At 35.0% G+C, this 170,498-nt stretch carries 157 protein-coding genes, 1 pseudogene and 2 riboswitches (1 of these 160 only partly in view); of the genes and pseudogenes, 110 read left to right on the top strand and 48 right to left on the bottom strand.

Annotated features, from left to right (window positions below; translation table 11 throughout):
* Positions 1-937: 937 nt before the first annotated feature.
* Positions 938-1,096 (bottom strand): hypothetical protein, encoded by a 159-nt coding sequence (locus tag F5ESL0237_RS07510; protein WP_199688781.1) that lies wholly within the window; start codon positions 1,094-1,096, stop codon positions 938-940.
* A gap of 222 nt (positions 1,097-1,318) precedes the next feature.
* On the opposite strand from F5ESL0237_RS07510, the gene F5ESL0237_RS07505 reads away from it, so the two are divergent.
* The 8 genes from F5ESL0237_RS07505 (at position 1,319) to gndA (ending at position 10,171) form a co-directional block, all read left to right on the top strand.
* Positions 1,319-1,606 carry a hypothetical protein gene (locus F5ESL0237_RS07505; protein ID WP_122025070.1) on the top strand — a complete coding sequence of 96 codons (288 nt, stop codon included), beginning with the start codon at positions 1,319-1,321 and terminating at the stop codon, positions 1,604-1,606.
* Positions 1,607-1,770: 164 nt separating this feature from the next.
* Complete coding sequence (gene rpmH / locus F5ESL0237_RS07500; protein ID WP_003549412.1) at positions 1,771-1,911, top strand: 50S ribosomal protein L34; 141 nt, start codon at positions 1,771-1,773, stop codon at positions 1,909-1,911.
* Positions 1,912-1,963: 52 nt separating this feature from the next.
* On the top strand, positions 1,964-2,332 hold the full coding sequence (gene rnpA, locus F5ESL0237_RS07495) for a ribonuclease P protein component (protein WP_118895864.1): 369 nt from the start codon (positions 1,964-1,966) through the stop codon (positions 2,330-2,332).
* A 1-nt stretch (position 2,333) separates the two neighbouring features.
* Complete coding sequence (locus F5ESL0237_RS07490) at positions 2,334-3,200, top strand: membrane protein insertase YidC (protein ID WP_122025069.1); 867 nt, start codon at positions 2,334-2,336, stop codon at positions 3,198-3,200.
* Positions 3,201-3,303: 103 nt separating this feature from the next.
* The gene (mnmE, locus tag F5ESL0237_RS07485) at positions 3,304-4,689 is read left to right on the top strand and encodes a tRNA uridine-5-carboxymethylaminomethyl(34) synthesis GTPase MnmE (protein ID WP_122025068.1); all 1,386 of its coding nucleotides are present in this window, start codon (positions 3,304-3,306) and stop codon (positions 4,687-4,689) included.
* 10 nt (positions 4,690-4,699) lie between these two features.
* A complete protein-coding gene (gene mnmG, locus F5ESL0237_RS07480) occupies positions 4,700-6,598 on the top strand; it encodes a tRNA uridine-5-carboxymethylaminomethyl(34) synthesis enzyme MnmG (RefSeq protein ID WP_122022383.1) in 1,899 nt (632 codons plus the stop codon).
* 273 nt (positions 6,599-6,871) lie between these two features.
* A complete protein-coding gene (gene spxB, locus F5ESL0237_RS07475) occupies positions 6,872-8,680 on the top strand; it encodes a pyruvate oxidase (RefSeq protein ID WP_122025067.1) in 1,809 nt (602 codons plus the stop codon).
* 105 nt (positions 8,681-8,785) lie between these two features.
* On the top strand, positions 8,786-10,171 hold the full coding sequence (gene gndA, locus F5ESL0237_RS07470) for an NADP-dependent phosphogluconate dehydrogenase (RefSeq protein WP_122025066.1): 1,386 nt from the start codon (positions 8,786-8,788) through the stop codon (positions 10,169-10,171).
* 110 nt (positions 10,172-10,281) lie between these two features.
* Here the strand turns inward: gndA and F5ESL0237_RS07465 are convergent, their stop codons facing one another.
* From F5ESL0237_RS07465 to F5ESL0237_RS07400, 14 genes are all read right to left on the bottom strand, one after another.
* On the bottom strand, positions 10,282-10,560 hold the full coding sequence (locus tag F5ESL0237_RS07465) for a hypothetical protein (protein ID WP_122025065.1): 279 nt from the start codon (positions 10,558-10,560) through the stop codon (positions 10,282-10,284).
* A 94-nt stretch (positions 10,561-10,654) separates the two neighbouring features.
* Positions 10,655-11,965, bottom strand: a complete 1,311-nt coding sequence (locus F5ESL0237_RS07460; RefSeq protein ID WP_122025064.1) for an NCS2 family permease — start codon at positions 11,963-11,965, stop codon at positions 10,655-10,657.
* Between the two features lie 134 nt (positions 11,966-12,099).
* The gene (locus F5ESL0237_RS07455) at positions 12,100-13,407 is read right to left on the bottom strand and encodes an NCS2 family permease (protein WP_122022378.1); all 1,308 of its coding nucleotides are present in this window, start codon (positions 13,405-13,407) and stop codon (positions 12,100-12,102) included.
* A 176-nt stretch (positions 13,408-13,583) separates the two neighbouring features.
* A complete protein-coding gene (locus tag F5ESL0237_RS07450) occupies positions 13,584-14,405 on the bottom strand; it encodes an amino acid ABC transporter substrate-binding protein (protein ID WP_122025083.1) in 822 nt (273 codons plus the stop codon).
* A gap of 43 nt (positions 14,406-14,448) precedes the next feature.
* On the bottom strand, positions 14,449-15,090 hold the full coding sequence (locus tag F5ESL0237_RS07445) for an amino acid ABC transporter ATP-binding protein (protein ID WP_122025063.1): 642 nt from the start codon (positions 15,088-15,090) through the stop codon (positions 14,449-14,451).
* Between the two features lie 18 nt (positions 15,091-15,108).
* Complete coding sequence (locus tag F5ESL0237_RS07440; RefSeq protein WP_122022376.1) at positions 15,109-15,750, bottom strand: amino acid ABC transporter permease; 642 nt, start codon at positions 15,748-15,750, stop codon at positions 15,109-15,111.
* A gap of 293 nt (positions 15,751-16,043) precedes the next feature.
* Entirely contained in the window at positions 16,044-16,730 is a 687-nt protein-coding gene (locus tag F5ESL0237_RS07435) for a deoxynucleoside kinase (protein WP_122025062.1), read from the bottom strand.
* 15 nt (positions 16,731-16,745) lie between these two features.
* Positions 16,746-17,393, bottom strand: a complete 648-nt coding sequence (locus F5ESL0237_RS07430) for a deoxynucleoside kinase (RefSeq protein WP_122025061.1) — start codon at positions 17,391-17,393, stop codon at positions 16,746-16,748.
* A gap of 282 nt (positions 17,394-17,675) precedes the next feature.
* Positions 17,676-18,176, bottom strand: a complete 501-nt coding sequence (locus tag F5ESL0237_RS07425; RefSeq protein WP_090093335.1) for an Asp23/Gls24 family envelope stress response protein — start codon at positions 18,174-18,176, stop codon at positions 17,676-17,678.
* A gap of 32 nt (positions 18,177-18,208) precedes the next feature.
* The gene (locus F5ESL0237_RS07420; RefSeq protein ID WP_090093337.1) at positions 18,209-18,388 is read right to left on the bottom strand and encodes a DUF2273 domain-containing protein; all 180 of its coding nucleotides are present in this window, start codon (positions 18,386-18,388) and stop codon (positions 18,209-18,211) included.
* Positions 18,389-18,400: 12 nt separating this feature from the next.
* Complete coding sequence (gene amaP, locus F5ESL0237_RS07415) at positions 18,401-18,955, bottom strand: alkaline shock response membrane anchor protein AmaP (RefSeq protein ID WP_122025384.1); 555 nt, start codon at positions 18,953-18,955, stop codon at positions 18,401-18,403.
* A gap of 359 nt (positions 18,956-19,314) precedes the next feature.
* On the bottom strand, positions 19,315-20,040 hold the full coding sequence (locus F5ESL0237_RS07410; protein ID WP_122025059.1) for a glucosamine-6-phosphate deaminase: 726 nt from the start codon (positions 20,038-20,040) through the stop codon (positions 19,315-19,317).
* Positions 20,041-20,187: 147 nt separating this feature from the next.
* Positions 20,188-22,533 carry an ATP-binding cassette domain-containing protein gene (locus F5ESL0237_RS07405; protein WP_122025058.1) on the bottom strand — a complete coding sequence of 782 codons (2,346 nt, stop codon included), beginning with the start codon at positions 22,531-22,533 and terminating at the stop codon, positions 20,188-20,190.
* 129 nt (positions 22,534-22,662) lie between these two features.
* Positions 22,663-23,751: a YdcF family protein gene (locus F5ESL0237_RS07400; protein ID WP_122025057.1), complete on the bottom strand. Its 1,089-nt coding sequence runs from the start codon at positions 23,749-23,751 to the stop codon at positions 22,663-22,665.
* A gap of 185 nt (positions 23,752-23,936) precedes the next feature.
* Here F5ESL0237_RS07400 and F5ESL0237_RS07395 point away from each other — a divergent pair, with 185 nt between their 5' ends.
* The gene (locus F5ESL0237_RS07395) at positions 23,937-24,614 is read left to right on the top strand and encodes a CPBP family intramembrane glutamic endopeptidase (protein ID WP_122022368.1); all 678 of its coding nucleotides are present in this window, start codon (positions 23,937-23,939) and stop codon (positions 24,612-24,614) included.
* A gap of 81 nt (positions 24,615-24,695) precedes the next feature.
* Here the strand turns inward: F5ESL0237_RS07395 and F5ESL0237_RS07390 are convergent, their stop codons facing one another.
* From F5ESL0237_RS07390 to cbpB, 3 genes are all read right to left on the bottom strand, one after another.
* The gene (locus tag F5ESL0237_RS07390) at positions 24,696-26,567 is read right to left on the bottom strand and encodes a heavy metal translocating P-type ATPase (RefSeq protein ID WP_122025056.1); all 1,872 of its coding nucleotides are present in this window, start codon (positions 26,565-26,567) and stop codon (positions 24,696-24,698) included.
* A gap of 135 nt (positions 26,568-26,702) precedes the next feature.
* The gene (locus F5ESL0237_RS07385) at positions 26,703-27,254 is read right to left on the bottom strand and encodes a hypothetical protein (protein ID WP_122025055.1); all 552 of its coding nucleotides are present in this window, start codon (positions 27,252-27,254) and stop codon (positions 26,703-26,705) included.
* Positions 27,255-27,470: 216 nt separating this feature from the next.
* Complete coding sequence (cbpB, locus tag F5ESL0237_RS07380) at positions 27,471-27,938, bottom strand: cyclic-di-AMP-binding protein CbpB (RefSeq protein ID WP_122022365.1); 468 nt, start codon at positions 27,936-27,938, stop codon at positions 27,471-27,473.
* A 535-nt stretch (positions 27,939-28,473) separates the two neighbouring features.
* Here cbpB and F5ESL0237_RS07375 point away from each other — a divergent pair.
* The 13 genes from F5ESL0237_RS07375 (at position 28,474) to F5ESL0237_RS07315 (ending at position 41,153) form a co-directional block, all read left to right on the top strand.
* Positions 28,474-28,794 (top strand): hypothetical protein, encoded by a 321-nt coding sequence (locus tag F5ESL0237_RS07375; RefSeq protein WP_122022364.1) that lies wholly within the window; start codon positions 28,474-28,476, stop codon positions 28,792-28,794.
* Between the two features lie 143 nt (positions 28,795-28,937).
* Complete coding sequence (locus F5ESL0237_RS07370) at positions 28,938-29,087, top strand: teichoic acid D-Ala incorporation-associated protein DltX (RefSeq protein WP_122022363.1); 150 nt, start codon at positions 28,938-28,940, stop codon at positions 29,085-29,087.
* Positions 29,088-29,099: 12 nt separating this feature from the next.
* Positions 29,100-30,611 carry a D-alanine--poly(phosphoribitol) ligase subunit DltA gene (dltA, locus tag F5ESL0237_RS07365; RefSeq protein WP_122022362.1) on the top strand — a complete coding sequence of 504 codons (1,512 nt, stop codon included), beginning with the start codon at positions 29,100-29,102 and terminating at the stop codon, positions 30,609-30,611.
* Positions 30,611-31,849, top strand: a complete 1,239-nt coding sequence (gene dltB, locus F5ESL0237_RS07360; RefSeq protein WP_122022361.1) for a D-alanyl-lipoteichoic acid biosynthesis protein DltB — start codon at positions 30,611-30,613, stop codon at positions 31,847-31,849. The genes dltA and dltB overlap by 1 nt, the downstream gene beginning before the upstream one ends.
* Positions 31,850-31,878: 29 nt before the next feature.
* On the top strand, positions 31,879-32,118 hold the full coding sequence (gene dltC, locus F5ESL0237_RS07355) for a D-alanine--poly(phosphoribitol) ligase subunit DltC (protein ID WP_122022360.1): 240 nt from the start codon (positions 31,879-31,881) through the stop codon (positions 32,116-32,118).
* Entirely contained in the window at positions 32,111-33,418 is a 1,308-nt protein-coding gene (gene dltD / locus F5ESL0237_RS07350; protein ID WP_122022359.1) for a D-alanyl-lipoteichoic acid biosynthesis protein DltD, read from the top strand. Before dltC ends, dltD begins: the two co-directional genes overlap by 8 nt.
* On the top strand, positions 33,418-34,356 hold the full coding sequence (locus F5ESL0237_RS07345) for a serine hydrolase (protein WP_122025054.1): 939 nt from the start codon (positions 33,418-33,420) through the stop codon (positions 34,354-34,356). The genes dltD and F5ESL0237_RS07345 overlap by 1 nt, the downstream gene beginning before the upstream one ends.
* A gap of 267 nt (positions 34,357-34,623) precedes the next feature.
* Positions 34,624-35,301, top strand: a complete 678-nt coding sequence (locus F5ESL0237_RS07340; RefSeq protein ID WP_122025053.1) for a DUF975 family protein — start codon at positions 34,624-34,626, stop codon at positions 35,299-35,301.
* 301 nt (positions 35,302-35,602) lie between these two features.
* Entirely contained in the window at positions 35,603-36,847 is a 1,245-nt protein-coding gene (gene arcA / locus F5ESL0237_RS07335; protein ID WP_122025052.1) for an arginine deiminase, read from the top strand.
* Positions 36,848-36,884: 37 nt separating this feature from the next.
* Positions 36,885-37,931: an ornithine carbamoyltransferase gene (argF, locus tag F5ESL0237_RS07330; protein WP_122025051.1), complete on the top strand. Its 1,047-nt coding sequence runs from the start codon at positions 36,885-36,887 to the stop codon at positions 37,929-37,931.
* 2 nt (positions 37,932-37,933) lie between these two features.
* Positions 37,934-39,367 carry an arginine-ornithine antiporter gene (arcD, locus tag F5ESL0237_RS07325; protein WP_122022354.1) on the top strand — a complete coding sequence of 478 codons (1,434 nt, stop codon included), beginning with the start codon at positions 37,934-37,936 and terminating at the stop codon, positions 39,365-39,367.
* A 10-nt stretch (positions 39,368-39,377) separates the two neighbouring features.
* Positions 39,378-40,319: a carbamate kinase gene (gene arcC, locus F5ESL0237_RS07320; RefSeq protein ID WP_122025050.1), complete on the top strand. Its 942-nt coding sequence runs from the start codon at positions 39,378-39,380 to the stop codon at positions 40,317-40,319.
* Between the two features lie 114 nt (positions 40,320-40,433).
* Complete coding sequence (locus tag F5ESL0237_RS07315; protein ID WP_122022352.1) at positions 40,434-41,153, top strand: helix-turn-helix domain-containing protein; 720 nt, start codon at positions 40,434-40,436, stop codon at positions 41,151-41,153.
* Positions 41,154-41,302: 149 nt separating this feature from the next.
* Here the strand turns inward: F5ESL0237_RS07315 and F5ESL0237_RS07310 are convergent, their stop codons facing one another.
* Positions 41,303-41,536, bottom strand: coding sequence for a hypothetical protein (locus F5ESL0237_RS07310; RefSeq protein WP_122025049.1), 234 nt, complete (start codon positions 41,534-41,536; stop codon positions 41,303-41,305).
* 146 nt (positions 41,537-41,682) lie between these two features.
* On the opposite strand from F5ESL0237_RS07310, the gene F5ESL0237_RS07305 reads away from it, so the two are divergent.
* The 10 genes from F5ESL0237_RS07305 to F5ESL0237_RS07260 all read left to right on the top strand — a co-directional run bounded on the left by F5ESL0237_RS07305 (position 41,683) and on the right by F5ESL0237_RS07260 (position 56,194).
* Positions 41,683-42,984 carry a PTS transporter subunit EIIC gene (locus F5ESL0237_RS07305; RefSeq protein WP_122025048.1) on the top strand — a complete coding sequence of 434 codons (1,302 nt, stop codon included), beginning with the start codon at positions 41,683-41,685 and terminating at the stop codon, positions 42,982-42,984.
* Positions 42,977-43,840: an alpha/beta hydrolase gene (locus F5ESL0237_RS07300; protein WP_122025047.1), complete on the top strand. Its 864-nt coding sequence runs from the start codon at positions 42,977-42,979 to the stop codon at positions 43,838-43,840. Before F5ESL0237_RS07305 ends, F5ESL0237_RS07300 begins: the two co-directional genes overlap by 8 nt.
* Before the next feature lie 2 nt (positions 43,841-43,842).
* Complete coding sequence (locus F5ESL0237_RS07295) at positions 43,843-46,371, top strand: ATP-binding cassette domain-containing protein (RefSeq protein WP_122025046.1); 2,529 nt, start codon at positions 43,843-43,845, stop codon at positions 46,369-46,371.
* Positions 46,372-46,569: 198 nt separating this feature from the next.
* Complete coding sequence (locus F5ESL0237_RS07290) at positions 46,570-48,660, top strand: ATP-dependent Clp protease ATP-binding subunit (protein ID WP_122025045.1); 2,091 nt, start codon at positions 46,570-46,572, stop codon at positions 48,658-48,660.
* 241 nt (positions 48,661-48,901) lie between these two features.
* Positions 48,902-49,411, top strand: coding sequence for a hypothetical protein (locus F5ESL0237_RS07285; protein WP_122025044.1), 510 nt, complete (start codon positions 48,902-48,904; stop codon positions 49,409-49,411).
* A gap of 1,345 nt (positions 49,412-50,756) precedes the next feature.
* Positions 50,757-50,924: a lanthionine synthetase LanC family protein gene (locus F5ESL0237_RS08645; RefSeq protein ID WP_122025043.1), complete on the top strand. Its 168-nt coding sequence runs from the start codon at positions 50,757-50,759 to the stop codon at positions 50,922-50,924.
* Between the two features lie 142 nt (positions 50,925-51,066).
* On the top strand, positions 51,067-51,804 hold the full coding sequence (locus F5ESL0237_RS07275; RefSeq protein WP_122025042.1) for an ABC transporter ATP-binding protein: 738 nt from the start codon (positions 51,067-51,069) through the stop codon (positions 51,802-51,804).
* A 16-nt stretch (positions 51,805-51,820) separates the two neighbouring features.
* Positions 51,821-53,734 (top strand): FtsX-like permease family protein, encoded by a 1,914-nt coding sequence (locus F5ESL0237_RS07270; RefSeq protein WP_122025041.1) that lies wholly within the window; start codon positions 51,821-51,823, stop codon positions 53,732-53,734.
* Positions 53,735-54,102: 368 nt separating this feature from the next.
* The gene (locus F5ESL0237_RS07265; protein ID WP_122025040.1) at positions 54,103-54,663 is read left to right on the top strand and encodes an SLAP domain-containing protein; all 561 of its coding nucleotides are present in this window, start codon (positions 54,103-54,105) and stop codon (positions 54,661-54,663) included.
* Between the two features lie 505 nt (positions 54,664-55,168).
* On the top strand, positions 55,169-56,194 hold the full coding sequence (locus F5ESL0237_RS07260; protein ID WP_122025039.1) for a branched-chain amino acid aminotransferase: 1,026 nt from the start codon (positions 55,169-55,171) through the stop codon (positions 56,192-56,194).
* Between the two features lie 327 nt (positions 56,195-56,521).
* Here F5ESL0237_RS07260 and F5ESL0237_RS07250 read toward each other — a convergent pair whose 3' ends face one another.
* A complete protein-coding gene (locus F5ESL0237_RS07250; RefSeq protein ID WP_158592438.1) occupies positions 56,522-57,043 on the bottom strand; it encodes a DUF2812 domain-containing protein in 522 nt (173 codons plus the stop codon).
* 1 nt (position 57,044) lies between these two features.
* Positions 57,045-57,362, bottom strand: a complete 318-nt coding sequence (locus F5ESL0237_RS07245) for a PadR family transcriptional regulator (protein WP_199688779.1) — start codon at positions 57,360-57,362, stop codon at positions 57,045-57,047.
* A 183-nt stretch (positions 57,363-57,545) separates the two neighbouring features.
* Here F5ESL0237_RS07245 and F5ESL0237_RS07240 point away from each other — a divergent pair, with 183 nt between their 5' ends.
* The 7 genes from F5ESL0237_RS07240 to F5ESL0237_RS07210 all read left to right on the top strand — a co-directional run bounded on the left by F5ESL0237_RS07240 (position 57,546) and on the right by F5ESL0237_RS07210 (position 64,432).
* On the top strand, positions 57,546-58,655 hold the full coding sequence (locus tag F5ESL0237_RS07240) for an alpha/beta hydrolase fold domain-containing protein (protein WP_122025036.1): 1,110 nt from the start codon (positions 57,546-57,548) through the stop codon (positions 58,653-58,655).
* A gap of 133 nt (positions 58,656-58,788) precedes the next feature.
* Positions 58,789-59,283: a PTS sugar transporter subunit IIB gene (locus F5ESL0237_RS07235; protein WP_122025035.1), complete on the top strand. Its 495-nt coding sequence runs from the start codon at positions 58,789-58,791 to the stop codon at positions 59,281-59,283.
* 2 nt (positions 59,284-59,285) lie between these two features.
* The gene (locus F5ESL0237_RS07230; RefSeq protein ID WP_122025034.1) at positions 59,286-60,077 is read left to right on the top strand and encodes a PTS sugar transporter subunit IIC; all 792 of its coding nucleotides are present in this window, start codon (positions 59,286-59,288) and stop codon (positions 60,075-60,077) included.
* Positions 60,070-61,308: a PTS system mannose/fructose/sorbose family transporter subunit IID gene (locus F5ESL0237_RS07225; RefSeq protein WP_122025033.1), complete on the top strand. Its 1,239-nt coding sequence runs from the start codon at positions 60,070-60,072 to the stop codon at positions 61,306-61,308. The genes F5ESL0237_RS07230 and F5ESL0237_RS07225 overlap by 8 nt, the downstream gene beginning before the upstream one ends.
* A gap of 11 nt (positions 61,309-61,319) precedes the next feature.
* On the top strand, positions 61,320-62,177 hold the full coding sequence (locus F5ESL0237_RS07220) for a PRD domain-containing protein (protein WP_122025032.1): 858 nt from the start codon (positions 61,320-61,322) through the stop codon (positions 62,175-62,177).
* A gap of 173 nt (positions 62,178-62,350) precedes the next feature.
* On the top strand, positions 62,351-63,241 hold the full coding sequence (locus F5ESL0237_RS07215) for a DUF3737 family protein (protein WP_122025031.1): 891 nt from the start codon (positions 62,351-62,353) through the stop codon (positions 63,239-63,241).
* Between the two features lie 3 nt (positions 63,242-63,244).
* On the top strand, positions 63,245-64,432 hold the full coding sequence (locus tag F5ESL0237_RS07210) for a MalY/PatB family protein (protein WP_122025030.1): 1,188 nt from the start codon (positions 63,245-63,247) through the stop codon (positions 64,430-64,432).
* A 49-nt stretch (positions 64,433-64,481) separates the two neighbouring features.
* Here F5ESL0237_RS07210 and F5ESL0237_RS07205 read toward each other — a convergent pair whose 3' ends face one another.
* Together F5ESL0237_RS07205 and F5ESL0237_RS08545 are read right to left on the bottom strand one after the other, a co-directional pair.
* Entirely contained in the window at positions 64,482-65,009 is a 528-nt protein-coding gene (locus F5ESL0237_RS07205; protein ID WP_122025029.1) for a hypothetical protein, read from the bottom strand.
* 416 nt (positions 65,010-65,425) lie between these two features.
* A pseudogene (locus F5ESL0237_RS08545) lies at positions 65,426-66,031 on the bottom strand (alcohol dehydrogenase catalytic domain-containing protein); the annotation flags it as partial.
* Between the two features lie 168 nt (positions 66,032-66,199).
* Here F5ESL0237_RS08545 and F5ESL0237_RS07200 point away from each other — a divergent pair.
* From F5ESL0237_RS07200 to F5ESL0237_RS07175, 6 genes are all read left to right on the top strand, one after another.
* Positions 66,200-67,090, top strand: coding sequence for an SDR family oxidoreductase (locus F5ESL0237_RS07200; RefSeq protein WP_122025028.1), 891 nt, complete (start codon positions 66,200-66,202; stop codon positions 67,088-67,090).
* 256 nt (positions 67,091-67,346) lie between these two features.
* Positions 67,347-67,739 carry a cytidine deaminase gene (locus F5ESL0237_RS07195; protein ID WP_233551965.1) on the top strand — a complete coding sequence of 131 codons (393 nt, stop codon included), beginning with the start codon at positions 67,347-67,349 and terminating at the stop codon, positions 67,737-67,739.
* Positions 67,739-68,176: an ASCH domain-containing protein gene (locus F5ESL0237_RS07190; RefSeq protein WP_122025027.1), complete on the top strand. Its 438-nt coding sequence runs from the start codon at positions 67,739-67,741 to the stop codon at positions 68,174-68,176. Before F5ESL0237_RS07195 ends, F5ESL0237_RS07190 begins: the two co-directional genes overlap by 1 nt.
* Before the next feature lie 280 nt (positions 68,177-68,456).
* Positions 68,457-70,007: an ATP-binding cassette domain-containing protein gene (locus tag F5ESL0237_RS07185; RefSeq protein WP_122025026.1), complete on the top strand. Its 1,551-nt coding sequence runs from the start codon at positions 68,457-68,459 to the stop codon at positions 70,005-70,007.
* 107 nt (positions 70,008-70,114) lie between these two features.
* Entirely contained in the window at positions 70,115-70,843 is a 729-nt protein-coding gene (locus tag F5ESL0237_RS07180) for a gamma-glutamyl-gamma-aminobutyrate hydrolase family protein (RefSeq protein ID WP_090092647.1), read from the top strand.
* 4 nt (positions 70,844-70,847) lie between these two features.
* Complete coding sequence (locus F5ESL0237_RS07175; RefSeq protein WP_122022331.1) at positions 70,848-72,248, top strand: APC family permease; 1,401 nt, start codon at positions 70,848-70,850, stop codon at positions 72,246-72,248.
* 160 nt (positions 72,249-72,408) lie between these two features.
* Here the strand turns inward: F5ESL0237_RS07175 and F5ESL0237_RS07170 are convergent, their stop codons facing one another.
* The 5 genes from F5ESL0237_RS07170 to F5ESL0237_RS07150 form a co-directional block, all read right to left on the bottom strand.
* Entirely contained in the window at positions 72,409-73,590 is a 1,182-nt protein-coding gene (locus tag F5ESL0237_RS07170) for an MFS transporter (RefSeq protein WP_122022330.1), read from the bottom strand.
* A gap of 51 nt (positions 73,591-73,641) precedes the next feature.
* Entirely contained in the window at positions 73,642-74,511 is an 870-nt protein-coding gene (locus tag F5ESL0237_RS07165; RefSeq protein WP_122022329.1) for an AraC family transcriptional regulator, read from the bottom strand.
* Positions 74,512-74,586: 75 nt separating this feature from the next.
* On the bottom strand, positions 74,587-75,483 hold the full coding sequence (locus F5ESL0237_RS07160) for an alpha/beta hydrolase (protein ID WP_122022328.1): 897 nt from the start codon (positions 75,481-75,483) through the stop codon (positions 74,587-74,589).
* 102 nt (positions 75,484-75,585) lie between these two features.
* The gene (dapF, locus tag F5ESL0237_RS07155) at positions 75,586-76,566 is read right to left on the bottom strand and encodes a diaminopimelate epimerase (protein WP_122025025.1); all 981 of its coding nucleotides are present in this window, start codon (positions 76,564-76,566) and stop codon (positions 75,586-75,588) included.
* A gap of 17 nt (positions 76,567-76,583) precedes the next feature.
* Positions 76,584-77,936: an aspartate kinase gene (locus tag F5ESL0237_RS07150; RefSeq protein WP_122025024.1), complete on the bottom strand. Its 1,353-nt coding sequence runs from the start codon at positions 77,934-77,936 to the stop codon at positions 76,584-76,586.
* Positions 77,937-78,103: 167 nt separating this feature from the next.
* Positions 78,104-78,281: riboswitch (Lysine riboswitch) on the top strand.
* A gap of 89 nt (positions 78,282-78,370) precedes the next feature.
* Between F5ESL0237_RS07150 and lysA the strand changes: the two genes are divergently transcribed.
* From lysA to F5ESL0237_RS07115, 7 genes are read left to right on the top strand one after another with little or no spacing between them, the layout of a single operon-like run.
* Entirely contained in the window at positions 78,371-79,666 is a 1,296-nt protein-coding gene (lysA, locus tag F5ESL0237_RS07145; protein WP_122025023.1) for a diaminopimelate decarboxylase, read from the top strand.
* A gap of 18 nt (positions 79,667-79,684) precedes the next feature.
* Entirely contained in the window at positions 79,685-80,395 is a 711-nt protein-coding gene (gene dapD, locus F5ESL0237_RS07140; protein ID WP_122022324.1) for a 2,3,4,5-tetrahydropyridine-2,6-dicarboxylate N-acetyltransferase, read from the top strand.
* 4 nt (positions 80,396-80,399) lie between these two features.
* A complete protein-coding gene (locus F5ESL0237_RS07135) occupies positions 80,400-81,539 on the top strand; it encodes an N-acetyldiaminopimelate deacetylase (protein ID WP_122025022.1) in 1,140 nt (379 codons plus the stop codon).
* A gap of 22 nt (positions 81,540-81,561) precedes the next feature.
* A complete protein-coding gene (dapA, locus tag F5ESL0237_RS07130) occupies positions 81,562-82,473 on the top strand; it encodes a 4-hydroxy-tetrahydrodipicolinate synthase (protein ID WP_122025021.1) in 912 nt (303 codons plus the stop codon).
* Positions 82,474-82,483: 10 nt separating this feature from the next.
* Complete coding sequence (gene dapB, locus F5ESL0237_RS07125; RefSeq protein ID WP_122025020.1) at positions 82,484-83,245, top strand: 4-hydroxy-tetrahydrodipicolinate reductase; 762 nt, start codon at positions 82,484-82,486, stop codon at positions 83,243-83,245.
* Between the two features lie 15 nt (positions 83,246-83,260).
* Entirely contained in the window at positions 83,261-84,442 is a 1,182-nt protein-coding gene (locus tag F5ESL0237_RS07120) for an aminotransferase class I/II-fold pyridoxal phosphate-dependent enzyme (RefSeq protein ID WP_122025019.1), read from the top strand.
* Between the two features lies 1 nt (position 84,443).
* Positions 84,444-85,508, top strand: a complete 1,065-nt coding sequence (locus F5ESL0237_RS07115) for an aspartate-semialdehyde dehydrogenase (RefSeq protein WP_122025018.1) — start codon at positions 84,444-84,446, stop codon at positions 85,506-85,508.
* Between the two features lie 51 nt (positions 85,509-85,559).
* Here F5ESL0237_RS07115 and F5ESL0237_RS08540 read toward each other — a convergent pair whose 3' ends face one another.
* Entirely contained in the window at positions 85,560-86,558 is a 999-nt protein-coding gene (locus F5ESL0237_RS08540) for a CAP domain-containing protein (protein WP_233551962.1), read from the bottom strand.
* 257 nt (positions 86,559-86,815) lie between these two features.
* A complete protein-coding gene (locus F5ESL0237_RS07105; RefSeq protein ID WP_122025017.1) occupies positions 86,816-87,808 on the bottom strand; it encodes a GMP reductase in 993 nt (330 codons plus the stop codon).
* A 192-nt stretch (positions 87,809-88,000) separates the two neighbouring features.
* Between F5ESL0237_RS07105 and F5ESL0237_RS07100 the strand changes: the two genes are divergently transcribed.
* The 8 genes from F5ESL0237_RS07100 to F5ESL0237_RS07065 all read left to right on the top strand — a co-directional run bounded on the left by F5ESL0237_RS07100 (position 88,001) and on the right by F5ESL0237_RS07065 (position 96,540).
* Positions 88,001-89,290: an adenylosuccinate synthase gene (locus F5ESL0237_RS07100; RefSeq protein ID WP_122025016.1), complete on the top strand. Its 1,290-nt coding sequence runs from the start codon at positions 88,001-88,003 to the stop codon at positions 89,288-89,290.
* A 3-nt stretch (positions 89,291-89,293) separates the two neighbouring features.
* Positions 89,294-90,592 (top strand): adenylosuccinate lyase, encoded by a 1,299-nt coding sequence (purB, locus tag F5ESL0237_RS07095; protein WP_122022316.1) that lies wholly within the window; start codon positions 89,294-89,296, stop codon positions 90,590-90,592.
* A gap of 243 nt (positions 90,593-90,835) precedes the next feature.
* Positions 90,836-92,914, top strand: coding sequence for a PTS sugar transporter subunit IIA (locus tag F5ESL0237_RS07090; RefSeq protein ID WP_158592436.1), 2,079 nt, complete (start codon positions 90,836-90,838; stop codon positions 92,912-92,914).
* Between the two features lie 17 nt (positions 92,915-92,931).
* Positions 92,932-93,237: a PTS sugar transporter subunit IIB gene (locus tag F5ESL0237_RS07085; protein ID WP_122022314.1), complete on the top strand. Its 306-nt coding sequence runs from the start codon at positions 92,932-92,934 to the stop codon at positions 93,235-93,237.
* 20 nt (positions 93,238-93,257) lie between these two features.
* Entirely contained in the window at positions 93,258-94,589 is a 1,332-nt protein-coding gene (locus tag F5ESL0237_RS07080; protein ID WP_118907109.1) for a PTS sugar transporter subunit IIC, read from the top strand.
* Positions 94,590-94,608: 19 nt separating this feature from the next.
* The gene (locus F5ESL0237_RS07075) at positions 94,609-95,040 is read left to right on the top strand and encodes a hypothetical protein (protein ID WP_122022313.1); all 432 of its coding nucleotides are present in this window, start codon (positions 94,609-94,611) and stop codon (positions 95,038-95,040) included.
* A 32-nt stretch (positions 95,041-95,072) separates the two neighbouring features.
* Positions 95,073-95,915 (top strand): class II fructose-bisphosphate aldolase, encoded by an 843-nt coding sequence (locus tag F5ESL0237_RS07070; protein WP_122025014.1) that lies wholly within the window; start codon positions 95,073-95,075, stop codon positions 95,913-95,915.
* 10 nt (positions 95,916-95,925) lie between these two features.
* Positions 95,926-96,540 carry an AAA family ATPase gene (locus F5ESL0237_RS07065; protein WP_158592435.1) on the top strand — a complete coding sequence of 205 codons (615 nt, stop codon included), beginning with the start codon at positions 95,926-95,928 and terminating at the stop codon, positions 96,538-96,540.
* A gap of 137 nt (positions 96,541-96,677) precedes the next feature.
* On the opposite strand, the gene F5ESL0237_RS07060 is transcribed toward F5ESL0237_RS07065, so the two are convergent.
* Positions 96,678-97,904: an MFS transporter gene (locus tag F5ESL0237_RS07060; protein ID WP_122025013.1), complete on the bottom strand. Its 1,227-nt coding sequence runs from the start codon at positions 97,902-97,904 to the stop codon at positions 96,678-96,680.
* A 217-nt stretch (positions 97,905-98,121) separates the two neighbouring features.
* Between F5ESL0237_RS07060 and F5ESL0237_RS07055 the strand changes: the two genes are divergently transcribed.
* The 3 genes from F5ESL0237_RS07055 to F5ESL0237_RS07045 all read left to right on the top strand — a co-directional run bounded on the left by F5ESL0237_RS07055 (position 98,122) and on the right by F5ESL0237_RS07045 (position 100,363).
* The gene (locus F5ESL0237_RS07055; protein WP_158593165.1) at positions 98,122-98,967 is read left to right on the top strand and encodes a helix-turn-helix domain-containing protein; all 846 of its coding nucleotides are present in this window, start codon (positions 98,122-98,124) and stop codon (positions 98,965-98,967) included.
* A gap of 185 nt (positions 98,968-99,152) precedes the next feature.
* Positions 99,153-99,611, top strand: coding sequence for a LytTR family DNA-binding domain-containing protein (locus tag F5ESL0237_RS07050; RefSeq protein WP_090092622.1), 459 nt, complete (start codon positions 99,153-99,155; stop codon positions 99,609-99,611).
* On the top strand, positions 99,608-100,363 hold the full coding sequence (locus tag F5ESL0237_RS07045) for a hypothetical protein (RefSeq protein ID WP_122022308.1): 756 nt from the start codon (positions 99,608-99,610) through the stop codon (positions 100,361-100,363). The genes F5ESL0237_RS07050 and F5ESL0237_RS07045 overlap by 4 nt, the downstream gene beginning before the upstream one ends.
* Before the next feature lie 182 nt (positions 100,364-100,545).
* Here the strand turns inward: F5ESL0237_RS07045 and thiE are convergent, their stop codons facing one another.
* The 3 genes from thiE to thiM are packed head-to-tail and all read right to left on the bottom strand — an operon-like array spanning position 100,546 to position 102,825.
* A complete protein-coding gene (gene thiE / locus F5ESL0237_RS07040) occupies positions 100,546-101,208 on the bottom strand; it encodes a thiamine phosphate synthase (RefSeq protein WP_122025079.1) in 663 nt (220 codons plus the stop codon).
* A 5-nt stretch (positions 101,209-101,213) separates the two neighbouring features.
* Complete coding sequence (gene thiD / locus F5ESL0237_RS07035; protein ID WP_122022307.1) at positions 101,214-102,023, bottom strand: bifunctional hydroxymethylpyrimidine kinase/phosphomethylpyrimidine kinase; 810 nt, start codon at positions 102,021-102,023, stop codon at positions 101,214-101,216.
* A gap of 13 nt (positions 102,024-102,036) precedes the next feature.
* Positions 102,037-102,825, bottom strand: a complete 789-nt coding sequence (gene thiM, locus F5ESL0237_RS07030) for a hydroxyethylthiazole kinase (protein WP_122022306.1) — start codon at positions 102,823-102,825, stop codon at positions 102,037-102,039.
* Between the two features lie 71 nt (positions 102,826-102,896).
* Positions 102,897-103,000, bottom strand: a riboswitch (TPP riboswitch).
* A 91-nt stretch (positions 103,001-103,091) separates the two neighbouring features.
* Between thiM and tenA the strand changes: the two genes are divergently transcribed.
* Complete coding sequence (gene tenA, locus F5ESL0237_RS07025) at positions 103,092-103,751, top strand: thiaminase II (protein ID WP_122025011.1); 660 nt, start codon at positions 103,092-103,094, stop codon at positions 103,749-103,751.
* A gap of 30 nt (positions 103,752-103,781) precedes the next feature.
* Here tenA and F5ESL0237_RS07020 read toward each other — a convergent pair whose 3' ends face one another.
* Together F5ESL0237_RS07020 and thiD (F5ESL0237_RS07015) are read right to left on the bottom strand one after the other, a co-directional pair.
* The gene (locus F5ESL0237_RS07020; RefSeq protein ID WP_122025010.1) at positions 103,782-104,453 is read right to left on the bottom strand and encodes a type 1 glutamine amidotransferase; all 672 of its coding nucleotides are present in this window, start codon (positions 104,451-104,453) and stop codon (positions 103,782-103,784) included.
* Between the two features lie 64 nt (positions 104,454-104,517).
* A complete protein-coding gene (gene thiD / locus F5ESL0237_RS07015; RefSeq protein ID WP_369931604.1) occupies positions 104,518-105,330 on the bottom strand; it encodes a bifunctional hydroxymethylpyrimidine kinase/phosphomethylpyrimidine kinase in 813 nt (270 codons plus the stop codon).
* A 143-nt stretch (positions 105,331-105,473) separates the two neighbouring features.
* On the opposite strand from thiD (F5ESL0237_RS07015), the gene glpK reads away from it, so the two are divergent.
* A complete protein-coding gene (gene glpK / locus F5ESL0237_RS07010) occupies positions 105,474-106,991 on the top strand; it encodes a glycerol kinase GlpK (protein ID WP_122025009.1) in 1,518 nt (505 codons plus the stop codon).
* Positions 106,992-107,006: 15 nt separating this feature from the next.
* Entirely contained in the window at positions 107,007-107,780 is a 774-nt protein-coding gene (locus F5ESL0237_RS07005; RefSeq protein ID WP_122025008.1) for a tyrosine-protein phosphatase, read from the top strand.
* Positions 107,781-107,835: 55 nt separating this feature from the next.
* On the opposite strand, the gene F5ESL0237_RS07000 is transcribed toward F5ESL0237_RS07005, so the two are convergent.
* Complete coding sequence (locus tag F5ESL0237_RS07000; RefSeq protein WP_122022294.1) at positions 107,836-108,780, bottom strand: class A sortase; 945 nt, start codon at positions 108,778-108,780, stop codon at positions 107,836-107,838.
* Between the two features lie 263 nt (positions 108,781-109,043).
* On the opposite strand from F5ESL0237_RS07000, the gene F5ESL0237_RS06995 reads away from it, so the two are divergent.
* The 4 genes from F5ESL0237_RS06995 (at position 109,044) to F5ESL0237_RS06980 (ending at position 114,338) form a co-directional block, all read left to right on the top strand.
* Complete coding sequence (locus F5ESL0237_RS06995; RefSeq protein WP_090092606.1) at positions 109,044-109,916, top strand: PRD domain-containing protein; 873 nt, start codon at positions 109,044-109,046, stop codon at positions 109,914-109,916.
* Positions 109,917-110,056: 140 nt separating this feature from the next.
* Complete coding sequence (locus tag F5ESL0237_RS06990) at positions 110,057-112,012, top strand: beta-glucoside-specific PTS transporter subunit IIABC (RefSeq protein WP_122025007.1); 1,956 nt, start codon at positions 110,057-110,059, stop codon at positions 112,010-112,012.
* Positions 112,013-112,043: 31 nt separating this feature from the next.
* On the top strand, positions 112,044-113,489 hold the full coding sequence (locus tag F5ESL0237_RS06985) for a glycoside hydrolase family 1 protein (protein ID WP_158592439.1): 1,446 nt from the start codon (positions 112,044-112,046) through the stop codon (positions 113,487-113,489).
* A 24-nt stretch (positions 113,490-113,513) separates the two neighbouring features.
* The gene (locus tag F5ESL0237_RS06980; protein ID WP_122025005.1) at positions 113,514-114,338 is read left to right on the top strand and encodes a histidine phosphatase family protein; all 825 of its coding nucleotides are present in this window, start codon (positions 113,514-113,516) and stop codon (positions 114,336-114,338) included.
* Between the two features lie 203 nt (positions 114,339-114,541).
* Here the strand turns inward: F5ESL0237_RS06980 and F5ESL0237_RS06975 are convergent, their stop codons facing one another.
* Positions 114,542-115,777, bottom strand: a complete 1,236-nt coding sequence (locus F5ESL0237_RS06975; RefSeq protein ID WP_122025004.1) for an MFS transporter — start codon at positions 115,775-115,777, stop codon at positions 114,542-114,544.
* Positions 115,778-115,921: 144 nt separating this feature from the next.
* Here F5ESL0237_RS06975 and F5ESL0237_RS06970 point away from each other — a divergent pair, with 144 nt between their 5' ends.
* The 7 genes from F5ESL0237_RS06970 (at position 115,922) to F5ESL0237_RS06940 (ending at position 122,771) form a co-directional block, all read left to right on the top strand.
* The gene (locus tag F5ESL0237_RS06970; protein ID WP_122022289.1) at positions 115,922-116,845 is read left to right on the top strand and encodes a cytochrome C5; all 924 of its coding nucleotides are present in this window, start codon (positions 115,922-115,924) and stop codon (positions 116,843-116,845) included.
* A gap of 159 nt (positions 116,846-117,004) precedes the next feature.
* Positions 117,005-117,610, top strand: a complete 606-nt coding sequence (locus tag F5ESL0237_RS06965; RefSeq protein ID WP_122025003.1) for a hypothetical protein — start codon at positions 117,005-117,007, stop codon at positions 117,608-117,610.
* A 367-nt stretch (positions 117,611-117,977) separates the two neighbouring features.
* Positions 117,978-119,321 carry a 6-phospho-alpha-glucosidase gene (locus tag F5ESL0237_RS06960; RefSeq protein ID WP_122025002.1) on the top strand — a complete coding sequence of 448 codons (1,344 nt, stop codon included), beginning with the start codon at positions 117,978-117,980 and terminating at the stop codon, positions 119,319-119,321.
* Between the two features lie 22 nt (positions 119,322-119,343).
* Positions 119,344-120,978 carry an alpha-glucoside-specific PTS transporter subunit IIBC gene (locus F5ESL0237_RS06955; protein WP_122025001.1) on the top strand — a complete coding sequence of 545 codons (1,635 nt, stop codon included), beginning with the start codon at positions 119,344-119,346 and terminating at the stop codon, positions 120,976-120,978.
* A gap of 87 nt (positions 120,979-121,065) precedes the next feature.
* Positions 121,066-121,857 carry a MurR/RpiR family transcriptional regulator gene (locus F5ESL0237_RS06950; RefSeq protein WP_090092598.1) on the top strand — a complete coding sequence of 264 codons (792 nt, stop codon included), beginning with the start codon at positions 121,066-121,068 and terminating at the stop codon, positions 121,855-121,857.
* The gene (locus F5ESL0237_RS06945) at positions 121,847-122,347 is read left to right on the top strand and encodes a hypothetical protein (RefSeq protein ID WP_122022285.1); all 501 of its coding nucleotides are present in this window, start codon (positions 121,847-121,849) and stop codon (positions 122,345-122,347) included. The genes F5ESL0237_RS06950 and F5ESL0237_RS06945 overlap by 11 nt, the downstream gene beginning before the upstream one ends.
* Position 122,348: 1 nt before the next feature.
* Complete coding sequence (locus F5ESL0237_RS06940) at positions 122,349-122,771, top strand: PTS glucose transporter subunit IIA (protein WP_122025000.1); 423 nt, start codon at positions 122,349-122,351, stop codon at positions 122,769-122,771.
* A 130-nt stretch (positions 122,772-122,901) separates the two neighbouring features.
* Here the strand turns inward: F5ESL0237_RS06940 and F5ESL0237_RS06935 are convergent, their stop codons facing one another.
* Entirely contained in the window at positions 122,902-125,892 is a 2,991-nt protein-coding gene (locus F5ESL0237_RS06935) for a TIM-barrel domain-containing protein (protein ID WP_370448621.1), read from the bottom strand.
* 151 nt (positions 125,893-126,043) lie between these two features.
* Between F5ESL0237_RS06935 and nagA the strand changes: the two genes are divergently transcribed.
* Positions 126,044-127,198 carry an N-acetylglucosamine-6-phosphate deacetylase gene (nagA, locus tag F5ESL0237_RS06930; RefSeq protein WP_122024998.1) on the top strand — a complete coding sequence of 385 codons (1,155 nt, stop codon included), beginning with the start codon at positions 126,044-126,046 and terminating at the stop codon, positions 127,196-127,198.
* A 54-nt stretch (positions 127,199-127,252) separates the two neighbouring features.
* Here nagA and F5ESL0237_RS06925 read toward each other — a convergent pair whose 3' ends face one another.
* Positions 127,253-127,729, bottom strand: a complete 477-nt coding sequence (locus F5ESL0237_RS06925) for a nucleoside 2-deoxyribosyltransferase (RefSeq protein WP_122022281.1) — start codon at positions 127,727-127,729, stop codon at positions 127,253-127,255.
* A gap of 18 nt (positions 127,730-127,747) precedes the next feature.
* Positions 127,748-128,548 (bottom strand): tyrosine-protein phosphatase, encoded by an 801-nt coding sequence (locus F5ESL0237_RS06920; RefSeq protein WP_122024997.1) that lies wholly within the window; start codon positions 128,546-128,548, stop codon positions 127,748-127,750.
* A gap of 151 nt (positions 128,549-128,699) precedes the next feature.
* On the opposite strand from F5ESL0237_RS06920, the gene F5ESL0237_RS06915 reads away from it, so the two are divergent.
* The 13 genes from F5ESL0237_RS06915 to F5ESL0237_RS06860 all read left to right on the top strand — a co-directional run bounded on the left by F5ESL0237_RS06915 (position 128,700) and on the right by F5ESL0237_RS06860 (position 142,950).
* Entirely contained in the window at positions 128,700-129,173 is a 474-nt protein-coding gene (locus F5ESL0237_RS06915) for a universal stress protein (protein WP_199688778.1), read from the top strand.
* 289 nt (positions 129,174-129,462) lie between these two features.
* Positions 129,463-130,389 carry a phosphate/phosphite/phosphonate ABC transporter substrate-binding protein gene (locus F5ESL0237_RS06910; RefSeq protein WP_122022278.1) on the top strand — a complete coding sequence of 309 codons (927 nt, stop codon included), beginning with the start codon at positions 129,463-129,465 and terminating at the stop codon, positions 130,387-130,389.
* 109 nt (positions 130,390-130,498) lie between these two features.
* On the top strand, positions 130,499-130,633 hold the full coding sequence (locus tag F5ESL0237_RS08585) for a hypothetical protein (RefSeq protein ID WP_255409286.1): 135 nt from the start codon (positions 130,499-130,501) through the stop codon (positions 130,631-130,633).
* Between the two features lie 28 nt (positions 130,634-130,661).
* Positions 130,662-131,597 (top strand): phosphate/phosphite/phosphonate ABC transporter substrate-binding protein, encoded by a 936-nt coding sequence (gene phnD / locus F5ESL0237_RS06905; RefSeq protein ID WP_122024996.1) that lies wholly within the window; start codon positions 130,662-130,664, stop codon positions 131,595-131,597.
* Between the two features lie 15 nt (positions 131,598-131,612).
* Positions 131,613-132,386, top strand: coding sequence for a phosphonate ABC transporter ATP-binding protein (gene phnC, locus F5ESL0237_RS06900; RefSeq protein WP_118896182.1), 774 nt, complete (start codon positions 131,613-131,615; stop codon positions 132,384-132,386).
* Positions 132,379-133,182 (top strand): phosphonate ABC transporter, permease protein PhnE, encoded by an 804-nt coding sequence (gene phnE, locus F5ESL0237_RS06895; RefSeq protein WP_090092583.1) that lies wholly within the window; start codon positions 132,379-132,381, stop codon positions 133,180-133,182. The genes phnC and phnE (F5ESL0237_RS06895) overlap by 8 nt, the downstream gene beginning before the upstream one ends.
* Complete coding sequence (phnE, locus tag F5ESL0237_RS06890; protein ID WP_122022277.1) at positions 133,182-133,994, top strand: phosphonate ABC transporter, permease protein PhnE; 813 nt, start codon at positions 133,182-133,184, stop codon at positions 133,992-133,994. Before phnE (F5ESL0237_RS06895) ends, phnE (F5ESL0237_RS06890) begins: the two co-directional genes overlap by 1 nt.
* A gap of 255 nt (positions 133,995-134,249) precedes the next feature.
* A complete protein-coding gene (locus tag F5ESL0237_RS06885) occupies positions 134,250-134,735 on the top strand; it encodes a hypothetical protein (RefSeq protein WP_122022276.1) in 486 nt (161 codons plus the stop codon).
* Positions 134,736-134,787: 52 nt separating this feature from the next.
* Positions 134,788-136,185 (top strand): metallophosphoesterase, encoded by a 1,398-nt coding sequence (locus F5ESL0237_RS06880; RefSeq protein ID WP_122024995.1) that lies wholly within the window; start codon positions 134,788-134,790, stop codon positions 136,183-136,185.
* Between the two features lie 98 nt (positions 136,186-136,283).
* Complete coding sequence (gene asnB / locus F5ESL0237_RS06875) at positions 136,284-138,233, top strand: asparagine synthase (glutamine-hydrolyzing) (RefSeq protein WP_122022274.1); 1,950 nt, start codon at positions 136,284-136,286, stop codon at positions 138,231-138,233.
* A 20-nt stretch (positions 138,234-138,253) separates the two neighbouring features.
* Positions 138,254-139,528, top strand: a complete 1,275-nt coding sequence (locus F5ESL0237_RS06870) for a carboxylate--amine ligase (RefSeq protein ID WP_122024994.1) — start codon at positions 138,254-138,256, stop codon at positions 139,526-139,528.
* 165 nt (positions 139,529-139,693) lie between these two features.
* Complete coding sequence (locus tag F5ESL0237_RS06865) at positions 139,694-140,911, top strand: MFS transporter (RefSeq protein WP_122022272.1); 1,218 nt, start codon at positions 139,694-139,696, stop codon at positions 140,909-140,911.
* An 89-nt stretch (positions 140,912-141,000) separates the two neighbouring features.
* The gene (locus F5ESL0237_RS06860) at positions 141,001-142,950 is read left to right on the top strand and encodes a M13 family metallopeptidase (RefSeq protein ID WP_122024993.1); all 1,950 of its coding nucleotides are present in this window, start codon (positions 141,001-141,003) and stop codon (positions 142,948-142,950) included.
* A gap of 73 nt (positions 142,951-143,023) precedes the next feature.
* Here the strand turns inward: F5ESL0237_RS06860 and F5ESL0237_RS06855 are convergent, their stop codons facing one another.
* The 3 genes from F5ESL0237_RS06855 to F5ESL0237_RS06845 all read right to left on the bottom strand — a co-directional run bounded on the left by F5ESL0237_RS06855 (position 143,024) and on the right by F5ESL0237_RS06845 (position 146,743).
* Positions 143,024-145,060: a KUP/HAK/KT family potassium transporter gene (locus tag F5ESL0237_RS06855; protein ID WP_122024992.1), complete on the bottom strand. Its 2,037-nt coding sequence runs from the start codon at positions 145,058-145,060 to the stop codon at positions 143,024-143,026.
* A 117-nt stretch (positions 145,061-145,177) separates the two neighbouring features.
* Positions 145,178-145,630: a hypothetical protein gene (locus F5ESL0237_RS06850; protein WP_122024991.1), complete on the bottom strand. Its 453-nt coding sequence runs from the start codon at positions 145,628-145,630 to the stop codon at positions 145,178-145,180.
* A 207-nt stretch (positions 145,631-145,837) separates the two neighbouring features.
* Positions 145,838-146,743: a hypothetical protein gene (locus F5ESL0237_RS06845; protein WP_122024990.1), complete on the bottom strand. Its 906-nt coding sequence runs from the start codon at positions 146,741-146,743 to the stop codon at positions 145,838-145,840.
* A gap of 208 nt (positions 146,744-146,951) precedes the next feature.
* Between F5ESL0237_RS06845 and F5ESL0237_RS06840 the strand changes: the two genes are divergently transcribed.
* The 7 genes from F5ESL0237_RS06840 (at position 146,952) to F5ESL0237_RS06810 (ending at position 153,928) form a co-directional block, all read left to right on the top strand.
* Complete coding sequence (locus F5ESL0237_RS06840) at positions 146,952-147,173, top strand: DUF1659 domain-containing protein (RefSeq protein ID WP_122022268.1); 222 nt, start codon at positions 146,952-146,954, stop codon at positions 147,171-147,173.
* 30 nt (positions 147,174-147,203) lie between these two features.
* The gene (locus tag F5ESL0237_RS06835) at positions 147,204-147,446 is read left to right on the top strand and encodes a DUF2922 domain-containing protein (RefSeq protein WP_370448352.1); all 243 of its coding nucleotides are present in this window, start codon (positions 147,204-147,206) and stop codon (positions 147,444-147,446) included.
* A gap of 526 nt (positions 147,447-147,972) precedes the next feature.
* Positions 147,973-149,742, top strand: a complete 1,770-nt coding sequence (locus tag F5ESL0237_RS06830) for an SLAP domain-containing protein (protein WP_122024989.1) — start codon at positions 147,973-147,975, stop codon at positions 149,740-149,742.
* Positions 149,743-149,877: 135 nt separating this feature from the next.
* The gene (locus F5ESL0237_RS06825) at positions 149,878-150,717 is read left to right on the top strand and encodes a hypothetical protein (RefSeq protein ID WP_122024988.1); all 840 of its coding nucleotides are present in this window, start codon (positions 149,878-149,880) and stop codon (positions 150,715-150,717) included.
* A gap of 218 nt (positions 150,718-150,935) precedes the next feature.
* On the top strand, positions 150,936-151,436 hold the full coding sequence (locus F5ESL0237_RS06820; RefSeq protein ID WP_122024987.1) for a sigma-70 family RNA polymerase sigma factor: 501 nt from the start codon (positions 150,936-150,938) through the stop codon (positions 151,434-151,436).
* A 107-nt stretch (positions 151,437-151,543) separates the two neighbouring features.
* The gene (locus F5ESL0237_RS06815) at positions 151,544-152,770 is read left to right on the top strand and encodes a glucosaminidase domain-containing protein (protein WP_122022264.1); all 1,227 of its coding nucleotides are present in this window, start codon (positions 151,544-151,546) and stop codon (positions 152,768-152,770) included.
* 39 nt (positions 152,771-152,809) lie between these two features.
* Positions 152,810-153,928 carry an SLAP domain-containing protein gene (locus F5ESL0237_RS06810; protein WP_122024986.1) on the top strand — a complete coding sequence of 373 codons (1,119 nt, stop codon included), beginning with the start codon at positions 152,810-152,812 and terminating at the stop codon, positions 153,926-153,928.
* A gap of 97 nt (positions 153,929-154,025) precedes the next feature.
* Here the strand turns inward: F5ESL0237_RS06810 and F5ESL0237_RS06805 are convergent, their stop codons facing one another.
* Together F5ESL0237_RS06805 and F5ESL0237_RS06800 are read right to left on the bottom strand one after the other, a co-directional pair.
* The gene (locus tag F5ESL0237_RS06805) at positions 154,026-154,994 is read right to left on the bottom strand and encodes a Gfo/Idh/MocA family protein (RefSeq protein WP_122024985.1); all 969 of its coding nucleotides are present in this window, start codon (positions 154,992-154,994) and stop codon (positions 154,026-154,028) included.
* Positions 154,995-155,132: 138 nt separating this feature from the next.
* Positions 155,133-155,921 (bottom strand): hypothetical protein, encoded by a 789-nt coding sequence (locus F5ESL0237_RS06800; protein WP_233551954.1) that lies wholly within the window; start codon positions 155,919-155,921, stop codon positions 155,133-155,135.
* Positions 155,922-156,077: 156 nt separating this feature from the next.
* Here F5ESL0237_RS06800 and F5ESL0237_RS06795 point away from each other — a divergent pair, with 156 nt between their 5' ends.
* The 12 genes from F5ESL0237_RS06795 (at position 156,078) to F5ESL0237_RS06740 (ending at position 169,289) form a co-directional block, all read left to right on the top strand.
* Complete coding sequence (locus tag F5ESL0237_RS06795; protein ID WP_090092548.1) at positions 156,078-156,770, top strand: 2,3-diphosphoglycerate-dependent phosphoglycerate mutase; 693 nt, start codon at positions 156,078-156,080, stop codon at positions 156,768-156,770.
* Between the two features lie 156 nt (positions 156,771-156,926).
* Positions 156,927-157,499 (top strand): MucBP domain-containing protein, encoded by a 573-nt coding sequence (locus F5ESL0237_RS06790; protein WP_147440990.1) that lies wholly within the window; start codon positions 156,927-156,929, stop codon positions 157,497-157,499.
* A 245-nt stretch (positions 157,500-157,744) separates the two neighbouring features.
* Positions 157,745-158,182 (top strand): MerR family transcriptional regulator, encoded by a 438-nt coding sequence (locus F5ESL0237_RS06785; RefSeq protein ID WP_122024983.1) that lies wholly within the window; start codon positions 157,745-157,747, stop codon positions 158,180-158,182.
* Positions 158,175-158,588 (top strand): cupin domain-containing protein, encoded by a 414-nt coding sequence (locus F5ESL0237_RS06780; RefSeq protein WP_090092545.1) that lies wholly within the window; start codon positions 158,175-158,177, stop codon positions 158,586-158,588. Before F5ESL0237_RS06785 ends, F5ESL0237_RS06780 begins: the two co-directional genes overlap by 8 nt.
* Positions 158,588-158,908 carry a carboxymuconolactone decarboxylase family protein gene (locus tag F5ESL0237_RS06775; RefSeq protein ID WP_090092544.1) on the top strand — a complete coding sequence of 107 codons (321 nt, stop codon included), beginning with the start codon at positions 158,588-158,590 and terminating at the stop codon, positions 158,906-158,908. The genes F5ESL0237_RS06780 and F5ESL0237_RS06775 overlap by 1 nt, the downstream gene beginning before the upstream one ends.
* Positions 158,909-159,014: 106 nt before the next feature.
* Entirely contained in the window at positions 159,015-159,983 is a 969-nt protein-coding gene (locus F5ESL0237_RS06770) for an asparaginase (RefSeq protein WP_090092543.1), read from the top strand.
* 145 nt (positions 159,984-160,128) lie between these two features.
* Complete coding sequence (locus F5ESL0237_RS06765) at positions 160,129-161,931, top strand: FAD-binding protein (protein WP_122024982.1); 1,803 nt, start codon at positions 160,129-160,131, stop codon at positions 161,929-161,931.
* A gap of 123 nt (positions 161,932-162,054) precedes the next feature.
* Positions 162,055-162,963: a LysR family transcriptional regulator gene (locus F5ESL0237_RS06760; RefSeq protein ID WP_122024981.1), complete on the top strand. Its 909-nt coding sequence runs from the start codon at positions 162,055-162,057 to the stop codon at positions 162,961-162,963.
* A gap of 199 nt (positions 162,964-163,162) precedes the next feature.
* Positions 163,163-164,647: an FAD-dependent oxidoreductase gene (locus tag F5ESL0237_RS06755; protein ID WP_122024980.1), complete on the top strand. Its 1,485-nt coding sequence runs from the start codon at positions 163,163-163,165 to the stop codon at positions 164,645-164,647.
* Between the two features lie 25 nt (positions 164,648-164,672).
* Positions 164,673-165,893, top strand: coding sequence for a nitrate/nitrite transporter (locus F5ESL0237_RS06750; protein WP_122024979.1), 1,221 nt, complete (start codon positions 164,673-164,675; stop codon positions 165,891-165,893).
* A gap of 30 nt (positions 165,894-165,923) precedes the next feature.
* On the top strand, positions 165,924-167,789 hold the full coding sequence (locus F5ESL0237_RS06745) for an FAD-dependent oxidoreductase (RefSeq protein ID WP_122024978.1): 1,866 nt from the start codon (positions 165,924-165,926) through the stop codon (positions 167,787-167,789).
* 63 nt (positions 167,790-167,852) lie between these two features.
* Entirely contained in the window at positions 167,853-169,289 is a 1,437-nt protein-coding gene (locus F5ESL0237_RS06740; RefSeq protein ID WP_122024977.1) for an FAD-dependent oxidoreductase, read from the top strand.
* A gap of 71 nt (positions 169,290-169,360) precedes the next feature.
* Here F5ESL0237_RS06740 and F5ESL0237_RS06735 read toward each other — a convergent pair whose 3' ends face one another.
* Both F5ESL0237_RS06735 and F5ESL0237_RS06730 read right to left on the bottom strand, forming a co-directional pair.
* On the bottom strand, positions 169,361-170,365 hold the full coding sequence (locus F5ESL0237_RS06735) for an alpha/beta hydrolase (RefSeq protein WP_122024976.1): 1,005 nt from the start codon (positions 170,363-170,365) through the stop codon (positions 169,361-169,363).
* Between the two features lie 13 nt (positions 170,366-170,378).
* Positions 170,379-170,498, bottom strand: the 3' end of a protein-coding gene (locus F5ESL0237_RS06730; protein ID WP_122024975.1) for a beta-glucoside-specific PTS transporter subunit IIABC. Its footprint extends 1,761 nt past the window's final position; only the last 120 of its 1,881 coding nucleotides appear in the window; its start codon lies off the right edge, out of view — the gene reads right to left on this strand; it ends in the stop codon at positions 170,379-170,381.

Raw genomic sequence — 170,498 nt, 5'->3', positions numbered from 1 at the left:
AATAAACCCCTCCGATAACTAAAGCAGAGTATATTTTACCATCTAATAAAAATGTTTTCCACAAGTGAATAAAAAGAATTCAGAATTAACAGGATGTGGATAAATATTTTATGAGAATACACAAAATTTGCTCAAATGAGTACTTGAAAAAGTTTATCAGCATATTCTCTTGTGCATAATTTTTATTATAATAACAGGGATTTAGCCGAATTTCGCAGCAAAATATCCACATGCTGTGCATAATTTTTTTAACAGGCTGGGAATTGTGCATAATCTTGTGCAAAGCATTGTGACTTGTCTATTGTGGATAAAATCACAGGTCTTTATGTTAACATACGAGGTCTGGTCGCGGCTGTTTAAAATGAGACATAAAATTTGCTATTGCAATTTTGTTATGGGCCGCATGCTGCGGTTTAATAAAGCAAAAAAGCAGCCCCCGCACTCGCGGGTACTGCTAAATGGGGCATTTATAGAACCAAAATTTACTCTTGCGCTCTGGTCAGCGAGGCTGCGTAGTCGCCAGACCGACATATTGTGGGTAACATGGCAGCGGTTTTGGATTAAGTCCAATACATGGCTTCGCTGCTTCTCACCGACAGACATGGTGGCGCCAAGAATAATCGTTCACTTTATTTGCGAAATAGTGTATTTACAATAATCGCCAATAGGCTATTGAATTTTAAGGACATTACTAGCCTGAAATTGTTTGCTGATTTTTCTAGTAATTAATATCTAGAGCATAAAGCTGCCTGAAATTACAATAATTAGGGGGGAAGAGGTCGTCAAATTTTGCAATATTGAAAATCTTTTCTTTAAATAAGTGATTTAGTTGTAGTATCTAATTCTGTAATAGGGTTAGTGACTAAAGCAATATAACCTTTAATCATTAATAAATAATCCTTGGCGATGAGGCAAATTCCCTTAGTGGGGCTTGCCGCTATAGTCCAGGAGTTTGATTAAGTCGGCGGCAGTAATCCGGTTGAGGCCCTTTTCCACCTTGGAGATAGTAAGAAGGGCTGATTGCTGTTCCAGCCCATTCTTTTTGGGTTTTGCTTGCGTGCAGGCGATATTGTTTTAATAATTCACTCGTTGTCATTGTTAGAACCTCAAATCAGATACTTAGTCAATATTTTTACCACTATTATAAGCTTAATTAAGGACTGAGAACATACAATACCGCGTGAAAGCGAGTTATATGGAAGTGGCTATTAAGTGCCGTTTATTATCATGCAACGCTTCTAAGAAAGCAATTGACAGTATATTGTTGACTAAATATAATTAATGAAAATCATTGTTTATTAAGTGCGGAGGAATTGCAATGAATGAGCAAGATTATATTGAGCTGGGGCTAAAGGACGATGGTAATCTGAAGTTAATATTAAGAGGCAGTGTTGAATACAGTAGCAGGAATGTTGAGGGGAAAGTAGGTGTGGTTAGCGTAGTTTATGCGACTCATAATTGTCAAAAAGCCCGGCAGAAGTTTGCGGAACTAACCGCGGCTGCGAAAGACGATTACTACATGGTTTACAGCTGCCCGCTTGACACGGATTTGTCCACGCTGCAGCACTATCCTTCAATCCAAATCGGCAAGGACGACTTGCTATAATAAATATGTCTATGACTAATTTTGCGAGCTTGCTTGAGCAATTATTTGTCTGCTCAGTGATTAACTTCATCTTTTTTTCGTTTTTACTTGGTTTTTTACTTTAATCATGGTATTCTAATTATTAAATTGTGCAGTTAGCATATTAAAAATGGAGGTGTAGTTTAATGACAACTAAAAGAACTTACCAACCTAAAAAGCGTCACCGTTCACGCGTTCACGGCTTTATGAAGCGGATGAGCACATCAAATGGCCGTAAGGTTTTGGCTAGACGCCGTGCAAAGGGTAGAAAAGTCTTATCTGCTTAAACCACTGAAATCCCAGTGGTTTTTTTAGTATCAAAGAGTGGAATGAAGCGTTTTGAGAAAGTCTTATCGAGTTAAAACTGAAAATGATTTTCAGCAAGTTTTTCAAGCTGGCAATTCAGTTGCAAATCGGGCCTTTGTTATTTATAAAATAAATAAGCCTGAAAATGCACATTTTCGGGTGGGCATTTCAGTAGGCAAAAAGGTCGGGCATACTGCTGTGGTTCGTAATCGGCTTAAGCGGTATATTAGAGCTGTTCTGACTGAAAATAAAGCGGCGATTAACCCGCAGATTGATTTTTTAGTAATTGCTAGACCTTATGTGCGTAGTTTTAAAATGACCGATGTCAGAAAAAATTTGCTTCATGCCCTTTTTTTGGCCAATATTATCGAAGAAATACCTGATGAAATTGAGGAAGATTAGAGTGAAAGACATTTTAACCAAAAAGAATGTCAAGCGGTTGTTGACCTTGTTGGCTGTAATTACAATTGCTGTTGTTTTGACTGGTTGTGCTGCATCAAATGCTAAGCCTGCACCTGTTTCACATACTAGTGGTAATTGGTGGAATCGCTGGGTAATTTATTACATGTCGACATTTTTGCTTTGGCTTGCCAAGATAATGGGTAATGATTACGGCTGGGCAATTATTGTCTTTACGGTAATTGTCCGCGTAATTTTGTATCCCCTTAGTGCACTTTCAATTAAGAGCACGACTAAGATGCAGAGTATTCAGCCTGAAATTGAAGCTTTGCGTAAAAAATATCCAGGTAATGACACGGAGTCGCGTACATTACTTTCGCAAGAAACTAATAAGCTTTATAAAGAAGCTGGTATTAATCCCTATGCGGGATGTTTACCACTTCTGATTCAAATGCCAGTTATGCTTGCCTTATACGGAGCAATTGCTCAAACTCCACAGCTGTTGACAGGTCATTTTTTGTGGATGGACTTAGCCAAACCTGATCCATTTTTCATTATGCCAGTTCTATCAATGGTTCTGACGTTCTTGTCAACTTATATTAGTCAGTTATCAACACCGAAGGAATCACAGAATTTTTCAACCAAGATAATGACTTATGGGATGGCAATCATGGTTGGAGTAATGGGAATTTACTTCCAATCGGCAATTGTTTTATATTGGGTAATTTCTAATTTATTCCAAGTAGTTCAGACCTTCATTTTGCAAAATCCGATTAAGTATCGCCAAGAGCAAGAGGCTAAAAGGCAAGCAGAACGTGAACGTCAACGTCAGTTAAGAAAAACTTACAAACGATTAAAACGTAAAAAGTAAATATCAATCTAAAGTGATTTTTAGATAAAGTAGTCAAAGTGCTTTATATATCATGGTTATTCATGATTATAATGCGCTTTTTTGATTGAAAAAGGAGAAAATCATGGTAAAAACTTTAACTGAGTTTGATACAATAGCAGCAATTTCAACCCCAATTGGTGAAGGCGGAATTTCAATTGTACGAATGTCAGGCGAAGATGCAGTTAAAATTGCTAATACGGTTTTTAAAGGAGCTAATTTACTAAAAGTTCCTACCCATACTATTCATTATGGTCATATTATTGATCCAGCTTTAAAGCTAACAATTGATGAAGTTATGGTATCGGTAATGCTTGCACCTAAAACGTTTACGCGTGAGGATATTGTAGAAATTAACTGTCACGGCGGTATTATTGTTACTAATCGAATTTTACAGTTACTATTAAAGCAAGGTGCTCGTATGGCTGAAGCTGGCGAATTTACTAAACGGGCTTTTGTTAACGGCAGAATTGATTTAACTCAAGCTGAAAGTGTCATGGACATTGTTAGAGCCAAAACTGATCGGGCAAGACAGGTAGCTGAAAGGCAGCTTGAAGGTGGGTTACTTGCAAAAATCCGTGCTTTGCGGCAACAAATTTTGGATACTTTAGCTAATGTCGAAGTTAATATCGATTACCCCGAATATGATGCAGATACCATTACAGCTGAACAAATGATAAGTGTATCAAAGTCGGTAATTAGTAAAATTGACCATCTTTTGGCAACCGCTACGGAGGGAACAGTTTTGCGCAACGGATTGGCTACTGCAATTATTGGTCAGCCTAATGTTGGTAAATCGTCATTACTGAATTATTTAACTAAAAGTGATACCGCAATTGTAACTGATGTTGCTGGCACTACGAGGGATACACTAGAAGAATACGTGTCAGTCAAGGGGGTCCCGTTAAAGCTAATTGATACTGCTGGAATTCGTGATACCGATAATAAAGTAGAAAAAATCGGTGTTGAACGATCTAAGCAGGCATTAGCTAAGGCCGATTTAGTCTTATTGCTATTTGATGCAAGTAAAAACTTGTCAGCAGAAGATTATGCTTTAATTGAAGCTACAAACAAGAAGAAGCGAATTGTAATTTTAAATAAAACAGATTTAGAACAAAAAATAACATCTGCAGAAGTTAAAAAAATAACAGGTAGTGAAGTAGTTGCTATTTCAGTTTTGCAAGAAAAAAATATTGAATTATTAGAAGAAGAAATAAAAAAATTATTTTTTAAAGGAATTAAAAATTCAAATGACCAAGTAATGGTAACTAATCAACGGCAAGTGAGCTTACTTGAAAAAGCTAAAAAGCAGTTGCAAGAAGTAGTTGAGAGCTTAGAAAATGAAATTCCAGTTGATATTGCCCAAATAGATTTTAATGGAGCCTGGGATACCTTGGGTGAAATTACAGGCGACAGTAGTCCGGATGAGCTAGTCAATGAATTGTTCAGTCAATTTTGTTTAGGAAAATAGGTGCATCAAAATGATAAAAACATATGACACAAATGATTACGACGTAATCGTAGTTGGAGCAGGCCATGCTGGATGTGAAGCTGCTTTAGCTAGTGCTAAGATGGGACAAAAAACGCTATTATTGACGATTAGTCTTGATATGGTAGCTTTTATGCCGTGTAATCCTTCAGTTGGCGGTCCGGCTAAAGGAACTGTTGTACGTGAAATTGATGCTCTAGGTGGTCAAATGGGCAAGAGCATTGATGCTTCATATATTCAAATGAGAATGTTAAATACAGGTAAGGGTCCTGCTGTACAAGCTTTACGTGCTCAAGCTGATAAATGGCAGTATCATGAGCATATGAAGAATGTAATTGAAGCAACAAAAAATTTAACCTTGCGGCAAGCAACTGTCGATGAGTTAATTGTTGAAGATGGTGTTTGTTGCGGCTTGGTTACTAATACCGGAGCAAAATATCATGCTAAGAGCGTAGTTTTAACTACTGGTACTTCAGCCCGTGGTCGAATTTATATTGGTGAATTAAATTATTCATCTGGTCCGAACAATACAATTCCAGCCATTAAGTTATCAGAAAATTTGGAAAAATTAGGTTTTAAATTACGTCGTTTTAAAACAGGAACCCCGCCAAGGGTAAATAGTAATACAATCGATTACTCTAAGACTGAAGAGGAACCTGGTGATCAAGTTCCGCGTCATTTTTCGTTTGAGAGTCGGGATGAGGACTACCTTAAAGAACAAGTTTCCTGTTGGATGACCTACACAAATCAAACGACCCATCAAATTATTAACGAAAATTTGACTAGATCACCGATGTTTTCCGGACAAATTAAAGGGGTAGGACCACGTTATTGCCCTTCAATCGAAACTAAGGTAGTCCGTTTTGCTGATCGGTTACGTCATCAAATTTTCTTAGAACCTGAGGGTGAAAAGACCGAGGAAGTCTATGTGGGTGATTTTTCAACTTCAATGCCGGAAGAAATTCAATTAAAAATGTTGCATTCGGTTGCAGGTCTTGAACATGCTGAAATGATGCGCCCAGGTTATGCAATCGAATATGATGTAATTGATCCCTGGCAGCTTAAACATACTTTAGAAACGAAAAAAATAAAGAATTTGTATACCGCTGGTCAAATGAATGGAACATCTGGTTATGAAGAAGCAGCCGGTCAAGGATTGATTGCAGGAATTAATGCAGCTTTGCGGGCAGCAGGAAAAGGTGATTTTACTGTGGGGCGTGATGAAGCTTATATCGGCGTTTTAATTGATGATTTGGTTACTAAGGGAACGGAAGAACCGTATCGCTTGCTGACGTCAAGAGCTGAATATCGCTTGATTTTACGCCATGATAATGCTGATTTACGTTTAACAGAATATGGTCATCAATTAGGTTTGATTTCTAATGAGCGTTATGTGCAATTTTTGACTAAAAAAGAACACATTAAAGAGGCAATGCAACGATTAAAAGCTATAACTATTCATCCAGATGAACCTGTACGTGAATTTATGGAAAGTATTAGTGAACCCCCACTAAAAGCTGGTATTAAAGCTGATGTTTTTCTTAGACGGCCGCGTGTTAAAATTGAAGATATTGAGCGTTTAAGTGGTGTAAGCATCTCCAATGAACGTTATGTAAGAGAACAGCTAGAAATTAATATCAAATATGCTGGTTATATCAAAAAGGAGCAGCAACAGATTGAACGTCTGCATCGTCAAGAAGCTAAAAAAATCCCAGCGGGTATTGACTATCAAGCAATTGGGGGGCTGGCGACGGAAGCCAGACAAAAATTTGAAAAAATTCGCCCAGAAACAATTGCCCAGGCAGAAAGAATTTCCGGAGTTAACCCAGCAGATATTGCAATTTTGAGTGTATATGTTCAAAATGGACGCTATGCTAAATTTAATAAATAAATTTAGTAAAAACTTTAAAAAAGCCAAAAATATTTTTTTTGAAAATATTTGGCAATGAATGCGTTTAATTCAAGTGAATGATCAGATAATCACAAATAAAATTATTGCTCTAATCTGAAAGCTATAAAATAACTATCTAACTTTGTGAAAATAATATTTTAGAGTAGCGCTTACACCTTGACCTAATCATATAACTTCCATACTTGAAATTGTGAAATTATATGTTTTAATACAATATGTAAGTAAACATGTATTTAAGGAGATGCACTTAAAATGGCAAAAATTAATGGCGCAAATGCTATGCTCCAAGTATTATTGGACTGGCATATTGATCATATTTATGGTTTCCCAGGTGGTTCATTTGATTCAACAATGAATGCAATCCACGACTTCAAAGATAAATTAAAGTTTATTGAAGTGCGGCATGAAGAAGCAGGTGCTTTAGCGGCTGCAGCTGAGTATAAATTTACTGGTCAAGCTGGTGTATGTTTTGGTTCAGCAGGTCCTGGTGCTGTTCACTTAATGAACGGTTTATATGATGCTAAATACGACAAGGTACCTATGGTAGCAATCATTGCTAATGTGCCTACTAGTCGTCAAGATATCGATTTTTTCCAGGCTTTTGATGAGAAGCCTTGGTTTGATTCCGTAGCAGTTTGGAATCACCAAATTAAGACTGCCGAACAAATTCCAGGTATGATGGATGAAGCTCTTCGTCAAGCATATGCTAAGAAGGGTCCAGCTGTTTTAATTCTTCCAAAAGATTTTGGTTGGGACAAGATTAACGATAACTTCCGTGTAACCTACAATTCAATTTCAGCTATTCCTAACTATGCTGCTCCTAAGAAAGCAGATGTTGATGCAGCAGTTAAGCTTTTAGCTGAAGCTAAGAACCCTGTTGTTTACTATGGTATGGGTCTTAAAGGTCACGGTGATGTTTTGAAGGCTTTTGCTGAAAAATTTAAGACACCACTTCTTTCTTCGGTTATTGCTAAGGGAATTGTTGAAGATGAATTTCCAGCATACTTGGGTTCAATTGGTCGTGTTGCTCCTAAGGCTAGTGACGATATTCAAATGCATGCTGATTTGGTAATTTGGGTTGGTAACAACTCACCATTCTCTGTCTTCTTCTTTGATCCTAAAGCTAGGGTTATTCAAATCGATGTTGACTCAGAAAAATTAGGTAAGCGTCATGCGGTTGATGTTCCAATTTTAGCTGATGGTGCTAAGACTTTGCAAGCAATGATTGATGCCGGTGAGGCCCGTGAAGAATCACCAATTTACAAGGCTGGTCTTGCTGATCGTCAAAACTGGGATGAATGGCAACAAAGTTTTGTTGATTCAGATGAAATGCCAGTTCGCCGTGAACCAATCTTTGATGTTATCAACAAATATGCTGATGACAATGCACAATATGCAATTGATGTTGGTAACATCAATATTGACTTCCAACGTTTAATTAACTTGCATGGAGAACAAACTTGGGCAACTTCAGGTTTGTATGCAACTATGGGCTTTGGTTCTCCAGCTGCTATTGCTGCTGCGACTGTTCATCCAGAACGTGAAGTTTGGAACTTAGGTGGTGACGGCGGCTTCGCTATGATGAGTCAGGAATTATTGACAGAAGCGCGTTACAACATGCATATCATTAACGTTGTCTTCACTAACGAAACTTTAGGTTTTATTGAAGCTGAACAAGTTGATCAATCTCACCAACCTTTATCAGGTGTTATTATGCCAGACAATGATTGGGCCAAGGTTGCTGAAGGTATGAACGTTAAGGGTGTAACTGTTCGGACTAAGAAGGAATTCGAAGACGCAGTTAAGGAATTTAAGCAAATGGATGGACCAATGTTAATTGACGTTAAGTTCACTCATGATATGCCTTACTCAACTGAGTTAAATACGCTTGATGATCCAGAATTCGTTGAGAAGTACCAAGCTCAAGGTTTGAAACCATTTAGCTATTTTGCTGAAAAATATGGTTTAGTTACTGATACTGCTTCAGGTGCTTCAGAAGCTGAAGAAGAACCAGAACCAGAAGAAGAAACAGATACAACTTCAGGTGCTTCAACACATTAAGATAACTAATGTTAATAAAAAAAGCGGGACTTTTGAAAGTTTCGCTTTTTTGTCATCTTACAAGTATAATAATAGATAATGATTTTAACTTCGGGAGGATTAAAGATGCAACAATTCGGAATTATTGGTTTATCGGTTATGGGCAAAAACTTGGCTTTAAATGTTAGAAATAACGGCTTTTCCGTTTCTGGTTTTAGTATTGACAAAAAAGAAGTCGATGCGCTGGCGAATTATAAAGATGAAAAATTAAAGCCTACTTATTCTTGGGAAGAGTTTGTAAGTTCACTAGAAAAGCCGCGTAAAATTTTGATTCAAATTGCCGCAGGAAAGCCAGTTGATGAAACATTAGCTAAGCTTTTACCACTATTAGATAAGGGAGATATTTTATTAGACGGCGGTAATTCTAATTTTCATGATACCAATCGCCGGTTTCATGAGTTACAAGAACACGGCATTCATTTTATTGGTATGGGTGTTTCTGGTGGTGAAGAAGGTGCTCTAAAAGGGCCTGCTTTGATGCCAGGAGGAGATGAAGAAGCGTATAAGGAAGTTGCACCAATTTTGGAAGCAATTGCTGCTAAGAACTCTGATGGCCATCCTTGCGTAAGTTTTATCGGCCCTGAAGGTAGTGGTCACTATGTCAAGATGGTTCATAATGGTATCGAATATGGTATCATGCAAGAATTTTCCGAAGTTTACGATGTTTTGCGTAAGGTTGCAGGGAAATCTAATGCTGAAATGTCGCAAATTTTCGCTGATTGGAATCAAGGCTTGGTTCAAGCATACCTTAGCGAAATCACTGCTGAAGTTTTAAAGCAAAAAGATGACTTAACTCCTGATTATGTAATTGATCATATTTTGAATGTTGCCTCATATAAAGGTACAGGGAATTGGATGCTTGAAGATGGTGTGCACCTTGGTGCACCAATTAGTGTGGTTGCTGAAGCTGTTTTAGCCCGTTTCATGTCTAAGGCGACTACACGTGAAGGTAAGGAAATCCAATGGAACGGTGAAGTCCCAACCAATTTAATTGATAATCTTGCAAAAGCCTTGCAATTAAGTCAAGCAGTAGCATATGCTCAAGGTTTTCAACAATTAAAAATGGCAGCTGATGCTTATCACTGGGAGTTACATTATCCAGCGATTGCTCAATCATGGGAAGCAGGTTGTATTATTCGCTCTTCAATGTTGAAAGATATTGAAAAGGCCTTTGCTAACGGCAAGCAGCTGAATAATATGTTCCAGGATGCTTACTTTAATAAACTAATGGAACAGAATTTACCTGCTTTACGTCAGGTAATTGAATTGGCAACTAGAGCTGGGATACCAACTCCAACTTTAAGTGCCGCACTAAATTATTTAGAGTCAATCTTTAATCCGAGTTTACCCGCTAATTTAATTCAAGGGCAACGTGATTATTTTGGTGCCCATACATACTATCGTAACGACCGAGCTGGTGTGTACCATACTCAGTGGTTTGAAGAAAAGTAATATTTGTTTCACATGTAACAAAAAGCAGTTAGTCTAAAGGCTAGCTGCTTTTTTGTAGTTGATTAAAATAATTTATTAGTACAAATATGTATAGTTGAACTTAAAGCCTATTAAGTCAAAAAAAGATAAATAATTCCAAGTAAAATAAGACTAATTAAATAATCAATTAAGGCGGCAATACCTTTTTTATTGCAATGGTAATTAGTTCTAAAATTTTGCTGATTAAACCAATAATCTATGCTAAATGAAATTATTGCTACTATAAAAATAAAGCCTAAACCGACCATCATTTTGTGATAATTGGAACTAAAAATCAAATTTAAACTAGGAAATATGGCCAAAATTGTAAACGACAATGCAACTTTATAATTATTATAAAATTTACTCATTGATAGTTCCTCTTAGTTTTTTAACTATCATAACTTATTCTTTAATAATTATATCATAAAAAAGCCATGTTTTCATGGCTTTAATAAATTGATTTTACATGTTGGTTATCAAGAAAAAGATAATGAATACTATAAACAAGACATACATCATGGGTGAAACTTTTTTGGCTTGTTTAGCTGCAATCATCGTAATGGGATAAGCAATCATCCCTAAAGCTAAACCATTTGAAATACTGTAAGTAAGTGGCATTCCAACAACCGTTAGGAAAGCGGGGAAGGCAATTTCAAATTTATCCCAGTTTATTTTTTTAAGATTACCAGCCATTAATACGCCCACAATAATTAATGCAGGTGCTGTAACTGTAGTCGGAATAACAGCTAGTAAGGGGCTAAAAATCATGCTAATTAAAAATAAAATACCTACCAAGATAGCTGTTAAACCTGTACGTCCGCCCATAGCTATGCCAGCACTTGATTCAACAGAGGTTCCAAGGGGAGCAGTTCCTAGAACTGCTCCTTCAACCATTGCTAAAGAATCAGATAAAAAAGCTTTTCCAATTCGCGGAATTTTGCCACTTTGATCAACCATGCCAGCTTGTTCGGTCATACCAATCAAAGTTCCAGCAGTGTCAAAAAAAGTAACTAATAAAAAGGTTAGCACGACCATAAATAATTGCGGTGTATTAATATCCTTAAGGTGGAAAATAGCTTGACCAAAGGTTGGTGCAATACTTGGTGCAGCAGCAATAACTCCTTTAGGCATGGCTATTTGGCCAATTAATACACCAAAAATGGCAGTTACAACCATGCCAATAAAAATCGAACCAGGTATATTCATTGCCATCAAAATAACAGTTAGTACTAAGCCAAATAAAGTAATCCAAACGGCAGGCGAATTAAATTTACCCAGAGTTACTAAATTAGAATCGCTGTTAACAATTAATTTACCATTTTGTAAACCAATAAAGGAAATAAATAAGCCAATACCGGCTGATATTGCGTATTTTAAATCTTGTGGGATTGCATCTACAACTTTTTCTCGTAATTTTAAAACAGTAATTAAAATAAATAAAATTGAAGCAACTAAAACTGCAGCTAACGCGGTTTGCCAATTAATATTCATACCGCCACAGACGTTATAAGCAAAAAATGCTGCACTACCTAGTGCTGGCGCAAGGGCAATTGGATAATTAGCTACGAATCCCATAATAAAGCAGCCAATAGCAATTGATAGAGCAGTGACGGTAAAGGCAGCGCCTTTATCAATTCCAGCTGCATGTAAAATATTAGGGTTAACAAAAAGGATGTAGGAGAGACTGACAAAGGTGGTTAATGCGGCAATCAACTCACGTTTGACAGTGGTATGAGCATCGGTTAAATGAAAGACTTTTTCTAGTGTCGTCATTTTTTCCTCCAAAAAAATAAATAATAAGATTAATAAGTTTAGTGTAGCATATTTAGGTAAAATATTTCCTTGGAAATAAAAAAACAAATCAAATAAGATTTGTTTTAGACTAATATATTATTAATTTTTGTTAGTTAGAAGTTCAAAACCCACAAAAAGATGATGAAGACAAGGAATAAAATCCACATCATAGGGGTTACTTCTTTAGCACGCTTAGCAGCTAACATACATATTGGATAAGTTATCAAACCTAAAGCAAGGCCATCGGAAATAGAGTATGTTAGGGGCATCCCAACTAAAATCAAGAAGGCGGGTACGGCAATTTCCATTTTGTCCCAATGGATATGTGCGGTATTTTGTGCCATTAACACGCCCACAATAATTAAGGCCGGCGCTGTTACATGAGTTGTAAATAAACCAAGCAAAGGGCTAAAAATCATTGAAATCAAGAAAAAAATTGCCACAAAAACTGCGGTTAATCCTGTACGACCACCTACAGCAATTCCAGCGCTTGATTCTACAAATGCTCCAACTGGTGAGGTTCCTAAGACAGATCCCACCATCATAGCAGTAGAATCTGATGCTAAAGCTTTACCAACCCGTGGCATCTTATTATCTTTCATGAAGCCAGCTTGCTGAGCAAGCCCAATTAGTGTACCTGCAGTATCGAAAAAGGTAACCAATAAGAAAGTTAAAACTACTACCCACATTTGTAAAGAATTGATATCTTTAACATGAAAAACAGCTTGACCAAAAGTAGGGGCAATACTTGGAGCTAAAGAGATAACTTGGTGAGGTAAAGCAATTTGTCCCGTTAATACACCAAAAACGGCTGCCAGAATCATGCCAATGAAAATAGCTCCGGGGATATTTAAGATCATTAAAACAATAGTGACCAGCAAGCCAAAAATAGTAATCCAAACGGCAGGATCATGTAAAGAGCCTAGACCAACCAAGGTTGATTTGTTACCAACGATTAAGCCCCCGTCTTGCATACCTAAAAAAGCGATAAATAGACCAATACCTGCAGAAATAGCAAATTTTAAATCGGCTGGGATTGCATTAATAATTTTTTCCCGTAATTTAAACATTGTAATCAAGATAAAAATGATTGAAGCCACAAAAACGGCTGCTAATGCAGTTTCCCAAGAAACATGCATGCCGACACAAACAGTGTAGGCAAAGAAGGCATTAATCCCTAAGGCTGGGGCTTCACCAATCGGATAATTGGCAATAATTCCCATTAATGCAGTTCCCAAAGCACTAGCTAAAGCAGTAGCGGTAAAAACTGCCCCCTTATCCATACCACTAGCTCCTAGAACGCTGGGATTAACAAATAGAATATATGACATACTAATAAAAGTAGTCAGTCCAGCCAGAAATTCGATTTTGATACTAGTTTTATATTTATCGAGTTGAAAATAACTCTTTATAAAATCCATTTGACATCTCCTGATAAAATGTTCGTTTTTGTATAAATTTTAACAACTTATTTAGTTTATCACTGATAAAAATAATTGCAAACACGAATTATTTCAGGATAATTTTAATTACAAATATGATTTTATTAACAATCAGTTAGATTTCTTAGGTAAGGATGAGCTACTTTTTAGTTACTTTAAGTAAATTTTTGGGTAAGAGGAGAATGAATTCGATTTTTGAACCACTTATAATCAATTCGAGCAATAGTTTGTTCTTTAGCTAATTTGATTAAAGCACGGTTGATTTTTTGACGTAAGATAATATCACTTTTTCTCAAGCCAACAGCAAATTCTTCTTTAGGAAAGGGACTTTGAATTTCAAAAAAACGGTCTGGTTCTTTTTGGTGTGAAATATAATAATTAGCATAAGTGCTATCAAGTAGTAAACCCTGTATTCTTTGTGAATTTAAATCAATAAAAGCGTTGGTAAAAGAATCATAGAGTATTGGATAGTGGTTTTTAATTTGCTTTTTATATATATTAGGGTAATTTATAACATCGTTATAACCAGACGAACCGGTTTGTACACCTAATGCTTTGTTTTTCAATGAAGCGGGACGAACAAGCTTATTTGTTTTTAATGACACTAAAACTTGGGTACTATTTAGGTAGGTTTGACTAAATGCCACTTTATTTGCTCTACTAGGGGTTTTGCTAAAGCCATTCCAGATCAAATCAATAGTCCCGTTTCGTAATTCGGTTGTATTCATTGACCAGTCAATAGTTTGAAAGCTCACCTTTAGACCATATAATTTAAAAACAGCAGTTGCTAGGTCAATGTCATAACCAACCAACTTACCATTTTTTTGCCGAAAACTCATTGGCACAAATGTGTCATCAACACCAATAATTACATAGCCTCTTTTCTTAATTCTTGTCCAATTGTCTATTGAATTAGCATTTTGTCCGACTGAGACATTGCTGCAGGCTACTAGAAAGAAAGACGTAGATAATATCATTATTGTAGTCACAATACGTTTAATTTTCACTTAATTTACCTTCTTAGTTAGCTAAAGTATTAACGGTAAAGATGCGATCAGATATCTGTTTAGCAAATTCCATATCATGCGTAACGACAATTTGTGTCATGCCAGTATTATTTTTAAGTTGCAAAATAATTTTGGCAACTTTATTACGTAAAGCTGGATCTAGGGCAGAAGTAGGCTCATCGTAACATAGAATTTGTGGCTTCATTGCTAATGCACGAGCAATAGCAACTCTTTGCTTTTGTCCGCCTGAAAGTTGATAAGGATAAAGTCGTTCTTTACCGGTTAAGTCAAGTTCTAGTAATAGTTTTTGCACTGCTATTTGTAATTCTTGCGTAGTATTTTTAAGTACTAAGCGAGGCGCTAAGGTAATATTATCTATTACATTTAGGTTGGGAAACAATTCATAATTTTGAAAAACAGCCCCCATAATTTGTTTGTTTTTGTTTTGCTCGATAGGATTAAATTCTCGTTGATTCCAATAAAAATGACCAGCATCAATTTTTTCTAAGCCAGTTAGACAACGTAGCAGGGTCGTCTTACCAGCACCAGAGCTACCTACAATTGCTAAAATTTGTTGGTCTAAAATAGTTAGATTAAGGTTATTTAAAATAATTTTTGAACCAAATTTTTTGGTGATATTTTTTAATTCAAGCATAGTTGTGACCCCAATTAGTTATTTCCATTTTGAATAATTAAGTTCGATTCGCTTTAAAAGAAATGAAATGATTCCAGTTATTAATAAGTAAATTATGCCTACCATAACTAAGGGGGTCAAAGTCACATCACGTGCACTAGCTACATTGCCAGCACGTAAAAGTTCACCAAGACCAATTACGTAGACTAAAGAAGTATCTTTAATTAAGTTGATAATTTCATTGCCAATTGAGGGAATAACTATTTTACTGACTTGTGGAATAATAATATAACGCAAAGTTTGCCAATAATTAAGTTGCAAAACGTGAGCACTTTCATATTGTCCTTTGGGAATAGACTGAAAACCGCCACGGAATATTTCAGCAAAATAAGCAGCATAATTCATAACTAAAGCAACTAAAGCAGCGTCATAGCGCTGAAAAATTATACCAATAATGGGTAAGCCATAAAAAATAAAGATTAATTGCAATAATAGTGGGGTTCCACGCATAATCCAAATATAAAATTTAAAAATTAATTTTAGGGGTTTAATGGCTGATAGTAAGCCTAGACTGGTAATTATTCCTAGTGGAATTGCCATAATGATTGTCCCCAAAAATAGCAGTAAAGTTATTTTTACTCCTGCGAGTAAAGCAGGAATAATTGAGATAATGTAAGCCATCGCTATCTTTTCTCCTTTTAAGTCAAATTGCACAGTAATCTATCTAGGATAAGTAATTACAAGCATAACATAAATAAAATATTAAATTAGTTTTTTTGATATCACCTTAAAAAAGTTGACTATGATTATTTATTAATAAGCTACTTTAAAAGAAGAAATGCTAAATAAGAAATAGTTAGGACGAAGGGTAATAATTTAGGCATCATTTATAATATTTTGTATTTAAAGACGATGAATTTGGACATAATAATACCCCGAAATTATTTTGATTTCGGGGTATTGCTAAATTAAATCTAATCTATAAGTTCAATATTAGTTGATTTATGCCATGTCTCAGGTAGTTTGTCAATCTCTTTTAATTTAGCGACTATCTGGTCAAGCACAATTTGGCGATCTTGATTATTGGTCATAAAATCTAATTGATCACCGTTAATTGTCATTTTAGGTGAATAGGCATATTTTTCATACCATGGCTTGTAATATTGCAGTAATTGCTTATAGTAATCTTCTAAAGTGGCATCATAACTAAGTTGTTCATAAGGACGACCACGTTTTTGAATTCGTTTGAGCATCGTGTTATATGATACATCAATATGAACAAGCAAATCAGGTTGACGCTTAGGCATATGCTCAAGTTCAGTCATCATGTTGTTTAGAAGTTCATAATATGTGTCAACCTCTTCCTTGGTTGCTCGTCCAATATCAGCATTCATTTGAAAAAAGAGGGCATCTTCATAGATTGATCGATCAAGGACATTGTTGTCATCCGTTAATGCATCTTTAATGCTACGAAAACGAGTATTTAAGAAAAATACTTGTAATAAGAAAGCATATTTTTTGGGATCCGCATAAAAAAGAGGCAATACAGGATTATCGTCAACACTTTCGTAAAATGGTTTGGTTCCTAAATAATTGGCTAAAATACTAGTTAAACTGGATTTACCGGCTCCAATTGGCCCGCTTAAAACAATAACTGTCATCACGTTCCTTCTTTACTATAAATTGCCTACTTCGTGCAATTTATTATCAATTTGCTGTAAAACTTCTTTTTTGGCATGCTCATCAACAATAAAGTCATATTGATCACCATCAATAGCCATTTTAGGCGAAGCATCATAACTCTCATACCATGGCTCATAATAATTAATTAGACGGGCATAGTAGTCTTTTAAACTGGGATCGGTACTTAATTGCTCAAATGATCTACCACGTTTTTCAATGCGTTTTAGCATCGTGTCAAGAGAAACGTGAATATAAATTAATAAGTCCGGTTTCTTACTTGGGTTACCAGGTGTATCTTCCAACATATTCTCAAGTAAACTATCGTAAATCTTAAACTCAGTCGGGTCAGCCACATTATTTTCGGCATTCATTTGGAAAAAAAGGGCATCTTCGTAGATGGAACGATCAGATACACTATTTTTTTCTTGAATTGCCTGATTAATCTGGGCTAAACGATGATTGAGTAGATAAATATTAAGTAAAAAAGTGTAGCGTTTCATGTCTTGATAATATAGAGGTAAAACAGGATTGTTATCGATTCCTTCATAAAACGCTTGTGTACCCAAATGCTCAGCTAAAATACTAGTTAAACTGGATTTACCGGCTCCAATTGGCCCACTTAAAACAATAACTTGAATCACGTTCTTTCTTAAATACAATATATAGATTCATATCTAGTTTAATACGAGATATAGTGGTTAGACAAGCAAAAAATTAATTAAAATAATAATTTAAATGTCAAGTGTTTTTGTATAATACAGCTTAAAAAAATATCAAAATACATATAGCTTTTATTTTGTTACACGTGAAACCTTAACTTGCGAAGCAATAAATTTTTAGACAAAAAAGTGATAAAACACGATTCAACCGAATTTAGTGATTTATCACTTTTTGTTAAGTAAAGTAGAATTAGTTAATTATAGTTAGTTAACTCTAGCTTTGGCTTCTTTTTTATCTTCTACTTTGTCCTGCACTTTATCAACTTGACCACCAATTTTTTCTTTAGCATCTTGGGCCGTACCGGTAATCTTGTCTTGTAAGCTAACCGAATCTTTCTCATGTTGTTCTTTAGTCTTTATATCAACTACCGTTACATTAACTTCAACAGTATCTAAGTCAGTCATTTCTTTAACTTTATCATGGATTTTTTGTTTAATTTGGTCATATAATTTAGAAATTTGAATACCATATTCAGCAACAATTTCAATGTCTACAGCTACTTGTTTTTTACCAACTTCAACATTGACCCCTGAAGTAACATCATCGTTATTGACAATTTTATCAGCTAAGTTTGAAAAGAAGCCACCGTTGACAGTTAAGAGCCCTTTTACGTCTGATAAAGCAATACCGATAATTTTTTGAATTACCTTAGTATCATAATTTAAATCGCCTTTTATTTCTTGTTTTGAATTAGTTTGTACCATAAATATCAGTTCCTTTCGGTATTATTCGATTATTATCTGTTTTTTAAGTTTTTTAGTAAGGGCCAATAATGACCAACTAAAGCGCCGCAGACTAACATAACGATGACGAAAATAGTTTTGTAAAATCCCAGTCCGATAAAACAAAATGCTAGTAATAAACCGATTACTGCACCGCTTATTTCTGGGAGGTACTTTTCTAAATTTTCTTTCATTGCTTGCCTCCTTTATTGAACGCGCTGTTCTGGTTTATTAGAAGTGTGATAGTTTACAAATTTAATTTTAATTTTAGGCTTTTGATCAATCCCTAATAATAGCTTGAGATTTTTGTCTAATTCTTCTAAATAATTGTCAAGCAAGGGAGTCATATTTTCAGCTGCTCCAAGGTCGCCACTAATCTTAATTTTGATTTTACGATTAGTTAGTCGTGAAGCCACTTTTGGATTCTTTAAATAAGGTAAATCATTTAAAGAATTGGCCACATAGCTATTAATAGCCTTGCTAGTTATTTTAACTTGACCATCTTTTTTATGAATCAAATTAAAGTATCGTTGTACAGGCCAAAACAAAATTATTATTAAACTAACAACTAGTACCAATAAAATAATGGCACTGATACCAATCAGGTACCAAGTAAAAATTGGGTTGAGCTTCCCTAAAGTAGGTAAGCTGATTTTTAAGTACTTTTGCCAAAAACCACTATTATCCCAGAGAATAAATATTGGTAGCGGTATAATTAGCAAGAAGCATATGATCATAAACCATTTCTTAATTCGTTTCAACTTATCACCATCCTCTCTTAATTTAACCTAAGTATAATACATAATATTTTACTAGTATAGAAATATGCACTAATATGTATACAATTTCTGGTTAATATATTAAATAACGTTATAATTAAATAATAAAAATCAATAATGTTAACGGATTCAGCTGGTGTTGGACAAAATAAAAATTATTAAAATAAAAGGGGCAAAGCTAAACCAACTAGTGCGGGAGCTATTTTACTGCTGACTAACTGAATATAAACAATTTACTGTTTAAGACTAGATATATCTGTTTAATTACTAAATAATAAAACCCTTCAGACAGTTTAGTCTAAAGGGTTTTAATTTCTTTTTTGATTTGCTTAATCTAAGTCCTAATTGCGATATTTTTCATCTAATTGGCTAGCAGCACTTTGGTCAATAATTAATGTTACATTGGGATGATTTTGCAAAATAGATGCAGGAACTTCTTCAGTTACTGGTCCTTCAATCATTTTTTGGACGGCATCAGCTTTATTTTCGCCAAACGCCATAATTACTATTTCTTTTGCACTCATGATATTAGCAATACCCATACAAATTGCTGACTTAGGAACGTCATCAATATTGCTAAAGAAACGCGAATTTGCCTGAATAGTATTTTCGGTTAATTTAACTTCGTGTGTGATTGAATCAAATGCGGTTCCAGGTTCATTAAAAGCAATATGACCATTTTGGCCTAAACCTAAAAGTTGAATATCAATTGGATTGTCTTCGATAATTTTATTGTAGTCAGCTGAAGCTTTTTGTGGATTGTTAATAGCTAAAATACCATCAGGTATATATGATTTTTTAAATGGCTTTTGCTGGAAAAGATGTTTTTGCATGAAATAGTGGTAACTTTGGTCACTTTTTTCGTCTAAGCCAACATATTCATCAAGATTAATACTAATTAAGTTACTATTATCAAGTTGGCTATCAACCCATTCTTGGTAAAGATTTTCCGGAGTGGAACCAGTTGCTAAGCCAATAACTTTTGCTCCATTGCTAATGCTGTTTTTAAAAATTGCAAACGCTTGCTCACTAGCACTTGCTTTGTCGTCCTTAATAATTATTTTCATAAATAAGCCTCCCAAAAATATTAAGTTAATTATAAATTGGTATATGCCAATTTGTCAACTAGAGATAAAATAGGCAGTGTAAATAATTTAAAAAAGCCTTAATCAATATTTCTTGCAAATAGAATATTGATTAAGACTTTAAATATTTTATTCACTCCTTAAAGCAATGGCGGCATCTTTTTTGGCAGCCATGCGGGCAGGCAAGTGTCCGCCGAGCATCGTCAAAATGGTCGAAATACCAATTAAAACAAGAGCATGAATTGGATTAAGTTGAGCTACATTGGTCAAATCAGTGATGGAATAAAGTACACTGTTAATTGGGAAAATTAGCAGCCGGGCAATTACAATTCCCAAAATACCAGAAAAAATTCCTAAAATAAAAGTTTCAGCATCAAAGACACGAGTAATATCTTTTTTTCGTGCGCCAAGAGCTTTTAAAATCCCAATTTCTTTAGTTCTTTCTAAGACTGAGGTATAAGTTAATATTCCAATCATAATCATTGAAGTTATAAGTGAGATTGCGGCAAAAGCAATTAAAACAGCAGTAATTCCATTTAATAATCCGCCAGTCATAGTAGTTACTGCACTAGACATATCGGTATAAATGATTTTATCTTGTTTAGCTTTACCTTTATTCCAGTTATCTAAATAATTTAAGACCTTGTTTTTTGCATCAAAGTTATTAGGATAAATCATGATTCCAGCAGGAATTGTAGAACCACCGATTGCTTGCAATACCTGCTTTTTAGTGGTCTGATTCATATTTTGTCCTGTTAGCACATTCTGATTAGAGTTTTTTTGTGCTTTAACAATTGCTGAACTTTGGTTTTCTTTAATAACTTGCTGTGCTAGTTGGTCACTATAGGCAATACCATGCGCTAATAGTTCTAGCGAATCTTTATTTTTAGGTCGAATGACACCAGCAATTCGCAGTTTAAGCTTACTATTAGTATACATAGCTGAGTTTACCTTTTTGGGAATAAACATTCCTGTAGGTAATTTTTGGTAGTAATCATCATTAGTAGCAATTCTAAACTCTCTGCCAACTAGTTGGCTAAGGTCAACTTTAGCTCCATTTTTGATGTTAAGGCCGAGATTTTTTAGTACATTATCTATAATAGTATTCTGACTATCAACTACTAAAACTAAGTCAGTTGCTGATTTGGGCCAAGTACCAGATAGTAAGTGATAGTTCTCTTTTAAAATATTGCCCTGACTTTTATCAAGTTCGGTAGGGAAAACGGCTGATCCCATAAAAGACATGCTGGCTGCTTGTGTTTGCATTTGCGAATATGCTGCAGTCATAGTTGAACCAGCTTCTAATGGTGAAAACTGCACACGCTTAACTTTGCCATCGATTTTTCCTAAAAGGTTGAGGTTAACACCAACTTGATAAGAGATGTTATTAGCATATTTAGGATTAATCTTTTTAATGTAGTTAATATAATCTAGCGTAATTTTGTTTTTGTGGGAACTTTGTTGTGCCTTATCTTTTCTAGCGGTAATATAACCTCGATTTTTAGCAACACTCTTAGAATTTTTTTCTTGCGCAAAACTATCAAAATTAGCAGCATTTTGGGTAATTGTTACAGGATATTTGGCTAATGCTTTACTCATAGTTGTATCAATCTGTTTTTGAAAACCATTAGACAAAGCTAATACTATTGCAATAGAAATAATACCAATACTTGAAGCAAAAGCAGTTAGAGCAGTTCGCCCTTTTTTAGTCATAATATTAGTAAAGCTAAGTTTAATAGCATTCCAATATGACATTTTAGTTCGTTTTAAGTTAAAAGTATCAGCTTCATTTACCGGCTTAAAGGCATTTGAATCATTCAAAATTTTGCCATCTTGAAAATTAACGATTCTAGTTGCATACTTCCTTGCAAGTTCTGGGTTATGGGTGACCATGATCACTAAGCGATCTTGAGATAATTGCTTGATTAATTGCATAATTTGCTCAGACGTTTCAGTGTCGAGAGCTCCAGTTGGTTCATCACACAGTAGAATGTCTGGGTCATTAGCCAATGCTCTTGCAATCGCTACACGTTGCATTTGTCCACCAGATAATTGATTAGGGCTCTTTGATACTTGATCTTTTAATCCAACTTTGGCTAAAGCATCAAGTGCTTTTTGATGACGCTGTGAGGCAGGAACACCAGACAGGTTCATACCTAATTCAACATTAGCAATAATTGATAAATGAGCCACCAAATTATAATTTTGAAAAATAAAGCCGACTGAATTGTTACGATATGCGTCCCAATCAGTTTCAGCAAAATTTTTAGTAGATTTTCCATTTATAATTAAGTCGCCGCTGTCGTAGCGATCAAGGCCACCAATTACATTTAACATTGTAGTTTTTCCAGAACCACTTGGTCCTAAAATAGCGACAAATTCTTGATTACGAAAAGAAATAGAGACATCATCAAGGGCATGAGTGACTGTATCCCCTACATGATAAGATTTACGCAAGTGCTTTAATTGAAGCATAGTTAACTCCTTTATACCTTTATTAATTAATAGGCGTAAGTTTAACATATATAAGATATTAAAGCTATAATAATGAAGTATTTATTATTATAAAAAGTTTAGCTGACTTCAGTATTATACATTTACTTTTCAGCACATATTATTAAGTAAGTTAATAAAGGTAAAGATTAGGAAGAGGAATGTAATTAAGGTAATAATAATTAGATGGCGTTTTTTATTAATTAGTAAAATACCAGCAAATTCACGCATAATTGCATTAGGAAGAAAATAAAGTCTAGTGTAACAACCAACTCCGTTTGCATTTAATCCAGTCGCTTTAGCAGCTAGGCCAGCGCGAAAAATATGATAATTATTACTGAAAAATTTAGCACGATAATGATTATTACCAAAATCGGTCGTCGCAACCGCCTGCGAAAATTGCATATTTTGATAAGTATTTTTTGATTTTGTTTCAAGTAAAATATATTTTGGATCAACACCATGAAGAATAGCATAAGACCTCATTGCCTCTGCTTCAGTAATTTCTTCATCATTGCCTTTTCCACCAGACATAATAAATTTTGGCGGCTGCTGGCCCTTGGCTACTTGCTTTTGCGCAAACTGGATTGCCCGATTAATTCGGGTAGCTAATAGCGGGGGCACTGTTTTGCCATTTTTCAAGCCAGAACCTAGAACAATGAGATAATCTTGATTATACTGACGTGGCACTATTTGATACAGTAAAAGATTAACTAAGAAATTATAAGCTATCAGTAGCAAATAAAGGACAATTGCTGTTGGAGCACATAAAAACATTTTAAGCCATGTAGGTATCAGTCTAAAAGCACCAGATAAAAATATTACCCAGGAAATAAAAATTACAATTCCCAGAAAAAAGGTTAATAAATTTGCTAAGGTATGGCTTTCACGCCGCCAAACAAGATAAGCATTCCATAAGAAAAAGAGCCAAGAAAAGGCAGCGGTTGCTATAAACAATAAAATGGAGATTAAGATTATAATTTCATAGAAGATTATCAAATGTTTTAACTTTGTTGCAACTATAATAGTGGATAACCAAATAATAAATAAAATAAGAAAAAGACTAAAAAGTAAGCCATTAATTAAATTACGTGGTTCTTTTAACCAAGAAAACAAAAATAATCCCAATGAAATTAGTACAATTATCGAGAGATACATGAATGTACGATTTTCACTAAATATTTCAAAAAATTGGAGCATGACCCTCACCTTAACTATAATAAACTTGCTGAATGATGTATAAAAAACAATCATGAAAAACATGGTGGTTTATTAACATAAGTCGAAAAAGGACATTATAAATAAAATTGTGTGTTTATGGTATACTGTAGCTTAATTATATATAATAATCTACTAGATTCTTATAACTAGTAAGGAGTAAACAAGTGAAAAAAGCAACAATTTTTAAAAATATCATCATTTTATTTGTAAGTTTCCTATTATATTCAATAGTACAATTATTATATTTTTATCCAACTAAAGTACAAAATATTCTAAAAATAAGTCCTGCTGGCTTTGTTGTCCTAGTAATAATAGTAACAGTTTTGGCGATATTATTGCTATTTTATCTTTACCATAAGCAATTAGCAGAAGAAAATGATTGGGATTTTAATTATCGTCCGCATTGGAGTATCCGGCGACTAGCAATTGCAATCATAGGTTTTGTTTTGCTGACATTGGCCAGTTTTCTAATTCCTAATCTATTAGGAATCAATGTGAATACTACTTCAGATAATCAAATGGAGCTTAATAGAATTTCACGTCTAGCAGGAAATTTTTTTGTTCCGATGGTAGTTATTATCGCTCCAATATTTGAAGAAACCATATTTAGAGGAATGTTTTTTAATACCTTTTTTGTCAAAGAGACACTATTAAATAAATGGTTAGGAATCATTATAAGCGGCTTTGCTTTCGGCTATGTGCATAATCCGGCTTTTAGTCCATTTTTGCTTGTCTATTGGTCATTGGGGTGTGTACTAGGTTGGGTTTATATAACCACAAAAGATATGCGTTATTCAATGCTGTCGCACATGCTTTATAATGCATTGGGCTTTCTTGTTTAACGCTTAAAGTTTAAATTATTAAATATTAACCAGATAAAAAAACGAATCATTTGATTCGTTTTTTTATCTGGTTAAAGTATTTTACTTTTCAGTAATTAGTCCCGTTTGTTTTGGATTTTTAGGTGTAGTTTTTGCTAACAGGGCCAAGCTAATCGAAATCATATCTACTACTTCTTGCAAAATTGCTCCCAAAAAAGCGGGGATAATGCCAGTAAAGGCAATAAGCTCAATAATAATAACAATGGTTATCGCGGCTAAAACATCAATATTAGCAACTTTCATAGTATGTTTTGCAATGGCCACGGCATCATTAATCTTAGATAAATCATTAACCATGATAATGGCATCTGCGCTTTCACTAGCGGCTGAGGCACCCTTTGCGCCCATCGCAATACCAACATCAGCTGCCGTTAAACTGGGAGCATCGTTAATCCCATCGCCAGTCATGACCACCGGACGTTTATCTTGAGTTACTTTTTTAATTGCTTCAATTTTTTGAACCGGTAGCAAATCATAACGGATATCTTCAATCCCGACTTCTTTACCAATTCTAGCTGCTACATCCTGATGATCACCAGTTAGCATCATCATCTGGGCTCCAGTTTGCCGTTTTAATCGTTCAATTGTAGTGGCACTTTCTGCTCTAACTTGATCTTTAAAAGTGATGTAACCAGCATATTGGTTGTCAATTGAAATATAAATGGCAGTTGCATTAACAGCTTGAATTTTTTGCTCGGAACTAACGAAATTTAATTTACCTACTTTAACTAAGTGTTGCTCGACAATTCCGCTAATTCCCTGACTGGTTGTTTCTTTAATATTAGTGGCGGGCTTTAAAAGTTGCTTGTTTGTAACACTCACTAGCGAATTAGCAATAATATGGGTTGATTGTTGTTCGATGCTTGTTGCATAACTTAAGATAGTTTCTTTACTAAAGTTTGAATTATTAGTGGCAGGAACTATTTCATCAATTACCAATTGGTTTTCAGTTAAAGTACCGGTTTTATCAAAAGCAAAAGTTTTGGCTTCAGCTAACTTTTCAATGGTTGGTCCAGACTTAACAATAATGTGGTGTTTAGACATTGAACTCATACCTGAAATCAAGGCTACCGGTGCGGCAATTAATAAAGGACAAGGCGATGCTACGACCATGACTTCGGCAAAATTAACCGGATTACCTGAATGAATCCAAGCAGCAATTCCAATTACTAAGGAAATAATTGTAAACGGAACCGCATAGCGGTCAGCCATTTTAACAAATTTGGCTGGCTGAGATTGGGATGTTTTGACTAGGGAAACAATAGTCTGGTATTCTGAATCACTTGCTTTTTTAGTTACAACCATTTCAACGGCAGTGTTACCATTAATAGATCCAGACATTAGTTCATCACCAATTTTTTTATTAATTGGTACTGATTCGCCAGTAAGTGATGACTGATCAAAACTGGATTCACCTGTAACTACTTTTCCATCAACCGGTACTTGTTCGCCAGGCTTAATTAAAACATGATCATTAATTTTAAGCTGGTTAACATCAACTGAAAGTAGTTTTTGGTTGACAATCTTATTAGCTGTTGTGGGCGAATTGTTTAAAAGTGAGCGCAGCTCTTTGTCGGCTTGACCGGTGGCATAATCTTCTAAAGTTTCGCCACCAGTCATCATAATTAAAATCATCCACTCGGCCCAATAGTCACCGATTAAAATCGTGGATACAACTGCAATAACGGCTAAAATATCTACACCATAGCGTCCAGATTTAAAGTCGGCAACAATTTCACTAAGTAAGGAAATGGTCATCATTATTCCTACAAGGTCAATTAAAATAGCTTGAATTGTAAATTGTAAATTACCAATTTGAAATAAGCTATTGGTGTGTAACCCAAATTGACAAATAAGACTAATGAGACCAATAAGTAGTACTAGTATAAATTTCCACTGCTTTTTAAAACTCATTATTTGCTCTGCCTCCGTATAAAAAAATAATATGTATTTTATTTTAACATTAACTTACTTTTTTTTATTACACAAATGATTAGGTTATAGAAAATAATGAATTTAATAAAAAGAAAGCGTTATAGCTTTCTTGAATCAATAATCATATAATTTGATAATTTTATTTGAACTGGCTCTTTTGATTGAGGTAGGCGACTTTTTTACACTTTGCTTTTGCGGAGTAGGATTAGTTTCAACTTGAAAAATTTTGGCGCGATTAAGTGAATCAATCAAGTCAGCAAAAGACATCGTAATAAAATTATCATTGTCACCATGATCGTCAGTTTCAGAAAAATAGTGGTTTATTTTATTAATCCCTTCAAGTGAAAAATGTTCTTCATGGGCTAAATCAAGCAACAGGGCATGAAGTCTAGTAGCTGAAACTAATTCGTGTTGTAAAATTTCGAAAATCCACCCAAAATTATGGTCGATAATTTTAAATTCTTTGGCAATTTTGTCTTTATAAAAGACATCAGTAATTATTACTTTTTCAGAGAAATTATCGGGCGCTTGGTTAATTTTTTTTAATTGGGTGACTAGCTGCTTTTTTTCTGATAAAGATAATTCTTGTTCACGAGGATATGCTAAATTGTCAATAATAGCATCAATTAAAGTGTTTAATTGCTCAGAAATTATTTTATTTGCCATATTAGTATCCTTCTTTTTAATACAAAGCAATCTATAATTTTTCAATTAATATAAACAAGACAATTTTTAATACTAAAGCATGAAGCTTATTCTAAGTTAAGTATAACTCAAAAAAGTGTGGGTAATAAAAAAATTTTTATAATACCATTTGCTATATAAGTAGATAAATGATTGCACTGTATATTGAGTATTATCCTTAAAGATAAAAAGCAAGGATCATTTCTTTATGATTTTATATTTTTTTTCTAGATTATGTGTAATGTAATTGAAAGCTTTAATCCATTCCCGCCGAGTTAAGAGACCTTGAAAAATATTATGATTATCGACAACTGGGAGAAATGGATTGTCAATTAATAAATGAAGTTGGGATTCTAAAGTTGATCCTAAAAGATTTATTTTATCGAATTTGGTTTCCATTACATCACGAACTTTAAGGCTATTTAAGGGCTCACTAGTTATTTTATGAGTTCCCATCATTGTAGCAGTAATCATGGCTAAACTAATTAGACCAACTACGTGATTTTTCTGATCCAGTACGGGAATCTTAGCATATTTTACTCTCGTTAAAATTAAAAAAGCATGGTAGAGAGGATTATTAGCTTGAACAAAAGCGACTTTTGCTGCCGGAATAATAAAAGTGTCGGCTTTTTCTGCTAATAGCTGTTTGATTGTGGGCGAAAACACTTAGGCCACCCCCTTTCACTAAAATTAAACAAAATAAAGAAAAAGACCCGCAAAACATGCGGGTCAGTTAGTTTTCATCTACTTTGAAGGAGTAAGAATGAATGAAATAAAAAGTGGGAGTATGTAGCAAGTTTTACTAACTTACTACTTTGTAAATAATATTCCTTAATTGTAAAGTAAAGGTAGAAAATGTCTTATAAATTAGTAAAGATTTCCTTTAGAAGTCATAAAGGAAATAGAAAAACCCACGCAATACACGTGAGTTGAAAGGGATAGATATGAAAATGACCTGTAAAGTCATTCCGTTTTTCATTACATTATACTTGGAGGAGTATGAATGAAAAACATAAAAGTTGAGTGTAACATGGTAATGTTTCTCAGCATCACCATATCAGCATTCAGTATAACTATAAAATGTGAAAAAAGTATGACGAATTCATAAATAAAGCAATTTTTCATTTGATGTAAAATTGTTTATTGAAGAACACATTGTTATAATTGTCTTTGTTCTATATCTAATGTATTAAGGAGAAAAATGGAAAAACAAAAATATCGCAATCGAATTACTTTTTGGTTACGTGTTTCAGGCTGGCTATGTTTATTACCGGCCTCAGGTTGGTTATGGCTTTATAGGACAGCAAGTTGGTCGAGTTACTCTGTTTTCTTTTTAATTGAGTTGATTGTGACCGTTGCATTTGCCGTTTTTATTCTGACAACTGCTACGAGTAAAGGGTGGTTGAAACGAAAAAATTTAGTAAGTCTATTGACATTTGCTATTTTGTTTTTATCATTGATTGTCTTTATCCCACTAATTTTTTCTTATAACGCTTGTAGTAAATTTAATAAAGAACAATGAATCCTGCTAAACTAATGTTTAGATTTAGTAAAAAAATGATAAAATTTTAAGTTGGTCATTGACAGTAGTAATACAGTGGTAATACAGTGTAAACATATAATAATATTTTGGGGATTTATTAAGATTTAGAGAGATAAAGATTTATGCTAAAAAAAGGAAATGTTTCACGTAGTAAACAAATAGGTAAGTTTGTTCTCACGACACTTATTTATTGTGTTATTTTAATGACACTAATTTATCTATATCAATATAGTGGTCTGACGTCGGTTCACTTTATTTATAACGAATTTTAAGGTGGTATCATTATGATTAATGATGTAATTAAAAAAATTGATGAAATTGCTACAATTGAACCCAACCGAATTGCTTATGATTATTTAAGTAAAACTAATACTTATGGTGATTTAAAAGAGCGTTCAGATGCGTGGGCACATAAAATAATTTCATTAAATCTTCCGGCTGATAGTCCAATTATGGTATGGGGCGGACAAGATTTTGAAATGATTGCTAGTTTTTTGGGCTGTGTCAAAGCTGGGCATGCGTATATTCCAATTGCTAGTTATTCTAATGCGGAACGAATAGCGATGATTCAAGAAGTTGCTAAAGCAAAAGTTATTTTGGCGATTGATGCACTTCCGGAAATTGATTTAACAACTTTGCAAGTTATTAAACCTAGTGAAGTAATAAACGGTACCTTTGAGATTGATTCGCAAAATTTTGTGGCAGGTGATGCCAATTTCTACATTATCTTTACTTCTGGAACCAGTGGCTTACCTAAGGGGGTTCAGATTAGTCATAACAATCTACTAAGTTTTATCAATTGGGAAATGACCGATTTTGCTCTACCTGATTATCCCAGTTTCTTATCGCAAGCGCCTTATTCATTTGATCTCTCGGTGATGAGTCTTTATCCAGCCTTAGTTAGCGGTGGTAAATTGGTGGTCTTGCCACATGATGTAACAGAGAATTTTGCCCAGTTATTTTTAACCTTACCTAAATTGCAATTTAATGTTTGGGTGTCAACTCCATCATTTGCGCAAATGTGTTTTCTTGATAAAACATTTGATGAGGAACATCATCCTGAAATGACGCATTTTCTATTTTGTGGCGAAGAATTACCTCATGGTGAAGCTTTGATGCTTAAGCAAAAGTTCCCCCATGCTAAAATTTTTAATACTTATGGTCCAACTGAGACTACTGTTGCAGTAACACAAGTAGAGATTACTGACGAAATATTGAATAAGTATGACCGTTTACCAATCGGACGTGCTAAAGCTGATACCAAAATTACCATTGATGAAACAAAGGGTGACCACAATCAAGGTGAAATTATCATTGAAGGACCAAGTACTTCTAAGGGATATATGAATAACCCGGAAAAGACTGCTAAGGCATTTTTCAAAAAGCCAGGTGCAAAGTACATGAGTCATAGATCTGGTGATGAGGGTTTCCTAGATAATGGAATGCTATTTTATCGTGGGCGAATTGACTTTCAAATTAAATTTAATGGCTATCGGATTGAATTAGAAGAAATCAATCATTATATAGGTAAGAATGAGTTTGTTGATCATGGAGTAGCAGCTCCTAAGTATGGTAAGGACCACACGGTTAAGCAACTTGTAGCTGAAATCAAACTAAAAGATGGTATTAAAGACCGTTATTCAGAGGCTGAAATTACTAAAGCAATACGTGCTGATTTAGCTAAAAATTTGATGCCATACATGATTCCACAACGATTTGTTTACCGTGAAACTTTGCCAATTTCCCAGAATGGAAAAGTTGATATTAAAGCTGTAATTAAGGAGGTTAATGAGTAGTGAATTTTAACTTCATAAACTTACAGCCCTACACTAATCCGCAATACTTTGTGTATTTATTGATTGGCCTAGTACCAATCATTATTGGCTTATATCATGGTCATCGCTTAAAAATCTATGAAGTGGCATTTTCATTAGTTTTTTTATTTCTTATTTTTGATGGAGATAAGTGGCAGCAAGGGGTTAATTTAATTATTTACCTATTGTTTCAATTATTAGTGAGCTATTGGTACCTGCATTATCGCCAAAATGGTAAGAATAAGACATGGGTTTTCTACTTAGCGGTTGTTTTAGCTATTTTACCGCTAGTTTTAGTTAAATTTCAGATTGCTTTTCCTAAAGCACCAATTCCTGGTGTCTTAGCTTTCTTAGGTATTTCATATATTACCTTTAAGACGGTACAGGTTATTATGGAAGTGCGTGATGGTGCGATTAAAGAACTTGATTTGAGCACCTATCTACGATTTTTGCTTTTCTTTCCCACTTTTTCATCTGGCCCAATTGATCGTTACCGCAGATTTGCTAAGGAATGCAATGTTGCTCCTAAACGTGACCAATATCTGGCTGATTTAGAGATAGCAACAAGAAATCTTTTTCAAGGCTTCCTTTATAAATTTGTTTTAGGCTGGTTTTTTGGAACCTATTGGTTGCCTAAGATTTCTAAAGCTGCTTTAATTGCAGGTGCAGCTAATGGTGGTCTGAAACTTTCTTGGTGGCTAGTAGCCTATATGTACTGCTATAGTATGTATCTATTTTTTGATTTTGCAGGGTACTCCCTGTTTGCAGTTTCCATTTCTAATTTCATGGGAATTCATACACCAGTAAACTTTAATAAGCCTTTTATTTCGCAAAATATTAAAGAATTCTGGAATCGGTGGCATATGACGCTGTCATTTTGGTTCCGTGACTACATTTACATGCGTTTTACGTTTTTTGCCATGAAGAAAAAGCTGTTTAAGAATCCGATTAGATTGTCACAAGCTGCATACTTGTTATTATTCTTGACAATGGGCTTTTGGCATGGCTTAACCTGGTATTATATTGTTTATGGTTTATTCCATGCAATGGCTATTATTATTAATGATTGCTGGCTTAGATATAAAAAGAAACACAAGGAGCAAATTCCGTCTAATAAGTTTACGAAATGGTTGGCAATTTTTATAACGTTTAATATTGTTTGTTTTAGTTTTTTGATTTTTTCAGGCTTCCTTAGTGAATTATGGTTTGGTTGGAAGTAAGAAAGTAATCTAATTTAAGAGGTTTTATTATGAATATTGAAAAAGAAGTTTTAGACATTTTGCAAGATTTAACTGGTGAAGATTTATCAGAAAGAATGGATGAAGATATTTTTGCAAATGGTTTAATGGATTCAATGGCTAGTGTTCAAATGCTCTTGAATTTGCAAGAGAAGTTTGCAATTGATGTACCAGTTTCTGAATTTGACAGGGATGAATGGAACACGCCAAGTAAGATTGTTTCAAAGGTGGAAAATTCAAAAGATGAGTAATAAACGCCGACTGTGGCAAATTTTTGGCCCGGTTCTTTGCGCTTTTATCCTGCTGCTAGTTATTTTTTTAATACCTTGGGAGCGAACATTTTCTAAGGATGCTATCTATCAAGCAGCTAATTCGCAGACAACTACTATTTTTAAAGGATCACGAATGAAGCAGAATGCCTTTGATGATGGCTATGTACCTTTTTATGGTTCTAGTGAATTATCACGGCTTGATCCACTTCATCCGAGCGTTTTGGCTGAAAAATATCACCGCAATTATCGTCCATTTTTATTGGGGGGACCTGGAAGCCAATCATTAGCTCAATTTTTAGGGATGCAAGGTACTGCTAAACAGTTAAAGAATAAAAAGGCTGTAGTGATTATTTCACCCCAATGGTTCACCAAGATTGGTCAAGATCCAGATGCTTTTTCGTTGTATTATTCACCATTACAAGCTTGTAATTTTTTATTAGGAATTAAGAAAAGTAACGTTTCTAATCGTTATGCAGCCAAACGCTTCTTGCAAATGCCAGAAACAAAGGGTGTTATTAAATCTGGTATGAAAACAATTGCAAATGGTCAGAGTTTAACGAGTACGCAACGTTTTCTCCTTGAAAATCAGCGGCGTATGCTGAACAATGAGGACAAGTTTTTCAGTACATTTCAGCTACGAGATCGTATCCAAAAGATTAATGGTCATGCCAAACTATTGCCTAATACATACTCAGTTAAGGCGCTTGACCAAATAGCTAAGCAACAGGCTGCCATTAATACTAATTCTAATAGCTTTGGCATTAATAACAAATTTTACAAAATGCGTTTAAATAAACGAGCCTTAGCTAAATTAAAGGATAGTCAGCATGATTTTAATTATACAAAATCAGTTGAGTATAGTGACTTTGAATTGATGTTGCACCAATTTGCTAAACAACATACAAATGTTTTGTTCATTATTCCACCGATAAATCAAAAGTGGGCTGATTATACTGGACTATCTGAGTCAATGTATCAAAAATCAGTCAATAAAATTAAGTACCAATTAAACAGCCAAGGCTTCGATAAGATAGAAGATTTATCCAAACGTGGTTCGGAAAAATATTTTATGGAAGATACCATTCATATTGGTTGGCGTGGATGGGTTGCTGTCGATCAAGCGGTTAAGCCATTTATGAATCAGAAAAATGAACCGTATAATTATAATATGCGTAATTATTTCTATACTAAAAAATGGCAAAACAAGCCAGGAATGATTAAGACAACGGACAAATATTCTGCAGTTGAAAGTCGAAAAGCAGCTTTAAAAGAAAAATAGTGCGCCAGCAAATTGATGCCTTAAAAATTAAGGGATCAGTTCTTGTCATTAAAGACAATAAGATTCTACTTGATTATGCTACAAATAATGCAACTGACACTAGTTATTTAATTAATTCTGTTCAAAAGTCGATGACTGCAGCATTAGTAATGCGGCTTGTTCAAACTGGTAAATTAAGTTTGCAAGATCCACTTAGTAAGTTTTATCCAGCAATCCCTGGCTCAAAGAAAATTAAATTAGCAAATCTAATTTCAATGACCGCAGGCTTGAGTTTACGGCCTGGTAGTAAATTAGGAAGTAAAGCTTTTAAATCTGATCAAGCAAATCTTGAACATAATATTGCTAAGACAATTTTTGTACCGAAAATGTTAGGGAAATGGTATTACAGTTCACTTAATTATATATATTTGTGCGGTATTTTATCCCAAGTAACGGGAAAAAGTTATGAAAAGTTATTTCGTGATACTTATATTAAACCATTGAAGTTGAAGCATACTGAATTTTTATGGGCTAAGTCGGCTCAGCTGTTAAATACCGGATTTATTCCTGGTAAAGTTTATAAAAAAGGTAGATATATTTTAGTCAAAGCTAAAGTTGCCTTAAGTGATGCACACAATGAGCTGGGAGCTGGCTCGATAGTAATGTCTAATCATGATTTAGCTAAAGTAATTCATTATCTGCTTGCGGGTAAATTTTTGTTGAGTAAAAGTCGCAAGTTACTTTATCAAGCCAGCCCACCGAGTTTTTACAATGGTGGTTTCTATAATAATAGTAAATTTAAAATAGCTAATGGAGCCGGAGAAGGCTATTATACCTTTTTACGTAGTACTAAGGATGCTAAAACAATGCTAATTATCCAGTCAGATAGAACGCGAATGGGGCAATTTGCATCTTTAAAGCCGCAGGTTGATAAAATTATGAAGTCTTTAATTGATTAATGGTTATTTGGTCATGAATATTGCATATCTTGTTTTTTAGGTAATTGCATGCTAGAATTTTGTTGTGCCGTTAGCGAAAAGAATAATTTAATCATTTTCTACGGTAGCGAAAATGATACTTCTTTTTATGTGGTCAGTGCTGACGGTATAAACACTGTGTGAGCTTAGTTCCGATGTTGGTGGAACTAAGCTTTTTGTATATTCTTTGCTAATAATCATCTGTTTAAGTTAAAATTAACTTATTAGAAGAGTTGTGTGGAGGAAAATATGAATAGAGCAGAATTAAAGGCAGAAGCTAAAAAAGAGCTTCGCGGCAATTGGGGCTGGGCTGCCTGCATGGGCCTAATTATAGTAATCTTAAACGGCTTGATTTTTGGCTATAATATAAAAGATGATATTGGTAATTTTCAAGGAAATAATGTTGTTGAAGTAGTAAAGCCGTATGTTACGAATGGCACCTTTTTTTTAGGTACAGGGTTGGGCTTTCTCAGTGGCTTTTTTATGTTAAGTATGGTTATTACCTTCTTACATTTATCTAGAGGGCATAAGCACAATCTATTTAAGGCTGTTTTTTCGGTCTTTACTGACAATCGTTTTATTCCAGAATTTTTAAATTATTTATGCAGTTATATTTTTCAAAATTTGTGGACACTTTTACTTGTCGTTCCAGGTATTATTAAAAGTTATTCTTATGCCTTAACTCCGTATATTGTGAGCGACCTGGTTGAAAGTGGCAAAGAAGTTCATGCTACGACGGGAATTACTGAAAGTCGCCGGTTGATGGTGGGACACAAATGGCAATTGTTTGTTTTAGACTTAAGCTTTTTGGGCTGGTATTTAATAGGTCTACTTACTTTGGGCATAGGATTTATTTGGATAGTTCCATATGTTCAAACAACCAAGGCTAATTTTTATCGTCAATTGGCCGGCGACCAATTTAATTAATATTTCATTAAAGCATATAAAAGGATAACTACTTTTATATGCTTTTTATTTATAGTTGGAAAATTACTAAAAAACTAAAAAGAGATTGGGTAAGAAGATATTATGTCTTTATAGTTATTCAATCATTATTAGCACTTGCTTACGTAACCTGTTAGTAAGTGCTTTTTATTTATCTAAATGGATAAAAAAGACTATCAAAAATACCGTTTTATCACATATGTGTTTTTGCAATAATTATCACGTAAATTAATGAAAGCGCTTTTTGATAATTTTACAATTGTTGCATAAAGGAGAAATAAAGATGGAAAATCCAGCAATAAATGTTAATTCAGAAATTGGCAAATTAAAAACAGTATTGTTGAAACGTCCAGGTGCCGAAGTTGAAAATATTACTCCTGACACAATGGAGAATCTGTTGTTTGATGACATCCCATACTTGAAAATTGCCCAAGAAGAACATGATTATTTTGCTGAAACCTTAAGAAAGAATGGGGTTGAGACCCTATATATTGATGACTTAGCGGTTGGAGCATTAGGCCAAAGTTCAGAAATTCGTCAAGAGTTTATTAAGCAATACCTTAGTGAACATGGTTATGAAGCGGGCGTAACACATGATGTCTTGCAAGAATATCTTAATAGTTTTGACTTGCATGATATGGTAACTAAGCTTTATAGCGGTATTCGTCGTAATGAAATTGATTTGGATTTAAAAAATGAAACCCTACACGATTTGGCAGGTAGTGATGCTAATGACCCATTTCTACTCGATCCCCTACCTAATGCATATTTTACAAGGGATCCACAAGCCTCTATAGGTTCAGGAATTACTATTAATCATATGACTTTTAAAGCTCGTCAGCCTGAATCATTATTTACTGAATTTGTGATGAAATACCATCCCCGTTTTGCAGGTCATGTTAATGTTTGGCGCGATCGTAACCATAGTACCCGAATTGAGGGTGGGGATGAATTGGTATTAAACGATCATGTTTTAGCAATTGGTGTTTCACAAAGAACATCATCTAAATCAATTGAAGGTTTGGCACAAGAATTATTTACTAATAATGATAGTCACTTTGATACAGTAGTAGCGATTGAAATCCCACATAATCACGCTATGATGCACCTTGATACGGTATTTACGATGGTCAATAAAGACCAGTTTACTGTTTTTCCAGGAATTATGGATGAAGCCGGGAAAATGAATATTTTTGTTATGACCCCAGATGAAAACGGCAAAATCAAGATGGAACATCACACTGATTTAGGGGAAACATTAAAACAAGTCCTTCATCTATCAGAACTAGATTTGATTATGACTGGTAATGCTGATGATATTGTTGCCCCACGTGAACAATGGAATGATGGATCCAATACTTTAACTATCGCCCCAGGTGAAGTAGTTACTTATAACCGTAATTATGTAAGTAATGAAATGTTACGTGAACACGATATTCTGGTGCATGAAGTTATTTCAAGTGAACTTTCAAGAGGTCGTGGTGGTCCGCGTTGTATGTCTCAGCCTCTGTGGCGTGAAGATTTATAAAAAATAAAAAATCAAATAAATAAAAGGAAGAAATAAAATGGCTATTAATTCAGTATTTCAAGGACGTTCACTATTAGCAGAAAAGGATTTCACTCCAGCAGAAATTCAATATTTAATTGACTTAGGGCTACACTTAAAGACCTTACAGCAAAAAAATATTCCGCATCATTATTTAGAAGGAAAAAATATTGCTTTATTATTTGAAAAAACATCAACTAGAACGCGTTCAGCGTTTACTACTGCAGCAATTGAATTAGGTGCACATCCTGAGTATTTAGGAGCTAATGATATTCAATTAGGAAAAAAGGAATCCGTTGAGGATACTGCAATTGTTTTAGGCAAAATGTTTGATGGTATTGAATTCAGAGGTTTCAAACAAACAGACGTCGAAGAATTAGCAAAATATTCCGATGTTCCAGTTTGGAATGGTTTGACTGATCAATGGCATCCAACCCAAATGATTGCCGATTTTATGACAATTAAAGAAAACTTTGGTCATTTGCGAGGCTTGACACTGGCCTTTGTTGGTGATGGTCGCAATAATATGGCTAATTCTTTATTAGTAACTGGTGCAATGCTCGGTGTCAATATTCATATTGTGGCACCAGAAGAATTACACCCAACTCAAGAAGTTGTTGATTTAGCAAATAAATTTGCTGCGGAATCAGGTGCTAACTTATTGGTAACGGCTGATATTGATGAAGGTGTTAAAGGGGCTAATGTTATTTACACTGATGTTTGGGTTTCAATGGGTGAGTCTGATTGGGAAAATCGGGTGAAATTACTTAAACCATATCAAGTTAATATGGAAATGATGAACAAAACAGGCATGGATGATGATAATTTGATTTTTATGCATTGCTTGCCAGCTTTTCATGACACTAACACAGAATATGGTCAAGATGTTAAAGAGCAGTATGGTATTACCGAAATGGAAGTTACTGATGAAGTCTTTCGTAGCAAGTACGCTCGCCAATGGGATGAAGCCGAAAACCGAAAACATTCAATTAAAGCGATTATGGCAGCAACTTTAGGCAATATGTTTATTCCAGCTGTACCAGAGCTTGAAAAGGCAGGCCACTAGTCATGACTGATTCCAAAGAGCAAGGGATAGCTCTGCCAGCTCTAGTTGCTTTAGTTGTTAGTTCAGCAATTGGTTCAGGAATTTTTGATTTACCATCGACTTTAGCACAAGCGGCTACACCGGGGGCAGCACTTTTAGCTTGGGTAATTACTGGTATCGGTATTTTAACATTGTCTTTAAGTTTAAATAATTTAGTTTTGACTAAACCGGACTTAACTGGGGTATCAGACTATGCTCGTGCAGGTTTTGGTGATTTTGCTGGATTTATTTCTGGCTGGGGTTATTGGTTGTCAGCTTGGCTTGGTAATGTGGCATTTGCAACGATGCTAATGTCTTCATTAGGTTATTTCTTCCCACCATTAAAGTCAGGTAATAGTATTAGTGCAATTATTGTTGCCTCGATTATTTCCTGGGCACTAACAATTTTAGTTACTCAGGGAATTGAATCAGCCGCAGTTATTAATGCGATTGTTACTATAACTAAAATGATTCCAATTTTTGCATTTATTGTAATTGCGCTTATTACTTTTAAGGCAGGTATTTTTACAAGTCATTTTTGGGCGAATATGTCTACCAATCTTATGGGTAAAGTGACGTATACTGCACCAACAAGAGCTGGCATTTTTAGCCAAATTAAAGGCTGCATTATGGTTATGATGTGGGTGTTTGTTGGTATTGAGGGCGCTACAACAATGGCTGCTCGTGCCAAGAAAAAGTCAGATGCAGGTAAAGCAACAATTATTGGTTTGTTTTCTTTATTAAGTATTTATATAGTTGTTTCTATTTTACCATATGGCTATTTGCCGCTTGCTAAATTACAAACAATGCGGCATCCTGTTTTGCTTTATCTATTTAAGGAAATGACGGGACCAATTGGCGGTGCATTTATTGCAGTTGGCTTGATTATTTCCATATTAGGTGCCTGGTTATCTTGGACAATGTTACCAGTTGAAGCTACTTCATTAATGGCTGAACAAGGTTTACTACCAAATTGGTTTGGTAAATTGAATAAACACAGGGCTCCAGCTAATTCTCTTTGGTTAACTGAAATTTTAATTCAACTATTTTTAATTACATTGCTTTTTACAGACCAAGCATACAACTTTGCTTACTCCTTATGTACATCTTCAATTGCTGTTTGTTATGCATTGGTTGGCGCATATGAATTGAAATTAGGTTTAGAGAACAGACATCAGAGCATGATTTGGTGTGGTCTCATTGCTTTAGTTTTTGAAGTTGTGGGGATGATTTTTGCGGGGTTGCAATATCTGTGGCTGTGTACCATTGCCTATGTGATTGGTTTTGTTTTATATTACCGTGCTCGCAAAGAAAATAATCATCCAATTAGTAAGATTGAATGGATTTTTATGATTATTATTGGTCTTTTAGCTTTAACTGCAATTATTGCACTTATTCTAGGTAAGCTAAAAGCGTAGAAAGGAAAGTATGAAAAGAATTGTTGTTGCATTGGGAGGCAATGCCATCTTAACCGATGATCCGTCAGCACAAGCCCAACAAGCCGCATTAATGAAGACAGCGGATTACCTAACGGAGTTTATTGCTAAAGGAGATATACAATTAGTCATCACTCATGGCAACGGCCCGCAAGTGGGCAATCTATTATTACAAGAACTTGCAGGTAGTACCAAAAGCAATCCAGCTATGCCATTAGATACAGTTGGCGCTATGACGCAAGGTGAAATTGGCTTATGGCTGGCCAATGCCTTAAACATATGTGCAAAAAGGCGACAATTATCATTAAATGTTGCAACAATGTTAACTAGAATAGTTGTTGATGAACATGATAATGCATTTGCACATCCTTCAAAACCAATTGGACCATTTTATAATGAAGAAGAAGTGGCAGAAATTGAAAAAGAACACCCTGATTGGCAAATTGTTGAAGATGCTGGTCGCGGCTTTAGAAGAGTGGTTCCCTCACCTAAACCAATTAGTGTTATGGAAGCCCAAGCAATTAATACTTTGGTAGATAATGATGTGACTTTAATTGCTGGTGGTGGTGGTGGTGTTCCCGTTGTTAAAGCGGGAGCTGAAGTTCATGGTGTTGAAGCAGTAATTGATAAAGATTTTTCAGCAGCAAAATTAGCTGAACTAGTTGATGCTGATGAATTAATAATTTTAACCGCTGTAAAATATGTAACTTTAAATTATCAACAGCCAAACCAAAAAGACTTGCATGAAGTTCGCGTATCCCAAATGAAAGAATATTTAGCAGATAATCAATTTGCAAGCGGATCAATGAAACCAAAAGTTGAAGCTGCTATTTCATACGCAGAGTCAACTGGTCATAAAGCTATTATTACATCATTAGATAATGTTTCTTCTTATTTAAAAGATGGTGATGGAACAGTAATTGTTCCAGATTAAGAAAAAATTGCCGAACAGTTACTTGATAGAGCTATTTAATTACCTATTTGCAGATAGTAAATTTATATAAGAAAAAATTTATATATTGATTAGTGAAATAGGAGAATAATAAATATGCTTGAAAAATTTATGCATGAGTGGTTATACGTTTCAGATTATGATGTGCCAGTAGCTGATAATGGCTTTGATGGACGTGCTAAAATCAATGGTGTTGACTTAGATATAAAATATATTGCTGTAGTAGCCTCAAGTGAATATAACAATTTGCCTGAATGGCGATTAGCATTTAATTTAGATAAAAATAAACGCGTATATGTTATGCGGCCAAATAAGGAAAAACATTTTTTAACTAATTTACCTAAAAATATTTTTATTGGTATTGGTAGACCACATTTTGACTTGTCGGGCAGTATTAAAGAAGCGCTGTTTGCTTTAACATTAACGAATAAGTTTGATGCCACTGTTTATTATGATGAAGTGGCAAATATGGCTAATATTATGCATTCAACCTTAGATTATCCAGCTATCCGAAAAAAGCTAAGTCAAATTGATGAAGATACGCAACTAACCCTATGGCTGTATGCCAAAGATCAAGTATCCATGTCGTCACTGGCTAATATTTTAATGGTTCACCCCAAGACTGTAGAATATCGTTTACAGAAAATTAAAACAGTGACTGAACTAGACCCACATAAGGGTATCGATTTATTAACCTTAATAGCAGCATTTTTAAAGGAAAGAACTGATAAATTGCGGATACTTGAAACTGAATTGCAGAGTTTTTCAAATCATATGTTGCCAAGAGATAAAACAACCTCTTTAAGTATTAAGTAACTGTCTAAGCGATTTTTATTAATATCATAAGCCAAATTTAATTTTAATAATAAAAGTCTCCTTAAGAATTCAAATATCCTAGTGTTAAACACTAGGATATTTTTATTTTGTCCAAAAAAAGCAGGAAATTTCCTGCTTGGCTTGCTTGGTTAAAGCTTATTTAAATCATCAATGTTGCTTTGAAATAATTTATTTGAATAGCTTGATTCACTTTCATCGGCTTGCTTCAAAGCTTCCTTGACCTGTGTTGAACTTAGGTGATTAACTAAGTATGCTTTAAGAGCTCTATTAGTTAATTCATCCAAACTAAGATCATTAAGATTGAGATATTTTTTAATCAACATTTCTACATTGGTCGATAATTCAATTTTTTTCTTACTCATTTTTTCACCTTCTAGAAGTTACAGCTATTATAACATTTTGAGTAAAATTACTGTTAAAAAATAAATAAGAACTATACGTAAAATTTGCTGGCTTAGAATAAGTGGCGTATTATTTTGTCTTAATAGCTTGGTTAGGAGTTCAAAAAATGATAGATATCGCTACTATAGTTAAAATTCGTGAGTGTTCTTTTTTTAAAGCTGCTCAACGTACTTTAGTTATGTTAATGCCAATTGCCATGGCTGGTTCATATTTTAAACTTTTGCATAATTTGGTTTTTGCCCCCGACGGACTAATATACAATATTTTTGGTTTAGACCAAGTAATATCAGATCAGTTTTGGTACACGGGTTCATTTATTAGTGCGGGCATGGTGGAAGTAACTTTTGGCATTTTTGGACTATATGCTTGTTACTTTATGGCTCAATATACGGCTCGAATTTATCATAAAGATTCGAGTATGGCCGGTATAACTGCTGTATTATTTATTCTTTTTTGTGCTTATGCATCTAGTACTAATCACAATACTCAACAGCTTTTTTCAGAAAGCTTATTACAAATTAATGCGGTATTTATTGCTCTAGTTATTGGTTATGGGGTTGGTCTTATTTACCGATTTTTGGGTAAAGATTATCAGCCTGTTAAAGATGAAAGTACAAGGACTATTCAAAGCCGGGTTTGGCAAGCTGCGCTTCCAGCTTGTGTTTGTCTCATATTGAGTATTATTTTAGGAATTTTTATTTATGATTTAAAAATTAAACTATTAAATTCGACTAGTTTTAATGAGCTTATTAATCGAGTACAGATTACAAATAATTTATGGGAAGTAATGTTACTCACAGTAGTTATTACTTTTTTAAATTGGTTAGGCATTGGTTTTCCAGTACATGCCCTTTCTGGAACAATTAATAATGCTCATTCTGCAGAAAATTTAACCTATGCTTTACAACATGGCAATTCTTGGCAGGTTCCTTATCAATTTTTGGGTAGTTCTTTAATTAATAATTATGCTATGATGGGCGGCTCTAGTGTTATTTTAGCAATCATTGTCATATTAATGTTACGTCATGAAAATAAAGAAATTGTTTCTTTAACCAAAATTAGCCTTTTGCCGGCAGCATTTAATTCAACTTTGGGCTTTACCGTGGGGCTACCAATTATGCTGAATCCCGTATTTTTGTTACCGAGCATTTTAATTCCATTATTTAATTTACTAATAGCCGCTAGTGCAATTAGCTTACGACTTATTCCGGTGAGTGTGTATCCAATTTTAAAAGGGACACCAGGGTTATTAGTTCCCTTTTTTGGGACTAATGGCAATTGGGGAACGTTGATTTTTACAATTTTGTTGTTTTTAAGTGACATTGGCTTATTGTGGCCAATTATTAAACTTAGTGAACGAGTAAGCAAAAAGTTAAGTGAGGCTACGCAGGAGAATGTAAATGAATAAAAACACCAATTATAAATGGCTACTCGGATTAGTCGTAATTATGACTATCTTATCTATCCCCAGTTATTCCTGGATGAAAAAAGAAAATAATACTCGAGCAGAACGGAGTAAATCGTTACTTTCGCCCGTAATTATGGTGCCGGGATCAAGTGCAACAACAGAACGATTTAATCAATTAATTAGTCAGTTGAATAAGACAACTGTGCGCCGACATAGCGTATTAAAAATCACTGTTTCACGTGAAGCAAAATTGTCATATAGTGGTTCAATTGGGAAAAATGACCGCGAACCATTTATTATTATTGGTTTTGCCGATAATCGCGATGGATATGCAAATATAAAAAAGCAAGCTTATTGGCTAGACATAGCGTTTGACTCTTTAATGAAGAACTATAAATTTAATAACTTTAATGCTTTTGGTCATTCTAATGGAGGACTTATTTGGACCTATTGGTTAGAACATTACTATTCACAATATGACAGCGATGCTAAGATTAAACGGTTAATGACTCTGGGGACGCCTTATAACTTTACTGAAAAAAACATAGCCAATCGAACGCAGATGTTAGTAGACTTTATTAAAGGACGTAGTAAATTACCGCAAAGCTTAAAGGTTTATTCGCTAACTGGTGGTAAAAATTATGAATCTGACGGCATTGTACCTGAAAGTAGTGTCGCAGCGGGTAAGTTTATTTTTCAAAATCAAGTTAAAGCTTATACGGCCATAATCGTGACCGGTAAGCAAGCAGATCATTCTGAATTACCCCAAAATAAACAAGTAATTCAAGTGATTCGCCAATATTTATTGAAAAAGCCTAACAAGTCGGTGAAAGCAAATAAAAGAAAAGATGATTAATCATGAAATATAAAGAACAACCAACAAAGATTGAAGTAATTGGTGGCCGGGTTAATAATTTGAAGAATATTAATGTCGAGATTCCCTTGCATCAATTTGTAGCAGTAACGGGTCTTAGTGGCTCTGGTAAATCTAGTTTGGCAATGGGAATATTATATGCAGAAGGCGCGCGCCGCTATCTTGACTCCTTGGCTACTTATACGAAAAGACGAATTAATCAAGTAGGACGTGCAGCTGTTGATGAAGTGCGCCATATTCCATCGGCTCTTGCCTTGCGCCAGCGTCCTGATATACCTGGAATAAGATCAACAGTAGGAACAGTGACTGAAATTTTTAATATTTTACGCCTTATTTTTTCCCGGCTCGGGTCACCTGTTTGTCCTAAGGGACATCGAAATGCCCCCACTATTGAAATAGCGCAGGCCATGGATTTAACCGGCGAGCAAATGGGTAAGATTCATTGTACAGAATGCGGAGTGGAATTTTATGCCTTTAGCGCAGAAGATTTTGCATTTAATTCAGATGGTGCTTGTCAAGTATGTCAGGGTTTAGGGAAGGTTGAACAACTTGATGATAGTAAAATTATTGCTGATGAAAATAAAACGATTGCTGATGGAGCAATTGCTACTTGGCAAATTCCTGGACGCAATTGGATGTGGCGTATTGCCCGTGAATTAGGAGTTCGTACAGATATTCCTTACCGCGACTTAACTAAGAAAGAAAAAGCAATCGTGCTTCATGGTGAAGAGAGAAAAGTACCAGTAGATGTTCCAACCTCGACTGGACGTATTTATCATCTTGATGCCTTATATGAAAATGCCTATAATGCAGTGATTAATTCGCGTAAGACTACTAAGTCTGAACGCGGGCTTGAACGAATAAATTCCTTTTATCATTTCAATACGTGTCCGCATTGCCAGGGCTATCGTATTGATCCTACCCGTTGGCAACAATTAGTTGCTGGGAAAAATATTGTTGCAGCTGAGCAATTAACTTTAGGTGAGTTGCCCCAGTATATGCAAGCAATAAAGGACTGGTTGCCGCAGTCAATGCAAGACTTAGCTACAAATTTAAGCGATGAATTACTACATCAGGTTAAGCCTTTATTGAAGTTAGGTTTAGATTATCTAAGTTTAGCTCGGTCAGCTAATAGTTTGTCGACTGGCGAATTACAGCGCATACAATTAGGCCGAACTTTAAGGACAGAAACTACTGGGGTGTTATATGTGTTAGATGAACCTTCAGTAGGGTTGCATCCTGATAATGTAGCTGGCTTAATTGATATTTTTCACCAATTAGTTAATCAAGGAAATTCTTTAGTAGTAGTTGATCATGAAACTGCAATTATCAGTGCAGCTGATTGGATTATTGAAATTGGCCCTGGTTCTGGTAGTCAGGGAGGACAAATTATTGCTCAGGGTACCCCGTTACAAATAAAGCAAAATTCTAATTCGTTAATTGGCCCATATTTAACTGGTAATGCACCGCTGCTTGTTCGTCCAGCGGCTAGTAGAGAACTTTTTTCATTAGGACAAATTGACCTAGCAATCACCCAGCGTTTTAATTTAAAAGACGTACAAGTTAAAATTCCGTGTGGCTTTATGACGGCAGTTACTGGTTTTTCTGGAGCAGGGAAAACCACGTTAATTCTTGATGCCTTGTTATCGGCTTTGCAGGCGCAAAAAGCACATCAACCAATGCCTAAATGGATTAAGCAGTTTAAGGGTAAGACAATTAAAAATGTAATTAGTGTTGATTCTTCACCAGTAGGTAAAAATCAACGTTCTACAGTAGCTACTTATACGGATATTATGGATAATTTGCGTAAATTGTTTGCCCAACAACCGCAAGCTAAGAGTTATAAGTATCGTGCCAGTCATTTTTCCTATAATAATAAAGAGGGAGCTTGCCCAGCTTGTGGGGGTAGTGGTGTAATATCGCTTGATATTCAATATTTGCCCGATATGGTTGAAACTTGCTCACTTTGTGAAGGACACCGCTATAATCAAGATGTGTTAAGGGTAAAATGGCAAGGATTAAGTATTGCCGAGATACTCGACTACTCAGTAGCTGAGCTACTTCAGCAAAATTTGTTTCAAACAGAGCCTAAAATTCAAAAAACATTAACAACTTTAAGTCAAATGGGTTTAGGCTACTTGCATCTTGGTGAAGCAACACCCGCTTTATCAGGAGGTGAAGCTCAGCGGCTAAAGTTGACTAGTCATTTGCACCGGCAACAAAAAGACAGTTTGTTTATCTTTGATGAACCGACAGTAGGACTACACCCGCAAGATGTTAGAACGCTATTGCAAGTTTTTCAACAACTTTTAAATAAGCAGGCGACAATCATTACAATTACCCATGATTTAGATATTATGGCTAACAGTGATTATATGATTGACTTAGGCCCGCGCGGAGGAGCGAATGGGGGGCAAATAGTTGCTTGTGGTACACCTGTGGATATTTCGCAAAATAGGCAGAGTTTGACAGCAGAATATTTACGTGACCAGTTGCAGTTATACCAAAAATAACTAAATAGTAAGCCTTATTTAGGACTATAAGTCTTGATTGATAAGGCTTTTTTGCTTTCAAAAAATAATTGTGGAAAAGTAAGTTGCTTTTCTTGCTATCTGTGGATAACCTGCTATAATTACAAGTATAAGAAATTAGCACTCAATGCTTTTGAGTGCTAATTAAAAAATTATAACGAATACAAGGGGTGTTTAGATATGACATATTTTGACAACGAATTTGATAACCTATTTAACGAATTAAACAATTCTTTCTTTAATAGTTCGAGTGATAATAACGGTTCGATTCCTATTCACTATTCAAGCAGTATGAATATGGCACCACAAAACCTTAAGCAAAACGTTCCAACTCAAAAAGAGCAACCAATTGGGATTGACTTAGTTGAACAAGCTAAAAATAATAAATTCGACCCTGTAATTGGGCGCGATGAGCAAATTCAAGCAGTAATTGAGATTTTAAGTCGACGTAAGAAGAATAATCCGGTTCTAGTTGGACCAGCAGGTGTCGGTAAGACCGCAATTGTTGAAGGTTTAGCCCAAAAAATTGCCCAAGGGGACGTTCCTGAAAAAATGAAAGATAAGCATATCATTGCCATTAATATTAATGATATGGTTGCTGGCTCAAGTTTACGGGGTAGCTTTGAAGAACGCTTAAAGAAAATTATTGATGAAGCAAAGAAAAATCCTAATATTATCTTATTTATAGATGAATTACATAATATTGTTGGCGCTGGTTCGACTGATTCGGAAAATAATAGTGGCGATGCAGCTAATATTTTAAAACCGGCTTTAGCTAGTGGAGATTTAAATTTGATTGGGGCGACAACTACTAGTGAGTATCGCCAAATTGAAAACGATGCGGCTTTAGCGCGGCGTTTCCAACCAGTTGATGTGCCAGAGCCTTCAACTGATGTGACCGTGAAGATTCTGGAAGGTTTAAAGAAAAAGTATGAAGAGTATCACCATGTAAAATATAGTGCTAGCGCTCTGCGGCTTGCCGTAGAATTATCACAACGTTATATTCAAGGTCGTTACTTACCAGATAAGGCCATTGATTTACTTGACGAAGCTGGAGCAAAGAAAGGACTTGATGCAACCCCTAGCGATGAAGCAGGACTGAAACAGCGTATTAAAACTTTAGAAAATGACAAAAAAGTTGCTGCTCAAAATGAAGACTATGCTAAGGCCAGTGACTTAAAACAGCAGATTGAAAAATTACGTGACCAATTAGACCATCTTGATGATGCAGATACGCCTAGGGTTACAGATCAAGATATCTATGCTCTAATTGAGGCTAAAACTAAGATTCCAATGAGTGAATTACATGCCAGTGAAGGACAGAAAAACTTAAATTTAGCGGCAAAATTAAAGGCAACAGTGATTGATCAAGACAAGGCCATTGAAGTTATTACTGATGCGATTGCTCGTAAACAAATTTTCAAAGATAATAATCGTCCAACTGGTTCCTTTTTACTTACAGGTCCAACTGGTGTTGGTAAGACAGAACTTTCTAAGCAATTAGCAATTCAATTGTTTGGTGGTGAAAACCATTTAATTCGCTTAGATATGTCGGAGTATCAAGACCAGATGGCTGTGAATAAGCTCATTGGCTCAGCTCCAGGATATGTTGGCTATGGTGAAGGTGGTCAATTGACCGAAAAAGTACGCCACCAACCATATAGCTTGATTTTATTTGATGAAATTGAAAAAGCTAATCCCCAGATTTTTAATGCTTTATTACAAATTATGGATGATGGTCGCTTAACCGATGCGCAAGGGCGAACTGTTTCCTTTAAGGATACGATTTTAATCATGACGTCAAATGCAGGTTACTCAGATAACTTACTTAAGGATGGTCAAGTTGACCATGATCAGTTGATTAAGGCACTAGAGGCTTACTTCAGACCAGAATTTTTGAATCGCTTAGACGCAATTGTTCCGTTCAATGCACTTACGCCAACCGATATGACAAAGATTATCGATATTTACTTGAAGAAAATGACGCATGTCTTGGCTAAAAAAGACGTCAAATTGGTGGTTTCACCTGAGGCTAAAGCTTACTTTGCACAAAAAGGTTATGACAAGAAATTTGGTGCAAGACCATTACGGCGCGTGGTGGAACAGGAAATGGAAACACCAATTGCTAAACTATTAATGAAGGCGCCAGACACTAAGGAAGTTAACTTCACGGCTGATGGGGCACATGTCTACTTAAACGGGGATGCCATTATTGATATTGATGTACAATCTGTAGATAAGGATGACCAGGCAGAAAGTAAGACAGAATAATGCTGTAAGTACAAAGCGCTAAGAAACTAAATAGCGCCTTGGTAATTACTGTGGATAACAAAAAAGAAGGCTGGTAACAACAGCCTTCTTTTTTTATGCGCGGCTTAATGGGTGAAAGTAAAAGAAAATGACTATACTGCTTACTAAAGTAGCAAAATTTAATAAATTAAATCTGTTATTATTAGCACATATGCTATAATTGTATAGTATTTAAAATGTTTGATATCCAAGAGGTAATGAGATGAAAATAAATAAGAAAATTATTTCGTTAGCCATTGCTGGTGTTGCAATGCTTGCACCTATAACTAGCCAAATTGCTGTAGTTTCAGCAGATACGGCTAATACGCAAACAGACACTAATAAGCAAAATACTAACAAGGCAGCTGTCACTTCAGCTAATCCCAAGAAAGCTGAACCAGAACCAAAGCTGCATAGCATTAGAGAGAAAGCAAACTGGTCAAAGCAACATAAACGTGCCAATCGCGCATTTAACCAGCTAGTTAAGCAAGGGCAAAAGCTATCACCACAGAAACAAGTTGTACTTTACCAAAAATGTTTAAAACACTTTGAGTTGATTAATACTAAATATACTAAGAGGTTTACTAAGCAGTTAAAGGCAGAAATTAAATGGTTAAAGACCCAGATTTTACTAGCAAATGATCATGATGAATTCCTGCCTTATCCAGCAGTAAATAATACAAATAAGCCTGAAAAACCTAAATCAGCAAAAACATCAAAAGAAGTCATTTAAGGCAAAAGATACTTTTAATGATGGAGATGGAAGCCATCTGTATAGTTACGGTGATAGTAATTATTTGAATGACTATCCACAATATAAAAAGTAGCCAATTTATGGTAATAAAATTTTAATTGGACGAGAAATTTAAAACTTTTAAGAAACGTGGCTGCAAATTTAATGGAAATCAGGGTTACAAAGCACATAACAAAAACTTGCTGAGCGTGACGATAAACTTATTGCTGAAGGAAAATTAAATTAATTCACCTTTTGTTATAGGTCGTTTAATTAACTATCAGAATACTAATTTCACACCGCTAGGGAAACCAAGCGGTGTTTTTATTTTGTTAGCGAGGTAAAAGATAAAGTCAATATAGAATCTCAATATATTATTAAAAATAGTGATATTGCAATTGATTTACTGTCAGTTATGGGATAGTTTTATGTAAATTTCGGCTACTAATAAAAAGTTTCGTTTTATTATTTTGTAGACACACAAGTAAAATTTTAATATTTTTTACAAACGCTTCTGAGAAAAACTAATCCGTTTATGCTAACAAAGAATTAAGGCAAACCACTAAAAATGTGGTTTGCCTTTTTTAATTTTAGTTTTTGTTCATTGTGCAATTAACTATATGTCAGCGCTGTTTTGTATTTGAATCATTCCTTCGTCTTTTTTCCAATTAAATTAAAGCGAAAATTGTAATTTTAAGTTGAACATGCTACTTGACTTGATAGAGGCAATCTAATCTTTTTTCATATAATTTGGCGAAGGTATGACAAGCTAAAATTTTGCGCGGCAGGTTATTGCAATTTTATAGAAGATATAACTACCGCGTTAGATTATCAAATTAATCAATCCTGAATCCAAAAATAGTAAAAAGATCAAATCATTTGGAACTAATAAAAGCATTAATATGCTTGTACAAATCAATAATATTCCTATTACTTTATCGTTTTTTTTTGCTTTCTATCTTTGTTGGCTTCAAGTAAGGTATCAATATCAATGCTATGCCTAAAAATATAAAGATTATCGAAAAACTTATGTTTCTTTTTGAACAAATAAAGTAAATTATTCCAATTAAAAATTGCAATATACCACATATTAGGTATGACATTTTAGCAGTTAACTTAAATTTATTCATATTTCAAAACTCCATTGTATGACTAGGATAAAAAAATTCATATTATTGACTAATTTATAATCTTAAATATAGATATTAAATTAGCAAAGTCTTGCATTTTAGAAAAAGGCATTGGTGTAGTGATTGCCTTTGTCATAGCAGTTTAGGCAACATAGAATGTCTATCACCGATATTTTATCACCAATTATTTAAAGAGGCTTAAAAAAGCCTAAAAAATTACTACTGATCTTTGTGCTAATAAAAACTGGCTATCTGGTATTCCACAAAAAAGAAATGTTTTTGGATTGATGACAGGTATGTCAGGAACGGCATATGAATTATTGAGAACCATATATCTCAAGAAAGTCCATTCGATATTAGAATTAGAGCTTTATAAAAATTAATTAGAAAAAATAATATTTCAACTTTTATTTCAACTCATTTGGATTTCTTTTTTTACTTTTTAGGATACTAATTGATAGCGTTTTCTATTATATTTATTGTATTAGATATATAGTACAAGGAAACAGGAAGCGAGGATTAATTATGACTAAAATTTTACGAGTAAATAATGTTACTAAATTTTATGAAAAGCGATACCAAGCACTAGCCGGTATTAACTTTGCAGTTGATTTTGGCGAATTTTTAGCAATCATGGGTGCGTCTGGTTCTGGCAAGACTACGTTGCTTAATATGATTTCGACATTAGATACAGCTTCTGGAGGCACAATCTATGTTGATGATCATGAAATCTCCAAATTATCTGATGATGAGGCTGCCAATTTTCGTAAGAAAAAACTAGGTTTTGTTTTTCAAAACTATCGTTTATTAAAAAGCTTAACGGTAAGACAGAATATTGCCGTTCCTATGTCATTACTCGGTAGAAATGACCAAGAAATCGATCAAAAGATTGATAAGTTAGCCGAATATTTTAGATTAAGTGATCAACTTGATAAATATCCAGTGGCTTTATCTGGTGGTCAAAAACAGCGTGTAGCGATAATTAGGGCCATCATTAAGAATCCAGCACTCTTATTGGCCGACGAGCCTACAGGTGCGTTGGATTCTCAAGCAGCTAAATTAATCATGGAATATTTAGCAAAAGTGAATCAAAAATTTAATACTTCTATCTTAATGGTTACTCATGATAGTTTAGCGGCCAGTTATGCTAACAAGGTTATTTTTCTAAAAGATGGCAAAATTGTTGACCAAATCGTTAAAAAAGATAGTAATGATGCTTTTCAACAACTATTGGCGCAAAAATTAGCCGAAGTAGAAGCTTAGGGGAGTGAAATTAATTATGAATTACAAAGTAATAGCTAAAAACAATATCAAAAACGGCTTTGGCTTATACCAAAATTATTTTATCTCGCTTTCGTTAATTCTAGGATTATTCAATACTCTGCAAATTTTCGCTAAAGACCATGTAATTGCTGATTCTTTATCAAGTTCAGCAAAAGTGGAGTTCATGTCTTATGTTACTTCGATATTATTTACCTTATTTACAATTTTCTTTATTATTTACTTTAATCATTTTTTCTTAAAGCAGCGTGCTGAAGAGCTAGGAATTTATTCAATGTTAGGCATGTCAAAGAAGAATATTACTTCAATTTTAATGATAGAAAACACCATTATTATTGGAATGGCCTGCTTTGCTGGTATCTTTCTTAGTATTTTGTTTTATAGTTTAATAAAAATACTTTTGATTGCAGCTTTAAAGCTTGATATACCGTATCTAACGCAGTTCACCTTTTTACCATTCTTAATTACAATAGCACTTTCTATTTTTATATTATTAGTTATCTTTTTTGATAATCACCATTTGATTAAGTGCTTATCCATCATAAATATCTCTAATTTAAATCAAGCTGGCGAAAAGGCTGTTAAGACCAAGTCTTGGACAGCTTACTTAGGGATAATTTCGTTATTAATAGGCTATGTCTTGGTTTTAGATCTTGTTAAACAACAATCTTTGTGGGTCAAAATCGGTTTTGTACCAATGGCACTGATTACATTAGTATTGGTAATAATTGGCACATTTTTAATTATCAAAAGTACTTTAGCTTATCTTATTAATCGTAAAATCAATAACCATCATCAGCTGTATCGACCAACGAATAATATCTTTTTGCCAGAATCGCTGTTTAAATTAAAGACTAAATCAAATCTATTAGTTGTATTGTCTTTAGTTATATCGGCTGTTATTGCTCTTACTGCAACTTGCTTTTTACTAATAAATTATCAAAAAGCTTCATTAATAAAAACAGTTCCTTCGGCTATTGAAATTGACCAGAAACTTAAGCCTGATCAAGTGACCAAGGTGAAGCAAATCACTAAAAATTACGGTGGTGATTTTAAAACGGTAAAAGTGATTAATGCGACTGCAAAACGACCAATAGTACTAAGTGAAAAAATGGCTACCAAAAAATGTAGAATTATTAATCTCAGTACTTTTAAAGGGTTATTAAAGCAACAATATAATAAACCGCAGCATAATTCCAAATTTTCTAAGAAGTTAGCGTATCTTTTTACACCATATACGATAAAGAATTCTCGTGGTACGGTAAATATTAACAAGCAAAAAGTCAGTTTGAAAGAGACCAATATCTGGCCCATATTCGCTAAAGGTAATTTTGCTTACATAGCTGTTAATGACCAACAGTTTAAAAAAATAAGTCAACATGCTAACAGTAAGACAATTTATGCAATTAATGGTGCCAACCTACGCGACAATGAGGAACTTTACAACAAAATCAAAGAGTTAAAGCTCCAATTTCTAAGTGCCTACAAAACTAATAAAGATGCACTTTCATATAATAGTGCAGCATTCTTAATGGCAACTTTTATCTCTGTATTGTTTTTTGTATTTATTGGTTGTATTCTCTATTTCACTATACTCATGGATACTTTAGGTGTGACTGATGAATTCAAATTTTTAGGTGATATCGGCTATAATAAAAAGCAGCTACGCAAAGCGGCTACTGCTAATAACTTATTGATATTCTTACCACCTATAATTATGGGCGGATTGAATGGTTTAATGGCTTTCATTGGATTCAGATTTAATTTTTTAGCTAACGACGTAATAAAATTTTTAGGCGCTTTTCAGATGGTGGGGGAACCAATTATTATAACTTGTTTATTACTTTTAATTGCTTATAGTATAATTTACTTTTTTTCATACCATAAAACTAAAGTTTTATTAGGTATCTAAGTAAGAGCTTTAGCCATAACTTGTATGTAAACAATCAACTTAGCTTAACTTCTTTGCAGATTTGCAGAAAGCCAAAATCGAGTGGAAAAAAGGCAAGAAATAGCAAAAAATATAGTTGATACAATATAAGTATATTTGTATTTATAATAATTAATACGCATAATCATGTTTTTTAGTACAATTATAAATATGATTACATGTGTACTTTTATTTGATATAATTTATACAAAATATAAATAAAAGCTATAGGACATCAAAATATAGATATTAGAAATTAATTTAACCTATATGTAAACCAAAAAAAGATAATATGCTATAATAAAACAACTTATGTAATATTTTACTATATAAATATTAAAGGAGATAAAATGAACTCAAGAAAAAAATTAGCAACTATGGTTTGTGGAATTGCACTAACTTGCTTTGGTATATCAGCTAACAACCAAGTAACAATGGTTCATGCTGCCGTATCTTCCACACCAAGTGCAGGTAATGATACTTCTACACCAGGTGAACTACCAACACCAAAAATTGGACTTAAGTTATACTTAAATAGAGCCTCATATCAATATACTAAAGCAGGTAAACGTGTACCAAAAAGCAAACTTTCTAAGAAAAAGACAGTTATGAGTAATGGTAAAGTTTACACTATTAAAGGCAAAAAGTATTATTGTATTGGTCATAATAGATATATTAAAGCAGTTAACGTGCTCCCATATAGTAAAAAGCATGATGAACTACTTAAGTTATATTTAAATAGAGCGTCATATCAGTATACTAAGACAGGTAAACGTGTACTAAAAAGTCTGCTTTCCAAGAAAAAGACAGTTATGAGTAATCGTGAAGTTTACACTATTAAAGGCAAAAAATATTATCGTATTGGTCATAATAGATATATCAAAGTCGCTAACGTTGTTACCCCTTATTAATGATTAGGAAGATTAATAATTGAATTAGCAAATGTACAACTAATTGCCCAACGTAGAGCGGTATTGTAAAAATAGAAAAATACCCTAGGTTCGTTTGAACTTAAGGTATTTTTTATACAATTGTATTTAATTAAACTGCGCATAACAATATAGAGTTGACAGTTTATGTTGAGGTTTAGTTACTTAAATAGTGATTGGAGTAACCAAGAGCGGTTATTTAAGCTAGTTTCAGCAGGCTTTGACCTTTTAGCTTTTCTAAATTTTTACATAGGAGGCTTACGATACTGATGTTTACTGATTGCTTCTTTTTTGCTATTTTTGTATCAATAAGTCTTGAACTTATACAAATAATTAATAATAGGTGGATAAAGTATGAGGCTTAACTAAGCAAATAGTCAAATTGTTTTAAGAATAATCTTTCCTGACTATTGACATTAGGAGTTTTATAGCATAAATTAATCAATAATTAAATTATGATTAAATAAAACAAGTAGGAGAACTTTTTATGAAACAACGAGTAGAAGATCTTGATTGGAAAAACTTAGGTTTTGTGTATCGCGATTTGCCATATCGCTATGAAGCAAAGTACAAAGATGGTCAATGGCAGGAAGGTAAATTAGTCGAAGCTTCAACTTTGACGCTGTCTGAAGGAGCTGAAATTTTACATTACGGCCAGGAAATCTTTGAAGGCCTAAAGGCTTATTGTAGAAAAGATGGTAAGATCAACTTATTTCGTCCGGAGCAAAATGCCCATCGCTTTACTTTGTCGGCGGAGCGCTTGGCGATGCCACCATTTCCAGAAGATCGTTTTGTGGCCGCAGTTAAGCAAGTCGTTTTGGCTAACCAAGAATTTGTACCACCGTATGACAGTGGCGCTACCTTATATTTACGGCCATTCATGGTAGGAACTTCCAATGTTTTGGGCGTTCAAGCCGCCAATGAATATACTTTTCGTATTTTTGCCGTACCCGTTGGCGCATACATTAAGGGGTTAAATCCGGCGGCTTATATTGTCAGTGACTACGATCGGGCTGCTTATGCTGGGACAGGTCAAGCTAAGACTGCTGGCAATTATGCCAGTAGTTTATTGCCGTCAGTTGAAGCCCATCAAAAGGGTTATGCTGATTGTCTTTATCTTGATCCCCGCGAACATAAATATATTGATGAATTTGGCGGGGCTAATTTCTTTGGCATTACGCCAGAGGGGCAATTTGTGACACCTAAATCCCCGTCGATTTTGATTTCCATTACTAAAAAATCATTGCTGGAATTGGCCAAAAAGCAAGGCTTAAATCCAGTTGAACGTCAGATTACTTTAGCAGAGGCTTTTGAATTGAAAGAAGCAGGCGCCATGGGTACAGCAGCTGTTATTTCGCCAGTTGGGTCAATCACTTACCAGGGGCAAAAGCATGTGATTTATAGTGAAAAAGAACCCGGTCCGATTACAACCAAGCTGTATCAAGAATTGGTTGACATTCAATACGGTAATGAAGAAGGTCCAGAAGGTTGGGTACAAGAAATTAGTGAATAAGGGAATAAAAGATGAGTAAGCTATTGATTATTTTTCTCATTTTAGCTTTTGAACTTTTACCAATAGACTCTAGGCTTAATAAGCATAATCTAATCTATGTTATGCCTATTTGCTATAGTTTATTGCTGATTTTGATTTTACTACTTTCCGTATTTGGTTTTGCGAATGCTTTCCATTGGTACGACTATGTAATAGCAAGCATTGCCTTTATTTATGAATGGTTGGTACTTTTTAAACGTATTCGAAAAAATTAGGTATCTTAATAAAAAACAAGCGGCAACGATTATGATAGTTGCCGCTTTTATTTACTGTCATAAATTGAAAAAATTAACTAGCAATTAATTTTTTAATACGGATTGATAAAGTACTTAGTTTGACGAGTAAAAATAATTCAAATAGGGTAAGGAAACCTAAACTAAAGTATCTTGCCCAGCCACTATTGTCATTACTAATATCACTTATGAGCACTTGAATTAGTGGTAATGGCCATAGCGTTGTGAGTAATATTTGTCTGCGAATGCGTTTTAAATAGCTTAACTTGGAGTCGTTATCTGAATAAAGTTGAAAGTCTCCTTGAACTGCGGGACGCCGGAAATAGATACATTGGCCACTTTGAGCAATTTTTTCGGCACCGGTCTCTTCAATAAAATTAATATAATCTTGTTGTTTCGTTTTAGAAGCTTGAGGATCAAGAAAATCAATGCGATAAATATACTTGGGCTTTTGATTAGTAAAATAATAGAGTAACCCCTTAATTTTGGTTAACTGCCAGCCAGCAGCTGCCATTTGATTAAGCCAAGTTTCTTCTTGTTTGTCACTAAAAAATAGCCGGAACTTCTTCTTTTCCAATTTAGTTATCCTCCATAATTTTGTGCCCATTATTTACTAATTCTTCTAATCGCTTAAGTTCATTGATTACAATTTCTTTTCCTTGGGAAGTAATAACGTATTGTTTTTTGTGATCAAAGTTGTTTACGGGCAAGGCTTTAATCCATTGATTTTGCTCTAATTTATTTAGTGCCCCATACAATGTACCTGCAGCTAGCATGACTCTGCCGTCAGATAGCTCAGCAATTTTCTTCATAATGCCATAGCCATGTAATGGTTTAAATAATGATAATAGGATGTAGTAATAGGCTTCTGTTAGAACGATAAGTTTAAGATGCAAAATTGACACAATCCTTTATATAAGTAAAGTATAAAATAAATTTCAGTAAACGCTTTCTAAAAATGAAAGAATGTGCTAACATAGAGGTTAAATAGGATCGTAACAGTTTAAAAACTGGCGAAACCGAAAAAGTATATAAGTTATATGCTTTTTCGGTTTTTTTGTGTCTAAGGGAGGATTTTTATGGAACAAAGACAATATTCGCATACTTTAATTGAGGAATTACAAACTAAGACTATGCGAAAAGTTATTAATGGAGTGGAAGAAATAGTTAAGTCTGTTCCAGGACAAGATGGTAATCCAAAATTAAATATTGTGGATCCGCACGTTAAGATGATTATTCAGAAAAAGATTGATGAGGGAATTGGTGACAAGCCTTTTTCACTAAATTTTGATCGTAATCGTCCGGAAAATATTACCTATGATTTAACAACTAGTCCAGTTAAACTAAATGAAAAATTAGTAGAAATTGATGGTGATCATTATATTGATACATTTATTTATAGTGCAGAAAACTTAAATCATGCTAACCCTATATTAATCTATTTTCATGGTGGAGCCTTTATGACAGGTAAGATTGAAGAATTTGGCGAGCAGATGAAATTTATTGCTGAACAAGCTAAATCAACAGTAATTTTCCCGCATTATCGTTTAGCACCAGAAAATCCATATCCTGCAGCAATTGATGATGCGATGGGAATCATTAATTGGGTAAAAGCCAATCATCAACAACTAGGTTCAGATAATGAAAAAATAATTTTAGCAGGTGATAGTGCGGGAGGTAGCATAATTAATTCTTGCTTTGTACGATTACACAATACATCAATTATTGCTAAAGCAGTTGAACTATACCCAGCTATTGATAATGACATGGAAAAGTATTATAAATGGAGCAAGTTCGATGTTTGCTCTAAAGATGAAAAATATGCTAAAAATAGAGTTAACAGGATGCTTAAATCTTTACCTGCATTTGAGAATAATTATTTACATCACAAAATTGATCCAAGAGATGAGATAGTTAATCTTTTTAATCTAAGAGATTGGGGTAAGCTGCCCCCGATTACATTTATTGTTAATCAATATGATTTGTTGACGTTAGTAACAGAAGAATTTATTAAAAAGGCACTTGAACATAATGCTGATCTAAAAGTTATTAAATATATGGGATGTGATCATGGTAGTCTTAACTTTTTTGGAACAGAACCACAAGCAGAAGATATGTGCTTGGAGATAGCAAAAATCATAATAGAATCATCTAATTTAAATGAAAGCACTTGCAAAAACAAAAATTGATTGATAAGATAAAGAAAATTAAATAAAGGATCGTAACAGTTTAAAAACTGGCGAAACCAAAATAATGATTTATACACGTCAAATTGTGTCAATAATCATTGTTTTGGTTTTTTGTTTTTTGGAGGAATAAATAATGGCAATTGTAGGAGCAAGAATTGATAATCGTTTATTACATGGTATAGTAGCAACCAGTTGGGCACCAGATTCAAATGCTACAAGAGTAATGGTGGTTGATGATGGGGTAGCCAATGACCCACAAAAAAAGCAAGCTATGAAACTTGGACGTCCATCAGGTATGGCAGTATCAATCATTACTAAACCAAAAGCATTGGACAACTTCAAAAATCATAAATATGATCGACAGAAAGTTTTTATTGTATCACAAACACCAGATGTATTTTTAAATTTAATTGAACAGGGAGAAAAAATTTCTGAACTCATTTTGGGTGGTACTTTAACTTTTGATGATGCAATTAAAGTAACTAATAGAGCATATATAAAATCAGAGCAAGTTGATACATATAAAGAAATTATTGCTAAAGGATGTAAAATCATTTCTAAATATGTTCCGCAGGATGATAGTGTTGATGTTGCAGAAGTTTTAGGTAATAAGAAAGCTGGTGCTTAATTATGGGTCTAACAATTTGGCAAGTAATTTTGATTACAGTTATTGCTTATATCCAAAGATTAGATTTTGAAACAACTCAAATCATTCCAATGAATTATATGTTTTGGTCTTGTGTAGTTGGTGCTTTATTAGGCGACTTTCAAATGGGACTCATAGTTGGTGCAACTATTCAGCTAATGTCGCTGGGAGTGGCTGCTTTAGGAGGTAGTTCTACGCCGGACTATGCAGTTGCAGCTATTATTTCAACAACTGTAGCAATTACTACAGGTAAGGGAATGGCAGCTGGCTTGGCTCTAGGTATTCCTGTAGGAATGATATGTATTCAATTAGATGTTTTATTAAAGATTATTAACTCGTTTATTACCAATAAGGCGCATGATTTAGCTAATAAACGCCAATATAGAAAAATGAGAAACCTTATCCCTGTTATGACTGTGTTGATGCCTCTTGAATCAGCTATTCCTGTATTTATTGCTGTGCTATTTGGTAAAACTGTGGTTAGTAGCATTCTTAACTTTATGCCAGCCTGGTTTACCGTTGGCTTAAATGTAGCTGGTGGAATGTTGCCAGCAGTTGGGATGGCAATGTTGTTAACTTACATGCCTCTTAAAAAATATGGTTACTGGTTACTAATCGGGTTTGCTTTAACCGCATATTTAAAAATGCCAGTTCTAGGTGTCGCTTTAATCGGAACTGCTGGTGCAATACCAACATTTATGCATCATTCAAATAGTAGTAATAGCTTGGTAACTACAACAAATGGAATGACAGAGGAGGATATGGAAGATGAATAAGAATAATGTAGTAGAACAAAGTGATCAAGTTTTAACAAAAAAAGATCTTTGGCGTGCGATGAGAAGACACTATTTGGCAATTAGTACATATAACTATGATAGTGGCTTTGCAGCTACGCTTGTTTGGGAATTATTCCCTGCTTTAAGTAAAATCTATAAAGATGATCCAGATGGTTTGCAAGAATCAATTGATAATCAATTTAAATTTTATAACTGTAATCCATGGGTTTCTCCAATTATTACGGGAGCAACTTTAGCAATTGAGGAAAAGGGTAAAAATAAATCTCTTCAAGCTGTCCAAGATTTAAAGGCTGCCTTAATGGGCCCTTTTTCTGGAATTGGGGACACATTGATTTGGGTACTATTTCCAACAGTATTAGGAGCTATTGCTGCTTCAATGGGAAAACATGGCAGTAGTATAGGTATGTGGATATATGCAACAATTTATATATTATTCTTTTTCTTGCGCTCATTTTTATATAATGTTGGTTATCAATCAGGCACATCATTAATGACTAATATGAGCGATAAGCTTTCTGCTTTAACTGATGCAGTTTCGGTATTAGGCATTGCCGTAATTGGTGCGATAGTTCCAGCAACAGTTAATTTCAAATTGGCACTAAAGTTTAGTCAAGCAGGCGTATCTTTGACAGGGCAACAAATCTTAGATCAATTAATGCCAGGATTAATGCCCGTACTGTTAACTGGGTTATTATACTGGATGCTTAAAAAGGGTCATAAAATGACAACTTTAATTTTAATGGTAATCATTATTGCAATGGCTGGAGCAGGACTAGGTATTTTTAAGGCATATATGAAACAAATAATAATTATATCGCATAAAACAATGGCACAAGGGATGGTAGAAACAATTAAGTTTTTTGCTGGAAATATTCAGAATTTGCACTTTATTTGTGCCTATGAGAATGAAGAAAATGAATTTCCAATTGATAAACTTATTAAACTGATTGATGGTTTTAATTCTCAAGATCAAGTCTTTTTATTAACTGATTTATTGGGTGGAAGTGTTAATCAAAATTGTACACAACTTATTAGTAAGAGACATGTTAATGTGATTACGGGAATAAATCTAGCTATAGCTTTGTCAATTGTACTTGATACTAGTGATTATCTTTCAAATGAAAAAATAAGTGAATTAATTAAGGAGGCGAAGAGTCAGATGATTTATATGAATAATTATATTGATAATAATGAATCAGATGATGAGTAGGAATTAGTAAAATGAAAGTAATCAAAGTCTTTAACAATAATGTTGTTTTAGTTAGTGATCAAAATCATCAACAAGCAATTCTTTTTGGTAAAGGAATAGGATTTAAAAAACATCCAGGAGATGAAATATCAAAAAGTAAAGGCGTGCAAACTTTTATTAAAAATATTAGGGATCCTGAGTGGCTTAATTCACTATCAAATTTACTTGAGAGTGTGCCAATAGAATATCTGGCAATTTCTAAAAATATCATTGAATATGCAGAGAAAAAACTCAATACAACATTTAATCAATTTTTGATTATTAGTTTAGCAGACCATATTTACTTTGCAGTAAAGCGGAGTAGTGAACATGATGTGTCTTCACTTGCTAGTGTTAGGGATGTTTACCCATTAGAATATAAGGTTGCACAAGAAAGTGTTAAAAGAATCAATACAACTTTTAATGTAATATTACCACCTGGTGAAGCAGGCTTAATAGCAATTCATTTTGTGGAAAATGAAATTAGTCCGATTAATGAGAATCAGCAATTAAGTGAAAATTTTGTTACGCTACACCTAAGTAAAGTATTGCAAATTATTATTTCAGATTTAGGTTATCCTGCTCAACCCACATCTTTGGAACGCTTGACAATACACTTAAGATTCTTAATTACGCAAATTCAAAGTAATAGTAAGTATTTAGTAAATACGTCCTCGGATAATAGACAGATATTGGATTCCTTTTTAAAACAATTTCCCGAATTAAGAGAAACACTTAAAAAATTACAAGATTATTTTTACCAAGAAATGGAATATAAATTAAATAGTAGTGAACGGCTTTACTTAGTTATTCACCTAAAGCAAATTGAGAATGCAACAGATGATGAATGATGTAATTAGCAAAAAATAAAGTTTTATATGAATTTGGCTTTTTTAAAGTTAAATATCCTATCCCCCTGACGATAACTTTTAGTAATACTTAGTATTAAGTAATTGGTATTTTAAATTAAATGATTTTTGTTTAATAATTAAAATATGCAAAGATTATGATAGGGAGAGGGATAATGAATAGTATTAAGAACTACTACTTTACAGGAGAACGAATCCTTTTTGGACTTAAAAAAACCAAATTAGCAGGCATTGTTTTTGGAGAAGGTGAGTCACCGCTCAAAGAAGCGCATAATCTGAATATTAAAAATTCAATTTTCAAATGGAAATATCCTTTGTGGTATGACACCGATATTGAAGTTGAGAATACTACGTTTGAAACCATGGCGCGCAGTGGCATCTGGTATACCCAAAATATTAAAATGACGAATTCAGCCCTTCAGGCTCCTAAGTTGTTTAGAAGGTCAGCCGGCATTAAGTTAGATTACGTTCATTTTGCTAATGCTGAAGAAACAATGTGGAACTGCCAAGATATCAAAATGACCAATTGTCAGGTTAATGGCGCTTATTTTGGTAAAGATAGTGAGAATATTTATCTTGACCAGGTAAGTATTATTGGCAACTATGCTTTTGATGGCGCAAAAAATGTTGAGGTACATCATTCCACCTTAATTTCAAAAGATGCCTTCTGGAATTGTGAAAATGTGACTGTCTATGATTCCACAATTGTTGGTGAATATTTGGCTTGGAATAGTAAAAATATTAAGTTCATCAATTGTAAAATTGAAAGCAATCAAGGTTTAAATTACATTAATCAACTTAAAATGAAAAATACTAGCTTGTTTCATACAGACTTAGCTTTTGAATATGTATCAAAGCTTGATGTTGAAGTGACGACTAAGATTGATAGTGTCAAAAATCCTATCTCCGGTAAAATTGTTGCCCCAGAAATAGGTACATTAATTATTGATCCCAATAAAGTCTCTCCAGATAAGACTCAGGTTGTATGTGATAAGATCGGTATAAGAACTGTTTGTTCAGATTTAAATCAGAAACCCGAGGATTAAATAATGGAAAATAAGTATGATTTTATTAATGCCCCTGATCGGCGCCAAACTGATTCAGTAAAGTGGGCTGTTCAAGCTGGGGAGTTGCCCATGTCGCTTGCTGATATGGACTTTAAGACAGCTCCCGAAATTATTGCAGCACTGAAAGAAAAAATTTCCTTAGGTTGCTTTGGTTATGAATGGCCAAGAGATAATTATTTTGAGGCTGTTGCTGACTGGTATGAAAAAGAACACAATCAGCGTCCTAAAACTGAGTGGATGCTGTTTACTACTGGAGTAGTGCCAGCTATTTCTGCAATTGTGCGTCGTGTATCGCAAATTGGTGACAACGTTCTAGTACAAGCGCCAGTTTACAATATTTTTTATAATTCGATTGAAAATAATGGGCGACATGTTTTGAGTAGCGATTTAAAGTTTGCTGATAATGAATATCACATTGATTGGCAGGATTTAGCAGCAAAATTAGCCCAGCCGCTGACCAGTGTAATGATTTTTTGTAATCCGCATAATCCTATTGGCAAAGTATGGACTAAGGCAGAAGTGCAACATTTAGCGGATCTTTGCTATCAAAATCATGTTATCTTACTATCAGATGAAATTCATGGCGATTTAGTCAGAAATGGTAAAGATTATACACCGGCTTTTGCAGTTAATGGCGAAAGTCTAATTCAAGTTATTTCGCTAGTCTCCCCAAGTAAAATTTTTAATGTGGCTGCGCTCCATGCTGCTACAATCATAGTGCCTGATTCTAATTTGCGAGCACAGGTTAATCGCGGAATAAATAGTGATGAAGTAGCAGAACCAAATTTATTAGCAATTCCCGGAACAATTGCTGCTTACGAGCAAGGGCATGAGTGGCGGCAAGCTTTACTTACGCAATTAAGAGCTAATTTTGTTTATGCAACAGATTTTATTGCCCGGGAAATATCTAGTATACAAGTTGTTTCAGGGTCAGCAACCTACCTACTTTGGTTAAATGTTGGCCAGTTAAGTAGCAATTCTTCAGAATTAGCGGCTTATTTACGGCAAGAAACAGGACTAGTTTTAGCATCAGGCAATGTTTATCGTGGAAATGGCAGTCAGTTTTTGCGCATAAACTTGGCGTGTCCGTTAACCATGCTTCAAGATGGCTTGAACCGTTTAAAAACAGGGATTAATTCTTGGCTAACTTTATGTAATACGAAAAAATAGAAAAAGCCTTGTTCTTTTAAGAACAAGGCTTTTTTATTAAGTAGAAGTATTATTTGTGTTGGCTATTTTGAAATTTTTTAGCTAAATCAATAGCGGTTAATACATAATCCAAACCAGAAACAACTGAGACAACTGCTTTTTTAGTGCTAAAAGTGCCTTTGAAAATCAATGGTGCTTGCGTACTAAGTGCAATAAAAAGGACAATAATTAATAAATTAGTTGCCGAAAATGGACCGCTTTTTTGATCAAAACGATTTAATAATTTTTTAATTATGTTAATTGTTTTGGGTGAAAGTTTCATTTTGTCAGCTAGTAATCTTAAAAAAGTTTGATTTTTAAAAATAGGTACTAATTCAGCACTTGCTTTATGTGACAATTGAGTTAATTGCTGTTGTACATGTTTGTTGCTTTTAGCAAAATTAAGTAGTAATTTTTCCACTTGTTCTAAGCCTGATTGAGTCCAAGCGTAATTACGATTGAGTAATTTTTGCCAAATTTTAGGAAAATGGTTAGATGTTTTTTTTACTTGATCAAGTAGTTCTAAAGGAAAATCAACAAAATATTTTTTGATGTCCATAACTCTACCTCCTAGATGGGCACATTATAACAGGGATATTAGTTAAATGAATTAAATATGCTTAGTATATATTATAATAGTTAATGTAAAATAGCCTTAGTATTAAACTTAGTTTGGCCATGGTTAAGTTAGTTGCACGTATTACTTTAGATCAAAGCCATTTTTTATTAATTTTGAGCCATTAATTAAAGTTTGAAATACCGATATAATTCATATGTACCACTTGGGCAAATCTTTGCACAATTTTTGTTACAGGCGTAATTGTGTCGCTACCTTGTATGAAGACTGAAAGTTTTTTCCCTGTTAAGCTGTCAAGTTCAGGTTAATCTGATAGATTTTATAATCAACTAAATTGATTTGGTCAAATTTTTTCCCTTGGAGCTAAGCTGCGCCCATTCGACTAGTATTTCCTGCTTGGTTAATTCCAATACGCGCTCGATTGCTTGTTTTCCTCTTTCTGATACGATATCGGTTGCACCAAATTCTAGCGCCAATCTTTGCCGTTCTTCATGCCGGCCATAGCAATAATTTTTTTAGCTCCTAGTAATTTGGCAGCATGGTAACCGGTGACCATAACATCAGATAAAGTTAATAAATCATTTAATAAATCATTTAATTGATCATCTGTATAGTCTTGTGGTTTTCCAGGAATTTTAACTAATACCCAGTTAGCGTTATGAAACGCTAACTATTCCCCCTGATAACCACCATTTGGCTAATTTCCTTTATTAAGACAATCGCCGTCAAATCCAGCTAAACAAGCAGCAATGAGTAAATGGCGCAATTACAAAGTCTCCAGGCTTTAGTTCAGTGCCGGTTTCTTCGACTTGTTCAACGACTGCAATTGCTTCATGGTCAGTTGTGGTATTAGGTTCACGCTGTGCGCGTCCTCTGAACTACCATAAATCTGATTCACAGACTGAGGTACGAACTATTTTTAAAAGAGCATCAGCTGGTGATTTGAGCTTCGGATAATCTTTTGCAACTATCAGTCCGGGTTTAATAAATGTTCCTACTTCCATCTCCTGTTAATTTATAACTTAATTAAAAGTATATTCCCCTAAAGCTACTCTAAGTCAAATATTTGTCAAGGCAAATAAATTGTTAGTTGGAATTAGGTATAGGCATATATATTGCTTTATTATTGTAAGCGCTATAAATTAAAGATAGGTTAGTGAAAGGAGATTATAATGATGGACAACAACTTAATAAATCCGTTAACTCGTTATCATGCTGATGATTTTTCCAAACAGTCACAAAAATATCCGGGAATTCAAAGTAAGATGGATCCGTTACCTAATGGTGATATGCGCGACTATGAGGGGCATAATTTACTTACTGGGCGACATGCCTTAATTACTGGAGGTGATTCAGGTATTGGCCGAGCAGTAGCGATTGGATTTGCCAAAGAAGGTGCCGATGTTGCTATTCAGTATCTGCCAGAAGAAGCTGATGATGCCAAAGAAGTTGCAAAGCTAATTGAACAAGAAGGACAAAAGGCAGTGCTGATACCGGCCGATTTTCGCAAGCGTGGTGAAGCGTCTCGGGTGAGTGAACAGGCAATTAAAGAGTTTGGCAGTATAGAATTATTGGTAATGAATTCAGCAATCCAGCAAAACTCTGCTAGCTTGGCAGATTTATCAATGGACCAAGTTCACGATACGTTTGAAGTTAACATTATTTCAATGTATGAAATGGTTAAAGCGGCTGTACCTAAGATGAAACCAGGTAGTGTGATCTTGACGACGACCTCATTGCAGGCATTTAGTCCAACACCAATTTTACTTGATTATGCCGCAACTAAAGCAGCTATTGCTAACTTTTCAATTAACTTGGCGCAAGAATTGGCACCTAAGGGGATCAGGGTCAATAGTGTTTCGCCCGGTCCCGTTTGGACACCACTTCAAGTAGCCGGGGGACAACCGACCGACGCTTTAGAGAAATTTGGTCAAGAAGAACCATTGAATCGGGCGGGTCAACCCGATGAATTAGCCCCAGTCTATATTTTCTTAGCTTCTAATATGGCTAGTTATATCACTGGACAAGTTTATGGTGTGACTGGTGGTCAATCAATTAATTAGCTTAAAAGTTATCTTGAAGCTCCAATGCTATTTGAAATCTATCAAGTAACATTTGGGGCTTTATTTTTATTTAATTTTTTGATAAATTATATTTAATAAAATAGCAAAAATAAGACAAGACGATTTTACTAAAAATTTTCATTTTGTTTTGTCAGCATTTTGGCGGCAAGCTTATTAAAAGGGTTAGAGTGATCGACTTAGAAAAAGTCCCACAAATAGCTCTATTATTTAGTAAAGAAGCTGGAAGGAGCAAAAAATGGATCAGCAATGGCAAGAAATGTTTGCGGCAGCAAAGAAAGTCCAAGGCTTGCGCTTAATTGGTAATCACATGGAGGTCGGTGGTGTAGCAGCCGCTGTTTTAGCAGAATCCGGTAAAATTTATACTGGCGTTTGCGTTGATACTGCCTGTGGGTTGGGGCTATGTGCGGAAAGAAACGCCTTAATGAGTATGCTTACTCATGGCGAAACAAGAATTACTAGAGTGTTAGCGATTATGTCAAATGGGCAAAATGGCGCCCCCTGTGGCACTTGCCGTGAATTTATTGTTCAATTAATGGAAAAAGATTATCAAAAAGTTGAAGTAATGCTAGATTATAAGCAAGCAAATGTAATGACAATGGGTGAATTAACACCACAATGGTGGCTCTAATGAATGAAAAAACGATTAAATATTGGCAAGACTTTTGTCAAAAACATCAATTACCTCAAAATACGCCAGTTACGGCCTGGTCGTTTGGCACTACTAGTGATAAATTAGCTAATTTAGTAAAGCAAGGGCTTAAAACGGCGACGACTTCTGCATATGAACTTTACACAAAAGATGAGCCATTGCCACAAGTTGGGGATTGGAATATCATCCTTGATCAGGCTGCTAGGCCAGTTTGTGTAGTTCAAGATAAAGTAGTTGAAATAATTCCCTATGAGCAAATTTCAGCTGAGCATGCCTATCATGAAGGTGATGGTAGTTATCAAAATTGGCGCCGAATTCATGATGAGTATTTTACTAAAGAATATCAAGAAGAAGGAAATAAGGAATTTTATCCGCAAGCACCAATGGTTTGTGAGGTTTTTGAAAAGATTGATTAGTTTTTATTTAATCTTTTAACAAATATGATATAATAATTAAAAGATGAAGAAAGAGAGACTACTACTAAAATGAAAAATTAATTTCTGAAATATTATTATGCGAAAAAGATTGATAACCCATACATTTCGGTGTGTGTTTTTTTGCTGATAATCAGAAATTAGTATTGAATTTAGCTTAGGTAGTCGTATCTGACACTGGCTTTTTTGTGCACTGCTAATTTAGGTTGGAAGCAACTGTTATCAGTGCTTTTTCTTTACCCGAGAAAGCGAGTTATTAGGTATGGAATATCTCAAAATTAATCAATTGCAACTTGAATACCAAGGAGAAAAACTATTATACGTTGACAAACTAAATGTACAAGATGGGCAGAGGATTGGCCTGATTGGTAAAAACGGTACGGGTAAAACGACTTTGTTTAATGTAATCAGCCAAAAGCCGGTGATATTTAGCGTTACGGGACAAATTCAACGTAATTGTCAATTGGCAACGGTAGCACAGATTATAAGTTACGGTAAACAAAGTGGTGGTGAAAGGGAACGACAGGAAATTATGACGGCAATTGCGCAAATGCGCCATAGTAAGAATACTTTACTATTATTGGATGAACCTACATCGAATTTAGATATTGGTCAACAGCAATGGCTCATTGAAATTTTAAATCACCTCGAAACCCCATATATTGTAATTAGTCATGATCGCCATTTTTTAACACAAACTGTCAATACAATTTGGTATTTGAATGATAAAAAAGTTATTGCGTACAAAGAATCATTTTTAAATTTTGAACAAGATCTCAAAAAAAGAAGAGAAAATGAGGCAATACAGTATCATAATCAAATAAAGCAAATTCAAAAATTAAAAAAGGCGCAGCAACGAAAGCAACAACAAGTCAATCGTGCCAATCGTAAGAAAAAACCTTTATCTTGGTCAGAATGGAAAAATCGAGATTATGGTGGTAAAGAAAAACATTTGGCGCATACACAAAAGATAATTAAGCAACGGATTAAAGAAGAAACTACAAACATAGCAAGACCATATATTCATAAACCAATGACATTAAATAATTTGAAGTGGCAATCTTCAGCTATTTCTATAAAAGATAACTTACTCCGCATTGAGCCACAAAAAATAACTATTGCCCAGCGTGAATTATTTACAATCGCAACGCAACTAAAGCTTAAAACTGGCCAAAAAGTGGCTTTAACGGGTCCTAATGGTTGTGGCAAGTCTGTTTTTTTAAGTCAGTTAGTTGCGAAAACTTTGGTTGAATGGCTTAATCCTCAAGCTAAAATTGGCTTTTTTCGGCAAGATTTTCGGCAAGAAACTAAAAATAAGAAGACTGTTCTAAGTGAAATAATGCAACTTAGTTTATTTGATAAAACAGCAACGCTTCAATTTTTAGGTGATTTACATTTACAACCCTTTTTAAAAACAACAATATGTTCTCTGAGTGGGGGACAATTAGTTTGTTATAAATTGGCACGGGTGTTATTGGGGCAACATGATTTATTAATTCTGGATGAACCGAATAATTTCTTAGATCTTGCTGCAATTAAAGCGGTAGAGAATTTTTTGAATAACTATCCTTTTGCAGTAATCTTGGTTTCACATGATCAAAAATTTTTAACTAATTTGAATTTTCCAACTTGGAAAATCAAAAAGCAGCAATTGCTTCTACCAGAAAGCGATTTTAGCCAAAAAAGTATACAAAATAATGAATTAGAATTATTAAAGTTTAAGTTAGCTAAAGCTATTTCCGACCCTAATGTGGCAATCGCTAAAGTCCAGCAACTAAAGCAAAAAATAACTGACTTAACGCGGACAAAATAGTTAAAAGAGATAAGGAAGAAGGCAAATAACCCCCTAAATAAACGGATTACTATTATAATGTTATTAGTAAGAAAATGAATTGTGTAGCAAAAGAAGTGAGATAAAAAATGAAAAAACCAATTATAGGAATTTCCGGTTCAATCATAATTGATTCTGGTGGAATGTTTCCTGGCTATCGGCGCAGTTATGTTAATGATGATTATATTGATTCAGTAGTGCAAAATGGTGGTGTGCCTTTTATTATTCCATATTCAGCTGATGAGGAAGTAATTAAAGCACAAATGGAACATGTTCAAGGTTTAATCTTGTCTGGTGGGCACGATGTTGATCCGCATTTATACGGTGAAGAGTTATTGCCACAAATTGGCGAAATTTGGCCAATGCGTGATCATTTTGACATGTTATTATTGAAAATAGCAGAAAAAATGGGTAAACCAATTCTTGGCATTTGTCGTGGGGCACAAATTATTAATGTTGCCCACGGTGGTAGTCTTTATCAGGATATTACATATCGGTCAGAAAAAACTTTTAAGCATGAACAAGGGCATACGCCAGATTTACCAACGCATCGGGTAAAAGTTGAAGCAGCTAGTTTATTGGCACAGACTTTAGGTGAGACAGACTTTTTAACTAATTCTTTTCACCATCAATTAATTAAAACAGTTGCTCCTGATTTAAAAGCAGTTGCAAAAACGGACGATGGTGTAGTTGAAGGATTAGAAAATCAAACTGGTAATCTTTTAGCAGTGCAGTGGCATCCAGAAATGTTACATCGCAATCAACATGTTAAGTTTATGAATAATTTATTTAAATTTGTGATTGAGAAGGCTAGGTGATTGGATGCAAGGAAATAAAACTGTAAATGATAAATTAGGCTTTTGGTCAATTGTTTTTTTAGCAATTAATTCAATTATTGGTTCAGGTATCTTTTTAACGCCAGGCAGTGTGGTTAAACAAGCAGGTAGTAAGGCATTACTTATTTATTTGATTGCGGCAACTTTTGCGGCCATTTTAGCTATTTCATTTTCGGCAGCGGCTAAGTATGTGACCAAATCAGGGGCATCATATGCCTATGCTAAAGCAGCATTTGGGGATAACATTGGCTTTTATGTTGGTATTTTACGTTATTTTTCGGCTAGTGTTGCTTGGGGCGTAATGGCAGTAGGGGTAATTAAATCAGCTATTTCTATTTTTGGTGGCAATCCAGATAATATTAGTGCAGTGACCCTTGGCTTTGTAATTTTGATGGTAGCAATTACGGTCATTAATATATTCGGGCAAAAATTTGTTAAATTTGTAATGAATCTTGCTACAGCTGGAAAGTTAGCTGCTTTAGTTTTGATTATCGTTGCAGGTGTGACACTCTTGATCACAAGTGGTGCATCCCATAATTTAGCAGAAGTTGATCAAATTACACAAAATGGTCAAAAAATTGTCCCAACATTAACAACCACTAGTTTTGTAATGGCAATTGTATCTGCTTTTTATGCTTTTACCGGGTTTGAATCAGTTGCTTCAGGTTCAGACGATATGCAAGCACCCGAAAAAAATCTACCGCGGGCGATTCCCTTGGCAATTTTTGTGATTGCAGCAATTTACATTGGCGTTGTAGCGGTAGCGATGGTACTGAATCCGCGAGCACTGATGACGACTAATCAGGTAGTCGCAATTAGTGCAATCTTTAATAATGAAATTTTACGAGATGTAATTTTAGTAGGTGCCTTAATTTCAATGTTGGGTATTAATGTTGCTTCTAGTTTCAATGCGCCCCGCATTTTAGAGGCCATGGCCCGTGAACATCAATTACCAATCTCGTTGACTAAAAGAACGCAAAATAATTTTCCAATTAGAACATTTTTCATTTCCGCAGCTTTAGCTCTTTTAGTACCGTTGGCTTTTCAATATAATATGGGCAACTTAATTACCTTGAGCGCCATGGTACGTTTTCTGGGTTTTATCATTGTTCCATTGGCCGTTATTTGTTTTTATTATGGTAAAAATAAAGAGGCAATTTTACCTGCTGCTAAAAATCTTTTAACCGACATTATTGTGCCTGTTTTATCAATTATCTTAGTTATCTTCTTATTGATTAATTATAATTGGCAAGCACAGTTTGGTATTATTGCAAATGGAAAAGTTATCGGGATTAATTGGTACGCAATCTTGATGATGATTTTTGGTTTTGTTATTTTACCATTATTTATGTTCTGGTTTTCCAGAAAAGAACGGCGGCAACAGTAATTTATAGATAAATATTATGTAATTAAATAATCTTATCTTTAATTACAATATACCCCCTTTGAGAGTAGTAGCTCAAAGGGGGTATTTATTGTGGACTCATAAAATATATTTTAGAAAGTAATTAACTGTTGTTATTAGTTAAACCGTTAGTACCTAATAACTAATGCTTATTTTTAGTTTGTAGATAATGAACGCCACTATAACAAAATAAGATTGTCATACCTAAACTAGCAATTATTATATCGGTACGTGCGGATCCATTACCTAGAGTATTACCTAGCCAATTAATAATTGTTGGTGAAACAGCACAACCTATATTAACTAAAATTAAAGTAATCGTTGTTGCAAAATTAATTGAGTTTTTGGGGGCAACATTACCTAGCCAGTTGAAGATATAGGGAACCGATAGACCAAATCCGGTACCTAAGACAATAGCAGCAAATATTAACATTAGAAGATTTGCTGAAAAAGCAATTGCTAATAAGCCAACAACTTGTAAAAATAAACCAATTGGTAAAATCAAATCTTGCAATTTCTTTTTTAAATAGCCATAAGCTAACCCGACCGGAATGCCGATAAGAGTTATCATTGAAGAAACAAAAGCAACTTGACTAACATCAGCTATTTTTTGACTAATTGCTAATTGTGGTAATTTAAAAGTCATTGGCATGAAGAAGATGTACATAAAAAACATTAGTAAAGCAATTTTTATTACCTGAATATTTAATCTATTATCATTTTTAGTCATCTGATTTTGTGATGCAGCTATCTGATTTTGCTCACGAGGCAGTGGCACTAACCAACTGAATAAAACTAAAATTGGTAATGCAGCTAAATAAATTAAAAATGTAGTGTGCCAACCCTGTCCAGCTAAACATCCTACACAGAATGAAAAAAGTGCCGCACCAATGCTTCCCATTGAATTTTGAAATCCTAGCATGGTTGATAATTCATTACCCTGATAAAATTTTGCTAATAGGCTAACCGCTAATGAATTAAATAAACCAATGCCTAAACCTAATAAGAAACGGGAAATTAGAATCATGTAATAATTTGTAGAGTATATAGGATAAGTACCTGCTAATAAAATAATTAATAATCCAGATATAATTGTCGGTTTACTGCCAACTAGTCTTATTAAAAATGGGCTTAGTATTAAGCCGATAACAATTCCAATATTAGGAATAGTACTTAAGGTTTCGACGCCGGCTCTAGAAATAGTAGGAAAGGACGAATACATTAAAGGCAATACTGGTGAAATTTGGGGAGCAATCATTAATAATAGTGAAATTGATAATAGGGCAATCTTGAATAATCCAGATTGGGGATTTGCTTTTTTCATATAATTCCTCTTTTCTAAAATAGATACACTGTTATTTTGATTTTTAGTAACTTAGATATGGCGTTGAGTAACTCTTTTTATTTGCATACTTGTTTTTCCATAATTAGCAACTAGTGCTCGATTCATTGAGCGGACGCCGCTAAAACCAGTATTGCTTGCAATAGTAGTTAATGTATGGGAGGTATTACAAAGTTCATGATAAGCTTTTTGTGCTCGATATTTTTTAAGATATTTTCCTAAAGTAATCCCCATATTTTGCCTAAAAATTTTTTGTAGATATTGGCGTGCTAAATGGCAATTATCTGCAATGTCTTGTAGTGAAATTTGTTCTTGATAATGAGTTTGAATAAAATCTAATGCATTACGTAAATGACCAGTAATAATTAAGTTATCAGATAGACGACTGTTATTATCTCGCGGCTCTAGGAAATATTTGAGTAAAATTTCGAGAACTTGGTAGCTCAGGATAGTTAGTTCTAAATTTTTAAATGTGTCACTATTATTTAAACTGATGGTTATCATTTGACTAAGCAGAGTTTGTAGGCGGTAATACTGGCTTAGCTGATTAAATGCTAACTCTGATACATTTTTTAAAACAATCAGATAATGATTTATTTCGGGAAACATACTCAAAACTAGTGAATAAGGGAAAAGTATCGTTAACATCAAATCTGTTTGTTTATTGTTAATGTTTTGTATACTGTGAACGATTTGTGTATTAATAACTAGAATTTCACCTGGGTGTGTTTGGTAATCTAGACCTTCAATTATAAAATGATCAATTTTACCTCTCATGGTAAAGCTTAATTCAATGCTTTGATGCCAATGAGGTGGAACTTCAGTTTTTCCTGGCTTTTGATGCACTTTAATATAAATTGGTAATTTATCTAGTTGGACTAATTCGTGTATATCAGTGTTCATATTTTCTACCTTTATAAAAAATGATTAAACACTTAGCTCCTATGTCAACCATTATTTCGTTAGCTTGCTCATGCATTAATTTATGTATTTTCGGAAAAAGTTTAATTCGTCTAAATTGCATTGTCTGGCTAAATCATCTTTTTGATTAATGTGAAATACATGTCCACGCAGATGGTCAGTATCACCATAGAAATGCATTTCATGAAAAATATTTTTAGCAGATAGATACCCAGAAAGTGTAAAGGCACTGTTTCGTAAAAAATCGCCATTACTAGTCATTAAAAAAATTGGTGGTAACGCTTGAGTTAAGTAGCGTTCTACGTTCAATTGATCATGCTTAGTTAAACGAATTTCTGGACGAAAGTAAGCTTCTGGGGCACCAACTATTAAGTTAGTTTCTGTTAAAAAGTACAGACCACAATTTAGTGCGGCTGCTTTAATGGTTAGATTGGGTAAAGCATAGCCAAAATATTTACGATACTCATTATTAGTATAAATTGCTAAAATCTGTTCTGCCATCTGTCCGCCAGCACTGTCGCCGACAATGAAGACATTATTAAGATCAAACTGGTAGTTGTTGGCATTTGTACTGTCTGCTATCCAATGAAAAACTAAATTTAGATCATCAAGTTCACCAGGATAGACTACATCGGGCGCTAAACGATAATTGGCGTTGACTACGGCAAAGCCCGCTTTAGCTAAAGCAAGACAGTAGAATTGATATGTTTCTTTTGTACCATAAACCCAACCGCCACCATGGATATTAACAATTACAGGCAATTTTTGGTCGGTTCTTTTTTTGGGTAGATAAACATCAAGCGACTGAAATTGCGGTACGACCCCGTAGGATAGATTGTCAAAGCGCTCAACTTCAGGAATTTGTGTTGGTAATCCTGCATCGCGTTTATCATCTCCTTGTTTAAATTCAGTACGCATTTTATTAACTAATTTTTGATAGTCTGGTTCAGTCATTTTTTACTCCTTTATGAAATCGCTTTATTTAATTTTAATCCATTGCAAGCAAAAAAAAAGTGCATAAAGGCACTTTAAAATGGCAAATAGTAATAAATTTAATCAAGAATGTTTAGTAATAAATTCTTGATACGCCTGATTTTCAACTGTCGATTTAACTTTAAATTTAGTAAAATCAATTACATTTTGATGCAGCTCATTTTCAGCAACTTCGATGTAGTGAGTAAAAGTGGCATTACCAATTAGTTCAATCCAATAATGATTATTATCCTGATGAACAATAGTTTGTACAAAGCCTCCTGGATTAGTGACAGTAATTAGGTTATTAAACAGGCAGTTTTGGGGATAAGTTAGGGCATGAATTAGACTAGCTGCCGACATGCCAGTTCCGCAGGCATTGGTAAAACCAACGCCACGTTCAAAGGTGCGGACAAAAAGGCGTTGAGGATTAATAATTTGGGCAAAACTAACATTAACGCCATCAGGGAAATAAGGATTAGATCGATTAAGCTGGGTTCCCAATTGTTTTAATAAATCTGTTTGCATCAGATCGGCTGATACTATGCTAATCAGATGAGGATTAGGAACAGCAACTGCCGTAAATTTCAAGTTAGCAGCAAATTCGGGAACGGGTTGATTAATTAGCTCTTTTTTGCCTAAATTGCTGAAGGGTAAGTCTTGCTGCTGAAAACTAACCGGGCTAATTTCCACACTAACTGCTTTGACGTGTGGTGCCCAATCTGGCTGACAACTAACTCTTAAATTAGCTTGGGCAGTTTCGACGATTAAATTTTGCTGCTGATATTTTGCTGCTAAATAGCGCCCGACTGTTCGTAATCCATTGCCACACATTGAGGCAATAGAACCGTCAGCGTTAATTACCTGCATTTTGCCACAAGCACTAGGTTGAGAAGATGGGCTCACGACTAAAAGACCATCAGCCCCATTTAAAAGATTGTGCGAATTAGTTAATTGCTTTGTTAACTTGACTAGTTCCAGTTGGGTAAATGCTTGATTAAGTTGTGTTTGATCAAGTAAAAAAAAGCTATTTTGTGAACCATGAACCTTTAATAGTTGTACCATTTTTACTCCTCCGGAAATTAATTGAAAAATTGTTGATAAATTTGTTTAACGGCTATCGGGGCATCAGCTTTTTTAGTGCCTAACATGATTGATATACGCGAAGCACCTTGATTAATCATATGGATTGCAACCTTCTTTTTGGCTAATGGTGCAGTAATGCTTCTCATGGCGCCAATTTTATTTCGCATTCCTTCTCCCACTACCATAATGATGGCATAATCATCAATCCATTCAAGATAGTCAGGTTTTAGAACTTTTTGGATTTCATCACACATATTTTGCTGAATTGCTGCTGTAAATTGCCGTTTATCAAAAATAACCGTTAAATCATCAATTCCAGAAGGCATATGCTCGTATGAAATTTTAAACTTGTAAAATATTTGGAGTAATTTAAGCGTAAAACCCAATTCTTTATTCAATAAATATTTATGTAAGTATAAAGCGGCAAAATGATTAGAACTAGCTACGCCTGTAACTATATTTTGTGCTAGGAAATTTTTTGCGGGTACAATTTTAGTCCCAGGTAATTCGGGATAATTAGTATTTTTAACATTAATTGGTATTTGACCTTGAATGGCTGGTATAAGAGCTTCATCATGAAAGACAGAAAATCCAGCATAGGATAATTCTCTTAATTCGCGATAAGTCATAGCTTTAATAGCGCAAGGATTATTAACAATATGGGGGTCGGCTGCATAGATTGCATTAACATCAGTAAAATTCTCGTATAAATCGGCTTGTACTCCACGCGCCCAAATTGCTCCAGTAATGTCTGAACCACCACGAGAAAAAGTGGCAATATCCCCTTTTTTTGTAATACCATAAAAGCCTGGAAAAATTAATAATTGATTAGTGTGATGCCATTCATATAAATCGTGATAGGTCTGAGGTAAGATTTGAGCATCATTGGCACTATCAGTGACCATGAATTTAATATTTTGAGGATCTAAAAAGCGGGCTGGTAGCTTTTCTTGTTGCAAAATTAAGGCTAATAACTCAGCACTTAATTTTTCTCCTTGAGCTTTAAAAGCAGCAATTAGAAAATCAGAATTACGATAATTATTTTTTGGTAAATCAAATAGTTGCTGTTTTAGCGGTTGTAGTAAGGCAGGTGTTATTTTAAAATAAGCTGCTATTTCTTGGTATCTTGCCCAAATTTCTTTAATTACAGGCTGATAATTTTTTTGGGTTAAATATTGTTTAGCATATTTTATTAATAAATCTGTTACTTTAAAATCATCAGCAAATCTTTTACCAGGAGCAGAGGTAATAATAATTTTACGTGCAGGATCGGCCTTGATAATATTAATAACTTTTTGAAATTGTGTTCCATTAGCTAGCGAACTACCACCAAATTTAACGACTTTCATTCCTAATCCCTTTCTTAAATTAAATTAATTTTAGTTTTATTAGTTTTGCATTTTAACATTCTAATTTAAATATGCAACAATGACTTGATTAATTGCTAATTATATTTTTAAATATTAAATCTTGCTGAAATGTATTGACATTAATATTAATTAATAATAATATTTTAATAAATCGAAGAGGTTGCAACTAACATGAGTAGCTAGCCGAGTTTCTGCATAAACAATGAAACTAGTAAAAGGGGAAGTTGCCGAAGCATTAATTATTGCAGTGATTAATTAGCTGGGACGTAATTTAATAGATTACGGACTGTCGCAAATGTAAGTTTGCGGAGCGCTATCGGCCAAAATTGAATCCAATTATAATTTCAATTTGAGGACTCTTTTGTGTACTGTGCGCACAAAAGAGTCCTTTTTACATAGAGAGGATTTTACGCATGAATAATTATTACCAAACCAATAACCAAGGACATTTAATAATTGGTGGGGTTGATGCTTTAGAGCTAGCTAAAAATTATGGTACGCCATTAGTAGTCTATGATGTTGCCCAAATTCGGCAACAATTTCAAGCATTTCAGCAAGCTTTTACCAACCTAAAAGTAAATTCCGTAATAAGTTATGCTAGTAAAGCTTTCTCTGCCATCGCTATGTATCAACTGATTAATCAGTTAAAAGGACATATTGATGTGGTTTCTGGGGGGGAATTGTATACCGCGCTTAAAGCAAATTTTCCGACAGATAGAATCAGCTTTCATGGCAATAATAAAACTAAAGAAGAATTAGCATTGGCTGTTGAAAATCAAGTTGGTGTAATTATTCTTGATAATTTTTATGAAATTGAACTACTTGAGCAGATTCTGAATAATACGTCTAAGCGTGTGTCAGTTATGCTTAGGGTAACGCCCGGTATTACAGCTCATACTCATCAATATGTACAGACAGGTCAAGAAGATAGCAAATTTGGGTTTGATATTTCTTCGGGTCAAGCTGAACAAGCATTGCTTAAAGTACAAGCTAATAAGCAATTGAAATTAATTGGTATTCATGCCCACATTGGTTCACAAATTTTAGCGGTAGGCGGTTTTAAATTAGAAGTAAAAAAGCTCATGCATTTAATACATGAGTGGGCCCAAAAATATGCTTATCAACCACAAATTTTAAATTTAGGTGGCGGCTTTGGTATCCGTTACACTGCGCAAGATCAAGTTTTAGCACCGGACATCTTTATTAAAGAAATTGTCCAGACAATGCGTGCTTATGCGCAAAAATATCACTTGGAACTGCCTGAAATTTGGATTGAACCGGGGCGCTCAATTGTAGGCCAAGCAGGCTATAGCTTATATACGATTGGCTCAAGTAAAACAGTTCCCGGCCTTATGCCGTATATAACGGTAGATGGTGGTATGGGTGATAATATCAGACCGGCGCTTTATCAAGCTGAGTATGAGACAGTACTAGCGCGCTGTCCACAAGCTGAACCCAAGCAGGTAGTACACCTAGCTGGTCGCTATTGTGAATCTGGTGATATTTTGATTAAGCAAGCTTCCTTGCCACAAGTTAAAGCAGGTGATGTAGTGGCAGTCTTAGCTACTGGTGCTTATGGCTATAGTATGGCATCTAATTATAATCGTGTACCGCGTCCAGCAGTGGTTTTTGCAGAAGCTGGACATGCTCAAGAAGTAATTAGGCGGGAGACTTATGCTGATTTAGTTAGTCATGATTGTTTTTATTAGGTAAAAGGAGATTTTAGTATGGAGAATATGTCAGCAAGCGAAATAATTGATTTTATTGCTCAAGCACCTAAGCAAACTGCAGTTAAAATTTATCTTAAAGGTGAACTAGATAAATTGACCTGGCCTGATAAAGTAAAAACTTTTATTGAAGGTCATATGGGAGTTGTTTTTGGCGATTGGCAAGAAATTGCTCCTTTTTTAAGAGATAATGCTGATTTGATTACTGATTATCAAGTAGAAAATGCCAGTCGTAATTCCGCTATTCCACTATTAGATTTAAAAAATATCTCTGCTCGAATTGAGCCTGGAGCTTTAATAAGAGAGCAAGTAAGTATTGGTGATAATGCAGTGATTATGATGGGCGCGGTAATTAATATTGGAGCGCAAGTGGGTTCTGGAACCATGATTGATATGAATGCTGTTTTAGGTGGCCGCGCAATTGTGGGAGCAAATAGTCACATTGGGGCTGGAGCAGTCCTAGCTGGTGTTATAGAACCAGCATCTGCCCAACCAGTTAGAGTGGGAAATGGCGTGTTAGTTGGAGCTAATGCGGTTGTTTTAGAGGGGGTTAAAATTGGCGATAATGCAGTAATTGCAGCCGGAGCTGTGGTAACTAAGGACGTACCAGAAAATGCAGTCGTTGCGGGCGTTCCTGCAAAAATCATTAAACAAAAAACACAAAAAACTACTGCTAAAACAAAGATTGAAGCAGATTTAAGAAGGTTGTGATTTTATGCTATCAGTAAATGAACTAAATGAGATAAGACGTAACTTACATCAAATTCCTGAAGTGGCTCTACAGGAATTTAAAACGCAAGCATATTTAGCTAAGATAATCAGCCGCTTTAACCAGCAATATTTACAAATTAAAACTTGTCCAGCAATGCCCACAGCATTATTAGTCCATGTTCAAGGCAGCAATCCTAAAAAAACAATTGGTTATCGGGCCGATATTGATGCTTTACCGATTCAAGAAAAAACAGCCCTGTCCTTTTCTTCACAAAATCCGGGTCAGATGCATGCATGTGGCCATGACATACATATGACGGTAGCTTTAGGAATTTTAAGTTATTATAGCGAGCATCAACCTCAAGATAATTTATTATTTTTTTTTCAACCAGCAGAAGAGAGTAAAAATGGCGGTAAACTTGCTTATGAACAAGGAATTTTTACCGGTCAATGGCGCCCAGATGAATTTTTTGCCTTGCATGTTACTCCGGATTTACCGGTGGGCACAATTGGCTGTTGTTTAGGAACTTTATTTGCTGGGGCAGCTGAAGTAAATATTGATCTTTATGGTCAAGATGGGCATGCGGCCTATCCCCAAAGGGGTAATGATATGGTTGTTGCAGCAGCTGCTATGATTGGGCAAATTCAGACGATTGTTTCACGTAGCATTGACCCAATTGAAGGTGGCGTAATTACTATTGGCAAGCTACGAGCGGGGAAAATTAGGAATGCAATCGCTGGTCATGCTAGATTAGAAGGAACTATTCGCGGTTTAACTCAAACAATGATTGAGCAAATTGAACAACGATTACAAGATGTTACACAAGGAATTGCGCAAAGCTTTGGGGCAAAAGTAGAAATTGAATTTAATCAAGGTGGTTATTGGCCGGTAGAAAATAATTCAGAAATTACGACTGAATTTATTGATTATCTGAAAAAAAACCCCGAAGTGAACTATCAAGCAACTCCACCAGCAATGACGGGAGAAGATTTTGGCTATTTATTAGCCAAAATTCCCGGAACTATGTTTTGGTTGGGAGTAGAAGATACTTCACAGCTGCATTCAGCAACATTTTCCCCCCAAGAAAAAGCAATTATGACTGGAGTTAAAACAATGATAGGTTTTTTACAGGAACATATGTAAGTAATTAAAAGGAGCACTTGCAATGATAGATTTGACACACGCAGACATTTTAACAGCACTAATTACGCCGTTTGATCGGCAGGGAAAGATTGATTATCCTGGCTTAGAAGAGTTAACGGAGCATTTAATTGAAACGGGTACTAAAGGTTTTGTAATTGGAGGCACAACTGGCGAAGCAGCAACAATGACACATGATGAAAAAATTGAACTGTATACTCGTTTTGCCCAGATAATTAATAAGCGGGTACCACTGATTGCAGGCACTGGCAGTAATGATACCGCTCAAACAATCCAATTTACGCAAGAGGTGGCGCAGATACCTGGAATTGATGCTGCCCTAGTAGTTGCTCCTTATTATAACAAGCCTAATCAGCGGGGAATTAAAGCTCATTTTGAAGCTATTACAAGTCAAGTTAAGTTGCCAGTATTAATTTATAACATTCCGAGTCGAACGGGAATAAAGATTGCTAAAGAAACTTTGGTAGATTTAGCGCGTAATTCACAAATTATTGGCGTTAAACAATGCACTAATTTAGAAGACTTAGAATACATAGTTGAGCATACTGATGATGACTTTTTAGTTTATACAGGGGAAGACTTACAGGCTTTAGCGGCTAAAGCTTTGGGTGCACAAGGTGTGATTTCAGTAGCTTCGCATATTTATGGTAAAGCGATGCGTCAAATGTATGACAATTTAGCGCAAGGTAATTTAGCAGAAGCGGGTAAATTACAACGACAGTTAATGCCTAAAATGCAAGCCTTATTTATGTATCCTTCGCCAGCCCCAGTTAAAGCAGTTTTAACTGCGCAAGGACTAGCAGCCGGTGGGTGTCGGCTACCAATAGTTGAATTAAATAATGAAGAAAAGCAGCAACTAGCCTTAGGCTTGGGCTTGAATAAAACTGCTTTGTTACATCCACTGGCAAGTATTTAGGAGAAGATTAATGAAGAAAATTATAGTAGCTGGTGCTACCGGATCAATGGGGCAGCAAGTAGTGAAATTGATTGAAAATCAGTCTGACTGTGAATTGGTAGCTGTTTTAGCGCCCAATATGGCGAGTAACTCAAATTTTAAGCAGTCAGTTAAATGTTATAAAAGTTTAAGTGATATTAATAACCTGATAGCTGATATTTGGATAGACTTTACGACTCCAGTGGCGGTCTTTGAAAATACTAAATTTGCGATTGAGCATCAGATACGTCCACTGATTGGTACTAGTGGCTTGACGACAGAGCAGATTACGCAATTGCGAAAAAGGGCGCAGGAACAAAAAATTGGTGGTCTGATTGTGCCTAACTTTGGCTTATCTGCTGTATTGTTAATGAAATTTGCCCAAGAAGCTGCTCGTTATTTTCCCGATGCAGAAGTGATAGAAATGCATCATGCTGATAAATTAGACGCACCCTCGGCAACGGCAATTGCTACAGCGCGTTTGATTGCTGCTAACCAAGAGCAAGCAATTGACCAAAATAGCAGCAATGAGTCAAGGGCAAGAGGGGAAAATTATGCTGGGATTCCGATACATTCAGTTCGCCTGCCAGGCTATGTTGCGCATGAACAAGTATTATTTGGTGGATTAGGCGAAGCCCTTACGCTTAGACAAGATTCTTTTGACCGGTCTTCTTTTATGTCAGGGGTGAAGCTAGCTTTGGAACATATTATGGAATTACCAGAATTAGTGGTTGGTTTAGAAAAAATATTATAAATAGAAGGAGAAAAAATGCCTCAATTAGCTGCTGATTTAGCTGAAATTATTAATACGCCACTTGAAAAAATTCCCCCGTCGGGTATTCGCGCATTTGCCCAAAAGATTAATGATATTCCTGATTTAATTAAGTTAACTTTAGGTGAACCAGATTTAGATACACCTGAACATGTTAAACAAGCGGCAATTAAAAGTATTATTACTAACGATTCCCATTATTCAGCGCAAAAAGGTACATTAGAGTTGCGGCAAGCGATTAGTAATTACCTAAAGCGCAAACAGAACTTAATTTATGATTGTAATAGTGAAATTATTGTCACTGTTGGTGCTACCGAAGCAATAGCAGCTAGTATGCTATCTTTATTTCAACCAGGAGATGAAATTATTGTTCCTACGCCATCATATGCACTATATTTTCCCTTAATTAAATATACTAAGGCTCATTTAATACCGATTAATACAGCGACTAGTGATTTTGTTTTAACTCCTAGTCTTTTAGAACAGACTTTACAACAATATCCACAGGCTAAAGCGATTTTATTGAATTACCCAACTAATCCAACTGGAAGGACATATTCAAAGGAACAATTAAAAGGCTTAGCAAAAATCATTGCCCGTTACCATCTTTATGTGATTGCTGATGAAATTTATAGTGAACTGACTTATGATTTTCAACATGTTTCTATTGCTCGCTATTTGCCTGAACGTACTTTAATAATTAATGGTCTGTCTAAATCACATGCAATGACTGGCTATCGGATTGGCTATCTAGCAGGGCCTAAAAAAATAATTAATTTAGTTGCTAAAATGCATGCTTTTATGGTAACTGCACCGTCTAATCCAGCCCAAGCAGCAGCAACTGAAGCCTTAGAACATGGCGATCAGGATCCGGTAATAGCAAGAGAAATTTATCGCCACAGGCGTGACTACGTGCGATCAAGTCTTAATAAAATGGGCTTAAAAACAATAGCTAATGAAGGTACGTTTTATGTTTTTGTGAAAATTCCTGAGCGGTACGGCAAAGATGATTTAAGATTTGCCTTGGACTTAGCTGATCAAGCTAAAGTTGGTGGTACTCCTGGTAGTGCTTTTGGCGTTGGAGGTCAAGGGTACATTCGCTTTTCTTATGCAGCTAGTGAGACTGAGTTACAACTTGCGATGTTACGTATCCAAAATTTTTTAGTTAAGGAGAATTAGAATGAAAGAGTATGTAGTGGCAATTCTGGGGGCTACTGGTGCCGTTGGCCAACGCTTGATCAAAGAATTAGCTCAAGCAAATATCCCAATTAAACAAGTTAAGTTACTTGCTTCGAAAAAGTCGGTTGGTAAAAGGCTAAAATTTAAGAACCAAGAAATAGTAGTGGAGCAGGCGCAACCAGATTCTTTTACTGGCGTTGACATAGTTTTATCATCTGCTGGTGGAGCAATTTCGAAAAAATTATTACCCGAAGCAGTCAAACGGGGAGCAGTTTGTGTAGATAATACTAGTGCTTTTCGGATGGCAGAAAACGTCCCGTTAGTAATTCCAGGTGTCAATGACCAGCAATTAGCCCAGCATCAAGGAATTGTTGCCAATCCTAACTGCTCTACTATTCAAATGGCTGCTGCATTATATCCGCTTCATAGACGTTGGGGTATCAAGCAGATTGTAGTTTCAACCTATCAAGCAGTATCAGGAGCAGGTAAAAAAGCTTGGGATGAAATGCTGGGGCAGGCCCAAGCTAGGCTAGACAACCAGCAGGTGGCAGCGGCTATTTTACCTACTTCAGCAGCTAAGAAGCACTATCCGTTAGCTTTTAATCTTTTGCCCCAAATCGATATTTTTGAAGCTGATGGCTATACTCATGAAGAATGGAAAATGATTCATGAAACTAAAAAAATTTTGTTTAATGACCAAGATTCGAATCAAATTAAAGTAACGGCTACTTGTGTTCGAGTTCCAGTAGAAATTGGTCATGGCGAGGCGGTTTATTTTATACTGCAAGATAAACAGGTGACGGTTAAGGAAATCCAAGCTGAAATTCAAAAAACAGCTGGGCTAATTTTACAGGATGATTTTAAAAAACAACTTTATCCGCAACCATTGCAGATTGCAGGTAAGAGGGAGACCTTCGTTGGTCGGATTCGAGCAGATCAGGAAAACTTGGGTGCTTTTCATATGTGGGTCGTAGCCGACAATTTATTAAGAGGAGCTGCGACTAATACAGTTGAAATCGCGGAATGTTTAGTACGTAAAAATTTAGTAAGAGTCCCTAATATATAGCTAAAAATGGTATTAAAAAAGCGTTCATTTTTAAAATGAATGCTTTTTTAATTACTTATGTAGCCATTCAGTGATTAATTTTTTATACTCACTAACTTTTAAAGAACTTGAGGTTCCGGTATCTGCAGCATTAAAAACATCGACATATCCCTTACCGTTTGGAATCATATGCGCCATGCCCATGATACAATGATTCTTGTTCACTAAGTTTAAATAATGCCCTGACTCTTTATAACCATTAGCGCCATAAACGGCATATCCATATTTATTGTTCTTCCAGTTAGGAGAAAATTCGTAAGGTGCTAAGCTTGGTGTTTTAGTGACATTTGCTTTCCAATTAGCTTGTTCACTTAGCCATTTTTTGACGGGATCAGTTCCACTAGCTAAGTTTTCTAAATTATTCGTATATTCATAATATTGTGGTTCAGTTAAGGTGCCACGCTTTTGATAATCTGCATCAATCATTGAAAGTGCGGTTAAAATGGGCGAAATTCTTAATTGTTTTTCTTTAAGCTGAGCGCGTACTTTATTAACATTGCTCAAATTTTTAAGGGTAGCCTGAATGTTACTAATGCTGGTAGCATCTTTTGCGCTATTCAAGTCAACGTAAGTTTTAAACCAAACAGGAGCTGATTTATTACCTAATTTACCAGTTCTGAGCAGAGTAGCAGCTGTTTTAGCAGCTGCTTTTTGGGCGGCAGTCAGTGAATTATTAGTAGAAAGAAAGTCCATAAAGGTAGTAGCATTGTTATTTTGCTTTGGCTTTTTATTAGGTGTTTTATTTTTCTTTGACTTAGAAGGGGTAGTTTTATTCGATTGCTTATTAGTTTTTGAATCGTCAAAATATTTACCATATGAAGGTTTTAGTATATCAAATATCTTCTTAATTTGCTCATCAGTTATATATTTATTTTCTTTTTTGGCTACATTTGCCTTGACGTCACTTTTGGTAGCTGCAGTTACTTTCGGGGTAAAGCCAACTAATCCAATTGTTAATAAAAAAATAAAATTAACAGCTAAAAATTCTAAAGCTTTTTTTGTAGTTTTCATATCTGTCAAATCTTTCTATACTTAAACTTGTTGTGTATATTTTAGCAAATGAATTTAATGAAAACAATAACATATATAAGTATAATTTTGGCAGGGTAGTTTTATTGCTACGTTGTTATTTATAGATTTTAATTAAAAACTGCAAAAAAAATCTCAGTACTGACTACCTAACAATACTGAGATAAATATTATTTTAACGGAATTTTTTTTATATTACCACATTAAAATAAAAGTTTATCAAAAAAATATTTTGAGAGTTATTTATCGCCATTTAAAATTGTATTTTTTACAATAACGTAATCGACTAATCTAATGGAATTAAGATTGTTGCCACCTGCATAAGAAATCGCGGACTGTAAATCTTCTTGCATTTCCTTCAAGGTATTAGTAATTGATCCGCGAAACGGAACTAGCATTTGCTTACCTTCAACGTTACGATAAGTGCCCTTTTGAACTTCAGAAGCTGATCCCCAATATTGTTTGTATGTTTTACCATTAATTTTAATAACATTGCCCGGTGATTCTTCATGACCAGCAAGCATTGAACCAATCATGACCATTGTTGCGCCAAAGCGGATTGATTTGGCAATATCACCATTATAACGAATACCGCCGTCAGCAATGATTGGCTTGCTGGCAACTTTACTACACATTCTAAGCGCTGCTAGTTGCCAACCGCCAGTTCCAAATCCAGTCTTTAGTTTGGTGATACAGGCTCGACCAGGTCCAACGCCAACTTTGGTGGCATCAGCACCAGCATTTTCTAGTTCACGTACAGCTTCAGGCGTGGCAATATTACCAGCAGTCAAAAAGGTATCTGGTAATTTGGCTTTAATGTACTTAATCATTTCAATTACAAAATTAGAATGTCCATGTGCGACATCGATAGTAATGTATTCAGGGATAATATCTTTTTCAGCTAATTGATCAATAAAAGAATATTCTTCTTTTTTGATACCCACGGAAATAGATGCAAATAAGCCCATGTGATGCATCATTTCAATAAAGCTAAGCCGCTTTTCTGGTTGAAAGCGATGCATTACATAATAGTAGTTATTTTTAGCGAGCCAGATTGCTAAATCTTCATTAATCACACTTTCCATATTTGCTGGAACCACTGGTATTTTAAATGTTCGGTTTCCAAATTTAACACTAGTATCAGCATCGTGACGACTTTTGATGATTCCTTTATTTGGTACTAACTGAATATCATCATAATCAAAGGCTTCTATGCTAAAATAATTACTCATAAAAAATATGCTCCTAAATAAATATCTATTAACCAAAGCAACTATAATAAATTTATTTAATTTTGTCAATTAAAAATCGAACTATTTATAATGAATAATCTATAATAATTCGTATTTTTATTTGACTATCATAAAGTAAATTGCTAAACTATTCATGTTATATTGGTATATTTTTGTATGAGGTGGATAAAAATGACAGCAATTGCAGTAGTTGGTAGTCAATGGGGCGATGAAGGAAAAGGGAAAATTACGGATTTTCTAAGTAAAGAAGCTTCATATGCAGTTCGTTCCAATGGTGGCAATAATGCAGGACATACAATCGAAATTAATGATAAGTCTTTTAAAATGCGTTTACTCCCGTCCGGAATTTTTGCAGCAGATAAAGGAGCCATTATTGGTAATGGGGTAGTTATTAATCCAGAAGTTTTATTAGCAGAATTAGAAAATTTAACTGAAAATGGCATTGATACTGGTAAACTGCGAATTTCTAACCGTGCACATGTCATTATGCCCTATCATATTAAGCAAGATGAATACCAAGAAGAATCAAAAGGAGCCAATAAAATTGGTACAACTAAAAATGGAATTGGTCCAGCCTATATGGATAAGGCTTCTAGAATTGGAATTCGCGTCTGTGATTTACTTGAAAAAGCTACTTTTGCCACAAAATTAAGTGCTAATTTAAAGGAAAAGAACGCCTTATTTACGCAAATTTATCACAAGCCAGAACTTAACTTTGATGATATTTTTGCTACTTATTATGAATATGGACAAAAAATTAAAAAATATGTAACTGACACCTCAGTTTTAGTCAATCAAGCACTTGATCAAAATGAAAAAGTCCTTTTTGAAGGAGCACAAGGAATTATGCTTGATCTTGATGAAGGGACCTATCCTTTTGTAACATCTTCAAATACAATTTCAGGTGGTTTAACTAGTGGCATTGGTGTTGGTGCTAATCGTTTAGATACCGTAATTGGTGTATGTAAGGCTTACACTACAAGAGTCGGAGCCGGTCCATTTCCTACCGAATTATTTGACCAGACTGGTGATCGTATTCGCGAAACGGCGCATGAATATGGTACAGTTACTGGTCGACCACGCCGTATTGGCTGGTTTGATGCAGTTGCCTTGCGTCATGCAAAGCGAGTTGCGGGCATTAATGCCTTAAGTTTGAACTTATTAGATATTTTTAGTGGCTTTGATAAAGTTAAGATTGCTATTGCATATGAATTGGATGGCAAGCAAATTGACTATTATCCAGCAAGCTTAAAAGAACTGGCGCGCTGCAAGCCAGTTTATGAAGAGCTACCAGCATGGCAAGAAGATATTACCAACGTCAAAACTTGGCAAGATTTGCCAGAAAATGCCCAAAAATTTTTGCAACGGATAACAGAAGTGGTGGGGGTTCCTTTAGTAACAGTCTCGATCGGACCAGAGCGGGAACAAACTATTGTTTTACAAAATCCTTGGGAAAAATAAATTATGTTAGAACGTTATACACGCCCAGAAATGGGTAAAATTTGGTCAACTAAAAACAAGTATGCAGCCTGGTTAAAGGTAGAAATTGCTGCTACTAATGCATGGAGTGAAGTTGGTACGATACCTAAAAATGAGGCAACTAAAATTGCTCAAAATGCTAATTTTACTGTTGAACGAGTGCATGAATTGGAACAAGTTACTCATCATGATGTGGTTGCCTTTACGCGGGCAGTTTCCGAGAGTCTTGGACCAGAAAAAAAGTGGGTCCATTATGGGCTGACCTCTACTGATGTAGTAGATACGGCTCAAGGTTACCTTTTAAAACAAGCTGATGAATTGATTCGGCAAGATTTACTGCTGTTACGGCAAACAATTGCCCAAAAAGCTATTAAATATAAAAATACAGTTGAAATGGGACGGACTCATGGGGTTCAGGCTGAGCCGACAACTTTTGGTTTAAAATTAGCACGGTGGTATGCTGAAATTAACCGAGATATTGAACGTTTTGAACATGCTGCCCATGGCGTTGAATCGGGGAAAATTTCTGGTGCAGTTGGTACTTTTGCTAATGTTTTACCTGCGGTTGAGACCAGTGTTTTAAAACAGTTAGATTTGACGCAGCAACCAATTACAAGCCAAATTTTACCACGTGACTTACATGCAGAATATATTGCAACGTTGGCCTTGATTGCAACTAGTATTGAAAATTGGGCCACGGAAATACGCGGTTTACAAAGATCAGAAATTCATGAAGTTGAAGAACATTTTCGTGCTGGTCAAAAGGGGTCTTCGGCGATGCCACATAAACGTAATCCGATTGGTTCAGAAAATCTATGTGGGATGGCTCGAGTTTTAAGAGGGCAAATGCTTACTGCTTACGAAGATGTTGCTCTTTGGCATGAACGTGATATCTCCCATTCTAGTGCTGAGCGAATTATTTTACCTGATGCAACAAGTGGCATTGACTATATGCTAACTAGATTCAATCGTATCTTAACTAACCTGGATGTTTTTCCCAACACTATGCGTCAGAATATGGATAAAACTTATGGCTTGATATATTCTCAAAGATTATTACTTAAATTAATTGATGAAGCAGGATTATCACGTGAAACAGCTTATGACATGGTGCAAAAATTGACGGCTAAGTCTTGGGATAAAGGTCTTTCATTTAAAAAGCTAGTTGAAGATAGTCAAATTATGAATTATCTTTCACAAGAAGACGTGAACGATGCGTTTGATTATCATTATCATTTACGTCATGTCGATGAAATTTTTCAAAAGCTGGGACTGGATAAATAGTAATTAACTAAACAAGTACCTTAACTTAGTTTATTTGCTGTAGCTATTAGACGATAACTAAAAATATTAAATGGATTCCTAAATTATTAAATTTAGGAATCCATTTTTGTATAAGTATTTATTATTTCATTAATTTTAGGAAAAAATAAGTGCAACGTGTCAAAAATTTCCAATTAAAGTGGAACTAATAAACCCTTTTTTTAATGTAAGCGCTGACGTATTATGAAAATTGAGGTGAGGAATATGAAAGACCGACAGTTATTAGTAATAAGTAAACTGCTTGATACAGAATATTTAGCAATTAATAAATTGAGTCATGTCTTAAAGGTTTCAGCTAGAACTATCAGAAATGATGTTGATGAAATTAATCAGTATCTAAGTAAATTGGCAATCCCCCTAATTTCTAATAAGCGTGGTCAGCTATATTTTAACCTTGATTCCAAAGAAAAAGAGTATTTATTCCATCATTTAGAAATTGGCACTGATCCATTTTTAGATCCCAAAAAACGGCAGTTGGACATCATTGTTAGTTTTCTTAAGGCGCCGCAGCAGGTAAAAATATATGAAGAGCAAGAGAAGTTGCATGTCAGTAAAAGTACGATGGACAAGGATATGAGACAAGTCAGAGAATTTCTTGCCCAATATTCCTTGACTATAAGCACACAGCAAGGAGCTAAAATTGAAGGCGCCGAAAGAAATATTAGAACAATGATTCAACAATTAGTTATTGAAAATATTGATATTTCAAAACTAACTAAAGAAAGTAACATTGAGGGAAGTGATAGTTATCAGATTATAGCAGGCTATTTAAACCTGCAAATTTTGCGCGAAACTAACCAAGTTGCTAAGCAATTAATACATGGTGGTCGCTATGAAGGCGTATCCGCAAGAGAAGCAGAAATTTCTATTTTAATGACAATTTGGATTAAGCGTGTGCAAGAAAAGCAATATATAGATGATAGTCAAGCTTTTAACTGGGAAGTAAAGGATACAAAGTTTTTGCAATCTCTCGAATATTTGCAAAAAAAGTTTAACTTAATTGTTCCTAAAAATGAATTAAGTTATATGGTTTTTCTACTTAAAACCTTTTTGGGGGAAAAGGAAGTCCGCCTTGATAAATGGAATGAATCAGAATTACTCACATTACGTATAATCGATTACATGAGCGATGTGGAAAACATAAATTACAATGAGTCGGAACAACTATATGAACAATTAAACTATCACATTTCTGCGTTCTTGCAAAGGCAAGACAATCACATTGAAATTTTCAATCCACTGACAGAGATGTTAAAAACAAGTTATTCCATGATTTATCAAGATGTGGCTAATTTTTTTAGAACTAACTATAACAAAAGTGTTTCAGAAGGCGAAAAGGCTTACATTACGGTATATTTCAGCACATATTATGAAGAAAAGAGTAAGGACCAGGATTTTTATTATATTGCCGTTCTATGCAATTATGGTGAGGCTACTGGTCAATTACTGGCGGCTAATATTGTTAGAAATATGAATGTTGAGGTGGTTGCAGTTTTAGGGCTACAAGATATTAATTCACTCAAAAAGTTGAATATTGATTTTGTTGTTAAAACCATTGATGAGCCGACTAATTCTGTGCCTAGTTTTAAAATGCCGCCACTACCTAGTCAACATGATTACCAAGAGTTAAAGAAGTTCCTGGTTCAAAGGAATATTAAGCAACACACGTCTTTGCTGAGACAGAATAATAATTCTACTGGTAATTTAATCAAAGACATTATTTCTTTAATTGAGTCACAAAGCCAACACGATGTTTCGGCACAGACAGTGGATCAATTGATTAATATACTTGCAAAGTATCAAATTAAAATAAAAGAAAGTGAGGTGAAGCCGATGCTACAAGACTTACTAACTGAAGAAAAAATACAAATCCATATTAAAGCTATTAATTGGCGTGAAGCAATCGAAAAGACTAGTCAGCCTCTTTTAAATAGCCATTCTATTAGTTATCAATATATTGCTGCAATGGAAGAATCGGTTGAAAAATTTGGACCCTATATTGTTATTGGCCCAGGAATTGCATTGGCTCATGCTAGACCAGAAGATGGAGTTTCAAAATTAGATGTTAGTGTTGCATCGTTGGAAAAACCAATCGATTTTGGCAATGAAGTTAATGATCCGGTAAAGATAGTTTTTGTATTATCAGCAATTGATAGTTATTCGCATTTAAATATTTTAAAAGCAATTGTGAATTTAATTAATAAACCAAATAAAATTGAAGAATTATTTGATAAGAATGATAAGCAAAGTTTTAAAGAAACTTTATTAGGAGTAACAAAATAACCAGGGAGGTAACAATTATGGCCAAAGTTCCAAGTGTTTTCTTTATTTGTGGAAATGGATTAGGTTCAAGTTTAGCTTGTCAAATGGAAGCAGATGATGCCTTTAAAGAAGCGGGGATTGATGTCAATTCAAATCATGATTCAATATCAGCTGCACCCTCTTTAAATGCTGATGTAATTGTTTCTGCAAGTAATTTTAAGTCTCAATTTGACAATACACAAATTGATCCACATACGCAAATTGTTTATTTAGATAACATTGTTGATAAAGAAGAAATTAAGAAAAAAGTATTGCCGATTGTAAAGCAAATGGCAGGAAAATAAGTAACTAAGGAGTGAGAAAAATGACCGTTATTCAATGGATAATTGATAATATCCTAACACAGGCTGCAATTTTGATTTCTTTAATTGCAATGCTAGGATTGATTTTACAAGGAAAACAATTAGGCGCAGTGATTAGCGGAACTTTAAAGACCCTACTAGGATTTGAAGTTTTATCTGCTGGATCGGCAATAATTCAACAAAGCTTAGCTTATTTTGCGGTAATCTTCCATTATGGCTTTCATACTAAGGGAATAGTTCCCAGTATTGAAGCAATTAATGGTCAGGCAATGAATAAGTTGGGACTTGGTAATAGTATTGCCTTGACTCTTTTAGGAATTTTTATAGTTAATATTTTAATCGCTCGCTTTACCAAATGGAAATATGTGTTTTTAACAGGACAGGCTTTACTCTGGATGGCAACGATGACAGTAATTGGTGGTCATTTTGCGGGGTTAAAAGGGTTCCCGTTAATATTAATCGGTAGCATTGTTGGTGGAGTTTTTGCAATAGCAATGCCAGCTTTAGCGCAACCAATTGTGCGCAAAATTACAGGTAATAACTCTGTTGCTTTAGGTCATTTTTGTACAATCGGTTATTTGGTAGAAGCCGGCGTTGCTTGGCTAGTTAGAGATCGTAAAGTTGATCAGCAAGTTACAAATATTAAGGAAAGAACTGATTCCTGGGAGCATGTCAAATTACCTAAAAGTATGTCATTTTTACAAGACAATTCGCTTTCAATCATGGTTGTAATGATTCCATTGTATGTTATTACAGCGGCTTTTGCAGGCCCGTATTGGTCACTTAAAGCTGCGGGTGGAGTAGCCGGGGGAGTCAACTATATTATTTATGCCTTTTTGCAAGCAATTCAATTTACTGTAGGCGTATATGTAATGCTATCTGGTGTTCGACTGATGTTAGGTGAAATTGTACCAGCATTTCGTGGCATTGCAATGAAAATTGTACCCAATTCAATTCCGGCTTTAGATTGTCCAGTACTGTTTCCATATTCACCTAATGCAGTAATTATCGGTTTTATTACTACTACAATTGGTACTGTAATTGGTATGTTTTTATCACCTCTAGCAGGATTAGCCGTAATCTTACCAGGAATGACTACAAACTTCTTTGCAGGTGGTACTGCTGGTATTTTTGGTAATGCAGTAGGTGGGAAGCGAGGAGCTATTATTGGTGGAATTGTTCATGGCTTATTTATCACGCTTCTGCCAGCTTTATTAGTAGGAGCTCTATCTTCATTTGGCTTTGTTAATGCAACAGCAACAGATGTGGATACGATTGTTGCGGCATTACTGTATCTTTGGGTAATTACTCCTGCATTTCACGTATTTGGCTAATTAATGGGGGTAACTAAAAATGTCGTTTTGGTCAAAAATTTTTAAAGCGAATGATTTAGTGCATAACACTAAAACAGAAGAACAAAAAAATGAAGTAAATCTTTCTGAGGAAGAAAGGCAAAAAATTGAGGCTAAAATAAAACAACTGTCTAGTCAAATAAGTACGGCAAAAACAGCTTCACCAGATTCAAATAAACAAAATGCTGATTTATTAACAGAACTAGGTCAAAATTATCAAAAACTAAATAATATTGATTCAGCAATTAAAGCTTATGAAGATAGCTTAAAATGTAATGAAGATTTTGGCCCAGCTTTTGACGGCTTGCTGAGCCTATACGATGAAAAGCGCAAAGTAGCAGCTTATAAAAAAGATAATGAAGAAATTCAAAAATGGTTGAATAAAAGTGATGAATTAACGGCATTATCAAAGAAAATAATGCGTTCAAGGTAATAAAATATTTGATTAATTATAAGAGGATAAAGATGACTTATAAAACTTTAAATGAAGTATTAAAAGAAGCACAAGAATTAAATTTTACAGTTGGTGCATTTAATGCACATAATCTTGAAATGATGCCAGCAATGATTGAAGCTGCTCATGAAGTAGGTGTGCCAATTATTATTCAAACTTCGGTCAGTACAGCCAATACAGAAGGAATGGCGAACTTTGTTGCTGTCTGTAAGAGTATGGCAGAAAAACAGGCAGTTGATGTAGTTCTTCATCTGGATCATGCCCGTAATATCAAAGATATTGAGGAGGCTATTGCAGCAGGTTATAGTTCAGTGATGTTTGACGGTTCAGCACTCCCACTTAAGGAAAATATTGAAAAAACTAAACGAGTAGTTGAATATGCACATCATCGTGGTGTATCGGTTGAAGGTGAAATTGGTACAATTGGTGGTACCGAAGAAGGGTATACTGTTGAAGAAGGTAGCTACACTCGACCAGAAGATGCACTTAAGTTTTTAAAAGAGTGTGATGTTGATGCTTTGGCTGTTGGAGTTGGTACACACCATGGACAATTCCAATCAAAGACAAAATTGAATTTTCCTTTAATCGAAACATTGCATGATAAACTTGACAAACCAATGGTAATCCATGGCGGAACGGGTGTTAAGGAAGAAGATTACCACCGCTTAACTGAAAATGGTGTTCGCAAGTTTAATGTTGGTACAGAATTATTGGTTGCATGGACTGAAACAGCTAAAGAAAAATTTGGTGGAACAGAAGTTAATAATTCGCTCCGTAACAATATTATTCCATGTAATGAAGAGGTAAAAAAGATTATTAAACATAAGCTTAGCTTATTTATGAATGCAAAATAAGGAGACTTTTTTGAAACAGACAATGTTGCTACTGGCAGGTAGTCCAGGTACAGGGAAATCTTATTTAGGAAATATAATTTGTAAAGAAATTCCTGATTTTTTTAATAAAACTTCAATAGATTTTTTTAAAGAAAAGCTTTATGAAGAAAATGGGTTTGACAATATTAAGGAAAAAACTAACTTAGATAATTTAGCATATACCCTTTTTTATCAAAGTATTGAAAAATCAATGCAAAAAGGGCAATCGATTATTGCAGATTACCCTTTTTCTTATCGGCAATATGATACTTTAAAAATTTTGGCTGATAAGTATAAATTTCAAATAATAACAATTACTCTTATTTGTGATTTAGATATTTTATATCAGCGACAAAAAGAACGTGATCTAGATCCAGAACGCCCACTAGGATTTATAATGAATCATTATCATAAGGGTGATACTTTATCTGATCGAACAAAAATGGATATTCAAAAAACAAAAGCTGAATTTACAAAATTTAATGATCAACGGGGTTATGCCAAATTTAAATTGGGAAAAACTTTAGTTTTTGATGTATCGGATTTTACTCATGCAAATTATCCTGCTTTAATTAATAAAATTAAAAAATGGGTAGGATACAGCTAATTGGATTTAAATAAATGTAAGCCAATAAGTCAATTTCTAGTTAAGTTTTTGTACCGTATTAAAGCTAAATATATTAAAGGCGAGTGTATTAAGAACTCGCTTTTTATTTGTTTAAAAATATATTTTTAAGTTATGTATTAGTTAACTTTTGTCATTACGATTAGAGTAACAATGAAAACTATGACACTAAGAGCTAAAACACCGTATAAGGCGTAGGTAACGTTGATTACACCGGCAATAGAGGTAAATAAGGTAGTCATTAATGGACCAGCAATTGCTAAGATGGTGTTTAAAAGACCTGCTGAAGAAGCTAAAATTTTGCGATCTACGGAGATAACCAACCATTGCATTAACTTAGGACTGCTCGTACCAGCTAAGAAGCCAAGAGTGGTCATTAAGATAAGGCAAGCTATGATGCTCTTATTTAGAATTGCAATGGCCATAATAGCACTGTTAACGGTAGATAATAAAGATAACTGAAAAAGTGAAGTACTTTTAAGTAGCTTGGTGCCAACTGCACTGCCAAGAGCCAAACCGATTGCAGCAGTAGCACCTAAAATTGCGATGGTAAAACTATAGCTGCCGATAAGCATGCTTTTATTGCCGGCAATAACGATTGAAATTAATGGCTCAACAGAGCTGAGCAAACCATTAAGCATAGCTACAACTAAAACAATTGTTAAGAGTCCGTGGGCTTGCCGTACTTGCTTGAGTGATGAACCAATCGTGGCAAAAAAGCTTTGGTCATTGACCTCTTCTTTCTGGTCAGGCTGCTGCTTGCGAACATTTGCACTAATGTTGGCATAGAGTAAGCCGGCTGCTAAAAAAGTTAGGGCATTGACCACGGCTAGTTCTGAATATGACATGAAGAGCAGGAGCCCGGAACCGACAAACTGGGCGACTAGTGTAATTAGTTGTGATACGCCGCCTGTAAAACCCTGGGCTTCGGCCATTTCATTTTTACCGACGAGGCCAACGATTAGAGGCGTTTGTAAACCGCTAGAGTACATGCCGGATAGATCAGATACAAAGTTGAGCCCGATAACCATTAAAACTAGGTTCCAGCCTACAATATTGGTGACAAAGAGCAGGGCCACCAGTATGTACAAAGCAAAGCGAAAGATTGCAAGCCAGACAATTATGCGGTATTTATTGTGCGTCCGATCCGCCAGGTAACCACTGAGACTTTGAATTAAGTCTGGTAGTGACTCGGTAATAGCAATCAAAGATAGGGCCAAGGAATAATTTTTTAACTTACTGGCATAAGTCATGAGGGCCAGGTAGAAAAGGATGTTGCCTGCACCAGATAACCAGCTGGCAAGAGTAAATTTTCTATAGTTTTTATTCTTTAAAAAGATGTTCATAATATTTGCCTCTCATTTCTTAATTTGATGATATTTTTATTATAAATAGGCTATAATTTCAAATATAAAAATGTCGTATTCGAAATTTTTAGGCTAAATTAAGAAAGAGGCAAGTGAATCCGAACAAATATAATATTAATACTGATTGGGAAAAATAAATTCAGGCGTAATAAAAATTAAAAATATAGTATTGCAAGTAACAGGAATGGAGAAAATTATGACTATTGGTAGCTTATTAAGAAAATTTCGACTGAATAAAGAAAAAACTCAACGAGAGTGGATTGGGGATATTGTAAGTCCTTCCTATTACTCTAAGGTAGAAAAAGATATTCATCGTATTTCTGCAGAAGATTTAATAAGTTTACTGAGTTATAATTCTGTCTCTTTACTTGATTTTTTTGGTGAACTAAATAATTCTAAACAATCAAAATATAATCAAGAACGTGAATTAATGACGGTGATTAACGATGCCTATTATCGGAATTCAAAAAACGAATTGGTGAAGTTAAAAAAATTTGTTGATAAAAGTGATTTGCCAAATAAGGAGACTGACTTACTTTATCTGGATGCTTATATTGCTAATGTAAATAATGAAGATTTAAATGATACAGAAAAAAAGGCTCTAAAAGATGAAATATTTAGTAGACCTAATTTTGATAAGTCTAAGTTAGTGCTGTATTGCAATTTTATGATGTTCTATGATCTTGAAAGTAATATGTTAATTACTAGAAGGATAATTAAGCAATTCCAAGGATCCAATGATGTGAAGACGTTGGCAATGGTTCTAACTGTTATTGGTAATTTATTAATTCAGTGTATTGAAGAGAATGAATATGATGCAACACACTTTTTAATTATAGCTGCAGATCAAATCGATACTAAACCTGAATTGTTTTTTTATAAAAATGTTATTTTACTACTTAAAAATATGGTTAAGTATCATTACGAATCTAAAAACGAGTATTTGAAAATTTGCCAAATAGCAATTGAGAATTTTTCTTTATTGGGTATGCCTGAGTATGGCAAAGAATTAGAACGATTTTTTAAAAAACAAAATGGTTAATTATTAGCGGGTTATCTTTCTTGGCAGAATCTTTTCAATTACTTGTGAAAAAATTCTAACTATGATATTTACTTATTAAAATTGACCGCTTACTTAGATAAAGGAACCACTTGCACCATGTTGCTGGCTTTTACGTTTAAATTAGGGTTTAATTAAAATTACCAATTGAGAGGTAGGTGAGAGTTTTGAAAGTTAAAATTGATTTGAATGCGGATACTGCTGAAACAATGGTTACTATTCAGGCACCAGAATTAACAGCCGAAGTAGAAGAAATCTATCGGCAACTGCAAGAACTAAGCGAACGACCCAATCAACTAGAATGTTACAAAAATGAGCTGACATACTATTTAAATTTAGATGATATTCTCTTTTTGGAAACGGAAGGTCGTCAAGTAGTTGCGCATACAAAAGGTAATTCTTTTAGCGTTAATTATAAATTATATGAATTAGAGAAATTGCTTAGCTGGCAGTTTATGCGTGTTTCTAAATCGACTATTTTAAATTTAAAACAGGTTTATGCATTGACTAGATCAATTTCTAATTGCCAAGTACATTTTCGAGATTCTTACAAAGTTGTTTACGTTTCGCGCCGTTATTATCATAATTTGAGTGATAAATTAAATGAGAGAAGGTCCTTATCATGAGAAAACAAAAGATTAAAGAAATTTTGTGGGGCATTGGTTTAGTGGCAGCAGCCGTTTTCTTAATTCTTAATCAATTACAGCTTTTATCTTTTCATTTAGGCTTGGCCACTATTTTTTGGACAGTAATTTTTGCAGTAAGCTTAATCAATAGCCTCGTTAATCATAATTTGTTTGGTACAGTATTTTCAGTCGCCTTTTTATTGATTGTTTATGCTGAACCACTACACATCACTAGTATTGTTCCGTGGACGTTACTTTTAGCAACTTGTTTAGTGTATGCGGGATTACATTTGATTTTTGCAAAAAGCTGGCATCACTATCACACATCTTATTTTTTCAATAAGCGTCAAAGCAGAGGTTGGACGGAGGGCGAATTCACCTCTACCAAAAGTGATTTTGGTGATGACAACAGTGAAAATGATGAACGTCATATCGTGATTAACCAAAAATTATCGGAAATTTCGCGCTACGTTCATTCACAAAACTTAGAAACGGTCACTATTAATTCAACAATGGGTACAACTAGTGTTTATCTAGATTCTGCTAAACCGGCTGGCGATACGGTGATAATTAATGTCAATGCTTTAATGAGTGAGGTTGCAATCTACTTGCCATTGTCATGGCAACTTAAGGACAATTTAGCTACTATTTTGGGTGAAGTAGAAATTAATGGTACAGCAAAAGGCAATGGTCCAACGGTAATTCTGCGAGGATCAAGTAGATTTGTCTCAATTTCGATTAATTATATTTAAAAGAGCCGTAACAATGCACCTAGCCGTATTAAAAACCTCCTAGTATTGAAAAAATTTGAAGCAAAGTAAAGACTACTCTTATGAAGTATATTTAAAGAAGTAAAAAAGACAGTACTGAAGATAGTACTGCCTTTTTTGAAGTTAGCTAAGACTTTAAATAACGAGGAAGAAGCTAACTGTTCTTATTGTCGCTGCCAATTGGTGGTAAGCATTGCTGCAACCGTTTTTTTAATATCTTTACTTTGGGAAATCATTGAAATGACCGCTGCGCCAGCTACATTAGTTTGGGCAATTGCTGGTAAATCTGTAACCTTAATGCCACCAATTGCAACGATTGGTCTACGAGTGCGCTTGACTAGTTTAGCTAAACCAGTAAGACCTATTTCTGGATCAGCATCGTCTTTTGATTGTGTGGTAAAAATTGGACCACTGCCATAATAATCAATGCCAGCAATAAGGTCGCCTTTGGCAATTTCTGTCATAGTAGAACACGAGTAGCCCACAATCATCTGGCCGGCTACTTCATTTATTACCTGGGCAATATCTTCATCATCTTGACCAATATGGATTCCTTCAGCGTGAACTTTTTTGGCTAAAGCAACATCGTCATCGATAAAAAATGGCACATCATATTTTTGACAAAGCTGATGTAGTTCTTCAGCCATTGATAAGCGGTCACTTTGTTTCAAAGTTGATTTAGGACCCTTATCACGGAATTGATAAGCAGTAATGCCAGCTTTGAGAGCTTCTTCTACTAATTCTGGTAGACTTTTGTTTGCGGGCAGGTCTTGTGTTCCACAGACAAAATATGCGGTTAACTGTGTGGAATCAAATTTTTGCATAATTTCTCCTAGTTTATTTTTACCCAATGATTAAGTGGTCCGTGACCATGGCCAACTTGGATGGTTTCTGCGATAGCTTTGGCTACGTATTGTTTACCAAGTTTAATTGCAGCACTTAAAGTTTGACCGTGAGCGAGCTGAGCTGTAATTGTTGCAGCTAAAGTGTCACCGGTGCCATGAGTTCTTTTGGTGTGGGTACGTGGACTGCTAATCCAAAAATCGGTACCATCGGCTAAGAGGGCATAGTCGCGTACTAGTTCATTTTCAGCATGACCACCTTTGATTAGAATATTTTTCACACCCATCTCTTGTAAGGCATGAGCTAATGCGGGATACTGTTTTTCGCTGCTTGCCTTAATTCCCGTCAGTACTTCAGCTTCGGGCAAGTTGGGTGTTACTAAATCTGCAAGTGGTAAAAGTTCCTCTTTGACAGTTTTAACAGCATCCTTACTTAGCAGGGGTGCACCGCCTTTAGCTACCATTACGGGATCAATTGTAATGGGACCAAAATCATACTTTTTTAGGTTAAGAGCAACTTGATGCACGTGAGCTGCATCGCCAAGCATTCCTGTTTTGCAGGCACGGATCTTAAAATCAGCGGCAAGTGAAGTAAATTGTGCGTCAATTAGTTCTAATGGTATTAAAAAAGAGTCTTGTACACCAAGGGTATTTTGTGCGGTAACAGCTACCACCACTGCTGTACCAAAAACTTTTTGCATTTGAAAAGTCTTAAGATCGGCCATAATACCAGCACCACCACCAGAATCGGTTCCAGCGATTGTTAATACTTGGGGGAAAGAATTAATTTTTTCAGTCATAAAAAGCCGTCCTTTAGTCAAATTTTGCTATTTTTTCAATATCGGCAACTTGAACTTTAGCCAAGTAGTCTATCAGATGCATACCGAACGTGCCAGGGCCAATTTTTGGATGGTCTTTAGCTAGTAATTCGCCAGTAGCTGCAAATACCAAGGTGGCAGTTTGAGCTGCTTCAAATGGATCAGCCCCAACTGATGCAAAAGCTGCCACAATACTAGATAGTACATCACCTGAGCCAACATGGGCTTGAAATAGCGGGGTGCCGTTGTAAACATGTGCAATCTTCTTGCCATTGCTGATTGTGTCTGTTGCACCACTAGCAATAACAACACAGTCCAATTTTTGAGCCGTTTTTTGGGTGATTTGGTCAAGATTACCTGAACCCGAACCGGCATCAATTCCTCGGGCATTCCATTCAAAACCCCCTAAAGCTGCAATTTCGCCAGCATTACCACGGATTATGCTAACTGGAAATCTGTGGAGGAGGTCCTGCGCTGTTTGCAGACGATAATTAACCGCTCCTACAGCGACAGGGTCAAATACGATAGGCTTTTTATCTTGGGTAGCTAAAGCGCCTATTTTTTTCATTTGGGCAATTTGCAACTGGGTTAAGGTGCCGAGATTAAGGGTAACGCTTGAAGCCATCTTAACCATTTCTTCGGCTTCGGCAATTTCCTTACTCATAATTGGTGAAGCACCAATAGCATTTAAACTATTAGCAACATCTTGAACGGTGACAAAATTAGCAGCATTTAAAACAACCGGATTTTTTTCTCGTAATTCATTGAGAATATTTAACTTCATTTCAACCTCCAACAATTGCACTAGCCTACTTGCGTAAATAAAAAGCTTTGACACTATCATGTGTCAAAGCTTAACGGTTATTGACACGTTCCTACGCAAGAATTAGCTTACAGGTTCAAAGGGTCTAGAACGTAGTTCCATCTCAGCCGCGATGGGGGCTCCCCTCGTGTTATCGCTTTCTATTATAATGATTTTTTCTGTTTAATACAATTAAAAATAGGCATAAAATAAGAATAAAATTAATAAAGTAGAAAAGAGGCAAATTAATGAGTTTCACGCAGCAATTGCATCAAGCAGCACAAAATATATGGCAAAAAAGTCTGGTGCATCCTTTCATTACAGAATTACAAAGTGGCCAACTACCGTTAACAAAATTTCGGTTTTATTTACTGCAGGATCGATATTATTTAGTTGAATTTAGTAAGTTCCATCATCTATTAGCTGAACAAGCAGGTAATCCGCAAATCAAACAATTTTTATTGCAGAGTGAAGCAGATCTTAAGGCTTGCGAATGGTCTGTCCGCAGTGATTTTTTTACGGAATTAAAAATTACTCCAATGGAAATTAGACAAACAGCGGTTGCGCCTACGGCGTATAATTATGTCAATCATATGTATCTGACACTCGAACGTGATGGCTTTGCCCCAGCAATAGCTGCAATTGTTCCTTGTTATTGGTTGTATCAAGAAATTGGGCAAAAATTAGCTAAAGTTGGCTCACCCGTAGCACTCTATCAAACATGGATAGATACTTATGATAGTGACTGGTATGAGGTCAATGTGACACATATTTTGCAATTAATAAATATTTTGGCTAGTCAAGCCACCGCAACTGATCGTCAAATGATGCAAACAGCTTTTATTCGCAGTAGCTACTACGAATTACAGTTTTGGCAAATGGCTTACGCAAAAGAGCAGTGGAAATAAAAAACTGAACTAGCTAGTAGTTCAGTTTCCTTATTGAGCCGCAAGTCGTTTTTCATGCCGAGCCAAAATCATGTCAACAATTGCTTGGGCGACATTAAGGTTTTTTAATAATGGTCCATGAGAATAAGTACCAATAAAGTTATGATAACGTAGCCCTTCGACTTTATCTTGGGGATTATTACCATAACCTTCAATCATTTTGCCTAAAGGATGCAGTTTTTCTTTATCATCAAAATATGTTTGTCCTGAATGGTTTTCAAAGGCACTAACTTCACCCCAGTCGCTCAGATACCTAGTATCACCAATCATTCGCTTATCTGACTTAAAAACGGTGTGGAAGGGTAAGATATCTAGTCCTTTAATTGTAATGCCAGAATTAGTTTTGTAATAAGTACCAACTAATTGATAGCCCCCACAAACACCTAACATTGGGCCGTCACTATTGATATAGTTGGTTAAAGTATCTTTATGACGTGGTAAGTCTTTGGCAACTACAGTTTGTTCAAAATCTTGGCCACCACCAAAAAAAACAAAGTCATAGTCAAAAGCGTCAAAGCTATCGTTTAAAGAAATATTATCTATTTGAGTTGTATAATTTTGTTTTTTTAGTAAATAGCGAATAATTTTGACATCACCAGAATCACCATAGGTATTCATTAGGTCTTCGTATAAGTATGCAATTTTAATTGATTTATCTGCCATTTTATCTCTACCTCTATTCTTTGGTTAAAGTATATCCTAAAGGTAAAGCGTGAGCAAAAGATAATTATTCAATATCTTCTTGGGCAGCGAAATGATTAATTGGACCATATTTTGAGCCAACTTCAATTGGATGAGCGATTGCTTCATAAGTAAAATCTTTAGCAATTTTAACACTGTCAATAATTGACATTTTTTTGGCAAGTTCAGCAGCAATAACTGCTGATAGGGTATCGCCTGTGCCGTTAATTCGTTCAGTATTAATAAACGGCTTAGTAAATTCATAAACCTGACCGTCAGCAGCCAGCAGTAGATCGGTTACTTGGGTTTGGTAAGGACTATCGTGGCGCCCCTTCATTAAAACATTCTTCGCTCCCATTGCTTGTAACATTTTTGCCCCCATCAGCACTTCTTCTTTTGAATCCAAAGAAAGCCCTGTTAATTTTTGTTGTTCATAAAAATTAGGTGTAATGATATCAGCAAGTGGTAGTAGTTCATCTAAGAAAGCTTGGTAAGCGTCATCGTCAAGCAGGGTATTGCCATGTTTAGTCATAATAACAGGATCAATGACAATCTTACCCATATCATATTTACGCAAGTTAGCTGCAACGCAAGTAATAATTTCTTTATTAGCCAGCATTCCAGTTTTAAGAGCTGAAATTGCAAAGTCATCATTTAGAACATCAAATTGCTTTTGAATAAATGAAATGGGCATTACTTCTTGGGCATAGATTCCCGTGGTGTTTCCAGCAACAGCGGCAGTTAAAAGCCCCATACCATATACTTTTCGGGCATAAAATGAATGTAAATCTGCAGTCATTCCAGCACTACCATCACTATCATTCCCTGCAATTGTCAGAGTAATAATTTCTTTTTTCATTATTATGTAATCCTCTTTTAAATAAAAGTTTTATGTTCACAGTATAACTTAAAAAATAAGGACAATGCTATAATTATTTCTTGTAAAAGCAAGGTGGGGTAGTAAAATTATGATGAACCGCTTTCTTATAGAAAGGACAATTTATGGCGAAAAATTACATTATGGCAATTGATGAAGGAACAACCTCAACGCGGGCAATGATTATTGACCATCAAGGTCGAAAAGTTGCTTCTTCACAAAAGGAATTTCCGCAATATTTTCCACAACCAGGTTGGGTTGAGCACAAAGCAGAGGAAATCTGGCATGCAGTTCAAACTACAATTGCTAATGCGATTATTAATTCAGGAATTCGTCCAGAACAGATTAAAGGTATTGGCATTACTAATCAAAGAGAAACAACGGTAATTTGGGATAAAAAGACTGGTAAACCAATTTATAATGCAATTGTGTGGCAATCTCGTCAGACAACTAAGTTGGCTGAAAAATTGAAAAATGCTGGGTATAGCAAATTAATCCATAAAAAAACCGGTCTAATTATTGATCCGTATTTTAGTGCTACCAAAATTCGTTGGATTTTAGATAATGTTGCAGGTGCACAGCAAAAAGCGGAACAGGGTGACTTGCTTTTTGGGACGATTGACAGTTGGTTGTTGTGGAAATTAACGGATGGTGCAGTTCATGTGACCGACTATACGAATGCTTCCAGAACAATGTTATTTAATATCCATGATTTAAAATGGGATGAAGATATACTTGAATTGTTAAATATTCCTAAAAAAATGTTGCCAGAGGTTAAATCTAATTCTGAAATATATGGTTACACTAATTCGTATACTTTTTTTGGTGGCAAAGTACCAATTTGTGGTATTGCTGGTGACCAGCAGGCGGCTCTTTTTGGTCAATTGGCTTTGAAAAAAGGAATGGTAAAAAACACTTATGGAACTGGTTCATTCATTGTAATGAATACTGGTGAAGAACCGACTGAATCGGATAATAATTTATTGACGACTATTGCTTATGGACTTAATGGTCAAATTAACTATGCTCTTGAAGGCTCTATTTTCGTTTCAGGGAGTGCTATTCAATGGTTGCGCGATTCAATGAAATTGGTTAAAACAGCAGCTGAATCTGAAACAGCAGCTAAGTTATCCAAATCTGAAAATGAAGTTTATGTTGTGCCAGCATTTACTGGCTTAGGTGCTCCATATTGGGATTCGGCAGCCCGTGGGGCAGTTTTTGGGGTTACACGTGGAACAAATCGTAATGATTTTATTAAGGCCACACTGCAGTCATTAGCCTATCAAACTAGAGATGTAGTTGATACAATGCAGATAGATTCAGGAATCAAAATTCCAACTTTACGTGTAGATGGAGGCGCATCAAATAATGATTATCTTTTACAATTTCAAGCTGATTTATTAGGAATTAAAATTGAACGCGCTCAAACATTAGAAACAACTGCTTTAGGCGCAGCCTTTTTAGCAGGGCTGGCAGTAGGATATTGGAAAGATCTTGATGAATTAAAAGATATATTTGTTGTGGGCAAAACTTTTGAATGCCAAATGGTAGAGGAAGAACGCAACCGCTTGTATCAAGGATGGAAAAGGGCGGTTAAAGCTACGCAAGTTTTTGCTCATGGTGAAGAAGCATTGAACAAGTAGGAAAGAGTGAGTAAGTTGGCACACAAACGAATCATTAAATTAGATGGACCACTAAATTTTAGAGATATTGGTGGCTATCAAAATGAAAATGGACAAACAGTTAAATGGAATAAAATTTATCGCTCAGATTCGCTCAGCTCTTTAAGCGCAAGTGATCAAAAAAAATTAGCCCAATTGCGGATTACTACTGATTGTGATTTGCGTTCGCAATACGAAAAAAATACTGCGCCAGATATTTTATGGGCAAATGTCAAGTTGATTGATATCCCTGTATATGCTGAAGTCGGGGCCGATAAATCAAAGGAACATTATAATTCTCAGTTTTTGGGTCAACTACCCAGTCTAAATAACAATTTTATGGGTCGAATTTACCAGCAAACTTTACTTAATGCACATAGTCAGACGATGTTTGCTAAAGTATTTGCTGAACTTTTAACCTTACCCGAAGAGGAAGCCTTAGTATATCATTGCAGTGCTGGTAAAGATCGAACCGGTATGGTGTCAGTCTTAGTGTTAATGGCTTTGGGAATTGCGGATGACACAATTGCCCGCGATTATCTGTTAACTAACCAGCTTTACGATTTCGCGGTTTCGCGTCAGCTGCCCAGTAATGATGAGATTTCCCAAATGGTCGCTAAGATGAATGTAACTAAGGGGGAAGGAATTGCAATTAAAGGCATTACCGAAACCATTCGTCAGGGCTGGGGTGACTTTGCTACCTTTTTCAAAAAAGAATTAGGCTTTAGTATCATGGATTACCAGCAGTTACGAAAAATGTATTTAGTATAGAGTTAGTTTTAATATAAAAAAACTTCTAATTATAAATTAGTGAAGTATACTGCAATTAAAACCAAATCTTGCTTAGCGCTGCAATTATGATTAATAAGAACAGAATTGTTAAGCAAATAATAATTGTGCTTAATGTCCTAGTATTTTGAAAAAAACTAGGCTGTGTAATTAAGCTAGTTTGTTTTTGAGGGGCAATTGTTTTATGACCTTTATCAGTTACTAGGGTTATTTTTCTTGTTTGCTTAGATTCCTGCTTTCCGGTAAGTTCTGCTGCCAATAGATTCTTGCTAGTCGCCTTTGCTTTGCCGATTAGTTCTCCTTGAGCCACTGTACGGTGAGCACCATAACCATATTTAGAAGTATTGAAATCAGAACAAGTAATTAGGGTAAGTAGTCGCTTTTTTTGTACATTATTTTCTACTTCGACTTGGGTGGGTTTAATAGTAAAAGATATGTTTTGAATACGATAAGCATAAATATGATGTAAGTCGGTCACGTAGACTATGTCGCCCGCTTTAGCGAGGTGTAAGTTGTCTAAAACAGCTCCACCATAAGTTCCCATATAGTGCCCAGCCAGAACGTAATTATTCTGTCCCCCCATAATTCGCTCAGGTAGACAAGTTACTACGCCATAAGCTAAATTTTGATTATGACTACCATAGCCTGCAAATAAAGGGGTATGGATGTTAACGGCCGGTATTGCAATTTGGCCAATGGCATATGCTTTTTTGTGTCTAGAAGTAAGTAAACGCTTAGTAGTAATTGATTCAGTCTTACTAGCATCATAAGTTGTTTTATGTTGTTTATTTTGATCTGCTTTTTTAGCTGTTAGCTTGGAACTGGCCTGTTCAGCATTTAATTGAACCAAGTATGAGTTTCCTAAACCAGAACCAAAAAAGATTAGAGCAACTCCTGAATAAAATAGTAGCCCACTAACTAATAAGCGGATGGAGGCCCATAGTTTATTTTTAGCTGAATAATTTTGCTTTTTTTTAGTCATATAATTATCCTTTTTTAAAAAATAAATTTCTTTGCATGTACTTTATATTAAAATAGATACTTTGACAAACTACAAGACTATAAGTAATTGCAATGCCAAAAATCAAAACTTTAAATAACAAATAATTGTTGAAATCGCTTTAACAATGATGTATAATCTTTTAAGTAAATAAGTGTGTTACTGATTCGATCAGGCATTAACCTATGAACAACAAGTTTTTCATGCTGCTCATAGGTTTTTTTATTGAAGTAGGAGTAAGCTGAGTGAAATTTATTAAAAATTTTAACAACAATGCTGCTTTGGTGTCAGATGAATTTGATGTTGATTGGGTAGTAATTGGTAATGGAATTGGTTTTGGCAAAAAGCCGGGCGATTTTGTTGATGAACAAAAAATAACGCGACGTTTTGTTGCTGTTGAAAAGAACATTAAAATGATTGATAGTGTTAAAGATATCGATTCGCGGACTTTGGCACTAACTACTGATGTTATCAATTTAGTATCAATCAAATTAAAAGTAAAATTTTCTGATTACCAATATTTAGTTTTAGCTGATCACATTGATTTTATGCTTAAAAGGACAGACGAAGGCTTTACTTTGGGTCCGGATACGCTCAGCTGGGAAATAAGGAAACTTTTTCCTAAAGAATATACTGTTGCAAAAGAGGCTTTAGCTTTAATTGAACAAAAAACTAACTCTTCTTTTCCTAAATCAGAAGTAGCCTATCTTGCTTATCACTTTATTAATGCCAGTTCTAAGCAGACGAGACTCCAAGATACTGTCAAAATTACTAAACTAATTAGTGGCGTAGTTGAAATAATTGAGTATCAATATGGTATGCAATTAGATACGGAGTCTTTCAATTTTAATCGCTTTATGACCCATTTACGTTCGTTTATGGTGCGTCACCTTTATCAAATTAATGATGAAGATAATGGTAGTGAATTAGATCAGTCTCTATTAGAATTGATGAAGGTAAAGTACAAAAAGTCATACGAAACAGTTTTGAAAATTGGCACTTATTTACTTAAACAGGCCGGTTGGAAATTACAACCTGATGATGAAGTTTATTTAACACTCCATGTTTGGCGGGTAACGCATCGACAAGGAGACAGTAAAGCTAAGGAATCAGAGTAATTTTAAATATTAGTTTGTACGGTGTGTTACTGTTTACAGGCATTAACCCGAGAACGTAAAGAAAAGTCTATTGCAATGATGCAAGGGGTCTTCTTTAGGTTTGCGGGTTTTTATTTTGTTGTTTTTATTAGGAGGATCAGATGGCTTACGAAGAATTAAGTCGAGAAATTATCGCCAATGTTGGTGGTAAAGATAATGTCGCTAGCGTGGTGCATTGTACGACACGTTTGCGTTTCAAATTGAAAGATGAGAAAAAGGCAAATGACGAAAAGATGAAAGCGACTGATGGAGTACTTTCATTAGTTAAATCTGGGGGGCAATACCAGGTAGTTATTGGTAATAATGTTGCCGATGTTTATGATACTTTAATTAAAGTCGGTGGCTTTAGCGATGGCGGTGCAGTTAGTGATGATTATGTTGATAACAGTAACATGAGCATCGCTGATCGTTTTATTGATTTGATTTCTGGTATCTTTAACCCTATTTTAGGACCACTTTGTGCAGCCGGAATGATTAAGGGTTTCAATGCAATGTTTTTGTCTTTTGGCTTAGTAACAGCCAATTCTGGGACTTACATGATCTTGAATGCCATTGGTGACAGTTTATTCTACTTCTTGCCAATCATTTTAGGTATTTCTGCAGCTAAAAAGTTTGGGATTAATGAGTATCTAGGTGCAACGATAGGAGCTGCTTTGTGTTACCCAACTATCGTAGCTATGGCTGGTAGTAAAACAGCACTCTTTACGGTTTTCAAGGGCACAATTTTGCAAGCTCCAGTCCACATGACTTTCCTTGGAATTCCTGTTATTTCGATGAATTATACTTCATCAGTTATCCCAATAATTTTAGCAATTTGGTTTGCTTCAAAAGTACAAAAAATTGCGCGTAAGATTATTCCTGATGTGGTTAAAACTTTCTTAGTACCATTTGTTGTTCTTTTGATTACTGTACCGGTTACTTTTTTAGTCATTGGACCAGTGGCTACGTGGGCAGGTAATGCAATTGCTGCAGTTATTAGTGCTATTTACAACTTTAGTCCAATTTTAGCTGGTATTTTAATGGGTGCTTTCTGGCAAGTCTTTGTAATCTTTGGTGTGCACTGGGGCTTTGTTGCGGTGATGATGACTAACATTGCCGCTATGGGCTTTGATCCAATTGTTGGTCTATCGCTGGCAGCTTCATTTGCGCAAACTGGTGTTGTTTTAGCAATGATTTTCCAAACTAAGAATGAAAAAACTCGTAGTATCGCTATTCCAGCTTTTGTATCTGGTATTTTTGGGGTAACTGAACCAGCTATTTATGGACTAACACTTCCACGTAAAAAGCCATTTATTATCAGTTGTATTGCCTCTGGTATTGGCGGTGGACTAATTGGTATGTTTGGTACAAAGCTCTATATCATGGCTGGAATGGGCATCTTCTCAATTCCAGGTGCAATTGGTAAAAATGGTGTTGATGGGACAGTTTACGGCTTAATGATTGCTATGGCTGTGGCAACTGTCTTAGGGTTCTTATTACAAATGCTCTTTGGAAAAAATAGTGTTGATGCTCCAAGTGATGGTCAAGCTGCAAACAATACTGATTTAGCAGCTTCAGCAGCTCAAACTGAACCAGTTGTCAAAACTAGCGCTACAGCGATGAACCAAGCTGAAACTTTAGTTGCGCCTTTAGCAGGTACAATTGTGCCGTTAAATGAAGTTAAGGATGAAGTTTTTGCTAGTGGTTCAATGGGTAAAGGAGTCGCTATTGATCCTAAGGAAGGTAAAGTTTGTGCACCATTTGATTGTGAAGTAGCAATGGTGTTCCCAACCGGACATGCAATTGGTCTTAAATCAGCAAAAGGCGCTGAGGTAATGATTCATATTGGAATGGATACGGTTGAATTAGATGGAAAAGGTTTTAAAATATTAGTTAAGAAGGATCAAGCTGTTAAGGCAGGTGAACCTTTGATTGAATTTGATATGGCGGCAATTAAGAAGGCTGGCTATCCGGTAACAACACCAATTGTTGTTACTAATTCAAATAGCTATCAAGATGTTACAGTTCTAACTAGTGGTAATGTGACCTTTGGCGATCAACTACTAGATTTGAAATAATTAGTAAAGAAAGAAGTAAAAGAAGTATATGATGACTACAAATAATTTTCCTAAAGACTTTTTATGGGGTGGTGCTACTGCAGCTAACCAATTAGAAGGTGCTTATCAAGAAGACGGTAAAGGTCTATCAGTAGCTGATGTTTTACCTGGTGGTAAGGATCGAATGAAGATAATCGCTTCACCAGATTTTGACTTTTCAATTGATGCAAAGCAAGTCTATCCTAACCACATTGGTATAGATCATTACCATCATTTTAAAGAAGATATTGAATTGTTTGGTGAAATGGGCTTTAAGTGCTATCGCTTTTCAATTGCTTGGTCCCGAATTTTTCCTAATGGGGATGAAGAAACACCTAACGAAGCAGGTTTGAAGTTTTATGATGCCGTAATTGATGAATGTTTAAAGAATAATATTGAACCAGTTATTACTATTTCGCATTATGAAATGCCGCTACATTTAATTAAAGAATATGGTGGCTGGAAGAATAAGAAGTTAATTGGTTTCTTTGAAAACTTTGCTCGAACTGTTTTAACTCGTTATCAGGATAAAGTTAAATATTGGATGACTTTTAATGAAATCAACAGTGCAGCTCATTTTCCAATCATGAGTCAGGGCTTAACTGTAAGTAATGGTGCCTTAGATAAGAAGAACGTTTATCAAGCTTGGCACAATCAATTTGTTGCTAGCTCAAAAGCAGTTAAAATTGGTCATGAATTGGATCCAGAAATGAAAATAGGTTGCATGATTCTTTATGCGACAACTTATAGCTACGATTCAAATCCTAAGAACCAATTGGCTACTTTGCAAACTAATCAAGCTAATAATTTCTTCTGTGCTGATGTGCAAGTACGCGGCCATTACCCAGCATATACGAAGAGTTTGCTAGCCCGTCAAGGGGTTCAATTATCTGATATTGACTACACTGACGAGGAACTAGAATTATTAGCCAAATATCCAGTTGATTATATTGGCTTTAGCTACTACATGTCATCTGTTGTTGATGTAACACATGAAAATCAAGAAACGGCTAACGGCAACTTAATGGGTGGTGTTAAGAATCCATTCCTAGAGTCAAGCGACTGGGGTTGGCAGATTGACCCAGCTGGTTTAAGAATTGCGCTCAACCAATTATCTGATCGCTATGAAAAGCCATTATTTATTGTGGAAAATGGTTTGGGTGCAGTAGATGAGCCGGATGAGAACAATTATGTAGCTGATGATTACCGCATTGATTATTTGCGTGAACACATCGAAGCTATTTCTGCAGCAATTGCTGATGGTGCTGATGTGATGGGTTATACCCCTTGGGGCTGTATTGACTTAGTTAGTGCTTCAACAGGTGAAATGTCTAAGCGTTACGGCTTCATTTATGTCGATGAAGATGATCAAGGTCAAGGAACGTTTAACCGTTTCAAGAAGAAGTCATTCGATTGGTATAAGCAAGTTATCTCCACTAATGGAGCAGATTTAAGCTAAAATTTATAATTTAGGAGTAAGAAAATGAAACATAAATTGTCCCATTTTTTAGTACTATTAATTAGTGTAGTCAGTGCATTTTCATTTAGTGTACATCCAGTTAGCGCTAAAGGTAAAAGCAATAAGCCAGTAACAATTTATTTAACTCGTCATGGAGAAACTACTGCTAATGTGATGCATTTAGCGCAAGGTTGGAGCGACTTTACGTTAACTGAAAACGGCATTAAGGGTGCAGAATATCTAGGGAAGGGCTTAAAAGGTATTAAGTTTAGTGCTGCTTATTCGGGCGACTTATCTCGGCAAGAAAAAACGGCTAAAGGGGCCTTGAAATATTCTGGTAACAAAAAAGTGCAACTGAAAGTAGATCCACGTTTGCGTGAGTGTAATTATGGCAGTTACGAAGGTCGACCAGATATTGCTAAAAATGTACCGGAAATTGCAGAATATTTAGGTTATACTAGCCTCGAAGATTTTCAAGCAAAAACCGGTAAAATGTTGCAAAACAAGATGCAAGATGGTTATTATGGTTTAGATCAACAAAACAAGTTGAATACTAATCTTCCAGCGCAATATCGCGCAGAAAGCTCAGGGACGGTTGAAAAACGTATGACTGAAGTTTTGACCATGATTGCTAAGAAGCAACAGAAAAAAGGTGGCAATGTCTTGGTAGTTAGTTCAGGTATGTCCATTAACTTGTTCTTATCGACACAAAACTATCCAGAATATCAAGGAACTGGAATGGCCAATGATGCGGTTACTAAATTAGTTTATAAGGATGGCAAGTTTAAGCTTGCTGGTGAAATCGGCAGTTTGAAATACTTTGATGCTGGTAAAGCAGCAAGTAAGTAATACTAACTCTAATTATTTATCAATAAAAAGCGTGATATTTAAAATCACGCTTTTTTTATTGAATAATTTTAGTAAGTAATTATTTGTATCAATCTTAATAATCACATATAAAATAAATTGAAATTCAGTTAAGTTTTTAGTTATTAGAGGTTTCAGCGCAATATAAGGATTTAAGTGCAAAACTTCTAATCACTAAGTTGATATTATTTATTGTTGCTTTTAAGACTAAATAGGATAATTAAGACGAAGTTAATTGCTAGCATCAGTCCGGTCGTCCAAAAGACGGTTGCATAATTGAACACACCGGAAATTGTGGAACCCATTAATGAGCCAAAGACAGAACCTACGGCTTGGAAAGACTGATTATAACTAAAGATACGGCCAAAACTTTCAGATGGTGTATTTAAAGTTAAGACTGTTTGTGCAGCGGGAAGCATTGCGGCACTGGCAATTCCAAGCAAGAAGCGCAAACCAGCTAAGATCCAAGGTGAATGTGTAAGTGCCATAGGAATAAAAAGAATACCACCAACAATTAACCCAACACGTAAAATTTTAAGTGGACCAATTTCATCCATTTTGTGGCCAATTTTAGATGCAGCTAATAGAGTACCAAGACCAGGAGTTGCAGCAACAATTCCAGCGACAAAAGCGATATTTTTACTATTAGGCATCATTGATTTAACATAAAGCGAAACGATGGGATCAATTGACATGTTAGCAGCTTGGACTAGTAAAGTGGTGACAAACATAGCAGCAATTAATTTTACATGTGGTAAAGTATGCATAATTTCGCTCATTGGTTTCATTTCTGCTCGCGAAACGGGAGTAAAATCTTCTTTAACTAAAAAAGTTGATCCTAAGAAAACTAGTACCATCAAAAATCCTGTAATAAAGAAAGGAATTCGATAGCCCCAAGCACCTCCAAGCCAGTTACCAAAAAAGTTTGAGAGAACACCACCTAAAAGGGGTCCTACTAAGTTACCAGCGGTTCCAGCGGTCATCATCTGGCTCATAACCCAACCACTTTTTTGGTGTGGGGTTTCTCCAGCAATTAAAGCAGTTGCATTGTTAATATAACCTGAAAAAGCGCCCTGAATAAAACGCATTACAATAATGTAGATCGCGTTAGGTGCAAAACCGGTTGCTGTGATTGTTAAAGCCATTACCCCAGATGCCCGCATACACATTAATTTGCGGCCCTTACGATCAGCTAAATTTCCCCAATAAGGTGAAACTATTGCCTGGGCAATAAAAGTCATTGCAAAAGCTAGTCCGGAATAAAGGCTAACTTGTAATTGCGTGTAGTGACCTAAGTCAGCAATAAATAATGAGATAAAAGGCATTGTCATTGAATAGCCCATGCCGGTAATAAAGCAGCCTAACCACAAGGTATAAAAAGCTTTGTGCCAATTAGCTGGTAATTTAGTCGATTGTGTCAAAATTCCCTCATCTTTCTTTTTTTAATTTATTAAAAATTATCGTCTTTTTTATTCTAGCACAATAAATTTAATAAGAATTTACTAAACCATAAAAATTATACTTAAAACGTGTTAGGATAGTACTTTTGAAAGGAAGATTGTTCTATGGGTAAGCAGTCACATATTACTAGAAATGAGTACCGTAAAAAATACATGACAAATAATGAAAAAGCCGGTAGTTCTTCCCCAACGGTGCGCACATCTCAAACTGAAAAAGCGCGTACTAACTATCGTCATCTCAAATTGAATTTTTGGGAAATATTTTCTGATCGGCCTTATTTAGCAGTTACAGTTATAGTATTAGCGATTTTCTTTATAATGGCTAAATTATGGTTACTATTAGTTTTATTACTATTATTGGTGATAGTAGGTGTGTTGGTGATTGCGCGTAGCCATCATCCCAATCAAGTATTGAGTTTAGAATTTAAATTAAAAGCGCAACGAAAATTAAGTATGCTACGTTCGCTACAATTTGGTGGCTCAATTATTATGTTTTTAGCAACTTATATGAAAAAAGTTGTAACGGTTAATTTTTCAACTGCAGGCTCAACTGATGGGTTACAAGTAATTCAAGGAATTTTGTCAAATCGTGCGGGTATTTATGGACAACAAGGGTCATATTTCTTAAGTTTACTTAATACCTTAACTGGGGGACAATTATGGGGGAAGTATCGCTATGCTACTAATAGTGCGCAAATGATGAATAGTAATGCAGGTCGTTTAATTATTATATGGGTTTTACTTTTAATGTTGGCACCGGCATTCTGTGTATTGGCTCAATTTTTTCGTGAACCACATGCTCGTAATGCCACTTTAGTTGCGTCATTGATTGCTACGGTGGATTTATTACTAACCCCTTATTTAATGCGTAAATGGATTGTGGCTTATGCGATGGAAAATAGATTAGCGCATGAGCAGGCGATGGCGGCTATCAGTATAGGACCTATGGCATATATTGCAATGTTATGTTCAATTTTAGTTTTAATGATTTCTATTTATCGGATAATTAAACAAGATAAATTTGACTGATATAAACCGTTTCCACTATGGAATGCGGTTTTATTTTTTTAAAACAATTAAGTATTAATTAAATATACTTATTGTAAGCGTTTGCTAATAAGAATCTTAAGAAGTATAATTTGTAGCATATACTGAAACCGTCATGCTTACAGAAAAGGAGAAAAGTAAATGAAAAAAGCAAAAATAATTACTTTAATTACGACCTTGGGGCTGTCCTTAGCAGGAGTAGCTACGGTTGCTGTGCACCCTGAACAAACTATTCAAGCGGCCGTAGAAGGTAATAAATACGGCCTTGGCAAACGCTATACCTTACCGCAAAATTTACGCGGGACATGGTATACCCAAGTTTCAAATATGTCACCAATGAAGATCACTAAGCATTCTTTTTCAAGACCTGGGACTAATGGCAAAAAGCTTTACGCCGTTGTCTATGTTGTTGGCAAAGTTAAGGGAACGAATAAATATCCTTGGCAAATGACAGGTAAGTTCGACAAGTATTATGAAAAAGCGATGAGAATTGAAAAAACACGCAAGATGCGGGGATTAAAGTGGACCGTGATTGGACCAGTGGATGACCATGCTCCCAAGATGGCCACAGCTTATACCATGCATGAAGAAAACATAGATGGGCAAACCGTTAAAGTTGTCTTTGAAGCAGATTATACAGGTAAAGTAGTCAATCAGTACTTTACAACGTTAGAATTAGCTCAAAAATATGGTAAGCAAAAATTCACTGATATGACTTATTTTAATTTAGACAAGTTACCACAATAATAATTCTTAAATAAAAGGTCTAAGTTCTCAAATTCGAGAACTTAGACTTTTTAGTATATTATTTTTTAGCGCGATAAAAGAAAATTTCACGTGCAGCAACTAGTGAACCAGATGATTGATAAATAAAAGGGAAAACCATATCTTTTTTGAGATATGGCTTTTGCTTAGCTGTAGTTAAGTATAGTACCAATTAAGAATTTTGAAAAATATTTCTTAAAATGAAACAAATAATTCAAGTTATGAAATACGTGTCTTCTTTTAAAGAAAGCGCATACAAAAAGTAGAAAAAATGTTATAAATAAACTTGTAAGCTAGCTACAAAAATAATACCGCTTCATATGGATATATGAACTAAAGGAGAAAACAAATGTCTAAAAATGATAAACGTTATTCGGTTGTGATTGCTGGTGGAGGAAGTACCTTCACACCTGGCTTTGTATTAAGTTTAATTGCTAATGAGGATAGGTTTCCATTAAGAAAACTGAAGTTTTATGATAATGATGCAAACAGACAAAAGAAAATTGGTGACGCGTGTGCAATTATTATGAAAGAGCGTGCACCAGAAATTGAGTTTTCATATACTACTGATCCGGAAGAGGCATTTACTGATGTTGATTTTGTAATGGGGTCAATCAGAGTAGGTAAATATGAAATGAGAGACCATGACGAAAAAATACCATTAAAATATGGAGTTAATGGTCAAGAAACAACAGGACCCGGTGGAATGGCATATGGTTTGAGATCAATTCCTGCAATTATACAGATTATTGATTGGATGGAAAAATATTCACCTAATGCTTGGATGATTAATTATTCTAATACAATTGCTATTGTTGCAGAGGCTTGTCGTAGATTTAGACCAAATTCAAGAGTCATTAACATTTGTGATATGCCAGTAGCAATTATGACTAGAATGGCACAAATTTGTGGATTAAATGATTACCATGATCTTGATGTTAATTACTACGGACTTAATCATTTTGGTTGGTGGAAAGAAGTTAGAGATAAAAATACGGGTAAAGATTTGACTCCACTATTAAAAGAACATCTTTCAAAAAATGGTTACTGGATTGGGGGTGAATTTGATAAAGATACAGAGGAAAGTTGGGCTGAAACTTTTAAGAAAGCTAAGGACTGTTTTGCCCTTGATCCTGAAGCATTACCAAATACATATTTGCAATATTACTATTATCCACAATATGAAGTTTCCAATGCAGATCCAAATCATACACGAACTGATGAAATTCGAGAATATCGTGAAAAATTGGTTTTTGAAGAATGTGCAAGAATTGTTAAAGCTGGTACAGCAAAAGGTAATTTATGGGAAGCAAGTGTTGAGCATTCAAATTATATTGTTGATATTTGTCATGCTATAGCTTATAACACCCATGAGAAATTTTTTGCTAATATTGCTAACAATGGTGCTATTTCTAATATTGATCCTGATTCAATTGTTGAGGTGCCTTGTTGGTTTGGTTCTGATGGTGTTCAAGCAATGGCAACTGGTGAAGCTGGAGTATTTGAGCGTGGAATGATTATGGAACAACAAACATGTGAAAAACTAGTTGTTGATGCCTATGAACAAAAGTCATATACCAAGATGTGGCAAGCTTTTGCACTTAATAAAACAGTTCCTGATGCATTGGTGGCAAAAAAGATTCTTGATGATATGATCCCCGTTAATAAGCCATATTGGCCAGAACTTAAGTAATTGCTAGGGAGGATAGTTACTTATGATGCAAAAGTTTCAAAAATTTGGTGCCGCAATGTTTGTACCTGTGCTTCTATTCTCTTTTGCAGGAATTGTTGTTGCGCTAGGTAGTTTATTTACAAATCAACAAGTCTTAGGATCACTAGCTAATCCTGGAACTACTTGGAATTCTATTTGGGATACAATTTCAGCAGGCGGCTGGACAGTTTTTAAGCAAGAAGCACTACTTTTTGTTGTTGGACTCCCAATTGGGCTGGCTAACAAGTCAAAAGGCAGAGCGGCAATGGAATCTGTAATCACTTACATGACCTATAATTATTTTATTGGCGCAATTTTAACTCACTGGGGTAAAAATTTTGGTATTCCTAATTTTGCTAAAGTTCAACTTGTTGAAAATTCAACTAATTATGGATTAACTGAAATAGCGGGAATTAAAACATTGGATACCAGTATAATTGGAGCTTTAATTGTTGCGGGAATTGTAATATGGCTTCACAATCGTTATTTTGATAAAAAATTACCTGAGTGGTTAGGGACATTTCAAGGATCGACATATGTTTATATTTTAGGCTTTTTTATCATGATACCAGTAGCCGTATTAACCTGTTGGGGTTGGCCTAAGGTTCAGTTAGGAATTGGTGGAATACAGCAATTTATTGTGAAGAGTGGCGTTATTGGAGTATGGATTTACAATTTTTTAAATAGAGTTTTAATTCCAACCGGACTACATCACTTGGTGTATATTCCATTTCAATACGGTCCGGCAGTGGTTGCTGGTGGACTGCAACCATACTGGTTACAACATTTATCACAATTTGCTTTAAGTACTCATCCTTTGAAACAATTAGCACCAGCAATGGGTTTCCAATTGTATGGCAATGAAAAAGTTTTTCTTGCTCCAATCATTTGTTTAGCGTTTTATGCAACAGCAAAGAAGAGTAAGAAAAAACAAACCTCAGCATTACTTATTCCTGCTGCTTTGACATCATTTTTTGCTGGAATTACTGAGCCAATTGATTTTACTTATTTATTTGCAGCTCCAATATTATGGATAATTTACTCAATTATTGCTGCAACTATGAATACAGTAATGTTTAGTTTGGGAGTTGTTGGTAATTTTTCTGGCGGTGCAATTGATATGGCTGCTGAAAATTGGATTCCCTTATGGAACCATCACTGGCAAACATTTTTAATTCAATTTATAGTTGGTATTATTTTTGCAATTATTACTTTCTTTATTTTCAAATTCATGATTAAAAAATTTAATTATATTACTCCTGGTCGTGAGGATGATGATCAAGAAGTTCAACTACTAACTAAGAAGGAATATCAAAATAGAAAAAATTTACAATCACAAAATTTTGATAATAATAAAACAGAGAGTAATCCTTACATTGATAGAGCAATAGCATTTCTTGACTTACTTGGTGGGGATGAAAATATTAAAGAGTTGAGTTCATGTGCAACTAGGTTAAGAGTTTCCGTTAAGGATCCAGAAAAATTAGGAACTGATGCTCAGTTTAAGGCTGCCAAAGCAATCAGTGTAGTTCATCATGGTAAGGCAATTCAAGTTATTGTTGGTCTTGATGTTGCTCAAGTACTTGAAGCGATGCAAGAATTGCGAAAGAAAAATCAAGACAATAGTAGTCACAATTAGCATATTTAATGCAATAGAGCGCTTTAATAAATAAAAAGCAAGTTATAAAATGTAAGTAACTACTTTATATGGAGCGTATATTTACTAATGTCAATATTAAAATCTTTAGTTTATCAAAATAGTAGCAAATTAAATGATTCCGAAATTAGAATAATTCAATTTGTTCTAGATAATGCCAAAATATGTAAAACATTAAGTCTTTCGGAACTTGCAGAAAAATTATTTGTTTCGAAATCCGCTATTTTTCGATTATGCAAACATTTAGGATTAAGTGGATATAGTGAACTAAAGTTTTATCTAAATGAGGTTTATATAGAAAATAAACAAAAATTGAGCAATATAGATATATCGAATAATTTTGGTCCAGATTTAACAAAAGAAACGGCAAATTTATTGAAATATTTTCAATCGCTTGACCTAAAAAATTTTTATACAGATTTGAGTAATGCTAAAAACATATATATATATTCAACTGGTTGGATTCAACAAATGCTATCAAATTTTCTTTCGCATGAATTATTAATTTTTGGGATTTCTTCCATTGTTTTACCTGCTGCTGTGAGTGAATTACAAGGAGTAGGTAAGATAGCTAAAAAGGGTGATATGCTTTTTATTATTTCTTATACAGGTGATAATAAAGAAATAAATGATGAATTAGGGAAATTTGAGTTAGTTAATAATAAATTGCGTTATGTGTCATTTACGGACTTGAAGAAAAATAAATTAGCTTCGCTTGCTAATTATAATTTTTATTATCCAACTGTTAATTTTAGTACAGATAATAATGTATCATTTATACTCGCATATTTATTAATTGACTTATTAGTTAATAATTTTGGTATCTGGCAAAATAGAAAAAGTGAAAATAATGATATCTAATATAAATAATTATATTTTAATATTTTTAAATAAAAGCAATTTAAATGCAAAAAGAATCTTAACTTTGTATATCGATGCATTACTTTTAATACCACTATGTTTCGGAAGTTTCTTATTCTTTGAATTAACTATTATGAAACAGAATATGCCAGTGATTTTAGCTAAATTTCCAATTATTAGTATTGAAATAATTATCGCAATTACAGATTTTTTATTAGGCTATTATTTATGGTTGAAAAAAGATGAACTTATAGCAAATCCTAAAAACTATCATTTTTTCATGTTATGTCAAGCTGTTAGTCAATTAATGGTTGGCAATATTTTATGTTTGATTTTAGCGATTTTTGGTCTGTTACGCATAAGTAGTTTCAAAGAGAAATATCAAGCAGAGAATAAACTTATTAAAAATATATCGGTAATTTGTTTAATAGCTTTTAGCCTTTGTTTCGTGCTATTTATTTGCTTAGATATAAAAAATAGTAGGTATTAAAATGTTTAACTTATTTAAAAAAAATAAATTTATTGTTGAGGCGGTTTGTGATGGGGATTTAATTCCAATTACAGCTGTAGAAGATGATGTTTTTTCAACCAAAATGTTAGGTGATGGATATGCTATTAAGCCTAACAACGGAAAAATATATTCTCCAGTTGCAGGGACTATTACAACTGTTTTTCCAACTATGCATGCTATAGGTATTACGGTAGCAAACGGTTTAGAAATCTTAATTCATTTAGGACTAGAGACTGTTGCTTTGGCAGGCGAACCATTTGAAGTATTTGTCCATGAAGGTAATCTAGTTAAAAAAGGTGATCTTTTAGTGAAGATGGATTTAGAGATGATCAAGACCAAGCAATACGATAGCACTATAATAGTTGTCTACACCAATATGGACATTATTAATTCTGTTTCATAAGTTGACGCAGGCGCAGTGAAACATGGCCAAGAAATTCAAGTAATAGAATTTAATAATTAAAAAATCATAATCAAAAACTGCAAAATATTATTAATATTTTGCAGTTTTTGATTATTTAAATGTAAATAATTTATTTTTTAGCGCGATAAAAGAAAATTTCACGTGCAGCAACTAGCGAACCAGATGATTGATAAATAACAAGTTCTATTGCTTTAGCAGTTACGTCACGTAAGCCTACTACTTTATTTTTGCTATCTGCTTTCCATTGTAAGTGATCGATGTAACTGGTGAAGTTCTTGCCATCTGGTGATACTAAAATGGAAACATCAACTGGATTTGCTTTGTGATCAATATTGCGTGGCACAAAAACCATCCGGCTCAAATTTTCTACTTTATCAAAAGTAAAAGTTAATTTGAGTGGGTTATCCTGCAAGCTAACTTGGTTAGTCTGCCATTCGCTAGCTAATTTTAAATCAGTTAAGTAAGTTAGTGGGTGATGAGAGTTACTTTCACAATTGCTAGTGACTAGAATATCAGCAATTGCGTTTTCGATTGCTTCGTGTTTAGTAATTACTCCAAAAAGATCAGACCACTCGGATACCTTATTTCCAGCTACATAGCGCATACGGATAATATAACGATTATTGGGGGTCAATTCATGAAAAGTGAAACTTTTACCGGAAATTCCTTCATAAATAAGATGATTAATTTCAACTTCAACATTGCCAGGGCGAGACCAAGTAAGTTCAAATGAATGGGCTGAAATTTTATTTGAATCAACTGACGGTAATTTGGGAGATGGGAGAAGCCCATTAGTAACAGCAGGTACCATGACTTTGCTATTATAAGAAAAATTATTAATGGTAATTTCAATTTTGGCATCGGTTATATTCCGATTTGCTAGTTTAATTTGAAAAGCAGTTTGTCCTTGTTGCAGATATGGAGCAAATTCTGGTAAGGCATAATTAGTATTATAAAAGATTCCTTCGCGTGCATGATTAAAGGCATCAATTGTACCGTATTGCTGTATTTGTATAACTTGATCATTGATCTTTACTGTAACTTGATCAGAATACGAATCACACATTATGGTTAATTGGGTTTCTTGGTCAGTTTTTAGTGCGGAGTAGTCGCCTTTAATTGGATCAATTGTAATGGTCAGCTTTTCACCTTTAACTATGCTTTTAATATGTGTTTCGTAATGATGCTCGCTAAAAGCAGTTAAATCATCATCATTATAAATGACAGTTTCGCTTTCTCCTTGGGGATAAAAGAAGAAATTACGGTGACCAAAGTCAAAAATACTCCCCCCACGCACAAATACTGGCAAATGCCATAGGGGAAATGACAGGTTATTGTAGACGCGGTTACCAGCATATTTTTTTCCAGTAAGTAGATCAATCCACATTATATGTTTGCCGGGTAAATATAAATTATCTTTACGTGAATCGCAATTAGCATCTTCGCGTCCGTTTGTGATAGGCGCAATTAAAAAATTATTACCTAACATAAATTCGCTGTTGAATTGCTCAGTATAATTTATTCGTTCGTCAGGAAATGCCATAAATAATGGTTGCATAATAGGATTTCCAGTTCGAGCTTGAGCATTTAGCGTGTATAAATAGCTTTGTAACTGTTGATGTAATGCTAGATATGCACGATTTATATTGGTTATTTTATTATTATAGGAAAATGGTGTTTTACTATAATTACTTTGATCATCGATATTAAATAAGAAGGGCGTAAAGGTTTTCCATTGAAAATCACGAACATAAATTTGAGCATTTCCGCCACCTTGAGCACCGTCAATTGCTGCTCCTACTAAAGGTTGACCTGATAAATTTGCTCCAATCATTCCCGCAACTTGGGTGGTGATGTTTTCCCAATTTCCACCAACATCACCAAAAATTAAAGCTGCCTTATTTTGCATCCCCATAAAACCGCCATCCCGAAGTATTAATGGACGTTTAGGTTGTAAAATACTTTGCAATTGCTCCTGGTCGGTACCGATTGCAGTTTCATTACGTGCATAGCTAAAGCTACTTTTAGATGGTAAAGTAGGCTGGCCCTCATACCAAAATCCTGGTTGAACTCCTTGGTCGATAGCATAATCATTGAAAAAATTAAATCTTTGGTAATCAACAGCTGATACACCATGGTTGGGGATAAGCCAGGCTAAGTTGAAGTTCATTGCTTTATAACGATCAATAAGACCACGAGCAGAAAATTGATAGTCTTCCTCACCATTAAGCGAAGCTTTACCAGAAGCAACAGTGGGGTCATTAGTACGAGTATAATAACTATTGTCAAAACGACTGGCATTGCGTTCCTTGGCCTGACTTGGTTGCCAAAGAGTGGTAATAAAATTGCCAATATGTCCCAAGCCCAACGCATATTTAGGCAATAGCTGGGGTTGGCCAGTTAAAGAATAGTATTTTTTTAAGATAGAGTGGGGTGTTTCGCCCATTATATAAAAACTATCAAAAATCACGTCTTGATGTTTGATCAATGTTAGTTCGGGATTTTGCTGTCCAAAATCATATATACCTTCTTGGGCAGTATTACGGATCTCACCGTAACCAGCATTTGACCAAAAAAATGGTACCTGTAGCGGAATGCCGCCTTTTCCAGTAATTTGATCATGCTTAATCATAATTTTGCGTCCTTTATGACTAAAATAGCCATTTTGTAAGCCGCCACCAAAATAAAATTCATTTTTTTTCTGAATGAGAGCTTCACTTGTAGCTTCATTTGATAGTTCTAGTGGTTTGGCCTGGGCCATACGAATGCGATGTAGTTTTTCATCAAAGATGCTCATTAATACAGGATTTTGCCCAAAAATAATTTGATAATTACCTGCATGAATAATTAATGAATCGTTGGTTGCATGGACACGTGAAAGTTTAAATGCACTTTCGTCAAAATTATTTAATTGAATATAAGTTGTACGGTTTTCATTGAAGTTTTGTTCTGGATCAAGTAAAAAGCGAAAAATACCATCTGCTAAAATGTAAAAATGTGCTACTTCTCCGGTAGCAAAGTGTAATTCGTAAAAGTTTTCACATCTGTTAGCACCAGTTAACGCTCCTAATTGATGTTTGTTTGTTTTTCGTATCATAATTATTGCTTTCCTGTTAACTATTCTTACTACTATTATAACTAAAAAATAGAAACTTTCTGTAGTATTTGTGATTGAACTGGTAAAGGTAAATTTATTAAGCTAAAATGAAGATGAAAATATTAAGCTGAATTTTGTAAAGAAAGGTAAAATAATGACTTATTATATCCATGCAGATAAATTTTTTCTTGAAAATGTAACTGAAGATGGTGGTTACTTAGAAATTCAAGATAATGGTAAATTTGGCTTTTACTATTCTGAAAATGAAAAACCTCAAGGTAAAATTATTGACTACAGTGGCAAGTGGATTGCTCCAGGTTTAGTTGACACACATGTTCATGGCTCTCTTAATGAAGATATAATGCGTAGCGACTGGGCCGGGGTTAATCGGCTGTCAGAAGGTTTTTTACAATCAGGTGTAACTAGTTGGTTGCCGACCACATATACTGCTAGCGCAAGAACTTTAACTGAAATTTGCCGAATGTTTGGTGAGCATAAAGGTGAAGAAACTGGTGCTAAAATTCAAGGGCTCCATTTTGAAGGACCATATTTTACTGCCGAGCATGCTGGGGCAGAGAATCCTAAGTATTTGCTTGATCCGGATATTGATCAATTTAAGCAGTGGCGTGAGGATTCGCAAGGCTTACTAAATAAAATTTCACTTGCACCAGAAAGAAAGGGTGCCAAAGAATTTATTCGGGCAGTTGTTAAAGAAGGAGTAGTTGTTGCTTTAGGACACTCTAGTGCCGATTATACCCAAGCCAAGGCTGGTATTGAGGCAGGGGCTTCAATGTTTACTCATACTTTTAATGGCATGCCTGATCCGGCTCATCATGATACTTCCATTTCTAATGCAGCAATGGCCTTAAATAATGTAACTGCCGAATTAATCTGTGATGGGCACCATGTTAATAAGGAAATGGTCCGTGCCTTGATTAAGGCTAAGGGACCAGAACACATTTGTTTGATAACAGATTGTATGGAAGCTGGAATGATGCCAGATGGAGATTATATGCTTGGCGAATTACCAGTTTATGTTAAAGCTGGGATGGCCCGCCTTAAAACAGGTGATAACCTAGCTGGTAGTATTTTGCAACTTAATACTGCTTTAAAGAATGTTGTTGATTGGAATGTGGCCACACCAGAAGAAGCAGTAATGATGGCTGCTTATGTACCTGCTAAAAGTGCCCATGTTTTAGATAAGTGTGGTTCAATTGCTCCTGACAAGGCTGCTGATTTTTTAGTATTAAATCAAGATATGACTTTGAGTGAAACTTACTTAGAAGGAGAGTCACGGTATCAGGCTTAAAATTGAGACATAAAAAAACCGCTTCACATCTTGTGAAACGGTTTTTGTTTTAGTTTAGTAGACACCACCATCATAAAAATTGAAAGTTGGTTTGTTAAAATCAAAATTTTTTAACTCGCTAATTTTGATGGCATTATCACACACACCCCAGCTCATCAAGTTAATTGATTTGCCAAAATCTTCATCAGGAATTACTAAAACAATATACTTACCTTGGGACATTGCATAGCCCAATTCCATGCCTAGGCCCACATCCTCTTCATCAGGAAGATAAACGCCAATCATGACGTCATTTGCTTTAATACCAGTTAAGTCACCCCGATAAGTAGCATTTGCCCATTCTCGATCATGTAAGTATTCGGGATGCTCTGCCACGTTAATACCCTTATATTGGTGGTCTAATGGAACATAACTGTTTTCAAGGTCAATTGTTGGATTTTGTGCTAAAGCTGACATTGCTTCTTGATATGCCTTATTTTGTTTTTCGTTAAACCAGCCTGCGCCAAAATAAACAGTCTTTGTTTTACCCATTTTTCTCTCCTTATCATTTTAATCTAGATAAATTTTGCGTAATTGAGCAATTTTATCATCAGTTAGTCTCATAATATCATGCAAATAGTTTTCTAGACTACCATAATTTTTATTTATAGTATTGATAACGTAATCAAAATACTCTGGGCAAACAGTTTGTAAGTCTTTTAAATTACTAATTGCTACATCATTGGCACCTTTGTCTTTGGCCTTTTGCAAAAAATTATTAACGAAATCTTTAGTGGCAGTGTTGGTAAATAAGTAGTCTGCTCTAATGGTTGCAAGCGGTACATTCAAAGCAGATAAAATTAAAATTGCCGCTAAGCCAGTCCGGTCTTTACCAGCAGTACAGTGAAATAGTACACTTTTATCGGATTCTGTGTTAGCCAATAAGATGTCAAAAAACTTACGATATGCCTTTTGAGCTGATTCACTTTTAATCATATCATCGTAGGCAATAAACATGTGGTTAAAGCCGGCTTTAGGATCATCATTTTCTTGACTAATAATTTCATCAATTCCCTTAGAAGAGTTAGTTAAATCTTCACTGAAAACCGGGTCGAACTTGTATGTTACCCCTTCAGGAACACGATCAGGTTCTTGGTTTACTTCGTCTTTACTTCTAAAATCAACGATATATTTAGCACCATAATCTTGTAGAAATTGAAGGTCAGCCTTATCTAGTGTCGCCCAATTAGCTGTTCTAAGTAGTTTATGCTTTTTGATGGTTTTACCATCTATGGTTTTATAGCCGCCAAGTTCGCGAAAATTACGGCCATTCTTGATTGGGATAAGTTGATTTGTTAAATTTTTAGTCATTAAATTCTCCACCTTTTACACTTTGAGTTCCAATATCATTTTAGCAATAAACTAAAGTACAAACAATTCTAAGAAATTCCAAAAAAATTGCTAAGCCCAAAATATGTTAAAATATAGGAAATTAACGATTGTACATTATAAAGGGTGAATTATGACTATGAAAAAAGAACAGATTTTAGTGCCGGTTGATGGTTCTGAAGCAGCCGAACGTGCTTTTGACAAGGCAGTAAAAATAGCAATGACTGAAGATGCTCATCTTGATCTGTTAAATGTAATTGATACTAGACAATTTTTGGGCGAAATCCAAGATACTGTAATTACAGGTGATACTATTTATCAAATGACTCAAGATGCAGAAAAATATTTAAAAAGTTTAAAAGATTGGGCTCATGATAGCCTTGGTTTTGACAATCTTGATTATCACATTCGTTATGGTAGTCCCAAGGCCATTATTTCTTATGACTTTATTCAAGATCATCATGACGATTTAATTATTATGAGTTCAACTGGTTTAAACGCTGTTGAAAGAATGTTGATGGGCTCAGTAACTGAATACGTCAATCAACATGCATTAGCAGATGTCTTAATTGTTAGAACAGATATTAACAATAAGCCAATTAAGTAATTTAAAGAGCAATCCGAACTATAGTTAAAGCAAAATAAAAACAATAATTAATTGGAACATACGAGTAAATCGTATGTTTTTTATTTACGAAAAGCATAAACTAAATGTTCGTATTTAGCGATAGCGTAAACGTACAGAAAAAAATTAATAATATTATCCTATAAATTTGCGAATATTAATGATAATATTTAAATGTATTGAACGTAATTTAACTGAAATTGATTAACTGAATTTGCTATTTTAATCAAAAAGTTTCAGTTTGTACATGGAATATAGGAGTATTATAGAAATGAAAAAAGTCAAACAATTTCTTGTAACGATGATGGCCTTATTATTTGCAGTTAGTTTAACGGCGTGTGCAAATAAAAAGACGTCTTCAAGTAGTAATGAACCCAAGTCACTTAATGTCCAATTTGTTCCTAGTTCTGCTGCTAATAAATTAGAAGCGCGGGCAAAGCCAATGGAAAAACTACTTTCTAAGCGGTTAGGTATTCCAGTCCATGTTTCAATGTCAACTGATTACAGCGGGCTAGTTGAGGCAATGAAGTCTAAGAAAGTTGATGTGGGTTTTTTGCCTTCTGATGCTTATATCATGGCACATAAGCAAAAAGCAGCTGATTTGCTCTTACAAGCAGTTCGCTATGGTATAAAGCAACCCGGTGGAGTGACAACTAAAAAGTTAGTCAACTTTTATCGTGGTGAAATTTTAGTTAAAAAAGATTCTGCTATTAAAACCTGGAAAGATCTTAAAGGTAAATCAATTTCTGTTCAGGACATTACCTCAGACTCAGGTTATGTTTTCCCCGTCGCTGAATTAAAACAAAAGGGGTTAGATATCACTAAGAGCTGTAAAGTTGTTTCTGTTAAAGGCGCTGACCAAGGGGTATTGAATGTTTTAAATGGTGATACGGATGCAGCCTTCGTTTTTGAGGATGCGCGCAATATTGTTAAACATGATGAACCTGATATTATGACTAAAGTTGTGCCTATTTACTTCACCAAACCAATTCCCAACGATACGATTTCAGTTATTTCCAGTATGCCTAAAAATTTCCGAAAAAAATTAGCTAAAGCGTTTATTGCTATTGGTAAGTCTAAAGCAGGTAAGAAAATTATAGAGAGCGTCTATAGTCATGAAGGCTATGTTTACGCTAAAGATAGTGACTATGATACCATTAGACAATATAATAAAATTATGGACACAATCAAAAAATAATTTTTAATTTATATGAGCTATTTTTATATATTTTACTTTGCTAAATAAAGTATTTCTGTTATTATTTGATAGAATAATTACCGAAGCATCGAAAAGGGGGCAAAGGCTGATGCAAAATGAAGTATCCATTAGAGATTTTGCAGTTAAGCTTTTTTGTTTCTTTAAAAATGATGTTATTGTTCGCTTTTTAAATAATATTGTTGGTAAAAGACTTAGTATGATTCACGTTTGTGTTCTTAGCTAAAGTCTTTTTTTATGTCTGGGAGGGCATGATGAATAAATTTAAAAAAATACTTGCTGGTTTTGCGGTGATGCTGGTAGCTGTGATGGCGACTGCTTGTTCAGGTAACTCAAGTAAAAGTAAGAGTACAGATAATGCTGTACCTAAATCTTTAAATGTTCAGTTTGTACCAAGTCAAGCGGCAACTAAACTAGAATCAAGGGCCAAGCCGCTAGAAAAAATGCTATCTGACCGCTTAGGCATTCCAGTCCATGTTTCAATGTCAACGGACTATAACACGGTAGTTGAAGCAATGAAGTCTAAAAAAGTTGATGTGGGCTTTTTACCACCAAATGGATATGTTTTAGCACATAAGCAAAAGGCAGCAGATGTTCTACTGCAAGCTCAAAGATATGGCGTTAAGCAACCTGATGGTCGGCCAACTAAAGAGTTAGTTAACTATTATCGTGCAGAAATTTTAGTTAAAAAGGGTTCTAAGATTAAAACTTGGAAAGATTTAAAAGGGAAATCAATTTCAATTCAAAGTCCGACCTCTTCAGCTGGTTACGTATATCCAATTGCTGAATTAAAGGAAAAAGGGCTCGATGTAAGAAAGAGTTGCAAATTAGTAACTGTTACAGGTCAAGATCAATCTGTTTTAAATGTTTTAAACGGTGATACGGATGCAGCTTTTGTTTTCGAAGATGCACGGACAATCGTTAAAGATGATAATCCTAATATTATGAAACAAGTTGTGCCAATTTACTTTACCAAGCCAATTCCTAATGACACAATTTCGGTTGTTCCAAGTATGCCTAAAGCATTTCGGAAAAAGTTAGCTAATGCCTTTATTGATATTGGTAAATCAAAGAAAGGTAAGAAGATTATCGAAAGTATTTATACGCACGAAGGGTATGTCAATAGTAAAGACAGCGATTTTAATACAGTTCGTAAATATGAAGAGATTATCGAATCAACTAAAAAATAAAAAAGGAAGTATATAATGGCAGATTCTGCAGTTAAACCAATAATTGAATTAAAAAATGTAAATAAAATTTATGGTAAAGATATTGTTGGTTTAAAAGATATCAATTTAACTATTAATAAGGGTGAATTTGTCGTTATTGTTGGCTTATCTGGTGCAGGAAAATCAACTTTGCTGCGTTCAATCAACCGCTTAATCGACATTAGTGCCGGTGATATTTTAATTGCCGGTGAATCAATTACTAAGGCTAAAGGTAAAGAGCTTAGAATGTTGCGCCGTAATATTGGAATGATTTTTCAAAGCTTTAATTTAGTTAAGCGCTCGAGTGTCTTACGTAATGTTTTAACTGGGCGGGTAGCATATTATCCAACTTGGAAGAGTACCCTAAATCTATTTACTAAAGAGGATAAACAAAGAGCATATGATGCTCTGCAACAGGTTGATTTGGCTGATAAAGTATATAGCCGAGCTGATGAACTTTCGGGAGGTCAGCAGCAACGTGTAGCCATTGCTCGGGTTTTAACTCAGAATCCTGATATTATTTTAGCTGATGAGCCTACAGCGTCACTTGATCCCCAAACTTCACGGCGGGTAATGCAAGATTTAAAGATGCTCAATGAAAAGCATGGTATGACAGTTATTATTAATTTACATAGCGTGCAATTGGCGAAAGAATTTGGTAAGCGAGTAATCGGTGTACGTGCTGGTGAAATCATTTATGATGGCAAAATGAGTGAAACGCCAGAGTCCACCTTTGACCAAATATACAGTGGTGGTGAAAAAGATGAATAGCACTGATCCAGAAAAATTAATGACATTGCCTAAGAAAAAATTCAAATTCTGGAACTTAATTTGGGTGATTATTTTTATTGGCGGTTTGTTTATTTCAACTGGTGTTACTAAAACAAGTTTAGGTGCTTTTTTTAGTAACTTTGGGCAATTTGCTGATATTTTCTTACAAATGCTTCATCCGAATTGGGCATATCTTGGCGCAGTGATTCCGCTTCTGCTGGAGACGATTAAGATGGCTGTTTTGGGAACTGTAATTGGTTCAGTCTTAGCCTTTATCTATGCATTATTAATTGCACGTAATATTGTTAAGAATAAAACAGTAACTGGTATTCTAAGGGTAATTATGAATATTATTAGAACGATACCTGACTTACTCCTGGGAGCAATTTTTGTGGCAATTGTGGGTATTGGTCCGGTAGCAGGTATCTTGGCATTGGCGATTTGTACGTTTGGAATAGTGGTTAAATTATTTTATGAAGCCATTGAAACAATTGACCCAGGTCCCATTGAAGCTTTAACTGCTGTAGGTGCTAATAAATTGCAAATTATTGTTTTTGCAGTTTTACCTCAAGTTATCACTTACTTCATTTCATATTGCCTATATGCCTTTGAAATCAATGTGCGGGCTTCAACAGTCCTTGGTTATATCGGTGCTGGTGGGATTGGTTTGTACTTGCAACAAACACTTCAAGTCTTTGACTATGCAAAAACCGGGACAATTATTATTGTAATTATTTTGGTTGTGGTACTAATTGATTACATTTCATCTAAATCACGGGAGGCGTTGATGAACTAATGGATACTACTATGAAAAAATTGCCTCCTAAGCCAATTGAATGGAAAAAACGCATCTTACATTGGGCTATAGCAATAATTACAGTTTTCTTAATTATTTGGTCTTGTACAGGGATTGATTTTGGTGGTATTAAGGAAACTGCTGGCCAAATTGCTGGTGCAATATTTACAGGTATTTTTAATCCTGATTGGTCCTACATTTATAATGGAACCGGTGAAGATTTAGTTTCTCAATTATGGGAAACTGTTTGTATTGCATTCTTAGGGACCTTTATCTCAGCAATTATTTCCTTACCATTTGCTTTTTGGGCAGCACATACAAAGCATAAAAAATGGTACATATCACGTTTAGGTAAGATTGTTTTAGCAATTATTCGGTCATTCCCTGAAATAGTTTTGGCTTTAATGTTTATTAAAGCGGTTGGCCCCGGTTCAGCAGCTGGTGTTTTAGCCTTAGGTTTTCACTCAGTGGGAATGTTAGCTAAATTGTTTTCAGAAGCAATTGAAAATTTAGATGATGGTCCCAATGAAGCAGTAACTGCGGCTGGTGGATCAAAAATGAATATAATCATGTTTTCAATCCTACCTAACTTAATGCCTGCCCTGATTTCTAATACCTTATACCGGTTTGATGTTTCAATTAGATCAGCTTCAATTCTTGGTCTTGTTGGCGCTGGTGGTATTGGCTATCCTTTAATAATTGCTTTACAGTATCGGCAATGGAATCGAGTGGGAATTATTTTACTCGGTATTATTGTCATGGTAATTGTTATTGATGCAATTTCTGGTTGGATTCGTAAAAAATTAGTATAAATAAAAAGTAGTGCAGGTAAAACTGCATTACTTTTTTTATTATCGGGATGTCATATTTACCGTTAGTTTTTGCTGTGCTGTCGATGAAATTAATAAAATTTATATTTTTAGATAAAAATAAACAAATTGTAGTCCGTTTTAAGTAAAAACATTATTCTAATTATTAATTCTTTGTTAACAGAGTAAAAATTTATTTCGAAAAAGTGCAATAGTAGTTTTTTTGGTATAATATAGAATGAACTTTAGGAGGATATCATGGAAAAGTTAGCTATAGTGACTTTGGCCGATGATTTGGCCATGAACCAAGAAAGTATTTTAAACCAAGAAATAGATTTTGATGCCGAGGCTGTTTATCGTGTAATTGACAGCTTGCAAGTACTGCATAAGCCAGTCAAAGAATACTTTGCAATGACACAAGAACAGTATTATGAAACCGAGAGTGATCATAAATTAACTTTGATTAATTTATCAGCAAACTTGACTGACCTGCATGATCGCATCTTAACTAATCATGTAGATGGTTTTGTGGATCAACATGAGATTAATCTGACTTATAATCATGAAAATCCTTTCGAAGATGATTTTTATAATAATGTAGTCGATTTTCATGTTGTTAGCTATAGTTTGAAGGTAATTGGTGCCGTTCAAGCAGTAGCAGCTCAAGAATTACAAACAGTATTGTCTAAAGATGCAGTTTTGTCAATTGGGTTAGCAGCATACGCATTGGCAAATAATAAATAAAAATGAAGGCTGTGGCTAATGCCCAGCTTTTTCTTTAGCTTGAGGCAGAATAATGGAATTTTTTAGATATGCTAAAGGATTAGTTAATCGGATTAGTAGTGTAAGAGAGCAGAAACTATCGCAAAATAAAAATGTCTCACTTGATCCGATGCAGGATTACTTAACCGTAGGAGAATACCGGGTTGATGAGGAACAACATACGCCGCATAATCAGCCATATAAATTAACGGTTTATAAAGATGATGAAGGTGTTTTACATCAAGCACTTAGTTTAGAAAGTACAACTAAGTTAGAACCAGAATATGTCCGTGATTTTAATCAAGAATTAGGCTGCTATCGTGCCTTTGCTAATCGGAATACCGGTCGCCGCTACGTGGTTGAAGAATATTTAGAACAATTTGTTGAACGAGTAAAAAAGCATGTCCGCCAAGGAGAAAACTCGGTAAATGTCAGTGTGATTACTGATACCCATTATAAAGATGCCAACAGTATCGATTTTTATGGTTGGAATGGGCTAACCCATGTTAGTGAGTTTTCCTATTTAGATAATTTAGGTTTATTAGATTTAAAAGTTCACCTAGGAGACTGGATTGATGGGTCAGATACCGGATTTTTAGGTGAGAGGGAACTTATTAAATTACGTGATGCTTTTAAGTCAAACTGCATTCCATATATAATGATTAAAGGAAATCATGATGAAAATGATAAATATGATGAGCATCATGACTTAAAAGCATCGTTTCCAGAAAATGAATTCGAACATATTATGTGGCCGCAGATGTACGCACAAGATGAGATTAACTATATTTCGCGCCAGCATGGGGTTTGTTACTATGATATAGATAATGTTCGCTTTATTGCGGTTAATACTTCAGACTTACCCTATTATTTGGATGCGCAAGGCCGTAAAAAATATGATGCCAAAATTACCTTAGGTGTTAGAGAAGATCAAATTGAAGAAATTATTGAAATTTTGGAGCAGTCTTCGAATAAAAATATTATTTTTATGAGCCATGCTAATCCAATTAATCGTAAAGCTTCTAATGCTTTGAAATATAATGGACGTTCTCTTCATGAATTATTAGTAGCCTTTAATCAAGGTGAAAAAGGACGAATGCATTCTAGCTATGGTATTCCTGCGGAATTTCGCTTAGCTAATGATTTTGATTTCACTAATGTCAAAAATGCCCGAATTATCGCCTATTTTTGTGGACATCGGCACCGTGAAGACCAATATCGAATTAATGGTATTCAATATATTTTATTTAATTGTTCGGTTTTGATGGGTCCTAAACATGTTTTAACTACTAAGTATAATAAAAATTGGAAACGACAGATTGATCATCAAACAGAATTTGCGGGTTATGTTGTGAATATTGATTTACATCGACACTTAATTCAAGTATTTGGCTATGGTGCTGCAAGTAAGAGACGATTTTTTTATATTTAGTAAAAATTCACAAGTAGTTTGGTAAATATGTGATTTTTAGCATATAATAGAGCGACTAGACTAAAAAATAAATTACTGAAAATAAGGGAAGATAAACTATGTGCGGAATTGTCGCGTTTTATAATCCAGAAATAAACGATAAACAAGCTGCAATTGGCAAAATGATGGCAGCAATTAAGCACCGTGGTCCAGACTCAGATGGACTTTACACTAATGATAAAGTGGCGCTTGGCTTTAGACGATTATCAATTATTGATTTGCGTGGTGGAAGTCAACCGATTTTTAATGAAGATAAGACGCGGGCAATTGTTTTTAATGGTGAAATTTATAATTTCAAGCCGTTAAGAGAAGAATTGATTGAAAAGGGTCATACCTTTACTACTAAGGCTGATACTGAAGTTTTACTTCATGGCTATGAGGAATGGGGAATGGCTGAGTTACTTAAGCGCATACGAGGCATGTTTGCCTTTATTATTTGGGATGATAATACACAAACAATGTATGGTGCACGTGACTTTTTTGGCATTAAACCATTATATTATAGTGATGACAATGGTCAGCTACTTATGGGCTCCGAAATTAAGAGCTTTTTGCAATTTCCAGGTTTTAAACGTCGTTTAAATACTGAAGCAGTTAAGCCATATTTGATGAATCAATACAATGATTTGGCTGAAACCTTTTTTAAAGGGATTCATCGTTTCCCGGCTGGACATTGGTTTGAGTATAAAGCTGGCAAAATGAAGATGCATCAATATTGGGATGCGGAATATAAAGCGAATAATTTAAGCTTTGAAGAAACTGTTAATAAGATTGATGAAGATTTACGTGAAACAGTTGAGCTCTATCATAATGCTGATGTTCCAGTAGGTGCCTTTTTGTCAGAGGGAGTCGATTCCAGCTATATTACTAGTATTTTAAATCCGGATGATGTTTTTTCGATTTCTTTTGATGATGCTACTTATGATGAATCATCTAAGGCTAAGGCACTAGCTGATATTAAAGGTTGGCAATTTTTCTCAGATAAGGTAAATGCTGATGAAGCAATGCATGACTTTGCTGAGATGCAATATCATATGGATGAGCCTGATGCTAATCCATCCATTATCCCTTTATGGTACTTGTGTAAGATGGCACGTAAGCATGTTACGGTAGCATTATCAGGTGAAGGTGCAGATGAACTGTTTGCAGGTTATGTTAATTATGGTATGCACACACATAACAATGTGATCAAAGCATTTACAAATCAATGCAAAAAATTACCTAAGAAGACTAAAGTTAAGTTAGCCCATAAAATTAAAAAAATGCCCAATTTTCCAGGGAAAGTTCATCTTTATACTAACTTAGCGGAACCAAGTGAATTTTATGTTGGTCAATCGGTTATTTATGATTTGGATTATCCAACGATATTTACTTCTCAAGATGCTAATAGTATTTTGAAACCATCTTATCGTAATAAATTAACTGTTAATGGTATCTATCAAACAGACTTTAAAAAGGTTAAAGACCTTGATAATGTTCGTCAGATGCAGTATATTGATTTGCATCATTTTATGCTTAATGACATTGAGCAGAAGGCTGATAAAATTTCCATGGCGCACTCTTTGGAATTAAGGGTACCGTATTTGGATAAAAAAATAGCGCAACGGGCTAATTCAATCCCCACAGAATATCTTGTTAATAAGCACGATACTAAGTATGCCTTGCGGAAGGCTTCTGAAAAGGTATTACCAGCTGAATGGGCTAAACGTCCTAAACTAGGTTTTCCAACTCCAATTAAACAATGGCTGCAAGAACCTCGTTTTTATAAACAGGTACGTGAACTATTTAGTGAAGCTTTTGTTCAGGATATTTTTGAACAGGATAAAATTTTGCAGCTACTTGATGATAATTACAAGGGTGATGGTTCGCATCGGCGACAAATTTGGACAATTTATACTTTCCTTGTTTGGTACAAATTGTTCTTTGTTGATTATGATGAGACAGTCAACCGCTATCAGCATGTACAACCGGAAGTAGCTAACTTAATTGAACAAGGCAAGTTAGTCTAATTAGGAGCAAATTTTAAAAAATGAAACAGGATTTTACACCAATTCTACTAGGTAGTGATATTAATGTTTATGGTATGGCTCGTTCATTCAATGAGGAATATGGTATTAAAGTTAAAGCACTAGCTGATAGTCAATTGGCGCCAACTCGTTACTCCAAAATTGTAAGCGTTGAACTACATCAAGGTTTTAGTGAAGATCCAACTTTTATTGAAGTTATGCGTGACCAGATGAAAATCTACCAAGATCATCAAGAGCCAGTGATTTTAATTGCTTGTGGTGATGGCTATGCCGAACTATTATCTAAACACAAGGAAGAACTTGAAGAAACTTTCATTGTCCCGTATATTGATTATGACTTGTTGAAAAAATTAATTTCGAAAGAGGGCTTTTATCAAATTGCCGAAGAATATGGGCTCCCTTATCCTAAGACTAAAATTGTGACCGTAGCTGATTATCAAGCAGAAAATTATTTAAAGCTTCCATTCGATTATCCAATCGAATTAAAGCCAGAAGATCCGGTATCTTGGCTTGATGTTCATTTTGAAGGACGTAAAAAAGCTTTTACAATTCATAATGAAGCTGAATTAAAAGATATTATCAGTAAAATTTATAGCAATGGCTACAAAGCAGATTTAATTTTACAGGACTTTATTCCGGGTGATGATTCTAATATGCGTGTTTTAAATGCTTATGTAGATAAAAATCATCATGTTAAAATGATGTGCTTAGGTCACCCATTGCTAGAGGATCCTACTCCGCAAGCAATTGGTAATTATATGGCGATTTTGCCTGAATATGATGAAAAGCTGTATGAACAAGTTGAATCATTTTTAGAAAAATTAAATTATGTCGGGATGGCTAATTTTGATATTAAATATGATAATCGAGATGGTAAGTATAAGTTTTTCGAAATTAATTTGCGGCAAGGTCGATCAAGCTTTTACGTTACTTTAAATGGTTATAATTTGGCTAAATGGTACGTTGATGACTATGTTACCGATAGCTTGCAGGAAAAAGAGCCAGTTTATGGTAATAAACTTAAGTCGCAACATACTTTATGGTTAGGAATTCCGGTAAAAGTATTTAAGCAGTATGCTACTAATAATAATGCTAAACGTCTAGCTGAAGAATTAATTCATGAAGGACGTTATGGTACTACGGTTTTTTATGAAAAAGATCGTAATTTTAAGCGTTGGCTACTACTTAAATATATGTTCCATAATTATATAGGGCGTTATCAAAAGTATTATCAAGTGAATAAAGGACAGTTCTTTATTCAGCAGAAGAAACAATAATTTTAAAAGCTCATCTCACTTAAGAGATGAGCTTTTTAATGATTTTATAATGTCTCAAAGGCAATAACTTGATTTTTATAATATTTAGATTATTAGTCGGGGTGTTTTTTTGCACGCTTCTTGTTAAACTGGTAAATGGAATGCTAATTGGGAAGGACGGAATAAATGAAACTCTCACATGGATCAAATAATGAAACAGAAGTCAAATTGCGTTGGCTATTACTAGGCGAATTAGTAACCTGGATTGGGTCAAGCTTTGTTTGGCCGTTAACTTCAGTCTATTTGAATAAACAATTGCATATTAGTTTGTCAGTAATTGGTATTGTATTATTTTGTAATTGTGCCAGTAATGTCTTAGGATCAATTGTCGCAGGTTGGCTTTATGATAGATATAACCCATATCCACTAATTGTAATTGGTTTGGGAATTGATGCTTTAATTTTAATTTTGATGGCTTTATTTCATGGTTGGCCTGAATATTGGTTTTGGCTTGTTTTGACAGGATTTGCTAGTGGCTGGGATGGGACCCTAATTAATTCAATTGCGACAAGTTTGCGTAAATATCCAGGAAAATATGTGTTCAATTTGATTTATTTTGCCCAAAATGTAGGTACTGTCACAGGTACGCTTTTAGTGGGTTATTTGTACGATTTTTCAATTGAATTCTTATTTTTATTAGCGGCATCTTTATTTATAATTGGTTGTATTAACGCAGCAATTCACTATCGACCAATTAGTAATTTTCACCGGCAAAGGCATACAAGTGTAAAAGTTGGGGAAAAAAATAAATTTGAACCAATGCCTAAGTACAATACGATGTTAATGTGTGGTTTTTTATTGTCTTTGGCAGTCACTTGGCTAATGTATATGAATTGGGAATCGAACCTTTCAGTGTACATGGTATCATTAGGTATACCATTTCATTTATATAGTTTGCTATGGACGCTTAATGGGGCAATTATCGTAATTGTACAAGTAATTTTAGCTCGTTATCCCTATTTATTTAAAAACCTATTTCAACAAATTATTTTTGGTACATTAATGTTTGCTATTTCTTTTGCTACACTTATTTTTGCTCGTGATTTTGTTCATTTTGCCTTATCAATGGTGGTCTTAACCTTAGGTGAAGCAACGGCGTTTCCCGCAGTTCCAGCATATGTTAATGAGTTATCTCCGCTTAGCAGTAAGGGAAAGTATCAGGGCGTGATTAATGTAGCGCGGGGAATTGGCCAAGCATTTGGTCCCTTATTTGGGGGAATGATAATTGATCGTGCAGGATATATTCCCTTTTTTATTATTGCTGCTGGTGGGATATTTTTAATGGTACTATTACTTTTACCATTGTATGCTAAGTTAAGGAAATATATTAAGTTATATAAATAATGTGTTAAATATTTGTTGATAAGCTGTATAATTAAAATGACAATATTAATTTATTCAAATTTTAATTTTAATTTAAAAGGAGTGTTAGCATGAGAAAAAATTTTGCAGTTCGTGGCGGTAGCGGTGATGTAATTGAGCCTAAAGTAGGTACTCGACCGCAAGACAATATTTATTTGGCAGTTAATTCGGAATGGATTGAAAAGACAAAGATTCCGAGTGATCGCTCGCGAATGGCATCTTTTGATGGTATTGATGTTAATGTTGAGAAACATTTAATACAAGATTTTGCAGACTTTGCTACTGGCAAAAAAGAAATTCCTGCTATCCCTAATTTAGCAGAGGCAGTCAAATTATATCAATTAGCTAGTGATTTTGATAAGCGTAACAGAGAAGGTGCTGAGCCAATCAAAGCCGATTTGAATATTTTGACCGGTATCAAGGATTTTTCTGATTTTAATTTAACTGCTCCTGACTTGACTACCTTTGCATCGCTACCATTTGGTTTTGATGTGGAGCCTGACATGAAAAATACCAAAGTTAATGTATTATACTTTGCTGGTCCAGGTACATTTTTACCAGATACTACCACTTATCAAACCGCAGATGCTCCCAAGTTATTGGCAATTTTACAACAGCAATCAGTTAAGTTACTTCAAATGGCTGGTATTGCTGAAGATGAAGCTCAAAAATATGCGGCAGCTGCTATTGAATTTGATGCTAAGTTGGCTAAAGTAGTCAAGTCTTCTGAAGAATGGGCTGATTATCCAGCTACCTACAACCCAATGGCGATTGCTGATTTTGAAGATAAATTTAGTGAATTTAAGATTCAACATTATCTTAAAGAAGTAATTGGTGAAGAACCCGAGCGGATTATTGTCGAAGAGCCACGTTATCTTGACCATATTAATGAAATTATTAATAAGGATAACTTCGCTGAAATAAAAGGCTGGATGATTGTTAACTTTATTAATGGTGCTGCCTCTGACTTGTCGCAAGAGTTTCGTGAAGCTGCTTTTCCATTTAGTCAAGCCCTATCTGGTCAACCTAAATTGGCTGAGGGCAATAAACAAGCTTACCATATCGCTAATGGAAGTTTTAGTGAAGTAGTTGGTGTGTATTATGGTAAAGAATACTTTGGCGCTGATGCGAAAAAAGATGTTGAAGATATGATTCAGCGGATGTTGGATGTCTATAAAGATCGTTTACAGCAAAATAGCTGGCTGTCTGCTGAAACTAAGAAAAAGGCAATCATTAAACTTGAGGCTTTAGAGCTTAAGATTGGGTACCCAGATAAGATAGAAGAAATTTACAATCGGCTGAAAGTGATTCCAGCCAGTCAAGGTGGTAGCCTTTATTCTAATGAGCGCGCCTTTGCTGTTGCAGAACAAAAGTACAATATTGAGCAACTACATCAAAAGGTTGATCGTACGGTTTGGGCAATGCCGGGTAATTTGGTTAATGCCTGTTATGATCCCCAAAGAAATGATTTGACTTTCCCAGCAGCAATTTTGCAAGCACCATTTTATGATTTAAAGCAGGATAGAGCAACTAATTTTGGTGGCATTGGGACGGTTATTGCTCATGAAGTTTCACATGCTTTTGATAATAATGGTGCTCAATTTGATGAATTAGGTAATATGACTAATTGGTGGACCGAAGCAGACTATGCTGAATTCAAAAAGCGAACACAAGAAGAAATTGATTTGTTTGATGGTATTGAATATGGACCAGTGAAATTGAACGGTAAGCAAATTGTTTCGGAAAATATTGCTGATCAAGGAGGCTTGACCGCTGCTGTTGAAGCTGCTAAGAATGAAAATGATGATTTAAAGCAACTATTTGAGAATTTTGCTCGTATTTGGGCAAATAAACAATTAACTGAATCAATCAAGACGCAAACAGCCGTTGACGTGCATGCCCCCGGTCCATTACGAGCTAATGTACAGATTCAATGTCAAGATGACTTTTATAAAGTTTTTGCGGTAACACCTGAAGATGGCATGTGGCTAGATCCGGATAAACGCGTAGATATTTGGTAATTAGCAAACAACATAACAAAAAACACTGATCAAAAATTTCTGATCAGTGTTTTTTTATATGCAGGATTATTAACTATTGAATTACTTCATCTTCATTTTTTAAATGAGAATAATCACATGAGGCGACTCGTTTAATATGTAAATCCCTACTTGGTCGACCTAAGATTAATGGTACGCTTTCGACTACAGTATCAGTATATTCCAAGCCAAACCAAGATGCAGGATTAGAGGACAAATTTTGTAACCAAATGCGATCCGTAACAATCCATTTTTCAAAGCCTTTTAATTTAGTTAGTGGGCTGACGGCATCTTTGACAATGACGAATGAAAAGTCACCTACCTCTCGACCAGGTGAGGTTGTATATTCTTGTGGTTGCGATTCAATTGTTCCATCTTTAATTAGATCATGAACCACTTGGCGTAAATAAACATTTACACTAGTTTGCTTTTTAAAGCCTAAATACAATTGAACGTTAATTACATTCTTGGTGTCATAAGTATTTACGGCATACTTTGCTGTATATGGTTCATTAGTAATGTTTACGGAAACAAACCAATAGGCTCCCGCTCTTTTTGGCCTTTTATCCAAAATTGAATATAAAATTTCACGTTTAATAAATTTATTGTACTTCACTTTAGCCATGTAGACTAAGTTAGTAGCATAGACTGGATAATCATCATCGTGACTAAGATCAGTCAGCATATCAGTATATTTATCTAAACGAACATAAGTGTTCGCTCCTTCATGTTTGTCCCGAACCTTATTACCGAAGAACCAGATAAACATAATAATTCCAATGAAGCCAGCAATTAAGACTGTAACATAACCACCATGGGTGAACTTAGTTAAACTAGAAATTAAAAACATACCTTCGATGAAACCAAAAACGATAAGGAAACAAAGACGTAAAATCAGTGGATGGTCTTTGGCACCTAAATATTCAAATAGAAGCAAGGTAGTCATTAACATGGTAACCGTGATAGATAGACCATAAGCAGCTTCCATATGCTCTGAGGTACGGAAGAACATAACAATTGCAATCGTGACTACACAAATCATTTTATTAACAGCAGGGATATAAATCTGCCCGTGTTCAGTTGTAGGGTAGTTGATTTTCATTCTCGGTAAGAATTTAAGTCCACTTGCTTCAGACACAAGGGTAAAAGATCCGGTAATTAAAGCTTGCGAAGCAATAATAGCAGCAATTGTTGCTAAGATAATTGCAAATAAACGTAAATTAGTGGGTACCGCCTCAAAGAAGGGATTTAGCTCCGTTCCGTTTGTATGGTAGTTTGGATTTTTCAAAATCCAAACGCCTTGTCCCAGATAGTTTAGCGCTAAGCAAATAAAGACATATGGCCAAGAACCTAAAATATTACCACGACCAACATGACCTACATCAGAATATAAGGCCTCTGCGCCAGTTGTTGCCAAAAAGATTGAACCTAAGATAAAGATACCAACTTTATTAGCAGGACTAAATAAAACTTTGATAGCTAAAAGAGGATTTAGTGCCTCTAGGATAGACCAATCTTGCATCATATTGTGGATGCCAATTAAGCCTAAGAAGCTAAACCAGATTAACATAATTGGTCCAAATGCCTTACCAATTATGCTAGTACCAAAAGCTTGAATTGAAAATAATAGTAATAAAATTACGATAGTAATGATAATGACAGAATTTTGATCAGGAACAGGGATGCTTGAACCAAAGTGCATATTTTTTAGCCCTTCAATTGATGTTGTTACTGTTACTGCAGGGGTTAAGGTGCCGTCAGCCAGTAATGCTGCACCGCCAATTAATGCTGGCATTACTAGCCACTTAGCTCTTTTACGAACAAGTGCATATAATGCAAAAATTCCTCCTTCGCCGTGATTAGTTGCGTTGAGAGCAATCATGACATACTTAACAGTCGTCAATAAGGTAACAGTCCAAAAAATCAAAGAAATTGAACCTAAAATTAGCTCACGGTTAACATTGGCAATACCGCCGTTGCCAGTTACGATTGATTTCATAACGTATAGCGGACTAGTACCAATATCACCGTAAACAATTCCTATCGTAATCAGCAGACCTGCTACTGAAATCTGTTTCTTTTTTCGATCCATAGTTATTCTATACTCCAATAGATTAATATAAAAATTGTTTAAGTAAAAGAGAATGTCAACTTGACATTCTCATCTAAGGATATATTTTGTTCTTTTTTTAGTTATAGTACAAGTAAATTATGACAAAGAAGTAGAAATATTATCACGACGATTTTCATACCAACTATCCCAATCGTCATATGAAGTCATATCTACTGCTTTGATATTATCTTGACGAATAATTTCATCGACAATGTTTTGGAGATTTTGCGCATGGTATTGTAAAGCATGACGCATAAGCTCTTTTTGTTCAAAATGGATATTATCAAGTAGGTAATGGTTAATGTCAACCATATTAGAATTGGTATCATATAAATTCATGATTTCCAAATCTTGTTGGTTGAATTTAGCAATGTAAAAGTAAGTAAAAACTTGGAGATAGTCAGGCTGTTCAGTAAACTCAGTCTGTGGCATAGTAGTCCATGTTGCTTCAGGCATAACTACTTTTAGTTCTTCTTCTTTTAATTCTTTTTCCTTGTCTTGTTCTTTTTCGTTATCTGTATCTTTGATATTATTTTCTTTTTCAGTCAAAGCGGACACTCCTTTAATAAAAATAGGAAACGTGAAAGTCAATAGTAATTTTACCGACTTTAGCTAGTAAAAGCAACTATTCTAATGATGGCTGCTTAATGGGGTTAGTCTTTCTTACTATATGCATGAGTAAAACGAGTAGTTCCATTAGCAATAGTACAAGATAACCAAAAACGCCCAAGTTAAGGGCGATTTTTTGAAGTTAAATTAGGGCTTTAGATATTTTTGCACATCCCTTTTAGTAATTAGATTAGGATTAGCTCGCTTAGAGCTACGGTAAAGATCAATTAAGTCCTGTGGGCTCCATGACATAGCATCGTAACCTAACTTACCAACACGTTTACGTAATTGGGCAATTTGATTTTTGGCAACAGTTTTACCGTTAACTTGGTGATTGCCCATTGAGCCTTCACCAGTTTTGCCAGCATTGCCAGTTGCGCCAATACTATTTTGGGCATTATTGCTTTTAGCATGGTTATTTGAACTGGATCCATTACCTGAGATAGCGGCATAACCCTGAATAGCAGATTTACCATTAGTGGCAGCTTTTTTATCCTTTTTAATTCCTGCTTGAGCGATATTTTTATATTTTTGGTAGTATTTATCGCCAATGTAAGGTAAATTTAAAACTTTTTGGTATTGTTCAATAGCTTTTAAATATTGTTTATCAGCCTCAGCTTGAGAGGCGGTTGCAAAAATTGGCTTAATTTCGTGTTTATAATCATCTTCTACGTCTTCAACAAGAGACTTCAACTTTTCTCCCTGTTTGGTTAAAACAGGATAACCATTACTTTTAGTGATGACTTGATTGATAGCTTTTAATGCCTGATCATATTTACCATCTTGGGCATATTTAATTGTAACAAGCATGTTATCAGCCTGACTTTTATAAGCGGCTGCTTGTTTGGTCTTTTTAATATTTAGTGCCTGCTTAAACTTATTACTAGCTTCAGCATAATTTTTATTTGCGACTGCTTTTTTACCATGTGTAATTGCTTGATTATAGGAAGCTTCAACTTGGTTATTAGTTGAATTTTGTTTAACAAAAAAGAAACTTCCTCCTAAGACAACTACTACCGCAGCTACAATTGTCCAAATCGTAGTTTTTTTCATAATAGGAATTTGTCCTCCTTACTAATATTAATATTAATTATAGTTGGTTTGGATTGATTTGACTACCTAAGGGCTATTTTTAATAAAAGAAAGTCAATTTTTTTAAAAATGTTACATTTTGGTTTTTCAATTCGTTATTAATAGTGTAAGAGATCTAGCGCGCAGATTGCTTACTTAAAACAGTTTTAATTAAGGAAGGTTGATAAAAATGAATTTTGAACTAATTGATCAAGCAATAGAATATACGTTTGTCGATGAAAACAGTAATTCTAAAAAAGGCAAAAATCGTATCTTTCCCCATGTTAAAAAGGGAGCAACAGCAACGGGATTGGCTCAATTTGGCACTGCCATTGCCAGTTTGCAAGGTAATAGCTTAGGCAGTGCGACTTTAATTCAAAAGCAAGCAATTAAGTTAAATGAGCAAGACTAAAGATTAATAATGATAGGAAGAAAGGCAAAAATCATGTCCGTAAAAAGTAAAATTTTGCAATTAACATTCTTAAATGGTGCTGGTAAAAAGACTAATGTTGCTTTACCGGATGCAATTGAAAATTTAACTGCAGTCACTGTTGAAAGGGCAATGAATCAAATTGCTCAAGCAGACAGCTTTAGTAAGGATGGAGTTGATTTGTATAAAATTCCTCAGTCTGCTTCATATATTGAACGAACTGTTACTAGTTTGTTCGACCATACTAGAAATTAGGAAAGTAGATCTGCAAATTCTGATGATACTGCAAAAAATAAGTTATAAACTGCGCCATTTATGGCGTAAACTATAATTATTTCACCGTTAAAGTCACGCAAACTATAAAACGCGTGACTTTTTTGATATATTCAAATTATTTTGTTAATATTTTGTAAAATAAAAAGTAAAATAAAATAACGATTATAACTTTAATTTGATAAAAAAACTGAATTCATAGGCTTAATTAATATTGCAAAATTTAGTCATTTTGAAAAAAATGAAACCGTTTATTACAAAAGTATGTAAAATAACCCCATACCTTGCATTTTAGTTTAAAGCTAGGTACAATATGGAATGTGGTAAGTAATAGCTATGCTTCAGGTTCGACAGCCTGTACGCATGCGCGTTCTTCAGTTGGAGAGCTACCTCATAAGAGTTATAAACTTATGAATTCGACTCGAAGGGTGTTGTAACAATGTAGGATCAAAACGACTGAACCTATAGCCTATTACTATTTTGTATATACACAAGGAGGAAAGACCACATGAAGAAAAATTTAAGAATTGTTAGCGCTGCTGCTGCTGCATTATTAGCCGTAGCCCCAGTTGCTACTTCTGTTGTATCAACTGTTTCAGCTGATATTAACGTACCGGTTGAAGGTGGAACTACTAATACAGCTCCAGCTGAAGCTTCAATCAAGTTAAACATCACTAACGTTGCTAGTTTAGCAGCAAATGATCCAGCTTCTAAAGTAACTGCATCACTTGCAACCCCAACTTTGCCAACAGGTGCTTCAGTATCTGTTTCAAAAGCTAAGGTTTACACAGCTACAGCTGATGCTACAGCTCCAGCTAAAGGTAAAGTAGGTTCCGGTACTGAAGTTACACAACTTGCTACTGGTGCTACTTACTATGCTGCTGCTACTATTACTCTTACTGGTTTAACAGCTAATAAGGAATACAAGATTACAGCTAATGGTGCTACTTACACTGTTACTGCTGATGCAACTGGTACAATTGCTGGTTTTGGTATTGTAAGTGACGGCTTCAACCTTGCTGATGCAACTAAGACTGGTGCACCTTACGTTAGAGAAAACAAGACTGATGGTAAGGCTGTAGATGCTGGCTCAGTTGATCTTACTAGTGCTCAATTGAATGTAGCTGCTGTAGTAGCTGCAATTAACGCTAAGTATGTAGCTGCTAACACCACTACTGATGCTAATGCTGCTACTGCTTCATTTGCTGATGTTGAGGCAGATGTTCGCGCTGCACTTAAGAATGCTGGTGTAACTGTAAAGGCTGATAGTAGTTTTGATAAGCCAGCAGCTGCTTTCCCAGTTACTTTGAACTTGAAGTCAACTAATGGTAAAACTGCTACTTTTGTAGTTACTGTTAATCCACAAGCTGCTACTGATGATTCATTCCCATTAATCAGCTACAATGGTACTGGTTATGTTGGTAATAAGACAATTGATGCTCTTCCAGATAGCGCAAGCTTCAACTATGTACCAGTTAATGGTGTAGTTGACAAGAAGGCTATTGAAGATGCCTTTACTGCAAAAGTAAGTAACACTACTGGTGCAGCTGCTATGACACCAACTGTTGATATCAGCAAGGTAAACACTAAGGTTGCTGGTAAGTACCCAGTTACTGTTTCTGCTACTAACGCTGACAAGAAGACTACTAAGGTAACCTTCATGTTAACTGTTGGTACTAAGGGTGCTACTTATAAGACTGTTCAATCAGATGTAGATGTTCCAGTTTACAAGATTACTGGTAACACTGTAACTGACACTAAGACTGTTGTTAAGAACGGTGACCAAATTGCTACTTTTGGTGATGCAATTGTAGTTAATGGTAAGTCATACACTCACATTAACAGTGCCGATTCAGACCTTTACGTAGAAACTAAGTACGTTGATGGTTCAGTTAAACCTGGCGACAAGGTAACTAAGAAGGTTATGCACAATGCTTACATTTACGATGCTAACCACAAGCGTGTTGGCGACAAGACTTTAGCAGCTTACACTAACGTTGACGTTTATGGTAAAGCTACTAAGCTTGCTGATGGTAGCTTAGTTTACAAGATTGGTGACAACCAATACGTAATGGCTGACAACATTGATGGTACTGTACGTACTTTGACTCACAATGCTTACGTTTACAAGACTAGCACCAAGCGTGCTGACCGTCGTGTATTGCGTAAGGGTGAGAAGGTAACTACTTACGGTAACCCTTACAAGTTCAAGAATGGTAAGTCATACTACCGTATCGGTGGACCTGCTAAGCAATACGTTAAAGTTGCTAACTTTTAATTAATTAGTCAATTAAATAATTAATTACCAGAGCGGAAACGATTATCGTTTCCGTTTTTTGGTGTTTAAGTTAAAGTTGTTCATGATAGTATTACTATAAATGTATATTTTATTGTGCTAGAAAGGAGTATTATCATGAATAAGACGCATACTACTTGTCACTTACCACATAACCCGCGCTATCAAGTTTGGTCAAAGCAGTTATTACAGGAACGAGTTGGAAAAGATAAGGCAGTAGAGCAATATTTAATTAGGACTAACACTTATTTGCTTAATGCCAATACACTTGCAATTTATGAATTTCATCAGCAACCATTTTTAGGAATTTATAAAAGCGTGATTTTTGATTGTCAAGAAGGGATTGTACTTTGTCAGCAAAGTAGTAGTGCCCTAATCACTGCTTTTTCACAAAAAGTCTTACTTGGTGGGTTAGAATTTCAACGAGAATTAGCCGATAAACTTAATTTAAAAGGACATAATGTAATTGCAACTGGGAATTTAACCTACTTTTCCCTCCAAAGCTATAATAGTAGCAATGTTGACTGGATAGCCTTACATCAAATTAGTAAATTTGAGTTTTTAAGTTCAGCAACCGTTATTTTTAAAACAATTAACTATAACGGGCATCGGTACAGTTTTATTTTCAATAAGCATAGTAAATATTTATTTGAAAAGATATCTAATGCTTTATTTTTTAATCATGTAATTTCTAAATTATTAGCACAGCATGCAGCTATTTATTTTGGGATTACTTTATCCAAAAAACGTGGGCCCTCGTTGATTGATCAATCTGATTATTTTCATCCGCATAAGGCAATAGGTGATCTTTCCTTGAAGAGTATTATTTCTGCTGTTAATCAAAAAAGGCAACTAAGGTATGTACACTATTTAGCTGACGAATTTGAAATGCCTTATTTAATTGAGGCAAATAAGACAGTATATTATTTAAGCAAACGACCAGATACGTTATATTAAAGTAACAGCTAAACCAATTCGGTTTAGCTGTTTTTTAACCGGATTTTGGTCGCCTACAGTTAAAAGCCCGCGTAAAATATTAATAATACTAGAAAATAAGGTTAATTAAGCTAATGGCATTTTAGCTCAGGTTAATTATGGTTTTCAGAATTAATTTAAACTTGCTAATCTGATGATGCACAAGCGCTTGTGACAATATATTAAAAGGAATGTCACAAATGAAGATTAGTAAGCAGGCATTTTTGCTGGCTTGGCATAATCAAAAATTAGTCCGAGATGCTTTGAAATATGTACATGTTAGCCGAACTTATCAAGGTTATGAAGATTTATTTCAAGAAGGAATTATCACTTATGCTGGGATGATTGAACTACATGGAAAGTTGACAAGGGAATTGAACCGCTTGAGTTTTCGAAAAGTAGTTTGGCATACAATCGATTTATTACGTAAAGAAAAGCGTAACCAAAATCTTGAACATGTTTTGAAATTATTAATAACAAATAGACAATTTAGTAGTCCTGAGCTCAACTTGGCGTTAGCACAAGAGCTTCCTAAGCTGAACAATACTGAAAGAATGTTATTTTATAGTCATTTAATTAATGGACAATCAATTACATCTATTGCGCAAAAGAATCAGATTAATCGAGTACAATTGCAACGAGTTAAACGTCAGCTATTAGTCCATTTACGGAAAATTTTGATTTTAGATTACGATTTGTAATATAACGTATTCAATATTACTTTTTGACTACAATTAAAACTAACCTATTGTTTATAGTAAGATTGCTCGATACAATAAAAGTGTCAGTTAAGGAGGAAACATAATTTATGAAAAAGAAACTAATCACCGGTATTTCGGCAGCAGTACTTGCAACAACTGCTGTTGGACCGGTTACCAACAACCTGATTGCCAATTCTATTTGGCAAACTAAGCCAGTTTCAGCAGCTCAAGGTAATGAAGCAACATTTTTAAATACTGCAGCTTCACAAGCACAAAAAGTTGCTAAAAAATATGGTTTATACCCATCAGTTATGATTGCACAAGCAATTGTTGAATCTAATTGGGGACAATCAGGGTTAGCAGTGAACGCTAATAATTTATTTGGCATGAAAGCTGATGATAGCTGGCCAGGTGAAACGTATGCAGCGAGAACGCGAGAAGAAGATAAAAACGGCAAGAGCTATTATATCGTTGCTAAATTTAGAAAATATCCTAGTTATCAAAACTCATTTGATGATAATGGTAAGAAGTTGCGCCAAGGTGTTTCTTGGCAACCTGACCGTTATCAGGGTGCTTGGCTTGAAAATGCCACTGCATATACTGATGCAACTAAAGCTTTGACAGGAACATATGCGACTGCCAATAACTACAACACCATCTTAAATAATAGAATTACAACTTACAATTTAACCCAATATGATCCGCAAGTGTCTAGTACCAGCAAGTCTTATGTTGTTAAAAAGTCAGGTGCAACTTATGCTTGGCCAACTGATCACAGTGTAACGACTAAGACTGATTCGATTAGTAAGGGTGATGCGGTGACAGTTACTAAGACCATTACTTTTTATAATGGTAAACAACGCCTATATATTTCAGGTAAAGGCTGGGTAAATGACTCAGTTTTGGAAATGGGTAGTGCCTTACCACCGGCAGCGCAGGCACCAAAGAATGAAAAGAAAGTTAACAAGACTTTAATGCATACAGCTTACATTTACGATGCTAAAGGTAACAAAGCTAAAGGTATGAAAGCCATTAAGGTTAGTGGTAACGGCAAGGTAATTGCTACTTATGGTACCAAGACTATTAATAATAAAAAATATTACCGTATTGGGCAAAACCATTACCTTGCCGGTGGCAATATTGATGGTACAATGAGAATTTTAAAACATGATACCTATGTTTATAATAATTATGGTAATCGTGATAACCAAGAAATTATGAAAAAAGGTAAATCTGTGGCCACTTATGGGGCAGCAGTCTCTATTTATGGTGTGCAATATTACCGTATTGGGGTCAACCAATACATTAAGCGCGCAGATTTTAGCCTTAATTAACCAACCCCTATCAGCAAGAAATGAGGAACTAACTTTTAGATGAAGATAAAGAAACTAATAACTACTATTGCTATCGGAGTAGGTTTAGTTATCCCTATTTTTAAAATAAATCAAAATCAAGTAGTTGAAGCTGCTACCGTAAATTCAATTGCTAAGCAAAATAGTTATAGCAATGTTACTTTTTTATATAAAATGTTGCAAACACAAAATATTCGCTATAATAAGTTTTATGCTAATGGTAACAAAATTAAGTACCGTAAGGGTAAGCCAGAAGGAATTGTTATTCACGAAACAGCCACTCCTGGTGCATCAGCTTATAATGAGGCAATTTATTTTAATCGTGAGTGGAAGAACATGTATTCATATGTGCATGCCTTTGTCGATCACGGCCAGGTAATCCAAATGATGACGCCAAATTATGGTGTATGGGGTGCAGGAGCAATTGCTAACAATCGCTATATTCAAATTGAATTATGCCAAGAGAACACGCGTGCTAAATTTGCTAAAAGTGTAAATAATGATGCAATTTATGCGGCTAAGCTACTTCATCGTTATAATATTAAACCAAGTAACGCCTGCAATACAGGCAAGGGTACAGTTTGGTCACATCATGCAGTCTCCCGTTTTTTAGGTGGAACAAATCATACTGATCCTGATGATTACTTTGCTAGGTGGGGTTATTCAATGGATCAATTTTATGCCTTACTGAAATATTACTATAATTTGCAAGGAGCAGAACCTAGTCCTAATCCTAAAAATGATAGAACTGATAATCCTAGCATAAATGAATCTGAAACAACAGGAACGAAGACTTTGATGCACGATTCCTATATTTACGATGCTAACGGTGAGTTAACTAGTGCCCCATTAATGCTAGCTGGAACGCAAGTAACCTTGAGTGGGTCTAAGACTATAAATGGTAAGCCATACTTAAAAATTGATGATAATCAATATGTTGATGCAAGTAATATTATTGGTACAAAGCGAACTTTGAAGCAGGATGCTTATATTTATGATACAGCTGGTGTGCTTATGAATGAGCCGGAACTTAAATGTGATCAAGCCGTCAAAGTTTATGGTAGTCCTATTAATATTGCAGGTGAATTTTATTATCCAATTAATGCTAACCAATTTGTGAAAGTAACTAATTTTAAGTAATTAAAAACAGTTCAAAGGAAATTTTTAGTTAATCGCTAAAACCGTTTTATTTAGTGATGTAGGTTGTTTCCTTGGACTGTTTTTTTATGTAGAAAAATTAATTTTTAATCGATGCCTTAGCTTTAGCTAAAACATCAATGACAGCAGTACTATGCTCATATAATTTGTTAGCCATTTGCTGATCATGTTGATCAATAATTTTACTGAAATTATTGAATTCGCTAGCCATACGGTGTGAATATTGATTAAAACGTAAGCGGTTAGTTTCTCCATTACGCATTTCAACTGTAAAGTCGTTAATAACACCTGTTGATCCATCAAAATAAATAGAACCTTTTTCTCCTTCAATAAAAGAACGGGGTGTAGTATAGCAGTCTTTAGCTGCAATAAGAATGGCCTGCTTATCTGGGTAAACTAAATTTAAGCTACCTGAAGTATCAATACCTTTTTGCATAACTGGATAATATTGCACACTAATCGGTTTGCCAAAAAGACCAACTACTAGGTGAATATTATATATATTTAGGTCCATTAAGGTTCCACCCCCCTTAGTGGGGTCGAAGACAGGCGCAATTTTATTGGCTAAAAAGTCATCATAACGACTAGAATATTGAGTATAATTGAGGCAAATAATGTGAATGGGTCCAATTTTATTTATTATTTTTTTGATTGCTTGATAATTTTTTAAATGAATATTTGTAATTGCCTCTAAAATAATTACCTTATGCTGGTCAGCCAATTGCTTGAGCTCAGTAGCTTCGGCAACTGTTGCTACATAAGGCTTTTCACAAATTACATTTTTACCAGCTAAAATAGCTTGTTTTACTACTTGGTAGTGTAATGAATTTGGTACAGCCACATAAACAGTGTCAACGTTGTTATCGTTACATAAAAGTTCGTTATTTGTAAAGACATCTTTAATGTTATATTGTTTGGCCAGACTTTGGGCAACGTGTTGGCTGCGTTCAGTGGTTGAAATAGCGGTTATTTTCATATTGGCAATTTTATCTGCTGTTTGTAAAAAATCGTGTACAATCATACCACTACCAATGATTCCTAATTTCATGAATAATCCTCCTTTTAAAAATTATATCTATTACTACTTCAATCTTAGATGATTCGATATAGATGGGCAATAGGCGTGCCTGTCTCTCTAAAATAAAAAACACATTATAACTAAGGTTATAGTGTGTTTTTATTAGTTTTATTTTTTCTTTTGCGGTAAAGGCTTCGCATCTAAAACATTGTTGGGCATCTTTAAAAAATCATGGGTGCCAATATTGGCATAGCTTTGACCAACTTCAAGTTGCATCATTTTTCCTATTTTCATATATACTTTATAACTAAAAGATGCCAATTTTTGCTTTTTAACAACAAGTTTAACGTCCATTTTTTGATAGGTCCCTTTTTGAGCGAGTTGTTTATAAGCTGGTAATTGTTTTTTGCTTTGGTTATTTGTCCTAAAGATTGGCTGAACGGCAGCTTGCATTATTTTTTTATCAGTAAGTGTTGCAGTTAAAGTATATTTATTACTTGACCGCTTCATTTGATAGGCATTAATGAGTTTATTAGGTGGATCTAGTAGCATTTTGTTATTCATAACAGCGTCGACAATATCGTTATATGAATGTCCAGTTAGTTTATCAAGGGGAGTAACATACCACGTACTTTGCCCATTAATATAAGCCTTATTAGTATTACTGATCCATTCCTCTAAATTACTGCTTTTGCCTTTAGCTTGAGTTTGATAATTCAAATGAAAAATAGTTGGATTACCACCAAAGGTATATGTAGAAGTGATAACTTGACTTTCCGTATCAGTTTTTAAATTAATTAGCTGCTTGGCTTGGCCACTTTTAAAAGTTTGTTGTGACTTTTTGATTACGGTTGATTTGTTCAGAACCGGTTCAGCTGGCTTTTTTGGTGCTGCACAACCACTGCTAATCAGTGCTACAATGAGCCCCATACCAAGTAATACTTTTTTTAATCTCATTTTGTTAAAAAATCTCTTTTCTTATAATCATTAATATCTCTATTGTATCGTAAAATGTTAAATTAAAAAACGATTTTTAGTTCTAAACCCTATGAAAACAAAATTTAAATGTGTAAAATAATAAGTGAAGCTTTTAATTTGCAAAGGAGATATTTCATGTCAAAATTAGTTTTGATCCGTCATGGACAAAGTGAATGGAATCTTGAAAACAAGTTTACTGGTTGGGTTGATGTTAACCTTTCAGAACAAGGTGTTGCAGAAGCCAAAAATGCTGGTCGTTTAATTAAAGCGCATGGTCTTAAGTTTGACCAAGCTTATACTTCAGTTTTAACACGTGCAATTAAGACTTTGCACTATGCTTTAGCTGAAAGTGACCAACTATGGGTACCAGAAACTAAATCATGGCGTTTAAATGAACGTCACTATGGTGGTTTGCAAGGTTTGAATAAACAAGCAACTGCTGACAAATATGGAGATGATCAAGTTCACATTTGGCGTCGTTCATATGATGTTTTGCCACCAAAATTGGAAGATGATTCAGAATTTAGTCAAGTGCACGATCGTCGTTATGCTGATCTTGATCCGAACATCATTCCACGGACAGAGAATTTAAAGGTTTGCTTAGAGCGAGTAATGCCATTCTGGGAAGATCATATTGCTCCTGACTTACTAGCTGGTAAGAACGTTATTATTGCTGCTCATGGTAATTCACTTCGTGCCTTGACTAAGTACATTGAAAACATTTCTGATGAAGATATTATGGATTTGGAAATGAAGACTGGTGAACCAGTTGTCTACACTTTTGATGACAAATTAAAGGTTGTTAACAAAGAAAAGCTAGATGATTAATTAATCAGTAAAAGACTATTTTAGAGGAATCTGAATGGTCTTTTTTGTTATAAAATTTTTTTATAGTTATTAAACGGTGCATGTATTGAATTAACTTGCTATACTATAAGCAAAGTTTATTTTTTTGTATTATTGAAGGGGTAATTGGTGAATAAAATGAAAAGAAGCGATCAGCATCACACCAAATTAATGTTGAGTGGCATTGTACTTTCAGCGGCAGTTAGCTTTTTTTATTTTCAACAGCGATCACTGAAAGACAAGCACATCTCTTGGTCTGACTTGTTAGCTGACAGAACTAACTTTAAAAAAAGAGCTAAGCAACAATTGCAAGTAATGGGTAATGCTGTACAAAAATTGTGTAATTTTGACAAAAACAAATTGTCTAATAAGCAAGCATCGGCATTAGAAATTTTACCAGTTACTACAGCTGCTAGTGAGACTGTGACTGAACCTGAAGTTTCAGCCCCGCATTCAACAGCTGGAACTACTAGTAATTGTCAGGTTCTAGTTAACTATGTGGATGAGGATAATAATTTGATTGCCCAAAGTGAAATTTTAAGGGGGAAAGAAGGAGTTAGTTATGCTTCGATCTTCAAGCCGGTTAAAGGTTATTTACTAAAAAAGCGGACAGATAATGCTAAAGGACGCTTTAAAGCGGAAGCACAAGTAGTCAAGTATATTTATATTAAGGATAGTGCTTATCAAGCTCCAACCCAGAACACAAAATAGTGGAACATTTTTGGGTTAATTAGGCCAGTTTACCAGAATTAATAATTGATATTAATTGAGCTATAAAAAAAGAAATCAAACCGCTAGTCGCTTGTAACTAGCGGTTTTTATAATTACTAAATTTACTAACCAAATATTTTACATTCAAAATACTTGACTTAAAGTTAACTTTAAGGGGTATGGTTATCCTATAATTTAGTAAAAACAGACAGTATTCTTGTCTAAATTAAAATTAGGAGTAATTAATGAGAAGGACGAATAAGTATCGCATCGGTCAATTTAGTCAGGTAACTCATTTGCCAGCAGCAACTTTGCGTTATTATGAGCAAGAAGGTTTGTTGGCGCCAAAACGTGATAGTTTGGGTCAACGATTTTATACTGATGCAGATTTAGCTTGGTTAAATTTTATCCTACATTTAAAAGACACGGGGATGACCATTACTGACCTGAAAAAATATGTTGATTTACGCGCTCAAGGAGATGAGACAATTAGTCAGCGCCTAGCTTTACTCAAGCAAGTCCAAGTTCAGGCTGAAGCGCAATTATTTAATTTAAAAAATAGTTTAACCATTGTTAAACAAAAAATTGCTTGGTACGAAGGTAAGAAAAATGCAACCATTGCCGATGATGAAACTTTTGTAGCTTATTTAAATCGAATTAGGGAGAGGAAACAAAATGATTAAACATGAAAATGAAGTTAAGCAAGCCCTATTTGCATTAGGTGAAAAAAATACGGCCTACCAAAAATATTTTATTGGACAAAGCTATTTGCAAAATTTAGTAGCTGATCCCAAGCTCAATGTTAATGTAGCTAATGTTAGTTTTGAGCCTGGATGTCGTAATAACTGGCATAAACATAATGGTGGGTTTCAAATTTTATTGGTAACTGCTGGTGAAGGTTGGTATCAAGCAGAGGGTCAACCGGCTCGAAAACTTTATCCAGGTGATGTTGTGGTAGTCCATGATGGAGTCAAGCATTGGCATGGAGCGACTAAGGATAGTTGGTTTGCGCATGTGGCTATTACAAGTGGTACACCAGAATGGCTTGAACCAGTACCAGATGAAGTATATCAACAATTGGAGGATTAATGATGAAAAAACAAACAGCTGGACGTGATAATTTAGGTAAGCTGGCCCCGAAGTTTGCTGAATTGAATGATGATGTTTTATTTGGTCAAGTTTGGTCACGTGAAAAGCAATTATCTGCCCGGGAACGTAGTTTAATTACTTGCGCATCTTTAATGACTCAAGGTGCTTTTCCGCAATTAAAAGCGCATCTGAAAATTGCTCAAAATAACGGGGTAACTAAAGAAGAAATGGTTGAAATTATTACTCATTTAGCCTTTTATTGTGGCTGGCCTAAAGCTTGGTCGACTTTTGATTTGGTAAAAGAGGTTTATGGAGAATAAGTAATTGTTTTAAAATTGTCCTACTTCAGCAATAGAGCCAGTCAAATCGGCTATAATGTGTTTAAGTAAAAACAACATTTTTATATTGATGAAGGGGTTACCAATTATGACTAAAAAAATCCTTATTTTACATACTGGCGGTACAATTTCAATGTCAGAAGATGAATCAGGTAAGATTAAACCCAATGAACGCAATCCACTCGCTAATATTTCTCTAAAAAATAAAAGTGAACTTGAACTAGTAACTGAAGAAATTTTTAATGTACCTTCGCCGCATATGAATCCAGAACGAATGTTACAGTTATCACTCAGAATTCGTCAGGCTGAAGCAGAGGGATTTTATGGTGCGGTGGTAACTCACGGGACGGATACCTTAGAAGAAACCGCAATTTTTTTAGATTTAACTATTTCTAGTAACATGCCAGTAGTAGTCACAGGGGCAATGCGCTCTTCTAATGAAATTGGAAGTGATGGTCTATATAATTTTCGGACGGCAATCATGGTAGCTAGTTCCAAAGAATCAGTGGGTAAAGGCGTGGTCGTAGTTATGAATGATGAAATTCATTCAGCACGTTATGTAACTAAGACCCATACTACAAATGTTGCCACTTTTCGCACGCCAACCTTTGGGCCAATCGGTATTGTTTCAGAAGGTCATGTCAATTATGTACAGACAATTAAACCGCAACAACATCTACCAATTAATTATGTAGTTGATCAAGTATTTTTAGTTAAAGCTTACGCAGGGATGGGAACGGAATTGTTTCGGGCTTTGAACCAGACCGCAACTAATGGTATTGTAATTGAGGCTTTAGGAGCTGGTAATATGCCACCTGAAACCTTACCAGAGCTTCAAGCACTTGTTGAGCATAAGATTCCAATAGTTTTAGTTTCACGTTGCTTTAATGGAATTGCTGAGCCGGTTTATGATTATCAAGGCGGCGGAGTTAACTTAAATAAGATGGGAATTATTTATTGTCGGGGCTTAAATGGGCAAAAGGCGAGAATTAAATTATTGGTTGGCTTGAGTGCAGGCTTATCAGGCTTAGAATTAAAAAAATATATTAATAATTAAGTTTAAATCGTTCATCACTGATGAACGATTTTTATTTCTAACTTACAGATAATGAATAACTATAAATTATTGGTTGTTTGAGGTTGTAATATGTGCTATTATTCTCATAAAATATATGAAAGCGATTGCATATAGGAGAAGGCTTATGATTTACCAAGCAGATATTGAATGGGATGCCAATTATGATGTTGTAGTACTAGGATTTGGTGGCGCGGGGGCAACAGCTGCCCGTTTTGCTGCGGACCAAGATGCGCGGGTTTTGTTGGTCGATGCTGCTCCAGAAGGCCATGAGGGTGGGAATACACGTTATTCTGCTCAGCTATTGGGAACTGGTGAAGATTTTAACAAAATGAAAAAATATTACCAACAATTAACAGCACCGATGTCATTAGATGAAGAGATGATTGACACTTATGTTAAAGGTATGGTGGCAATGCCTGAATATGTTTCTAAGTATTTAGAAGTAGAACCATGCAGTGCTAAAGACTATGCACCTCAATCACGTTGGGCATTTGAAGAATTTCCTGAATATGAAGGTTCAGAAACGCATGATTTTACAACGGTCGCCAAATCATGGTTTGATGCATCTTTATGGCAAATTTTAAAAAATCAAGTAAGCAAAAGACAAAGCAAGATTGATGTTTTGTATAATACACCAGCCATTGAATTAATTCAAAATGGTCAAACTAGAGTAATTGAGGGCGTTGTAATTGAACGTGATAATAAGAGGCTAAACGTTCAAGCTAAAAATGGTGTAGTACTGGCTACTGGCGGTTTTGAAAATAATCAGCGCATGATTGAAGATTATTTAGGAGCAAAAAAATTAGCTCCTTTAGGTACACTTTACAATAAAGGTGATGGTGTTCGGCTGGCACAAGAAGTTGGTGCTGATCTTTGGCATATGCATAATTTTGAGTCATTGGGTCTCTTACACGGAATGGCTTTTGCTGTACCTCAAGGTGAGCGCGGTCGTTTAATGTTAGGTGAACAAAATGAAAAAGTTGCTCATGGCAGCGCATTTGTGATTGGTGATGATGGTACAAGATATTTTAATGAAGCAGAAGAAAATCGACATGGCCATATTAAGAATCATGGTCAATGGAAAGTGCCAATGAATCAAGTCCACCCCTATCTAATTTTTGACAGCAAGAAGAAAGAGGAGCTTGATCACGATCCAATAATTGGTAGCTATGCACCATATTATAATCAGATAATTAGTGCTAGTTCACCAGCAGAATTAGCAGAAAAAATTGAAATTGAACCAGCGGTCTTGAATCAGACGGTAGCTAGGTTTAATCATGCATGTGAAGAACATAACGATTCCGAATTTCATCGTGCGTCAACTACTCTACAAGCTTTTACTGGAGCTGAAATTTTTGCAGTTAAGCTGGAACAAACGATGCTTAATACTCAAGGCGGTCCCAGAAGAAATGTGAAAGCTGAGATTATCGATACTAAGGGTCAAGTAATTCCACACTTATATTCAGCAGGAGAATTAGGTGGGATTAGTGCCAATCAATACCAAGGTGGTGGCAACTTAGCCGAATGTTTGATTTGGGGTAAGATTGCTGGGGAAAATGCTGCAATACCAAAATTGGCTAATGAAGCTGACGTGGCAAGTGGTGCTTCGGTAAGTGAGAAACATTTAAATTCTGATTTAAGGCGGGAAACTTACCCCACAGCTAAAAATCAATACATTGGTCGTTCAAGTCGCGGTATGGGTGACGAAATTGTAGTCCGAGTTACTGTTGATGAAAATAAGAATTTGCAAGAAATTGAAGTGTTGAAGCAGGCAGAATCAGCTGATTATGGACAAAAAGCAATTGAGATTTTACCTAAGGAAATGGTTAAGCAAAATCGTACTGATGTTGATACAATTACCGGTGCTTCCAGTACCAGTAGGGGACTACGGGATGCCGTTAATGATGCCTTAAGCAAGATTAAATAAAGATAGTTAAAAAGGTCATTATTAGTAATGATCTTTTTGTGTAGTCAAAAAACTTTAGTTATAATGAGTAAAATAGAGTAATTATATTTTGAATAAAGAATTTATTGATGGCGGAGAATAAAAATGAATTTTACTCAGTTACGCTGCTTTATCAAGGCTGTAGATAATTCAAGTTTTACAATTGCAGCAGAGAGAATGAACTTTTCTCAATCAGCAGTTTCCAAGAATATTAAAGACTTAGAAAATACTATCGGCGTAACCTTGATTAACCGGGGGCATCATCGCATTTCACTTACGGATGCGGGTAAATATTTTTATCGTGTGGCACGTAATGTGGTAGATGATATGGATTATACTGTTGCCTATTTACAAAGTAAAAGAAATGACCCAGAGACCCTCTTGCGAATCGGTGTATGTGATACGCCATTAGAGCAAAGTGTTTTGCCCCTTTTTTTGCGTAAGTTACGCGAGGCTGGGAGTAATTTGAATATCCAGTTTGTTTTTGTTTTAAATAATTCAATTGGCGAGCTGCTTAATCATCATGTTGATTTATGCGCTATTGCACGTGACGATGTCAATGTGGTAGATGACGTTCAGTTTGAACCTTTAATTCAGGGTCAGGTAGTAGTAGCTTGTCCCCCTGATTCACCTTTGGCCCAAAAAAAAGCAATTTCTTTATCAGATTTGACTAAACAGGATTTGTTTTTGCTCGATCCAAATAGTTCACTTAATGTACAAGTCAATTTTCAAAATGAATTGATTAATCATATGGGAATGGATCATATTAAATTCGTTCAAGATTTTTTGGCAATGAATATTTATGTTCGTGGTGGTTGGGGGTATGGCATTTTGCCTAATTTTATTGCTGATTATCAAGCTACTGATATCAGCTATGTCCCAATTGATTATCATGATATTTCTCCATATGGCATTGCCTATATGAAGTCTTTTACTAATGAGTCGGTTTTAAAAGAAGTGATTACGACTTTAAATAAAGCAATCACAGAATATTTAAAGCAAAAAAATAAATAATGCACAAATTAAAAATATTAAGTAAATGCTTGTGGTCTATAAAAAAGGCGTCATACAAGCATTTTTTGTTACTTATTTTTTATCATTTTGGTAATTATTCCATTTAGTAATCTTAAATTCTTAATTTAGTGCAAAGATTCACTAAATTGATAGTATGATAAAAGTGCTTAAAAGATTACTTTAAAAGTGAGGGATAAAAATGGAGAATACTTATGATGTAATCGTTGCCGGGGCGAGTAATTCAGGAGCAATGGCAGCATGTGCAGCGGCTGAAAAAGGGGCCAAGGTTTTATTAATTGATAAGCAAGGAAGTTCACAATTTCTCTTTCGTTCTTTTTTTGCAGCACTTAATAGCAATGCGCAAAAAAGAGCAGGAATTAAGGTTGATAAAGCTAAATTATTAAATTTTTTAACACTTTTTTTCCAAGACAATGTTGATGAACGATTACTTTGGACTTGGGCTAACCATGCTGATGAAACAGCTAATTGGCTTGAAGATCAGATTTTGAAACCAAATGGTGGTGTTTTAAGACCACAAAAAGATGCTCATTATGAAACTATCGTTAATACCGCTTTTAATACTGAACTAGCAATTGCTACGCCAGATAACGGTTGGGCGCACTATGGTGAGTGGGTACTCAATAAAGCGCAGCAATTAGGTGTGACGCTTAAGTACAATACCAAGATGGAAGAAATTTTAACCAATGATCAAGGAAAAGTAACTGGTGTTATTACTAGTGACCGTGCTAGTGGTAAAAAAACACAATATCAAGCCACTAAGGGCGTTATTATTTGTACTGGCGGTTATGGTGGCAATATTGATTTAATGAAGAAATGGAATCCACTTGGATACAAGAAGAATGTTTATTCTGATGGACCACGTGACGATGGCTCAGGTATTCTTGCTGGTCTAAAAGTAGGCGCAGCGCGAGATGAAGAACCCGCTGAAATTATTTTTGATCGCGGGGCGGTGCCGGTAGGAACTAAGGCTGAAGATTTTTATAAAATTGACTTTAAAGGTCCGGGGTACTTTTGGTTAGGTGCCTATCCCTTACTAAAGGTTAATTTAAATGGTGAACGCTTCGGTAATGAAAGTGTTCCTTATCAATTTGATATTAATGCCATGTCAAAACAACCTGGTTATCTTGAAGCACAAATTTGGTCTGAAGAAATTATGGATCATTTAGCGCAGTTTGATACGCAAGGCTGTTCTCGCTTAGGTTGGCCAGGAATTTATAATACTGAAGAAAATAAGGCCGAAATTCAACGCCGCCTTGATGATGGAATGGTACAAAAAGCTGACACGATTGAAGAACTGGCTGAAAAATTAGCTTTACCAAAAGATAAGTTGGTTGAAACAGTTAAACGGTATAACCAGATGTGTAAGCAAGGTAAAGATACTGATTTTGGCAAAGAAAAATTCAGATTATACCCAGTTGAACATGGTCCATATTATGGCGTCATAATGGGGGGACGACTTTTAGCGACGCTTGATGGCTTACGAATCAATTCTAAGATGGAAGTGATTGATAAAGATGGTAACCCAATTCCGCACTTATATGCAGCAGGTAATGCTAGTGGTGGTTTCTTCTGGGGCTCATATCCAGACCGTGTTCCGGGCCTGACTTGCAGCCATGCACAAACTTTCGGTAGGTTAGCCGGTCAATTCGCAGCAGAAAATTAGTTTAATTTAAAAAGGAGTTTTAAAAATGATGGATGAAAGACAAATGCCCAAGCTTTCAAATTATCGCTGGGTAATTTTGACCATTGTCGCCTTACTAGATTTAACGAGTAATTATATTCAATTTCAAATCTCAGCTTTAGCTATTCAAATTATGCCAATGCTTCATATTTCGACTGCTCAATTTCAAAGCCTAGTTATGGCACCAATGTTGATTGCGGTTTTTTTGAGTATTCCAGCAGGTACTTTAGCTGATAAGTTTGGTGCTAAAAAAATTGTTTCAATTGGTTTGATTATTTCAGTTATCGGTGCATTTGGTCGCTTAATTGCTCATAACTTTATGACTATGATGCTGATGTTACTACTGTTTGGTGTCTATATGGCGTTATTAAATGCCAATACTTTAAAAATTTTTGGCATGTGGTTTAAACAAGATACAAACATTGCAATGGGAATATTTTTTGCGTCTGCTAGTGTTGGCATCATCTTATCTCGGATTACTAGTCCAAGATTTCCGAGTGTACAATCAGCTTATATGTTTTCATCGATTTTGCTACTTGTATTGGCAATTTGCTGGTTATTTTTTATGAAAGATATGCCTGCAGGTGAAAAACTTCCCCCTGAAGCAGTAAAGCAAGATCATACTGAATCATCAATGGAATTTTTCAAGGCTGCAGCTCGTAGTAAGAAGACATGGATTGTTGCAATTAGTGTCGGTGTTGGAATGGGTGCGAGCGAAGCATTTTCAAGTATTATGCCACCAGCTTTTGCTGCCAGAGGTTTATCTTCTGTTCAAGGCAATACAATTGCTGCAATTGCAACTATTGGTAGTCTATGTGGTTCTCTTTTTGGTCCTGCAATTATTGGTAAAGCAAGAAAGGCAAAGCCGTTGATGATTTTAGTGACACTTTTAGCTGGGATGTTAATTGCTATCACATGGTTTATTCCATTAGGCTTACCTCTAATTATTAGTTTGGTTCTAGGTGGTTTATTTGGCGCAATGACTGGCCCATTGATGCAAGCAATGCCGATTACTTTTCCAGAAATTGGACCGAAGTATGCGGGTTCTGCTGGTGGATTAATTGGCACTGTATCATTACTTTTCTCATACTGTATTCCAGTTATTATTTCTTTGGTTGCTGGGCGCAACTATATGTTGACCTTTATTATTCAAGGTATTGTTTTGATGTTAACTGCTATTTTCATTGCTATTTTGCCAGACGCAAATGATGCACGGCGGCGTAAATAGTAACTAATTTAAATTAAGAGGATTTTTAAAATGGCCAAAAAAATTACAGATAAGCCAGGTAAATATACCGGTTCAGGACAAGGAAAAGAGAGTCAAATCAACCTTGAAGTTGAGGTGGGTAGTGACCAAATTATTAGGGTAAACTCACTTGATCGATATGCTCCAGATAGTTTAGCAGATAATGCTTTTCAGAAGATGGCGCAAAAGATTGTTGATCAGCAGTCAATTGATGTGGATGTAGTCTCAGGGGCATCTGAAACTTCGCGCGGGATTATTGAAGGTGTCAAAAGTGCTTTGACTAAAGCTGAAGTTGATTTTGCTGCTTTAAAAGAAAATAGTGCTCAAACTAGTACAACTACTAAAAGGGAAATTACGGTTGATATTGCAGTTGTGGGTGCAGGTGGAGCCGGTGTAGCTGCAGCACTTGCTGCCATACAGCATGGCGCAAGTGTTGCATTATTAGAAAAAACCATTTCCCCCCTTGGTGCTAGTACCTTTGCTGGTGGGATGTTTGCCGGTGATAGTCAGCAACAAAAAGATCAAGACCAAGTCGTTTCTAAAAAGTGGCTTTATGATGAGTATATGGATGCTTCTCAAGGCTATATGAATTCAATTTTAGTACGCCGGATTATTGATGAATCTGGAAAAACGGTTGACTGGCTCAATGAAAATGGCGCAATTATGAAGTTGGTTGATGCCGGAACAGGTGGCAGTTTCGATCATATTGGGATGCCGGCAACTTTGCATGGTTATCAAGAAGGTGGTACAAAAGCCGTTACCAAACTGATTGAAAAGTTTAAATCTCTCGGTGGACAAATGTACTTTGGCTTTGCCGGGCAGAAGTTATTGCAAAATGATCAAGGACAAGTTATTGGTTTAATTGCACAAAGTGATAAGCAGGAATTACAAGTCAATGCTAAAAAGGTCATTATTGCAACTGGTGGTTTTGGTGGTAATGCCGAAATGCGTAAAGAATATCTAGGTGATGTTAGTACCCAAGGGCAGGTTTTGCAAAATACCGGTGATGGTTTAAATATGGCTTGGTCAGCTGGCACTGCCCGTCATATCAATGGTTCAACTCATTATTTTTGGCAAACTTTTAGTAATAAGGAAATTGGAGCAATGGCTAAGCTAGTTGGTCCTAGTTGGATGCCATTAAATGCTTTAGCCGATTTTCCTAATTTGCGGGTCAATAAGCGCGGTCAACGTTATGCTAGTGAAACCCATGCTTTAGACTTTGCAGTCCACGGAGCGGAATTATCTGAACAACCGCAGCAAACCGAATTTGTTATTTTAGATCAGGCCATGCTTGATAAGATTAAGGAAGGCGGCACGGTCGCAATTGAAGATCACTATGGCAAATGGAAGAACAAGCGCGAATTTTACATGGAATTTAACTTCCCAACGGATACTGATGAAAGTATTAAGCGTGAGCATGAAAAGACTGATTTTACGACTCTTTTGAAACAATTATCATCAACGAATGTTGTCTTTATTGGTCAGACCATTCCTGAATTGGCTGAGCAGATGGGAGTTGACGCAATCAATTTGCAAAAATCAGTTGACCAGTACAATGAAGCTAAGAAGAAGGGGGAAGATGAGTTATTCTTCTCTGACACTAAGCGCATGATTCCAGTTGAACAGGGCCCATTTTATGCTGTTAAGTTTATTGCCCGTAATCTTGGGACTCTAGGCGGTGCCACAATTGATGAAAAGATGCGCGCATTGAAGCCTGACGGCGAACCAGTTGCCAATTTATATATTGCTGGTGCTGATGCATCCGGGATGTATGGCAAAGCTTATGTTGATTTTGAAGGTGGTACTCTAGGTTTTGCTTACATTTCTGGTCGTTTAGCAGGAATTGATGCAGCAGAAACTGCTAAAGAAAGTAATTAAATTTAAAGAGCATGGATTAACTGAATTGACCATGTTCTTTACTAAAGCAATGAGGTCTAAAGAATGGAAGATTATGATGTAGTAATTGTTGGTGCTGGTCTTGCTGGGTTTGCCGCAGCAGCCGAAGCTGGTGATCAAGGCTTAAAAACTTTACTTGTTGAAAAAGGAAAAACGACAGGTGGTACAGGTAATTATGTTGAAGGGGTGTTTGCTGCTGATTCAGTAATACAAAAGCAAGAAGATGCGGTTATTGACAAAAAAGAGCTTTTACAAGAAGAATTAAATTATTCTCATTATCGTGCCGATGGCAGAATGTGGCAAAAGTACATTGATCAAGCGGGTACGAATGTTTCTTGGCTTGAAGAGCGAGGCGCTAAAATTACGATGGTTGCCGGACTCGGTGATGGTGCTAAAACATGGCATTTGTTTGAAGGTAAAGGCCATGACGCAATTCATAATGGCTTGGAGCCATATGCCAAAGAAAAAGGTGTGAAGCTGGTTACGCAAACGCGGGTAATCGATTTAAAGCAAGAAACTGATAATTCTTATGAAGTAACTTTACTTCAAATGATTGATGAAAAAGAGCGAGTTGTTAAAGCTAAGAATATAGTTTTGGCAACTGGGGGTTATTTGAACGATCAAGAATTACTAGCCAGCACTGCTCATCAAAATCCGCAAAATATTATTCCTGTTAATTCTGGCAAAAATACCGGTGATGGTCTGCGCTTAGCATGGAATTTGGGTGCCAAGAAATTCTTTACTGGAATGGCAATGATGTTCGGGGGACAATTAAAAGACCCGACCATTCCTGCTTATAAGTTGTGGGGGACAGCGATTTGGAGTTCTGTATGTGATCAACCGCAATGTTGGGTTAATGAAATGGGCGAACGCTTTGTTGATGAAAGCGCAGCGGTTGTTAATTGGGCTAATGAAGGCAATGCTATGAATCGCCAAGATCGAATTTTTTGTATTTTTAGTCAAAAGATCTTAGATGACTTTACAGACAAATCATATCCAAGATCAATGAAGCCTTTTGTACCGGAAGATCGTTATCCAACCTTGCGTGATGATATAGAGCAGGCTGAAAAAGATGGTCGTGAGTACTTACACAAAGCTAATACCCTTGAGGAATTAGCAGAAGAAATCGATACACCAAATCTGGTTTCATACGTAAAACATTACAATGAAATGGCAGCAAACGGCGAAGATACGGATTTCCATAAACCTGCTAAATATCTATTACCTGTTGATGGCAATGGTCCATTTTATGCAATTGAATTAGGTGTTGGAGCCTATACTACAGGTGATGGTTTGCGGGTTAATGTCAATAATCAGGTTTTAGACACTGAAGGACGATTAATTAGAGGCTTATATGCAATTGGTGGTGATGGTTCCGCAGTTCTCTATGGCGATACATACGGTGTTAACGTGCCGGGAACCCATGCTGGATACTGTGTTTTCTCTGGGCGAAATGCTATTCAAAGTATAGTTAATAAGTAATTTTAATAATTAAAAAAACTGTTAAACCATTGAGTAAGGTACTTATGCTGGTTTAGCAGTTTTTATTTGAATTAATTTTTAATAATGTTAGCGAGATCATCACAAACTTGTTCTGTTTGTTTAAGATAGCCTAAACGATCAAAGAACCCATGATCTAGCCCTTTATATAGAATCTCTTGAACTTTTATACTATTTTGGTTAAGTAAATTAGCAAAAAAATGATTACTTGGCAAAAAATAATCAAATTCTGCTTCGATTAAAGTTACAACCGGCATATTGGTAAAGTCAGTTGCATAAACTGGACTAATCAATGGATTGGTAACAGGTTGACTTCTAGCATAGAGTGGACGCATCAAATTATTAATATACATAATTTTATTTATTCTAGTATGGATATAGTCCTGTTGATGTTTATCCATTTCGTAGTTGGCATAGTTCCAGTGATAACTGGTCATAGCTGGTTCTTGTAAGTCTAAAGCGCCATAAATTGAAATAATTTGCTTAATACGATGGCCCTTATCCAATAAACCACATTCAACTGCTAAGTTTCCTCCTGCACTGTCACCAGCAACAAATACTTTTGAATTAGCAAAGCCTAAAGCTTTTTGGTGATTAATAGTCCACGTAAGCGCTTCTAATGTATCCTCAAGAGCGTTAGGAAATGGCGCTTCTGGAGCTAAGCGGTAATCTAGAGAAATCATAGTACAATCAGCCCTTTCAGCAATTAATTTGCACTGGTTAAGCATCATTGTACTGCTACCACCAATAAATCCGCCACCATGTAAATAGAGACAAGCATTTTTAGTGATTTTAGTTTTGGCTGGATGACAAACCAAAGCAGGAATATAACGTTTTTTGCATTTAATTAGAATACTTTTGACAATAACTCTTGTTTTAGTAAGATCTTGATTTGGTGATCCCATTCCCTGTCTAATTGCAGCAAAATCAATCTTTGCAAAGTTAATATTTTTTTCTGCTTTTCTATCAGAAAATGGCTTCTTTTTTTTTGTTCGTTTTAGAACAACTGGATCAAGTAAACCATAATTTTCGCCATAAGCTGAATTTTTAATAATCATTTTAATCACCTAATTAGTTTTCACTAAAAGTTAAAGCAGATTGACCTATTTTACATGAACTGTCAGCATTAAGTAAAACTTTAGTTTTAGCAGTTGAATTCAACAAAGTTATAATAACACAAGAATCGTAACC

The sequence above is a fragment of the Lactobacillus sp. ESL0237 genome (assembly GCF_003692985.1).
In the GTDB taxonomy this organism is placed as follows: Bacteria; Bacillota; Bacilli; order Lactobacillales; family Lactobacillaceae; genus Lactobacillus; species Lactobacillus bombicola.
The sequence above is the reverse complement of the archived record's forward strand: the minus strand, read 5'-3'. Positions and strand labels throughout refer to the sequence as shown.

What these genes read in the sequence shown, in the direction of transcription:
- F5ESL0237_RS07390 (WP_122025056.1), bottom strand. Translation starts at nt 26,567, where the DNA reads ATGAGTTTTAAAAAGCAGTGGAAATTTATACTAGTACTACTTATTGGT.
- F5ESL0237_RS07240 (WP_122025036.1), top strand. Translation starts at nt 57,546, where the DNA reads ATGGAACAAAGACAATATTCGCATACTTTAATTGAGGAATTACAAACT.
- F5ESL0237_RS07265 (WP_122025040.1), top strand. Translation starts at nt 54,103, where the DNA reads ATGAACTCAAGAAAAAAATTAGCAACTATGGTTTGTGGAATTGCACTA.
- F5ESL0237_RS07215 (WP_122025031.1), top strand. Translation starts at nt 62,351, where the DNA reads ATGAATAGTATTAAGAACTACTACTTTACAGGAGAACGAATCCTTTTT.
- F5ESL0237_RS07405 (WP_122025058.1), bottom strand. Translation starts at nt 22,533, where the DNA reads ATGCTTCAATTAAAGCACTTGCGTAAATCTTATCATGTAGGGGATACA.
- F5ESL0237_RS07310 (WP_122025049.1), bottom strand. Translation starts at nt 41,536, where the DNA reads ATGAGTAAGAAAAAAATTGAATTATCGACCAATGTAGAAATGTTGATT.
- F5ESL0237_RS07150 (WP_122025024.1), bottom strand. Translation starts at nt 77,936, where the DNA reads ATGAAAGTCGTTAAATTTGGTGGTAGTTCGCTAGCTAATGGAACACAA.
- F5ESL0237_RS06750 (WP_122024979.1), top strand. Translation starts at nt 164,673, where the DNA reads ATGATGGATGAAAGACAAATGCCCAAGCTTTCAAATTATCGCTGGGTA.
- F5ESL0237_RS07400 (WP_122025057.1), bottom strand. Translation starts at nt 23,751, where the DNA reads ATGCTCCAATTTTTTGAAATATTTAGTGAAAATCGTACATTCATGTAT.
- F5ESL0237_RS06775 (WP_090092544.1), top strand. Translation starts at nt 158,588, where the DNA reads ATGATGAAAAAACAAACAGCTGGACGTGATAATTTAGGTAAGCTGGCC.
- F5ESL0237_RS06910 (WP_122022278.1), top strand. Translation starts at nt 129,463, where the DNA reads ATGAAAAAAGTCAAACAATTTCTTGTAACGATGATGGCCTTATTATTT.
- F5ESL0237_RS06970 (WP_122022289.1), top strand. Translation starts at nt 115,922, where the DNA reads ATGGGTAAGCAGTCACATATTACTAGAAATGAGTACCGTAAAAAATAC.
- F5ESL0237_RS07115 (WP_122025018.1), top strand. Translation starts at nt 84,444, where the DNA reads ATGAAAGAGTATGTAGTGGCAATTCTGGGGGCTACTGGTGCCGTTGGC.
- F5ESL0237_RS07070 (WP_122025014.1), top strand. Translation starts at nt 95,073, where the DNA reads ATGACTTATAAAACTTTAAATGAAGTATTAAAAGAAGCACAAGAATTA.
- gndA (WP_122025066.1), top strand. Translation starts at nt 8,786, where the DNA reads ATGCAACAATTCGGAATTATTGGTTTATCGGTTATGGGCAAAAACTTG.
- F5ESL0237_RS07300 (WP_122025047.1), top strand. Translation starts at nt 42,977, where the DNA reads ATGAATAAAAACACCAATTATAAATGGCTACTCGGATTAGTCGTAATT.
- dapF (WP_122025025.1), bottom strand. Translation starts at nt 76,566, where the DNA reads ATGGTACAACTATTAAAGGTTCATGGTTCACAAAATAGCTTTTTTTTA.
- F5ESL0237_RS07435 (WP_122025062.1), bottom strand. Translation starts at nt 16,730, where the DNA reads ATGACAGTTATTGTTTTAAGCGGGCCAATTGGAGCCGGTAAATCCAGT.
- argF (WP_122025051.1), top strand. Translation starts at nt 36,885, where the DNA reads ATGGCTATTAATTCAGTATTTCAAGGACGTTCACTATTAGCAGAAAAG.
- F5ESL0237_RS06870 (WP_122024994.1), top strand. Translation starts at nt 138,254, where the DNA reads ATGAAACAGGATTTTACACCAATTCTACTAGGTAGTGATATTAATGTT.
- F5ESL0237_RS07440 (WP_122022376.1), bottom strand. Translation starts at nt 15,750, where the DNA reads ATGGCTTACATTATCTCAATTATTCCTGCTTTACTCGCAGGAGTAAAA.
- F5ESL0237_RS06865 (WP_122022272.1), top strand. Translation starts at nt 139,694, where the DNA reads ATGAAACTCTCACATGGATCAAATAATGAAACAGAAGTCAAATTGCGT.
- nagA (WP_122024998.1), top strand. Translation starts at nt 126,044, where the DNA reads ATGACTTATTATATCCATGCAGATAAATTTTTTCTTGAAAATGTAACT.
- F5ESL0237_RS06820 (WP_122024987.1), top strand. Translation starts at nt 150,936, where the DNA reads ATGAAGATTAGTAAGCAGGCATTTTTGCTGGCTTGGCATAATCAAAAA.
- F5ESL0237_RS07445 (WP_122025063.1), bottom strand. Translation starts at nt 15,090, where the DNA reads ATGCTTGAATTAAAAAATATCACCAAAAAATTTGGTTCAAAAATTATT.
- F5ESL0237_RS06800 (WP_233551954.1), bottom strand. Translation starts at nt 155,921, where the DNA reads ATGAGATTAAAAAAAGTATTACTTGGTATGGGGCTCATTGTAGCACTG.
- F5ESL0237_RS07000 (WP_122022294.1), bottom strand. Translation starts at nt 108,780, where the DNA reads ATGACTAAAAAAAAGCAAAATTATTCAGCTAAAAATAAACTATGGGCC.
- mnmE (WP_122025068.1), top strand. Translation starts at nt 3,304, where the DNA reads ATGGTAAAAACTTTAACTGAGTTTGATACAATAGCAGCAATTTCAACC.
- phnD (WP_122024996.1), top strand. Translation starts at nt 130,662, where the DNA reads ATGAATAAATTTAAAAAAATACTTGCTGGTTTTGCGGTGATGCTGGTA.
- purB (WP_122022316.1), top strand. Translation starts at nt 89,294, where the DNA reads ATGTTAGAACGTTATACACGCCCAGAAATGGGTAAAATTTGGTCAACT.
- F5ESL0237_RS07340 (WP_122025053.1), top strand. Translation starts at nt 34,624, where the DNA reads ATGAATAGAGCAGAATTAAAGGCAGAAGCTAAAAAAGAGCTTCGCGGC.
- asnB (WP_122022274.1), top strand. Translation starts at nt 136,284, where the DNA reads ATGTGCGGAATTGTCGCGTTTTATAATCCAGAAATAAACGATAAACAA.
- F5ESL0237_RS07460 (WP_122025064.1), bottom strand. Translation starts at nt 11,965, where the DNA reads ATGACGACACTAGAAAAAGTCTTTCATTTAACCGATGCTCATACCACT.
- F5ESL0237_RS07135 (WP_122025022.1), top strand. Translation starts at nt 80,400, where the DNA reads ATGCTATCAGTAAATGAACTAAATGAGATAAGACGTAACTTACATCAA.
- F5ESL0237_RS06780 (WP_090092545.1), top strand. Translation starts at nt 158,175, where the DNA reads ATGATTAAACATGAAAATGAAGTTAAGCAAGCCCTATTTGCATTAGGT.
- F5ESL0237_RS07180 (WP_090092647.1), top strand. Translation starts at nt 70,115, where the DNA reads ATGAAAAAACCAATTATAGGAATTTCCGGTTCAATCATAATTGATTCT.
- F5ESL0237_RS07375 (WP_122022364.1), top strand. Translation starts at nt 28,474, where the DNA reads ATGGAAAAACAAAAATATCGCAATCGAATTACTTTTTGGTTACGTGTT.
- F5ESL0237_RS06990 (WP_122025007.1), top strand. Translation starts at nt 110,057, where the DNA reads ATGGCTTACGAAGAATTAAGTCGAGAAATTATCGCCAATGTTGGTGGT.
- rpmH (WP_003549412.1), top strand. Translation starts at nt 1,771, where the DNA reads ATGACAACTAAAAGAACTTACCAACCTAAAAAGCGTCACCGTTCACGC.
- F5ESL0237_RS06790 (WP_147440990.1), top strand. Translation starts at nt 156,927, where the DNA reads ATGAAAAGAAGCGATCAGCATCACACCAAATTAATGTTGAGTGGCATT.
- F5ESL0237_RS06760 (WP_122024981.1), top strand. Translation starts at nt 162,055, where the DNA reads ATGAATTTTACTCAGTTACGCTGCTTTATCAAGGCTGTAGATAATTCA.
- F5ESL0237_RS07060 (WP_122025013.1), bottom strand. Translation starts at nt 97,904, where the DNA reads ATGAACATCTTTTTAAAGAATAAAAACTATAGAAAATTTACTCTTGCC.
- F5ESL0237_RS07170 (WP_122022330.1), bottom strand. Translation starts at nt 73,590, where the DNA reads ATGAAAAAAGCAAATCCCCAATCTGGATTATTCAAGATTGCCCTATTA.
- F5ESL0237_RS06785 (WP_122024983.1), top strand. Translation starts at nt 157,745, where the DNA reads ATGAGAAGGACGAATAAGTATCGCATCGGTCAATTTAGTCAGGTAACT.
- F5ESL0237_RS06745 (WP_122024978.1), top strand. Translation starts at nt 165,924, where the DNA reads ATGGCCAAAAAAATTACAGATAAGCCAGGTAAATATACCGGTTCAGGA.
- F5ESL0237_RS06885 (WP_122022276.1), top strand. Translation starts at nt 134,250, where the DNA reads ATGGAAAAGTTAGCTATAGTGACTTTGGCCGATGATTTGGCCATGAAC.
- phnC (WP_118896182.1), top strand. Translation starts at nt 131,613, where the DNA reads ATGGCAGATTCTGCAGTTAAACCAATAATTGAATTAAAAAATGTAAAT.
- tenA (WP_122025011.1), top strand. Translation starts at nt 103,092, where the DNA reads ATGAGTTTCACGCAGCAATTGCATCAAGCAGCACAAAATATATGGCAA.
- F5ESL0237_RS07185 (WP_122025026.1), top strand. Translation starts at nt 68,457, where the DNA reads ATGGAATATCTCAAAATTAATCAATTGCAACTTGAATACCAAGGAGAA.
- F5ESL0237_RS07410 (WP_122025059.1), bottom strand. Translation starts at nt 20,040, where the DNA reads ATGAAAATAATTATTAAGGACGACAAAGCAAGTGCTAGTGAGCAAGCG.
- mnmG (WP_122022383.1), top strand. Translation starts at nt 4,700, where the DNA reads ATGATAAAAACATATGACACAAATGATTACGACGTAATCGTAGTTGGA.
- F5ESL0237_RS07120 (WP_122025019.1), top strand. Translation starts at nt 83,261, where the DNA reads ATGCCTCAATTAGCTGCTGATTTAGCTGAAATTATTAATACGCCACTT.
- F5ESL0237_RS06955 (WP_122025001.1), top strand. Translation starts at nt 119,344, where the DNA reads ATGATGCAAAAGTTTCAAAAATTTGGTGCCGCAATGTTTGTACCTGTG.
- F5ESL0237_RS07195 (WP_233551965.1), top strand. Translation starts at nt 67,347, where the DNA reads ATGGATCAGCAATGGCAAGAAATGTTTGCGGCAGCAAAGAAAGTCCAA.
- dltC (WP_122022360.1), top strand. Translation starts at nt 31,879, where the DNA reads ATGAATATTGAAAAAGAAGTTTTAGACATTTTGCAAGATTTAACTGGT.
- F5ESL0237_RS07425 (WP_090093335.1), bottom strand. Translation starts at nt 18,176, where the DNA reads ATGGTACAAACTAATTCAAAACAAGAAATAAAAGGCGATTTAAATTAT.
- F5ESL0237_RS07290 (WP_122025045.1), top strand. Translation starts at nt 46,570, where the DNA reads ATGACATATTTTGACAACGAATTTGATAACCTATTTAACGAATTAAAC.
- dltA (WP_122022362.1), top strand. Translation starts at nt 29,100, where the DNA reads ATGATTAATGATGTAATTAAAAAAATTGATGAAATTGCTACAATTGAA.
- F5ESL0237_RS06815 (WP_122022264.1), top strand. Translation starts at nt 151,544, where the DNA reads ATGAAAAAGAAACTAATCACCGGTATTTCGGCAGCAGTACTTGCAACA.
- F5ESL0237_RS06950 (WP_090092598.1), top strand. Translation starts at nt 121,066, where the DNA reads ATGTCAATATTAAAATCTTTAGTTTATCAAAATAGTAGCAAATTAAAT.
- thiM (WP_122022306.1), bottom strand. Translation starts at nt 102,825, where the DNA reads ATGAAGTTAAATATTCTCAATGAATTACGAGAAAAAAATCCGGTTGTT.
- arcA (WP_122025052.1), top strand. Translation starts at nt 35,603, where the DNA reads ATGGAAAATCCAGCAATAAATGTTAATTCAGAAATTGGCAAATTAAAA.
- F5ESL0237_RS07075 (WP_122022313.1), top strand. Translation starts at nt 94,609, where the DNA reads ATGTCGTTTTGGTCAAAAATTTTTAAAGCGAATGATTTAGTGCATAAC.
- glpK (WP_122025009.1), top strand. Translation starts at nt 105,474, where the DNA reads ATGGCGAAAAATTACATTATGGCAATTGATGAAGGAACAACCTCAACG.
- F5ESL0237_RS06735 (WP_122024976.1), bottom strand. Translation starts at nt 170,365, where the DNA reads ATGATTATTAAAAATTCAGCTTATGGCGAAAATTATGGTTTACTTGAT.
- F5ESL0237_RS07200 (WP_122025028.1), top strand. Translation starts at nt 66,200, where the DNA reads ATGATGGACAACAACTTAATAAATCCGTTAACTCGTTATCATGCTGAT.
- F5ESL0237_RS06765 (WP_122024982.1), top strand. Translation starts at nt 160,129, where the DNA reads ATGATTTACCAAGCAGATATTGAATGGGATGCCAATTATGATGTTGTA.
- F5ESL0237_RS07045 (WP_122022308.1), top strand. Translation starts at nt 99,608, where the DNA reads ATGAGAAAACAAAAGATTAAAGAAATTTTGTGGGGCATTGGTTTAGTG.
- arcD (WP_122022354.1), top strand. Translation starts at nt 37,934, where the DNA reads ATGACTGATTCCAAAGAGCAAGGGATAGCTCTGCCAGCTCTAGTTGCT.
- F5ESL0237_RS07055 (WP_158593165.1), top strand. Translation starts at nt 98,122, where the DNA reads ATGACTATTGGTAGCTTATTAAGAAAATTTCGACTGAATAAAGAAAAA.
- F5ESL0237_RS07080 (WP_118907109.1), top strand. Translation starts at nt 93,258, where the DNA reads ATGACCGTTATTCAATGGATAATTGATAATATCCTAACACAGGCTGCA.
- F5ESL0237_RS07385 (WP_122025055.1), bottom strand. Translation starts at nt 27,254, where the DNA reads ATGGCAAATAAAATAATTTCTGAGCAATTAAACACTTTAATTGATGCT.
- F5ESL0237_RS06825 (WP_122024988.1), top strand. Translation starts at nt 149,878, where the DNA reads ATGAATAAGACGCATACTACTTGTCACTTACCACATAACCCGCGCTAT.
- dapA (WP_122025021.1), top strand. Translation starts at nt 81,562, where the DNA reads ATGATAGATTTGACACACGCAGACATTTTAACAGCACTAATTACGCCG.
- spxB (WP_122025067.1), top strand. Translation starts at nt 6,872, where the DNA reads ATGGCAAAAATTAATGGCGCAAATGCTATGCTCCAAGTATTATTGGAC.
- F5ESL0237_RS07315 (WP_122022352.1), top strand. Translation starts at nt 40,434, where the DNA reads ATGCTTGAAAAATTTATGCATGAGTGGTTATACGTTTCAGATTATGAT.
- F5ESL0237_RS06840 (WP_122022268.1), top strand. Translation starts at nt 146,952, where the DNA reads ATGAATTTTGAACTAATTGATCAAGCAATAGAATATACGTTTGTCGAT.
- F5ESL0237_RS06755 (WP_122024980.1), top strand. Translation starts at nt 163,163, where the DNA reads ATGGAGAATACTTATGATGTAATCGTTGCCGGGGCGAGTAATTCAGGA.
- F5ESL0237_RS07235 (WP_122025035.1), top strand. Translation starts at nt 58,789, where the DNA reads ATGGCAATTGTAGGAGCAAGAATTGATAATCGTTTATTACATGGTATA.
- thiD (WP_122022307.1), bottom strand. Translation starts at nt 102,023, where the DNA reads ATGACTGAAAAAATTAATTCTTTCCCCCAAGTATTAACAATCGCTGGA.
- thiD (WP_369931604.1), bottom strand. Translation starts at nt 105,330, where the DNA reads ATGAAAAAAGAAATTATTACTCTGACAATTGCAGGGAATGATAGTGAT.
- F5ESL0237_RS07420 (WP_090093337.1), bottom strand. Translation starts at nt 18,388, where the DNA reads ATGAAAGAAAATTTAGAAAAGTACCTCCCAGAAATAAGCGGTGCAGTA.
- F5ESL0237_RS06880 (WP_122024995.1), top strand. Translation starts at nt 134,788, where the DNA reads ATGGAATTTTTTAGATATGCTAAAGGATTAGTTAATCGGATTAGTAGT.
- F5ESL0237_RS07210 (WP_122025030.1), top strand. Translation starts at nt 63,245, where the DNA reads ATGGAAAATAAGTATGATTTTATTAATGCCCCTGATCGGCGCCAAACT.
- F5ESL0237_RS06740 (WP_122024977.1), top strand. Translation starts at nt 167,853, where the DNA reads ATGGAAGATTATGATGTAGTAATTGTTGGTGCTGGTCTTGCTGGGTTT.
- F5ESL0237_RS06860 (WP_122024993.1), top strand. Translation starts at nt 141,001, where the DNA reads ATGAGAAAAAATTTTGCAGTTCGTGGCGGTAGCGGTGATGTAATTGAG.
- F5ESL0237_RS07270 (WP_122025041.1), top strand. Translation starts at nt 51,821, where the DNA reads ATGAATTACAAAGTAATAGCTAAAAACAATATCAAAAACGGCTTTGGC.
- F5ESL0237_RS07190 (WP_122025027.1), top strand. Translation starts at nt 67,739, where the DNA reads ATGAATGAAAAAACGATTAAATATTGGCAAGACTTTTGTCAAAAACAT.
- phnE (WP_122022277.1), top strand. Translation starts at nt 133,182, where the DNA reads ATGGATACTACTATGAAAAAATTGCCTCCTAAGCCAATTGAATGGAAA.
- F5ESL0237_RS06960 (WP_122025002.1), top strand. Translation starts at nt 117,978, where the DNA reads ATGTCTAAAAATGATAAACGTTATTCGGTTGTGATTGCTGGTGGAGGA.
- F5ESL0237_RS06770 (WP_090092543.1), top strand. Translation starts at nt 159,015, where the DNA reads ATGACTAAAAAAATCCTTATTTTACATACTGGCGGTACAATTTCAATG.
- F5ESL0237_RS07175 (WP_122022331.1), top strand. Translation starts at nt 70,848, where the DNA reads ATGCAAGGAAATAAAACTGTAAATGATAAATTAGGCTTTTGGTCAATT.
- F5ESL0237_RS06795 (WP_090092548.1), top strand. Translation starts at nt 156,078, where the DNA reads ATGTCAAAATTAGTTTTGATCCGTCATGGACAAAGTGAATGGAATCTT.
- F5ESL0237_RS07285 (WP_122025044.1), top strand. Translation starts at nt 48,902, where the DNA reads ATGAAAATAAATAAGAAAATTATTTCGTTAGCCATTGCTGGTGTTGCA.
- F5ESL0237_RS07105 (WP_122025017.1), bottom strand. Translation starts at nt 87,808, where the DNA reads ATGAGTAATTATTTTAGCATAGAAGCCTTTGATTATGATGATATTCAG.
- F5ESL0237_RS06805 (WP_122024985.1), bottom strand. Translation starts at nt 154,994, where the DNA reads ATGAAATTAGGAATCATTGGTAGTGGTATGATTGTACACGATTTTTTA.
- F5ESL0237_RS07260 (WP_122025039.1), top strand. Translation starts at nt 55,169, where the DNA reads ATGAAACAACGAGTAGAAGATCTTGATTGGAAAAACTTAGGTTTTGTG.
- F5ESL0237_RS07100 (WP_122025016.1), top strand. Translation starts at nt 88,001, where the DNA reads ATGACAGCAATTGCAGTAGTTGGTAGTCAATGGGGCGATGAAGGAAAA.
- F5ESL0237_RS07165 (WP_122022329.1), bottom strand. Translation starts at nt 74,511, where the DNA reads ATGAACACTGATATACACGAATTAGTCCAACTAGATAAATTACCAATT.
- F5ESL0237_RS06855 (WP_122024992.1), bottom strand. Translation starts at nt 145,060, where the DNA reads ATGGATCGAAAAAAGAAACAGATTTCAGTAGCAGGTCTGCTGATTACG.
- F5ESL0237_RS08585 (WP_255409286.1), top strand. Translation starts at nt 130,499, where the DNA reads ATGCAAAATGAAGTATCCATTAGAGATTTTGCAGTTAAGCTTTTTTGT.
- F5ESL0237_RS06965 (WP_122025003.1), top strand. Translation starts at nt 117,005, where the DNA reads ATGAAAAAAGCAAAAATAATTACTTTAATTACGACCTTGGGGCTGTCC.
- F5ESL0237_RS07085 (WP_122022314.1), top strand. Translation starts at nt 92,932, where the DNA reads ATGGCCAAAGTTCCAAGTGTTTTCTTTATTTGTGGAAATGGATTAGGT.
- F5ESL0237_RS07455 (WP_122022378.1), bottom strand. Translation starts at nt 13,407, where the DNA reads ATGGATTTTATAAAGAGTTATTTTCAACTCGATAAATATAAAACTAGT.
- arcC (WP_122025050.1), top strand. Translation starts at nt 39,378, where the DNA reads ATGAAAAGAATTGTTGTTGCATTGGGAGGCAATGCCATCTTAACCGAT.
- F5ESL0237_RS06945 (WP_122022285.1), top strand. Translation starts at nt 121,847, where the DNA reads ATGATATCTAATATAAATAATTATATTTTAATATTTTTAAATAAAAGC.
- F5ESL0237_RS06920 (WP_122024997.1), bottom strand. Translation starts at nt 128,548, where the DNA reads ATGACTAAAAATTTAACAAATCAACTTATCCCAATCAAGAATGGCCGT.
- F5ESL0237_RS07160 (WP_122022328.1), bottom strand. Translation starts at nt 75,483, where the DNA reads ATGACTGAACCAGACTATCAAAAATTAGTTAATAAAATGCGTACTGAA.
- dapD (WP_122022324.1), top strand. Translation starts at nt 79,685, where the DNA reads ATGGAGAATATGTCAGCAAGCGAAATAATTGATTTTATTGCTCAAGCA.
- F5ESL0237_RS07020 (WP_122025010.1), bottom strand. Translation starts at nt 104,453, where the DNA reads ATGGCAGATAAATCAATTAAAATTGCATACTTATACGAAGACCTAATG.
- F5ESL0237_RS06810 (WP_122024986.1), top strand. Translation starts at nt 152,810, where the DNA reads ATGAAGATAAAGAAACTAATAACTACTATTGCTATCGGAGTAGGTTTA.
- F5ESL0237_RS06940 (WP_122025000.1), top strand. Translation starts at nt 122,349, where the DNA reads ATGTTTAACTTATTTAAAAAAAATAAATTTATTGTTGAGGCGGTTTGT.
- phnE (WP_090092583.1), top strand. Translation starts at nt 132,379, where the DNA reads ATGAATAGCACTGATCCAGAAAAATTAATGACATTGCCTAAGAAAAAA.
- F5ESL0237_RS07275 (WP_122025042.1), top strand. Translation starts at nt 51,067, where the DNA reads ATGACTAAAATTTTACGAGTAAATAATGTTACTAAATTTTATGAAAAG.
- F5ESL0237_RS06915 (WP_199688778.1), top strand. Translation starts at nt 128,700, where the DNA reads ATGACTATGAAAAAAGAACAGATTTTAGTGCCGGTTGATGGTTCTGAA.
- lysA (WP_122025023.1), top strand. Translation starts at nt 78,371, where the DNA reads ATGAATAATTATTACCAAACCAATAACCAAGGACATTTAATAATTGGT.
- F5ESL0237_RS07230 (WP_122025034.1), top strand. Translation starts at nt 59,286, where the DNA reads ATGGGTCTAACAATTTGGCAAGTAATTTTGATTACAGTTATTGCTTAT.
- F5ESL0237_RS07465 (WP_122025065.1), bottom strand. Translation starts at nt 10,560, where the DNA reads ATGAGTAAATTTTATAATAATTATAAAGTTGCATTGTCGTTTACAATT.
- F5ESL0237_RS07220 (WP_122025032.1), top strand. Translation starts at nt 61,320, where the DNA reads ATGAAAGTAATCAAAGTCTTTAACAATAATGTTGTTTTAGTTAGTGAT.
- F5ESL0237_RS06830 (WP_122024989.1), top strand. Translation starts at nt 147,973, where the DNA reads ATGAAGAAAAATTTAAGAATTGTTAGCGCTGCTGCTGCTGCATTATTA.
- F5ESL0237_RS06980 (WP_122025005.1), top strand. Translation starts at nt 113,514, where the DNA reads ATGAAACATAAATTGTCCCATTTTTTAGTACTATTAATTAGTGTAGTC.
- F5ESL0237_RS07205 (WP_122025029.1), bottom strand. Translation starts at nt 65,009, where the DNA reads ATGGACATCAAAAAATATTTTGTTGATTTTCCTTTAGAACTACTTGAT.
- F5ESL0237_RS07090 (WP_158592436.1), top strand. Translation starts at nt 90,836, where the DNA reads ATGAAAGACCGACAGTTATTAGTAATAAGTAAACTGCTTGATACAGAA.
- dltD (WP_122022359.1), top strand. Translation starts at nt 32,111, where the DNA reads ATGAGTAATAAACGCCGACTGTGGCAAATTTTTGGCCCGGTTCTTTGC.
- F5ESL0237_RS07295 (WP_122025046.1), top strand. Translation starts at nt 43,843, where the DNA reads ATGAAATATAAAGAACAACCAACAAAGATTGAAGTAATTGGTGGCCGG.
- F5ESL0237_RS07225 (WP_122025033.1), top strand. Translation starts at nt 60,070, where the DNA reads ATGAATAAGAATAATGTAGTAGAACAAAGTGATCAAGTTTTAACAAAA.
- F5ESL0237_RS06985 (WP_158592439.1), top strand. Translation starts at nt 112,044, where the DNA reads ATGACTACAAATAATTTTCCTAAAGACTTTTTATGGGGTGGTGCTACT.
- F5ESL0237_RS07370 (WP_122022363.1), top strand. Translation starts at nt 28,938, where the DNA reads ATGCTAAAAAAAGGAAATGTTTCACGTAGTAAACAAATAGGTAAGTTT.
- F5ESL0237_RS06845 (WP_122024990.1), bottom strand. Translation starts at nt 146,743, where the DNA reads ATGAAAAAAACTACGATTTGGACAATTGTAGCTGCGGTAGTAGTTGTC.
- F5ESL0237_RS07450 (WP_122025083.1), bottom strand. Translation starts at nt 14,405, where the DNA reads ATGATATTATCTACGTCTTTCTTTCTAGTAGCCTGCAGCAATGTCTCA.
- dapB (WP_122025020.1), top strand. Translation starts at nt 82,484, where the DNA reads ATGAAGAAAATTATAGTAGCTGGTGCTACCGGATCAATGGGGCAGCAA.
- F5ESL0237_RS08540 (WP_233551962.1), bottom strand. Translation starts at nt 86,558, where the DNA reads ATGAAAACTACAAAAAAAGCTTTAGAATTTTTAGCTGTTAATTTTATT.
- F5ESL0237_RS07505 (WP_122025070.1), top strand. Translation starts at nt 1,319, where the DNA reads ATGAATGAGCAAGATTATATTGAGCTGGGGCTAAAGGACGATGGTAAT.
- F5ESL0237_RS07305 (WP_122025048.1), top strand. Translation starts at nt 41,683, where the DNA reads ATGATAGATATCGCTACTATAGTTAAAATTCGTGAGTGTTCTTTTTTT.
- F5ESL0237_RS06925 (WP_122022281.1), bottom strand. Translation starts at nt 127,729, where the DNA reads ATGGGTAAAACAAAGACTGTTTATTTTGGCGCAGGCTGGTTTAACGAA.
- F5ESL0237_RS07510 (WP_199688781.1), bottom strand. Translation starts at nt 1,096, where the DNA reads ATGACAACGAGTGAATTATTAAAACAATATCGCCTGCACGCAAGCAAA.